This is a genomic window from Paenibacillus sp. FSL H7-0442 (genome assembly GCF_038593105.1).
GTDB lineage: Bacteria > Bacillota > Bacilli > Paenibacillales > Paenibacillaceae > Paenibacillus > Paenibacillus polymyxa_D.
Window position 1 is genome coordinate 4,718,248 of record NZ_CP151963.1, and the last position, 230,686, is coordinate 4,948,933.

At 46.9% G+C, this 230,686-nt stretch carries 170 protein-coding genes, 4 pseudogenes and 1 riboswitch (2 of these 175 running past the window's edge); of the genes and pseudogenes, 51 read left to right on the forward strand and 123 right to left on the reverse strand.

The window, feature by feature from the left end; genetic code table 11:
* The 5 genes from MHH57_RS20985 to MHH57_RS21005 form a co-directional block, all read right to left on the reverse strand.
* Positions 1-3,432, reverse strand: partial view of a response regulator gene (locus MHH57_RS20985; RefSeq protein WP_029517170.1) — the 5' portion only. The gene continues 288 nt to the left of window position 1, outside the view; 3,432 of the gene's 3,720 nt are visible here — the first part of the coding sequence; its start codon is at positions 3,430-3,432; its stop codon lies beyond the left edge, outside the window.
* The gene (locus tag MHH57_RS20990) at positions 3,416-4,597 is read right to left on the reverse strand and encodes a fused response regulator/phosphatase (protein WP_029517169.1); all 1,182 of its coding nucleotides are present in this window, start codon (positions 4,595-4,597) and stop codon (positions 3,416-3,418) included. The genes MHH57_RS20985 and MHH57_RS20990 overlap by 17 nt, the downstream gene beginning before the upstream one ends.
* 234 nt (positions 4,598-4,831) lie before the next feature.
* Positions 4,832-5,173 carry a general stress protein gene (locus MHH57_RS20995; RefSeq protein ID WP_023990277.1) on the reverse strand — a complete coding sequence of 114 codons (342 nt, stop codon included), beginning with the start codon at positions 5,171-5,173 and terminating at the stop codon, positions 4,832-4,834.
* 96 nt (positions 5,174-5,269) lie between these two features.
* Positions 5,270-5,788: a hypothetical protein gene (locus MHH57_RS21000; protein WP_029517168.1), complete on the reverse strand. Its 519-nt coding sequence runs from the start codon at positions 5,786-5,788 to the stop codon at positions 5,270-5,272.
* A 51-nt stretch (positions 5,789-5,839) separates the two neighbouring features.
* Positions 5,840-6,361 (reverse strand): DUF948 domain-containing protein, encoded by a 522-nt coding sequence (locus MHH57_RS21005; RefSeq protein WP_029517167.1) that lies wholly within the window; start codon positions 6,359-6,361, stop codon positions 5,840-5,842.
* Positions 6,362-6,621: 260 nt separating this feature from the next.
* Between MHH57_RS21005 and MHH57_RS21010 the strand changes: the two genes are divergently transcribed.
* Positions 6,622-6,789, forward strand: coding sequence for a DUF1328 domain-containing protein (locus MHH57_RS21010; RefSeq protein WP_029517166.1), 168 nt, complete (start codon positions 6,622-6,624; stop codon positions 6,787-6,789).
* Positions 6,790-6,915: 126 nt separating this feature from the next.
* Here the strand turns inward: MHH57_RS21010 and MHH57_RS21015 are convergent, their stop codons facing one another.
* Positions 6,916-8,082, reverse strand: a complete 1,167-nt coding sequence (locus MHH57_RS21015) for an SH3 domain-containing C40 family peptidase (protein ID WP_165149405.1) — start codon at positions 8,080-8,082, stop codon at positions 6,916-6,918.
* 191 nt (positions 8,083-8,273) lie between these two features.
* The gene (locus MHH57_RS21020; protein WP_029517164.1) at positions 8,274-9,143 is read right to left on the reverse strand and encodes a cation diffusion facilitator family transporter; all 870 of its coding nucleotides are present in this window, start codon (positions 9,141-9,143) and stop codon (positions 8,274-8,276) included.
* Between the two features lie 454 nt (positions 9,144-9,597).
* Between MHH57_RS21020 and MHH57_RS21025 the strand changes: the two genes are divergently transcribed.
* A complete protein-coding gene (locus MHH57_RS21025) occupies positions 9,598-9,783 on the forward strand; it encodes a hypothetical protein (RefSeq protein ID WP_029517162.1) in 186 nt (61 codons plus the stop codon).
* 182 nt (positions 9,784-9,965) lie between these two features.
* On the opposite strand, the gene MHH57_RS21030 is transcribed toward MHH57_RS21025, so the two are convergent.
* The 8 genes from MHH57_RS21030 to isdC all read right to left on the reverse strand — a co-directional run bounded on the left by MHH57_RS21030 (position 9,966) and on the right by isdC (position 20,552).
* Complete coding sequence (locus tag MHH57_RS21030) at positions 9,966-11,594, reverse strand: ATP-binding cassette domain-containing protein (RefSeq protein WP_013311942.1); 1,629 nt, start codon at positions 11,592-11,594, stop codon at positions 9,966-9,968.
* A gap of 283 nt (positions 11,595-11,877) precedes the next feature.
* Entirely contained in the window at positions 11,878-12,657 is a 780-nt protein-coding gene (locus tag MHH57_RS21035) for an ABC transporter ATP-binding protein (RefSeq protein ID WP_318628071.1), read from the reverse strand.
* Positions 12,647-13,630: an iron ABC transporter permease gene (locus tag MHH57_RS21040; protein ID WP_039273670.1), complete on the reverse strand. Its 984-nt coding sequence runs from the start codon at positions 13,628-13,630 to the stop codon at positions 12,647-12,649. The genes MHH57_RS21035 and MHH57_RS21040 overlap by 11 nt, the downstream gene beginning before the upstream one ends.
* A 14-nt stretch (positions 13,631-13,644) precedes the next feature.
* A complete protein-coding gene (gene isdE / locus MHH57_RS21045; protein ID WP_165149420.1) occupies positions 13,645-14,604 on the reverse strand; it encodes a heme ABC transporter substrate-binding protein IsdE in 960 nt (319 codons plus the stop codon).
* A gap of 280 nt (positions 14,605-14,884) precedes the next feature.
* Complete coding sequence (locus MHH57_RS21050) at positions 14,885-18,868, reverse strand: NEAT domain-containing protein (RefSeq protein WP_318628072.1); 3,984 nt, start codon at positions 18,866-18,868, stop codon at positions 14,885-14,887.
* Positions 18,869-18,966: 98 nt separating this feature from the next.
* On the reverse strand, positions 18,967-19,464 hold the full coding sequence (locus MHH57_RS21055; protein ID WP_039273678.1) for an NEAT domain-containing protein: 498 nt from the start codon (positions 19,462-19,464) through the stop codon (positions 18,967-18,969).
* 32 nt (positions 19,465-19,496) lie between these two features.
* Entirely contained in the window at positions 19,497-19,964 is a 468-nt protein-coding gene (locus MHH57_RS21060; protein ID WP_029519187.1) for an NEAT domain-containing protein, read from the reverse strand.
* A gap of 72 nt (positions 19,965-20,036) precedes the next feature.
* Positions 20,037-20,552, reverse strand: a complete 516-nt coding sequence (gene isdC, locus MHH57_RS21065; RefSeq protein WP_029519188.1) for a heme uptake protein IsdC — start codon at positions 20,550-20,552, stop codon at positions 20,037-20,039.
* A 397-nt stretch (positions 20,553-20,949) separates the two neighbouring features.
* On the opposite strand from isdC, the gene MHH57_RS21070 reads away from it, so the two are divergent.
* From MHH57_RS21070 to isdG, 4 genes are read left to right on the forward strand one after another with little or no spacing between them, the layout of a single operon-like run.
* Complete coding sequence (locus MHH57_RS21070) at positions 20,950-21,930, forward strand: ABC transporter substrate-binding protein (protein WP_069012155.1); 981 nt, start codon at positions 20,950-20,952, stop codon at positions 21,928-21,930.
* Between the two features lie 9 nt (positions 21,931-21,939).
* Positions 21,940-22,938 carry an iron ABC transporter permease gene (locus MHH57_RS21075; RefSeq protein WP_176715747.1) on the forward strand — a complete coding sequence of 333 codons (999 nt, stop codon included), beginning with the start codon at positions 21,940-21,942 and terminating at the stop codon, positions 22,936-22,938.
* Positions 22,935-23,726: an ABC transporter ATP-binding protein gene (locus tag MHH57_RS21080; protein ID WP_069012157.1), complete on the forward strand. Its 792-nt coding sequence runs from the start codon at positions 22,935-22,937 to the stop codon at positions 23,724-23,726. Before MHH57_RS21075 ends, MHH57_RS21080 begins: the two co-directional genes overlap by 4 nt.
* 1 nt (position 23,727) lies before the next feature.
* Positions 23,728-24,078 (forward strand): heme oxygenase, encoded by a 351-nt coding sequence (isdG, locus tag MHH57_RS21085; protein ID WP_029519194.1) that lies wholly within the window; start codon positions 23,728-23,730, stop codon positions 24,076-24,078.
* A gap of 121 nt (positions 24,079-24,199) precedes the next feature.
* On the opposite strand, the gene MHH57_RS21090 is transcribed toward isdG, so the two are convergent.
* The 3 genes from MHH57_RS21090 to MHH57_RS21100 form a co-directional block, all read right to left on the reverse strand.
* Positions 24,200-25,210: an MBL fold metallo-hydrolase gene (locus tag MHH57_RS21090; protein ID WP_029519196.1), complete on the reverse strand. Its 1,011-nt coding sequence runs from the start codon at positions 25,208-25,210 to the stop codon at positions 24,200-24,202.
* A gap of 328 nt (positions 25,211-25,538) precedes the next feature.
* Entirely contained in the window at positions 25,539-26,570 is a 1,032-nt protein-coding gene (locus MHH57_RS21095) for a cytochrome d ubiquinol oxidase subunit II (RefSeq protein WP_029519198.1), read from the reverse strand.
* A complete protein-coding gene (locus MHH57_RS21100; protein WP_069012158.1) occupies positions 26,567-27,913 on the reverse strand; it encodes a cytochrome ubiquinol oxidase subunit I in 1,347 nt (448 codons plus the stop codon). Before MHH57_RS21100 ends, MHH57_RS21095 begins: the two co-directional genes overlap by 4 nt.
* A 351-nt stretch (positions 27,914-28,264) precedes the next feature.
* Here MHH57_RS21100 and MHH57_RS21105 point away from each other — a divergent pair, with 351 nt between their 5' ends.
* The 4 genes from MHH57_RS21105 (at position 28,265) to MHH57_RS21120 (ending at position 33,585) form a co-directional block, all read left to right on the forward strand.
* A complete protein-coding gene (locus MHH57_RS21105; protein WP_342434470.1) occupies positions 28,265-28,819 on the forward strand; it encodes a MarR family transcriptional regulator in 555 nt (184 codons plus the stop codon).
* 90 nt (positions 28,820-28,909) lie between these two features.
* Entirely contained in the window at positions 28,910-30,142 is a 1,233-nt protein-coding gene (locus MHH57_RS21110; protein WP_342434471.1) for an MFS transporter, read from the forward strand.
* A gap of 384 nt (positions 30,143-30,526) precedes the next feature.
* Positions 30,527-31,660: a virulence factor gene (locus MHH57_RS21115; RefSeq protein ID WP_342434472.1), complete on the forward strand. Its 1,134-nt coding sequence runs from the start codon at positions 30,527-30,529 to the stop codon at positions 31,658-31,660.
* Positions 31,661-31,781: 121 nt separating this feature from the next.
* Positions 31,782-31,984, forward strand: a riboswitch (Lysine riboswitch).
* A 134-nt stretch (positions 31,985-32,118) separates the two neighbouring features.
* Complete coding sequence (locus MHH57_RS21120) at positions 32,119-33,585, forward strand: amino acid permease (RefSeq protein ID WP_342434473.1); 1,467 nt, start codon at positions 32,119-32,121, stop codon at positions 33,583-33,585.
* A 123-nt stretch (positions 33,586-33,708) separates the two neighbouring features.
* On the opposite strand, the gene MHH57_RS21125 is transcribed toward MHH57_RS21120, so the two are convergent.
* Complete coding sequence (locus MHH57_RS21125; RefSeq protein WP_342434474.1) at positions 33,709-35,085, reverse strand: MFS transporter; 1,377 nt, start codon at positions 35,083-35,085, stop codon at positions 33,709-33,711.
* A gap of 46 nt (positions 35,086-35,131) precedes the next feature.
* Positions 35,132-36,259, reverse strand: a complete 1,128-nt coding sequence (locus MHH57_RS21130; protein WP_340956849.1) for a transglutaminase domain-containing protein — start codon at positions 36,257-36,259, stop codon at positions 35,132-35,134.
* Between the two features lie 284 nt (positions 36,260-36,543).
* On the opposite strand from MHH57_RS21130, the gene MHH57_RS21135 reads away from it, so the two are divergent.
* Genes MHH57_RS21135 through MHH57_RS21145 form a run of 3 tightly spaced genes read left to right on the forward strand, consistent with a single transcriptional unit; the run spans position 36,544 to position 39,002 of the window.
* Positions 36,544-36,789: a FeoA family protein gene (locus MHH57_RS21135; RefSeq protein ID WP_029519210.1), complete on the forward strand. Its 246-nt coding sequence runs from the start codon at positions 36,544-36,546 to the stop codon at positions 36,787-36,789.
* Entirely contained in the window at positions 36,780-38,789 is a 2,010-nt protein-coding gene (feoB, locus tag MHH57_RS21140) for a ferrous iron transport protein B (protein ID WP_318628078.1), read from the forward strand. Before MHH57_RS21135 ends, feoB begins: the two co-directional genes overlap by 10 nt.
* A 36-nt stretch (positions 38,790-38,825) precedes the next feature.
* Positions 38,826-39,002, forward strand: coding sequence for a FeoB-associated Cys-rich membrane protein (locus MHH57_RS21145; RefSeq protein ID WP_318628079.1), 177 nt, complete (start codon positions 38,826-38,828; stop codon positions 39,000-39,002).
* Positions 39,003-39,089: 87 nt separating this feature from the next.
* Here MHH57_RS21145 and xylB read toward each other — a convergent pair whose 3' ends face one another.
* The gene (xylB, locus tag MHH57_RS21150; protein ID WP_342434475.1) at positions 39,090-40,613 is read right to left on the reverse strand and encodes a xylulokinase; all 1,524 of its coding nucleotides are present in this window, start codon (positions 40,611-40,613) and stop codon (positions 39,090-39,092) included.
* A gap of 48 nt (positions 40,614-40,661) precedes the next feature.
* A complete protein-coding gene (gene xylA, locus MHH57_RS21155) occupies positions 40,662-41,978 on the reverse strand; it encodes a xylose isomerase (protein WP_039273722.1) in 1,317 nt (438 codons plus the stop codon).
* A 134-nt stretch (positions 41,979-42,112) separates the two neighbouring features.
* Here xylA and MHH57_RS21160 point away from each other — a divergent pair, with 134 nt between their 5' ends.
* Positions 42,113-43,285, forward strand: a complete 1,173-nt coding sequence (locus tag MHH57_RS21160) for an ROK family transcriptional regulator (RefSeq protein ID WP_342434476.1) — start codon at positions 42,113-42,115, stop codon at positions 43,283-43,285.
* 92 nt (positions 43,286-43,377) lie between these two features.
* Here the strand turns inward: MHH57_RS21160 and MHH57_RS21165 are convergent, their stop codons facing one another.
* Together MHH57_RS21165 and trxB are read right to left on the reverse strand one after the other, a co-directional pair.
* Positions 43,378-43,608: a glutaredoxin family protein gene (locus MHH57_RS21165; RefSeq protein WP_007432162.1), complete on the reverse strand. Its 231-nt coding sequence runs from the start codon at positions 43,606-43,608 to the stop codon at positions 43,378-43,380.
* 57 nt (positions 43,609-43,665) lie between these two features.
* Positions 43,666-44,607 (reverse strand): thioredoxin-disulfide reductase, encoded by a 942-nt coding sequence (gene trxB / locus MHH57_RS21170; RefSeq protein WP_342434477.1) that lies wholly within the window; start codon positions 44,605-44,607, stop codon positions 43,666-43,668.
* 282 nt (positions 44,608-44,889) lie between these two features.
* On the opposite strand from trxB, the gene MHH57_RS21175 reads away from it, so the two are divergent.
* Complete coding sequence (locus tag MHH57_RS21175) at positions 44,890-45,621, forward strand: ZIP family metal transporter (protein WP_013311970.1); 732 nt, start codon at positions 44,890-44,892, stop codon at positions 45,619-45,621.
* Positions 45,622-45,703: 82 nt separating this feature from the next.
* On the opposite strand, the gene MHH57_RS21180 is transcribed toward MHH57_RS21175, so the two are convergent.
* Both MHH57_RS21180 and MHH57_RS21185 read right to left on the reverse strand, forming a co-directional pair.
* Positions 45,704-46,165 (reverse strand): hypothetical protein, encoded by a 462-nt coding sequence (locus tag MHH57_RS21180; protein ID WP_342434478.1) that lies wholly within the window; start codon positions 46,163-46,165, stop codon positions 45,704-45,706.
* Positions 46,166-46,175: 10 nt separating this feature from the next.
* On the reverse strand, positions 46,176-46,733 hold the full coding sequence (locus MHH57_RS21185; protein WP_165149444.1) for an NAD(P)H-dependent oxidoreductase: 558 nt from the start codon (positions 46,731-46,733) through the stop codon (positions 46,176-46,178).
* 133 nt (positions 46,734-46,866) lie between these two features.
* On the opposite strand from MHH57_RS21185, the gene MHH57_RS21190 reads away from it, so the two are divergent.
* Together MHH57_RS21190 and MHH57_RS21195 are read left to right on the forward strand one after the other, a co-directional pair.
* Positions 46,867-47,502 carry an HlyD family efflux transporter periplasmic adaptor subunit gene (locus MHH57_RS21190; protein WP_342434479.1) on the forward strand — a complete coding sequence of 212 codons (636 nt, stop codon included), beginning with the start codon at positions 46,867-46,869 and terminating at the stop codon, positions 47,500-47,502.
* A 9-nt stretch (positions 47,503-47,511) separates the two neighbouring features.
* A complete protein-coding gene (locus MHH57_RS21195) occupies positions 47,512-49,035 on the forward strand; it encodes a DHA2 family efflux MFS transporter permease subunit (protein WP_342434480.1) in 1,524 nt (507 codons plus the stop codon).
* A 100-nt stretch (positions 49,036-49,135) separates the two neighbouring features.
* Here the strand turns inward: MHH57_RS21195 and MHH57_RS21200 are convergent, their stop codons facing one another.
* From MHH57_RS21200 to MHH57_RS21335, 28 genes are all read right to left on the reverse strand, one after another.
* Positions 49,136-51,118, reverse strand: a complete 1,983-nt coding sequence (locus tag MHH57_RS21200; protein WP_342435185.1) for a heavy metal translocating P-type ATPase — start codon at positions 51,116-51,118, stop codon at positions 49,136-49,138.
* A 430-nt stretch (positions 51,119-51,548) separates the two neighbouring features.
* Positions 51,549-53,000, reverse strand: a complete 1,452-nt coding sequence (locus tag MHH57_RS21205; protein ID WP_029519225.1) for a PEP-utilizing protein — start codon at positions 52,998-53,000, stop codon at positions 51,549-51,551.
* A 305-nt stretch (positions 53,001-53,305) separates the two neighbouring features.
* On the reverse strand, positions 53,306-55,642 hold the full coding sequence (locus MHH57_RS21210) for a heavy metal translocating P-type ATPase (protein ID WP_342434481.1): 2,337 nt from the start codon (positions 55,640-55,642) through the stop codon (positions 53,306-53,308).
* Positions 55,643-55,830: 188 nt separating this feature from the next.
* Positions 55,831-56,199: a metalloregulator ArsR/SmtB family transcription factor gene (locus MHH57_RS21215; RefSeq protein ID WP_007432172.1), complete on the reverse strand. Its 369-nt coding sequence runs from the start codon at positions 56,197-56,199 to the stop codon at positions 55,831-55,833.
* A 149-nt stretch (positions 56,200-56,348) separates the two neighbouring features.
* Positions 56,349-57,473: an NADH:flavin oxidoreductase gene (locus MHH57_RS21220; RefSeq protein WP_069011661.1), complete on the reverse strand. Its 1,125-nt coding sequence runs from the start codon at positions 57,471-57,473 to the stop codon at positions 56,349-56,351.
* 185 nt (positions 57,474-57,658) lie between these two features.
* Entirely contained in the window at positions 57,659-57,994 is a 336-nt protein-coding gene (cyoD, locus tag MHH57_RS21225) for a cytochrome o ubiquinol oxidase subunit IV (protein WP_029519230.1), read from the reverse strand.
* A complete protein-coding gene (gene cyoC / locus MHH57_RS21230; protein WP_013373104.1) occupies positions 57,995-58,603 on the reverse strand; it encodes a cytochrome o ubiquinol oxidase subunit III in 609 nt (202 codons plus the stop codon).
* Positions 58,603-60,579: a cbb3-type cytochrome c oxidase subunit I gene (locus MHH57_RS21235; RefSeq protein ID WP_025723659.1), complete on the reverse strand. Its 1,977-nt coding sequence runs from the start codon at positions 60,577-60,579 to the stop codon at positions 58,603-58,605. Before MHH57_RS21235 ends, cyoC begins: the two co-directional genes overlap by 1 nt.
* A 25-nt stretch (positions 60,580-60,604) precedes the next feature.
* Positions 60,605-61,588 carry a ubiquinol oxidase subunit II gene (cyoA, locus tag MHH57_RS21240; protein ID WP_029519232.1) on the reverse strand — a complete coding sequence of 328 codons (984 nt, stop codon included), beginning with the start codon at positions 61,586-61,588 and terminating at the stop codon, positions 60,605-60,607.
* A gap of 345 nt (positions 61,589-61,933) precedes the next feature.
* Positions 61,934-62,182 carry a hypothetical protein gene (locus tag MHH57_RS21245; protein WP_341071241.1) on the reverse strand — a complete coding sequence of 83 codons (249 nt, stop codon included), beginning with the start codon at positions 62,180-62,182 and terminating at the stop codon, positions 61,934-61,936.
* Positions 62,183-62,402: 220 nt separating this feature from the next.
* Entirely contained in the window at positions 62,403-63,749 is a 1,347-nt protein-coding gene (locus MHH57_RS21250) for a GH1 family beta-glucosidase (RefSeq protein ID WP_069011659.1), read from the reverse strand.
* 5 nt (positions 63,750-63,754) lie between these two features.
* Positions 63,755-66,220 (reverse strand): glycoside hydrolase N-terminal domain-containing protein, encoded by a 2,466-nt coding sequence (locus MHH57_RS21255; protein ID WP_342434482.1) that lies wholly within the window; start codon positions 66,218-66,220, stop codon positions 63,755-63,757.
* A 106-nt stretch (positions 66,221-66,326) separates the two neighbouring features.
* On the reverse strand, positions 66,327-68,021 hold the full coding sequence (locus MHH57_RS21260) for an ABC transporter substrate-binding protein (protein ID WP_342434483.1): 1,695 nt from the start codon (positions 68,019-68,021) through the stop codon (positions 66,327-66,329).
* Positions 68,022-68,094: 73 nt separating this feature from the next.
* Positions 68,095-68,997 (reverse strand): carbohydrate ABC transporter permease, encoded by a 903-nt coding sequence (locus MHH57_RS21265; RefSeq protein ID WP_029519239.1) that lies wholly within the window; start codon positions 68,995-68,997, stop codon positions 68,095-68,097.
* Between the two features lie 15 nt (positions 68,998-69,012).
* Positions 69,013-70,026, reverse strand: coding sequence for a sugar ABC transporter permease (locus tag MHH57_RS21270; RefSeq protein WP_029519240.1), 1,014 nt, complete (start codon positions 70,024-70,026; stop codon positions 69,013-69,015).
* 512 nt (positions 70,027-70,538) lie between these two features.
* Positions 70,539-70,955, reverse strand: a complete 417-nt coding sequence (locus MHH57_RS21275) for a cupredoxin domain-containing protein (protein ID WP_209949899.1) — start codon at positions 70,953-70,955, stop codon at positions 70,539-70,541.
* 90 nt (positions 70,956-71,045) lie between these two features.
* A complete protein-coding gene (gene cydC, locus MHH57_RS21280; protein ID WP_069011657.1) occupies positions 71,046-72,854 on the reverse strand; it encodes a thiol reductant ABC exporter subunit CydC in 1,809 nt (602 codons plus the stop codon).
* The gene (gene cydD, locus MHH57_RS21285; protein ID WP_069011656.1) at positions 72,838-74,595 is read right to left on the reverse strand and encodes a thiol reductant ABC exporter subunit CydD; all 1,758 of its coding nucleotides are present in this window, start codon (positions 74,593-74,595) and stop codon (positions 72,838-72,840) included. Before cydD ends, cydC begins: the two co-directional genes overlap by 17 nt.
* Complete coding sequence (gene cydB / locus MHH57_RS21290; RefSeq protein WP_080710733.1) at positions 74,595-75,608, reverse strand: cytochrome d ubiquinol oxidase subunit II; 1,014 nt, start codon at positions 75,606-75,608, stop codon at positions 74,595-74,597. Before cydB ends, cydD begins: the two co-directional genes overlap by 1 nt.
* On the reverse strand, positions 75,595-77,001 hold the full coding sequence (locus tag MHH57_RS21295) for a cytochrome ubiquinol oxidase subunit I (protein WP_069011655.1): 1,407 nt from the start codon (positions 76,999-77,001) through the stop codon (positions 75,595-75,597). The genes cydB and MHH57_RS21295 overlap by 14 nt, the downstream gene beginning before the upstream one ends.
* Positions 77,002-77,403: 402 nt before the next feature.
* Complete coding sequence (locus MHH57_RS21300; RefSeq protein WP_069011654.1) at positions 77,404-79,062, reverse strand: response regulator transcription factor; 1,659 nt, start codon at positions 79,060-79,062, stop codon at positions 77,404-77,406.
* Positions 79,055-80,845, reverse strand: coding sequence for a histidine kinase (locus MHH57_RS21305; RefSeq protein WP_165149466.1), 1,791 nt, complete (start codon positions 80,843-80,845; stop codon positions 79,055-79,057). Before MHH57_RS21305 ends, MHH57_RS21300 begins: the two co-directional genes overlap by 8 nt.
* A 169-nt stretch (positions 80,846-81,014) precedes the next feature.
* Entirely contained in the window at positions 81,015-81,596 is a 582-nt protein-coding gene (gene def / locus MHH57_RS21310; protein WP_023990342.1) for a peptide deformylase, read from the reverse strand.
* A 340-nt stretch (positions 81,597-81,936) separates the two neighbouring features.
* Positions 81,937-82,911 (reverse strand): polysaccharide pyruvyl transferase family protein, encoded by a 975-nt coding sequence (locus tag MHH57_RS21315; RefSeq protein WP_069011653.1) that lies wholly within the window; start codon positions 82,909-82,911, stop codon positions 81,937-81,939.
* Positions 82,886-84,265, reverse strand: a complete 1,380-nt coding sequence (locus MHH57_RS21320) for an oligosaccharide flippase family protein (RefSeq protein ID WP_029519252.1) — start codon at positions 84,263-84,265, stop codon at positions 82,886-82,888. Before MHH57_RS21320 ends, MHH57_RS21315 begins: the two co-directional genes overlap by 26 nt.
* 73 nt (positions 84,266-84,338) lie before the next feature.
* Positions 84,339-85,292, reverse strand: coding sequence for a glycosyltransferase family 2 protein (locus tag MHH57_RS21325; protein WP_069011652.1), 954 nt, complete (start codon positions 85,290-85,292; stop codon positions 84,339-84,341).
* A gap of 40 nt (positions 85,293-85,332) precedes the next feature.
* Entirely contained in the window at positions 85,333-86,274 is a 942-nt protein-coding gene (locus tag MHH57_RS21330) for a glycosyltransferase family 2 protein (protein ID WP_029519255.1), read from the reverse strand.
* Positions 86,275-86,478: 204 nt separating this feature from the next.
* Positions 86,479-87,279: a DUF1836 domain-containing protein gene (locus tag MHH57_RS21335; RefSeq protein WP_039273781.1), complete on the reverse strand. Its 801-nt coding sequence runs from the start codon at positions 87,277-87,279 to the stop codon at positions 86,479-86,481.
* Positions 87,280-87,534: 255 nt separating this feature from the next.
* Between MHH57_RS21335 and MHH57_RS21340 the strand changes: the two genes are divergently transcribed.
* Complete coding sequence (locus tag MHH57_RS21340) at positions 87,535-88,875, forward strand: hemolysin family protein (protein WP_185156371.1); 1,341 nt, start codon at positions 87,535-87,537, stop codon at positions 88,873-88,875.
* 125 nt (positions 88,876-89,000) lie between these two features.
* Positions 89,001-89,798 carry an undecaprenyl-diphosphate phosphatase gene (gene bacA / locus MHH57_RS21345; protein WP_029519259.1) on the forward strand — a complete coding sequence of 266 codons (798 nt, stop codon included), beginning with the start codon at positions 89,001-89,003 and terminating at the stop codon, positions 89,796-89,798.
* Positions 89,799-89,932: 134 nt separating this feature from the next.
* Here bacA and MHH57_RS21350 read toward each other — a convergent pair whose 3' ends face one another.
* The 7 genes from MHH57_RS21350 to MHH57_RS21380 form a co-directional block, all read right to left on the reverse strand.
* A complete protein-coding gene (locus MHH57_RS21350; RefSeq protein WP_025721930.1) occupies positions 89,933-90,259 on the reverse strand; it encodes a thioredoxin family protein in 327 nt (108 codons plus the stop codon).
* Positions 90,260-90,412: 153 nt separating this feature from the next.
* Positions 90,413-91,324 carry an aldo/keto reductase gene (locus MHH57_RS21355; RefSeq protein WP_342434484.1) on the reverse strand — a complete coding sequence of 304 codons (912 nt, stop codon included), beginning with the start codon at positions 91,322-91,324 and terminating at the stop codon, positions 90,413-90,415.
* Between the two features lie 154 nt (positions 91,325-91,478).
* Positions 91,479-92,222, reverse strand: a complete 744-nt coding sequence (locus MHH57_RS21360; RefSeq protein WP_165149478.1) for an alpha/beta hydrolase-fold protein — start codon at positions 92,220-92,222, stop codon at positions 91,479-91,481.
* A gap of 33 nt (positions 92,223-92,255) precedes the next feature.
* Positions 92,256-93,236 (reverse strand): siderophore ABC transporter substrate-binding protein, encoded by a 981-nt coding sequence (locus tag MHH57_RS21365; protein ID WP_209949893.1) that lies wholly within the window; start codon positions 93,234-93,236, stop codon positions 92,256-92,258.
* Between the two features lie 12 nt (positions 93,237-93,248).
* The gene (locus MHH57_RS21370) at positions 93,249-94,007 is read right to left on the reverse strand and encodes an ABC transporter ATP-binding protein (RefSeq protein WP_039273792.1); all 759 of its coding nucleotides are present in this window, start codon (positions 94,005-94,007) and stop codon (positions 93,249-93,251) included.
* Complete coding sequence (locus tag MHH57_RS21375; protein WP_209949892.1) at positions 94,001-94,951, reverse strand: iron chelate uptake ABC transporter family permease subunit; 951 nt, start codon at positions 94,949-94,951, stop codon at positions 94,001-94,003. Before MHH57_RS21375 ends, MHH57_RS21370 begins: the two co-directional genes overlap by 7 nt.
* Positions 94,941-95,894 carry an ABC transporter permease gene (locus tag MHH57_RS21380; protein WP_025721924.1) on the reverse strand — a complete coding sequence of 318 codons (954 nt, stop codon included), beginning with the start codon at positions 95,892-95,894 and terminating at the stop codon, positions 94,941-94,943. The genes MHH57_RS21375 and MHH57_RS21380 overlap by 11 nt, the downstream gene beginning before the upstream one ends.
* Before the next feature lie 325 nt (positions 95,895-96,219).
* Between MHH57_RS21380 and MHH57_RS21385 the strand changes: the two genes are divergently transcribed.
* From MHH57_RS21385 to MHH57_RS21425, 9 genes and pseudogenes are all read left to right on the forward strand, one after another.
* Positions 96,220-96,897: a response regulator transcription factor gene (locus MHH57_RS21385; protein WP_340933969.1), complete on the forward strand. Its 678-nt coding sequence runs from the start codon at positions 96,220-96,222 to the stop codon at positions 96,895-96,897.
* Positions 96,894-97,811: a HAMP domain-containing sensor histidine kinase gene (locus MHH57_RS21390; protein ID WP_342434485.1), complete on the forward strand. Its 918-nt coding sequence runs from the start codon at positions 96,894-96,896 to the stop codon at positions 97,809-97,811. The genes MHH57_RS21385 and MHH57_RS21390 overlap by 4 nt, the downstream gene beginning before the upstream one ends.
* Positions 97,812-97,919: 108 nt before the next feature.
* On the forward strand, positions 97,920-98,597 hold the full coding sequence (locus MHH57_RS21395) for an ABC transporter ATP-binding protein (RefSeq protein ID WP_342434486.1): 678 nt from the start codon (positions 97,920-97,922) through the stop codon (positions 98,595-98,597).
* Entirely contained in the window at positions 98,594-101,137 is a 2,544-nt protein-coding gene (locus tag MHH57_RS21400) for an ABC transporter permease (RefSeq protein ID WP_342434487.1), read from the forward strand. The genes MHH57_RS21395 and MHH57_RS21400 overlap by 4 nt, the downstream gene beginning before the upstream one ends.
* Before the next feature lie 328 nt (positions 101,138-101,465).
* Positions 101,466-102,143 (forward strand): ABC transporter ATP-binding protein, encoded by a 678-nt coding sequence (locus tag MHH57_RS21405; protein ID WP_322252841.1) that lies wholly within the window; start codon positions 101,466-101,468, stop codon positions 102,141-102,143.
* A complete protein-coding gene (locus MHH57_RS21410; RefSeq protein ID WP_342434488.1) occupies positions 102,140-104,722 on the forward strand; it encodes an ABC transporter permease in 2,583 nt (860 codons plus the stop codon). Before MHH57_RS21405 ends, MHH57_RS21410 begins: the two co-directional genes overlap by 4 nt.
* Before the next feature lie 299 nt (positions 104,723-105,021).
* Positions 105,022-105,579: pseudogene (locus MHH57_RS21415) on the forward strand (HAMP domain-containing sensor histidine kinase); the annotation flags it as partial.
* A 108-nt stretch (positions 105,580-105,687) separates the two neighbouring features.
* Positions 105,688-106,364, forward strand: a pseudogene (locus MHH57_RS21420) (ABC transporter ATP-binding protein).
* 356 nt (positions 106,365-106,720) lie between these two features.
* Positions 106,721-107,011 carry a hypothetical protein gene (locus tag MHH57_RS21425; RefSeq protein ID WP_342434489.1) on the forward strand — a complete coding sequence of 97 codons (291 nt, stop codon included), beginning with the start codon at positions 106,721-106,723 and terminating at the stop codon, positions 107,009-107,011.
* A gap of 915 nt (positions 107,012-107,926) precedes the next feature.
* Here MHH57_RS21425 and MHH57_RS21430 read toward each other — a convergent pair.
* The 3 genes from MHH57_RS21430 to MHH57_RS21440 all read right to left on the reverse strand — a co-directional run bounded on the left by MHH57_RS21430 (position 107,927) and on the right by MHH57_RS21440 (position 110,390).
* A complete protein-coding gene (locus MHH57_RS21430; RefSeq protein WP_342434490.1) occupies positions 107,927-108,061 on the reverse strand; it encodes a hypothetical protein in 135 nt (44 codons plus the stop codon).
* Positions 108,062-108,801: 740 nt separating this feature from the next.
* A complete protein-coding gene (locus tag MHH57_RS21435) occupies positions 108,802-109,428 on the reverse strand; it encodes an ABC transporter ATP-binding protein (protein WP_342434491.1) in 627 nt (208 codons plus the stop codon).
* Positions 109,429-109,430: 2 nt separating this feature from the next.
* The gene (locus tag MHH57_RS21440) at positions 109,431-110,390 is read right to left on the reverse strand and encodes an ABC transporter ATP-binding protein (RefSeq protein ID WP_342434492.1); all 960 of its coding nucleotides are present in this window, start codon (positions 110,388-110,390) and stop codon (positions 109,431-109,433) included.
* Between the two features lie 283 nt (positions 110,391-110,673).
* Here MHH57_RS21440 and MHH57_RS21445 point away from each other — a divergent pair, with 283 nt between their 5' ends.
* The 4 genes from MHH57_RS21445 to MHH57_RS21460 all read left to right on the forward strand — a co-directional run bounded on the left by MHH57_RS21445 (position 110,674) and on the right by MHH57_RS21460 (position 116,957).
* A complete protein-coding gene (locus MHH57_RS21445) occupies positions 110,674-111,906 on the forward strand; it encodes a radical SAM protein (RefSeq protein ID WP_342434493.1) in 1,233 nt (410 codons plus the stop codon).
* A gap of 22 nt (positions 111,907-111,928) precedes the next feature.
* Positions 111,929-112,981: a radical SAM protein gene (locus tag MHH57_RS21450; RefSeq protein WP_342434494.1), complete on the forward strand. Its 1,053-nt coding sequence runs from the start codon at positions 111,929-111,931 to the stop codon at positions 112,979-112,981.
* 764 nt (positions 112,982-113,745) lie between these two features.
* Positions 113,746-114,423: an ABC transporter ATP-binding protein gene (locus MHH57_RS21455; RefSeq protein WP_342434495.1), complete on the forward strand. Its 678-nt coding sequence runs from the start codon at positions 113,746-113,748 to the stop codon at positions 114,421-114,423.
* The gene (locus MHH57_RS21460) at positions 114,420-116,957 is read left to right on the forward strand and encodes an ABC transporter permease (RefSeq protein WP_342434496.1); all 2,538 of its coding nucleotides are present in this window, start codon (positions 114,420-114,422) and stop codon (positions 116,955-116,957) included. The genes MHH57_RS21455 and MHH57_RS21460 overlap by 4 nt, the downstream gene beginning before the upstream one ends.
* A 343-nt stretch (positions 116,958-117,300) precedes the next feature.
* Here the strand turns inward: MHH57_RS21460 and MHH57_RS21465 are convergent, their stop codons facing one another.
* The 4 genes from MHH57_RS21465 to MHH57_RS21480 form a co-directional block, all read right to left on the reverse strand.
* The gene (locus MHH57_RS21465) at positions 117,301-117,435 is read right to left on the reverse strand and encodes a hypothetical protein (RefSeq protein WP_342434497.1); all 135 of its coding nucleotides are present in this window, start codon (positions 117,433-117,435) and stop codon (positions 117,301-117,303) included.
* A gap of 379 nt (positions 117,436-117,814) precedes the next feature.
* Entirely contained in the window at positions 117,815-119,221 is a 1,407-nt protein-coding gene (locus tag MHH57_RS21470; protein WP_342434498.1) for a GHKL domain-containing protein, read from the reverse strand.
* The gene (locus MHH57_RS21475; protein WP_342434499.1) at positions 119,222-119,956 is read right to left on the reverse strand and encodes a LytTR family DNA-binding domain-containing protein; all 735 of its coding nucleotides are present in this window, start codon (positions 119,954-119,956) and stop codon (positions 119,222-119,224) included.
* A 326-nt stretch (positions 119,957-120,282) separates the two neighbouring features.
* Complete coding sequence (locus MHH57_RS21480; RefSeq protein ID WP_342434500.1) at positions 120,283-121,305, reverse strand: S8 family serine peptidase; 1,023 nt, start codon at positions 121,303-121,305, stop codon at positions 120,283-120,285.
* Positions 121,306-121,723: 418 nt separating this feature from the next.
* Between MHH57_RS21480 and traF the strand changes: the two genes are divergently transcribed.
* Positions 121,724-122,284: a conjugal transfer protein TraF gene (gene traF / locus MHH57_RS21485; RefSeq protein WP_342434501.1), complete on the forward strand. Its 561-nt coding sequence runs from the start codon at positions 121,724-121,726 to the stop codon at positions 122,282-122,284.
* 110 nt (positions 122,285-122,394) lie between these two features.
* Here traF and MHH57_RS21490 read toward each other — a convergent pair whose 3' ends face one another.
* Positions 122,395-122,925 (reverse strand): GNAT family protein, encoded by a 531-nt coding sequence (locus MHH57_RS21490; protein WP_342434502.1) that lies wholly within the window; start codon positions 122,923-122,925, stop codon positions 122,395-122,397.
* A gap of 250 nt (positions 122,926-123,175) precedes the next feature.
* Here MHH57_RS21490 and MHH57_RS21495 point away from each other — a divergent pair, with 250 nt between their 5' ends.
* The gene (locus tag MHH57_RS21495; RefSeq protein WP_342434503.1) at positions 123,176-124,150 is read left to right on the forward strand and encodes a ring-cleaving dioxygenase; all 975 of its coding nucleotides are present in this window, start codon (positions 123,176-123,178) and stop codon (positions 124,148-124,150) included.
* Between the two features lie 160 nt (positions 124,151-124,310).
* Here MHH57_RS21495 and MHH57_RS21500 read toward each other — a convergent pair whose 3' ends face one another.
* The 4 genes from MHH57_RS21500 to MHH57_RS21515 form a co-directional block, all read right to left on the reverse strand.
* Entirely contained in the window at positions 124,311-126,008 is a 1,698-nt protein-coding gene (locus MHH57_RS21500; RefSeq protein ID WP_342434504.1) for a M3 family oligoendopeptidase, read from the reverse strand.
* Positions 126,009-126,245: 237 nt separating this feature from the next.
* Positions 126,246-127,055 carry a bifunctional hydroxymethylpyrimidine kinase/phosphomethylpyrimidine kinase gene (gene thiD, locus MHH57_RS21505; RefSeq protein WP_029519291.1) on the reverse strand — a complete coding sequence of 270 codons (810 nt, stop codon included), beginning with the start codon at positions 127,053-127,055 and terminating at the stop codon, positions 126,246-126,248.
* 197 nt (positions 127,056-127,252) lie between these two features.
* Entirely contained in the window at positions 127,253-128,659 is a 1,407-nt protein-coding gene (locus tag MHH57_RS21510; RefSeq protein WP_029519293.1) for a hypothetical protein, read from the reverse strand.
* A gap of 246 nt (positions 128,660-128,905) precedes the next feature.
* Positions 128,906-130,816 (reverse strand): bifunctional 2',3'-cyclic-nucleotide 2'-phosphodiesterase/3'-nucleotidase, encoded by a 1,911-nt coding sequence (locus tag MHH57_RS21515; protein WP_342434505.1) that lies wholly within the window; start codon positions 130,814-130,816, stop codon positions 128,906-128,908.
* A gap of 218 nt (positions 130,817-131,034) precedes the next feature.
* On the opposite strand from MHH57_RS21515, the gene MHH57_RS21520 reads away from it, so the two are divergent.
* From MHH57_RS21520 to phnE (MHH57_RS21535), 4 genes are all read left to right on the forward strand, one after another.
* A complete protein-coding gene (locus tag MHH57_RS21520) occupies positions 131,035-132,003 on the forward strand; it encodes a phosphate/phosphite/phosphonate ABC transporter substrate-binding protein (RefSeq protein ID WP_025722520.1) in 969 nt (322 codons plus the stop codon).
* Between the two features lie 133 nt (positions 132,004-132,136).
* Positions 132,137-132,907: a phosphonate ABC transporter ATP-binding protein gene (phnC, locus tag MHH57_RS21525; protein WP_341071250.1), complete on the forward strand. Its 771-nt coding sequence runs from the start codon at positions 132,137-132,139 to the stop codon at positions 132,905-132,907.
* The gene (phnE, locus tag MHH57_RS21530; RefSeq protein ID WP_029519297.1) at positions 132,904-133,758 is read left to right on the forward strand and encodes a phosphonate ABC transporter, permease protein PhnE; all 855 of its coding nucleotides are present in this window, start codon (positions 132,904-132,906) and stop codon (positions 133,756-133,758) included. Before phnC ends, phnE (MHH57_RS21530) begins: the two co-directional genes overlap by 4 nt.
* Positions 133,755-134,552, forward strand: coding sequence for a phosphonate ABC transporter, permease protein PhnE (gene phnE, locus MHH57_RS21535; RefSeq protein WP_013312028.1), 798 nt, complete (start codon positions 133,755-133,757; stop codon positions 134,550-134,552). Before phnE (MHH57_RS21530) ends, phnE (MHH57_RS21535) begins: the two co-directional genes overlap by 4 nt.
* An 85-nt stretch (positions 134,553-134,637) precedes the next feature.
* Here phnE (MHH57_RS21535) and MHH57_RS21540 read toward each other — a convergent pair whose 3' ends face one another.
* The 15 genes from MHH57_RS21540 to MHH57_RS21610 all read right to left on the reverse strand — a co-directional run bounded on the left by MHH57_RS21540 (position 134,638) and on the right by MHH57_RS21610 (position 149,499).
* Entirely contained in the window at positions 134,638-135,768 is a 1,131-nt protein-coding gene (locus MHH57_RS21540) for an aminotransferase class V-fold PLP-dependent enzyme (protein WP_340956916.1), read from the reverse strand.
* A 162-nt stretch (positions 135,769-135,930) separates the two neighbouring features.
* The gene (gene cysW / locus MHH57_RS21545) at positions 135,931-136,806 is read right to left on the reverse strand and encodes a sulfate ABC transporter permease subunit CysW (protein ID WP_069011947.1); all 876 of its coding nucleotides are present in this window, start codon (positions 136,804-136,806) and stop codon (positions 135,931-135,933) included.
* Positions 136,807-136,897: 91 nt separating this feature from the next.
* Positions 136,898-137,731 carry a sulfate ABC transporter permease subunit CysT gene (gene cysT / locus MHH57_RS21550; RefSeq protein WP_103048302.1) on the reverse strand — a complete coding sequence of 278 codons (834 nt, stop codon included), beginning with the start codon at positions 137,729-137,731 and terminating at the stop codon, positions 136,898-136,900.
* Positions 137,732-137,810: 79 nt separating this feature from the next.
* A complete protein-coding gene (locus tag MHH57_RS21555) occupies positions 137,811-138,863 on the reverse strand; it encodes a sulfate ABC transporter substrate-binding protein (RefSeq protein ID WP_069011943.1) in 1,053 nt (350 codons plus the stop codon).
* Between the two features lie 353 nt (positions 138,864-139,216).
* On the reverse strand, positions 139,217-139,900 hold the full coding sequence (locus MHH57_RS21560) for a hypothetical protein (protein WP_029519308.1): 684 nt from the start codon (positions 139,898-139,900) through the stop codon (positions 139,217-139,219).
* Positions 139,901-140,016: 116 nt separating this feature from the next.
* Positions 140,017-140,511 (reverse strand): hypothetical protein, encoded by a 495-nt coding sequence (locus tag MHH57_RS21565; protein ID WP_029519310.1) that lies wholly within the window; start codon positions 140,509-140,511, stop codon positions 140,017-140,019.
* A 131-nt stretch (positions 140,512-140,642) separates the two neighbouring features.
* Positions 140,643-141,833: an MFS transporter gene (locus MHH57_RS21570; protein WP_029519316.1), complete on the reverse strand. Its 1,191-nt coding sequence runs from the start codon at positions 141,831-141,833 to the stop codon at positions 140,643-140,645.
* Between the two features lie 48 nt (positions 141,834-141,881).
* Complete coding sequence (locus MHH57_RS21575; protein ID WP_029519317.1) at positions 141,882-142,454, reverse strand: TetR/AcrR family transcriptional regulator; 573 nt, start codon at positions 142,452-142,454, stop codon at positions 141,882-141,884.
* 205 nt (positions 142,455-142,659) lie between these two features.
* Entirely contained in the window at positions 142,660-143,961 is a 1,302-nt protein-coding gene (locus MHH57_RS21580; protein ID WP_029519318.1) for a pyrimidine-nucleoside phosphorylase, read from the reverse strand.
* A gap of 32 nt (positions 143,962-143,993) precedes the next feature.
* Complete coding sequence (gene deoD, locus MHH57_RS21585; protein ID WP_013312036.1) at positions 143,994-144,701, reverse strand: purine-nucleoside phosphorylase; 708 nt, start codon at positions 144,699-144,701, stop codon at positions 143,994-143,996.
* Positions 144,702-144,798: 97 nt separating this feature from the next.
* Positions 144,799-145,980: a phosphopentomutase gene (gene deoB / locus MHH57_RS21590; protein ID WP_069011939.1), complete on the reverse strand. Its 1,182-nt coding sequence runs from the start codon at positions 145,978-145,980 to the stop codon at positions 144,799-144,801.
* Positions 145,981-146,012: 32 nt separating this feature from the next.
* Positions 146,013-147,191, reverse strand: coding sequence for a NupC/NupG family nucleoside CNT transporter (locus tag MHH57_RS21595; protein WP_069011937.1), 1,179 nt, complete (start codon positions 147,189-147,191; stop codon positions 146,013-146,015).
* Positions 147,192-147,266: 75 nt separating this feature from the next.
* Positions 147,267-147,662, reverse strand: coding sequence for a cytidine deaminase (locus MHH57_RS21600; RefSeq protein ID WP_029519322.1), 396 nt, complete (start codon positions 147,660-147,662; stop codon positions 147,267-147,269).
* Between the two features lie 30 nt (positions 147,663-147,692).
* A complete protein-coding gene (deoC, locus tag MHH57_RS21605) occupies positions 147,693-148,355 on the reverse strand; it encodes a deoxyribose-phosphate aldolase (protein WP_029519323.1) in 663 nt (220 codons plus the stop codon).
* Positions 148,356-148,563: 208 nt separating this feature from the next.
* Positions 148,564-149,499, reverse strand: a complete 936-nt coding sequence (locus tag MHH57_RS21610) for a sugar-binding transcriptional regulator (protein WP_029519324.1) — start codon at positions 149,497-149,499, stop codon at positions 148,564-148,566.
* Positions 149,500-149,774: 275 nt separating this feature from the next.
* On the opposite strand from MHH57_RS21610, the gene MHH57_RS21615 reads away from it, so the two are divergent.
* On the forward strand, positions 149,775-150,188 hold the full coding sequence (locus tag MHH57_RS21615) for a chemotaxis protein CheW (RefSeq protein ID WP_029519325.1): 414 nt from the start codon (positions 149,775-149,777) through the stop codon (positions 150,186-150,188).
* Positions 150,189-150,248: 60 nt separating this feature from the next.
* Here MHH57_RS21615 and MHH57_RS21620 read toward each other — a convergent pair whose 3' ends face one another.
* From MHH57_RS21620 to MHH57_RS21640, 5 genes and pseudogenes are all read right to left on the reverse strand, one after another.
* The gene (locus tag MHH57_RS21620) at positions 150,249-151,367 is read right to left on the reverse strand and encodes a slipin family protein (RefSeq protein WP_029519326.1); all 1,119 of its coding nucleotides are present in this window, start codon (positions 151,365-151,367) and stop codon (positions 150,249-150,251) included.
* Between the two features lie 835 nt (positions 151,368-152,202).
* A complete protein-coding gene (locus MHH57_RS21625; RefSeq protein ID WP_342434506.1) occupies positions 152,203-155,121 on the reverse strand; it encodes a glycosyl hydrolase in 2,919 nt (972 codons plus the stop codon).
* 618 nt (positions 155,122-155,739) lie between these two features.
* Positions 155,740-156,840: a bifunctional diaminohydroxyphosphoribosylaminopyrimidine deaminase/5-amino-6-(5-phosphoribosylamino)uracil reductase RibD gene (ribD, locus tag MHH57_RS21630; RefSeq protein ID WP_069011587.1), complete on the reverse strand. Its 1,101-nt coding sequence runs from the start codon at positions 156,838-156,840 to the stop codon at positions 155,740-155,742.
* A complete protein-coding gene (locus MHH57_RS21635) occupies positions 156,837-157,601 on the reverse strand; it encodes a GTP cyclohydrolase II (RefSeq protein WP_029519329.1) in 765 nt (254 codons plus the stop codon). Before MHH57_RS21635 ends, ribD begins: the two co-directional genes overlap by 4 nt.
* A gap of 83 nt (positions 157,602-157,684) precedes the next feature.
* A pseudogene (locus MHH57_RS21640) lies at positions 157,685-158,782 on the reverse strand (FAD-dependent monooxygenase).
* Between the two features lie 266 nt (positions 158,783-159,048).
* On the opposite strand from MHH57_RS21640, the gene MHH57_RS21645 reads away from it, so the two are divergent.
* Positions 159,049-159,384, forward strand: a complete 336-nt coding sequence (locus MHH57_RS21645) for a helix-turn-helix domain-containing protein (RefSeq protein ID WP_013312049.1) — start codon at positions 159,049-159,051, stop codon at positions 159,382-159,384.
* A gap of 148 nt (positions 159,385-159,532) precedes the next feature.
* Here the strand turns inward: MHH57_RS21645 and MHH57_RS21650 are convergent, their stop codons facing one another.
* Positions 159,533-159,925: a helix-turn-helix domain-containing protein gene (locus tag MHH57_RS21650; RefSeq protein WP_013312050.1), complete on the reverse strand. Its 393-nt coding sequence runs from the start codon at positions 159,923-159,925 to the stop codon at positions 159,533-159,535.
* A gap of 148 nt (positions 159,926-160,073) precedes the next feature.
* Here MHH57_RS21650 and MHH57_RS21655 point away from each other — a divergent pair, with 148 nt between their 5' ends.
* On the forward strand, positions 160,074-160,592 hold the full coding sequence (locus tag MHH57_RS21655) for a DJ-1/PfpI family protein (protein ID WP_069011589.1): 519 nt from the start codon (positions 160,074-160,076) through the stop codon (positions 160,590-160,592).
* A gap of 193 nt (positions 160,593-160,785) precedes the next feature.
* Complete coding sequence (locus MHH57_RS21660; protein ID WP_029519333.1) at positions 160,786-161,487, forward strand: YoaK family protein; 702 nt, start codon at positions 160,786-160,788, stop codon at positions 161,485-161,487.
* A 12-nt stretch (positions 161,488-161,499) separates the two neighbouring features.
* Here MHH57_RS21660 and MHH57_RS21665 read toward each other — a convergent pair whose 3' ends face one another.
* Positions 161,500-162,675, reverse strand: a complete 1,176-nt coding sequence (locus MHH57_RS21665; RefSeq protein WP_069011590.1) for a DHHA1 domain-containing protein — start codon at positions 162,673-162,675, stop codon at positions 161,500-161,502.
* Between the two features lie 238 nt (positions 162,676-162,913).
* On the opposite strand from MHH57_RS21665, the gene MHH57_RS21670 reads away from it, so the two are divergent.
* From MHH57_RS21670 to MHH57_RS21680, 3 genes are all read left to right on the forward strand, one after another.
* Positions 162,914-163,447 (forward strand): MarR family transcriptional regulator, encoded by a 534-nt coding sequence (locus MHH57_RS21670; protein ID WP_342434507.1) that lies wholly within the window; start codon positions 162,914-162,916, stop codon positions 163,445-163,447.
* A 134-nt stretch (positions 163,448-163,581) separates the two neighbouring features.
* Positions 163,582-164,901, forward strand: coding sequence for an HlyD family secretion protein (locus tag MHH57_RS21675; RefSeq protein WP_209949883.1), 1,320 nt, complete (start codon positions 163,582-163,584; stop codon positions 164,899-164,901).
* Positions 164,885-166,135: an ABC transporter permease gene (locus MHH57_RS21680; RefSeq protein ID WP_209949882.1), complete on the forward strand. Its 1,251-nt coding sequence runs from the start codon at positions 164,885-164,887 to the stop codon at positions 166,133-166,135. The genes MHH57_RS21675 and MHH57_RS21680 overlap by 17 nt, the downstream gene beginning before the upstream one ends.
* A gap of 122 nt (positions 166,136-166,257) precedes the next feature.
* On the opposite strand, the gene MHH57_RS21685 is transcribed toward MHH57_RS21680, so the two are convergent.
* Positions 166,258-166,818: an NAD(P)H oxidoreductase gene (locus tag MHH57_RS21685; protein ID WP_341040049.1), complete on the reverse strand. Its 561-nt coding sequence runs from the start codon at positions 166,816-166,818 to the stop codon at positions 166,258-166,260.
* A gap of 162 nt (positions 166,819-166,980) precedes the next feature.
* Here MHH57_RS21685 and MHH57_RS21690 point away from each other — a divergent pair, with 162 nt between their 5' ends.
* Positions 166,981-167,376, forward strand: coding sequence for a helix-turn-helix domain-containing protein (locus MHH57_RS21690; protein WP_013373192.1), 396 nt, complete (start codon positions 166,981-166,983; stop codon positions 167,374-167,376).
* A 45-nt stretch (positions 167,377-167,421) separates the two neighbouring features.
* On the opposite strand, the gene arsC is transcribed toward MHH57_RS21690, so the two are convergent.
* The 4 genes from arsC to MHH57_RS21710 form a co-directional block, all read right to left on the reverse strand.
* Positions 167,422-167,841, reverse strand: coding sequence for an arsenate reductase (thioredoxin) (gene arsC, locus MHH57_RS21695; RefSeq protein WP_029519339.1), 420 nt, complete (start codon positions 167,839-167,841; stop codon positions 167,422-167,424).
* 25 nt (positions 167,842-167,866) lie between these two features.
* Complete coding sequence (locus tag MHH57_RS21700) at positions 167,867-169,156, reverse strand: arsenic transporter (RefSeq protein ID WP_318628111.1); 1,290 nt, start codon at positions 169,154-169,156, stop codon at positions 167,867-167,869.
* Between the two features lie 86 nt (positions 169,157-169,242).
* Positions 169,243-169,593, reverse strand: coding sequence for a metalloregulator ArsR/SmtB family transcription factor (locus MHH57_RS21705; protein WP_318628112.1), 351 nt, complete (start codon positions 169,591-169,593; stop codon positions 169,243-169,245).
* A gap of 81 nt (positions 169,594-169,674) precedes the next feature.
* Positions 169,675-171,267: an alkaline phosphatase family protein gene (locus MHH57_RS21710; protein ID WP_342434508.1), complete on the reverse strand. Its 1,593-nt coding sequence runs from the start codon at positions 171,265-171,267 to the stop codon at positions 169,675-169,677.
* 182 nt (positions 171,268-171,449) lie between these two features.
* Here MHH57_RS21710 and MHH57_RS21715 point away from each other — a divergent pair, with 182 nt between their 5' ends.
* Positions 171,450-172,223 (forward strand): alpha/beta hydrolase, encoded by a 774-nt coding sequence (locus MHH57_RS21715; protein WP_069011596.1) that lies wholly within the window; start codon positions 171,450-171,452, stop codon positions 172,221-172,223.
* A gap of 223 nt (positions 172,224-172,446) precedes the next feature.
* Positions 172,447-173,673, forward strand: coding sequence for a sugar efflux transporter (locus tag MHH57_RS21720; protein WP_029519344.1), 1,227 nt, complete (start codon positions 172,447-172,449; stop codon positions 173,671-173,673).
* Positions 173,674-173,681: 8 nt separating this feature from the next.
* On the opposite strand, the gene MHH57_RS21725 is transcribed toward MHH57_RS21720, so the two are convergent.
* Both MHH57_RS21725 and MHH57_RS21730 read right to left on the reverse strand, forming a co-directional pair.
* Entirely contained in the window at positions 173,682-174,899 is a 1,218-nt protein-coding gene (locus MHH57_RS21725; RefSeq protein WP_069011597.1) for a macrolide family glycosyltransferase, read from the reverse strand.
* A 191-nt stretch (positions 174,900-175,090) separates the two neighbouring features.
* Entirely contained in the window at positions 175,091-178,399 is a 3,309-nt protein-coding gene (locus MHH57_RS21730; protein WP_069011598.1) for a pectinesterase family protein, read from the reverse strand.
* 188 nt (positions 178,400-178,587) lie between these two features.
* Between MHH57_RS21730 and MHH57_RS21735 the strand changes: the two genes are divergently transcribed.
* Positions 178,588-179,427, forward strand: coding sequence for an AraC family transcriptional regulator (locus MHH57_RS21735; RefSeq protein ID WP_029519347.1), 840 nt, complete (start codon positions 178,588-178,590; stop codon positions 179,425-179,427).
* A gap of 222 nt (positions 179,428-179,649) precedes the next feature.
* Here the strand turns inward: MHH57_RS21735 and MHH57_RS21740 are convergent, their stop codons facing one another.
* The 8 genes from MHH57_RS21740 to MHH57_RS21775 all read right to left on the reverse strand — a co-directional run bounded on the left by MHH57_RS21740 (position 179,650) and on the right by MHH57_RS21775 (position 188,485).
* Positions 179,650-180,687 carry a low specificity L-threonine aldolase gene (locus MHH57_RS21740; RefSeq protein ID WP_029519348.1) on the reverse strand — a complete coding sequence of 346 codons (1,038 nt, stop codon included), beginning with the start codon at positions 180,685-180,687 and terminating at the stop codon, positions 179,650-179,652.
* Entirely contained in the window at positions 180,674-181,135 is a 462-nt protein-coding gene (locus MHH57_RS21745) for a MarR family winged helix-turn-helix transcriptional regulator (protein WP_307353534.1), read from the reverse strand. The genes MHH57_RS21740 and MHH57_RS21745 overlap by 14 nt, the downstream gene beginning before the upstream one ends.
* Positions 181,136-181,262: 127 nt before the next feature.
* Positions 181,263-184,373 carry an efflux RND transporter permease subunit gene (locus MHH57_RS21750; protein WP_341040064.1) on the reverse strand — a complete coding sequence of 1,037 codons (3,111 nt, stop codon included), beginning with the start codon at positions 184,371-184,373 and terminating at the stop codon, positions 181,263-181,265.
* Positions 184,370-185,791, reverse strand: a complete 1,422-nt coding sequence (locus MHH57_RS21755; RefSeq protein WP_342434509.1) for an efflux RND transporter periplasmic adaptor subunit — start codon at positions 185,789-185,791, stop codon at positions 184,370-184,372. Before MHH57_RS21755 ends, MHH57_RS21750 begins: the two co-directional genes overlap by 4 nt.
* A gap of 172 nt (positions 185,792-185,963) precedes the next feature.
* On the reverse strand, positions 185,964-186,614 hold the full coding sequence (locus MHH57_RS21760; RefSeq protein ID WP_029519352.1) for a response regulator transcription factor: 651 nt from the start codon (positions 186,612-186,614) through the stop codon (positions 185,964-185,966).
* Positions 186,611-187,849 (reverse strand): sensor histidine kinase, encoded by a 1,239-nt coding sequence (locus MHH57_RS21765; protein WP_029519353.1) that lies wholly within the window; start codon positions 187,847-187,849, stop codon positions 186,611-186,613. Before MHH57_RS21765 ends, MHH57_RS21760 begins: the two co-directional genes overlap by 4 nt.
* Before the next feature lie 252 nt (positions 187,850-188,101).
* The gene (locus tag MHH57_RS21770) at positions 188,102-188,272 is read right to left on the reverse strand and encodes a hypothetical protein (RefSeq protein WP_013373210.1); all 171 of its coding nucleotides are present in this window, start codon (positions 188,270-188,272) and stop codon (positions 188,102-188,104) included.
* Between the two features lie 18 nt (positions 188,273-188,290).
* Positions 188,291-188,485, reverse strand: coding sequence for an H-type small acid-soluble spore protein (locus tag MHH57_RS21775; protein ID WP_016820419.1), 195 nt, complete (start codon positions 188,483-188,485; stop codon positions 188,291-188,293).
* A gap of 199 nt (positions 188,486-188,684) precedes the next feature.
* On the opposite strand from MHH57_RS21775, the gene MHH57_RS21780 reads away from it, so the two are divergent.
* Positions 188,685-189,872 (forward strand): macrolide family glycosyltransferase, encoded by a 1,188-nt coding sequence (locus tag MHH57_RS21780; protein WP_029519354.1) that lies wholly within the window; start codon positions 188,685-188,687, stop codon positions 189,870-189,872.
* 75 nt (positions 189,873-189,947) lie between these two features.
* On the opposite strand, the gene MHH57_RS21785 is transcribed toward MHH57_RS21780, so the two are convergent.
* The 6 genes from MHH57_RS21785 to MHH57_RS21810 form a co-directional block, all read right to left on the reverse strand.
* Positions 189,948-191,363, reverse strand: a complete 1,416-nt coding sequence (locus MHH57_RS21785) for a glycoside hydrolase family 32 protein (RefSeq protein WP_342434510.1) — start codon at positions 191,361-191,363, stop codon at positions 189,948-189,950.
* Between the two features lie 83 nt (positions 191,364-191,446).
* On the reverse strand, positions 191,447-192,274 hold the full coding sequence (locus MHH57_RS21790) for a carbohydrate ABC transporter permease (RefSeq protein WP_029519357.1): 828 nt from the start codon (positions 192,272-192,274) through the stop codon (positions 191,447-191,449).
* Positions 192,274-193,158, reverse strand: a complete 885-nt coding sequence (locus MHH57_RS21795) for a sugar ABC transporter permease (RefSeq protein WP_029519358.1) — start codon at positions 193,156-193,158, stop codon at positions 192,274-192,276. Before MHH57_RS21795 ends, MHH57_RS21790 begins: the two co-directional genes overlap by 1 nt.
* 59 nt (positions 193,159-193,217) lie before the next feature.
* On the reverse strand, positions 193,218-194,543 hold the full coding sequence (locus tag MHH57_RS21800) for an ABC transporter substrate-binding protein (RefSeq protein WP_029519359.1): 1,326 nt from the start codon (positions 194,541-194,543) through the stop codon (positions 193,218-193,220).
* A gap of 164 nt (positions 194,544-194,707) precedes the next feature.
* On the reverse strand, positions 194,708-195,685 hold the full coding sequence (locus MHH57_RS21805; RefSeq protein WP_342434511.1) for a LacI family DNA-binding transcriptional regulator: 978 nt from the start codon (positions 195,683-195,685) through the stop codon (positions 194,708-194,710).
* A 178-nt stretch (positions 195,686-195,863) separates the two neighbouring features.
* Positions 195,864-197,210: a cellulase family glycosylhydrolase gene (locus MHH57_RS21810; protein WP_069011603.1), complete on the reverse strand. Its 1,347-nt coding sequence runs from the start codon at positions 197,208-197,210 to the stop codon at positions 195,864-195,866.
* A gap of 412 nt (positions 197,211-197,622) precedes the next feature.
* Between MHH57_RS21810 and MHH57_RS21815 the strand changes: the two genes are divergently transcribed.
* Positions 197,623-198,309: a glycoside hydrolase family 16 protein gene (locus MHH57_RS21815; protein ID WP_230585153.1), complete on the forward strand. Its 687-nt coding sequence runs from the start codon at positions 197,623-197,625 to the stop codon at positions 198,307-198,309.
* A gap of 575 nt (positions 198,310-198,884) precedes the next feature.
* Here the strand turns inward: MHH57_RS21815 and MHH57_RS21820 are convergent.
* The 7 genes and pseudogenes from MHH57_RS21820 to MHH57_RS21850 form a co-directional block, all read right to left on the reverse strand.
* On the reverse strand, positions 198,885-199,205 hold the full coding sequence (locus tag MHH57_RS21820) for a hypothetical protein (RefSeq protein ID WP_069011604.1): 321 nt from the start codon (positions 199,203-199,205) through the stop codon (positions 198,885-198,887).
* A 335-nt stretch (positions 199,206-199,540) separates the two neighbouring features.
* Positions 199,541-200,077, reverse strand: a complete 537-nt coding sequence (locus MHH57_RS21825; RefSeq protein ID WP_069011605.1) for a hypothetical protein — start codon at positions 200,075-200,077, stop codon at positions 199,541-199,543.
* Positions 200,078-200,260: 183 nt separating this feature from the next.
* A pseudogene (locus MHH57_RS21830) lies at positions 200,261-219,029 on the reverse strand (non-ribosomal peptide synthase/polyketide synthase).
* A gap of 230 nt (positions 219,030-219,259) precedes the next feature.
* The gene (locus tag MHH57_RS21835) at positions 219,260-220,993 is read right to left on the reverse strand and encodes an ABC transporter ATP-binding protein (protein ID WP_029517531.1); all 1,734 of its coding nucleotides are present in this window, start codon (positions 220,991-220,993) and stop codon (positions 219,260-219,262) included.
* Positions 220,990-222,816 carry an ABC transporter ATP-binding protein gene (locus MHH57_RS21840; protein WP_342434512.1) on the reverse strand — a complete coding sequence of 609 codons (1,827 nt, stop codon included), beginning with the start codon at positions 222,814-222,816 and terminating at the stop codon, positions 220,990-220,992. The genes MHH57_RS21835 and MHH57_RS21840 overlap by 4 nt, the downstream gene beginning before the upstream one ends.
* The gene (locus MHH57_RS21845) at positions 222,806-226,114 is read right to left on the reverse strand and encodes an amino acid adenylation domain-containing protein (RefSeq protein ID WP_342434513.1); all 3,309 of its coding nucleotides are present in this window, start codon (positions 226,112-226,114) and stop codon (positions 222,806-222,808) included. The genes MHH57_RS21840 and MHH57_RS21845 overlap by 11 nt, the downstream gene beginning before the upstream one ends.
* A 154-nt stretch (positions 226,115-226,268) precedes the next feature.
* Positions 226,269-230,686 carry the 3' end of an amino acid adenylation domain-containing protein gene (locus tag MHH57_RS21850; RefSeq protein ID WP_342434514.1) on the reverse strand. Its footprint extends 10,534 nt past the window's final position, so 4,418 of the gene's 14,952 nt are visible here — the last part of the coding sequence; the start codon falls outside the window, past its right edge; it ends in the stop codon at positions 226,269-226,271.

Consider the following 230,686-nt stretch of genomic DNA (forward strand, 5'->3'; position numbering starts at 1 on the left):
ATCCATACGATAGCTTTCCAGCACACTGGACAGAGCAAATACATTGCGAATATCATCGTCTACCAACAATATTTTTTTACCTTCAAACAGCTCTTCCTTGTTGTATAGCTTTTGCAAAATTTTTCGTTTGTCCTCAGGAAGATTCGCCTCTACACGATGCAAGAACAGCGTTGTTTCGTCCAAAAGCCGTTCCGGCGATTTAACATCTTTAATAATAATAGACTCTGCATATTTGCGAAGTTGCGTTTCTTCTTTGTTATCCAGATCTTTGCCTGTATAAATAATGATCGGCAGATCAGCTAGCTGCTCGTTCTCTCGAATACGATCCAGCAGCTCAAAACCAGTCATGTCGCTCAGCATCAGATCCAGTACCATGCAGTCATACCGCTGAGTGGCCAGCTCATTCAGTGCTTCCTGACCTGTCGATACCGCCGTAATGGCAACATCATCATGATCGATCAGCTCAATAATGGATTTACGCTGATTATCGTCATCTTCAACCACAAGAAGACGTTTGACCATTTGGTCTGTATACGATTTTATATGTGAAAATGCCTTATCCAGACTTTCCTTCGAGGAAGGCTTTTTGAGATAGGCAATCGCGCCCATCATTAGGCCCTGCTTCACATCATCTATGACTGAAATAACATGCACTGGAATATGACGTGTCGATGAATTTCCTTTTAGCTCGCCTAAAATGGACCAGCCATCCATCACAGGTAATTGAATATCTAATATAATAGCGTCCGGCAAATAAGACTGAGCCATGTTGAGCCCATCGTCTCCTTGGAGAGCGATCAGTGCCTTAAAGCCCCGGCTACGGGCCATATCGTACAAAATATTAGCAAAGTTAATATCATCCTCAATAATCAGCAGCACTTTATCCTGCGAGGTAATCTCGTTTCGGTCGTCCCCTGGATGTATAATGTCCTCCGCTTTGTTTTTCGAAGGTATCTGATATAATGGCAACTGTTTAGCAGGCATAATCATGGGAAGGTCCGTTTCTGCCGAGGCTGCAACATTCTCAAAATTCGAATTCACATCCGTACCGTTAAATTCCTCTCTCGAATGAGAATCCATATCCTCAGCCGTAGGCGTTTGTTCCGGCAAATACAGTGTGAAGCAACTGCCCTGTCCCTGCTCGGATTCCACCGTAATCACACCGCCCAACAATCTGGAAAGCTCGCGGCTGATTGACAGACCTAGTCCTGTCCCCCCATATTTCCGGCTGGTTGTACCGTCTACCTGCTGGAAGGCTTCGAAGATCAGATCCGTTTTATCGGAAGCAATCCCAATGCCCGTATCATGCACAGATAGAGCCAGATAGGATCTTCGTGGATTTAGCAGACCCGGAAGCTGTTCTCCATTTGCCCGAGATACACTGAAACGAATAGATCCTTCCGTGGTGAACTTGAATGCATTGGACAACAAATTACGTAAAATTTGTTTGAGACGATAACCGTCACTGATAATGGCATCTGGCAAGTTCTCTTCGATCTCGGTATGCAGTTGAAGCCCACGTTGGGCTGCGACCGGAGCAAAATTCTGCTCCACAAACAGTTCCAGTTCCTTCAAGTGGACCGCTTCATGGTTAATATCCATTTTTCCAGCGTCCACTTTGGATAAATCCAGAATTTCATCAATCATTTTCAGCAAATCCGCGCCTGACATATAAATGGTTTGTGCATATTCCACCTGCTTCGGCTTGAGATTGCCTTCCTTGTTCTCAGACAAGAGCTGAGAAAGAATGAGCAAGCTATTTAGCGGAGTACGCAGCTCATGAGACATATTGGCCAAAAACTCAGATTTGTATTTGCTTGTGATTCCTAGCTGCATGGCCTGTTGTTCCAACTGAGCTCGTGCATGTTCAATCTCGTCGTTCTTTTCTTCCACTTCTCGTACCTGTTCTTCTAGCGCTCTGGTTTTGGCAATTAGTTCAGTATTAAAATGCTCCAATTCTTCTTGTTGACGCTGTAACAATTCCTCTGAACGCTTGAGTTCCTCTGTTTGCTCCTCCAAATTTTCGTTGGAGCGCTTGAGTTCCTCTTGCTGAGTTTGTAGCTCCTCGGACTGGCATTGCAATTCCTCAGTAAGTGCCTGGGACTCGCGCAGCAATTGCTCTACACGCATCCGTCCCTTGATATTGTTCAGAATGATCCCCATGCTCTCTACTAATTGAGCAAACAGCTTCGTTTCCAGATCACTGAAGCGATCCAGTGACGCTATTTCTATAGCACCGATGCACTCATCTTCGAACAAAATAGGGAAAATCATAATTCCCACTGGCTTACTTTCTCCTAAGGCAGAGCCTATGGACAAATATCCGTCAGGAGCCTCTGTAATCAAGATCGGCTTACGATCCAAAACACATTGTCCGAGCAACCCTTCGCCTACCTGGATAACGTCTCTAATCGAATTTTCGCCAGTCACCTTTGCATAGGAGCCGTATAACTTAAATCGGTTGTCTTCTACATCTTTTCCTTGCAAATAGATGGCTCCATAACTGCCTCCCAAGATGGGCGTAAACTCACTAATGAACATCTGAGCAACCTGCTCCAGTGAATTTACGCCACGGAACAACTCAGTCACTCGAGCAGTATTGGCATTAAGCCAAGTTTGGTCCTTCTGCGTTTGAAGGACGGAATGTTCAAATTTCCGCTTTTCTTCCAAGTCTCCGGCCATTTGTTGAAATACACGAGCGACCTCACCGATTTCATCTTTGGAGGCAACACTCATTCGGCTGATGGCCCTGTACTTTCCCTTGCCAAAACCATTAATCATGAGATTCACGACATTTAGACCTTTGGCAATACTTGGGAGCACCCACAAAATAACCAGTAAGCCCATGATCAGGCCGGCGGCCATCAGAATTGTGGTAATCTGCACAGATTCTTCATACGCCAAATTGGCTTGCTTCATGTCGCTATCAATTTCCCGATCCTGAAAAACGGCAAGGGCATTAATACTATCCATCGCCTCCTCTTGGGCAGGCAAACCAGTACTATTGCGGAAAGCGTTAGCCTCATCAATACGATCTTGCCCCAACAAAGAGACCAGTCTTTGTTCGTAACTTAAAAATTCATTCCACGCGACGGCTACCCGATCAACCTGCTGTTGCTCTTCACTGGTGCCGGAATTCGTTTGCAGACTAGCCAGCACTTTCGTTCCAGTAGCCGAAATATCGTCCAGCTCGCGTTTGGCCTCACTAACGGAGGAACCTGGATTCAAGATCAGATTGGCCATCACTTTGGCCATATCGTTCACCTGCCCGCGAATAGCTGTTGTTTTCCGGACTTTCATATATCGATCCTGATAAACCTGATTCAACTGCTCATTCAGGCTCCCCATCCGGTCATAGCTGATTAGTGTCAGCACAAGGAGGATCGCCATAAGCGATCCAAAGCCAATCAGCAGTTTATTTCTGATTTTCATGCAAGCTCTCTCCCTCTTTCAACGAAATCCAGATCAGGCATTTATCATCATCACGATCTTGTGGCGCCTCTTTACGAAAAAAAGCATCCAGCATCGCTTCTTCATTCCATTGCTCATATTTACGCAGACACTCAGTCAGATACTCCAACTGCTCCTCATATTCACCTTCCACCGCCTCCAGCAAGCCATCCGTATACAAAGCGATATGCCCTGTTCCTTCATAATGAATCGTGTGCATTTCTGCATCAATCTTATCAAATAAACCAACCGGGCTGCATGCACGGTCAAATTTGGTAATGCTACCATCCTGGTTGAACAGCAAACCGGGAGGATGTCCCGCATTTACATAGTCAATTCGCCGTGCACGGGTATCAATCACCATATAAATCGCCGTAAAATAATACTGTACCAGCTGTTTGCCCAGATCCAGTTGATTAAAACGACGATTCAGCTCTTGTATGACCTTCTCAGGCTCCACATACGTGGTCACCGTGTCCTTAAGTACAGATGCAATGAACATGCAGAACAGCGAAGAAGAAATGCCATGTCCCATCATATCCAGCAAAATGATGGCATATCGCCCCTCCCCTAACGGATACCAAGAATATAAATCCCCTGCCAGTTCAAAGGAAGGCTGATAGAGCGCATTTACTTGCAGCACCGGGTCCTGAATGGCAGGACTAAGTACCGCTTGCTGCACCATCGCGGCCAGCTTCAACTCATCCTGAATTCGCTGATCCCGATCCTTATGCCAGTCCTTCTCCAATTTGAGACGCAAGGCAGATCGGATTCGCGCCATTAGCTCTACCTTGTTGATCGGCTTCGTGACGTAATCGACGGCTCCCACATCCAGAGCTTCAGCCAATTTTTTAGAATCACCTACAGCCGTTACCATAATAATCGGGATATCTTTTAAATGCTCATATTCCTGCACAATACTGCAAGCTTCAATGCCGTCCATTTCAGGCATCATCATATCCAGCAGCACCAGATCAATATCTGAAGGACGGGGCCTGAGACTAATGGTACGATCGCCTATTCCCAGATGCTCTAACATTTCTGCGGCCGAGTTAGCAGAGATCACATCCCGATAATTTTCTTTTTTTAGTATCTCACGAATAATAATGATATTCGTCGGGTTATCGTCAACAATTAGAATTCTCATTGGCTTCTCCTTATCTGTAACTCATGTATTATACTATACCTACTTAAACGGCAACACCCTTGTTGATTAGTAGTAGTGTTTCCGTAAGAAGGCATTCCAAAAACATAGATAAGGAATGAGGCTGAACCCCATTCCTTATCTATGTTTTTGGAGGACCCGCGAAACACTTGTGCTGCGGTCAACTTCCTCTTTTTCGAATCTAATGTCACGCTGCTCTTATAGTGAACAGCGATATCACGCTTTTTTAGCAATGACCAGCACTTTCCCCTGATCCAGTTCTTTTTCATAAAAGTCAGCTTCCGTATCTGTAAATCCCAAGGAAGTAATTTTAGCGCGAAGCTCATCGCCGCGGGAACGGAACAAGTTGGCTAATGAATCGAAAACGCCCTCTTCCTTAATCCCGATTTCCTTGGCATCCACCGTATCGGCAATACGATCTGTCCGATCCTGATCATGAGCGAGCACGAACACATCCTCATAACGATAGCCTGTGTTACGCAACTCATTTACTGCTTCAACGGCTTGTACACCGTTATCTACCACTTTGGCATAAGATTTATGATTGGTCTGATTCATGTTTCTCACGCTCCTTTAAGGATTGACTTCTCTGACTATTACACTTCACATATCCATTTGAAACTTCCATGTTATGTCATGCCTTAAAAAAATCAATTACCATTCCGTTTCATCAAAAAACTCAACATACTTAGGTTTATCAGACGTCTCATCCATAAACACTTTGATTGCACGTTGTCCGCGTACATATACCTCTCCGTCTTCCGCCGTGAATTGCGAGCCACCCAGCGCCTGATCGAGCGTTTTCCGTTGCAGCGGCAGCCACTTATCATTCACCTTGATTCGACCGGCAGCAGGATCTACATGCACATAAGAAACGACGTCCTCACGCATACCTACCACAACATCTGGATATTGGTATTCTGTAGAAAGCAGCAACTTATCCTTTTTGACTCGCTGTGGCTTGCCCAGCTTTTTCAATACATCAGCACGTGTATCATCCAAAGATATGCCATTTAAGGTATGAAAATCTGCTGGTACAGCATGTGGAGCGGGTATCGTCTGCACAGTCCTAACCACATGTCCCGCTATTTGCGGGGAAACGGTTTGCTGAACCGTATCCTGTCCGGAAAAGGGAGTGAGCAAACCAGCAGCTAGTAATAACGTCTTCATCATAAATCTCACCCTTTCAATGAATTTCCTGTAGTTTACGGTTCAGCCACTATGCTACTGACGCATTTTCTGCCACACCCCAGCAGCGATGTCTACATAACCCAACCAGTTTTTACCTGGCTTGGCCGCAGGCTCCTCATAAGTCGCATTGTAGCTCTGAACCGTCCGCTCCGTTGCGGTCAAAGGTCTATTCGATGTCGTTGCCTTGATCGCGTTATCCGTTCTGGAAGTATTACTCGCAGCGCTATGCGATTTCTGAAACCGTGTCATTAACGCTGTTGAAGCCTGCTTGGCAGCCAACGTCACTTCGCTGAGTACCTCCCCCAAATTTCTAACCGATTCCATCACTGGCTCCACTTGCTTCAATTTATGATCAACATCTGCGGTGATGTCATTCGCATGTCGAACCGTTTGTTTTACTTCATAACTCAGTTCATCAATCGTTTTTTGTACATCCTGCAAGGTTTGAGTCACCTTATCCAAAGAGCCTTGTGCTGCTTTCAACGTTTTAATGAGGAAAATAACGAGAACTGCAAATGCGATAGCAATAATAAAAATGCTGACCTGTGTTAACATAGCGTAACCTCTCTTTCGTCTTTCACGATGATGTTTATGATTACTGCATAGTTACCCTTTAGATTCAGACACGAAACAACGTCCAGGCTGGCTTCTTCTCCGCTCCAAACGTTATGATTCACGGACTCTCACACCGTTTAAAACAACGTATAACGATGGCACAGACACGAATATTCTATAGAAGTCTCCATCATCTGCAACCATGCTCTATCGGGGCGTGAGTATGCCACATTATATACAATTAAAGGAGGATACAGAACATGCTAAAATGGTCCGCTTTATTCTTAATTTTTGCTGTGATCGCCGGTATCTTAGGTTTTTTTGGTATCGTCGTGTCCGTAGCTGCTACAATCGCTAAAATATTATTTGTGATATTTCTGGTGTTGTTCGTCATTTCACTCTTCACCAGAAGAAAACGGGTTTCATAGTTATCGGATGCTAGCTGCACAAAAGCAATATTCTAAATGTCTATAAAAAAAGGATGTTCCCACCCTGGTCAACAGGGCTGTGGAACATCCTTTTTTGATGCAGCTTTTTAACAGTTAGCGGCGCTTTTATTGAATCACGCTGCCCCCAAACAGGAAACGGTCCTGCCAAGGCTTGCTGAAATCCGTAACTTTTACACCGCCACCCGCTACAGAAAACGTATGGAGAAGCTTGTTGTCTCCCAAATATACAGCTACGTGTGTAATCGTTTGGGAGGAGTTATCCAAGGACGTGTACGCCCCGGAAGATGCATTATAATTTGTAAAGAAGAGCAAATCGCCACGCTTCAGCGTAGTCATGTCCGTATTCGGCTGACTGTTTTGCTTGATCCACTCACCCTGTGAACGAGAATCTGCCGGAAGCTGGATACCTACAGCCTGACGGAAAATTTGACGGGTAAATGCCGAGCAATCAAAAGTAGCCGTACTGCTACGATCCGAACCATATTCATATGGAGTTCCGAGATAAGTCATCCCCGTGTTAATAACCTGCTCTATTGCAGCCGTTGCATCACCGGAAAATATGTTCATAGTTGACGCAGGAGATGCTGTCACAGGTATTGCAGTAGTATCAGGAGTGGTTGTCACCGGAGCAGACACAGGCTGCTGCACAACAACGCCCTCACCAATACGAATATACTGTGGAGACGAGCTGACGTAACCCACCGTACCACCAGCATTGGTAACCTTGAACCAATAGGCATTACTTGGATCGGTAATCGTAACGACATCCCCTGCATTCAAATAACCCAAAACCTCGGAAGAAGTGGATGCCTCCGCCCGCAAACGAACGGACGTTTGAATCGTAGCTTTCGTTTGACCGGCAGAACTATTCACTGAGGCCACAGCCTCTTTAGCTGAAACATTTTTAACTGACTCTGTGGCTTCCGATTTACGAGTGGTAGACGGGGTGACAGCAGCAGCGACGCTGGTAGCGCCAACTTTTATGTACTTGTCGGAGCTGCTAGTGTATCCGGTTACTCCATCAGAAGTCTTGATCTTATACCAATAGCTGTTGGTTTTCTCCAATACCGTTACGGCCTCTCCCTGCTTCATAAAGCTGACTACATCCCCTGTAGTCGAAGGACCGGATCTAAGCTTTACAGCCGCCTGAATAACCGCCTTCTGTCCCGTGGATGCTGTTGATGCCGCTGCGTCAACCTGACCCGGCGCCACATGAATTGCTGTCAACAGCGCGGCTGACGTCATGAGCATTCCCATCACGCGTCTTCTCAATGTTGCACCTCCTGGCTGTTTTTACGAATTTGAAGAGCATATCCAATTCCGACGAATATAGCCGGACATGCCTTCATTATAGTAAAAGCAGCAGGAAGAGAGATATAATCCAAACGTCACAAAAGGAAGCGTATACGCCTTTTACATATAGGTCTAAAGTCACTTTTAATACTAACTATTTAATAATTAATCTATAATTTGGGTTCTACATGGACATGGACATGCATCGTATTATGAACCTCTTGTAGGCGCTCCTCAATCCGGTCGCTGATCCGATGCCCTTCAATCAGGCTGAGTTGCGGATTCACCTCTATGACCACATCCACTAGTGCATGATTGCCGTGTACACGTGCCTTAACGTCCCGAATCCCCTCTACTCCAGGTATACGGGCAATCGTACTTCGTAAGTCAGACAGTTCTTGCTCATCAAATCCATCGGTCAAGCTGTGTGTGGAATCCTTAAAAATATCCCACGCTGTTTTGCAAATGATACATCCTACCGCGATCGCAGCTACAGTATCCAGCCAGGGTAGCCCGAACTGTGCGCCGATAATGCCAACTGCTGCCCCAACACTGACAAGTGCATCCGATAGATTATCCTTGGCCGCTGCCAGCAAAGCCTTATTGTTAATTTGCCGTGCCAGCCTGTTATTGTACAAGTACACTCCCAGCATAATCACGGCACAAATCACAGCTACACCCGCGGAGGTGATATCCGGTATTTGCTTTCCGCCCTTGAAAATGCTGCCGATCCCATCAATAAGCACCTGCAAACCGACGACAGCCATAATAAAGGACGCCAGCAGCGCCGCGATCGTTTCTGCCCGAAAATGTCCATAGGCATGATCAGAGTCCGGTGGCTTTTGGGAAATTCTCAGTCCAACCAGTACAGCAACCGACACTACAATATCGGTGACATTATTGAAGCCATCCGCCCGCAATGCGCTAGAAGCAAATATATACCCGCTAATCAGCTTAAAGGCGGACAGCAAGAGATAAGCAGCAATGCTTACCCACGCCCCACGCTCACCTTTTCGGATTTCATCATAGACATTTACCACAACGTAGGACACTCCTTCAAATATATAGTTCCCAGCAGAACGACCTCACCGGGCCCAAAAATAAAAATAGCAGCATCGCTGCCTTGAACCCTCAACATTAACTTTTCAAACAAGCAGCGTAGCTATCCTGAAAATAACAATTCACCTTTGGGTAACTGTTATTTTCAGGATAGCAGACGAACTTTGTGTGGGTCTAGAGAAACAGTCTTTCCGATCTGCATCGCTGTAGGAACAACGAAAAAGTATTGCCAGGCCCCATTCCTGTAGGTTACACAAAACATTTTTTCCTTCACACAAAAAACAGACGTTTTCTCTCCCGCCCCACCCCAGATGGGTGTTATCATTGTTGCCCTTGTCCCTTCTTTTAAAAACGTATAAAATGAGGACACAGCCGCGTTTTTCTTCAATCCAACATGATTGACATGAATCTGGCGGCAACAGGAGGAATTTATTCATGAGCGATGCCAATGAACCACGTAAAGTTAATCTCGCAGATGCCATTCGGGAAAAGCTGGCACAAAAAAAACAGCAGTCCGGCGCTTCACAGCAGGGCGGCTTTCAAGGCGGTTCCACCAAAACACTGAAAAGCCAAAATACGAAGAAGCCGAACAACCAACGCCGTCGTACAGGCGGATCATAAGCCACCTCATAGCCTTTATAGGGTACCAAAGGTCTGGCGAGGTCTATCTTACCTCACGGCCAGAGCCAGGTAAGCTATGGGCATGGCACAAAAACGAAAAAGAGGAGTCTCCCTGCCATCTCAATGGCCTAAAGGAGCTCCTCTTTCGTTTATCTAGTTGTTGAAGATAGCCGGTTGGAATTTTAGCCGATTTCTACCGGATACATACGTTCACGCAATTTCGCGATTTCTTCATTTTCCAAGTATTCATCATAGCTCATCGTACGGTCGATTACGCCGTTTGGTGTAATTTCCACAATGCGGTTCGCAATCGTTTGAATAAACTGATGGTCATGAGATGTGAACAATATAGTACCGTCAAAATCAATCAGACCATTGTTCAGCGCTGTAATGGACTCCAAATCCAAGTGGTTGGTCGGTTCTTCCAGCAACAGCACATTGGCACCGTTCAGCATCATTTTCGCCAGCATACAGCGAACCTTTTCGCCCCCGGACAGTACACTTGCTTTCTTAAGTGCTTCTTCACCAGAGAAAAGCATACGTCCCAAGAAGCCACGCAGGAACGTTTCGTCCTGATCCTTGGAATATTGACGGAGCCATTCCACAAGATTCATGTCCACACCTTCAAAATAGGTGGAATTATCTTTCGGGAAATAAGCTTGGCTAGTTGTAATCCCCCAAGAAAATTCTCCGCTGTCTGCTTCAATCTCGTTCATCAATACTTGGAAGAGCGTCGATTTAGGCAAACCGTTCGGCCCAACAAACGCGATTTTATCGCCTTTGTTCACAACCAGACTGAACTCATTCAGCACTTGCTCGCCTTCAACGGTTTTACTGAGGCGGTCTACTGTCAAGAGTTGTTTGCCTGCTTCGCGTTCAGGCTTGAAGTTCAGGAAAGGATATTTACGGTTCGATGGACGGATGTCGTCCAGCGTAATTTTATCCAGTTGTTTTTTACGTGAAGTAGCTTGTTTGGACTTGGAAGCATTCGCGGAAAAGCGCTGAATAAAGGCTTGCAGTTCCTTGATCTTCTCTTCCTTTTTCTTGTTGGCATCACGCGTCAAGGCAAGCGCAAGCTGGCTGGACTCATACCAGAAGTCGTAGTTGCCGACGTACATCTGGATTTTGCCAAAATCGATATCCGCAATATGCGTACATACCTTGTTCAGGAAGTGACGATCATGGGATACGACGATGACGGTGCCTTCATAGTCCATCAAGAAATTTTCCAGCCATTGAATGGATTCGAGGTCCAAATGGTTGGTAGGCTCATCAAGCAGCAAATTGTTCGGACGACCAAACAACGCTTGAGCCAGGAGAACACGTACCTTGTCATTACCACTCAGCTCAGACATGTTCTTGTCATGCAGGTCGCGAGGAATACCAAGACCGATCAGCAAGGAAGCTGCATCCGGCTCAGCATCCCAACCGTTCAGCTCCGCAAATTCGCCTTCCAGTTCACCGGCACGCAGGCCGTCTGCTTCAGTAAATTCTGTTTTGGCATACAGCGCATCTTTTTCCTTCATGATTTCATACAGACGCGTATGACCCATAATAACGGTTTCCAGAACCGGGAATTCATCGTATTCATAATGGTTCTGCTTGAGCACTGCCATCCGTTCGCCCGGTGTCATGTGAACCTCGCCTGAATTGGCTTCGATTTCACCGGAAAGAATTTTCAAAAAAGTGGATTTGCCCGCGCCATTCGCCCCAATCAGGCCGTAGCAGTTCCCAGGAGTAAATTTGATATTTACGTCTTCAAAAAGTGGGCGTTTCCCATAACGAAGCGTTACGCCGCTTGTACTGATCATATAAGCATACCATCCTTATCATTAGTTAAGTGCTAAACACAAAATTACCGACGGCAATAGTATAACACACAAAAGATCGGATTCGAACCGTAGTATAAGCATAACCGTCCCTGAATCTCATCCAATATCTTATAAATAAAATAAAAAATGCTTCTGTCTCCACGGTTGTCACCTGACAAAACACATGGACCAGAGCCATTTTCATGTTTTAAATTCGTTGAAATGCCGTGAGGACAAACGCGTTATTCAGTCGCAGCATTAATGTTCCGTATGCTTGTAAATGTCAGGAAGCCCCGACTCCTATCGGAATGAGATACATGCCCGCTTCATCATCCTGTTTGATTACGACCTCCACATCATAAACTGCCTGGATCAGTTCAGATGTAACGACCTCTGTAGGTGGGCCGTTCGCTATAATACGCCCTTCCTTCATGGCAATCATTACATCGCTATACCGAATAGCCTGATTGATATCATGCAGCACCATCACGATTGTCAGTCCATGTTCCTGGTTTAACTGCCGAATGAGCTCTAAAATTTCAAGCTGGTAGTACATATCCAAATAGGTAGTCGGCTCATCCAAAAATAAAATGGGCGTCCGCTGTGCCAAGGCCATTGCAATCCATACACGCTGCCGTTCTCCTCCTGAGAGTTGATCCAACGTGCGAGTTCTACGTTCGTTCAGGTTAGTACAGGCTATCGCCCACTCGATCGCCTCCTCATCCTCGTCACGCCTCGCTGTGAACATGTTCTTATGCGGCAACCTGCCGAAGCTAACGAGCTTTTCTACAGTCAAGTCGGAAGGTGCCTCATTCTGCTGATGAACTACCGCCAATTGACGGGCCAGCTCCTTGGGCTTGTAGTGGGCTATCTCCTTGCCGTCCAGAACCACTTGTCCCAAGCGAGGAACAGCATTGTTGGACATCACGCTGAGCAGCGTCGATTTGCCGCATCCGTTGGGACCGATAATGGTCGTAATCCGTCCCGACTCAATAACAGCATGAATAGCGTGCAGACGATCTGTTTTCCGATCATATGAGAAGGTTATATCCTTAATGTCCATAGGTGCGATCCGCCTTTCTGATCAGGAATATCAGGAACGGCCCGCCAATGACGGCCATAATAATAGAAGCCGGGATTTCATTGGGAGCAAGCACCGTCCGCCCCAGAGTATCCGCGAGCAGCAGCAGCAAGCCACCACATAAGGCTGAAAATGGAATCAACCACTTATGATCCGAGCCAACTAGGTAGCGGGCACAATGCGGAACGAGCAGGCCGATAAAGGCAATCACTCCTGCGATGGCTGTAGCCGTTGCTGCAAGCAGCACTGCAATCACAGAAATCAAAAGTCGTGCGCGCGTTACATTGAATCCCAGATTTTTAGCTGTTTTATCTTGAAGGGACAAGAAATTGCACCAAGAGAACACGAGCATGGCCAAAATTAGTCCAATCCCGCCATAGGTCACAATAACCTCGACATCTACCCATTTTTTCATAGACAAGGTTGAAGTAGTAACCTGGTTAATGCTGGTGACCGCATAACTGCCTCGATAATTAAATGACTGACCTAAACCAGAAAAAATGGCATTCACAGCTACCCCGATCAGAATGAGACGAATCGGATGCAAGCCGGATCTCCATGAAAATCCATAAACCATTAAACAAGCTATCGCACCGCCAATAAATGAAAAGAACGGCATCCAGAAATAAAGCATTGGAAAGACCGTCACCGCAATCAGCGAGATCAATGCTGCTCCCGAAGAAATGCCGATAACTCCGGCATCTGCCAGCGGGTTTTTCATAACAGCTTGCAGCAAGACACCCGCCACTGCAAGTGCTGCACCTGCCATAACGGCTACGATAATTCTCGGTAGTCTCAGGTCCTTGACCACATTCACCTGATCATCTGTACCTGTCCACAATCCGGTGACCAACTGACTCAAATCCACCTTGAGACTACCTGTCATCGCTGAATATAACATGACGCCGACGAGCAAGACCATTACAACAATAAGACTCCAACCTTTTTTGGACATGTCATCAGCCTCCTTTAATTCGAAGGATACAGCATTTTCATCAGCTCATCTAGCGCCGAGTTTGCCGCTAGATTCCCTGTTGTGCCAAACAACGGTTCAGGCAGATCATAGACATGCCCATTTTTCACAGCGTTGAAATGCTTCCAGATATCGTTGGTTTTGAACTCTTCATCGAACATTTTCACTACTTCATCCGGCATCCCGTGTGCAGCGCGCAAAATGATATCAGGGTTGGATTGCTGCAAGGCTTCGGTATTGTGGGCAATGAACTCCACCTTCTCGCCCTGAACCACATTTGTTCCGCCTGCAATTTTAACCAGATCCCCAATATAGGAATGCTCGGTAGCCACCAGATAGCTTCCCGGTACTCCCAGCAAAATCAATACTTTAGGAGATTTCTTCCCTTTGATCTTTTGTTGAATCTCAGTTACTTTGGCATCCAACGCTCCATTAATCTCTTTAGCCTTTTCGGCTTTGCCAAACGTGTCTCCCAGCTTTTGAATTTCTTTTTGCATATTCGCGAGACTTTCAAAATTCAAAAATTCGGCATTGATGTTCAAATCTTTAAATTTAGGCTCCAGATCATATTTCAGTGTCGTCACCGACAGTACATCCGTCGGCTTCAGTGACATCACTTTTTCCATGTCGGGACTCATCGGATTACCCACATCAGGCACATCCTTGTAACGGTCAGGCAGCACTTTCGTGCTTGTCGGCTTACCTGCCAAATCCAGGCCCAGCGCATCCGTGATTTCCGCAATGGCTACCGTAGTCGCCACAATACGAGGAGCTTGAGCTTTACCGTCAGACGACTTTCCGGTTGCATCAGATGTTGCCGCTGATTTCGAACCATCGCTCTGATTCTGTCCAGCCTGTCCTCCTCCCGAACATCCGGCCAGCAACAAGATCACGATGCCGATTAACATATACAAACAAAACGATCTTCCTTGAGCCCATGCTATATATCGTTTCATGAAAATCCAGTCACCTCAATTCAAAATATAGAACTGCATTAGGAACCCTAACTTTTCGGGTATCAGGATTTAGCAAAATTCGACTCCAGTCGCTCCAAAGTGCAATATATAGACGAACTAGACTGTTTGATCTACATATTGTTCACTAGAAGTCGCTTATTGGATTTTTGCAAATTCCTCGGGTATGTAAATGCTGACAAGTCTTGACGCCGAGGCACCAAGACTTGCCTGCATACAAACTTTGCTGTTATTCGGGCTTCATTGAGGTCACAACCTGAGGCTACTTCGCTTTCAGGCTTGCTTCATCAAATTGGAACTGAACTGTATACCAGTGATCATACGGCACTCCGCCAAGAACCAAGCCAGGCACAATAACGTGTGTGTAAGCACTGATTTTCTGGGACAAGTCCCCTACCTCGAATTGAACGACACGTGTATCGCCGGATGTCGAGATCACTTCTACATCTTTCAGGGTACCGTTTTGCTCCACTTGTAAAGTTGGCATCCAAGAACTATTTTTCAATGTCACTTGGATATAGCGCTTGTCTCCCTTTTCAATCAGTGTGGCTGGCTTGTCGAGATAACCGTCCATAACGGAAGCTTCACTCGTTTTGTCTTTAAATACGTTGTAATTAATCGTGTATTGCTTCTCGGAAGCCATTTGAACCGGTTGCTCAACTACTGGTTTGGTTTCAGCTACAGATGCAGTTGTTTCTGCTGCCTTGTCCGTAGAAGCTACTATCGGTTCAGTAGGGGTTACGGTTGTAGCTGTATTGACCCCCTCACCTTTAAGCGATGCACGGTCAAATTGAATCTGTCCGCCGAATTTCTCATTTAGAATGTATTTCTCAGGCAGATATACCTGTGTGTACACACTTAACTTCTTATCCAGATCAGGTACTTCGAACGCAATCGTGTGCGTGTCACCTTTAGTGTCCGAACCCATAATCATCGGATTGGCATAACGGCCTTCAAAATCCGTTTGGAATAGCTTCAAAGCCTGGTTGTCCGTAACGGTTACATGAGCCTGAACCTTGCCATTTTTCACAATCAACTTCGCTAGACTCTGCACAAAAGGAGCCACTAGAGAATCCTTGTCTGTTCCGTTCGCCAGTACACGGAAGTTCGCAGTGTACTCTCCATCGGCCAAGTTATTTTTCCCCTGTTCTACTTCGTCTGCTTTGGTTTCGTTGTGATAAGATACATTGCTGGTATCGAATTTAAATTCAAAATCATATACCTTTTCTACTCGATCCTCCGCCTTGAAAACCATCTGAGCGCTACTTGCCACTTTAGGAGCTTCGTAGACAACCAGTTGGCCTTTTACATTGCTCTTAAAGTCACTTACGCTAAAACGAACATGCTTCGTATTGCTTGCTGCATCTTCCTGGGTCACTTCTGCATCTCGGTAGTCCCCGCTTGCGTTGTCCCAAATACGCAGCGCCTTCACTTCATTGCTGTTTTGCAGCTTCAGACCTACAAACCGTTTGTCGCCTTCCACGACCAATTGCGCCGGTTCGTCAGTGATGAAGCGTTGAGCCTGTGAATCTGCTGCTGTTGAGCCATCTGACAAAACAATACTGAATTTCAAAGCATATTTACCATTGGCAAGCTTGTCAAAATCCAGTTTAATCATGGGATCAGCCGCCCCTGAAGAGGTAGGCTCAACAAAGCTTCGAATGGTAGCAGGCTCGAATTGGAACTGCACATCATACACGTGATCATATGGGATACCACTCAAATCCAATCCAGGTACGATGACATGCGTATTCACTGTCACTTTATCCGACAGATTTGGCACTTCAAATTGTACTGTTCTTGTATTTGCGGAGCTTGATTGATCGACAACCTGAGCCTCTGCACCATTTACTTTGAACGTTTTGATCCAGCTGCTCTTGTCCATTTTGATCTGAATGATATTTTTACCAGACTGTTTTAACAGTGTGGCTGGCTTTTGCATATATCCATCCATCACAGATATTTCATTGCTTCCGTTTTTGAGTACGGAGAAATCAATGCTGTATCTGCCATTTTCAACTGGGGTTGTGGTTCCGTTATCCGGTCCTTTAGCTGTAATGCTGCTGCGGTCAAATTGCAGACGAAGCTTATGATCCATCTCATAAACCCCACCTGGATAGGTCGTGCTCACATGTACCTGTGCATTCAGAATAGCGTCCAAATCCGCCACTTTGAATTTCACAACACGTGTATTAGCATTCCTGTCCTCACTAACGATATCTGCATCCGTAAGTGTCCCGCTTTGTTCTGTTTTAAACTCTGTCACGGTGGTGCTGTCTTTGATGGTAAAGGAGGCTTCATACTTGCCTTTTGATACCGTCAGTGTGGCCGGAGACAATAAATATTGCGCCATGGCCGATTTTTGATCTTTGATTGCGTGCAGCGCATCGAAGTTGATTGAATACGTTCCATCAGCTAAATTCTTTCCGGGCGTGCCTGGTGTGCCTGGCGTCCCAGGATCAACCGGGGTTGTTGCCGCTCCTAATTGAAGATCGACATCATAGGTTTCTACATAGTTCAGCTCAGGCCAGTTGATGCTTACCCATGCATTCAGTTTGGCAGGCACTTCCTTAACCTCAAATTCGATAACACGTGTATTCGCCGTTTGATCTTCACTTACTACGGTCGTGTTGGTCAATACTCCATTTTGTTCTACTTTAAAGCCGTCAATTTGTTTGCTGTTTTTCAAAGTGAACTGTACATATTTCTTGCCTTTACGTTCAACCAGAGTACCCGGTTTTTCTGTATATCCATCCATCATAGACTTTTCACTTGAACCGTCTTTTAACAGCGTGAAGTCCAGATTTGACGTTACTGGAGTTGAACCGTTGTCCGTTCCCGAGATACTGTTTTTATCGAACTGAAGCCGAAGTTTATGGTCCATCTCATAAACCCCACCTGGATAGGTCGTGCTCACATGTACCTGCGCATTCAAAATCGCGTCCAAATCCGCTACTTTGAATTTCACAATACGTGTATTGGCGGTCTTGTCCACACTTACAATATCTGCATCCGTCAACGTTCCATTTTGTTCAGTTTTGAATTCCGTCACTGTAGTGCTGTCTTTAATGGTGAAGGAAACTTCTTTTTGTCCCTTCGCTACCGTCAAAGTTGCCGGAGACAACAGATACTGTGCCATGGCTGATGGCTGATCTTTTGTGGCGTGCAGGGTATTAAAATTAATAGAATACGTTCCATCCGCCAAATCTGATGGCGCGGGTGCAGAAGACATCTGAAGATCTACATTATAAGTATGCACGTAGCCCAGCTCAGGCCAGTTGATGCTCACCCATGCGTTGAGCTTGGCAGGCAGTTCTTTCACTTCAAACTCGATCACTCGTGTATTCGCAGTTTGATCTTCACTTACAACAGAAGTGTCGGTTAACACCCCATTTTGCTCTACCTTAAAACCATCAATCTGTTTGCTGTTCTTTAATGTGAACTGGGCATATTGTTTACCTCCACGCTCAATTAGTGAGCCTGGTTTCTCCGTATACCCATCCATCATAGACTTTTCATTGGTTCCATCTTTCAAAAGGGTAAAGTCCAAATCAGAAAGTTTTTCTCCTGCATTAGGAGGCGTCACCGGTGGTGTTACAGGTGGAACCGTTGGATTCTCCGTTGAGTTTTTAAGTCTCAAGCTGGAAGGATCAAACTCAATCCATTCCTTCACTGAACGATCTGGATCGGTATCTACATACCACGGAGAACTGCTATTAAATCCAAACTCCGTATTTACATTTTGATGAAAATCATAAACATCGAAGCTTACAGTCCCGGAAGCTTTCCCAGAATCCACCTCTATTTTTGCGGGAACTGTTTCCCCGTTTTGTTCTACTAAAAATTTCGATAGCCCTTGAGTTTCCGCAAACTTAAATGAAAAATGGTATTTTCCATCCTTAATGATCAAATCTCCAGGATAGGTATAGTTTGTTTTGAAACTCGAATCTCTGGTGTTACCGCTGACTGTCTTTCTTAAAGGTTTGTAATCAATCAGGTATTCTCCATCTGCATAGGTCGCATCTGTGGTAGTTACAGCATTGGTAGGCTCAGCATATGTGCTAGGTACTTCTACCGGCATCTCATAAGTAGCATAAGTAGCACTAGTGACTGTAGTGCTTGAATCGGGCAAATTTTGGGAAGTGGAATCAACTTCAGGGGTTGCTCCTACGTATGGTGAAAATAAAGAAAACAACATTAGAATAGCAGCGAATGTCGTAATGTATTTGTTAAATCGGCTTTTCAAGGTGATGTATCCCCCTACTTAAAATATACTCATTTGGGGCATTGAAAGTAAGCTCCAAATGAGTATTCAATTCAAAATTATATTTTCAAAAAGAAGCCTTAGATATCGCTGTCGTCGAATTGGAATTGAACAACATAGTCGTGATCGTACGGAATACCACCAGTGTATTCTGCAGGCACACTTACATGCAGTTTAACGTTCAATTTTTGAGACGGGCTAGTTACAGGGAATTCGACTATTCTTGTATCCCCTGATGTGCTTACCACAGTCGCATTCACATACTGACCGTTTTGTTGAGTTTTGAATTCAGTAACCCATGCACTCTTGGTAATAGCTACTCTCACTTTATATTGACCATTCGTAACAATCAGTGTGGCTGGTTTTTTCACATAACCATTTGTATCCATGTAAGATGGCTGAGTGGTTCCATCTTTATAAACGGTATAAGGCAATTGATACGTTCCATTAGGCAAAGCCGCATTCGCCTTATTGGCAGAAAATGGGGCCAGTACCACAAAAACAAGCGCTGCCATCAGTACAGTAAGCATTACTTTTTTCAAAGACAATTTTTCCATACGATTCATAATCATGTTCATGTTCTTAATCTCCTTTACGTTTTATTTTTGGATTATATTTCGTCGAATTGCAGTTGTACATCATACTTGCCTGTGTAGCCGATTACTGGGATTGTGATTTCAGCGTAAGCATTCACTTTTGCATTCAGATCAGCAACCTCGAATTCCACTACACGAGTGTTGCTAGCAGTATCTGTGCTCACTACAGTCGCATCTTGCAGTACGCCATTTTGCTCTACTTTGAACGTTGTAATCAGATTGCTGCTTTTCACAGTCAGACGAACGACATTTTTGCCGTTAGCTACCGTAACCTGAGCAGGCTTCGTCAGGTAGCTATCCAATCGAGAAGTCTCATTGGTTTGATCCTTCAGAACGGTGTAGTCTACGTTGTACGTGCCGTCGGCTGCTGCCGCTTTAGCTGAGAATGGAGCAACAAGTGCAAAAACAAGCGCTGTCATGATCAATGCTACGAATACCTTCTTAAAAGAAAATTGCTCAAAGCGATTCATTACCATATTCATATCTACACACACTCCTCCATTTTTTATGCTTGAATTTGTGTTGATTTTATGAACGATAGAGATGGCTTGAATTTACTTCTTGGAAGATTTAGTTGATTTTGCTGACTGGACGGCTGCTACTTTTTTGGCACTTTTGGAATCAAAAGCGAAGCGGATCGTATAGTCATGATCGTAGTTATACGCAGGGACAGTAACATGGATTTTAGAGATTAGCGGGCTGTTCACACTCGTAATTGGAAATTGTACGGTGCGGGTATCGGTTTTGGCATCCTTATGGATGACCTTGGTATCGATGATTTTGCCTTTGTAATCTACTTTAAACCCGGTTGTCCATTCGCTATGATTCAGCTTAATTTGCATGGTCATATGACCTTTTTTCACATACAACTTAGCTGGTTTTTCAAAATAATCATTAGCCATGGACACCGAGTCATTTTCTGCCTTGAGGATATTGTATTTGAGCGTGTATGTACCATCCGCCAATTTTGGAGAAGCCGTAGCGGCTCCTACAGATGACGAAGTTGGCCAAAAGCTCAGCACACTCACCAGCAGAAACACAGCAATAATTGCAGAATACCCCTTCTTCATTTTGACAGCAGTCCCTCCCCACGAGAATAAACTAATTGATTATCATTCTCAATTGATAATTTAAAAAAATAGCTCTTTTCGAGCTTGTCTCCCCACCTCCCTATTCCATAATTTCGCAAAATAAAGTAAACCCATCACCAATATATCTTACACTTTTCGAAAATGTCAATATGTATTTGCGTGTACATAATCCCTTGATATATGCTATTTTTTAAGAAAAATTTGTGGTTCCTTCTTCTTTAATTCGAATATATCCCTTTTATTTTTAGTTCAAAATTTATTTAAAAATTTTGTTTTTTTAATTGACATTGCCCAGTGATATTCATTATCATTCTCTTATATATAATTGAAAATGATTATCATTATTGTTTAACTCGAAAATTGCAGGAGGAATAACATGAAATCTTATATGTTGTGGTCGTCCGCAGTGCTTTTATTGGCAGTTACCGGATGTAGTAATGGTGCCCCGACCACAGATCATAAACCAACCAGTGCCTCCGTATCTGCCACTTCTGGCACGACAAGCAGTGCAGCCATCCAAGTTACTGATTTTTCAAAACGGACGTTGGCGTTTCAAAAGGTTCCTCAACATATCGTTGCGCTCAGCAATGGCGATCTGGATATTATATACGCATTGGGCGGGACAGCCGTAGGAAGACCCAACTCCAATGGACCTGTCGTCGTACCTGCTGCTGAGAACGTTCAGCAAATAGGCTCCACTCATGAAGTAGATTTGGAGAAAATTACGATGCTCAAACCGGATGTCGTGCTAGGCAATTATCCTATGAATGAAAAAGACATTCCAGCCATTGAAGGAGTAGGTTCACAGCTGCTGCTGACTAGTGCCAATTCAGTTCAGGATATCCAGACACAAATTACACTGTTCGGACAATTACTACAAAAGCAAGCCGGGGCCGTAAAGCTGAACCAGCAAATTGACCAACAAGTAACCAAGCTACAAAAGGAAACCGCTTCTGCCTCCAAACCGAAGGTGTTGCTCGTCTACGGAGCCCCGGCTACGTACATGGCGGCACTGCCGAATTCACTGAGTGGAAACATTCTGGAAGCTGCGGGTGGCTCTAACATCGCCGCTGATTTTCCGGGCCTGCAAAATTTCCCGCAATATGCGCAGCTGAACACAGAACGCATCATACAGGCTGACCCTGACTACATCTTCATCATGACTCATGGCAATACAGAAGATGTTAAAGCTGCATTTATAAAGGAAATGCAGGAAAATGCAGCTTGGAACGGAATCCGAGCAGTTAAAAACAATCAGGTCGAGGTTTTACCTTCAGATCTGTTCGGTACGAATCCGGGCACACGGGTCACTAAAGCGCTGGATTTGATGCATCAAAAGCTGTATCCGGCGAAATAGGCGATGGCGATGAACAAACTACAGCGCGCCAGAAGACGCACCATCGCCTGGATTACCCTTCCGATTCTACTGCTGGCCGTCTCTGTGTACGGTCTAGCCTACGGTTCGGTGTCGATTCCACTTCAAGAAATCAATCATGTTTTGCTACATAATGATGAATCTACATATCGCACGATCCTGATGGATCTCCGGCTACCCAGAGTATTAGTAGGTTTACTGGTAGGAGCTTGTCTTGCAGCTTCCGGAGCCCTTCTTCAAGGTGTCATGAAAAATCCATTGGCTGACCCTGGCATTATTGGTGTATCGGCTGGAGGTGGACTTGCCGCCGTCATTACGATGGTGATGCTTCCCCAGCTTAGCTACCTTCTTCCGATAACCGCCTTTTTGGGAGCCTTTCTGAGCGCAATCGTCATTTATCTGCTGGCTTGGGACCGAGGGGCGTCGCCTGTCAAAATTGTGCTGGCTGGCGTTGCGATCAATGCGCTGCTGGGCGCACTCACCAACGGCGTAATGGTCATGTTCAGCGACCGCGTACAGGCCGTTCTTCCTTGGCTATCCGGCGGATTAAACGGAAGAAGCTGGCATCATCTGGAGTTCATGGCGCCTTACGCCATCATTGGATTAATCGCCTCTTTCTTTGCGATTAAACCTGCTAATTTACTGCTACTGGGCGACGATTCAGCACAGCTGCTGGGCCAGCGAGTAGAGCTTCAACGTATGCTCATTATCCTGCTTTCTGCCCTGCTGGCCGGTACAGCAGTCAGTGTAGCCGGGTTGATCGGCTTTGTAGGACTGGTCGTTCCCCATGTCATACGGCTGCTAATCGGGGAAGATTATCGTTTCCTCCTTCCCCTTTCCATTGTGGGCGGCGGAACGCTGGTTGTTCTCGCAGATACGGTGGCGCGATCCTGGTTTGACCCGATTGAACTGCCTGTAGGTATTTTGCTGGCCGTCATTGGGGCACCGTTCTTCTTAATCTTACTCAAGAAACGGGGGAATTTCGGATGACAGCCATTCAGGGTGAGCATATCTCCTTACAACGTGGGTATTTCAAGCTGGTCGATGTGAATATCACCTTGCCTGCTGGTCAGCTCACCGCGATCGTCGGGCCGAACGGTTCAGGCAAATCCACGCTTTTGCGGATTATGACCCGGTTGCTCAAGCAGGATCAGGGTCAGGTTTCCGTATTGGGCAAGCCCGTGCAGGAATACAAGCGGCGTGATTTTGCCCAGACGATTACAATGCTACCGCAAATGAAGGATATGCTGCCGTTATTGACGGTCCGCGAGCTGGTCGCTTACGGAAGATCTCCTCATGCCAAGGGCTTGAAGGTACGCTATACCGGACAGGACCAGCAAATCGTGGACCATGTCATGAAGATCACGGGTATCCAGCCCTATGCGGATCGGATGTTCCATACTCTATCGGGAGGTGAACAACAAAAAGCGCGAATTGCAATGGCCTTGGCCCAACAAACGGGTATTCTTTTGCTCGATGAACCGACCACTTTTCTGGATATCGCCCACCAATTTGAAGTTATGGATATGCTGCGGCGTATCAATCACGAGTCCGGCTTGACGATTGTTATGGTACTACATGATTTGCAGCAAGCTGCGGCCTATTGTCATCATATGATTGCGCTTAAAAAGGGACGAATCGCCGTTGTCGGCGAACCCCATGAGATTTTGACGTCTGCTTTTCTTCGCGACATTTATGAAATGAACGCTACCATCAAATTTGAGGATGGCTATCCGGTTATTATACCGACCATACCACATCATTCAGGAGGAATTTAATATGGTTATCGTAACAAATACATCTAAAATCACACCGGGCAATGCACATCTACTCATCGAAAGATTTAACAAAGAAGGAAAAGTTGAAAAAATGGAAGGCTTTCTCGGTCTGGAAGTGCTGCTGACTGAAAACACGGAGGATTATGAGGAAGTAACGATCAGTACACGATGGAAAGAAAAAGAGAACTTCCAAGGCTGGACGAAAAGCGAAGCTTTCCGCGAATCCCATAGCCATCGTCAAATTCCGGACTATATTATTGAAAATAAAATCACGTTCTATGAAGTTAAAATCGTTCGTCATCCCATCGCCAACAGCGATTCCTCTTTGGCAAGTGATTCCGAAGCAGTTTAACCCTGCATTATAGCTAAAAACCAAAAAAGGCGGCTCGGCAGGCAAAGTTAATTGTCCGCCGAGCCGCTTTGTTTATCAGGATTTTGCAAAATCCTCTTATATAAGGATGATGTCGAATCTCTCAGATTGTAGTTGAACAGCGACGTCCAATTTTCAGCGTCTCTCCGTGCCCTAGAACATGAATGCGTTCCTTCGCAATACCCATACGCTCACGCTCCGCTTCGAGACGATCCAGCGCCTCTCTTGGCGTATCATCCGCTAGTTTGAAGGCTCCGTAGTGCATCGGAATCATCTGATCTGCGCCGCAATCTACAAACCCTTGCAATGCCTCCTCCGGTGTCACGTGCTGCGAGGTCATGAACCATTCCGGTTCATACGCGCCAATCGGCATAAAGGTCAGGTCAATGGCAAAGCGCTCGCCAATCTCCTTAAACCCACGAAAATATCCAGTGTCTCCCACAAAATACAACGTCGGTGTATGCTCTGAATCTGTATTCGAATGAGGATGAGATTCCGTGACGGACGTGGCAGAGCCAATCACCTGCTGTTCACTTTGCAGAACGTATCCACCCCAATGCGAAGTGTTCGTATCAAACGGCGTGCGTCGTGTCCAATGCTGGGCTGGAACAAATGTAAATCGTACCCCTCCTACCGTAAAATGCTCCCACCATTGCAGCTCATGACAGTTACGAAAACCTTTGCGGATCATTTTTGCCTTTAACCCTGTGGGTACAAGCATCAGCGTATTTGCACGATATAATTTCCGTAAGGATTCTAAATGTAAATGATCATAGTGTGAATGAGACAGCAGAATGATGTCTAGTGGTGGTACATCCTGGATGCGAATGCCGGGCGGGGCCAACCTTTTATCAAAAGCCATACGCTCTGCCCACACCGGATCGGTGATGATATTCAGCCCAAGATACTGGATGAAAAAGGTGGAATGTCCCACCCAGGTGGCTGTCGCCATCTCCCGATTGCTATGCAGAAACTCCAGCTCCGGGGGATGGTTTGGCACAACGAACGTATAATCCTTTATTTTGCTGCGTCGCTCCTGCCGCCATTGTCTGAATTGCTTGATGGTTTTATCGGTATTTACATGATCCATATTGTTAAAGCGAACTTTGGGCATGATGCAGCTCCCTCCCTGATGAACCCGTTCTCCAAAAAACGCAGCGGTTCAATTTAACTATATATTGTCATTCGAGTGTGAACATAAAATGATGCAACATCCTGATCTATGTAAAGTATAATTCAATCACGTCTGTAAAGGAAATTCTGCGATAATACAGCAAAAACAGACCTCCCGGATCAATCAGGAAGGCCTGTTCCACCTGTTGTTGTCAATCTTGTGGATTTTTAAAGCGTGCCGAATAAATAAACAAAAACACAATCGCCACGACGATAATGATAGGTGACTCATACATAATCGTAAAATGCTCGAAAGCAGCCACTCTAACTCACCCTTTCTTCCCTTCATGTCCGCGCACATATTTTGCATCGAACAGAAACAATCTTAATATCAGGATCAGCGAAGGGATCAGCACCAGCAGACCCGCAACAAACGCCGTAATCAACGCATACGCCATCGTAGAATTTGTAAAGCTGTCGTAGACATTAATGTAGGGATACAGAACATACGGGAGATGCGAGCGGCCGTAGCCATACCAGGCAAATGCAAATTGCAGCATCACCAATATGAACGAAACCCCTAGATGCCGCCGCTGCCATACCAGATAAACTGCTCCCGCAAAGCATATGAAGGATGCGACAAACATCCAGGCTATGTTCAGCATATTGGTAAAATGATCTGGATTTTGTTTGTTAATCTGAAAAAATGCGAGCAGACTCGCAACAATCGTTGGACCGCTCCAAAGCAGTGCATATCCTCGTACGATTTCAAAAGCGACCTTGTCTCCTGCCCTTTTGGCATAATAGGCCAAAAACATCGCCGAGATATACAGTACGCTTACCAACGCCAGAAAAATAACCGCCCACGTGTAGGGATTGCTTAATAGCTGCCCCCATTGCAGGTGCACACCTGTACTGTTCTCCACAATAATGCCGCCTTCCGATATAGCGAGGACCGTCGACAGTGCCGCCGGAATCAGTAACCCTGTCGCACCGTACAACGCCATGTAGACGATATTATTGGTGCCGGAATGCCCATACGTATTGTATGCATAATACACTCCCCGGATGGCGAGAAGTACAATCGCAATACTGCCGGGAACGAGTAACGCCGTACCATAGTAATATGCCGCATCCGGGAAGAACCCGTTTAATCCCACCACAAAAAAGATGAGAAATACGTTTGTTACCTCCCACACCGGGGATAGATACCGTTGAATAATATTGTGGATTTTGTTCTGGTGGCCTGTTAACACACTGTAAAAGCTGAAAAACCCTGCACCAAAATCAATAGATGCTATAAGCAAATATCCGAACAAGAACGTCCACAAAATGGCGATGCCTACAATTTCATAGCTCACTTACCATCAGCCCCTTCCAGGCCGAGCTGTCTTATCTCTTCCACCGCATCCTTATTGCGAAATAGCTTGCTGAGTACCTTAATGGCCGAGAAGCACAACACCAGATACAAAATAACAAACAACACCAGCATCCACCCAACACTCGTAGAAGTGGTTGCTGCTTCGGACACCTTCATATATCCGCGTAAAATCCACGGCTGTCTACCGACCTCCGCGAACATCCATCCGAGCTCAATAGCTACCATCGCCATCGGCCCCACCAGAATGAGCGCCAACAGCAGCCATCTGGGGTATGGTTTGCGACCTGGCAAACGCTTGCGGATCAGATACAACAGCGGAATGACGAGAATCAGCACCCCTGTGGTGATTTTGAGGTCAAACATATAATGGATAGACAGGGGCGGACGCTCATCTACGGGATAATCATTTAATCCCTTGACCTCCGTACTGGGCAGGTTCCCGGCCAACACACTAAGTGCATAAGGCACTTTCAGGGCATATTTGATTTCACCGTTCTTATCCATGTATCCGCCATATACGAAGGGCGCGTGCGTCATCGTATCAAAATGCCATTCGGCGGCGGCCAGCTTCTCCGGCTGATATTTGGCCAGAAATTTACCGGATGCATCTCCAATCATCACTGTACTGATGGCAAACACAATGGTACAGGTGGCAGTGAGCTTCAGCGCCTTTTTAAAATAAGCGTGATTACGTCCCCGCAGCATACTGTAAGCAGCCAGTCCCATCAGCACCCCAGCGCTCAATGTATACGAGGAAGCCAGTACATGAGAAACTTTGGTCGGCGTAGCCGGATTTAGCATGGCCTCGATGGGATGAATATTTGTCATGACTCCATTTTTGAGTGTAAAGCCTTGAGGTTGGTTCATGAACGAGTTCACAGTCGTAATAAAAACCGCTGATGCAGATGAGGCAATCGCTACCGGGATGAGCAGCATCAGGTGAAAATATTTGCTTTTAAACCGATCCCAAGTATACAAATAGATGCCCAGGAATATAGCTTCGATGAAAAAAGCAAACGTCTCCAAAAACAGAGGCAGTGCAATCGCTTGTCCAGCCACCCGCATAAAGGTGGGCCAAAGCAAGCTGAGCTGCAAACCAATGGCGGTACCTGTAACGACACCCACGGCAACGGTAATGACAAACCCTCGCGCCCACCGTCGGGCCAGCAGGGTATAATGCGGATCACCAGTTCGCAGCCCGCGCCATTCTGCTAGTGCAATCATTAAGGGTACGCCGACGCCGATAGATGCAAATACGATATGAACAAACAGGGTAATTCCGGTCAGCATCCGGCTTAGTAATACAGGGTCCAGTGAAGACAAATGGGTTTCACTCCTTCATTTCACATTTTAAACATCGCGGATCACTCTGGATTACCAACTAAGGAGTCAAGCGAGCTATGCTTTTAATTACGGCATATAGCATAATGGCCGCAATTACTATACATACAATAATGAGCGTTCTTTCCTGCTTGCGGAACATAGGAACGCCTCCTTCACTTATCTATTGGCGCATTTTGGTAACCTATTCACAGTTTGGTTCATTCTGTCGAGTTTTAACCCTGCTTCTGCATTGAATGTAGAAGTATTTCTTTTTAGATATTGTCTTATGCATTTCAATACGTTATATTGATGTATAGTTAGATAACCTAATTATATGAAAAGGGTGAACTTGTGCCACCAAAACAAAGTAAGCGGGACACCGTCCAGGAACCCCTTCCCCGTCTGGGTCCAGAACCTTATCTGGAGTTAATGGATCAAACTGCCCTTGCAGAAACGGACCGACAACTTGCCCGCATTGGTCTCTTCTTGCTGTGGACGGGTGATAACGTGTTGGACGCGATCGATTTAGATCTATCTACCTACGGCCTCACAGAGAGTAAGCTAGATCTGTTATTGCTGTTGACACTGCACCAATCTCAGGCTCAGATGAGCCCCTCTATGATTGCCGACCGTCTAGGAATCCGTCGTGCATCTGTTACATCCCTCCTGGACTGGACAGAGCAACGAGGATGGATTATCAGAGAACATAATTCTACAGATCGACGCAAAATTCATGTACGCATTACAGAAGCGGGTTCTCATCTTGTACAGCAGGTGCTCCCTGTTTTTTGGTCTTCCTGTGCTTCCCTAGCGAGTATTTTGGAGCCTGAGGAGCAGATCGTTTTTTCGCGGATTATAGAAAAAATCCATCATCATATGGAAAACAGATTGGGGGTGGGCAGATAAATTTTTTTAACCATATAATTAGGTTATCTAATATAATTAATTACGCGTATCAACAAGCTGCTTATTTTATGATCAAGGAGTGTTCAATTGATGAGTAAATTACGAACCAATCATACCGTTATACAGAAAGAAAATGTGGCACTCCCTTATGCATGGATGACTGTAATCCTATGCTGGTCAGCGGTTGCCGTTATGTCCAGCCTGTATGTGACGATCCCTTTGGTCCCTCTTTTTGCTAAAGTGTTTGGAAAAACGCTTGCTGAAGCAGCCCTACCGGGCAGTATCTTTTCCTTAGGCTTTGCGGCGGGATGTCTTGTTTATGGTGGATTGTCTGACCGCTTTGGACGAAAGCAGGTTATCGTCATCGGACTGCTCGCATTAACGATTATTTCGTTATCCATCAGCTTAACCAGTCAATATTCTGTATTAGTTGCACTGCGCTTGCTTCAGGGTTTAGCTGCGGCCACCTTTTCACCCGTTGCTCTTGCATACGCTGTCGATATGTTCCCGATCGAAAAACGGGTAACGGCTATCGGCTTTATCAGCACCGGTTTTCTAGTAGCAGGTATCGCTGGTCAGGTATTTAGTATTGTCATTAGCGAACAAATGGGGTGGAATACGGTATTTCGGATGCTAGGCATTTTGTATGCAATTACCTTCCTAATCGTCCTTTTTTTCCTACCTAAAACCCCCTCCCCTCAACGAGGTGTTCGCATTTGGGCAGCTTTCAGTCAGTTGGGGACCGTTCTGCGCTCGTATCCTTTATGGTTAAGCTACACGGTTGCTTTTGTTCTCCTGATGTCCTTTGTGAGCATGTATACGGTTTTGGGTAGCTATCTTGGCGGCCCTGAATTTGGCCTGAATAGCCGACAGATGCTTTATGTCAGATCCGCTGGTATCATCGGCATGCCCCTTTCACCGTTCGCCGGAAAGCTAGCCCAGAAATACGGTGTGCACCTTATATTACGTACAGCTCTTATTCTTTCCATTCTGAGTTTGGCGCTGATGGGAATGACACACTCTCTTATGACTATCGTGGTGTTGAGTGTATGCTTTGTCAGCGGCATTGCCCTGAGTGTTCCTTCACTCATAGCAATCGTCGGCCAGCTCGGCGGTGCAGCGAGGGCTATAGCTGTCTCACTATATACCTTCATCCTGTTTGCCGGTACAAGTCTAGCTCCTATGCTCTCCATTCGTTTGATGGGGAATGGCGGCAATCAGATGACTACATTTATGCTGCTGGCGGCAGTTCTGTCTGTGGGATTTATCGCCTCCCTGCTCATTCGCAGCCACCAGAACGATCCGCTGAAGCGGAATGCATAAACAGCATCAAACTATAAACCGAACTTAAAAGACACCTATAGTGCCACTGCGCATTCGGATGGTGCTTCCCATCGCCCCCAGATTTCTAGAATAAAGCCTATGATTAGGGTAGAAATCCGGTGACAAAAGCGACCGCTACGCTTGTACAGCACCATTCCGCCTACTTCGTTTCATGTTAATTTTTCGAGTTCGGCTTATATAGCATCCTGTTTTTATTAAAAAAACCTCCATATTCATCAGCCATGTTTATATGAATCATCGTGATATATATCATTGCATTTTCCTGCGAAACGCGAACTTCTCTTTGGAGACATTCGCAGAATGAGTTACAATACAGATAAGCTATATTATGGAGAACTTTTGAACAGGAGGCTGTACTGAGCTATGAAAATAACATCTATCGAGCCAACTCCCAGTCCGAACACCATGATGCTGCATCTGGATGAGCGACTGGAAGCGGGTATCCGCAGAACATATACAAGGGACAATGAGCGTTCCGCTCCCCCATTTATCCGGCGCATGCTGGGCATTGAAGGAGTCAAAAGCGTGTTTCACACGACAGATTTTGTAGCCCTTGACCGCAAAGGGAATGCAGATTGGTCCACCATTCTGGGTCAAGTCCGGGATCAGCTAGGCGAGGAAGGCGCTGACGCCAATTGGGATTTGCCTGAGGAAACCTCTGGGGAAGCATTTGGCGAAGCACAGGTTTTTGTGCAATTTTTTCGCGGCCTTCCTATGCAAATTCGAGTCAAGGCGGGGCAGCAGGAGGAACGAATTTCCTTGTCCGATCGCTTTGTGCAAGCCGTTACCCGTGTAGCCAGTGCAACACTGATTAAGGAACGCAAGCTGAGTGATTACGGCGTCCGCTATGGTGAACTGCCGGACATTGCACGCGAGGTCGAGCAGGAACTGGAGGCAGCCTTTCCGCAAGAGCGACTGGAGCAGATTATCCAACAAGCGATTGCCCACGGCGCAAACAACAGCGAATTCGTGGAGGAACGCCGCGAGTGGAGCGATGCCGAGCTGGAGCAGGCCCTGCAACACGAGGATTGGCGTACACGATACGCTGCGCTGGATCGGCTGGAACCGACGCCCGAGCATTTCCCGCTGATCCGGCAAGCGCTGCATGACGACAAAATGCAGCTGCGGCGGCTGGGCGTCGTCTATCTGGGCGATATTCGCTCACCGGAGGCGATGGATCTGCTTGCCGAGGCGCTGCGCGATCCTTCAGCGGCAGTACGCCGCACCGCAGGCGACACGTTGTCGGACATCGGCGACCCGGTCGCTACCAGTGCAATGATCGGAGCCCTGTCGGATAGCAGCAAGTTGGTGCGCTGGCGGGCGGCACGCTTTTTATACGAGGTGGGAACCGAGGATGCGCGTGATGCACTGGAGAAGGCGGTCGATGATCCCGAATTCGAGGTCAGTCTGCAAGCTAAAATGGCGCTGGAACGCATCGAATCAGGCGAACAAGCCGCAGGCACAGTTTGGCAGCAGATGGCCAAGCGGAACTCTTAATTTAAGATTCTACGAGTGATTTTCAAAAAATTGTCGATTGTCAGAAGATGTACAGGTACGATATACTGTAGTTCGCTATACAATAAAATATCATGTCATACACCTCATCAACCCTGTTTTATGATGAGGTAGAGGTCGCGGATGTAATCGGTACACCGGAGGAGACGATAAGAGCCGTCTGAGATTCCAGTGGAAAGGTACACCCGCCGAAGTATGCGGAGCTGACTCTTTGTAAATACTCCGAATGCTGGGGCTGCTAACCGAAAGGAGCAGAACTGTCACACGCTGTCCTAACACAGACACGTGTGTTGAGCTATCTTGTTATAGAAGAAGGTATGGTGCGGAATGCATAGACAAAACCGCAGGCGTATTCCCTGCGGTTTTTTGATTTATATACTCCCCCTCCTTCTGGCTCTTGCCCTGACATGAAATACAATTTCATGAAGGAGTGTTTGAACGTGCAACACAAAGCAACATCTGACGGAACCTTGCGTAAAAGTCTCAAAGCCCGCCATATGACGATGATCGCCCTCGGCGGCTCTATCGGAACAGGCCTGTTCCTCGCCAGCGGAGGCGCAGTTGCCGAAGCTGGACCCGGTGGTGCCCTGCTGGCTTATGCAGCAGTTGGCCTCATGGTCTACTTCCTTATGACCAGCCTCGGTGAGTTGGCTACATTTATGCCTGAATCCGGCTCTTTTAACACCTATGCAGGTCGCTTCGTCGATCCGGCTTTTGGTTTTGCCATGGGCTGGAACTTCTGGTACAACTGGGCGGTGACGATTGCTGCCGAATTAGCAGCAGCGACCGTGCTGATCAAATACTGGTTCCCGGAAAGCCACTCTGCCTGGTGGAGTCTGTTATTCCTGGCCATAATCTTCGCACTGAACGCGTTGACCGTCAAAGGCTACGGTGAGTCTGAATACTGGTTCGCCATGATTAAAATTGTGACCGTGGTCATCTTTTTGACTGTAGGTGTGCTGATGATCTTCGGCATTATGGGTGGTCCTGCGGTCGGCTTTGCCAACTTCACGGTAGGAGACGCCCCGTTCCATGGTGGATTCTTTGCTGTACTGGGCGTATTCATGGCAGCGGGCTTTTCCTTTCAGGGAACGGAGCTGATTGGAGTAGCCGCTGGAGAGAGCGAAAATCCGCGTGAAAATGTGCCGCGCGCCATCCGTCAAATCTTTTGGCGCATCCTGTTCTTTTATATTCTCGCAATTCTCGTGATTGGATTGATCATTCCGTACACCAATCCGAATCTGCTGCGGGGAGATATCAGTGATATCGGGGTCAGCCCGTTCACGCTCGTATTTGAAAAAGCAGGGCTTGCGATTGCTGCCTCTGTTATGAACGCCGTTATTTTGACTTCCGTATTGTCGGCAGGCAACTCGGGTATGTACGCGGCCACTCGGGTACTGTACGCTTTGGCACGAGAAGGTAAAGCCCCACGTTTCCTCGGACGTATCAATAGACGCGGCATTCCTATGAACGCGCTGCTGATCACGACCGCTGTCGGTATGCTAGCCTTTCTCGCCTCCCTGTATGGAGACGGTGTAGTCTATAACTGGCTGCTGAATGCTTCTGGAATGTGCGGATTTATTACGTGGGTCGGGATTGCAGTCAGCCATTATCGTTTCCGCCGTGCCTTTAATGCACAGGGTCACAGTCTGAGTGAGCTTCCATACAAAGCCCGTTGGTTCCCATTTGGCCCGTTGTTCGCCTTCGCTCTGTGTATCATTGTCATTATCGGGCAAGGGGCGGATGCCTTCACCGGACAGGAGATTGACTGGAAAACGATGATCGCTACGTACATGAGTGTGCCGCTGTTCCTTCTGCTGTGGCTCGGCTACAAATGGACCAAACGTACTAAAATTGTTCCATTAAAAGAATGTGATTTGAGCCCGGATGCTTCTTCGGATAAATAATAGAAAACAGTAAAAAAGCCCGTCTCCACATATCAGGGAGATCACGCTGGTAAACCTGGTCCAAGACCGTTTATCCGCATGTTCCCCTGTATATGCCCAGAGACGGGCTTTTTCTTTTTCTGTTTATTTGGAAGAAGTAGCTACTTCAGCTGATAAAGACATAGATAAGGCACGACGACTAAAAATACCGTATATGACAGCAATCAGCGTCAACCCTGCTGAAAACAAGTACAAATTAACGATACCCAAATGATCTGCAATCCAGCCCATTAAAAGCAGCGAAATACAAAACGTTAGGCTTGTCAGCGTAGCCTGGGCGGACAGCACCTTAGGCAAATCATGTACAGACACACTCATTTGCATCATCGTACGGCGGGATACGACGGACATTTCCGCAGGTAGTCCCATCAACAGCACGATAAGCAGCGTTAGTGGCGGTAATGTGTTCAGTGCATACCAAGCTGTCAGCAGCCCATAACCTGCCATCCCCGCCAACATGGCGGGCAGCAGTCTGCGCTGCAAATACTTGACGCAGGCGAGGACCACGATACCGCCGCCAATCGCTCCTGCAAAATACGCTGCATTGATGTATCCCCACCATGCCTCACTTTTGTGCAAGACCTGCTGAGCGAAAGCAAGCGTGAACGCGCCTACCCAAACCGAACCCCCTAGAAGGTCAATCATATCCATAAAAATAAGAGCTTTCAGTCTGCGACTGGCTCCGATGAGGCTCCAGCCTTCACGAAGTATTTCCTTTTTACGCTTGGGAGGTAGTGTGGGGCTCTCAGATTCCGGGCCATATAGTGTATCTTCCAACTGTGCAGGAGGCAAGTCATGATGCCCTTGCCCGGGTTCAGTTAGAGCTTCGAAAACTGAGACATCTCCACCTCGCACCCTTGTTCCAGGTTGCAGCAAATAATGAGCTTTGCCCTCTAGTGGATCTCGAATCAGGCTGGTGAAGATCATGGCTATCATATATAATCCGCCAGCAACCAGTAGTGTTTTTTCCGAACCTAGCATGGCTACGAGCACACCACTAAGCCCCCACCCCGCTAATTGCACCGTCTGATCGCTGACCGATACCAGACTGTTTGCCCGCATAAGTCCTTCCCCGGACGCAAGGCGAGGAATCAGCGCATTACGCGCAGGCGTAGTCCATCCGTCCAGAAAGGACATGGCTGCCACCAACGTAAACACAATCACCCATATCGGCTCCGTGCCTGCTGACCACAAGTGGCCCAGCAGAACAGCAAAGAAAGCCAGTTGCCCGAACTGAGAAACGAATAAAATAAAAGGAAGCTGGAATCGGGCCAAAATGAGCGGTGCTAAAAAGCCGCTGATCATCTGTGCCCCCATTCGCAGCAACGGAACGAGCACCGAAGAGAAGATGGAGTCTGTTTCATGAAAAACCAAAGACACAAGTGCCATAATATAAAGAATGTCGGCCGCATTGGACATGGTCTGCGTGCCAAGCAAATAGGTAAAGGAACGCCTGTGCATATAAATAAAATACTCCTTTGTTAATGTAGCTTTTTACAGCAGATGATTAGGTCCATTTCAGGGTTACCCGAAGATTGCCGGTACTTCCAAGGTCCGTAATCTGATAAGAAATGGATTTTAAGCCGAGTTGATATAAGGACTGTAAATCCTCCTTGAGACTTCGCTCCGTTCCCTGATAGGCGAAGGTAAGTGTCGTCCCTCCCTTATTTGCAATCTTACGTACCTGTTCCTTAATGTCAGCAGATGATTTAACCAGACCCTTACCATCTTGCAGCGGATATTCGAGGGTATTGTACAGTTTTTGATACACAGCAGCCTTTGATCCTCCGGCAGCTACCAGTGCTGATAAGGTTTCCCGATACGATGTATTCGCCTGAGGATACGGTTTCACCCATGAGTGATCCCGCCGCATTTCGGTATCCGTCAGCAGATAATATGAAGTGCTTACTTCGTTCGCGCGATCTGGGGTTGGATCATCCCATGTCGTATCCATGTGATACCATCGACCATCTAATAAAACAAGATTCCATGCATGCAGCTGTCCCCCTGCTCTACCTTCCACAATCCGATTCGTAATGCCTGCACGTTCCAGCATTTTATAGGCCAGCAGTGAATAACCCTGACAGACCGTGCTTCCCGTTTTCAGGCCATCGTAGGCTGTGTACTTTTGCTGTGCTTCATCATACTTCAGGCGCACGACGATCCAATCATGGATGGCCTTCACCTTCTCATGATCCGTCATTCCCTTCATAATAATATCCCCCAGCACCGCTTTAACTGTGCTATCCACATAAGCTGTCTGTTCCTTCGTCTCCCGGTAGCTTAAACGAATCGTAACCTGAGCGGAGGTCGTTGTGCCTGTATAGCTGAATGCGTAGCTTTTGATCGTATAATTCACATACGGATCGCTCTCCATGGCCTGTTGGATGGCCGTCTGTAATTGCTGTTTGAGACCGTTCACTCGCCCTTGATATGTAAAGGTCAGCGTTTCACTCCGCGTAGCCATTGCCTGTAAAAGCTTGTTCTGAAGCTGCTGCGATGATACCGATGGAGCCGGCTTGATCGACGCCGCATACACATTGCTGCCCCACTCCACAGCCTGCGGCAGCAACACAGCCAGCGCTGCACCCGCAACCAGACATTTTACAAGCCTAACCCCGATTTTTCTGTTCATACAGAGCGTTCCTGCCCTTCTTAGCATAGTTATAAACAGCTCTATCTTACCATAAAAACAGTTGCCCCAAACGCTCTAGTTTTGTCGGTTGCAGACGAGTAATGGGACAGTTAAAAAGACAGGTTGCGACACACATACTCGGCGATATAACAGATGGGAGCAAGGGGCAAACATGTCGTTCGCAGCGAATTTTATCACAGCAATCTAAGTATCCTCATGATATGGTACTGGCATCGGAAGTAAATGATATTGATTCTCATTCTAGATCAGAAAGGCTGAACACCATGCCAGAATGTATTTCACTTCTTCGTACGCCACTAGGTCAGACTGTGCGTTTGCAATCCCTTGACCCTCTTCATCCCTCATTGCGCCGCCGCTTGACAGACATGGGCATCAACGAAGGTTCCATCATACGCTTAAAAAAAATCAGTTTATTGGGCGGCCCGATCGTCATTGAATGCAACGGCCAACTGGTCGGCCTCCGTCAAAATCAAGTGAAACAACTGGAGGTCGTTCCGACATGGACATGATCGCTCTATTTGGCAATCCCAATACAGGAAAAACCTCATTATTCAACAAGCTGACTCGTACGTATGCAGAAGTAGGGAACTGGTCCGGCGTCACCGTGGAAAAGAAAACAGGGCTCCTGCGTGACAAGTCTGCCGTATTGGTGGATTTGCCAGGTGCCTACTCTTTACTCCCTCTTTCGCTGGATGAAGGTGTTGCAACCCGATATTTGCTGGAAGAGCCGCCTGCGGCCCTGATCAATATCGTGGATGCCTCCCAGCTCCAGCGTAATCTGTATCTGACCGTACAACTACTGGAATATGGCCGTCCCCTTGTACTTGGCTTAAACATGACTGACGTAGCTGATGCCACGGGTCTTCGCGTAAACAAGGAATTGTTGGCTGAACAATTGAACGTTCCCATCATTCCTATGGTGGCACGCACAGGTAGTGGAAGTAAGCAAATGCTCGCATCTCTTCGAGAAGTAAGACATGCATCCAATACTTTTCAACTGGATTACGGCCCAGCCGTCGAAGCGGCTATTCATGATATTTGCAACTTACTGCCGAATGCATCTGTACCGCAACTCCGATGGGCCGCACTGCAATGTCTGGAAAACAATCCTGTCGTCATGGAATGGATGACAGATGAGGTGCAGCGTGAACAAGTAACTGCGCGTATTCGCCGTTGCGAAGAAGAGCTGCTCAGTGAAGGCTGTGCCATCACGCCTGCTCAGCATATTCGTTCTGTACGAACAGCATGGATTGCTGATCTGTGTACCAAGGCACTCGACACCTCCAAGCTCAAGCCGCACAGCCTAACGGATAGGCTAGATGCACTATTAACTCACCGGTATCTGGGGATTCCGATCTTTTTGCTGCTGATGTACGCTACCTTCAAGTTCACCTTCGATTGGGCGGGTACGATCCTTTCAGATATGCTGGATGGATTTTTTTCAGGTGCACTCAGCAGTTGGATTTCTGAATTACTCGTTCACTTGAACGCGTCTGCCTTTACGCAAAGTCTAGTCGTGGACGGCATCGTGGCTGGAGTCGGGGGGGTGCTTGTTTTTCTGCCTCAAATTGCTATTTTATTTCTGATTATCTCGGTGATCGAAGACTCCGGGTATATGGCACGGGTCACGATACTCATGGATCGTCTGATGCAAGCCGTGGGCTTGAACGGGAAAAGCTTCATTCCCTTCATCATCGGATTTGGCTGCAATGTCCCTGCGATTATGGCAGCACGCACCATTGAACAGCCCAGAGAGCGTCTCATTACCACGTTGCTGGTGCCCTTTATGTCGTGTTCGGCCCGCCTGCCGGTATATGCGTTGTTTGCGGGTGTGTTTTTCCCAACACATGCGGCAAGCATCATCATGCTGATGTATGTGTTAGGAATCGTCGTTTCACTTATACTTGCCAAAATTTTTTCCAAAGTATCCATTTTGTCGGGTGAACCCTCCCTCTTCATCGTGGAACTTCCTCCCTATCGAGTGCCGCAGGCTCTTACGCTATTCCGCAGCACATGGGAGAAGGTCAAAGGCTTTGTCCGTAAAGCTGGAACGATTATTCTTGCAGGTTCCGTTGGTATCTGGCTCTTGTCCAATTTCGGTCCGCAAGGTTTCGGGGTAGAAATGGATGACAGCCTGCTTGCCACCGTGGGAGGTTGGTTCGCTCCATTACTGGCCCCTCTCGGTTTTGGCACCTGGCAAGCAGGCGCTTCCCTGCTCACAGGCTTTATGGCCAAGGAAGTTGTCGTATCAACGATGAATATTATTTACCACGTTCCTGATATGCAGGGACTTGAACTACAAGTCAGACATGCCTTTACACCGCTTGCCTCTTTTAGCTTTATGGTGTTCATTCTGTTGTATGTTCCGTGTCTGGCTACGGTAGCGGTCATTCGTAAAGAAACCCTTTCGTGGCGTTGGACCGCATTTTCTGTGATCTATCCTTTGGCCGTTGCATATATCATTGCCGTCTTGATCTATCAGTGTGGCAGATTATTAGGTTGGGGCTAAGTCAGGCCCTATAGTAAATAAAAGGAAGTGAATTCCATGATCAATATCATCATTTTATTGGCGATTCTCGGTTATAGTGCGTGGGTGCTGGTACGATTTTTGCGAAAAAGCCGTCAAGGCGCCTGTGCGGGGTGTTCGTCGAGCAAGTCATGTCCGGGTTGTACAGCCAGCTCTATGCATGAAGATTATGCGAAAATCAAGAAAAGTATTTAATTCCAACTCATCATCACATGAAAAAGCGGCTTCGGGGGTTTCTTACACCCGAAGCCGCTTCTTATTTACGCTTAAAGCTCACCGTATTCAGCGATACACTGCCAAATGCCCATTTAGCTCTCGCGTGTGCAAGTAAACTTCACGATACAGCTCGTATAGACCTTCATACTGTGCCACACGGTCCGGGTTCGGCGAATATCTCGCTGCTTCACGCAGAAATGCTTCAGCACACGCTTGCAGAGATTCAAACCAGCCACTACCATAAGCAGCCAGCATGGCCGCCCCCAAGGCAGGTCCCTGCTCGCTTTCCAGCTTGATGATATCCGCGTTAAAAATATCTGCCTGCATTTGCAGCCATGCCTCATTACGCGCACCGCCGCCGATGGAAATCACTTCATTCACCGTTTTGCCCGTCCCTCTAAGAATATCTATAGATTCCTTGAGCGAAAACGTTATTCCTTCCAGTACCGCTCGTGTAAAATGCGCAAGCTTATGTCCCGCATCCATCCCGATAAAGCTGCCTCGAATGGTTGCATCTGGATGAGGTGTACGCTCGCCGACGATATAAGGCGTGAACAGCAGCCCTCGGCTGCCTGGCTCAATAGAGTTCACATCTGCCAATAGTGCATCAAAAGAATGCTGTGGTGCAAAGGTATCCTTAAACCAAGTCAAGCTGTATCCGGCCGCGAGCGTAACCCCCATAATATAATAAGCATCCTGCTCACTATGATTAAAAAAATGCGCCCGCCCCTGCACATCAATATCCTTGCGTTCCTCATAAGAAAGTACAACCCCTGAGGTGCCGATGCTGCATAGGGTGCGGCCTTCACTCAAAATGCCGGCACCAATCGCGCCACATGCGTTGTCCGCACCACCTGCAAAGACCTTCGTTTCAGGCGAAAGCCCGCTCTGCTCCGCAATCTCCGGCAATAGCGTACCCGTCTGATCAAAGGATTCCACCAGCGATGGGAACAGCGACAACGGAAGATCAAACGCGGCAGCGATCTCTTCGCTCCACTGCTTGTTCGCAATATCCAGCAGCAGCGTGCCCGCCGCATCCGAATACTCCGTCGCCAGCTCTCCTGTCAGACAGTAGCGCACATAATCCTTGGGTAGCATAAAATGTGCCGCACGGGCCAGCACGTCTGGCTCATGCTCCTGCACCCACAGCAGCTTGGGCAGCGTGAAGCCTTCCAGCGCGCGATTACGTGCGATATTCAGCAGGTCCGACCCGAGCTGTTCTTCAATACGACGGCATTGTGCTGTCGTACGCGTGTCATTCCACAGAATAGCCGGACGAAGCACTTGGCCTTCCTTGTCAGTCAGCACAAGCCCGTGCATCTGTCCCGAAAAGCTAATACCGTCTACGGCATCTGTGCCGCCGATTCCGGCCTTCTCCACAAGCTGTTTCAGTGATGCTAACGTGCCACTGACCCAGTCCTCAGGATGCTGTTCGCTATATCCTGCCTTCGGCTGATGGAGTGGATAAGACTGGGAGGTTTCATAAGCCACCTGACCCTTGAGGTTAACCAGCACCGTTTTGACCGCGCTGGTACCCAAATCTACGCCGATGACATAGCGTTCCTGCTCCTGATTTAGCTTCTCCTGCATCGGAGTTCCTCCTTCCCTGTTATCGTGTATTCCTTATTTTATATATGCTTAGTCAGCCAAAATGTATTGATTTAATGTTGCTTTCAGATATTCCTGGCGACCGGATACGTTTTTACGTGGTGTTTCGTTCGCCAGAGCATATTCAGCCAGAGAAGCAAGCGTTGCTTTTCCGGATACGATGTCTGCTCCAATACCTTCTTTAAAGCTGCTGTAGCGCTTCTCAATAAAGTCCTCAAACACACGATCCTCGATCAGTTTGGCAGCTACCTTCAGCCCCTTCGCATACGTATCCATACCTGCGATGTGCGCGAGGAACAAGTCTTCTGGCTCAAACGATGCTCTGCGTACCTTGGCATCAAAGTTGATACCACCACGGCCCAAGCCTTCATTTTGCAGCACTTCATACATCGTCAGGGTCGCATCATACAGATCAACCGGGAATTCGTCCGTATCCCAGCCCAGCAGCAAATCTCCCTGATTTGCATCCAGTGATCCCAGCATGCCGTTAATCCGTGCTACACGCACTTCATGATCAAAAGTATGACCCGCCAAGGTGGCATGATTAGCTTCCAGATTAAGCTTGAAATGTTGATCCAGATCATATTTTTGCAGGAAAGCAATCGTCGTCGCAGCATCAAAATCATACTGATGCTTCGTTGGCTCCTTCGGTTTTGGCTCAATCAGGAACTGAGCGTCAAAGCCAATTTCACGCGCATAGTCTACGGCCATATGGAACATACGTCCCAAATTGTCCTGCTCCAGCTTCAAATCCGTGTTCAGCAGTGTTTCGTAGCCTTCACGGCCTCCCCAGAAAACATAGTTATCTGCGCCCAGACGTTTGCCCACTTCCAGTCCTTTTTTAATCTGAGCAGCTGCGTGTGCGTATACATCTGCATTGCAAGTCGAGGCAGCACCATGCAAATAACGTGGATGGCTAAACATGTTCGCCGTGTTCCACAGCAGTTTTTTCCCCGTAGCTTTCATATGGTCCTCAATCAGATCCACGATGGTATCCAGATTGCTGTAAAATTCCTTCAATGACGCGCCTTCCGGTGCAATATCCACATCGTGGAAAGCGAAATAAGGTAAATTCAGCTTATCCAGCAGTTCAAAGGCAGCTTCCACACGTGCCTTCGCCAAATCCAGCCCGGTAAACTTGGACCATGGACGTTCCGCTGTTTCTACACCAAAAGGATCGGAGCCGCCTGCAACCAGTGTATGCCAGTAGGCCATGCTAAAACGTAAATGCTCCTCCATCGTTTTTCCCGCTACAATTTCCTGTGGATTATAAAATTTGAACGCAAAAGGATTGTCGGATTGCTTGCCCTCAAAGTTAATTTTAGATACCTGTTCGAAATAAGCCATTATAAGTTCCTCCTTTATAGTAAACGTTTACAAAAACGATTCTAGCACAGCCAAAAGACTTTGTCTATTGCTTAAACTAAGTTTGTTTTTATGATATAATATCAGGAATTACACCAACAGGAAGTGAATGAACCATGAATGTCACTGGCGATCAGGCGCTTGTCAAAAAGCTGAATAAATCCATTGTGCTGGAGCGTATTCGCCTTCATGCTCCGCTATCCCGGGCACAGTTATCCAGTCAAACTGGATTAAACAAGGCAACCGTTTCCAATCTGGTGGCAGAGCTCATTACCGATGGATTGGTGTATGAGACAGGATTAGGAGAATCCAGCGGTGGGCGTAAGCCTTTAATGCTGCTGTTCAATAGCCGTGCAGGCTTTGTACTCGGTATTGAGGTCAGCGTACAGTACATCAAGGGCGCTCTGACCGATCTGGCAGGTACCATTGAAACGGAGCTTACCTTTTCTCTAACCCAGCATGATCCCGCCTTTGTTATGGAACAGATTCGAAAGCTCGTTCAGGAGCTTATGCAGGTCACTCCTCCCTCCCCTCATGGTATTGTCGGCATTGGACTGGGGGTACCGGGTATGGTGGATGAGACCGGAACCGTGCTGTTCGCACCCAATCTGGGCTGGGAAGGGGTTCCACTGCGGCAGCAGCTTGAGGCTGAGCTAGGTCTGCCCGTCGTAGTAGATAACGAAGCCAACGTCGGCGCGCAGGGCGAGTTGTACTATGGTATGGACGGCGATCACCGACAGCTGGTGCGGGATCTGGTCTACATCAGTGCAGGGTCTGGAATCGGGGCCGGGATTATCATTGACGGCAAACCGTATCAAGGAGCTTGGGGGTACGCCGGAGAGACGGGTCATATGACCATTGATTGGAACGGACGGCTCTGCTCCTGTGGTAGTCGCGGCTGCTGGGAGCTGTATGCTTCAGAGAAGGCGTATGCATCATCCACATTGAAACTGCCTGCACATAATACAGCGGAATTACTGCCGTTTGCTCAGCAAGGTGAAGCGAGTACATTAAGCGTCCTTGAAGATATTGGACGATATTTGGGTGTGGGTATTACCAACATTGTGAACAGCCTTAACCCCGGGATGCTTATCATTGGCGGTCCACTGGCGGAAGCCAGACCTTGGTTGGAGCAAAGTATGCGTGTAGTGATTGACGAACGTGCCCTGCCCTATCACCGTCGGCAACTACAGATTCGTTTCTCCACGCTTGGTAGTCGTTCGACGATGCTAGGCGCCGCCTATGCAGCAACCGCTCCTTTTCTCGGGCGAGTACGTGTGTCCTTATAAGTAAAAAGGCACCCATTGCAGTATTAGCTGCGATGGGTGCCTTTTCTTAACCATATAACGATCATAGGACCGTCGTCTGCTGTTAGGTTGGATTAAGCGTTCAACACTTTTTCAAACTTGGTTTTGTTCATACCGGAAATACGTTCTTCCCCGATCAAAGTCAATGGAACGGCACGAATGCCCATATCCCAAACCTCTTGAGCAAAAGCTTCATTGGTTTCAATGTTGCGTTCTTCGTACTCCACGCCTTTTTCACTCAAATAGCTTTTTACTTGACGGCAATGCGGGCAGTTTGTAGATGTGTATACAATTGCTTTTTCCATGAATATCACCTCATCATTTATTTTGTTAATCATATTTATTCAATATTGCGAGAATCATTACAGGGCCAGTGCGCTGTGCTCCAGACTTTCGATGTACTTCTCGCTGTCCATAGCAGCCATGCAACCACTACCTGCTGCAGTAATCGCTTGTCTGTAACGTGTATCTTGTACGTCGCCACAAGCGAATACGCCAGGCACGTTTGTTTCGGAAGTACCCGGATTTACGACGATATAACCGTTCGCATCCGTTGTAATTTGCCCTTCGAGGAAGCCTGTATTCGGATGATGACCAATTGCCACGAATACGCCGCTAACTGTAATGATCTCCTCTTCGCCTGTTGCATTATTCAGCACTTTCAAGCCAATGACTCCATTCTCGTCAGCGATCACTTCTACAGGAGTACGATTAAGCGCCCATTCAATTTTGTTGTTCGCACGAGCACGATCCTGCATAATTTTGGAGGCGCGCATTTCTTCACGACGATGCACCAACGTTACTTTGGAGGCAAAACGAGTCAGGAAATTGGCTTCTTCCAATGCAGAGTCTCCACCGCCGATGACAACAATTTCTTTGCCACGGAAAAAGAAGCCGTCGCATGTTGCGCAAGTGCTTACGCCACGTCCGATATTATCCTGTTCACCGGGAATACCCAGATATTTGGCAGTCGCTCCGGTGGAAATAATCAGCGTATCAGTAACCAATTCACCCAAACCTTCTACATCCAGTGTAAATGGACGAGCGGTTGTGTCTACTTTGTTTACCCAGCCTGTGCGGAATTCAGCGCCAAAACGCTCCGCTTGCTTACGCATATTATCCATCAAATCGGGTCCCATGATTCCTTCAGGAAAACCCGGGAAATTTTCGACTTCCGTAGTCGTGGTTAATTGTCCGCCTGGCTGTGGTCCTTCGATCACCAGTGGGCTCATATTAGCGCGTGCCAGATAAATTGCAGCGGTTAAACCGGCAGGGCCGGTACCTATAATAATGGACTTGTACATATCTTGGTTCCTCCTAAAATAACATAAGTATTATATAACGAGTTTTCGGAACCGGGCGCTGGGCAGCTGCATATACTTCTAAAAGTAATTCTGCCAGAAGCTTATCCCAAAATGTGGACACCCGGATATTACAAAAACGAATCACTTGTTTTACAGCTTCTTATGACTTAGACTGATTCTAAATCCTAATTTCATTATGCGGAAAGAGCTGTAAACAGTCAAATGAAGTTTTCATGAAGCGAAGCTTAAAGATAAATCAGGTATGGAGGGATTATCCCGATTATGAATGACGTTTTTGTAGGTAGCTTTATTTCTGCCCTGTCCACTGGGCTCGGCGCCGTGCCCATACTGTTTATGCGCAATATCACGCATCGGCTTCGCGATGTTCTGTTGGCTTATGCCGCAGGAATTATGACCTCTGCCTCCGTGTATAACCTCATTCCCGAAGCGATCCAGCATTCCAATTGGTTCGTGCTGACTGCGGGAATTCTGCTCGGCTGCCTCGTATTACTGGTGATGGAAATGTACATTCCCCATGCGGATTTGGAGGACCCGGATTCCAAGACCTTTCAACTGGAGTCCAAATCTTTTCTCATTATCGCAGCTATTACATTGCACAATTTGCCGGAAGGACTCTCTGTTGGGGTCAGCTATGCGAGTGAGACTCACAATCTCGGCAATCTGATCGCCTTCTCTATCGGCCTGCAAAATGCCCCGGAAGGCTTTATCGTAGCACTATTTCTTGTGAATCAAAACATCGGCCGTTTCAAGGCCTTGGGTATTGCTACCCTCACCGGAGCTGTGGAAATCATTACGAGTCTGATCGGCTTTTATTTGAGTAGCTGGGTGAACGGACTGGTACCTTACGGCCTTGCTTTTGCCGCCGGAGCCATGATGTTTATCGTCTACAAGGAACTGATTCCCGAGAGTCACGGGGATGGTAACCAGCGGATCGCCACATTCTCTTTTATTCTCGGCTTAATTACGATGATTGGGCTAACCGAATGGCTATAGCCGAGCAACACAAAAAGGCTGCTTATCTGCCTGTAATCCAGACAGATAAGCAGCCTTTTTGGCATGTTCACATGTAGATACCTCATTTTTTTTGGTTCATGGAGCGCAGTGCTTCACGGTACTGCTCGTCCTCACTTTTGTGAGTCTCCTTCTCTCCCTTGGATATTGGGGAATGTCTATCCTTTTCTTCGTCCTTTTTGGCAAAACCACGTAAAGCCGCACGATAATCCTGATCTCCGTAAGCATCTTTAATATTCTCGCGATCTTTTTCCACCTTCTTATCCGTCTGGATATCAGGCACCTTGTGTTGTTCCTCCGCATGATGTTCTTCGACGTCGATATCCTTAGGAGGCATGTCTTGCGCAGGATCTATCCATTCACGCGCCTCGGGTTCCACCTGCACAGGATAAGGACGTTTGCTTCTTTGCCGTGAATCCTCTTCGGTAGAGCGAGTCTTGGAAGAGGACTTGCGCGTCATCTTCGTATTAAATACCAGCAAAAAAATAAAGGCAACCGCAGCTACTACGATAAAAGCAATGGTCATCGGTAGCCTCCTATTCTCTTTCAGCGCTACGGTACCGTCCCGCTATTTCAGCGACCCGTTTGCCCAAAGAGCGGCCTAGTGCAAGATCATCACCCGTTGGAAGATTAGGTGGTCCATTGGGGTCAGTCTCCACCGGACATGTTATCCCTACGCCGTAATAGGAGCCGTATAATGCATTTTCCGTAATATTGGCGGGCAGTCCTACAATAATCATGCCTTGATGAAGCATTGGAGTAATCAAATTCAGAAGTGTGGATTCCAATCCACCATGAACGGTAGCGGTTGTGCAAAACACAGCGCCGATTTTGTCCACCAGCTTGCCCTGCGCCCACAGATACCCCAGCTTATCAATCCAGCTTTTCAGACCGCTGCTGATCGTACCAAAATGCCCCGGACAACCCCATAGGATCGCATCCACACTCACTAGCTCATTCACATCGGCCTCATTTACATGCTTTAACAACACTTCCGTGTGCTCAAGGTGTGCTCCTTCTGCAATTGAGCGTGCGAGACGTTCGGTATGCCCATTTTCACTGTCATATACAATCATGATTCTGGTCGTCGTCATTATGCGCATCATCCTTTGTCAGCAAAATCATCCTTTTCGCATGCGCTCTTAACCTTGCCCAAAATCCATCTGAATATTATGAATCGTTTGACGCATACTTTGAAAATCCAAGAACTAGGGAGGCATGTTACACATGAATTCACGCGCCATATTAGTCAACTTGCTAGTTATTATCATTATTCTGGCAGGAGGTGGAGCCGCCGCCTATTACTATAATCAATCCGCCAACTACATAAAAACCGATAATGCCCAAGTGAGTGGACAAGCGGTTACCGTTGCCTCTCCAGGCGCTGGCAAGCTCACAGGCTGGAATGCTGAAGTTGGTAAAACCTACACCGCTGGAAGCACACTGGGTAATGTAGAAGGAGGCGGAAACCGAATTAGCGTTACGATTCCAACCGATGGTACCATCGTGCAGCAATCTGCGGTCAACAACTCAATTGTTGGGGCAGGCACGCCTTTAGCGAAGGCTTTTGATCTAAACAATTTATGGATTACCGCCAATATAGACGAAACGGCTGTACAGGATCTTCAAGTAGGACAAACCGTAGATGTATATATTGATGCTTACCCGGATACGTCCCTGAGCGGTAAACTCGAAAAGATCGGCCTGGCGACCGCATCGACTTTTTCACTACTGCCCACTTCCAACACCACTGCCAACTATACCAAGGTGACGCAGGTCGTGCCTGTCAATATTTCCATTCAAGGTTACAAGGGGCTGGGTATTATCCCGGGAATGAGTGCGACTATCAGAGTTCACAAGTAGGAGGCTGTCATGGATCAAAAAATGTCCGTCGGACGTATTCTGTCCGTGCTGCTGCTAGGCGCCTTCATTTCGATTTTGAATCAAACGCTGCTTAACGTGGCCATTCCACACTTAATGAATGATTTCAATGTGTCTGCAACAACCGTTCAATGGCTATCTACCGGATATATGCTAACCAACGGGATTTTGATTCCTATCACCGCTTTTCTGATTGAGTCCTTCGGAACACGTGCGCTGTTCATATCGGCGATGGGGTTATTTACTGCCGGGTCTGTCGTCTGTGCTGCCAGTACCGGCTTTGCGCCTATGCTGGTTGGACGCGTTATTCAGGCCAGCGGAGCAGGCATCATCATGCCTGTGGTCATGAACGTGTTCCTGACTGTGTTTCCTCCGGAAAAACGGGGCGCTGCCATGGGTACCATGGGAATCGCCATGATGTTTGCCCCGGCGATTGGACCGACTTTATCCGGCTATATTGTGGAGCATTACAGCTGGCGGCTGCTATTTTTACTCGTTATTCCGCTGGCGATCATTGATATTCTGTTTGCCATACGCTGGCTCAAAAATGTATCCAAGCTAACAAAACCGAACTTTGACTTGTTGGGAACCCTCTTCTCCACCCTTGGCTTTGGCTTCCTGCTGTATGGCTTTAGTTCGGCTGGAGACAAAGGCTGGAATAGCAATACGGTAATCCTTACACTCGCTGCCGGGGTGGTGTTTATTGTATTGTTTATCGTGCGCGAGCTGAACATGCTACAGCCGATGCTGGAGTTCCGTGTGTTTAAATATGATATTTTTACTGTATCAACCTTAGTCGGGGCTACCGTCAACATGACGATGTTTGGCGGTATGCTGCTGCTGCCAATCTATTTGCAAAATATACGCGGCTTTACACCGTTGCAATCCGGTCTGCTGCTGTTGCCGGGTGCACTGCTGATGGGTGTGATGTCACCCATATCAGGGGCAGTATTTGACCGTATAGGCGCAAGGCCGTTGGCGATCATTGGGCTGATCATTACGGCAGTCACGACATGGGAATTCAGTCTGCTAACCGACGCCACCACCTACGGACATATTATGATCATCTATACGATTCGCAGCTTCGGAATGTCATTGCTGATGATGTCCGTCCAGACGGAAGGGCTAAACCAGTTGCCTCCCCATCTCGGTAGCCATGGTACAGCCATGTCCAATACAGTACGGCAAATTGCTGGGTCTATCGGTACCGCTTGGCTCATTACTGTAATGAGCAGCCGGACCACGATTCATGTAGCGGACTATGCGAATGTCGCTACCACCGCCAATGTTCCTTTAACCGAAGGGGTAGCACAGTTGGGACAAACCCTCGCGCAAACGGCGGGCATTTCAACGGAAAGTGGTTCATCGTTGGCGCTGCAACAGGTGTACCGAAGTGCCGTTACGGAATCGACGATCCATGGCATTAATGATGCCTTCATCATTGCTACAGGGATTGCACTAGCGGGGCTATTGTTTTCCTTATTCTTGCGACGGTCTACACCGCGCCGAAGATAGACGTACAGCGTTGCGAGGCTGCAAAAGAAGGAGCATTCACCCCTTGGATTTTAAGAGGTTTGAATGCTCCTTCCTGTTTATAAACTTCTGATTATTAGCCCTATGACCGTAATAAGCGCAGGCCATTCAAAATAACCAGTAATGTGCTACCTTCATGCCCAATAACCCCAAATGGCAGGGCTATATCTTGCACAAAGTTGCTGATCACTAGCAGCAAAATGACACTTACCGCAAAGATCATATTTTGTTTAACCACCCGCTGCGCCTTGCGGGCCAGTGCTACCGTCGGAGCGATTTCTTCGATTCCATCGTTCATCAGCACCACGTCTGCGACCTCCAGTGCGGCTCCGCTGCCATGCATCCCCATGCCTAGTCCTACGGTTGCCGCTGTCAACGCAGGAGCGTCGTTCACACCGTCGCCGACCATGACGACATGCCCGTACTGCTCCCGCAGCATGCGAATATGGCTGACTTTGTCCTCCGGCATTAAGCCAGCATACACGGCGTCAACTCCGGCCTGCGCCGCGATCACAGCGGCCGTTTCCGGGCGGTCTCCGGTCAGCATGACGACCCGGATACCCTGCGCTTGCAGTCGTTTCACGGACTCTTGGGCCTGCGGACGCAGCTCGTCGCGTAGTGCCAGCATTCCGGCAATCCGATCATCCGCGAGGACGATGGATACGGTTTTGCCCTCAGCTTCCAGCCGGGCCCGACTCTCCATCCACTTTGGCTCTGCCAGAGAACCAGGTTCATCCAGTACATTTGTACGCCCAATTTTCCACTTCACCCCACCTATGATGCCTTCCATCCCCCATCCAGTGAGGGCCTGCACTTCTTCGGTTGGAAGAAGATCCCTCTGTCCCAAATCAGCTTCGGCTTTGGCTACAATCGCTCGCGCCAGTGGATGCAAAGAATAGCTTTCAATTGTGGCGACCATATGCAATAACTCATCGGCATCGTATTCTGCGGCGGTAATCCAATCCGTGACGACAGGTGACCCCATCGTTAACGTGCCTGTTTTGTCAAAAGCAACAACAGAAGTCAATGCCATATTCTCCACATGTGCACCACCTTTGAACAGGATGCCCCGTCGGGCACGGTTGGAAATGGCCGATAGCATTACTGGCATAATGGATGATACGAGCGCACAGGGGGAGGCCACGACGAGGAACACCATAGCCTTGTAAAACGCTGCTGCCCACGTCCAGCCTAATGCTATGGGTGCACCGGCAATGACGATCAGCGTGACAGCAACAACAATTCGAGCGTACACCGATTCGAACGTTTTAATAAAACGCTGGGAATCAGGAACTTCGGTCTGAGCCTCTTCCACCATACGAATGATTTTCGAAAATAAAGTGTTCTCTGAGGACTGACTAACCTCCACATATAGCACGCCTTCTCCATTAATGGTGCCGGCATATACCTCGTCACCTTCCACCTTATTTACCGGAATAGATTCACCGGTAATCGATGCCTGATTCACTGCCGAAACGCCCTTAGAGATTCGGCCGTCCGCCGGAATCAGTTCGCCCGGCTTCACCAGCAGCAGGTCGCCTGGCAACAGCTGCTCAATGCCGACCGTTTCGGTCCCCTCGCGAGACAAGCGCAAAGCCGTTTCCGGCTTCAACGCCATAAGCTCAGAAATATCCTTACTACTACGCTCGGTGGTATAGCTCTCCAGCGCACCGCTGAGTGCAAAAATAAAGATCAGCATGGCTCCTTCATTCCAATAGCCAATGGCCGCAGCTCCTAGGGAGGCAGCAATCATGAGCAGGTTAACATCCAGATCATGTTCTCGGATCAGTGTTTCGACTCCTTCCCTGGCTTTGGACCAGCCCCCAAGGGCATAGGACACCACATACAGAATGACCGATAGCCATTGCCACCAATGTGAGACTCCCCATGCCATCAACATCAGCAATCCACTACCTAGAGCAGCTTGCATCTCCTTGTTTTTCAGCATACTTTTAAGCTGAAATTGCGGCTTACGATTCGGACCGGGTCGTCCGCTGCCACTGTTTTTTGAAAGGGTTCGGTTAGAGGGAGACAATGTATCTTGTAATCGTTGAACAGCTTGCATCATGTCACGTTCCTTTCCATATTTTGTTCCTTGTACTAGCATCTCATTGAGAATGATATCCATTGTTAAGTGCCCTAAAATAGCACATGCTGCTTCGGGAAGCCCGAAGCAGCATGTTTAGCAAATGAGAATGATAATCATTTTTGCGTCTATACAATTATTTTGGTTTAGAGAAACTTTTGTTTTATTATATACCTTTTCTTTTCCACTTGTAAACCAGCAATGGTCTAAATAAAAAAAGATACCCGCGCAAACACCGCAGGTATCCTCCATATTTAGAGCATCCGATTCAGGATTTACAAAAATCGATTCCAGTCGCTCCAAAGTGTAATATATAGACGAACTAGGCCATTTCGATCTATATTTTGTTCTTTGAAAATCGCTTATTGGATTTTTGCAAAATCCTCTATTACATGAATTCAGGTTATCTTCAGGCTAAAGGAAACTTCCACGCATGGTTGTGTGCAGCCCCAGAAGTGCGCTGACGATCTGCGGGCTGTTGCAGTCCCAAACGCGCAGCTGCAAGGCGTGCGGCGGGAACTGCTGTGTCCGGGCAAATGACCCCCGTCAGCTCATTCTCCCAGATCGAAATCCCATCCAGAGACTGGTTAATTTCATCTATTGCTACCCATAAAGGAAGCTCGGGCTTTACACGTCGAACAGCTTCCATTATGCATTTTATCGTATCACTAGTATTCTCATGACCATCGACACCGGGTGGAATCAACTGATCCTCAGTCCTAATATCATCGGATGGAGTTGGTATGACTTCTAAAATGACCGTATCGGCAAAACGTGTCAGATCTGCAGCTTGAGCCACCTGCTTGATATGTCGTGCACCCACTTTGGATATGTTATTGGGGTTGGCTGACTCCTCCGACCGTGCGGCTTCCTTGTTCCATGTTGGGCTTATGTTAGGCACCAAAGACGGGGCAACTGTCAAAAGCACGCCTACCCGATATGGAATGCACCGAAGACGTCCGCATAAGGTCTGCTCCGCAACGCCGTCAATCCAGTCTCGGGTTGCCCGGAATTCGTCCACGTCAGCCGGATTGCGTACCATAATCTCCAGCTTGGGTTCTCCCCCCTGCCGCACGCTCCGCAACGCCGCACGCAGTAATGCCTCCAGCTGCATATCTTGCAAGCTGCCAATACCCACTGCATTGTTCTGCTCCATTAGGGCAACAGTGAGTGGCGATCCGTTCAGAGACTCGAATAAGCCTTCATACTCTGTTTCCAGCAAGCTGATAATCCGGCGGGACAAATGCTCACACAATCCAGGCAGGCCAGATGCCTGGTTAAAGGTTTTGTACGTGTCAGATGCACGAGAGCCGGGAATAAGGATGGGGTCGGGCTCCCCGTCAGGGGCATGAATCGTCTGTCCAGACTCAGCTACGTCCAGATAGGCATAGCATAATTCCCCAACGCGGCCAGAGGCCTGTGACAAGGGGCCATGCAGAAGACTATAACCGTCGAAACTGCCTATTTCTGATGCTGTCTCTGTACTTATACGACTCATACTTGTAGGAGCATCGGCATAAATCCGTATGAAGGTACGTCTGTATTCATCGCTCCATTTTAGGAGTGTACCCATTGCTTGCCCAATATCGTTGCCGCTATTCAGCATCGTTTCCCCAAGTAATTCGGGATTCGCAGCCATCAAAGCCTCCGCTCGGCTGATTACGCCCTGCTCAGCTAAACCAACCAGCCAGCCCAACGGATCTTCCCCCTGCGTAGCAGATACTTCATGGCTGCCTGCCCTTAGCGTCTCCATAGCCAACCTCTGTGCAGCAGTCTCCATAACCGACTCTGGATCTTTGAGATCCCGGCTGTTTTTGCCGCCCAACAGCTCTGCGAATACATGCATCAGTTTAGCCTCCATGCTATTAATCCATCCTTTCTTCCGTCAGCAAGTTGGCACACACGAATTTGAGTACCCCTCCAAATAAGGAAAACGCTTACTCATAATGGAGCAACCGAATCTTACATGGGCCTTACTTGTAAAGCCCCTACCTTAACGTATTAGGCACGCCACGCATTTATACATCTGGGCACAGCTCCCCTACAACCCACAAGTAATCTCTATACTGCTGGTACAAGACCACTCGAAAAAGGAACCTATAAAATAAACACCCCCGGTTTTCACAGGATGCCTACATCCGATGTTAACCCGGGGGTGTTTATTTTTTACTCGTAAGAACGAACCTTCAATACACGCATCACATTCAATACGGCTAGCAATGTTACACCTACATCGGAAAATACAGCCTCCCACATCGTAGCAATACCGAATGCTCCCAGCGTAAGAAACACAGCTTTGACACCTAATGCAAAAATGATGTTTTGCCATACGATACGACGTGTGCGCTTGGCGATATGGATGGCCGTAACCAGCCTTGAAGGCTCGTCGTTCATGATTACGATATCTGCCGCCTCAATCGCAGCGTCCGAACCCAAGCCACCCATCGCTACACCGACATCGGCCAGCGCCAGTACGGGTGTATCATTGATTCCATCGCCCACGAACAAAATTTTGTCGCTCGTTTTTTTACTTGCAGACAACTGCTCGATGGCTTCGGCTTTGTGCTGAGGTAACAGCTCTGCCCTTACTTCATCCAAACCCAGCTGTCGTCCTACAGCCTCGGCAACTGTCCGATTGTCACCCGTCAGCATGATGGTTTTCACCACACCCAACTTTTTCAGTGAAGTAACCGTTTGGGCTGCGTCTTCCTTAACCTCATCTGAAATCAGAATGCACCCGGCATACGTTCCGTCTACCGCCACATGTACGACCGTTCCTTCATCCAGCGTCCCTGCTTGCTGCGCCACGTTAAAAGCAACATGTTCCCGCTCCATCAGCTTGGCGTTCCCGGCCGATACCAGACGACCATCTATTTGTGCCTGAATCCCGTGACCGGATATTTCACTATACTGCTGAACCCGTTCTGCTCTGAGTTCTTTACCGTAGGATTCACGCAAAGATGCAGCAATAGGATGTGTCGAATGCAGCTCCGCCAAAGCGGCGGTTTCGAGCAGGGTTTCGTTTGTAAAATCCCCGGCAGGATAAATCCCTGTTACACGGAAAACACCTTTGGTGAGTGTGCCTGTTTTATCAAAAACAGCGTATTTCACATGATTCAGAGCTTCAAGATAATTCCCGCCCTTGATCAGAATACCTGAACGGGAGGCTGCCCCGATTCCCCCAAAGAAGCCCAATGGAATAGATACTACCAGCGCACATGGACAAGAAATAACGAGGAAAACAAGCGCACGGTACACCCAATCTGCAAATTGTGCACCTGGCACAACAAGCGGTGGAACAACCGCCAACAACAGCGCTACAATAACCACTACGGGAGTATAGTATCTGGAAAATTTCGTGATAAACTTTTCAGTCGGCGCTTTTTTGGCACTCGCATTTTGCACTAATTCCAAAATTTTAGAGACCGCGGATTCACTAAACTCTTTGCTAACCTCTACCGTTAGAAGTCCGTTCGTATTGATAAATCCACTCAACACGCTACTTCCTGGCTCCACAGTACGAGGCACCGATTCACCAGTCAACGCAGAGGTATCCACATGCGATTTACCATCTACAACTTTACCGTCCAGTGGGATCTTCTCGCCTGGCTTAATCACAATCAAATCCCCAATGCGAACGTCTTCTGGAGACACTCTCCGTACGGACTCAGCCGTCTTCAGGTTCGCATAGTCCGGTCTAATATCCATCAGATCACTGATGGACTTACGTGAACGGTTAACTGCGATGCCTTGAAACAGCTCTCCGATTTGATAAAAGAACATGACAGCTACGCCTTCCGGGTATTCCCCAATCGCAAATGCACCAACAGTAGCCAGCGTCATCAGGAAGTATTCGTCAAAGGCCATTCCACGTACCAAACTGCGTGCAGCCTGCAAGACAACATCACCGCCAACGATGATATATGCCAGTAAAAATAAGGCCAGCTTGCCTACACCTTCAACAGGTAACCACCAGGCAACAGCCGCAACGACCGCACCAATAGCCAAACGCGCAATCATGCGGCGCATACCGTCCGTACCATGATCATGCGTATGCCCAGCGTGGCTATCATCTCCAAGCGAATGTGAATGAGCATGGGTGGATTCACCATGTTTGTGCTCTGCATGGTGGTTGTGATGCTCGTGTGTATGCCCTTCACCTTCATCATTATGCTCATGACCGCATGCACAATCCTCTACGCTATCTGATTGTACTGCACCAGCATGGCTTCGACTGTCTTCATGTAGGTGGCCCCGGGCACTTTTTACCACCATCCGAACATGTGGCTCAAGTCTATGAACCTTCCGTTCCGTCTGGCGAAAAACCTCTTCTTTTTGATCCGAACTTGTGGTCATCGTCAACGTTTTCGTAACAAAATTGACCGAGCAATCCATGACCCCTTCTATTTTACTGACTCCATTTTCAATCTTGAGCGCACAGTTGGCGCAATCCAAACCTTCCAAAATCCATTCATGCCGTTCCGTTCTTTTTAGAGCATCCATAATCATTGGCCTCCAATTAACTATATATGAGCAACTGTTCATATATTATTTATTAAGGTCATTATATTCAGGATCAGGGTCAAAAGTCAATGACATCTAGCCCTTTTTAACAAAAAAATCGACTTCAACGGACAAACGCCAAAAGAGCGCCAATCGCTTGGCGCCCTCTGTTGTTTTATCCCAAAAGATTATTGATGTGATATGTGTTGATGGGTTTGCAAAAAGATCTGCTCCACATGATTATCATCCAGTGAATAAAACACCGTTTTGCCTTCTTTGCGTCGTTTGACAATACGCAGGTTGCGCAAATAACGAAGCTGGTGGGATACCGCAGATTGTCCCATATTGAGCACCTGGGTCAGATCATGAACACACAGTTCTTTTTGTGCCAGGGCATAAATCAGCTTGATTCGTGTCGGGTCACCCAAAGCTTTAAACAGCTCCGACATTTTGTATGCGATGGAATCCTCAACAAGGGAAGATTTTATGCGCTCGATTTCCTGATCTGAACCGTGACAAGCCGGCTCGCAATCCAAAGCTTCCGTTTCAGAATTCATCCTTTTCACCCCGTGTATTTCGACTTGATGCTCCTATTATAGCAAATTCGTAGAGTTTACGAATAGCTTATATTACAGCTTGCCCTGTAACAGAAGACTTCCAAGTCTCAAATGCTTGCCTAACGCTATAGCTTTACAGTACATAAAGCTTAATTCAGCGTCTTTAATACTTCATCACTGTAAGGAATAATTTCTTCTATTTGTTGATCACGTAACTTCACCGCAAACGCTGGATCAACCAGCAAAGCACGTCCAACCGCAACCAGATCAGCTTCCTCTCGTTCTACTTGCCCCACGAGTTGTTCTAATCTTGCCTCTACACTACTGGATTGTTCGGTTTGACGATTATTATTTTTTTCAAAATCACTCAAAAACGCCTTCTCCAAGCCAATGGAGCCTACAGTAATAACTGGCTTACCTGTTATCTTTTTCGTCCAAGCTGCCAGGTTTAGATCGGACCCTTCAAATTCCGGTTCCCAAAAACGGCGGCTTGAGCAATGGAATACATCCACTCCTGCCTTCACTAATGGAGCGAGAAACTGTTCAAGTTCCTGAGGTGTCTGTGCCAGCTTTTCTTCATAGTGGTACATCTTCCACTGGGAGAATCGCAGTATAATTGGGAAATCCGGCCCTACTGCACGACGACAAGCCTCAATGACCTCCACCGCAAACCGAGTACGCTGGACCAGATTGCCTCCATATTGATCGGTACGCTTATTCGTTTTGTCCCAGAAAAACTGATCAATTAAATAGCCATGTGCTCCATGGAGCTCAATACCGTCAAAACCCACTCGCTGGGCATCGGCAGCGGCCTGAGCATAGGCTGCGATAATATCAGCAATCTCGGTCTCGGTCAACGGCTCAACTACCTTTTCACCGGCAGGAGAAATACCGGACGGACCGACAGGCAATGCCTCGGGATTCGGTTGGTTATCCGCACCTATTTGGCGAGCTGTACCCACATGCCAGAGCTGCGGTATAATCTTGCCACCTACCGCATGAACCTCCTCGACTACCTTGGCCCACCCCTTTAATCCCTCACCATAAAAATTAGGAATGCTGGTGTGCTCTACAGCTGCGGGATGATTAATAGCAGTTCCCTCCGTAATAATCAAACCAACCGCATTTTCTGCACGCCGACGATAATACATCACCACGTCAGGCCCTGGGATACCTTGAGGAGAAAAATTTCGTGTCATTGGCGCCATAACAATCCGATTGGGAAGAGTTAAATTACCTGCCTTAAAAGGTTTAAACAGTAATTCTGTGTTCATTACTTTTCCCTCCGCTCTCCACTAGTATTATCGTTTTCACTCTACTGTTATACAATTCCATTTTACACATATGTAAACTTGAGTTCAAGAAGCCACAGTTTTAATTTTAATAAGCAACACAAAAAAAGAAGAAGCGGTTCTAAGTCCGCTCCTTCTTTCCTAATTAGTTTGTACTTGTGTGATTTTTAGTGTGCTACCATGTTGTATTCCATAATCCATACTGAACCACCAACGACGGTCAACAGGATCACTACACCAAGAATCAAGGTCATAACATTCCAACGTGGTCCATTGCTTTCACGGATGTGCATGAAGAAGAAAAGCTGAACCAGAAATTGCAGCACTGCCGCGGCTAAAATAACAACCATGGTCGAAGTGCGGCTCAACATATGATTCATCACCACGAAGAGAGGAATGATGGTCAGTACGATGGACAGAATAAACCCGATAACATAGGATTTCACTGAACCGTGAGAATCATCATGACCATGCGAACCCGCTCCTGATTGATGCTGTGCCATCTACATCACCCCCATCAAATAGACGACTGTCAGCAAGAAGATCCAGACAGCGTCCAAAAAGTGCCAGTACAAGCTCAATGCCGAAACTTTCCCCTTCGTCTCTGGTGTAAGCCCGCGTTTTTTCAACTGGAACATGAGTCCAATCATCCAAACCAGACCTAACGAAACGTGAAGTCCGTGCGTTCCGACTAGAGTGAAGAATGCCGACAAGAACGCACTGGTTCCAAAATTGGCTCCTTCGTGTACCATTTCAACAAACTCGTAAACTTCAAAACCGATAAAACCAAGACCCAGGATCGCTGTTACGATTAACCAGCTGATTAATCCCTTCATGCTTCCTTTGTTCATAGCCAACACAGCCAGACCACTTGTGAAGCTGCTCGTGAGCAAGAGGAACGTTTCAATAATAACGCCCGTCATGTTAAACAGCTCTGCGCCACCTGGTCCTCCGGCCGTGTTATTCCGAAGGACAACGAAGGTTGCGAACAAGGTACTGAACAGGATTACGTCCGTTACGAGGAAGATCCAAAAACCAAGCATCTTCAGCTCTTGCGGATCGTGATGCCCGTGGTCATGATCATGGCTGTGATGTGCTGCAGCTTGTGCCATTATACAGACCCCCTTATTGCCGCTTCCGTGCGTTTTACTTCATCCGCAGGGATATAGTAGTCGCCATCGTAGGAGAAGAACGAACGGCAAATCATACAAATTGCCACACCGATCAGCCCTGGAATATAGAAGAACGACCATCCGAATACGAACCCGAAACCTGCAATGAAAAAGAATACCGACATAATGAATGGAATCGCCGAGTTTTTCGGCATATGAATCGCTTCAATTGGCGGTTGCTTTCTGAAAATACCTTTTGCACGTTTATCTTTTTCTGCCCACCAGTCATCACGTTCTTCTACTTGTGGAATGGTAGCAAAATTGTATTCCGGTGCAGGTGAAGGTATCGACCATTCCAACGTATGGCCACCCCAAGGGTCGCCTGTTGTATCCTTCAGCTTGCGGTAATTCTTGATGCCCAGAAGAATTTGAAGAACCTGGAACAAGAACCCAATCCCCATCAGGAATGCCCCAACGGTCGAAACGAGGTTAAGCGGCTGCCAGCCGGTATCCCAGCCATAAGTGCTCAGACGACGCGTCATACCCATCAGACCGAGAGAATATTGTGGAATAAAACATACATAGAAACCGATGTTCCAGAACCAGAAAGCCCATTTACCAGGCGTTTCAGGCAATGTGAAACCGAACATTTTAGGCCACCAATAGTACAGACCTGCCAAGTAACCAAACACTACACCACCAATCAGAGCGGAGTGAAAGTGAGCGATCAAGAAGTAACTGTTATGGAACTGGAAGTCAGCAGGCGCTACAGACAACATGACGCCCGTCAAACCAGCAATCAAGAAGTTCGGAATAAAAGCAATTGACCACATCATAGGGGTCTTGAATGTAATCTTACCCCGATACATCGTGAACAGCCAGTTAAATACTTTAACCCCTGTCGGTATAGCGATAACCATCGTCGAAATCGCAAAGAATGCATTAACATCTGCGCCTGATCCCATCGTGAAGAAGTGATGCGCCCAGGTGAAGAAGGACAGGATCGCAATCATGAACATAGCGTAAACCATGGATTTGTAGCCAAACAATTTCTTTTTGGAGAATACACTGATGACCTCGGAATAAATACCGAAGGCAGGCAAAACTACAATGTATACCTCAGGGTGACCCCACATCCAGATCAAGTTGATATACATCATCGGGTTACCGCCGAAATCAAGCGTAAAGAAGTGTCCTCCTCCAAAGCGGTCAAGGAACAGCAATGCCAAAGTAACCGTCAGAATCGGGAATGCGAAAATGATAATAACACATGACGAAAATACGGACCACGTAAAGACAGGCATTTTCATCCAAGTCATACCAGGTGCACGCATTTTAATAATGGTCACAATAAAGTTGATCCCCGTAGCCAAGGAACCTATACCAGAAATCTGAATACCCCAGATATAGAAGTTCTGACCGACGCCAGGACTAAATTGCAGTTCTGAAAGCGGTGGATAACTCAACCACCCTGCATCTGGCGAACCGCCGATAACAAAGGACAAGTTGAACAACATCGCTCCCATAAAGAAAAGCCAAAAGCTCAATGCGTTCAGGAAAGGAAACGCAACGTCGCGCGCACCAATTTGAAGGGGTACGGCGATATTAAACAAACCAAACATCAACGGCATCGCCATAAACAGGATCATGATCGTGCCGTGTGTTGTGAAAATCTGATTGTAATGCTCAGGATGCAGAAGTGTCACATCCGGTGTAGCCAGTTGAACACGCATCAATAATGCATCCACGCCTCCGCGGAATAACATCAAGATGGCCGCAAGAATATACATAATACCGACTTTTTTATGGTCAACAGTAGTCAACCAGTTTTTCCAAAGCCAGCCCCATTTTTTGAAATAAGTGAGCACAAACACGATCCCGATCGTCGCTAATGCGATGGAGACGTCCGCTCCATAGATCATTGGGTCTCCAGTAACGAAGAAAGTGGATGCAAACTCTTTTATTTTGTCAAGCATTGGGGGCCTCCTTCCTTATAATCATTTAATTGTGTCCGCTCATATTCATATGACTCATGTCCATTCCAGCATGATCTTCTGTGCCGGACTTGGTTGAATCTTCTGTGGATGTAGCTCCGCCATGTCCAGCATGGGGGTTAGGAGCCCCTTCCACTACATACTTGTTGACAATCTCTTTGAACAAGCCATCTGGAATCGAAGAATACTCATCAGGCTGGGACAAACCTGGTTTTGCAAGCGCCAAATAGCCGTCTTTCGTCAGCGGCTTAGACTGCTTCTTGATGTCAGCGACCCAGTTTTTATACTCTTCATCCGACTGGACCTCTACATCAAAACGCATTTGTCCAAAATGCTCACCGCTAAAGTTTGCACCCGAACCAAAGTAAGTTCCTTCGTGATCGGCCTGCAAATGCAGTTTCATAGCCATGCCTGACATGGTGTAGATTTGTCCGCCCAATTGCGGAATCCAGAACGAGTTCATCGGTGCGTCAGCAGTCAGTTCAAAACGGACTGGAACACCTTTAGGAATGTGAACTTGGTTAACTGTAGCTATACCTTCCTCTGGGTACATAAAGAGCCATTTCCAGTCCAGTGAAGTCACTTGAATGGTTACTGGCTTTTGCGTACTTGCCAACGGCTTGGAAGGCTCCAGCAAGTAGGTATATCTTGCAGTAATAACCGCAATAATACAGATAACGATAATTGGAATAGCCCACCATGTGGTCTCCAGCTTTTTGCTGTCATCCCAGTGGGGTTGGTACTTCACCTTGTTTGTCGGTGTATCACGATACCGCCAAATGATGAAGAAAGTCAAAATCATGACCGGTACAATTATTAGCGCAGACAATGCCGTTGTAAGAATGATCAGCTCTTTTTGTGCTTGCCCAATGGGTCCTTTCGGATCGAAAACAACGTATTTTCCGCCAGCATAAAAACACGTCCAAATGAGCAATGCTACCGTGAGCACGGTCAAAACCAACGCAATAATCGCTTTTGGTTTTTTGTTCATGTTGTTCCCCTCTCCTTAAATAATAAATTACTCAAAACTTAACGAACTCCTGTAATGTTGCCCCTATATAAGATAGCAGAAAAGCGGCCACTTTTTTTATTGTTAACAGAATTGTCGATTATTTGTCCGATTTTTGTGAAAAATATCTCTAAAAATAAAATTTCTCTTGCAAATTCAAAATATATTATAATTCAAAGATGACATATTAAAAAACGTTATTTGTGTATCTTAAAGAAGTTATATTAAAGAAAAAAGCGGGACTCCCTACAGTTATCATCCTACACTGCTCGAAGCCCCACGTTGTTGTTTTCAGTATATATTTGCTTTAAATCATTTTTAATTTTATTAACTGCGACCGTTTTCCTGGTCTTCCTTCTTGCGTGCAATGACAAATGATTTCCCAACGAGAAAAATAAAAATCCCGGCAATAACGCAGCCAATGCCTGTCATTAAATATATATTTCGATCAGTCAAATTTCCTATATCAAGCAAAATAAGGATAATACCTGCAATACAAGCGATCAAAGCGATAACAGATACCGTACGGCTCATCTGCCCGTCAGTTGATCCTGATTTTCTAAAATTTGCAGCCATCCCCTCCACTCCCTTCGGTCCAAAATAATTTTAACGCCCTCGTTCGGTATTTTTGTCAGTATGCACACATCTTGCTTCTTTATTCCCTTTGGTCTCTACATACCTGAAACAACCCTCTGCATATCCTGACTATTATTACCCCGGAAGACCCAGTATTCAAACAAAAGGGAATGAAGACAGATCCGTCTTTGCTATATTTTTTAAAAAAATTGCTCTTCGTTTAACGTCTGGTCTCCAACCAGTTATTACTTACTATATTTCGATACCAATAGTAACTTTCCTTCGGGGTGCGGACCTGTGTGCGAAAATCGACATGAATCATGCCAAATCTCATATTATATCCCTCTGCCCACTCAAAATTGTCCATAAGTGACCATGCCATATATCCTTTGACATGAAGGCCGTCATGAATCGCCCGGTGTACCTGCACCAAATGCTGCTGCATATACGAAATGCGACGGTCATCCTGAACCTTGCCATTCACGACATCATCGTTGATACAAGCCCCATTCTCTGTGATATAAATATCGAGGTTACCGTATTTTTGCAAATAATGCAGTACCTCGTACAGCCCACGCGACTCCACTGGCCAGCCGATATCTGTTACAGGTAGCCCCATATTGATTTCTTCAGATTGAAGAAACCCGGCTTCAGGATTAAAGCGATTAACCGACATACTATAGTAATTAATACCGATCATATCAATAGGCTCGCCAATAATATCCATATCACCATCCTGAATAGGCACGGTAGCTCCCTGCTCCGCGAACCAGTCTACCAAAAACTGAGGATACGAGCCTTGATAAATAGGTTGAAGAAACCAGTCACTGTGCAGGGAAATGGTGCGCGCACAAGCAGCTTTATCTTCCTCAGATGTACTGTAAGGGACAGCCCATGAGACATTGGGAGCGATACCGATCTGGCCACTGGTGCCCAGCTCACGGAAGCGGCGCACAGAAAGACCATGTGCAACTAGCAGATGATGTCCTACATCAATGGCTGTCTGAAGATTTGTCAGACCTGGGGCATGAACACCCAGCATATTGGATAAAAAGGCGATACACCATGGTTCATTGAATGTTAGCCAATGGTGTATTTTACCGTGGAACTCGCGGAACATCGTTTCTGCATACTGGACAAATGCTTGAATCGTGTGACGATTCTCCCATCCTCCAGCATCCTGAAGCGCTTGAGGCAGATCCCAATGGTACAGTGTACAAAACGGTTCAATCCCGTTTTCGTTCAACAAATCGACTACGCGATGATAATAGTCCAATCCTTCTTGATTGACTTCACCGTCACCATTGGGAAATATACGCGGCCAGGACACGGAAAAACGGTATGTACGAATGCCCAGCTCCTTCATTAGGCGGATATCTTCCTCGTAGCGATGATAGCTGTCACAAGCTACATTGCCGTTATCACCGTTGAATACTTTGCCAGGCGTATGGGCAAAGGTATCCCAGATCGACAAGCCTCTCCCATCCTCCTCATAAGCTCCTTCGATTTGATAGGCTGCCGTCGCGGTGCCCCACATAAATTCCTGCGGAAATTGAAAAATGGTCATATTGTCTATTCCTCTCCTTCAATTATAATCGTATGCCCGTTCGTTATTTCCTGTTCTTTGGTAAAAATCCATGACAAAATAAATCCTCCGTGCTCAGGATCAGGCAGAGCCTGACGAGCATCTGCGCTAAATGGATGTGCACTGCGAATCGTGCAGCTTCCTGCTGAGATGGATGTGGCCAGTTCTGCACGGACAAGCCGGGAACCGGACCATTCCATGCCGACCGTCATCCCGCCATGTCCCTTCAATCCACTGACCCGTCCCTCCGGCCATGCCGTTGGCAGGGCAGGCAGTAACGTCAGCTCTCCCGGACGGCTTTGTAGCAGCATTTCTGCGATCCCCGCCGTCGCACCAAAATTACCGTCGATCTGAAAAGGCGGGTGAGCGTCAAATAAATTAGGATAGGTTGATCGCGACAGCAACGTGCGAACATACCGATGTGCGGCGTCGCCATCTTCCAGTCGAGCATACAGGTTAATCAACCAGGCACAGCTCCATCCGGTATGCCCACCACCGTGATCAAGCCGTCGACGCAACGATATGCGGGCCGCCTCAGCCAGTTCCGGGGTATCACGGATGTGAATTTGCCGACCTGGGTACAACCCATATAGATGCGAAACATGTCGATGCCCAGGCTCCGCTTCCTCAAAATCGATAAACCATTCCTGTAACTGGCCGTGACGTCCGATTTGATAGGGCATTAACCGTGCCCGTGTCTCCTCGCAGCGGTTGCGGAACTCATCGTCTAATTCCAGCAGATCCGCAGCTTGAATGCAGTTACTCAACAGCTCCCGAATCAGCGTCATATCCATGGTGGAGCCCATAGATATACTGCATTCCTCGCCGTCTGGCGTTTTGAATTTATTTTCAGGTGATGTAGATGGGGATGTCACAAGCCGACCCTCCGGGCCTTCCACGAGCCAATCCATGCAAAAGGCTGCCGCCCCCTTCATGAGTGGATAAGCTTGTTCTGCCAAATAGGCTGTATCCAGGGTAAACAGATAGCGCTCCCATAGGTGAGCAGTTAGCCATACACCCCCAAGCGGCCAAAACGCCCAACTGGCATGGCCCCCTGAAGGTCCGGCGTATCTCCACACATCTACATTGTGATGAGCTGCCCACCCTTGAGCACCATAATGGATGGAGGCTACCCTCCGTCCCGTACGAGCCACTTCTCCAATCATGTGCAGCAAGGGTTCATGGCACTCGGCAAGATTGCATACTTCTGCGGGCCAATAGTTCATCTGAGTATTAATATTGGTTGTATAATTACTGTTCCACGGCGGCTGCACCCGGTCATTCCAGATGCCCTGCAGATTGGCAGGCTGACTCCCCGGACGCGAGCTGCCCATGAGCAAATAGCGGCCATACTGAAATAACAGCACTTCCAGCCCCAGGTCGGCCTGACCTTTCTGATAAAGTTCCAATCGCTGATCAGTCGGTAAAACGGACTCGTCGGTTAGAGTATCTCCCAGTTCTAATGCAACGCGGTCAAACAGCTTTCGATAATCCTGTTCATGGCGTTGCCGCACCTGCTCACTTCCCAGCGAAATTACTCCGTCTAAAATGACTTGACATGCTTCTACTGATTCCGTTGCATCACTATTCGGCATAGCATGAAATCCCTGAAATCCGGTAGCTGCTGCCAAATACACCGTGATTTTATCCGCGCCCGAGATGATCAGTGCTCCATCAGCACTCTTCGTCAAGGTTCCTCCCTCAGGAATAACCCTCGCCTGAACTGCAAAAGCCATCCCCAAATCATTTTCATAAACGACAGACTGTGGATGATCACCGCGATAATTAGATTCGACATGACTGGGCACTCGGCCAGCCAACGTAATAAAGTCCCTGATCGACTCATCGGATGGATCGTCATTATCGCTATCCCATTTGGATGAATCACCAAAATGTGCATCCTCTCCAACCTCGTCTTCACAAGGATGGGGGGAAGTGATGCGCACCGATGCATGGATCTTCCCAAGCTTATTCGCGGTCAGTGACACCATCATGATTCCATCTGGCGCACTGGCAATAACTTCACGGGTATAGCGGACTCCATCACTTTGAAAAGTGACCGCTGCCGTTCCGGTCAGCAAATCCAGTTCCCGTTCATAATGCACAATTTCCCCTAGGCCCTCCTGCGTAACCCACAAATCTCCCAAAGGCTGATAGGCTTCCGTATCGCGACCTAGCATATTCGTATTAATCAGTTGTTCCGCTTCCTTGTATTTTCCATCTGCAATCAGTTTTCTGACAGGCTGCAAATATCGCAATGCATCATACTGAACGCCATCTCTGGGAAATCCGGACCAGAGCGTATCCACGTTTAATTGCAAATGCTCCTCTCTGATTCCGCCAAATACCATAGCTCCCAGCCTTCCATTACCGACTGGCAATGCTTCCTCCCATACCTTAGCAGGCTGGCGATACCATAAACGCAGGGACTGTGGCCTTTCGCCTTTCGTCACATCAAACCCTCCCCCATCAAGATCAAACAGAGCGCTAATCCCGTATGGACCATAAGGACAAGCGCTCTGTCATTCCGGCATTCAAAATTTCGTTAAAAGCAGTCAGCTATTTAGAAGCCTTACCGCTCCATAACTCCACTCTGTCCTTCACCAGTTGCGTGTATTGCTGTTCCATTTGGACAGCTCCGGCGGCATCCAGTTCTTTAATCATGTTGTCGTATACCGTATCAAAATTGGAAGCTGGTGCTAAAATAGCTTCGGGTATACGTTTGCGGATAATGTCGGTCGTTTTTTTGAATGTAACGTTATAGTTGGATTCATTGTCTGTTGTCAGGTTATAGGCTGCGCCCCAAGGCTTTACATCAAATTCTTTCTTGTCCGGGAACAGATCTTTCCACGTTTTTACGCCATATGCTTTAAGGGATTCTTTCTCCGGCTCCGAATAGGCCGCGATAATTTGCTCCGGGAATTTGGCAGTATAGTAGTTACCTGTAGGGTCCTTCACGCCATCACCGTAGTGTCCGCTGATGAGCGTGTACAAATCTATCCCAGTAGACTTACTGAAGTTGGTTGCATTGTTCGTTTTTTGCTCCAGCACATCCGCAGGAATGATGCGTTTGCCATCTTTGATCTCGTAATGCTTGCCTTCGATCCCCCAGTTCACTAACACCTGTCCTTCATCGGAAGCTAAATAATCCAGGAATTTAATAGCCCGCACTGGGTCCTTGCAATTTTCCGTAATACCTACACCATAACCTGACGCGAAGCCTGTATCCTGAAAGGAACGATCCTTGTATTCCTCCGAAAGTGTAACTGGAAAATGCGCGTAGCTGGAATCGGCCTTGCCTGACGCTTTTAACGCATTTTCAGCATCCTGATAACCCCACTCCTGGTCAATCAGACCGAGGACACGGCCACTGGCAATTTTGGATTTGTATTGATCACTTTTTTGCACAAACGAATCTTTATCGAGCAGTCCTTCATTGTACATGTGGTTCAACCAACGGAAATATTCCTTTTCTTCTGGACGTTTGTAATGAAGCTTCGCTTCAAACGTTTTGGGATCAATAAAATATTCACCATCGTCCGGCGCTCCAGTCGTCTGGAAGGCAGGATTCGTTACGGTAATCATAATTCTCCAGTCGTCTGCATCCAGCGTGAGTGGGATCGTTTTTTTGCCATTGATCGTTGGGTGCTTGGCTACATAGGTTTTGAGTACGTTTTCATAATCTTGTAGCGTTCTTACCTTTGGATAACCTAACTCTTTAAGCACCTTATGCTGAATTTCAAATCCCCCTGTTGCGTCAAAACTTTCCTGTCCCACACCTGCATACGTAGGAAGGACATAGATGGATTGATCCTTATTACTGTATTTCAAACGATCCATATAGGGTCCATATAGCTTTTTGAGATTAGGTGCGTGATCGTTGATCAGATCTGTCAGATCAATCATGGCCCCCGCATCCACAAGCTTATTAATATTCGCTTTAGGAGAAACCAAGTCCGGGTATTCTCCACTTGCTGCCATCAAAGCAATTCGGTCATCTCCACCTCCACCGCTGACATCAAATTCCGCATTCAAGGTTACACCTGTTTTCTTGGTGATTTCCTTGCCTATTTCATCCTTCATTCCGTTCCATTGTGGGCTTGTATCTGCTCCGAAGAAGCTAAACGTAATCGGGTCTGTACCGCTGGATGTGCTCTCCTTCGCTGCTTTATCGCTTCCCCCACAACCTGCGAGTGCGGTAAGTGACACCGCGAGCAAGGGAATCAGTGCAAATCTGGACCAGTGTTTTTTCATGTATAAATCCTCCTATATTCTTATGATGACTTCTCCTGCAAATAACTACTATTTACTGCCAGAATCCTGGCTTTTATGATTTCACTGCCCCCAGCGTCATACCGCCTACAAAATACTTTTGCAAGAACGGATACACCATCAGGATGGGGAGCGTAACCGTAATCGTGATTGCCATTTTGATCGACTCTGGTGAAATTTGAGCCATTTGTTTAGCCATGTCATTGCTATTCGTCATACTGGAGCCGCCTTGCTGCGTACTTTGCAGTATTTTCATCAGCTCATACTGTAACGTAGTCCATTGCGACGCCCCACCGTTGTATAAATACGTATCAAACCAAGCATTCCACTGACCTACTGCCAGAAAAAGAGCAATCGTTGCCAATACTGGTTTGCACAGCGGCAAAATAATTCTCCAGTAAATCGTAAAATCATTCGCTCCATCGAGTTTGGCAGACTCCTGCAACGCATACGGCAAACCATCCATAAAGGAACGAATGACAAACACGTTAAATGCACTGATTAAGCCTGGAAAAATGTACACCCAAAACGAGCCCAGAAGATGCAAATCCCGCATTAAAATAAACACGGGCACCATCCCGCCGGAAAAATACATCGTCAACGCCAAAAACGTAGAAATAAACTTACGAGCACGAAACTCGACCCGACTCAATGTAAAAGCAAGCATAGATGCGCAGATCAATCCGAGTACCGTCCCGACCAAAGTACGAAGAATAGATATTTGCAGTCCCTGAAGAAGGCCATCGTACTGGAAAATCGTTTTGTAATTTTCGAGCGTAAATTGGCGGGGCCATATATAAATACCACCACGAACCGTGTCCGTTGAATTGTTCAGGGAAATCGCAAGTACGTTCAGAAACGGGTACAGCGTCAACACCACGATCAGAGCCATGAGGATATAGTTGAACAGGTCAAACAGCTTCTCAGACCGGGTAGCATTAAATGCCTTATTCGTCATTTCGCTTCTCCCTCCCTACATGATGCTTTCTTTGGTCAGTTTTTTGAATATACCGTTCGCCGTAAACAACAGCAGAATGCTAACCAGCGAGTTGAAAATACCAATTGCCGTCCCGTAAGAGAAGCGCCCCAAATTAATCCCGTAATTGAGCGCGTACAGATCCAGCACCTCGGAATAATCCGTCACAAGACTATTGCCAAGCAAGAACTGCTTTTCAAAACCATTGCTCACCAGATGTCCAATCGCCATAATGAACAGAATGGCAATCGTCGAGCGGATACCCGGCAGTGTAATATGCCACATCTGTCTCCAACGACTCGCTCCATCCACGCGCGATGCTTCATACTGTTCTTGATCAATTCCGGTGATTGCAGCTAAATAAATAATCGTATTCCAACCTGTCTCTTTCCATATGTCGGAAGCGGTTACAATGTACCAGAACCAGCTCCCCTTTGCCATGAACTGAATCGGTTCATCCACAATATGAAGCGCTACCAATACATCGTTGACAATGCCTCCGTCAATGGACAGCATCTTGGTGACCAAGCCGGCCACAACTACCCAGGATACAAAATGCGGGAGGTAGGATATTGTCTGCACAAACCGTTTGAACAGCATACCACGCAGCTCATTTAACAGAATTGCAAAGAAGATCGGTACGACAAAACCAAATACAATCCCCATCAGGCTCATCGCTAGCGTATTGCGTAATACCAGATAAAATCGTTCATCCTGAAATAGCTCAATAAAGTTATCCAGCCCTACCCATTTCTGGTCCGTAAAAGATTTGGCTGGCTTATAATTTTGAAACGCCATCGTCCAGCCCCAAAGCGGAAGATAGCTGAAAACAAACACCCATATGACGAAAGGAATGGACATAAAATAAAGATACTTTTGCTGCTTCACACTGTCCCACAAGCCTTTTTTACCACGGTCAGGCTTCGGGCCGCGAGCCTTGCGTGGTCTTCCCCTATTGGATTCAGGAATCAAAGCACTATTGTTGGAAGCGGTTTCAGTTGAAGATCCCATAACAAGCTCCTCCTCATCTCTAGATACTATTATCATACTTTGCTGGCTTGGAAGCGGATACCCGACGAATTAGGAGAAAAATCAGTTCAAAATTAGATATATGGGATGAAAAAAATTACATTCGTGCCACTACGCATGCGGATGGTGCTTCCCATCGCTGTTGTCCCCGGATTTCTTGAATAAGCACACAAAGGTAGAAAGCCGGGGACAGTTTATGCTTGCGATGCGAGCTTTCCTGCAGAAAGCTTTAAGGCGACCGCTTCGCTTGTCCAGCACATTCCGCCTGTTCCGTTCTAATGTAAATTCCCTGAAAGAAGTCTTGTAAAAAACAAAAGATCAGCAATGTAAGCTGATCAGAGGTAAAGGGTAAAGGATAAAGCATAATGCAAAAAGGATAATGCATACTGCACCACAGGTGGTGGATGGTATATACACACTGTCGCAATTAACCTAATGATTGATTGAAGGAAAAAAAGCTTTCTGGCATCAATGTGCCAGAAAGCTTTTTTGATTTATTTTACTGTGATGGTCCCGTAGTACATGTACATACCGCAATTGTACTCATATACGCCTGGTTTCAAGTCCTGGACGGTAAAATAATTATTTTCGTGATCCAGGTAAACGTCCATTCCGATCTTCAACGACTGCACTTCATCAATGCAAGTGAAGGATGTCATTTTCTTGAAATTGATTTTGGTTGGAACGCCGGCTTTCACTTCAATATTTTTAGGATAGAAACCGTCCCCTTTTACACCCACTGTAACAATCTCATATTTAGTTTTGTCTGGCTCTTCCTGAGCTTGTTTAGGTTGAATGGCCGGAAACGACGACACGCTCCCCTGAAAATAAAACAAGACAAACCCGCCCATGCTCAGGGCTACAAAACCAATCAGCATCAAATGCCAATGCTTAGAGATTAGTGTTTTCATTCATATCAGCCTCTCCAGTTGAATGTCTGCATGTGACGCATCAACTCTAACCAGTATATAAAAGTTAATCAAAATTTTAAATACCTCATTTCACAGGCTCGGATGATCCAGCTCATACAGATTACGGTAACGAGACTGCTCCTGCCACAGCTGCTCATGACTGCCGCGCATGGAAATGGTGCCCTGCTCCATAAAGATCACCTCGTCCATATGCTCCATTCCTGTGAGATGATGCGTGATCCAGATCAATGTTTTGCCCTTCAGCACACGAAACATCGTCTGCATGAGCTCATGCTCTGTCAGCGGGTCAAGCCCCACTGTCGGCTCATCCAGCAAAACAATCGGGTGATTTTGCAGCAAAATCCGCGCCAGTGCAATTCGCTGTTTTTCTCCACCGGAAAAACGAAGGCCCGTCTCATGCATTCGGGTATCGTAGCCCTCCGGCAAAGAATCAATTAGAGTTCCAAGCCCTACCTGCTTCGTCACTGCACGCACCTCATCCAGCGTAGCATCGGGTCGTCCCAGCCGAATATTGTTCGCTACCGTTGTATCGAATAAATACGGCTGCTGGTTCAGCACCGCAAATAGATTGGAGTATGCTCCACCTGTGTATACGGGAATCCCTGCGACAGTGACGCTCCCTTCATCAGGCTGCAATGCTCCCTGAATCAGATTCAGTAGCGTGGACTTGCCCGCACCACTGCGACCAAGCAATGCAACCTTGCCCCCCTGCGGTACGTGCAAGGAGATACCACGCACGCTCCATTCCTGCGTTGCCGCATAGCGGTAGCTTACGTTGTTCAGCAGCAGGTCTCCTCCGTGGCCCAATCCCAGAGCGGCAGCCTGCTCATCTATAGTGTCAGCTGTGCCGCCTGCTGCTGGGTGTCCTGCATCCACAGTAACCGGAAGCGATGATGACACAGGTGTAGGTGTGTCTTTCTCCGAATCCTTCAACCGTCGAAGGGAATCCTGATACTCCGGTGCATGCACCACTGCTTCTCCAGCGCGAACGAAGGCATCCAGCAACGGAAAAGCCACAAGGGCAAAGGATGCCAGGCATGTGGCTTCTATACGATTCTGTGCTACTAGGCCTCCGGCCCACACAGTCATAATCACAATCCCACCGCCTACAACGCATTGTGCCATCCAATGAGAACGCCACTCGCCCCGGCGAAGTGAATTTTCCATCACGGCAGCCCTATTGTGCCGTTGTGTAAAGGTACTCAGGAAATGCCCAGTCCGTCCGCTCAGCACCAGATCACTCATGCCGAACAGAGCATCCGTCAGGTCCTGATAGGCTTTACTCCGTTCCTGCTTGAACATTCGCCGTTTGGCGAGTGAGGTCCATAGTGAGATAGCTGGGGCAATAAAAAGCAAAAATCCTCCATATAGCGCCATAAGCAAGGCAAAGGTTCCGTCCATCCGTCCGAGCGCCGAGATGCCTGCTGCATAAATCAGCAAAGCCGATAGCGCAGGCAGAACTAGCTTCAGATAGATGTTTTGAAGCTGCTCAATATCCTCTGCCAGCAACCCCAATAAATCCCCTGTACGGAATTTGCTGCGGATCATCAGCGCCTGCGGTTCTACTGCCCGATATAAGCGTACCCGCATACGGGACACCAGACGCAGTGCGGCATCATGTCCTACCAAGCGTTCCAGGTACTGAATAACCGCTTTACTAAAACCAAATGTTCGCACAAGCACAATTGGAACGTACACCATTAATATATTTTCCGGTTTTAAGGCCGAACGGGTAATCAGATGACCGGACGTAAAAAGCAACGCGCCCGCACATCCAATGGCCAGCGCGCCCAAAAGAGCAGCTAGCAGAAAGGCCCAAAAATATTGTCTCAGATACGTCACAAACCAGCCTTGTCTGCTATTATCCGTTACTCTCATATCGTCCGTTCCCTCCTTCCGACATCCCCGTCAGCAATCGGTAATATGCCCCCTTACGGGCAATCAATTGCTGATGGGAACCTACTTCTTCCAGACGACCTTGATTCATCATCCAGACACAGTCCATATCTGGCATCCAATGTAGCCGGTGGGTGGCAAGAAACACTCTTTTGTGTTTCAAAACCGATAAAATCGTCTGTTTTAGCTCCCACTCTGTCTCAATATCCAGATGCGCCGTAGGCTCATCCAATAAAATGACCGGACGGTTACTGAGCAACGCCCGCGCCAATGCAATCCGCTGCGCCTGTCCTCCGCTCAACGTCCTACCCGCTTCACCAATGGACTCATTCATTCCACCCGGAAGACCGTCTACCAGTTCACGCAGTCCAACCGCGTCAACCGCCCACTCCACCTGCTGGTTGGATGCCTCCGGTTCATAAAAACGAATATTATCTGCCAGAGAAGCGCTAAACAGGTATGAATGCTGTGGAATATACGCAATATGCCGTTGCCATTCAGCTTTTGCATCCCCAGCCAATCTGCATCCATTCAGGAGCAGTTCGCCCGAAGTGGGATCAGCAAAACCGCCAAGCAGGCTAAGCAGCGTCGTTTTACCTGCACCGCTAGCTCCAACGATGCCGATCATGTTCATGTGCGGTTCAACATTGGCAGACACATGTTCAAGCCGAGCCGAACCGTCTTCATTAAGGAGGCACACATCGGACAGCTCAAGAATGTCCTGTCCCGTGATGTCCAATCCTTTATCGTTAGCTGCCTGTTTATTCGGCTCGGTCGCGTCATCTTCTTTACTGAGAATGGAGCGGATTGCTCCCCAAGCCTCCTTACCATCCAGTGAAGCATGATAGTCTGATCCCAACTGGCGTATGGGCATAAAATATTCTGGGGCCAGAATAAGCACCGCAAGCGCTGCCTCCAAACCCACCGAGCCACTAATCAGGCGCAAACCCAAGCCTACCGCAACAAAAGCGACCGATAGCATACTAAAAAAATCGAGGGCAAATGAGGAAAGAAACGCTACCCGCAGCGTGCGCATTGTTGCCGTGCGGTATTGGTCGCTGACCTTCCCAACCGTTTCCCCATGCTCTTGGCTACGACCCAAAAACCTTAGTGTCTGAAGTCCACGCAGCGAATCCGTGAAATGATGAGATAACAGACGATAGGAACGCCACTGCTTGTCTGCCTGCTTCCGCGCTGCCAAGCCGAGCAAAATAAAGAAGCCTACCAGGATCGGCATCGTAGTCGTCAAAATCACACCTGAAATGACATCCAATGTGAAAACATACACAAGTACAAGTATAGTGACAGCCATCATGTCAATCATTCGAGGAATGGACAGTTCCAAATACGTGCGAAAACGATCCATGCCGTCCAGCGCCAGCGTCACCAACTTGCCGCTACCTTCCTGCGCTGCAAAACCCGGCCCCCGTTCGAACAAACGTGCAAGCAGACGCTCCCGTAAGGAAGCGCCTGAAGCTTCAGCAAAACGGCCTGCTGTCCGGCGTTGCAGCCAGATCGCCGTATGCCTCGTTGCAAAAGCAGCGAAAAACAACGCCAGCGACGGCCAAGCCATCACCAGCGGATTTTGTTCAAACAAAATCGTAACAGCCTTTGCCAAGAAGACTGCTTGTGCAATCACCGCGGCCCCCTGGAGCAGGGAAAGGGCAGCCAGTAGCAGCATCACTGGCCGAATGCCCTTTAATTCAAACCATGCCTTATCCATTAGTATTCCAAATGATCCTTCTCACTGAGACGCTTATGGAAAACAAAATAGCTCCACGCCTGATAAGCCAGCACAAAGGGTAAAAGCGTTGCTGCAACAATCGTCATGGCTTTCAGGGTGTAATGACTGGAGCTTGCATTATAAATCGTCAAATCAAAAGCACTGTTAATCGAGCTCACCATAAATCTTGGGAACAAACCGACGAATAACGAAACGAAGGTCAGCAAAATCACTGCACCTGTCATCCCGAAGGCCCATCCTTCACGGCGCTGCTTCAGGAAGTACCACGTCAGCACATAGGCGACAATTCCGACTGCTACCGCAGCATACATAAAGGGACCGCGACGCGCAAATAAATCCGTTGCAAAATAAGTCCATACCACCATGCCCGCAAGTAAAATGCCCAATACCGGAAGAAATTTGGATGCCATCACGCGAGCACGATCCCGTACTTCTCCAATCGTCCGCAGAGAAATAAACGTCAGTCCGTGCATTAGGCACATTCCGACCACTGTCAGTCCAATCCATACGGTATATCCATTGAATACATCGGAAAATCCAGCTTTCAAATCCATGTTTTGCTGAATAGGTACACCTTTCACCAAAGCCGCAAAAGCCATACCGAACAGCATCGGCGGTAGAAAGCTGCCAATCAGAATGCAGGCATCCCACGTTCCTGTCCACCATTTTCCTTCAGCCTTTCCGCGGAACTCAAAAGAAACTCCACGCAAGATCAAACCTAGCAAAATAAACACAAATACGAGATAATATCCGCTGAACATAGTCGCATAAAAATGCGGAAAAGCGGCAAACATTGCACCTGCTGCTGTAATCAGCCACACTTCGTTGGCATCCCAGAATGGACCAATCGTATTGATCATCAAACGTTTTTGTTGGTCGTTACGCGGCACCAATCCTGTGGCCATTCCTACGCCAAAATCAAAGCCCTCCAGAAAAAAGAAGCCGGTAAACAGCACAGCGATCAATAAGAACCATAAATCATTTAGCGACAATGGTGTCACCCCCTTGAGCAAAAGGATCATGAATTACCGTTTGCTGATGTGGCTCAATATCTGGACCTTTACGAGCCGTACGGTAAAACAGAAACGCCAGCACACCTGTTAAAATTAAATACAATGTAGTAAATGAGATGAACGAGAATAGCACTTCTCCTGCCACAACGGTAGGCGAAACAGAATCTTTCGTTTGAAGCAAACCAAATACCGTCCACGGTTGGCGACCTATTTCAGTCATGATCCAACCTGAAGTATTCCCAATGAATGGAAGGGATATCCCCCATATCATCAGACGGAAGAACCAGCGATGTGAACCTTCCAGCTTTTTACGGAACGTCAGGTAAGCCCCGTATAAGGCGAGTGCAATCATGCCACATCCAGCCGCAATCATAATGCGGAAGCTCCAAAACGTGGTACGTACTGGCGGGATATAATCGCCCGGACCATACGTTTTTTCATATTGGGCTTGCAGCTCATTCATACCAGGCACAGAGCCGGTAAATTTACTATAGGATAGAAAACTCAAAGCAAAAGGAACTTTAATCTCAAAGGTATTTCCCTTGTTTCCAGGATCAATCCATGCGATAACGGTCCAAGGAGCGGGGTCACCACTGTTCTCCCATAATCCCTCACTGGCAGCCATCTTCATCGGTTGTGTTTTCACCAAATATTGAGCCTGTCCATGACCAAACAAAGGAATAGCAATGGCACTGATTAAGGCAACAATAATACTCAATTTAAAAGAAGGTTTAAAAAAGTCCATATTCTTTTTGTGCATCAGCTTCCATGCACTGATACCCGCGATCAGAAATGCTCCTGTCGCAAAAGCAGCAAACAATGTATGTGGGAATTCCCATAACAGTTGTTCATTCGTTAGCAGAGCAGCAAAATCTTTCATTTCTGCACGTCCATTTTGAATCTCATATCCTACTGGACGCTGCATGAATGAATTAGCAGCTAGAATCCACAATGCCGATAACATCGTACCGATAGATACCAACCACATACAGATTAAATGGACCGTTTTGGACAATCTTTCCCAACCGAATACCCATAATCCGATAAAGGTCGATTCCAGGAAAAATGCAAGCAGCGCTTCAATCGCCAGCGGCGTACCAAATACATCACCCACAAAACGGGAAAAGTCCGACCAGTTCATCCCGAACTGAAATTCTTGCAAAATCCCGGTGACTACGCCCAGTGCAAAGTTAATCAGCAGAAACGTTCCCCAGAATTGAGCCATTTTCTTGTACAAGTCATTTTTCTTAATAACATACATAGTCTCCATAATTGCCACCAATAACGACAATCCAATGGAGATCGGCACATAAACAAAGTGAAGAATCGTTGTGGTTGCAAACTGCAACCGTGCCAAATCCAATACGTCCATGATGTTGCTCCTCCCCCTGTACTTCTCTTAACATTGATTTATAGTGTCTGTAATCTGAAGTCTTCTACATTTGTGACAGTATTCACATTCTTACATATGCAGCGGTCACCTTTTAGAAAATGACTCACTCAACTACCTTCACCATGGTGTCATGATCCGGCTTCAGATTATCCCCATTATATAGAATAAATTTAAATGAAATAGAATCGAAAATGTGAACATCGTGTCAAAGCTGTGTCATAACGATGGCGATTTGATGAAAACAGCCTAAATCCCATAATAAATGTGACATTTCCTATTGATCTATCTTTTTTCATCATGCAAAAAAAGCCTCTCTTCGTTCGGAGGTTGTACCTCCGACATCTGCAAGAGAGACTTCATAGCGTTATACCTAGGATTCTATCAACAGCCATCTGTTCCTCCGTTCTTTTGAACCCGATTTCGATAGGAGGAAGGTGACATTCCAGCATACTTTTTAAATTTACTATGAAAATAATCTGCGTTCGCATACCCTACGCGTTCCGCCACCTGGTGTACCTTAATTCCTTGTGCAAGCAACTCCCTTGCTCGCTCAATCCTCACCTTATCCAGGTAGGCATTAAAGGCCTCGCCAGTATGACTTTTGAACAATTTGCCCAAATAGCCACTATTGTAATTAAACATATCTGCCAGTAACTCCAATCGCAAATTTTCATCATAATGACTATGAATAAAGTCAATCATTTGTTTCATGATGATGTCCTTGCCACCGGGATCAGTCTGTCCAATCCATTGCAACACATGCTCCAGCGAGTGATCCACCAGCTCGCCCAATGTGGAATAAGCATATACATCGGTTATAAAGCTGGAGTGCTCCTCCAGCACGGTTCGGCTGTGATCCTGTCCGGCTGCATACTTGTTCAACGCCAGTGTGAATGTTTGGGCGAACGCCGCCTTGATTGCGGATTCTGTACGATAAATCCGTGGAAATTGGCCTTCCATTTCCTTAATGACACGGGTTGCAGCTTCACTATTAGCCATATCTAGCGCATAGTACAGCTTTTCTGCATAACGTAGGGGATCATCTGTGGCACTATCAGACGTTCCACTCATTTCAGTCTCGACTGTCTCCAATTTGTGTAGGTCTCCGGAAAGCATGACTCTTTCTGCCCGGAACAAAAACGTACGCTCTAACAATCGTAGTGCCTGCTCAAAAGATCTGGGAATGTCGCTAAGACTGGCTACAGGATCACCGGCAGCCACATAAATTTCCGTAGCCCACGCCTTTAGCTCCTGTCGCCAAGCAGCTAGTAACTGAACAGCATCTCTCTCCGTTTTTAACGTGGCGGGAAGCAAAAGACCCATATATATTCCAGCCTCAAACACGATACCTCTGCCTTGCTCATGGCACATTTCTGTTAGTCGCTGCTTTGCTGCCGACTGCCGGGCTTGCCGATCCCAGTCAGGTATACGTAAATCCAGCAGAATAACCTGATAGCTACTCCAGTCCAAGTCTGGTAACGCTGGCTGTTGTCCATATTTTCCGTTACCGCTTTGATGTTCAGCCTGCTTGGATGCTCTGTGCAGAGAATCGCTGCTTTCTACAGCATTACGAGTATACTCTCGATGAACCGGAAACAATAGAGCTTCGATCCAATTACGCTCATGAGAAGGCGGACTTCCCCATTTGCCGACTTCTTTCTCATCCTCAATGTTTTGCCGTACCCGCTTCAACTCTGTCGTCATTTCTTCCTCATCAACTGGCTTCAGTAGATAGCCATCTACTCCGAAGCCCATGGCTTGCCGTGCATAATCAAAGTCTGCATATCCGCTTAATATGAGAAAATGATACGGCTCCCCGTTCTTTTCACGTATACTACGTATAACCTCCAGTCCACTCATCCCGGGCATACGAATATCTACAATGACTAGCTCCGGCCGATGCTCTCCGAACTTATCCAGAGCCTCGCGTCCATTCCCTGCCGTATCGACAATACGGAAGCCACAATCCCCCCAGTCAATAATGGAGGACAATCCTTCACGAATCGCTGGCTCGTCATCTACAATCATCGCTTTATACATTCGACTCTTCCTCCCTTGGTATGGAAAAGTATACGGTTGTTCCTACTTGTAATGCGCTTTCAATATGCAATCCATAACGTTCACCATACATCAATGTCAGACGTTGATGTACATTACGCAGGCCAATACTGCTCCCTTCTGGCTCATCCGTCCCCCTGATCCGAGCTAGCAGACGGGTCAGTTGCCCAGCTTCCATGCCGATCCCGTCATCTTCTACTTTAATTTTCAACTTTCTTTGTTCTATTGCAATATTTACCTTCACGGTAACCGGCTCTTCCTTATTTTCCAGTCCATGAATGACCGCATTTTCCACCAGCGGTTGTATGATTAAGGGAGGAATCGACATGTCCGTCGCATCTTCTTCCAAATTCACTTCATAGATCAAGCGATTTCCAAATCTGAACTGCTGAATTTGCAAATAGGATCGCACCATATCCAGCTCCTGTAGTACCGTCGTTTTACCACTGCCAATCTCCAGATTCCGGCGCATCAGCCTGCCAAGCAAACGCACCGTCGTTGCAATTTCCGCTTCCCCATTCAGATGTGCTTTCATTCGAATAGATTCTAATGCATTAAACAGAAAGTGTGGATTAATTTGGCTGGCCATCATTTTTAACTTGATATCCTTTTGTGCCAATTCCAGCCTGTTGTTGTGCTCACTCGTCTCATAGACCTGCGCCATGAGTTGGCGAATACTACTCACCATATAGTTGAAACGGCGGGATAAATCCCCGATCTCGTCCCTTCCCTCCACACTCGATACCACATGAAAATCGCCCGCGGCTACCTTACCCAGCTCATAGCTCAACCGCTGAAGGCGTTTGGTAATCAGCCAGGAAATGATGGTGATCAGAATCAGTGCCATAATCAGCACTGCAAGGACACATAAAGCACCAATCAGACTGATTCGATTGGCTCCCTGTACAATATGCTCCGTTGAAAACACTGAAATAATCGTAAATCCGCTCACACTGGAGGCGGGCAGCAGCTCATCCACAATGATGTTGGAGGGTATTCCGTTGATTTTCGCTTCATATATCCCCTTACCCGCACGCTGGACATCAAAGCCCAAATGTAAATCGCCCAACGTCTGCCCCACCGACTGCGGGCGAGTAGCTGCGACCACAATCCCGTTACGATCCGTAATCAATGTTTCAAAAGGCTCCTTGCTCAGCATATGATTCAACTCGGTCTGACTCAGCGATATCATCAGAATTCCCTTGGTATTGTATTCAGGAAATGGAATTTGCCGTATCAGGCTCAGGCGATTAACCGGATTATCTTCCTTATCCTGAATGTAAAACCAGTTAATCGCCGTCCCCTTCAATGCCGTCTGGAACCACTGTTGCCGCTCAATGTTAGAGTCCACTGGAATAAACTCCAGATTATTGACAAGCGTCGGATTGTACGAATAGAACCGAATGGTAGCAACCTCTCTATATTGCTGAGTGTACTCATTAAAATCCTTGTATTGATGATACGCATTCATCAGCTCTACCATACCCGGATACCGTCGGTTTGCCATTTCCCTCAGCCTTTTATCGAACATCAACCCATTTGAAATATCCGTTGGCACACGTAGTAAATTTGCCGTCTGGCTTTTGATCTTTTCCACATTGTTTACCGTCTGGGCAATTGCACTATTCAATGCCTGCTCTCGCAAATAAAAAGTTACGCAGCCGCCAACCACCAGCACCGGAATCATGACAATTAGTACGTAGGAGAACAGCAGCTTATTCCGCATACGCATATTACTCATCAGAAGCCATACTCCACGATTCATGCCATCCCTCCCACAAGATAAGCGCTTACATTTTTTGCGTGTTTTCACATCCTCCATCTCGACCTATATGTATGTATCCAGTTTAATGCTTCGTAACCTCTATATCTATGTTTTTTGCAAAATTTAAAAAATGTGGCGAACAGAGTCACCACACTTTACGATTCCTAAACTATTTACGTACAAAAGGTTCGATATGCACTCCCTGCGGTAGCTTGTGCGGATCTTCCGGGTTGATACGGTCATAGAACATAATACCATCCAAATGGTCCATTTCATGCTGTACAACAATCGCTGCATAACCTTTGAACGTCAATAGCTCCTGTGTTCCGTCTGGTAAAGTGGCCTTAATACGAATTTTTTCGTAACGCGGTACATATCCGGCTACGTACCGATCTACCGACAAGCACCCCTCACCCTGCTCCAAATAAATCATGGACGTGGAGTGGCTGACTAACTTCGGATTAAACAACGCATACTCTACCGTTTTGTCTCCATCTTCATAATAAATAGCGCACATTCTTTTGTTCAAACCTACCTGGTTTGCAGATAACCCCACACCCGGGCGCAGTTCATAGCGGGTAGCCAGCTCTTCATTTTGGCTATTTTTCAGATAATCCAGCATCCATTGCATCTGTTGAAGATCCTCTTCAGATAGTGGCAAGCATACCGGATCAACCTTCGTACGCAAAATAGACTCCCCTTCACGCACGATATCCTTCGTGAGAAGCATGTCCATCGATTGATTACTCATTCGTCAGCCTCGATTCATTAAAATAAATATATTTTCATGTGATGTACTGCCATGTAATATGTGATGCGGTGCAAAAACTGTGGGATTTCCCGGTTTTCTGCAAGTTTTATCCCATAAATTATATCTATTCATGAAATGAATTGTCAAAATAAAGCGACGTTTTTTGGGGGGGAAATTGGCGCAATAAAGACCTCTACGGGGGCGTCCTACTCTTTTAGATTAAGTCATTAAATATACACTGCCTTTATTATTTATCACATTAAATGATTTTGTCTCTATATAAAAGCCTCCTAAATCATTTCAATGATCAGGAGGCTTTTGAAAATAATTTTTCTTACTATTAAGATGGCTGCTCCAACGCACTTGGAGCTTCACTAAACAGCTTCGCCTTTGGATTCGGGTGTGTCCAGGTATTATAATATTGCGAGTTCTTGCCGTAGGAATTGTCAATGACAACGTGCGGCATATCAAGCAGGCAGGCCAGAATGTGACCGTGTAGCCGTGAAGTGCGAACCTCGCGATAAGAACTGAACAGCGTAACCGCCTTGTTCATGAGATGGTCGGTGTACTTGTACCAGAATGTACGGGTAGGCAACGGGCCGCCGATTTTCTTATTCAGTCGGTAAAACTTTTGGAAATAGACGATCCCCTTCACTTCCAGCGGAGTGAATAAAGTATCCCAGTCCAGACGGTGTGAGGCATCAGCCTCGTCATCGAATTTTTTTTGGCCCCCCACCGTTTCAATATCCGTACGCAGGAAGTACAGTACGTCCTTCACGGTTTCCGTAGTCGGCTTCAATGGCCAGAGCTGGTGAGCCATATCAGGACATAGTGTGATACTGCACTGGTTCAGCTTGTCCTTAGCCCACTGATAAGAGCGAGTATCCCGCACAAACATATGTAGATCCGGGTGAGCATTAAACAGGGCAGCGACCTCATTAGCCTTCTGTTCAGATTGAAAGTGGATCGTTTGCGGCATAATCACAATTCGGTGGTTAGGGAAATCGCGAACGATGCGTTCCCGCAAATTTTGGTGATTTGAATAGAGATCGCCGAAGTTGCCGCCGCCGTGGCACACGATAATCCAGTCACCCGGAATTTGAAGCTGATCGGGAATATCCATGGCGCTATAACGAGCACGGACACGGATGCCATTATCCTTGAAGAACGCCTCGGTGCCTTTCATGATGAGTACATCCCCACCGTTATTATAGACGGGATAGTCGACATAAATGATATTCGAACCTTGGGGGACTACGTCGAGAATGACGCTCAGCTTATTTTTCAGTTTAGCCATGGGATGCAAATTCGGCATCTTTCAGTTCTCCCTTCCTGCGCTTCTTTTGTATAGTTTGAATGACAAATGTAATATCACTTTTATCAAAAATGATCCGTGATAGCGGAACATTGAAAAACATGGGGAACGAGAACAGTGAGAACGCCAACCGAACACAAGCGCCTACAAGCAAAGCAATCGCAATGCCATCCAGACCGAAGATCGGTGTACAAATAAAAAACAGACCGACGGTGATCGCATAGGCTACAATTTGCCGGAACAATACCAGTCCCGGACGCCCCAGCGCGTTAAAGGCCGAAGCCAGAATCCATGAGCCGCCACCAATGATACATTCCAGTGACAGCAGGTAGAACGTTAGCGATGCTTCCAGAAAAGCGGGGCCGTACAGCAAACCCAGCATGTATCGTCCAATGAAGAGAGCAGGCACAATGACGATTAGCATCGCAGCCATAGAGATGCGAAAAGCACGTCCTACCGTTTCGACAATCTTGCTGTGCTCCATTCCCGTAACCTTTGGAAAGGTAACGTTAGTGACGGCATTTTGCACTACATTGAACACACGAGACAAGGCGTAGACGACAGAGTACAGGCCGAACGCTTTGGGTGATAGCAGTGCCACAATAACGATTTTGTCCGTTTGTGTGGACAGCGTCCCCATCAACTCCATCCCGTAAACCCTCGCTCCATAGCTATAATAAGGACGAAGCACTTGGCGGCTGGTAAATGGGCGGAAAGTACGCAAATTCATATACTTGCGCAAACGGAGGAACGCCCACACTAGTGCAAGGAAACTCGCGGCAAAATTCACTGCTCCAGCCAGTTGCACATTGAGCAAGCCCATCAGCCACAGTGTCACCAGACCGATGAAATTCAGTAGTGGGTAGTAAAACAACAGGCCGTTATATACGCTAAATCGATCCAGCCCTTGCGACAATGCTGTCGTCAGCGCTGTAAGCACTGCCAGCGGTATGGCTGCCGCACAATAAAGCTGGGACAGTTGGATGATGTCCGCACCATAACCATTCAGCCACAGCGGCATGCATATCCAGGCCACAGCTCCCGCCAACAAGCTGGCAGGCAACTGAATCCAGAGCGACAACGCCAGCAATTCTTCCGTCGTGCCTGTTTTCTTCTTGATGTTATAAATTAACGACGTTGGTAACCCGAAGCTCAACACACTGCCGATCAGCGTAGGCCAGAACAGAACTGCCGCCAGTTCTCCTTTCCCCTCTACTCCGAGCATACGTGCGGTCAGGATGGAAGTCAGGGTCGTAACGATTAGCACAAAAAAATTGTTAAAGCTCGTGCGCATGATCGTTTTGGCGAGACTGTCACCCGTGAATACTTTCCTTGCTGCTGTCCATGTGCTCATGTTACGTCCAACTCCTGTTCCTTATTAAGCCTCTCGTCTCTATGCTCGCATCGCGTCTTTTGACGCACCTCCATCAGCCTACCGTTTTTTTGGAATTGCGTTCAGGCAACTGCCCCCCGCCAACAAGCTCCTTTGGACTTGAAAAGATCGCTTTCAACGCTCTTCTATAGCCTTGAATGGCAGTATGATTTTTCTTGGGCTTTTCTCTCAAAATCTGATACAACGTCGTCCAGTATAGCGCTGCATAACCAATCGGCCCAGATCCCTCATCACGCAGTAAATGAATATGATTCATCACCCGCATATAAGTAACCTGCTCCATATTGTCGCGTGAGGACGGCGATTCGTGATGAAGCAGCGTAAGCGCCGGGTTAATGTACAATGGGCCGCTTTTCATTGCGATGCGCGAAAGTAACAGATCCTCGCCTACGCTATAGCTTTGCAACCAAGGTACCGGCTCTAGACTGCGAATCGCCTCACGGCGAAATGACATATTACAGCCATGAAAAAACTGGGTTCTAAACGTCTTCTTGGCCTTATGCCAGTTATACATCGAGCCGGACTGACCGCTGAGGGACAACCTCCCTTTGGACAAAGACTGCTGGAATGACAGCAAGCATCGAATCGTTCCCATGAAGCTGTTACTCATTCCCTGTGCAATACCGCCGACACCAGCAGCCTGCGGGTAAACCTCATAGGTACGCATCAACTCATTTAAATAGTTGCTCGGCAACTCAACATCATCGTCAAGGAACAAAATAATGTCACCCTGCGCAAGTTCAGCTGTCTTTACACGAGATAACCATAATCCCGGCTGCTCCTTACGATGATATCGGTAGGTAATTCCCGCTCCGCCCAACTGACGCTCATAGCGTTCCAGCACATGCTTCGGCAGTTCTCCGTCGTCAATAATCCATAGCTCGGTTTCACATGCCTCCGGTGCTCCCCCAATGGCAATTGAATTGATGCATCGGGTCAGATCGTCAACCCGATTTCGGGTGCACAGAGCAATGGACAAGCTTAACATCATACTCCCCCTTTATCCTGTCAATGTGTAAAAAAACAGATTACTGAACCGCCGGGCCTAAATATTCGTTATATTTTTGCTTGCGCGGGTTCAGAATGAACAACACCCCCTGCTTGTATCCATCTGCGGCATTAAAATTGCGACGCAGCGTTTCTTTGAGCATCAAGTAGGATAAGGTCCATAAAAGGGCTCCATACTGAATCACTCCAGCCTTTTTCAAAGCAAGAAAATAATAGTGGTTAATCGCTGTAGCCTTGGCTACTTTGCCCGCCTTATCGCGCGAGCTTGGAGATTCATGATGAATAATGGTTAAGTCAGGATTGATAACCAATTTGCCGTAACGGCTCGCTAACTGGCACATGTACAAATCATCAGCCACGGCATAACTGGTCATCCACGGATACGGCTTCATGTCCCGAAGCGCATCCCTCCGAAATGACATATTGCAGCCATGGAAAAATTCTGTATCGAAAACCTCTGTTGCTTCGCCCCATCGCAGCAAAGAACCTGCCAGACTACTAGGCGAGAGCTTGCCGAGGGATGAAGACATCTGAAATGTCAAAACGCCCAGCAGCTTTCCTGCCCGGCTCGAATGTAATCCCTTTGCAATCCCTCCAACACCCACAATCGTTTTATCCTGATCATAGGTATCGAGCAAGCGCCGGATATAGAGTTTATCGTCCAGTTCTGCATCGTCGTCAAAATACAGCACAATATCATACCGCACAAGGGACAAGGCCTCATAGCGAGATAACCAAACGCCGGGACGACTTTTTTTATAATATTTCAAAACGCTTTGAGGCAATCCGGATACCATGTGACGGTACTGCTCGATCTGTTGGTCGGAAATATCGCCGTCATCAACAATCAGCAGTTCTACAGCCGTATGCTCCAATTGCTGCTGTACTGCAATAGATTGTATACAGCGTGTCAGGTCTTCGATCCGGTTGCGGGTACAAATGATGATGGAGACATCGGACATGCCATTACCTCCTGTGTGTGTATCCAGATGCTTTGGAAGAGATATTCAAAGTTTTTCCAATTGCTGGATTATATATGTTTATTGTATCTTTGACAGCGTTTTAGTGTATATACCTCTTTTGTATACTTTTTCAGTCTCCAAAAGGGTAGACAATCCTCTAAAAAGAGTAAAAAAATAGGATTGGCTTCTAATGCCAATCCTGATTTACCCTTGGAAGTCCAGAAACAACGTCGCATTCACATACCGACGTGCCATGGACAAAAAATAACTATTTTGCACCGCTACTGCTGCCACCAGCAAAGTATTACGCACTGCTTCACACTGGTTAGGGGTCAAATGCTGTAAACGACTGGTGTATTGATCAGCCGCCTGAACCAGCAACTCCTCTGTCGCACCTTCCTGACGCTGCTGTACTGTAACGGAATCTCCGTTATCCTTTACATAGCCTGCACCAGCAACATCGAGCAGTTGGTCTCCGTTCGCATCCAGCTCCTCAAACAAAGTTGAGTAGGCAGCGTACAAATCGACCGGCTGAATCAGATCGTCCGTATCATCTTCGGGCTGTTGGAACAGGATATGAAATAGCTGACGAATGGATTCAAAATCAAGACATGATTTTAAATCTTCTACAATGAGCAATATAGCTGCCTGGTTGACCGAGTATTTTTTGCCGATCTTCGGAGCGCCGAGAAATTCCTTGAAGTCGCGTTTGACCCAATTTTGCATAGATGCTAGTGACACATGGCTGTACTCGACTAGTTGCCCCAGGGAAACAATCTCTTGCAGTGAAAAGGCTGCGCTGTGCTTACCCTTGATGATTTTATCTAGCACAGGTGTCACATCGGTGTATAAAAATGTCGGCATTGCGCTCCCGGAGCGGGCGAGATGGCTATGAGTGCGCCTCCAGGCGTCCTGCAGAACGGCCAAAGGCTGCAATTCGCGGCGACCTTCCATGGCCAGCAGCAAATGGGCCATATCACGACGAGTAAGGGTAAAAGACTCCATCTGCTTTCCTCCCTTTATTACATTTCAAGTTCATTTGAACTCATCATACGCCCTCAAACTAGGCTTGTAAAGTGAAGCAATGAGACGTGCGGGTTCTATTATGCCTTATTTTCTGTGTAAATTGGAGGTAGGCGACCTGCTACGATTCCATATGAACCTTGTATATTTTCTTTTAAGTTCTTAAAATAAGTTCAAGTGAACTTAAAATGGAGTTCCTTAAAAAAATTGAACGAAAAAGGGATGAGTGAAAATTATATGGGTATAGGTGTCAGTCTATTTTTGTTTGCGGTGTTGATTTTATTTAGTGCTTTCTTCGTGGCTACCGAGTTTGCGATTATTAAAATCCGTTCCAGCCGGGTCGATCAGCTGGTTGTGGAGAACCGTAAAAACGCACTGGCGCTACAAAAGGTCGTCAATAATCTGGACGGCTACCTGTCCGCCTGTCAGCTTGGTATTACGATTACAGCGTTGGGACTCGGCTGGCTCGGTGAACCGACCGTAGTCAAATTGCTGGAGCCTCTCTTTCAACAGCTCAACATCAATGGGGATTTTTCACATATCCTGGCCTTTATTATTTCATTCGTCATTGTAACTTACCTGCACGTGGTGATCGGCGAACTGGCTCCCAAAACATTGGCGATCCGCAAAGCGGAAGCTGTCAGTTTGTTAACCTCTCCAGTCATCGTGTGGTTTAACCGGATTATGTATCCGTTTATTTGGCTCCTTAACGGCTCGGCCAATCGTCTGGTTCGTCTGTTTGGTCTTCAACCGGCTAGTGAGCATGAAGAAGCGCACTCTCAGGAAGAAATTCAGATCATTTTGTCCGAAAGCGTGGAAAGTGGTAAGATCAATAACACCGAATATGGCTACGTAAATCGTATCTTTGCTTTTGACGAGACCGTTGCCAAAGAAATTATGGTGCCACGTACAGATATGGTATGCTTGTTTACGAATCGCTCGCTAAAAGAAAACATGCTGACTATTCACGAAGAGCAGTATACCCGTTTTCCGGTGGCGACAGATAGCAAGGATCAGATCATTGGTATGATTAATACCAAACAGCTATTCCTTGAGTATGATCGCAATCCCGAGCTTGTTTTCGACAGCCTGATTCAACCGATCTTGACCGTTCCGGAAGTTATCCCCGTCAACACACTGCTGAAACGTATGCAGAAGGAGCAGGTTCATATCGCTCTCCTGGTCGATGAATACGGTGGAACCTCCGGTCTCATTACCATCGAGGACATTTTGGAGGAGATTGTTGGCGAAATTCGGGACGAATTTGATAAGGATGAACGGAAGGAAATCGAGAAACTGACGGAGAACAGTTATTTGATGGATGGTAAAGTGATGCTTTCCGATCTGAGTGATCTGACTGGCTTGACATTGGACGATGAAGACGTGGATACTGTCGGAGGGTGGGTGTATAGCCGGGTTCCGGAACCTAGACAGGGCAAGGAATTCATAGAAGAAGATGTGAAATTTATCATTCGTGAAATGGGTAAAAATCGTATTCGTCGGGTGGAGATTATTTTACACCACACATCCCCCGCATCTGAATTGGAAGCAGAATCGGACACTTCTTCCCGGGAATGAACCGTGTGACCTGAGCGTTTATCTTTGCACTTGACACTTGTGTTCACTCCTACTGAAATGACATATTTCCAGGGTAAACGGCTTAGGTCGTTTGCCCTGCACGCGTGTAAGGAGGAGCTAGTAAAGTGGATATTTTATCTTCTATTATTATGGGAATTATTGAAGGGCTGACAGAGTTTTTGCCGGTCTCTTCGACGGGTCACATGATCCTCACGGCTGATCTTCTAGGATTAAACACAGAGAATGATACGGTCAAAACGTTTGAGGTTATCGTGCAATTAGGTGCTGTGCTGGCAGTCGTCGTATTATACTGGCGCAGATTCCTGAGCCTGTTTGATTTCAGACGCAAAATCTCGAGTCAGCCACGTCTAAACCTGTTACATATTATTTTAGCCATGATCCCAGCTGGGCTAATTGGCGTACTGTTCCGTGATGTAATTAAGCAATACCTGTTTGGTCCTGAAACGGTTCTCTATAGTTTGGTCATCGGAGGCCTGTTGATGATTGCGGCCGAGAAATTTCATCCGCCCATTAGATCACATACGTTGGATGAGATCACGTACAAACAGGCTTTTACCATCGGTCTGTTCCAAGTCCTAGCTCTATGGCCAGGCTTCTCCCGTTCAGGCTCAACCATGTCTGGGGGCCTATTCGCACGTGTAAGTCATACGGCAGCCGCGGAATTTACATTCCTCGTATCGGTTCCGGTCATGCTGGGTGCATCGGGTATTGATATGATTAAAAGTATGGATCATCTGTCTATGAGTGATTTTCCGGTGTTCGCAGCAGGCTTTATTACTTCCTTTATCGTCGGGATGCTGGCGATCAAAACATTCCTCGGTCTGCTCAAACGCTTGAGTCTGACTACGTTCGCCATTTACCGCTTCGTGCTGGCGGCTGTGTTCTTTTTCATTATTTTATAAGCCATTGTTTGGTACCGATAACCACTAACTAAAAAGGGATATCCATAGGATCTGAATGATCAGCCTTGGATATCCCTTTTACTATTTTGCAGAAAGGATAGATCGTACTGAACGATCCCTATCATGCGTTCTGATTATTGTTTGGATTCCAGCGTAGTCAAATATTCCGAGATTTGAGCTGGCGTTTTAGCGTATTTGCTGTGCAAATGAGCAATTTTTTCGCCATTTCGGAACACGAGCAGACTCGGAATGCCGCGCACTTGATTTTCGTCGGCAATCGGCTGGAATTTCTCCGCATCAAGCGCAAAGAAACGCTTATCCGCGTTTTCTTCTATAATGCCGTCCATAAATTTATCCAGTGTCTTGCAATCCGGACACCAGGTTGTATCAAATTTCACGACGGTCAGACCGTCACCGTTAATTAAATCCTGATATTGCTGCTGAGATTCGATGCGTTCCATTCGTTAGTCCCTCCTAGGTTGTATTTACAAAACATCTCCATATTCACATATGGAATTATATAAACGGAAGCTTATTCTTATATTGTAATGGTTCTTTTATAAATTGCAACTGGGACGGGTACATGTTTGACACTTGTCCCATCATTGCCGGGATCAGCGGTATTGCGCATCATAACGATTGGCTCGGCTAATTTGCTGTAGCGCCTGCCGCTCTTGTTGAGTTAGCAGTGCAATATCTGCAGCAGAAATATTATGCTCCAATTGTCCCAAAGAGCTTGCACCCGGGATCACAGCAGCGACAGTCGGATGTGAAAGGCTATAACGGATAGCTGTCTGCCCCATACTACGGTCCGCCCCTGCAAAAGCCTTTAATTGCTTACGCACGTCCAGCAGCTCTGCTTCTTCGTAGTCTAGGTATCCCTTCGCTGCCTTTTCTTCCCCCTTATCAGCCAATACACCGCTCGCTACGGGTCCACGTGCAATCACGCTGATTCCCCGCTCCTGAAGCAAAGACAGTACCTCTTCCTCTGCACGTCGGTCCAGTAAACTATACTGATTCATAACACTAACGATATTCGAGCGTTTGACATATTCACGGATGACGTGCGGGCGAATGGAGGAAATACCATAATAACGGATGACGCCCTCCCGCTGTAGCTGCTCAAAAGCCTCAATGGTTTCGTCTATCGGATCGTTAATTGTCCCTCCATGCAGCTGATACAGGTCGATATAGTCCGTTCCCAGGCGACGCAGACTTTCTTTAACAGCTGACAGGATATATTTCTTGGACGGGTCCCATTCCCAGCCCTCCTGCCCTGGTATGCGCCGATTCCCAACCTTGGTCGCCAGGATAACATCCTGCCGCCGTCCACGGATCGCTGCCCCCACAATTTCTTCATTGCGTCCATGCTGGTACAAATCAGCCGTATCCAACAGATTTACGCCTTTATCCAACGCTTCATGAATCAAGTAAACAGCTTGCTGCTCCTCCGTACCGACCGACATACATCCCAGGCCAATCTCACCTACCAGCAAATCTGATGATCCTAGGCGGTTTCTTTTCATTTATGCTCCCCTCACTTCCAATAACGTATAACTTTAAATTTTCAATATTTCTCTATTATACGAAAAAAACAACCCCAAAGGCATAGAGACTCCACACTCTCCAATCTTTGAGGTTGTTGTATACGATTCGTAATTAATTCGTAATTAATTCGTACTATCCGAATAGCCATTGAACGGCCTTAGGAAATTGACGCTGAAAACAATCTACTCGATGCACTGCATCCTGATCCAGCTCAAGAAGCACATCTTTTGCATCCAGTCCCTGTGTCCGCAGCAACTCGTGTGCCTGGAGGGTGAGCGGAACCATATCTTTTTGTACATTCGTCTTCCCTTCACCTTCACGGGTCCCGACAGATATATAAAAGCGTTGTGTCCCATCCCTCACAGTTGCACATGATGCAGATTGCATATAATCAATCATACCCGGATACCAATACGAGCCTGAGATGGAACCGACGCGTCCGAATACGTCCTTATACTGGAAGGCGGCATACATGGAAATTAATCCGCCCAATGAGGCGCCGATAATGCCCGTATGCTCCGTTCCAGTATGCACTGGATATTTTGCCTCGACGTATGGCATTACTTTTGTAACCACAAACGCCAGATAGGCATCTCCACCACCACCAAAAGCAGGTCTTCCTTCTACTAAAGCAGCTGCCTTCCAAGGCGTATAATCATCCAGCCGATTTACGGGCTGAATACCCACCAGCACCACACGGGGCAGCTCCCCCGTAGAAAAACCTCTTTCCAGCTCATCTAATCCGCTTAGAAATAAAGAGCTACCATCCTGCACATACAGCACCGGATACAGCTCATTATGATTCACGGAGACGGGAGGTGTATAGACGTGCACAAGATACCCATCTAATGAAATTTCATCTACATGACCTTTCATCCTACACAGTCCCCCATGATGTAAATGTATGCATTACAATGCGGCATCTATTTCCTTGATCATTTCAGATACAGATTCCAGACCGTTACCTGACAGGTACCAGTAGTTAGGATCAAGGTATACAATATGACCGTTTTTAAATGCATTGGTTTTCTTCACCAGTTCATTCTCCATGGTTTGTTTACCTGTAACCTGCTCCTTGCCTTCTTCGACCACCACTGCTCCACGGTCAACGACAAAAATATAATCCGGATTTTTTTGCTGTACATATTCAAAAGAAACTTTTTGTCCATGCGTGGATACTTTAATGCCAGGATCTACAGGGGTTACGCCAAAAGCATCATGAATGATACCGAAACGGGATTGTGAGCCATATGCGCTCAGGCTTCCTTCATTTGTCAGCACGATCAGTCCTTTAGCTTTGCTCGCTACAGCCTTGTCATGTACGCCCTTGATGGAGCTATCAATCGCAGCCAGTTCCTGCTTGGCAGCATCCTCTTTGTTGAAGATTTGCCCCAACGTTTCCACGTTCTTTTTAAAGGAATTGATGTAATCCTTGGTGTCTACAGCCATCGAAATAGTAGGTGCAATTTTGCTCAACTCTTTATAGGCATCCGCTTGTCTGCCACCGATGATGATCAGTTCAGGAGAGAGATCACTGATTTTCTCATAATCCGGTTCAAACAGCGTACCTGCACTTGCATATTTGGAATCTTTATATTTGCTCAAATACGTAGGAAGATCCTGCTGCGCTACCGCCGCAACGTCTACGCCCAGCTTGTCCAACGTATCCAGTGAACCAAAATCAAATACAACAACATTTTTGGGGTTAACTTTGACTTGAACCGGGTTTTCATCGAGTGCATGTTTGACCGAGATGGTTTTGGATTCAGTGGTTGCAGTCGAGGAGCCCTCACCTGTCGCTTCCGGTGTTACCGGAGCCGCTTTACCACAAGCCGACACGATCAGTACCAATGCAAGCATCAGCGTTAAAAACATCATATTTTTCTTCATTTAACATTCCCCCTAAGTGAAATAAACGCAAATTTTATGGTCACCAATCTGTTGAATCGGAATATCCATATCGTACAAGTCCTTTAATACCTGACTATCAATCATCTCGTCAGCCGTTCCTTGTTTTAGCAACCTGCCATCCTTCATCCCTACAATATAGTCTGAATAGCAGGAGGCAAAGTTAATGTCGTGCAACACGACTAGAATCGTTTTGCCGAGATCATCCACCAAACCACGCAACGTCTTCATAATCTGAACCGAATGCTTCATATCCAGATTGTTCAGCGGCTCATCCAGCAGGATGTATTCTGTGTCCTGAGCCAAAATCATGGCAATAAAAGCCCGTTGTCGCTGTCCCCCACTAAGCAAATCAATATGCTTATCTTTCATATCCTCCAGTCCCATGTAAGCCATAGACTGCTCCACCATTTTGCGATCCTCGCTGTTCAATCTGCCCTTGGAATACGGAAAACGACCGAAACTGACTAGTTCCTTCACGGTTAAGCGAATATTGACATCATTCGTCTGTTTTAAAATCGATATCTTCCGGGCTAGCTCCTCACTTTTCGTCAGGCTCACGGCTTGCCCGTCAATGAGGATTTCTCCCTCATCACTGTCAGTCAGGCGACTGATCATCGACAACAAGGTGCTTTTTCCAGCGCCGTTAGGTCCAATAAAGGAGGTAATCGTTCCTTTAGGTACAGTGACGGATACCTGATCCACCACATTTTTATTCCCGTAGCGTTTGGATACGTTTTTGACTTCTACCATGACTTATTCTCCCGCAGCAAAAGGTACAGGAAGTACACCCCCCCGATAAAGTTAATAATGACGCTGACTGTTGTCGATAAGTCGAATACTCTTTCTGCCAGCAGTTGGCATCCTGCCAACGCAATAACACTGACACAGATAGAGGCCGGAATAATATAACGATGCTGATAGGTTTTCATCACCTGATAAGCCACATTGGCCACAATTAATCCGAGAAACGTAATCGGCCCGACAAGCGCTGTAGAAATGGAAATGAGAATCGCTACGATAATTAGCAGCCTTTTGATAATAAAACCATAAGGGAGACCTAAATTAATCGCATGCTCTCGTCCGAGCGACAGCACGTCCAGATACTTAATGAATCTCCACGCATAAGCAAATACGAGCACAAGCACGAATACAGAAAGCCATAACAGTTCGGTGTTTACATTACTAAAGCTGGCAAAGCTCTTGTCCTGGATTTTCGCAAATTCGTTTGGATCAATCAGTACCTCCATAAAGGTAGACAGACTGTTGAATAGTGTGCCGAACACCAGACCAATCAGCAAAAGCACATAAATCCCACGTCCATCTTTGCGGAAAATTAATTTGTATAGCAGTCCTGCGAACAGCACCATCAGCCCCACCGACAGCAAGAAGTTTAATTCTTTGCTGGTCGAAATCAACGGGACGGAGCCAAATGCAAAAATAATCGTCGTCTGAATCAGCATGTACAGTGAATCCAGGCCGATAATACCCGGAGTCAAAATCTTATTATTCGTAACCGTCTGGAAAATAACGGTTGCAAAAGCAATGGAGCCACCTGTCAGAATGAAGGCTGCGATCTTTTTCAATCGTCGTGGCAGCGCGTAATGCCAGGTATGCGGAAGATCTATAAACACGAAAGCAGCAATCAACACAAGCGCGGCAGCGGCTAATATGCCGATTTTTAATTTAGGATTCATAAGCCCTTCTCCTCAGCAGCAAATACAAGAACAACGCGCTCCCGATCACACCCACCGTAAGTCCTACAGAAATTTCATACGGATAAATGATGACCCGTCCCAAAATGTCGCAAAACAGCACAAAAACGGCGCCCAGGATCGCTGTATGGGCCAGACTTTTTTTCAAATTATCCCCCATATACATGCTGACGAGATTGGGTACAACTAGCCCCAAAAAGGGAATCGTCCCGACCGTTAAGATGACAACAGAGGAAACCAAAGCCACGATCACTAACCCGACATTGACGGTACGCTTGTAATGAACTCCCAAATTGGCTGCAAAATCCTCACCCATGCCTGCAATTGTAAAACGATTCGCATATATGTACGCCAACGCGACCAAAGGAACACTAAGATACAGCATCTCATAGCGACCACTCATAATGAGAGAAAAATCTCCCTGCATCCACGAGGAAATGCCCTGAATCAGATTATATTTGTAGGCAAAAAAAGTCGTCACCGAATTTAAAATGCCTCCAAACATCAGACCGACCAGCGGGATAAATACCGGGTCCTTGAACCGGATTTTATCCAGTATCTTCATGAAAATCAGCGTTCCCCCTAAAGCAAATCCAAAAGCCGTCAGCATCTTCGTCCAAAATCCTGCCGCTCCAAACACCATAATGGCCATCAGCACACCCAATCGTGCCGCATCCATCGTCCCTGCAGTGGTGGGAGAAACAAATCGGTTCCGGGTAAGCTGCTGCATGATCAATCCACAGATACTCATACTCGCCCCTGCGATAATGATACTGATCAAACGTGGGAATCTGCTAATCAGGAGTACCTGCGCCTGATCGTTGGTTAAGTGGAACACATCAAGTGGAGTTACATCATGAACACCAATAAAAACCGAGGCGAAGGCCAGTACTAGAAAAGCCAGTATTAAATAACGCAATTTCATCTCTAACTAAGGGAGCCTGTCCAATAACCTGCACCAAGCTTCGGCCCTGTCCTCCCCTCCAATAATGATAATGATTATCAAAATCAACTAGCATAAATTATATCAGTGATATTGTATCTGTCAAATTTTTTTGCAATGAATAAACCATATCAAGAAAGGTGTTAGCAAAACCTGAATAGTCTAAAGAGCGAATGAGCAAATAAGAGCAATATCCTGTAAAATAGAGGTGGAAGATTTTGGGGCCCTCTTTTCCATTTTTACTGTAAGCAGTTCTTGGAATTCGGGTTTCATTAATTTGATAGACCAAAAAAACAGGAGGAGAATGATGAATCACATATTAATCGTCGAGGATGATACCGCCTTGAGTAATGGTATTGTTCTTGCTCTCAAAGAACCTAACAACGTATTTACGCAAACATATGACATTACTGCTGCAAAAGAACAATTGAACATCACTGCTTTTGACCTAGTGATACTTGATGTAAACTTGCCGGATGGGAATGGACTCGACCTCTTAACCCATATACGTAAAACAAAAGCTTTACCAGTCATTGTTCTGACTGCGAATGATATGGAAACAGATATTGTCACTGGTCTTGAGCTGGGTGCTGATGACTACATCACCAAACCCTTCAGTCTGATGATACTGAGAGCAAGAGTTGGTGTTCAGCTTAAGAAATCCAAATACTCGCTTGCAGACTCCATTCAGCTAGGTGATTTTTCCTTCTCATTTGAGAGGATGGAATTTAATAAGAATGATATACCGATTGAACTAAGTAAAACGGAGCAAAAATTGTTGCGCATTCTAATCAACAATCGAGGAAATACCGTTTCGCGTGATCATTTAATAGACAGCATCTGGACTGACGGGGCTGAATATGTAGGTGAAAATGCCTTGTCGGTTACGATAAAAAGGCTACGTGACAAGCTCGAGGATCATCCTTCTTCCCCACAATATATTAAAACGGTTTATGGGCTGGGCTACACATGGGCGTTGAAATGACAACACTCCTATATATATGTATTGGAATTGCCGTTGTTGCTGTATGCACCGCTGTGGGTGCTATTATGCTGTATCGCAGGAGCATCCATAAAACAATGAAAACCATTGAGAACATGCTGGATGCCGCGATAAATGGCAGCTTCTCAGAGGATGTCTTTGATGAATCCGTTCTTTCTTCAATAGAAGCTAAATTCGTGAGATTTCTTTCCATTTGTTCCGTGTCCTCCAAAAATCTGCTTGCTGAAAAGAATAAAATAAATGAGCTGATTTCCGATATTTCACACCAAACGAAAACACCATTGGCCAACATCCTGCTTTATTCCCAACTACTTAGCGAATACGAACTATCACAGGATACCTCCACTTGTGTGAAAGCTCTATCAACACAGGCCGAAAAGCTTAATTTCCTAATCCAGGCATTGTTGAAAACATCGCGGCTTGAAACGGGGATTATCACGGTAGCGCCAAGGCAAGAATCTGTTCATAAGCTCCTTGATGCTGCACTGGAGCAAATAACGCCAAAAGCAGATGCCAAAGGGATTTCAGTTATTAGGGAGGACACCGTTATTCATGCTTATTTTGACCTAAAGTGGACCAGTGAAGCTGTCTATAACATTATGGATAACGCTATAAAATATACAGAGACAGGCGGAAGCATGGATATAAAAGTGATGGCATACGAATTGTTTTGTCGAATTGATATTACTGATAGCGGCATAGGCATTGCAGAAGAAGAACAAGGGAAGATCTTTACCCGCTTCTATCGCTCCCCTACTGTTAACTCGCAGGAGGGTGTCGGGATTGGACTGTTTTTAGCTAGAGAAATCATCGCTGCGGAGGGTGGGTACATCAAAGTACGGTCACACTACGACCGTGGTTCTACCTTCTCTATTTTTCTTCCTATGGATACTTAATTCTTTCAATACCGTTAGATTTCGGAAAGATTGTAGAAAGATTAGTGTGCTAATGTCTGTACTGTAGATGACTACGATACAGACATTTTTTTGTGGAGGAGAACGTACATGGCTCTATTGAAAACTCAGGCATTAAGGAAGCATTACGGTAACGGAGATACTGCTGTTCATGCCTTAGACGGCGTGAATCTGGAAGTGGAAAGCGGTGAATTTGTCGCTATTGTCGGTACGTCCGGGAGCGGCAAATCTACCCTTCTCCATATGCTGGGTGGACTTGATCGTCCGACAAGTGGAAACGTTACGATTGACGGCAAAGATATTTCTACATTAAAAGACGAAGAATTGACTATTTTTCGCAGACGAAAGATTGGCTTTGTTTTTCAAAATTACAACCTGGTGCCTGTCTTGAATGTCTACGAAAATATTGTGCTTCCTATTGAACTGGACGGTAAAGAACCAGACAAAGCCTATCTGACCCAAATTACAAATACACTGGGGCTTAAGAACAAATTAAACAATCTACCAAGTAATCTTTCGGGAGGTCAGCAGCAGCGAGTCGCTATTGCGAGAGCACTGGCGACGAAACCAGCCATTATTTTGGCTGACGAGCCTACTGGCAACCTGGACAGTAAAACCAGTCTGGATGTGATGGGATTGATCAAAGTATCCAGCCAGCAGTTCCGCCAAACAATAGTGATGATTACCCACAACGAGGAAATTGCGCAAATGGCAGACCGGATCATCCGTATTGAGGACGGTAAAATAGTAGGTGGTGCGACTAGATGATCAAGGTAAAAAACAGTAAGGCGGTTCGTAATTTATCAGATAAAAGTTTAAAAGCCAATAAAATCCGCAATATTATTGCGGTTATCGCTATTGCCTTAACCACTTTGTTATTTACATCTCTGTTTACTATGGGGATTGGCGCGATGGAAAGTTTCCAGCAGGCAACGATGCGACAGGCTGGTGGGTTAGGGCAGGGTTATCTCAAATATATCAACGATGAGGAATTTAATCACATCAAAGACCACCCTCTTATTAAAGAGATAGCATATAGCCGCCTGTTAAGTGGAAAGGTGACAAACGAGCAATTTTTAAAGCGTCGTGCGGAGTTCTGGTATCATGACGATGTAGGGCTAAAGCTAGGATTGATTGAGCTAGAAAAAGGCCACAAACCAGTGGCGGAAAATGAGGTTATCGCAGACTCCAAGACCCTACAGTTACTGGGTACTCCCCTGAAAGAAGGCGCCCCATTGTCCTTGAAGCTTGAGGTTCACGGCAAAATGGTACAGCGTGAATTTATCCTCTCCGGCTGGTGGAAGAGTGACCCCGCCGCCGGGATAGCCAGAGGTCAAATTTATGCTTCTAAAGCTTATGTGGATGCACATGCCGAAGAATTACGCTACACATATAAGCAGGATCAAGATATGACCGGAGCCATCAATGCAACTATCATGTTCGATAACAGCTCGAACATGCGGGAAAATCTTAATAAAGTGATTACAGAAAGCGGTTATTCCCTGGACAAAAATGCACCGAACTACATTGCAAGTTCTGTGAACTGGGCGTATCTTTCCAACACTTTCAGTTCGAACCCTGAAGCCGTCTTTCCCCTAGCCACTGGTCTGTTACTGATCATGCTTACTGGCTACTTGATCATCTATAATATTTTCCAAATCTCGGTGATGCGTGATATTCGTTTCTTCGGTCTTCTAAAAACCGTCGGCACAACCAGCAGACAAATCAGCAGAATCATCCGAAGACAGGCATTATTTCTTTCCTTGATCGGGATTCCCATCGGCTTGCTCGGGGGTTTTTGGGTCGGAAAATCGCTTATCCCTCTGCTGCTTATGAACCATTATAGGCACGCTGAGGTAACCCTATCCCCCAGCCCATGGATTTTTATCGGCTCCGCTCTGTTTGCAGTCATAACAGTTATGATCAGTGCATATAAGCCTATTAGGATTGCAGCGACTGTGTCTCCAATCGAGGCTGTAAGATACGTAGACGGAGCTACCCAAAAGGGGAAGAAAAAACTAAGAAAATCAACTAACGGTGCTAAGATTCCCCTGATGGCTCGATCCAACTTAGGGCGCAATAAGAAGCGGACTACTTTGGTGCTGCTTAGCCTTTCTCTAAGTCTAGTGCTACTGAATACTACTTTTACATTATCCCAAAGTCTGGATATGAATAAGTATGTGTCTAAAAGCCATGATACTGACTTTCTGATTGCACATGCTGATTATTTTCAAGAACATTTCACAGGCCCTGACAATGCAACGACAGAAAGCTATATTCAGGCCGTCCAGGCACAACCCGGTTTTGAAGAAGGTGGACGATTGTACAGTGGCAGCAATTTATTCACTGTCGAGCATAAAGAGAACAAAGAGGAAAATTGGGAAATCGCCACTCCTGACGCTCGCGGCAACTTATCTACAGTAGTGTATGGGCTTGAAGATCTCCCCCTTCACCGACTAAAATTAATTGATGGCGAACTTGATTATGGCAAGCTAGCTTCGGGAAAGTATATTTTGGAAGGAGTCATTTTAGGCGATTACGATAATCCTCACATGGAACTATCCGTATACAAAGTAGGTGAAAAGGTTACTCTTCATAACTATATGGGCACAGCAAATGCCCAAGAGTATACTAGCCATGAATTCACAGTGCTTGGTCATGTTGGCGTAAAACCAACCAATTCTGGTGTAGACGTTCCTACTTATACTAACTTCTATCTCCCGGCGGATATCTACAAAACGCTTGTGAAGAAGCCTGTGGTGATGAGTTATGCCTTTAATGTATCCGACAGTAAAGAAAAAACGATGGAGAACTTTATAAAGAATTATACCGAAATAAAGGAGCCAGTGATGGACTATAAATCCAAATCCACCGTGATTGCCGAGTTTTCAGGTATACAAAAAACAATTCTGATGATTGGCGGTACGCTCAGTATTATTATTGGTGTAATTGGCATTGTTAATTTTGCAAACGCGCTTCTAACTAGTATTCTGACCCGCTATCAAGAGTTTGCTATACTACAAAGCATCGGCATGACCAACAAACAATTAAAAACAATGCTTATATATGAGGGGATGTACTATGTACTCGGCACCAGCATATGCTCCATCTTATTAGGAAGCTTATTTTCCGTCCTGATTGCGAGACCCTTGAGTACTCAAATATGGTTTATGGGTTATAAATTTATTATCTGGCCGCTGATCCTCGTGCTGCCTGTTCTGCTCGCTCTTGGGATATGTCTTCCTCTCGCTATTTATTCTCTGAGCGACAGGAAAACTATCGTGGAACGACTGCGAACAGCAGAATAAATCCCCCTTAGTCGAAATGACCTAGCAAAAACTTATAGCTAGGTCATTATCGTATGCTTTAAAACCATCTATCGCTGGCTATATAAGGCCTTTTGGTGAAAGACCTACTTACCGTAGCTGCTTCCCCATACCCTACTCTGCATTCCATAGGCATTGTGGAAGAGGAATATGGTAAAATCTTCGCGGCTCCACCTCTTCCATTTTTCTTTCCATAGGCAGGTTATCTTTCAACATTGTTAGATTTCAGAAAGATTGTTGAAAGATTATTATGATACGGTCTGTATAGTATAGCAAGGAGATACAGACTATTTCTTGGAGGGAAACAAAAGTGACTTTATTGAAAACTCAGGCATTAAGGAAGCATTACGGGAACGGAGATACTGCTGTTCATGCCTTAGACGGCGTGAATCTGGAGGTGGAAAGCGGTGAATTTGTCGCTATTGTTGGTACGTCCGGGAGCGGCAAATCCACCCTTCTCCATATGCTGGGTGGACTGGATCGTCCGACAAGCGGAAGTGTTACGATTGACGGCAAAGATATTTTCACATTGAAAAACGAAGAATTAACTATTTTCCGCAGACGAAAGATTGGCTTCGTGTTTCAAAATTATAACCTGGTGCCCGTCTTAAATGTCTATGAAAATATTGTGCTCCCCATTGAACTGGATGGTAAAGAACCCGACAAAACCCACATAGATAAAATAGTACATACCTTGGGCCTTGACCACAAAATGAATAATCTTCCAAACAATCTTTCCGGTGGACAACAGCAGCGTGTAGCCATTGCCAGAGCACTGGCAGCCAAGCCCGCCATTATCTTGGCAGATGAACCCACCGGAAATCTGGACAGTAAAACCAGTCTGGATGTAATGGGATTGATTAAGGTATCCAGCCAACAGTTCGCCCAAACAATGGTGATGATTACCCACAACGAGGAAATTGCGCAAATGGCCGATCGGATCATTCGTATTGAGGACGGTAAAATAGTTGGTGGTAAAGGCAAATGATCAAGGTAAAGAACAAAAGAGTAATCCGTAATTTATCAGACAAGAGCTTGAAAACGAACAAAACTCGCAATATTATTGCGATTATCGCTATTGCCTTAACCACTTTGTTATTTACATCTCTGTTTACTATGGGGATTGGCGCAATGGAAAGTTTCCAGCAGGCAACGATGCGACAGGTTGGTGGGGAAGCGCATGCTTCTCTCAAATTTATCAACGATGAGGATTTTAATCACATCAAAGACCACCCTCTTATTAAGGAGATAGCATATTGCCGCTCGTTAAGTCAAAAGGTAACAAACGAGCAATTTTTAAAGCGCAAAACGGAGTTCTGGTATCGTGACGATCTAGGGCTAAAGCTAGGATTGGTTGAGCTAGAAAAAGGCCACAAACCGGTGGCAGAAAATGAGGTTATCGCGGACTCTAGCACCTTACAGCTACTGGGTATTCCCCTGAAAGAGGGCGTCCCATTGACCTTGAAGCTTGAGGTTCACGGCAAAACGGTGCAGCGTGAATTTATCCTCGCCGGCTGGTGGAAGAGTGACCTCGCCGCCGGGATGGACGTAGGCACAATCTATGCTTCTAAAGCTTATGTGGATGCCCATGCTGAAGAATTAATTAACACATATTATAATCGGACCGGAGCCATCAGGGCAGATATCATGTTCGATAACAGCTCGAACATCCAGGGAAAACTTGATCAAGTGATTACAGAAAGCGGTTATTCCCTAGACCAAAATGCACCGAACTACATTGCAAGTTCTGTGAACTGGACGTATTTTTCCAACACTTTCAGTTCGAACCCTGAAGTCGTCTTTGTCTTAGCTGGTGGTCTGTTACTGATCATGCTTACTGGCTATTTGATCATCTATAATATTTTCCAAATCTCGGTGATGCGTGATATTCGTTTCTACGGTCTTCTAAAAACCATCGGCACAAGCAGTAGCCAACTCCGTAGGCTCATTCATAGACAGGCATTATTTCTTTCCTTGGTCGGAGTTCCCATCGGCTTACTTGTGGGTTTTGGGGTCGGAAAATCGCTTCTCCCTCTGCTTATGAACACTTTTGGGCACGCTGAGGTAACCCTATCCCCCAACCTATGGATTTTTATCAGCTCCGCTTTGTTTGCAGCCATTACAGTTATCATCAGTATTTATAAGCCTATTAGGATTGCAGCGACTGTATCTCCAATCGAGGCAGTAAGATACGTAGACGGAGCTATCAAAAAGGGTAAGAAAAAACTGAAAAAATCAACTAACGGTGCTAAAATGCCGCTGATGGCTCAAGCCAACTTAGGGCGCAATAAGAAACGGACTACTTTAGTGCTGATTGGCCTTTCTCTAAGTCTGGCGCTACTGAATATTACTTTTACATTATCCCAAAGTCTGGATATGGATAAATATGTGTCTAGAAGCATTGACGCTGACTTTGTGATTGCACATGCAGGTTATTTTCAAGAACATTTCACAGGTCCTGACAATGCAACGACGGAAAGTTATATCCAGGCCGTACAAGCACAACCTGGCTTTGAAGAAGGTGGACGATTGTACAGTGGCAGCAATTTACTCACTGCTGATTGTAAAGAGACCTTAAAGGGAGACGGCACCGACGCTCGTGTCAACTTATCTGCAACCCCAGGCATTAATGCTTGTGGCTCTTTACCATACGACACCGACGCTCGTGGCAACATATCAGCAGCAGCATATGGTCTCGAAGAGTTTCCTCTTCACCGACTACAACTAATTGACGGTGAGCTTGATTATGGCAAGCTGGCTTCGGGTAAATATATCCTGGAAAATGTCATACTGGATAACGATGGTAATCCCAAAATGAAATATTCGGCATATAAGATAGGTGAAAAGGTTGTCCTTCATAACTATATGGACACAGCAAAAGTCCAGGAGTATACTAGCCATGAATTCACAGTCCTCGGTCATGTCGCCCGAAAAGGAATTAATAATGGTGTAATAGGTGCTAATGTTGAATTCTTTCTTCCGGCGGATATCTACAAAACACTTGTGAAGAAGCCTACGGTGATGAGTTATGATTTTAATGTATCCAACAGTAAAGAAAAAACGATGGAGAGCTTCTTAAAGAACTATACCGGAGTAAAGGAGCGAACGATGCACTATCGATCCAAATCTACCGTAATTACCGCGTTATTAGGTATGCGAAATACTATTTTGATGATTGGCGGTATGCTCAGCGTTATTATCGGTTTGATTGGTACTCTTAATTTTGCAAACGCGCTTCTAACTAGCATTCTGACCCGCCATCAAGAATTTGCTATACTACAAAGTATCGGTATGACTAATAAACAATTAAAGACAATGCTCATTTATGAGGGTCTGTACTATGTGCTCGGTACTAGCATATGCTCCATCTTATTAGGAAGCTTATTTTCCGTCTTGATTGCAAAACCCCTGAGTAACGTAATGTGGTTTATGAGTTATAAATTTATTATCTGGCCCCTGATCCTCGTGCTGCCTGTTCTGCTCGTTCTTGGGATCTGTCTTCCTCTCGCTATTTATTCTCTGAGCAACAAGAAAACTATCGTAGAACGACTGCGAACGGCAGAATAAATCCCCCTATAAAGAAAATGACCTGGTCAAACCTTTTGGCTGGGTCATTTCTTGGTTATTCAACAGTGGTTTAATCCCTACTCCCTGAACCATGAGCAAATAAGAGCATATCCTGTAAAATAGAAATAGAGAATGGGCGGCTCTCATTTACACTTTTATTGTGAGCGGTTGTTAGAGCTCGGAATTGTTTAACCAAAATACAAGAGGAGAATAATGAACTATATAATAATTGTCGAGGATGATATCGCCTTGAGTAACGGGATTGTTTTTGCTCTTAAAGAACCTAACAACGTATTTGTACAAGCTTTTGTGTGAAAGCTCTATCTGCACAGGCCGAAAAGCTTAACTTTCTTATCCAGGCATTGTTGAAAACATCGCGGCTTGAAACGGGGATTATCACGGTAGCGCCAAGGCGGGAATCTGTTCAAAAGCTCCTTGATGCTGCATTGGAGCAAATGATGCCAAAAGCAGATGCCAAAGGGATTTCAGTTGTTATGAAGGACACATTTACCCATGCTTATTTTGACCTAAAGTGGACGATTGAAGCTGTCTATAACGTTATGGATAACGCTATAAAATATACAGAGACAGGCGGAAACATGGATATAAAAGTAATGGCATACGATTTATTTTGCCGAATTGATATTAACGACAGTGGTATAGGGATTGCAGAAGAAGAACAAGGGAAGATCTTTACCCGCTTCTATCGCTCCCCTACTGTTAACTCGCAGGAGGGCGTCGGGATTGGACTGTTTTTAGCTAGAGAAATCATCGCTGCAGCGGGTGGCTACATCAAAGTACGGTCACACTACGGCCGTGGTTCTACCTTCTCTATTTTTCTTCCTATGGATACTTAATTCTTTCAATACCGTTAGATTTCAGAAAGATTGTAGAAAGATCAGTGTGTTAATGTCTGTACTGTAGATGACTACGATCCAGACATTTTTTTGTGGAGGAGAACGTATATGGCTCTATTGAAAACTCAGGCATTAAGGAAGCATTACGGGAACGGAGATACTACTGTTCATGCCTTAGACGGCGTGAATCTGGAGGTGGAAAGCGGTGAATTTGTCGCTATTGTCGGTACGTCCGGGAGTGGCAAATCCACCCTTCTCCATATGCTGGGTGGACTTGATCGTCCAACCAGTGGAAACGTTACGATTGACGGCAAGGATATTTTTACATTAAAAGACGAAGAATTGACTATTTTTCGCAGACGAAAGATTGGCTTCGTGTTTCAAAATTACAACCTGGTACCTGTCTTGAATGTCTACGAAAATATTGTGCTTCCTATTGAACTGGACGGTAAAGAACCAGACAAAGCCCACATAGATAAAATAGTACATACCTTGGGCCTTGACCACAAAATGAATAATCTGCCAAACAATCTTTCCGGTGGACAACAGCAACGTGTAGCTATTGCCAGAGCATTGGCAGCGAAACCTGCAATTGTTTTAGCAGATGAACCCACCGGGAACCTGGACAGTAAAACCAGTCTAGATGTGATGGGATTGATCAAGGTATCCAGCCAACAGTTCGCCCAAAGATGGTAATGATTACTCATAATGAAGAAATCGCGCAGATGGCAGACCGCATCATCCGTATTGAAGACGGTAAAATTGTCGGCGGTGATACAAAATGATCAAGGTAAAGAACAAAAAAGTAATTCGTAATTTATCAGAGAAGAGCTTCAAAGTAAACAAAGCCCGTAACCTCTTTGCTATTGTTGCCATAGCACTAACCTCATTGCTATTTACAACACTGTTCACTATGGGGATTGGCGCTGGGGAAACTTACAACGGGCGACCATGCGACAGGTCGGTGGAGATGGACATGCCGTACTTAAATATATAACGGATGACGAATTTAATCATGTCAAGGATCATCCATTGATCAAAGAAATAGCTTATGCCAAACTATTAAGCAATAAAGTTACAAACGAGGAATTTATAAAGCATCGTGCAGAGCTTTGGTATTATGACGATGTGGGGTTGAAGCTTGGACTTATCAAGCTACAAAAAGGTAGCAGAAAAAGAAGCTATCACGAACTCCAAAACTCTACAATTGTTGGGAGTTCCCTTGAAGGTGGGTGCACCACTGACGCTGCGGCTTGAAATTCACGGCAAAGAAGTGAAGCGTGATTTGATTCTATCTGGCTGGTGGGAAAGCAATCCCACAGCTAACACAGGACAAATCTTCACTTCCAGCCCCTATGTAGATGCGCATGCAGATGAACTGCAAAGCACTTACAGCGTGGAAGACAAAACTATGATCAAACAGGAATTGTAAATGCATACCTCATGTGATAATAGCTTGAATATGGAAGAGAAACTCAACAAAGTGATTACGGATAGTGGTTATTCCCTTGAGAAAGATTCGCCTATATATGACTCATAATGTCAACTGGTCCTATCTTTCGACCAACTTCAGTATGGATACAGGAAAGAATCATAGCGCTAACGCCATTCTAACTAGCATACTGACCCGTCACAAGGAATTGCTATGCTGGAAAGCATTGGCATGACCAAAAAACAGTTGCGGGCCATTTTCATCTAGGAAGGAATATATTATATGCTCGGCACCAGCGTATTCTCTATGCTATTTGCAACCGTATTTTCTATTTCGATTGTGAAACCCATGGGCAGTATCATATGGTTTTTAAACTATCACTTTATAATTAGCCACTATTAGTCTTACTGCCTTTACTGTTTGTGATTGGGATACTCATTCCAGTAGCAGTCTATTCTATGAATGACAAACAGAGTATCGTGGAGCGGCTTCGAGAGTCCGAGTAGATTTGCGATTAGATTTCGCCCGGTCGGGCATTGTAGCATAATAGGCCAGCCAGGAACTTTTGGTTGTCTTATTTCTTGAACACCTAGTATGAGTGTTAACTAACTATACAGTGAAAGTCCGGAATAGCGACCAGAAAGTATTGGTCATTAAGGACAATGGTATTAAATCTGTTTATAGATAAAATTAGGAAACGTATTTTTAAAAAAAACGTACGAGCAAGGTACAAAAATCAAAAGTTTCCAAAAACCTGCATCTGTAAACTTGAGTAGGATCGGTATTAGAACAAAAGTCAAACACGACGTTTATATTTGAATTTGAAAATATATAAGAAAAAGAAGAAGTATTGCTACTTCTCCTTTTCGTCAGTTAAACAGTAATTTTAGTTAGACAAAATCATTCTTTCACCAATCAATACCATTGGGTGGTATTAGAACTACAATTTCCAGGGGATTCGATACAATCTGCTCTACAATTATCAGGATCACATTTCTGTTGTACTTCCATATCAAAATCCATAGTTTCCAAAAAATCAATTTTTTCCATGATATTTTCACCTCCTTTCACTATTAAATTATCATTAAACATACCTCTTTTTTTTCTATTGTAAAAAACAGCACTTTATTTGGCATAATTGGGTTTGAAAAAAGTGGTTTATACCATAAATAAAATACTGTTGAATAACCAAAAAATATTGAAAAAAAAGACCCTATTTTCTGTAGAATCGTTTGTACCACCAAGCGACTCAGAAAGAGAACGATCTCATGAAGAATTCTATCCATGTTTACATCTATCCTGTTATGAAAACAAGGCGCGTAAATTCACGTTAACCCATTTACTTCATTAGTGTAGCTGCCTTAGAACAATGGGACAGTTATCAATCCGGTGTAGATCTGCTTATTCATTATTCGCGTTTTTCCACCAAAGCCGCCAAAGTCTCACCTTTCCCAAAGAATTGCTACTCATCGATTTGACCACCAGAACGTTTGGAAAACACGGTTACCTTGGTCCCCCTATCACGGAGAGCGTGCAGGCATTAAACTTCATGTTGCTTTACGAGCCGAAATGTCAACCCCTTCAAGTTATTGAAACACAGGGTTCCCGACATGACGCCCTGTAAGTGAAGCGTTGACTCAACCTAACTATATATTGGTGATGCTACAGCGCCTGAATGCCCTTTTTCGCTGGCATAAAAAATGCACCCCCTAAGATTTAATGGATAAACTAGAGTTTTATTCCAGTTTTTATTCTAAGGGGTGCACTTCATTTTCTGGCTGGGTCATTTCTTAGTTATTGAACAGTATTTTATTATATTTGCTCTCCACTTCGCTATCATGAGTAATCAATATAATGGTGTGACTTTGTTTAAGTTCATCCAGAATCGTAATGAAAAGTTTTTTTACAACACTGTCCAAGTTTGAAGTTGGTTCATCAAAAATTAATACCTCTTTATTGACATAGATATTCCGCAATATAGAAATGAGTTGCTGTTGTCCCCCTGATAAGGAGAAATTCTTTCCAATGACTTGATTCTCACCATGCCCTTGGATAAAGTTTTCGGTATCCAATAATTCAATATAAACATTCAACTGCTCAATTGGGATCCCTTGCTTTCCCAACGTTATGTTATTCATGATTGTATCCATATACATCACAGGTTCCTGAAAACAAATTCCTATTTTATCGCTAACCTCCTCCCGTTTCCAGTTTCTCAGCTCTTTGCCATCCAACAAAATATCACCAGTATAATTACAATTGATTTTTGTTAATAACTTTAATAGCGTGCTTTTTCCAGCCCCATTACGTCCGGAAAGACAAAATATATCGTTTCTATACACAGAGAAGGAAATATGTGATAAGGCTTTTTCCAATCCGTTATAACTATAACTGACGTCCTTGAATTCTATATTCAATGTTAATCCACCTCTTCGGCCTTCATAATTAACTCAACTCTCTCGATAGACACTTTAGCTTGTTTCCAACCGGCTACATAGTTAGTTACGCCTTTAATGGGCCCTATAATTTGATTGGAATAATAAACAAACACCGTTAATATACCAATGCTTGTTTGACCGTTTATAACCATCATCGCACCGATCCCTAAAAGAAGAACATTCCCAACAGAAATAATAACAGAAGGAACAGTAGCAGCTATTTTAAAGGTATTTCCCCTTTTTCTATTTGCCTCAAGTGACTTCTCCTCCAAGGGCATATATTTGCCAAGAACATAGTCCTTCAACCCCATTCCAATGGAATAAAGAATGGAATGGAGCGTACCCCTAATGTAAAAAACAGAATCGTCATAGGCTTCCATAACCAATTTACTTCTTTGGGTAATTTTTTTATTAAAGTATATTTGACTCAATAAGATTAGTAGCATGACCATAAGGATAACAATAAATAATATATAGTTATAAAAAAGTAGCACGGTACTAATTACAATTAGAAAAAGCAGGTTAGATATAAACATCGGTATGCCGTTCGACACCAATCTTTCTATAATTCCTATGTCGTTCATAAACAAAGATAACAATTTATCATTGTGTGTATTAACTGTTTCGCCTGGTAAAATAAAAATTTTTGTCAATAACTTTTGCTTCAGATTGTAAGATATTCGCTTCGCTAATTCTGTAAAGATAAATTCAGAGAACAGAGCAAATAAATGTGATAAAACATATAAGCCGATGGATATCAACATAAATTCCATGATTAAAGAAACATCTTGCGAATCCAAACCCGCGTCAATAATCCTACTTATAAATTGAGGAAGTAACATGCTAACTACTGTATCTAAAGTTTGAAAAACTAATATCACAATAACAAAGATATTAAAATGATTGACACCGGTAACAATCCAATTATATTTTTTTAACATATTTTAACCCCCCAGTGTAACTATAAAAAAATATAGTTAGCGTCATTTGTCGCATTTTCTATATACACCGCTATTCATTTTACAGCTTAACGCCCCATTTCCCCTGTTCATGACATTAAGCGCCTTTTTCCTGTCATAATATACCGTTCGCTTGTTTTTGATTTAACTGATTTTCTGTTCATTTTGTCAGTAAAACATCGGATTATGACATATAAACTATTTCTCGAAAAAATAATGATGTATTTATTGTAGGGAAATAGATTGCATGAGAGGGGAATCGATCATGAAGTACGTTTTTAATCCTTACTTGCGTGAGTTGCTTCATAACAATCAAGCCATTATTGCTAATACAAAAACAGGTAATTTTCTGAAAACATCTACATCTTATTATCATGCACTGAAGGAAATGGTAGATGCAGGAGAAACCGAGTTGTTCCTCACCCCCACGGAAAGTTCACCGCACGCTGAAGTCATTAAAAATTTAAAGAACCTTTTTCATGGATTAATGAATATCGAATGTATTCTAACTGAGAACCAGTTAACCAATATCTATAAAGAATCCTTAGATGTCGTGTATCTGGCATTGACGAATAAATGCAACCTGAAATGTAAACATTGCAGCGCTTCCGCTGATATCAAGTTCACCGACGCTTTAACAACAAAAAAAATAAAAGAACTTATTGATCAGCTCGTCTTGCTTCAGCCCAAGGCTATTAATGTGACCGGCGGAGAACCTATGATGCGTATGGATATCATGGACATTTTGGCCCACCTAAGACGCAAGTTTGAAGGTGTTATTTTGCTATCAACGAATGGTCTTTTTATTTCTGAAAAGAACGGTGAACAGCTGCTTAAGTATGTTGATAAGGTTTCCTTTAGTGTAGATGGGTATGATGAAGAAACTTGCGCAAAAATTAGAGGCAGAGGCGTTTTTAATAGAGTAATAAAAAGTATCAAATTGCTTCAGAGTAAGGGATTACAGAAAATCGCTTTATCGATGACGATTACCAACTATACCCTTGATGGAGGAAGGGAACGGTTCCTTAAACTGTGTGAGCAATTAAAGGTGGAGCCCATCGTTCGTATCTTAACACCAGCAGGCAGAGCAGGAGTACACAGCGAAGAAATTTTTCCTGAAAAATCCTTTATAGATGACACTGCCTCCCAAGATCTTCATTGTCGATTATGTTCGCCAGGAAAAAGGGAACTGTTTATCGGAGGGGATGGTAATATTTACCCATGTGGAGGATTAATGGAGTCGGAAGATTTTGTGTTAGGAAATGTATTTGATGAAAATTTAGTAGAACTCATAACTAACGGAAACTTAAAAACAGACTATTCTCCCATTGATCGTGTAAGACCCTGGAATGTTGAATCCTGTAAGGACTGTGACGTTAATTTATTTTGTCACCATTGCATCAGCAATATCCATTTTCTACATCAAAACAAAAAGCTGTTTGATACGGTATGTCAAAAACAAAAAGCAGAACTTCAACAGCTTGTGTGGAAAGACTAGATCACGATAAGGAGAGTACGAAATGAATTTTACCTATTGGGTAACCGAAGATTGCAATTTGAGATGCAAATATTGCTACGTCAATAAAGCTCCAAAAACAATGGATCAGGAAACCGCTACCAAAGCTATTGAATTTACTGAAAAAACACTTGCTGCAAATCCTGCAAAACATAAAGACAAAATTCATATAGGCTTACATGGCGGAGAACCGCTGCTTAATTATTCGATCATTTATTTTCTTATTGAAGAATTAAAATCCAAATTCCCTGGAAACATTGCTTTTACAATGACAACAAACGGTACGACTTACAATAAAGAGATGCTTGATTACGTCGCAAGTCAGGTTGAATTAACCATAAGCGTGGATGGAAAGCAGGAAAGCCACGATATCAATAGAGTGTACAAAAATGGACAGGGCAGTTATGAGCGCGTCATTAAAACGATTGACTATTTAAACAGCCAAGCCCAATTTTACCGGGTGAGAATGACAGTCACGCCCAACAACGTTTCACATCTGGCTGACAACTATATTTATCTTCATGAGAAAGGTTGTCCGGTTGTGGCATTCGCTCTGGATGAAGATGATATGAATTGGGACAAAGAGCTTATGGAGATCTATCGGCAGAATCTCAACGAAATCTTTTCCCACATGGTTAAAAAGGATTTTACCAAAGCGCAGTACTTTTTATACAATTTCAAGAATGAATATTTCCGACCAAGAGGTATCTGTGATGGTTGTCATACAAGCTTTCATATCTCCAGTGATGGAAAACTATACCCTTGTATTCTTGCAGTAGGACACGACGAATTCGCAATGGGCAGTGTATTTACTGGTTTAAATGATACCCGTTTATCAAATTTAGATAAAATCAATCAGAGAGATGAAGGAGTCTGTTCAAAGTGTGCTATGTATAACAACTGCCGAAGTAAAATGTGTAAAATTATTAACAAAATTCAAACTGAAAATTTCTACAAATCCTCCCCCGTATTCTGTACAGCTCAAAAAATACACTATTCTACCGTAAAGAGTTATGACTATATATTGGAAAAATTCTCACTAAAATCAAATAACTGATGATAAGTATACCTGCATGTAATTGGTATGATCACTTCAGCATAAATAAACACTGGTCAAACTCCTCCTCTCTTGCTTTGTAATAACTCTTGTTCCATAGCTTGAAGTATGGCCAATTGCTTTTCTTGGCTACGCTTCAAGCCATTTTTTGTAAAATAAGGATTGTTATATGAAGTGCGACACCTGCTAAGGAAATAAAAAAGGCTCGTGGCCTGATTCGTGTAAAATGAAGCTGCCTACACCACTTACACAAGGATAATCACACCATGAGCTACTCACATCTTAGCATAATCGAACGTAGCAAGCCAAAAATCCTCCATCAACAAGGATGGAGCGCGAGAGCCATCGCTCGTAAAATCGGACGGCATCACGCTACAGTAAGCCCAGAGATCCATCGTCATTCGGAGGAGGGGTGCATAAGAGCGAGTACCTCAGAACAGGCCTATCAACAACGACGTAAGGCCGCTGCGTCCGTGGGGAAATGAACGGAAGAATAAGCTAGACCATAATTGAAGCCAACATCAGTAAGTCCCGAAACGTGCAGGCTAATTAATCAAAGCAGTCGCCAGGCGATGGAGTTATTCACTTTATTTAAGAATTATTCAACCAAGTACTGTTCTTTGTAGATTCTTTACCCCCTTCACTCCGCCCAAATAAATCTTTCAACACTGTTAGATTTCAGAAAGATTGTGGAAAGATTATTATGATAATGTCTGTACTGTAGGTAACTACGATACAGACATTTTTGTTAGAAGGAGAGCAAAATGAAGATATTAGAAACCAGAGAGCTAAGAAAAACTTACGGCAGCGGAGATATGGCGGTTCATGCGTTGGACGGAGTAAACATGGAGGTAGACAATGGAGAATTTGTGGCCATCATTGGTACATCCGGCAGCGGCAAGTCCACCCTACTGCATATGCTCGGTGGGCTGGATCGGCCGACAAGCGGAAACGTCACCGTTGACGGCAAGGATATCTATTCCCTGAAAGATGAAGAATTGACCATTTTCCGCAGACGAAAGATTGGCTTTGTTTTTCAGAATTACAATCTAGTTCCAGTCTTAAATGCCTACGAGAATATTGTGCTCCCCATTGAACTGGATGGGAAACAACCGGACAAAGCCTATCTGGCCAAAATTGCAAATACGCTGGGTCTTGAGAACAAATTAAACAATCTACCGAGCAATCTTTCGGGGGGACAGCAGCAGCGGGTAGCCATTGCAAGAGCGCTGGCGGCGAAACCAGCCATTATTTTGGCCGACGAGCCTACCGGCAACCTGGACAGCAAAACCAGTCTGGATGTCATGGGGTTGATTAAAGTATCCAGCCAGCAGTTCGGCCAAACGATGGTGATGATTACCCACAATGAAGAAATCGCGCAGATGGCGGACCGCATCATCCGCATTGAGGACGGTAAAATGGTTGGCGGTGCGATCAGATGATCAAAGTAAAAAACAATAAGGCGGTTCGTAATTTATCAGATAAAAGTTTTAAAGTGAATAAAACCCGCAATATTATTGCGATCATCGCTATTGCCTTAACCGCCTTGTTATTTACAACCCTGTTTACTATGGGGCTTGGCACTATGGAAAGCTTGCAGCAGGCAACGATGCGGCAGGCCGGTGGGGGGGGGCATGCTCTACTCAAATATCTCACGGATGAGGAATTTAATCGTGTCAAAGACCACCCTCTTATTAAGGAGATAGCGTATGGCCGTTTGTTAAGTAAAAAGGTGACAAACGAGCAATTTTTAAAGCGCCATACGGAGTTCTGGTATTATGACGATGTAGGGCTGAAGCAGGGATTTATTGTGCTGGAAAAAGGCCACAAACCGGTGGCGGAAAATGAAGTTATCGCGGACTCCACTACCCTGCAGTTACTGGGTATTCCCCTGAAAGAGGGCGCCCCATTGACCCTGAAGCTTAAGATCCACGGCAAAAAGGTGCAGCGTGACTTTATCCTCTCCGGCTGGTGGAAGAGTGACCCCGTGTTTAACGCAGGTCAAATCTTTGCTTCTAAAGCTTATGTGGATGCTCATGCCGAAGAATTACGCAGCACATATAAGCAAGACAATGATCAGACCGGAGTCATCAATGCGAACATCATGTTTGATAACAGCTTGAACCTGCAGGAAAAGCTTAATAAAGTGATTATAGAAAGCGGTTATTCCCTTGACAAAAATGCGCCGAACTATATTAACAATAATGTTAACTGGTCGTATCTTTCCACCAATTTCAGTTCGGATCCGGGAACCGTCCTTGTCCTGGCTTCCGGTCTGCTGCTGATCATATTTACCGGCTACTTGATCATCTATAATATTTTCCAAATCTCGGTGATGCGCGATATCCGTTTCTACGGTCTTCTAAAAACCATCGGCACAAGCAGAAAGCAAATCCGCCGGATCATTCGCAGACAGGCATTATTTCTTTCTTTGATCGGGGTTCCCATCGGCCTGCTAGCAGGATTTTTTGTCGGCAAATCGCTTGTTCCACTGCTTATGAACACTTCTATGCACTCAAATACCGAGGTAACCGTGTCCCCCAGCCCATGGATTTTTATCGGATCCGCTCTGTTCGCTGTGATTACCGTAATCATTAGCACCTTTAAACCAGGCAGGATTGCTGCGGCTGTGTCTCCGGTCGAGGCGGTAAGGTACGTAGACGGAGGCGCCAAGACAAAGGGCAGGAACAAACTGAAAAAATCGACCAACGGTGCTAAAATGCCACTGATGGCTCGCGCCAACTTGGGGCGCAATAAGAAGCGGACCACTTTGGTGGTGATCAGTCTTTCTCTAAGTCTGGTGCTACTAAACACTGCATTCACATTATCCCAGAATATGGATATGGATAAGTATTTGTCAAAATTTCATGATACTGACTTTCTGATTGCGCATGCTGATTATTTTCAAGAACATTTCACCGGCCCTGACAACGCGACGACGGAAAGCTATATTCAGGCCGTACAGGCACAACCCGGTTTTGAAGAAGGCGGCCGATTGTACAGTGGCAGTAATGTACTCACTGTCGAGTATAAAGAGAACAAAGAGGGGTACGAAACCGACGCTCACGGTAACTTGCCTATAATAGCATATGGGCTGGAAGAGTTACCCCTTCATCGACTACAATTAATTGACGGTGAGCTTGATTATGGTAAGCTGGCATCGGGGAAGTACATTCTGGAGAACGTTGACCTGGATGACAATAACAAGCCGCATTTGGAAAATGCAAAATATAAGGTGGGTGAAAAGATTACTCTTCATAACTATATGGGTACAGCAAAAGCTTCGCTGAATCAAGAGTATACTAGCCATGAATTCACAGTGCTTGGTCATGTTAGCGTGAGAACCAATTTGAATATAGCCGGTGCTAGTTATGCTAACTTCTACCTCCCGGCAGATATCTACAAAACGCTTGTGAAGAAGCCTGTGGTGATGAGCTATGCCTTTAATGTATCCAACAGTAAAGAAAAAACGATGGAGAGCTTTTTGAAGAGCTATACCGAAACAAAGGAGCCAGTGATGGACTATCGATCCAAATCTACCGTAATGAGAGAGTTTTCAGGTATGCAAAATACCATTGTGATGATCGGCGGTACGCTCAGCGTAATTATTGGTTTGATTGGCATCCTTAATTTTGCAAACGCGCTTCTAACCAGCATTTTGACCCGCCGCCAAGAATTTGCTATACTGCAAAGCATCGGCATGACCAACAAACAATTAAAGACAATGCTCATTTATGAGGGGCTGTACTTTGTACTCGGCACCAGCATATGTTCCATCTTATTAGGAAGCCTATTTTCCGTCTTGGTTGCGAAACCCTTGAGTAACGTAATGTGGTTTATGAGTTATCACTTTATAGTCTGGCCGTTGATCGCCGTGTTGCCTGTTCTGTTGGCATTTGGGATATGTCTTCCTCTCGCAATTTATTCTCTGAGCGGTGGGAAAAGTATCGTGGAACGACTTCGAACAGCAGAATAAATATCCCATTTCTTTTGCCTGGTCAGCAAAAGAAATGGCCCTGCCAAAACTTCTGGCTGGGCCATTTCTTAGTTGTTCAACAGTATTTTGGGCTCTGACGACGATCTATATCACACGCAAATGGACAGCCGCGAGCTAGGATGCAAATACTTCTCCGGCTTTCTGTCTTCTTTCCGGTCAGCGTAGGCGACCACTTGCGTTAGAAACGCGAGTCCCCTCGGGGGGGATTCATTGAAATAGTTACACGAAATTATAGGCAAACCCATAGAACGCAAAAAGAAGAAGTATCTCTACCTCTCCTTTTTGTCGTTAATCATTTAAATAAGTCCTTGAGTAGCTCTTATTACCAGAACCTTACCACAACTGCATCACAATGACCGTCTGGTGTTTCACAATCATACAAACACGAACCATCATCACAAATACCTTGCACTTCCATATCAAAATCTACTGCTGCTAAAATTTCGAGTTTTTCCATGATCATCTCACCACCTTTCCTCTTTCTATTTTACATCGAAAATGCTTCCTAATATCTCAGCTGTACAAATCGACGTATTTTTTGACATAAAAGACCATTTTTCTCGATACAAAGTTTTGCTTTTGATGATACTTTATTTTTATATCAATTGTTTTTTCACCCTCGAATATCTTGTCACATGTTTCTATTGCATTGTCCAACAAGTTGCCAAATATTTTGGAATTTCCGTCTGGGGATATAATCGCTTGAGAGAAGCCCGTTAGTGGCCCGCACAAGTAATGGGAATATCCTGAACGCTCCGGTTTTTCAGCTCTTGTAGGCTAAGCCAGAACTCGTGCATCTTGAGCCGTCACTAGCTTGTTCTCTTTGATGAATTTTCTCAATTGCTGTTTCGTTCAAAATCCCATGTGCGCTCCCCAACCTTTCTTTGATTTTCATTGTAATGGTTTTGGGAGTTTACACAATCTATTTTACAGACATCATCATATAAGTCCCATAATATAATATTGACATAAAACCTATCTCCTACAGTCCTTATATCCAGGATTCCCGAGTTTTCTTTTACGATCTGCTTGACACTTTTCAATCCAAAACCATGGTTTCTTCTATTCTTTTTATTACTTATAAAATCACTATTTATGAACCCCGGATTGAAAGTATTGGAAATTTCTATATAAAGCTGCCTTTCGTGATATTTTATTTTTATGTCCATTGTTTTCTCACCTTCGGTTATCTTGTCACAACCCTCTACTGCATTGTCCAGCAAATTACCAAATACAACGGCTATAATATTATTATTTAGAGAAAATTTTCCTGGAAGAAAACTATCAACATTCACTAAAATGTTTTTTTCAGTAGCCAAATTTATTTTCTCCGTGAGTACGTAATTAAGTACATTGTTCGGTGAATATTTCTGAGTTTCAGTACATTTAATATCTGAGAGAATTTCTTCTATAAACCCCTCTGCTGCCTCAACATTATTTTCTTTCAGCAATCCTTTTAAGGTCAACAGTTCATTTCTCATATCATGCCTGATTCTCCGAATTTCTTTTTGCGATTTCTCCAGATTATCATAGTGTTTATTTTCTGCTTTAAGATTGAAGTTTAATAATTCCTGCTCTATCATTTCGCCGTACATTCGGCTTAATTGTTCATAAATAATTAACATGATGATATTGATTGATAAAACACCAATCATAGAAATTACACTTAACCACTCATTTGGGTTCTTACCTGATCTTAAAATCAAATCAAAATGACTGCACAACATGCAAAGAGTTATGATAGGAACTGCAAACAAACACATGTATAAATAATGCAGAGTAGTTTCTCTTTTATAAACATCTATTTTAAAAAGTAAAGGGACCCATAAAAAAAAGAAAAATTTACTGATTTCTGAGAGGAGAGCACCCGCTTCGTAATAATAAGATACATTATCTGATGTAAGGAGTACATTTGGAAAACAAGCATTCATGATGGCGCAACATACTCCTACAGATAAGATTTCAATTGCAATTACAACTGTACCCCAACACAGTTTTGTTGTTATATGATTTTTTGGGTAAAAACAAAGTATAGTGAACACTGGAACAACATTTAGCATAACATCAAATGTTGTTTTCAAAAAGTACATACCGACTACTGTCAGACCTATTAATGCAATCGTAAACAGCCAGATTTTCTCCGTCGAAAGTCCCTTTTTAGTAAATAAAACTTTATTCAGAAATCTACTTATAATGAAAATATCAAAAGAATTTAGTATAAAATCAAACATGACTCTTTCCAATTAGAATCTCTTCCTCATATAATTCATCATTTTTTGTTTAAAATCTTTTTTATACTTTCTACTGATCGGTAGTTCCAAATAAGTTTCCTGAATTTCGCCATTTACGATCCGTTTCATCATAATATTTTCACATTTTATTCCCACAACGTATTTCAGGTTAATGATATACGAAGCATGAATCTGAGTGAAAGCCATCGGATCAAGTTGAGCAAGTATTTGTGAAGTTGTCTGATTACACTTATATTCTTTTGTCTCTGTATAAATATGAGCAGCCCTCCCACTTTTCTCAAAGTACATAATTTCATCTTCGTTTATAATGAGCTTATTTCGTTCATAGCTAAACTCAAAATAACTATGTGAACTATGTAAATAGTGATCAGCTCTTTGAAGAACCTCAAAAAGGGTTTCTTTATTCACAGGTTTCAGTATGTAATCAAAGGTTTGTACTTTAAATACGTCTGGCATGTATTCGTCATAATTGGTTACAAAGATAATTACAGCTTTATTGTCAAATTCTCTTATTTTTTTGGCTAAACTAATACCATCCATATCCGCCATCTCAATATCAAGCAGATAAATATTGTATTCAGCTTTATTCCTAGCTACATATTGCAGCAATTTTTCCCCGCTTCCAAAAGTATCAACTTCTACTTTGGTAAAAGGATATTCTAATGTAAACTTCTCCACCCGGGCCAGCTCCACATTTGTATCATCACACAAAGCGATGTTTAACATCGGATCCACATCCCTACATACATTAATCATTCTTAATTGTAAAGTATCGTGTATAAGTTAACCTATGATCTTCACATCAATGAATTAATTCTTAGTTGCAAGGAACAGTATGATTTCCGGTCATGCCCAGCACAATTCTAATCCCCTCTTTGCTGGGTTTATTATGTAGTTTCAAAGTTAATCTTATTTATTATATAGCGCTTACTAATTACATATATAGTATACCATTTAAAGTTTTCTATAATCAAATATTTTTTCTAAATAAATACATTTTCTATATTTTTATTTAAATACTAAAAATATAGATTTCAAACATCTTAATTCGATTAAATACCTAGCTCCTCCAAGTACTTCAACAATGCAACAAGAGAACATACATTTAATATATGTATATTGTGATAATCTTTTAAGGTATAATTCAACTCTTTTTCTAAGCTACTCCAAAAATCACCAAAATTATTAAAAGTTATTCCAGTTAACTCAGAAATAAAAGGACCTTTATATAAAGAATGGATATCAATTTCAAGATTAGTGGTTTCATAAATCGCTTTTTCTATATACCTGCCAAATTTTTCTACTAAATTACTATCCACATCAGCATCAAGGATAGGTTTAAATTCAGGTACTGTCACCTCATATTCCAAAGCACTGCGTTCAAGAATATCATTAACCTCTGAAAACGTAATATCTTCATTATAAAAGACAGAGTTTGTCACCTCAGAAGAGATCAGTTGCATACTTCTCCCCACACAAAGAGCATTCGCTTTAGAAGTACCTTTAAAAAAGGTAAACCGTTCGGCAAGTGTATAGACAAAAATTGGTGCCTCATCAAATACGGCTTGGATCTTTTTATTTTTTGAAAATAAAAATGACTCAATTGAACAAAACATTTGCCCATTTACACCAATGACAGTAGGCAGACTAGCTGGATAACTACTCTGACTACCATTTTTTACAGATACAAAAATAAGTTTATTTTGATCTACTAACTGCTGTGTAATTTGGCTAAGTTGCTGATAGTATCCTTCTGAAGTAACGGAAATGCTTATGCATATATATTTAATATTCAGATTAAGGCATTTCTTCAACGCCACATGCAAGAGTCTGGTACTCGTTTTCCCTTCTTCATTTGCTATTTTTATGATGTAAAATTGAGCCTCATTAAAAATTTGCACAATCGTATCTGCCACAGAAGTTCCATGCCCATGGTCATCCTGAAAATCATTATCCTCGATAATTTCGTCTCCTGAATATTGAAATCTCACTCCGTCTATAACATGTTTACTTAAGCTACGATTCGTCATGTCTATTCCAGTATCAATTATGACTACTTGTTTGTTGTTAAACATAGTCTTCACCTATCCTATCAAATTTATAGAATGCTATATATAAATTAGCACTTTAGTTTGATATAGAATGTGTAAGTGATAAAATAACCAATTTAATGCTATAAAAAGCAAATTTCCGATAAAAATGTATTAAAATTTCAATGCTGACCATTTATAATTACGAGTTACTAGAGTATTCAGCAAGACGAAAAATGACACAATATGCGCTGATTATTACAGTAATATTTCTACATAGATCAACCGTAGTAACCTTATTCATAGATTAACTACAACTTAAGAATACAGGCTATCTGGAAGCAATTAATCTCAATAGTCTGTTAAGGCTCCGTATAAATATTTTAAGAAGGTGATAATCAAAATAATTATATGTCCGGAAAATTAGTTAATCACGCAAAAAAAAATAATTTGGAGGTTCCTTATGATAAAAAAACAAAAATTTCTACCGTTCAAAATAGCTTTTATATTTTGTATGTGTTTGACAAGCTTTTTCATTGCTAATGATACTAACTATGCTGCAGAACATAAGAATTTTACGGCGATAGAGCAAAATGACAATAAATATAACGCAGAATATAAGAATTCTACGGCGATAGAGCAAAATGACAATAATCCGACTGTTGAAGAATACGAGAATAATGTAAAAGATCTGCCTAGACTGAATGCGAATGAAACCATGGACAAATTCAACTCGGGAGAAGGTTTTTACTTTTATATAGGCAGACCCAGCTGCTACTATTGTCGTGAATTCTCTCCCATTTTAAAAGAATTTTCTTCTCAGATATCACAACCTATCTATTATTACAACATGGATGGTGGGGACTGGGGACCAATCATTGGGCAATTTCTTAGAGATCATATCAATTTACAAGGTACCCCAACATTAGCCTATATTAAAGAAGGAAAAGTTGTTGTTCAACAAGTGGGCACAGGACCAAATGCGGATGAATTGCTAACTATTTTTGCCAATTGTCCTCAGTAACCTTTCGCATTTCAAAATGATCGATCCAAATCATTGAAACTTTGACTCGCAAGATGGAATTCTTTGAAAAAAGCGTCCTTCTTGCGAGTCTTCTATACTTTAAAATTTAATCACAATTCCCACTCTTCCCGTAAAAGCCCCATTCGGATCGAATCATAATACTCTCCATCATAATATCTGCACTTGCGAAGCCTGGCTTCGAGGGTCATGCCCAGTTTCTCCCCCACCTTCATCATCCGATGGTTTCCTGACCAGGTTGTAAAGCCCACTCTTACTAGAGGTAATGTATTAAACAAATGCGTGATCCACAGTCGAAGCACCCTCGTACCGTACCCACCGCTCCAATACCGCGAATCAAAGATACCTATCCCCATTTCAAGCCATTGGGAAGGCTGATGCTCCCAATAGTAGCTAACCGATCCAATGACCTTACCCTCCACTTCAATGATCCAAAAGTCATCTTGCCCGATTCGCTTTTCCTTCTCTTTTAAATACTCCTCAAAAGAAAGTGGCTTATGTTCATAATAAGGTGCATCCCACTGCTTCCATTCCGGTGCTTCTTCCTTAAAAGTTAACGTCCAAAGAGCCGGCAGGTCTTCTTCTGTAACAGGCCTAATCGTTAAATCCTTATCCGTATACATTGAGTACACTCCTTTTATAATAAAATTCGTTCTATCTATATTGGGCCTTATTGGGCTTTATTGTATCTGCTTTTGCATTATTTCGAAATTCTAGTTTTGTCCGTCTTTGAAGCAAGACCGTAATTTAAGTTGACAAACAATCAAAAATAATATATCTTAATATAAAGATAATAAATATAAAGAAAAGTTTTTCAACTGTTTATTTTGTTTAGAAAAACCTAATCATATAAAAACCAAGGAGGATAATGACATGAAACTATTAGGATTGCATCACGTTTCGGCGATTACAGCAGCAGCGGCTAAAAATGTTGATTTTTACACTCAGGTAATGGGACTTCGGTTGATCAAGAAAACGGTGAACCAAGATGATGTTAGTGTGTATCACCTTTTTTACGGAGATGAGCGTGGAACTGCGGGTACAGAAGTCACTTTCTTTGAAATTCCACATGCGGGACAAACTCGTACAGGAAATAACAGCATTTCAGCTCTCTCCCTACGGGTACCAAATGACAAGGCACTGGATTACTGGAAAAACCGCTTCGAGCAGCTGGATGTAAAACATGGCGAAATTACGGATCAAGCGGGACGCCTGGCACTTTCGTTTGAGGATTTTGAAGGACAACGCTTCTTCCTCGTTTCAGATGAGCATGATCACGGAATGCGTGGCGGCACGCCTTGGGAGAAAAGCCCTGTCCCTGCCGAATACGGCATTGTAGGACTTGGACCGGTTCATCTGACTATTCCCAAAGCGGAGAATACTATTCTCATTCTTGAACAGGTTATGGGCTTCCGCAAAAAGGGCTCCTATCCTTCCCCTGTTGCTGGACAACCGGATGTGGTCATCTATGAAACGGGTGAAGGCGGTACAGGAACTGAGGTGCATCTGGAAGAGCGCAACGATCTGCCACAAGAGCGACCAGGACGCGGCAGTGTGCACCATGTAGCTTTCCGTGTTGAAACCGAGGAAGAGCTCAAACAATGGGTAGACCGTATTGGGCAGCTGCAAATTTCCAACTCTGGTTTTGTAGATCGCTTTTACTTCCGTTCCTTGTACTTCCGTGAGCCGAACGGCATTCTGTTTGAATTGGCTACCGATGGACCGGGGTTTGACACCGATGAGGAATTGGAGTTTCTGGGCGAATCTCTGGCATTGCCTCCATTCTTGGAGCCGCGCCGCGCATCTATTGAAGCCAATCTCAAGCCGCTCAACACCAAACATGAATAGGGTTATATTTGCTCTAAAAATCACACAAAGCCGGGACTCCTACTCATGTAGAGGTTCCCGGCTTTTTTTTCGTGCAATTGCCCTGCTTTTACCTATAAAACATGTCATTTGCATGCTTTTCCGCTTTGACAGGTAAGTGAAATGCCCTTTTTAGTTATGCTTACAGCTTTTTATCATCCACGCTGTTCAGCCATGCTTCGATTTCTCCGATTACAGAGGCGATACAGCCATCTTGGAACGGCGAGATCAGTCCAGCCAGCTCAACCAATCCGGTAAAGGATCGACTTCCCCCAGCACGGCACAGCTTCAAATAATCTTCCCACGCCGCTGTCCGGTCGATACTCATGCGTTTCCAGAATTGGAACGCGCACAGTTGCGCGAGTGTATAGTCAATATAGTAGAACGGAGATTGGAAAATATGCCCCTGTTTGTGCCAGAATCCGCCCTGCTCGAGATATTCGTTGCCTTCATAATCCAGATGCGGTTTATACTTACGTTCAATGGAGCGCCATGCGCTTTTACGTTCGGCTGGGGTCCAATCCGGATGTTCGTATACGGCATGCTGGAATTCATCCACGGCTACGCCGTAAGGCACGAACAGCAACGATGAAGATAGATGTTCAAAGTGATATTTGTCCGTATCTTCCTCGAAGAACAGATTCATCCAGGGCCATGCGAAAAACTCCATACTCATAGAGTGGATCTCAGCCGCCTCCATGGTTGGCCAATGGTACTCGGGAATTTCAAAATGTCGGCTTTCATAGACCTGGAAGGCATGACCTGCTTCATGCGTCAATACGTCGATATCACCGGACGTACCATTGAAATTGGAGAAAATAAACGGCGTGCCATATTCGCTCAAAAATGTACAATAGCCTCCGCTTTGCTTGCCCTTTTTGCTGATCAAATCCATCAATCCACGTTCAATCATAAAGCTGAAAAATTCATGGGTTTCCGCTGAAAGTTCCTCATACATACGTGCTCCATTACGAATGATCCACTCCGGGTCACCTTTTGGCGTAGGATTGCCTGACAAGAAGTTGAAGCCTTCGTCGTAATAGCGAAGCTGATCTACTCCAATCCGTTCGCGCTGGCGCTCCTTCAGCTTGGTTGCCAAAGGAACGATGTGCTTCAGCACCTGCTCGCGGAAATTGGCTACCATCTCGGCATTGTAATCTGTACGTCCTAGGCGGGCATAGCCCAATTCTACGAAGTTGTCATAGCCCAGCTTGTGTGCCATGCGCGTACGTACCTTCACCAGTTCATCATAAATCCGGTCCAGCTCGTCCTCATGCTCACTCATAAACTGATATTTAGCCTCGGAGGCCTGTTTGCGTGTCTCCCGGTTGGTAGCCATTTCGAAAGGCAGGAGCTGCGACAATGTGCGTTCTTCTCCCTCGAACGGGATCTTTGCTGAAGCAATCAATTGAGCATATTCCGAAGTCAGCTTATTCTCCTGCTGCAAATCCTCAATAATATCCGGATGGAACGACTTGAGGGCTACCTCGGCAATACTGAAAAGCTGGCTGCCCCATTGACTCTCCAACTCGTTGCGGAATGGAGAATCCACCAATGCCCGGTAGTAATCGGTTACATACTCCTGAATAACCGGCATGAAATCATCAGCGTACTCTTGCTCCGCTTTGTAAAAGGCGTCCTCCGTATTAATGGAGTGCCGAACTTCCACCAATTGCAATTGCGTTTCCACATTACTGCGCAGCTTATTAATCGCATGAATCACTTCATTTTGACGTTCTACGCTTTCCGCTTCACGAAACTGCTGCAACAGCGTTTTAAACCGCTGTTCAATTTCAGGTTGCTCTGGTCGGCTGTAAGCCATTTGGCTGAATAATGTCATTGCTTCGGTTCCTCCTCAAATGTAATAAATCTGATGCCTATTATACAGTACGATTAGACCAAACTGGAAGCTGAAATTCCAATAAAATACAACCTCAAAAGCCGCAATACTATGTATTGCGGCTTTTGAGCCTAATCTAACTTATATATCATGGATGTCGCTGCCTAAAGCAACCTAAATATATATACAGCCTGGTGGGGATTTATAAGTCTCCCCAAAGTCGCAGACCTTCATGCTTTATTGGTTTTGCAAACGATGTGCCGCATGCAGGGTTGGACCGACGAATTCATTCAGCTTGAAGCTACCTTCAATGGCCTGTGTAATGAATTTCTTGGCCTGATCCACTGCTTCACGTACAGTCAGTCCTTGTGCCAAACCAGCCGTTACCGCTGCCGAAGTGGTGCAGCCTGCACCGTGGGTAAAGTTTGTTTTTACAACATCGGCTTCAAACCAGTCAAAAGTGATTCCGTCATATAGCAGATCCATCGCTTTACCTGCACGAATTTTGCCACGGTCCTTGATCAGTACATGCTTAGCTCCACGCTCATGGATAATCGCAGCCGCTTCCTGCATCTGCTCCAGTGTCGTGATCGGTCCATTCTTCGCCAGTTGCGAAGCCTCGAACAAGTTCGGCGTTACCAGGTCAGCGCCAGGGATCAACAATTCCAGCATCGCTTCTGTATTTTCCGGCTGAAGCACTTCATCCGTGCCTTTGCAGACCATGACCGGGTCAATTACGATCCGCTTCAGATCATGCTTTTTCAAATGGCTGGCTACCAGCTCGATAATTTCAACGGAACCAAGCATGCCGGTTTTCATCGCATCAAAGCCGATACCTTCCAATACAGTACGCAGCTGCGCTTCTACCACATCCAACGCAACAGGATATACAAGATGGTCCCAGGTTTTAGGCCCCATCGCTACTACGGTTGTCAATACGGTCATACCATATACGCCAAGCTCCTGAAAGGTTTTCAGGTCTGCCTGAATACCCGCTCCACCGCTTGTGTCGGAGCCGGCTATCGTTAATGTTTTGGGAATCGTCATTTGTTCATGCTCTCCTTCACTTTCTGTGCTGCATTTATCCTAATCCCGCTTGCGAAACTTGTCAACGCGCAATACGATCCTCTCTATGCTAAAAGTCACAAGCGACGGCAGCAGCTAAAAAACGAGAACATCCCCTTTTGAAACGGGAATATCCTCGCAATAACGTGTTATATGAAGAATTTGAAGGAAATTTAGAATTATAAATATCCGCCGGTACTGTGATCATAGGCATGATTCTTTTCATTTGCACGTACGCCCAGGCATAGGCTCTGATACAATTGCTGCTGTTCCGGTGTAGCAAAATTCCGATGCTGCTCAAATAAAGCCATACAACCAATGATATGTTCGGTATAGCTATTATCAACAGACAATTGCAAGCAATGCAGTGTTTGTCCCACTCCCTCGGGGTAATCGCCTTTTCGGAAATAATATTCTGCAAACACCTTACAAAAGGATGCAAAACGAAATGCATTAAAGTGCTTGCGATAATGAGTGTCCCATCGTTCCGGTGCAAGCTCCCAGAAGTTCTTGAGTTGCTGACTAAACAGTCCCAGTTCGGCATCCACGAAATAACCGAACCGGTTCGCCGATTCGAGCAAGGTGTTCAAGCCTTCCAATGTCTCATCCGGATGCTCGCGCAGGTAAGTAATATATTCATAGATTGCAGAAGTGTTGCCCATTTTAATTTCAATACAAAGTCGGTTGCCCTGTGCATATACACGATGCAAGTTGACCACTTTCCAGCCTTCTTCGTCTAAACCCTCAAACCAGCTCAAATCTGCATAACCTTCAATCCATTGCTTGGATTCCTCATATCTACCCTGAAACTCATAGCAACTGGCCTTGAGCAGATGCCCCTGAGCATAGTAATAAACGAGCGGCTTAAGCAGCTCCAGGTGCTCATCTCCGAAACGGTTCCGATTGCGATACAATGCCTGCGCCAGCTCTCTTAGCTCGTCCGCATACATTTCCATCTCGGACCATTGCATTTTTAAAGCAAACACTTGAGATAGCATATGTAAGCCTTCCAATGCGTAAATTTCCGGTAGACGACTACGGTACAAATGGAATTGTACAGCAGCCTTCAAGTTCCGTTGGTTATCCTTAATCTGAATCTGGAATATACGGAAATAGCTGATCGCCAATCGTTCAGAGTGGGTATACTTCTCACTTTCGATGACACAATCATACAGAAGCATGGCGGCTTCATGTCTGCCATCCTCAAACATCGCTTCTGCGGTCTCAAAAATGGCAGGAACGTTCGATAAATCGTCCATCAAATAGGCAAGTACACTGCGTATACACTCCAGCTTGTTCAACTCTGAACAACGCAGGAGAAACGGACGCAACCTCCTCCAGTGCGGCAAGGAATGAATAAAACATTCATCAACATACATCTCGAACAAAGATCCTTCTTCCAATCCCATGGCCTCGGTAATCAGATCAAGCTGATTGACTGAGATCGGCCGTGGTGGGTTCCGATTAAGTATACCGCTAAGTGTACCCGGATTTACCTTGGAAGCATCTGCAAAAGACTGCATTGAAATGCCTTCAGTTTGAATATACTTTTCTATTTCTGCGCGGATCGTGGTGTTTTTTTCCAAAGGGACACCCCCTCAAACGAATGATGGTGACTTTTTCATTACCTTTTAAACCAAAATTTGTTTAATCAAAGTATATGTCTATTTATACGAGAGGTCAATAACTTTAAACACGACTCAGGACATATAAAATCACGAGTTTTGTACGATTTTAAATCTGTTTTATGAAAAAAGACCGTCCTCTGCGGGACAGTCTATTTCTATTATTTTGATGCTGTGGACTTATAGGACAAAAACTAGTTAGCAGTTCTACCGTGAACGTCCGAAATCGACGGCAAACTTAGCGTACCCTTCTACCGTTAGCCCTTCATAAAGCAACTCCGAATAGGCATTAGCGGCATCCGTTGCTTGCGGTGAGGTCAGGAACGTCACATGCGGACGCCCTGACCATGGGGCGAGGGACCAATGGCCGTCAGCTTTTGGCGTCAACGTCTCCATATGCCGCACGTATTCGGTCAGCACATGACGATTCTCATCCGGTGAAGCAAGTATAATTCGCTCTCCACCCGGATTGACCAGCGCAGAGGAAAACGCGCGATAGTTATTCGTAACAACCAGATAATTTTGCTGCATATCCATCGGTTCGCCATCAAAAGACATCTGAATGATTCTGTGTGCATCTGGGTCCTTTAGGCCCCCGTCAGCATCATATCTGGCTGGCTGTGTTACATCAATCTGATACCTGATGCCGTCGATGATATCGAAATTAAAGCTTGGAAAATCAGAATTAATCAGCTCTTGCTCTTGTTCTACTGAAGGATCAATTTGCCGGAATTGTCCAGCGGACCACTCCAGCCATTCCCGAATTTCCGTTCCGGTCAGTCGAACGACATGCAGCGTATTCGGAAAATTGTACAGATCAGCGATATGCTTGATCGCCAACGTTCCCACCGGAATATGGGTATAGTACAATGGGCCATATCTGCCGCCTGTTTTAAAAGGAGCTGCTGCCGACAGAACGGGCACTCCTTCGTACTCGCTCCCTTGCATCTGCTGCTTCACATACCACATTTGCGCATCATTCACGAGCTGAACCGAAGCATCATCCATCACCTGAGCAAAAAAGCTGTTCACCGCCACCGTCGTCTGACCTACAGGTGCACGAATATACTCTAGTGTTCCGGCGTGCTCTTCTGCTACCGCCTGCTGAATGGCAGTATCCGGTTGTACCAGCGCCTCCTTGCGTATCGGATCATACACTGGGCGTACCTCGGCAGCAGATGCAACCACCTGCCACTTTCCTCCACTAAAGGTCAACTCCAGATCGATGATCCCCAGATGATCCCCCCAAAAGCCCGGCTCCACGGCTGGAATATCATGGATGGCACCTCGCTCTAGATCAACACCTGTTTTTCCCATAAACGAAGATCCTGGAAATACTTTATGGGCATGACCAAACACAATGGCGTCAATCCCTCCCACCCTGCTCAAATGCAGCACCGCATTTTCCATATCAAGTGTTTCGGGAATATCTTCGAAGCCAGCATGGGGCATGGCAATGATCAGATCGGCTCCCGCTGCCTTCATTTCTGGAATAAACCGTCTTGCTGTTTCCAGCATATCTTTGACAATGATTTTCCCCTCCAGCCACGCCTTGTCCCATTGCATAATTTGCGGAGGGACAAAGCCGATGACCCCTACCTTCAACAGATGCTTACCACCTGCTTCATCCTCTACCGTCTTATCCAGTAATAGATAAGGTGTAAAGTAGTTTTGTTCTTGTTCTCCCGTTATATAAATGTTGGCATTTACATAAGGAAATTGGGCTCCTTGAAGGCAAGTCTGCAAGTATTCCAGTCCATAATTAAATTCATGATTCCCGATATTACCTGCCTCATATCCAAGCAGATTCATGGCTTTATAGGCGGGATGTACCGCGCTCGGGTCCAGTCGGAGTCGCTGTACAGCATAATCTCCCATTGGATTCCCCTGAATCACATCTCCGTTATCCAGCAGCAGGTGATTGGGTGCCTCCGCCCGGGCTATTTGAATCAAGCTGGCTGTTTGCGCCAGACCGTAATGCAGCGTTTCCTGATCCGTATAATAATCGTAATTCCACAAGCTGACATGCAAATCGGTTGTAACCATAATACGGAATTTCACTCTCACAGGACTTACATTTTCATGGCCTGCCTTTTCGTTAATATCCAAAACATTCAATCTTGTTCTCTCCCTCAGCTTCGGTCATAGAGCTTGAGCAAGTCTAACAGAGCACTGTTAAGAGAATGTTAATATGATAAATTTTACATCATTTTTACCAAAGTCAGGAGTGGTTTTTACCCTAGCAGCGGGACTAGCTGTTAAGATTTGGTTTGTCACAGCATTTACAGGTTTTTTAATTTTATTTTCGTTATTACTATGTTTAGGGGGAAATTATTTTGTTCAAAAAAGCACTGACCTTGTGCATGACCTTCACACTGGCAGCGGGTCTAGCCGCTTGTGGCTCCAATGCAAGCAATAACAACAGCGCGTCCACTCCGGGTACAGATGGCTCTAAAAACGAAAGCACAGCCTATGTTCCTAAAGAGTTAAAGGTACAGTTCGTTCCTTCTCAAAATGCAGATACGCTCGAAGCCAAAGCCAAACCGCTCGAAAATCTACTGGGTGACAAGCTTGGAATCCCGGTGAAAGTAACCGTATCTCCTGACTACAATACGATTGTGGAAGCCATGTCTTCCAAACAGGTAGATGTAGGATTCCTTCCGCCGAATGCTTATGTACTGGCCCACGATAACCGTAAAGCAGCCGACTTGCTGTTGCAAGCTCAACGCTACGGCATTGAAGATGCCACAGGCAAGGACACGACTGAAAAAGTGAACTTTTATAAAGCCATGATCGTGGTGAAAAAGGATTCTCCGATTCAAAGCCTAGCTGATCTGAAAGGCAAGAAGGTTGGCTGGCAAAATGTAACCTCCTCCGCAGGCTACGTATACCCTGCAGCAGAGCTGAAAAAAGCTGGCGTGGACCCGGACACGGATGTACAGGGTGTGACAATCAAAGGCCATGATGCTGCTATTCTGGCGTTGCTGAACGGTCAGGTTGATGCGGTAGCTGTTTTCCAGGATGCACGTAACACGGTGAAGAAGGAAATCCCAGATGTATTTGAAAAAACTCGCGTCATTCATTACACAGCTAAAATTCCAAATGACACCGTCAGCGTACGTTCTGATATGGATCAAGCGTGGAGAGACAAGATCAGCCAAGCCTTTATTGACATTGCCAAAGACCCAGCAGGCGGCGAAATCATTAAAGAGATTTACACCCATGTAGGTTATGAAAAGGGCGACGATAAAAACTTCGACTCCGTGCGTGAATACGCCGAAGCTGTTGGTCAAGCGGTTAAGTAACCGGAGCAAGCAAGGTACTGTAATGAAGTAACAGCTACGAAACAGGCTTTACGAATGACAGGGCAGCACCGTCCATGTATTCATGGCGGTGTTGTTTTCATTCCACCCCATCGGGGGAGAAAGTTGGGAGCATATGATCGAATTCCGTAACGTATCGAAAACATACCCGAACGGCACCAAAGGGTTGAACCATATTAATTTGACGATTCAGGAGGGAGAAATGGTCGTCATCGTCGGCTTATCCGGTGCAGGTAAGTCTACCCTGCTGCGTTCCATTAACCGACTGCATGACATTACGTCCGGCGATATTGTCGTGGGTGGCAGGTCCGTCACGTCTGCTGGAAGCAGCGAGCTGCGGCGCATTCGCCGTGACATCGGCATGATCTTTCAAAGTTTCAATCTGGTTAAGCGTTCGACGGTGCTCCGCAATGTACTTTCCGGCCGTGTCGGCTATCATTCGACGCTGCGAACCATTCTCGGCCTCTTCCCGAAGGAGGATATCGAACTGGCACTAACAGCGCTGGAGCGCGTGAACATCCGCGAAAAAGCCTACAGCCGGGCAGATGAACTGTCCGGTGGCCAACAGCAGCGCGTATCCATCGCCCGCGCTCTGGCGCAAGAGGCTAAAATCATTCTGGCGGACGAGCCTGTCGCGTCGCTGGATCCGCTGACCACCCGCCAGGTGATGGATGACCTCCAGCGGATCAACCGTGAAATGCAGATTACGACCATCGTCAATCTGCATTTCATTGATCTCGCGCGCGAATATGCAACGCGGATCATCGGATTGCGCGCCGGAGAAGTGGTCTTTGACGGCACACCGAAGGAGGCTACGGATGAGGCCTTTGCGGAGATCTACGGCCGGGCCATCAAGCATGATGAGCTGCTGGGAGTGGGATCATGAAGCCCGACTCTACTGCCCAGCCGCTCTCTTCGACGCAACCGTCACCGCATGCTGGACCGCCGCAGCCAAGTAAGCCGCCCGCAGGGCCACCTTTGCCAGGACGCTATAAGCGTTACGCCACCTGGATGATCTTTATCGTAGTGCTGGTAGCCTGCTCCATTCATACGGATGCCACGCCTTACCAATTGATCGTTGGCTTACCGGAGATGGGCAAATTGCTGGAGGAAATGTTTCCTCCTGATTGGAGTTACTTGCCTACCATCTGGAAACCGATGCTGGAAACGATCCAGATCGCTATTGTCGGCACGACACTGGGAGCCATATTGGCGATCCCTGTCGCGTTGCTGTGTGCCTATAATGTAATGCCGCGCAAGCTGATTTCGCTGCCGATGCGCACGATCCTGAATCTAGTACGGACGATTCCCGATTTGCTGTTCGCCTCGATCTTTGTGGCGGTATTCGGCATCGGGCCGTTTGCAGGGATGCTCGCCCTGCTCTTCTTCTCCTTTGGCATTATAGCCAAGCTGACCTTTGAGGCGATTGAAGCCATTGATCCCGGACCACTGGAGGCCATGACTGCTGTTGGCGCGAGCCGCATCCAAGTCATCGCCTTTGGTGTGGTTCCGCAGGCTCTGCCTTATTTTGTGTCGTACTTGCTGTATACCTTTGAGGTCAATGTGCGCGCGGCTTCCGTTCTGGGCCTGGTTGGCGCTGGCGGTATCGGTCTGTTGCTTGACCGTTCTCTGGGGCTGTTCCGATATGATCGGGCAAGCATCATTATTCTACTGACCCTCGTCATCGTCCTTGCGATTGATTACGGCAGTAACCTGCTACGGAGGAAATTATTATGAATGATCCTACGCTTCGCAGACCTATTGGCTCCCGCCTGCGCCTATGGGCGATAGCTATTCTGCTAATCATCATTTATATTTGGGCTTTTCGCGGGATGCAGTTTGAAGGATTACAGGGAACGGCCAAAAGTGTCTCTGTCGCTATATTGGACGGCTTCCTTCATCCCGACTGGTCGTTCGTCTACATTCCTGAGGGAGAGGATTTACTGCGCGGGTTACTGGATACGCTGGTCATTTCAGTGCTCGGAACCTTCGTGTCCGCATTTGTCTGTCTTCCGTTCGCCTTTTGGGCGTCCAGCAATATGACCCGTCTGCGTCCCTTGTCAGGTAGCGGAAAATTTGTGCTTAGTGTCATCCGGGTATTTCCCGAAATGATCGTCGCCATCTTGTTTATCAAAGCCGTTGGACCCGGTTCATTTGCGGGTGTGCTTGCCCTCGGCATTCACTCCATAGGCATGCTGGCGAAGCTTTTCTCGGAAACGATCGAAAGTGTCGATCACGGGCCCCAGGAAGCTTTGATCGCGTGCGGTGCCAACCGTTGGCAGGTGATTTTCTTCGCCGTGCTACCGCAGGTGATTCCACAGTTTCTTTCGTATTCGCTTTATCGTTTTGAAATTAACATCCGTTCCGCTACCACGCTCGGTCTGGTCGGTGCAGGCGGTATCGGTACTCCACTACTATTTGCACTCCAAATGCGCAACTGGAACCGTGTAGGCGTTATCTTGCTCGGTATTGTAGTCCTGATCATTTTGACGGATCTGATTTCCGGCTGGCTGCGCAAACGGATCGTATAATTAGAATTCTAAACACCCAAAAAGCCTCTCCTGTGTAAAAAGGGACACGTTATGCTCCCATTCACTCGGAAGAGGCTTTTGCCGTTCAACATCTCTCTGCCAATTCATCTATGATCCGTCGGACTTCCTCTGCCGTATTGTAAAAATGCGGAGCCACACGGATAACATCCTTTCGTGCTGAAACGATCATATTTTGGCTTCTCAATCGCCTCTCTACAGCCGACACGTCGGCTACTTCAACAGCGAGCAGGCTTGGTAATGTGCCTCCCCTGTAAGGTACACGTATGTGTAACCCTTTGCGCCGTCCATGTTCAACGGAAAAATCCAACAACTCACTCATATAGGCCTGAATACTCGTGACTCCAATCTCCAGCAGCAGCTTTAAGGCCGCATTGGCGGCAAAAATGCTAATGAAAGAAGGCAATCCCGTCTCAAAGCGTCGGGCTCCCGCCGCCGGAACCGGGTGAGCAATATCAAACCGGGAAGCGGGCTCCTGCCCAAGCCAGCCCGTAAGACGGGGCTTGAAGCGGTCTATTCGATCCTTGCTTACATAAAGAAAAGCCACGCCCGGAATTCCAAGCATATATTTGCGTGCTCCAGCGACCAGAATATCTACGCCCATTGCCTTTACATCCACTGGAATAATCCCTACAGACTGATAGGCATCCACAAACAGCAACGCCTGATTTCGGTGAGCTATATCTGCAATGGATTTTAAATCCTGCTGAAATCCGTTGGTATAGTTCACTTGTGACACCATAACGAGCGCAGTTTTCTCCGTAACATGCTCCTCATACTGTTCTATTATCACTTCTCCCTCGATGGAGGGGATACAACAGATGTGATCACGGAACATCTCCTGTGCCTGCCAGATGTGTCCCACTGTCGGGAAGTCGGTGTCCGCATACACAATGCCTTCTTTTCCCGATACATAAGGAAGGGCTGTGGCCACCCCGGCAATCGCCTCAGAGGCTGAGGACAGGACCGCAATTTCGTCAGTCTCCGCCCCGATGAGCTTGGCAAAATGCCCTCTAGCCTCCTCCAAACGTGCCATAGACAGATCACCGTTATGACCGTGTTGCAGCAAACTTCGATGATATTCCTCAATGGCAGCGGAAACCGGCCTCGATACGGCCCCTTGGGAACAGCTCCCTACATGGATATGTGAGGACAGCACTGGAAACAGCTGACGGTAGGACTGAAACGGATGTTTCATTTTTCCCTTCGCTCCTCCTGGGCACACCAACGTGCCTTGATATGATCATTTTATTATCCATATCAGCCACCTTAGAACAAGGGCCTCTCTTCCCATCTTCTCGCCGTTAACAGACGATAGACGCAAAGAGAGGCCCTAAGGGATCATATACAAAATCATAAGTTAATGCACGCGTTTGCGTCCAAACCAGCTTTTAAGCACCAAGGTTGCCAGAGCAAGTAATAATAATAACGAGGCCACCGCAAAAGATGCCGAGAACTGATATTCGTTATACAAAATTTCCACATGCAGCGGCAGTGTGTTCGTCTCTCCCCGGATATGTCCAGAGACGACGGACACTGCACCAAACTCACCCATGGCTCGCGCATTACACAAAATGATGCCATACAGCAGACCCCACTTGATGTTCGGCAGCGTCACTTTCCAGAAAATGCGCCAACCGCGCGCGCCCAGCGTGACCGCCGCTTCTTCCTCTTGCTGTCCCTGATCTTCCATCATTGGAATGAGTTCTCGCGCCACAAATGGAAAGGTGATGAACAGCGTCGCTAAAATAATACCAGGCAAAGCAAATATAATTTTAATATCATGCTCGTCCAGCCACGGTCCAAGCCAGCCCTGTGCACCAAACACTAATACATACATCAGCCCTCCAACGACAGGAGAGATGGCAAAGGGTAAATCAATCAAGGTGACCAGTAAGCCTTTGCCGCGAAATTGAAATTTCGTGATCAGCCAAGCGGCAGCTACACCAAATACCGTATTCAGCGGTACCGTTATCGCTGCCACCAGCAGCGTCAACCGCAATGCAGACATGGCATCTGGGTCCCGTAACGCTTCGACGTAGACGCCCCATCCTTGCTTGAGCGCTTCGGTAAGCACGACGATTAGCGGCAATACCAGTACCCAGAGCAAAGCTAAAAAAGCAGCACCAATCAGCGTCCACTTCACCCAAGGGGCTTCGGTTGTGACCCTGTTGGGCGGTGCAGATGAAGGCACTGGTGCAGAAGCAAGCTCCTGCCCAGTTATTGCTTGTGACATGGTGTATCCCTCCTTAAAACGCGGGTATTATGCGCAGCCCTGCATATTAACGTTAAACAATTATATTAACAGTTGCGTTTAGGCAGTTACGTTAAACTGCACGGCGCCGTGACCAGCGCTGAATGCTGTTAATCACGAATAACAGCACGAATGAAATCACCAACAGCATCAATGCTACCGCCGTAGCTCCTGCATAGTCATTTTGCTCCAGCTTGGACATTATGAGCAGTGGAGCAATTTCCGTCTTCATCGGCATATTGCCAGAAATGAAGACGACAGAGCCGTACTCGCCAATGCCACGGGCAAAGGCGAGCGCAAAACCCGTCAGCAGCGGTGGTACCAGCTCCGGCACAATAACGCTGCAGAAGATACGCCATCTGCCAGCTCCCAGCGTAGCAGCGACCTCCTCCTCGTCCTTGTCCAGTTCCTCCAGCACCGGCTGAACTGTCCGTACGACAAACGGAATGCCAATAAACATCAATGCTAGCGTAATCCCCGTCTGTGAGTACGCCATCCTCCATCCAAGCGGTTCGAACAACGAACCGATCCAGCCGTTCTGCGCATATAGGGCAGTTAGAGCAACCCCCGCTACCGCAGTAGGCAAAGCAAAGGGCAGATCAATCACCGCATCAAAAATTCGTTTCCCCGGAAATTCATAACGCACCAGCACCCAGGCTATCAATAAACCGAGAAACAGGTCGATCAGCGCCGCAGCCGCGGCACACAAAAAGCTAACCTTGTAGGAAGCCAGCACCCTGACATCAGTCGCCACGTCCCAAAATTTCTCCCACGTCAGTCCAGTTGAATTCAGAAGCAGTGCCGATAAAGGCACCAGCACCACCAGACTGAGATACAGCACACTATAACCCATTGTTAACCCGAACCCGGGAAGTACGCGTTTTCGAGTGGCTTGCACTTGACTCATGTTCTGTCCATCCCTCTCTGAATTCATTCACTATGACACTCGCGGCTACCAATCCAATCGTCTACACAGTCCACCTATTTTATGAACTGCCGGGTACATAAATCTGGTCAAAAATGCCTTTGTCGCTGAAATGCTTCTGCTGCGTCTCCTTCCATGTCCCGAATACATCCTTCAAGGTTACGAGCTCCAATTTAGGAAATTGATCCTTGAACTTTGCCGTCACACTCTCCAATGTTGGGCGATAATAATTTTCAGCAGCAATGGTCTGCCCTTCTTCACTGTACAAATATTTCAGGTACGCGTCCGCTACCTCGCGTGTACCTTTTTTATCTACCACCTTATCGACTATTGCTACCGGAGGTTCAGCTAATATACTGATCGATGGATATACGATATCGAATTTATCCGCACCCAGCTCCTTCACCGAGAGCAGTGCTTCATTTTCCCATGCAATCAGCACATCGCCAATTCCACGCTCTACGAAAGTCGTTGTCGCTCCACGTGCTCCGCTATCCAATACCGGCACATGCTTATACAGCTCCTGTACAAACTGCTGGGCCTTGGCTTCATCATTATTGTTCTTCTTGAGCGCATAAGCCCAGGCTGCAAGATAGTTCCAACGTGCTCCACCCGAAGTTTTAGGATTCGGTGTAATGACTTGCACATCGCCACGGATTAAATCGTCCCAGTCCTTAATCCCTTTCGGGTTCCCTTTGCGTACCAATAACACGATGGTTGAAGTGTACGGGGCGCTGTTATGCTCATATTTACTTTGCCATCCCTCTTGAACGAGTCCTTTTTCCTGTAGCGCATCAATATCATAGCCCAGAGCCAGAGTGACCACGTCCGCATCCAGCCCGTCCTGCACAGAACGACTTTGCTTGCCAGATCCTCCGTGAGATTGCTTAATCGTAACCTTCTGTCCTTTCTCCTTCTCCCAATGGGCGGCAAATGCTTTATTATATGCCTCATACAGCTCACGGGTCGGATCATAAGAAACATTGAGCAACTCCACGGCAGCAGAGCTACCATCTACCTCCGTCCCTCCCTTGCTTGCCCCGCAAGCGCTTAGCATCATCGTTAAAACCAAAGATAGTCCGAGAATAAGTCCACTTTTCCATTGCCTCTTCATCAAGACACCCCGAATTCTATGTAATTTGTATTCATTTACGCCTGTTATTTACAGACATAATTAAAAAAAGAGCGGAGAATTCCCTGATGCAGCCCTGTTAGGTCAAACCTGTCGTGTGGACAGTGTCTGCCTGCTGTTCCTAGAGGTTCTCCGCCAAAATGGCGAGATCAAACTTTAATTCTTTAATTCCTACCTGTTTAATGAGTTATACGGATATAATACGAGAGTTTAGGAGTGATGTCAAACCTTTTTTTGGTATGCATTATCTGTACTTTTCTTTCTTTAAGGGGGGCAGTCAGAAACATTGTATATGTTTCCGACCGTTTAGAGGTCATTTACACACGGGGTACGACTTAGTTGGCAACCGTTTCAAGATTAATCGAAAAGACTCCAAAAAGCTTCGGATTGTCCGTAGCCCTTCTCAACCACAGTTCACCTGATCCCACCATGACTCCCTGATAATTAACAAACAAATCATCTGTCTTTTGATTCACAAGCGCCTCGCGAATCGCGTCCGTAAAAATCTGATCATACTTGGCAATAAAATCTTTCTTATTCGGAATCGTTAACGACTTTTCACTATCATTAACACGCAGAGGGTACAAAATATAATCGGCCACTTTCTCCTTGTCATTGTCGGCAACTGCCTTCTGCAGCGCTTTGAACGTGTTCAAAAACGCTTTAGGATCTTGAATACCTGCTACCTCAAATGGATTTTGCGATGGATTGGAGGCTGCCGGAGAAGAAGAAGTATCCGATGAAGCAGCTGGAGCCGAAGGAGCTAACTTTTGTGCATCAGTATCGCTGTTTTCTGCACTCTCGCTCTCTTTCGCTGCTTTGTCATTTTGGGCTGAACCGCTACGATTACCACCGGCTCCATTCTCGATCACGCTTGTACTGCTTCCAGTATCAATGGTTTCAGCATTCTTATCCTGACCACAGCCAGTAAGTGCCACAAAAGTAAGTGTAAGTAAAATAGCTGTGAGTGACAGCCTCCGTGACATCTTTTGATTACCGAATTCATGGTTTATGGGCACAACGGGTCATCCTTTCTGCTTTCTGCTCTGACCTATTCTGTTCATTAAGTCTTCAACCGTTCTATTGTAACATAAGTAGACTAATGACCGCATGTCGTGCCCTTTCTGGAAGGAGCTTACAGTGTGATATAGGCGAAGGTTTTAACGCTTCCTTGCGATCCATCGTCCGTACTTACTTTCAAAATCAGCTCTTTTAAGGAGTCATTTGCTGCTTCATCCTGCCCTTCTGGCTTTACAAACAGCAGATCATGGCGTTCTCCTGGCTGCAACGTTCGACTGGAAAATCCGCTCGTTGTACCTTGCAAGTCCGATCCATTCGAACTGTTGAGCTTGTATTGTATGGGCTGCTTTCCAACATTCTTGATGCTGATGTACAGCTTGCGCCCCTCTTCAAATTTAAAGTTCGTTCCGCCTTGTCCTTCAAAATGCATTCTTTGATCATGTACGATACGCTTCGCTGCGCTCCCATTCTCACTCTGTGCACTTAACGGAGCAGCCGAGTGCGCCTGACTCACCGATGATGTACTATGCATGGTAGTCGATATATTGGCAAGAGTGACATAACCCACGATTGCTCCGGCAACCCCAACCCAAACCCATTTCTCCACCATTTGATTTCCTCCTTCGTAAAAAAAGCCGGACTCATATCTATTATGAGTCCGGCTGTCATTTTTTTCAAACTTGATCAAAGGCACCCAAACGCAAGCGCTCCATCATATATTTCGTATTCCGTAATCATAGCTTATACGTTCAACGTGTTATGGGACTTTTTCTTATCCAATACAATATACGTCACAAATATAATTAGATAAGCCGCAATCAGCAAAGTGGAGAACAAATACATTGTTTTATAAGAGGTTAATCCAGCAACCATCCCCAGAACCAAAGAGCCTCCTCCAATGCCCAAATCGAAGAAATTATAAAAGGAGCCTACAGCGTCCTCTCGCTCATCTTCTCCGACCACACTGATTGCCCAAGCCTGCAAAGCTGGGAAAATAGCTCCAAAGCTCAAACCATACATCACAGCAGCAATCAAAAATTGTAACTCGGTCCGCGATGAGGCCACCATAACGATGGCGGCGATAAGCACAATCCCTGCAGGAATCAGGATATAAGCTGGGCCTTTGGTATCGAAAATTCTACCTGACACCAGTCGGACGAGGAAGCTTGCCATAGCCACAGTAAAGAAGAACCATGCTGCATTGGTAAAGCCCTGCTCCTTGGCAAATAAAGCCACGAAAGACATCACTCCACCTGCCACCACGCCAACCAGCAACGCAAGACAGGATTGCAGCAGCACTCTTTTTTCAAATAATTTAAAAGGAACCTTCTTTTTGCCCTGCACTGTATCCGCCGACATAGGTTTCGGAGCACGGCGACGAACCAATACGCTCATCACGAGCGACAACAGTAGAATTATAGCTCCCGTGGAAAACAGTCCGTTAAAACCTGATGCGTGAAGCATCCATATACCAATCAGTGGCCCCACTGAAATCGCTACGGTTTCACCTACGCCAAAGTAGCCCATTCCTTCCCCCATACGATGAGGCGGCAAATCATCTGAGGCTGAGGTAGCATACAACGTGCTCGCAATGCCGAATCCAAAGCCATGTACCAGCCGAAATACTAACAGCAGTACCAAACTACTGGAAAGCATGTAGCTTCCCGTTGCCAGCATACAAATCACAACTCCGATAATCAGAACATACTTCTTGTCCAAGAGCTGGATCAGCGTACCTGAAAATGGACGAATCAATATAGCAGAACACATAAACACGCCAGTCACCAATCCAATCTGGGATGGGCTGCCGCCAAGACTTTCCACAAACAGCGGCAGCGTAGGCATAAGCATTTCGAATGCCATGAACAATAAAGCGTTGGATATCATCAAAAAAATAAAGTTTCTGGACCAAAAGCTTTCTTTCACAGACACTGTTCTCTTCCCCCAATACAATCATGTTTACTTCAACTGCTCAGTTGTTCAGGCCCGAATCAAGCCATGCCAGTAAATATCCCAAGAGCTTTCCAGACGCAGATCAAAACCGTCGGTGCCGTTGTACACCAGTTCTACCAGCATGCCTTCAATCAAATTCATATAGGCTGTCGCGGCAGATTGAGCTGGAACACGAAGTTTAACCGATGTTTCAGTTGCCAGTCGCCCGTGTACCAAGCTGGTTTTATGCTGTACGTAGCGTGTGACCAAAGCCTGAACCTGGCTTTCCAGTGCAGATGGAATCAGAAAGCCGATATACAGAATCAGACGCAAATTCATAGCACTCTCATAGCGTTCCTTAAATTCAACGATTAGTCCGCGCAGGACAACTTCAAGTGATTGTTCGGATTGATCTTGAAAATAACGATCCAGTTCCAAAATCTCTTGATCCACCGCATCCTTAAATATGTCTAAAAACAAATCATCTTTGCTTTTAAAATGAGCATAAATGGACTGCTTTTTAATCCCTACCTCATCAGCTATCAGTTGCAGAGAGGACGCATCGTATCCCTTTTTCGCAAATTGCTGCAAGCTAACTGTTTTAATTTTCTGTAGTGTCATGCTTTTCCTCCAATACCTTACGAACGGTCGTCAGTTTATGGGTTCAGTATATTACCCTCACTTGAAATTGACAACCCCATTTTTAAATTCTGCCGTTCAATTGTCTGAGAACGAGGACAACAGAAAAGCCGGAAGCACCCTAAACTTAGGGCCTCCGGCTTCATATGCATGCTACTAATACGACTTTATGAATAGGGCTTATCGCTTACTCTGTCACTGTTCCGTAGATTAGCACTGGCGCTTCCGCATGATCCGCAATACGGATGTTCGCGTAGATTTTCTCCAGCACTTGGGCTACATCTTCACGGTTCGCATGGATGGTAACCAGTGAATCGCCTTTTTGAACAGCATCCCCGACCTTTTTGTTCAACATCAAGCCGACAGCCAGATCAATCTCGGATTCTTTGGTCGCACGTCCTGCTCCAAGCAACATCGCTGCGGTACCGATTTCGTCAGCCACGATTTCAGCTACCACACCGTCCTGCTTCGCAGGCACCTCAATAAGATACTGTGCTTGCGGCAAGCGTTCAGGATGATCCACTACAGAAGCGTCACCGCCCTGATTCGCAATAAACTCTTTGAATTTTTCCAGTGCTTTGCCATTACGAATGACTTCTTTGAGCTTCTCTTCGGCGTTATCGAGGGAATCTGCCTTCCCTGCCAAAAATACCATCTGACTGCCCAAAGCCATGCACAGTTCTTCCAGATCTTTGGGTCCTTCGCCGCGCAGCGTATCAATTGCTTCTTTCACTTCCAGTGAGTTCCCGATAGCCAGACCCAGCGGCTGACTCATATCGGAAATGACTGCCATCGTTTTGCGACCCACATTGTTACCGATGCTCACCATGGCATGTGCCAGTGCTTTGGCATCATCTACAGTTTTCATAAATGCGCCTGCACCTGTTTTTACATCGAGCACGATAGCATCGGAGCCAGCAGCGATTTTCTTACTCATAATCGAGCTGGCAATCAGCGGGATCGAGTTGACCGTCGCCGTAACGTCACGCAAGGCATACAATTTTTTATCCGCAGGTGTCAGGTTACCGCTTTGTCCGATGACCGCAATTTTGCTGCGATTCACCAAATCCACAAATTCGTCCTTGCTGATTTCGACGTGGAAGCCTGCAATAGCTTCCAGTTTGTCGATCGTTCCTCCGGTATGTCCGAGGCCGCGTCCTGACATTTTGGCTACCGGAATGTCCAAGGCCGCTACGAGCGGAGCCAGTACCAGCGTTGTTGTATCACCCACGCCGCCAGTAGAATGCTTATCGACCTTTACACCTTCAATCGCGGACAGATCAATGGTATCACCCGAATGAACCATCGCCATCGTCAGATCAGCGCGTTCGCGTTCAGTCATATCTTTGAAGAAAATGGACATCGCCAATGCACTGACTTGATAATCGGGAATTTCACCCTGAGTGTAGCCTTGGATAATAAAATTAATTTCCTCCGTACTCAGTTCTTTTCCGTCACGTTTTTTCTCAATCAAGTCTACCATTCTCATATGTCATTTCTCCTCACTGTGCGTATGATCGTTTACAGAGATACTGCTGTATCCAGTGCAACTTCCATCATTTCTTTAAAGGTCGTTTGCCGTTCTTCTGCGGTCGTTTCTTCCCCCGTCAACAAATGATCGCTTACCGTCAGAATCGTCAGTGCGTTTACGCCAAACTTGGCTGCGAGCGTGTATAAAGCTGAAGTTTCCATCTCTACACCCAGCACGCCGTATTCCATCAGCTTTTGTACCACTGATTTATCATCACGGTAGAAGCTGTCTGAGCTGAATACATTGCCGACATGCATGTTCAAGCCTTTGGCAACACCACGATCATAAGCGCCCTTCAATAGATCGAAGCTGGCAATCGGCGAGTAGTCGTAGCCACCAAAAATATGGCGATTCATACCGGAATCCGTACAGGATGCTTGTGCCAAAATGACGTCACGAACGTGTACATGCTCCTTCATTCCGCCGCATGTACCCACGCGGAACAGGTTTTTCACACCGTATTCGCTAATCAGTTCGTTGACATAAATACTGATAGACGGCAGCCCCATCCCGGTTCCCTGTACAGATAGGCGTTTGCCTTGGTACGTACCCGTGAATCCGAGCATTCCGCGCACCTCGTTGTAGCAGGTCACGTCCTCCAGATATGTTTCAGCAATAAATTTTGCCCGTAGCGGGTCTCCTGGCAGCAAAATCGTTTCTGCAATCTCTCCAGGTTTGGCTCCAATGTGTACACTCATGTTTTTATTCCTCCGTCCCATTTGTCCGTGCTTGTATCGTTATTTATACCGTTACATTAATCTTTGTAATCTTGCTTGTACTCTTGCGGGCCCTGGATTACTGAAGCTCTGCCAAAAAGCTCGTTCCGTGTTCAGGCAGTTTTACACCAAAGTTATCCGCTACGGTCGCTCCAATATCAGCAAAGGTTTTACGAACCGCAAGTTCCTTGTCCCCCGCTGTAAAACGCGGGGAATATACCAGCAAAGGTACATATTCGCGGGTGTGATCCGTTCCCCGATATGTCGGATCATTCCCATGGTCTGCAGTAATGATCAGCAGATCGTCATCGGTCATTTTAGCAAAAACCTCTGGCAAACGCGCATCGTAATCGTCCAAAGCTTGACCATATCCCTGTGGATCACGACGGTGACCGTACACAGCGTCAAAGTCCACCAAATTCAGAAAGCTTAATCCGGTGAAATCTTCGTCGAGCGTGGCCACCAGCTTATCCATGCCGTCCATATTGGACACCGTACGCACCGCCTTCGTTACACCCTCGCCGTCATAAATGTCAGAGATTTTACCCAAGGCGATCACATCCAGGCCTGCATCCTTCAGCTCGTTCATTGTAGTGCGACCAAATGGTTTGAGCGCGTAATCATGTCGATTAGAGGTACGAGAGAAATTCCCTGCCTCACCTACGAACGGACGGGCAATAATGCGACCCAGCATGTACGGATCTTCCAGCGTGATTTTACGGCAGAACTCGCAAATCTCATAGAGCTCCTTCAAAGGTACAACTTCCTCGTGCGCCGCAATTTGCAGTACAGAGTCCGCCGAGGTATAGATGATGAGCGCTCCAGTTTTCACGTGTTCTTCGCCCAGCTCATCAATGATTTCCGTTCCGCTGGCAGGCTTATTGCCAATCACTTTGCGGCCTGTGTGCTCCTCAATGCGCTGAATCAACTCATCCGGGAACCCATCAGGAAATACACGGAAAGGAACTGCAATATTCAAGCCCATAATTTCCCAATGACCCGTCATCGTATCCTTGCCATTGGAGGCTTCCTGCATCTTAGTGTAATACGCGAGCGGCTTGTCGGCCGCTGGCACCCCTTCTATGGAACGAATGTTGGACAGACCGAGCTTACCCATATTCGGCATGTTCAGACCGCCGCGTTCGCGCGCAATATGACCGAGTGTATCTACATCGTAATCATCAAACTGGGCAGCATCCGGCGCTTCGCCGATACCAACCGAGTCCATAACCACCAAGTGAATCCGTTTGAATTTAGACATTATAAAAATCCTTTCCTGACTCGCTGTTTTTTTTACAAAAACAACCCTGCAATCGTTGCCGACAGCACGCTAACCAGCGTTGCCCCGTACAACAGCTTCAGACCAAAGCGGGCCACCACATTTCCCTGTTTTTCATGCAGACCCTTCACAGCCCCGGAAATGATACCGATGGATGAGAAGTTAGCAAAGGATACGAGGAATACCGATACGATCCCGATTGTACGCTCCGACAAGCCTGTTTGCTTGGTCAGATCCAGCATGGCCACAAATTCGTTGGATACGAGTTTAGTAGCCATAATGCTGCCCGCCTGAACGGCTTCGTTCCACGGAATACCCATGACAAAAGCGAAAGGCGCAAACACATAGCCAAGCAACGCCTGAAAGCTGATTCCAAACAACCAGGAGAAAATCCCGTTAACCATGGCAATCAGCGCCACAAAACCGATCAGCATCGCAGCTACCGTAATCGCAACCTTGAAACCGTCCATAATATACTCCCCGAGCATTTCGAAGAAGGACTGCTTCTCTTCCTCCTGAACCTCCAGTAAATCGTCTTGCTTCTCAATCTTGTACGGATTAATAATAGAAGCGATAATGAAGCCGCCGAACAGGTTCAATACCAAAGCTGTGACCACATATTTGGGGTTTAACATTTGCATGTAAGCTCCCACAATCGACATGGACACCGTAGACATCGCAGACGCACACAGCGTATACAACCGATGTTTTGGCAGCAGACCAATTTGCTTCTTAACGGAAATAAACACCTCGGATTGACCCAAGATAGCCGAAGCTACAGCGTTGTAGGATTCCAGTTTACCCATTCCGTTTACTTTGCTCAAGACAAGCCCGATATATTTAATAATAAAAGGCAACACTTTTACATATTGCAAAATACCAATCAGCGCGGATATGAACACGATTGGCAGCAGTACACCGATAAAGAACGGTGCTGCTCCTTCATTCGCAATTCCTCCAAAAACGAAGTTAATCCCTTCAGTGGCATATGCCAAAAGACTATTAAAACCTTCTGCAAAGCCTTTGACCAAAAATTCGCCAATACCTGTGTGGAGCAATACAAAAGCTAGCGCCGCCTGCAACACAACCATAACCACCAGCGGACGATACCTGATTTTACGTTTGTCACTACTGGCAACGTAAGTAAGTGCAAAAACAACGAGCAGTCCCACCAGAGCGATTACATATTTCATTTAATTTCCCCCTTATTACATTAAGCGCTTACATTCCCCATAAAAAGAACGCGCCCCAAAGAGGCATTCTTTTTTTTATTTCCCCAGATCCGCAGGTCGAAAGGCACCCGGCAGTAATTGATCCACCGTCCACTCTTCCGTGTTGCCATGAAGGTTTGTCAGATAAATTTTGGTATCTTGATGAGCAAATTCGGAAATGACCTGACGACAGGCCCCACATGGAGACACAGGCCCTTCCGTATCAGCTACAACCGCAATCGAATCAATTTTCCGGCAGCCTTCGGATACCATTTTAAAAATCGCTGTCCGCTCTGCACAATTGCATAAGCCGTAGGAGGCATTTTCCACATTACATCCGTGATAAATCGTGCCATCGCTTCCGAGAACCGCAGCACCCACCTGAAAATTCGAATACGGAACATACGCCTGTTTACGCGCCTCAAGCGCTTTCTGAATCAATTGATCCTTCATTGCGAATCCCTCCATGACTTTAAAATAAACTTAGTAGGAAGATGTAGACTGCTCGCCCTCGATGATTTTCACACCGGAACTTGCACCGATCCGGCTTGCGCCAGCTTCTACTAATTTTTGCACGTCTTCCAGACTGCGTACACCGCCTGAAGCCTTGACACCAATCTCAGGTCCTACCGTTTTGCGCATCAAAGCCACATCTTCCGCAGTAGCTCCACCTGTTGAGAAGCCTGTCGAGGTTTTCACAAAATTCGCCCCCGCTTTGACGGACAGCTCACATGCCAGTACCTTCTCTTCGTCAGTCAGCAGGCAGGTCTCGATAATCACTTTTACCAGTGTACCAGCAGCTGCTTCCACGACCGCACGGATGTCCTGCTCGACGAGCTGTACATCACGTTCCTTCAAAGCGCCTATGTTAATAACCATATCAATTTCAGTCGCTCCGTTAGCAATAGCATCTTTCGTTTCAAATGCTTTCGTTGCGGACGTGCTCGCTCCCAGCGGGAAACCGATAACTGTACAAATGGCTACGCCTGTGCCTGCGAGCTGTTCTGCTGCATAAGCTACCCACGCCGGGTTCACACATACAGAAGCAAACTGATATTTTTTTGCCTCGGCAGTCAATTTCGTAATTTCATCCTTCGTCGCATCTGCACGCAACAATGTATGGTCGATTAATGCTGCAATGTTCATATCTAAAAGCTCCTTCATTAGATAAATAGTTGAAGACAAAAGTCCTTTATTTCTCTGTGATGAGATCATCATAGCACGGCTTTGAACATATGTAAAACACATTTTGAAATTATGTTCACGCTTGTACATAAGGCGTTCACCTACCATTCATATTACCCTGTAGGCACACGCCATAACCGTGTAATTTGCTGGATGGAGGCGACTTGCTCTATTGTAAAAGTGCTTGTGCCGTAAACTGATCCGTCACCAAGATATTCGCATACTTGCCACGCAGCGATGCCCGAATGGCCTCCACTTTGCGCTGGCCTCCAGCGACGAGAATGGACTTCTCCTTCTTTCGCAAATCAGGCAAATCAATCCCAACGGTACGGCTGTTAATTTCCTGACTGCATATGTTGCCCTCAGCGTCAAAAAAGCGTGAGCAAATATCGCCCTTGCCAACTCTTTGCAGTAGCTTCTGCTCTTCCCCGTTAAAATAACCCAATCGGAACAGCAACGCATCCTCCTTGACCGTCCCCACCGTAAACACCGCGATGTTCGCCTGCTTGCCAAGTTCGATGATACGCTGGATATGCCGATCCTCCTCGACCATTTTCTTAACGGCGTGACTGTCGAAAATTACAGGCAGCGGCAAATACCTTGCTATGGTATGAAAGGCTTCTGCGAACAAATTCACGGTTTCCACAGCATATGTGTTGACATGTGAATGGCTCACGCCTCCCTTGAGCTGAACCACCTCAACTCCCTTGACCTGCTTTTGTTGGAGATGAAGCGCCACGGCATGCATGGTTGTTCCCCATGTCACTCCAATAATATCAGCATCCTGTACCGTTTCATGCAAATAATCGGCTGCTTTTTTGCTAATATGCTTCTTGATCTCCTGATATTCATTTAACGGCGAATAACAGACTAACACAGTATCCAGTCCGTATTTCTTCTTCACCTGCTCTCCGAGCGCGTCCATATCCTCCATCGGGTCCACAATACTAATCCGCACGTATCCTTGTTCCTTGGCAGCCTGAAGTAACCGCGATACCGTAGGACGCGAAACCCCGAGTCTGACCGCGATATCTTGCTGGCTGTAGTCGTTTAGATAGTATAATCTGGCTGCTTCGATACTTAATCGCTGCTTTTCATGATCCACTCTACCTCAACCCGCTTATCTTAAAATGTAGTGCCATCGGACACAGCTTTAGTCCCAAACATTATATATGAAGGGAAACTTGAAGCCACGCCTTGGCCGTATGGTTGTTATTTTGGAAGATTTAACTGCTCGTTTGTGATATTCTGTGAGTAACTACAACCATTTTACCGCATCCTCAACTTTATCGTTCCATCTGTCAAAACGCAATAGTTAACCCATTTTACCGCTCAATCACAACCTGTGATGGCTCATCTGAATAGATAAGGAGAATTGTTATGTCTGAATTTATTGTGTGCAGTCTAGCGGACAAAAAGTTCGCTTTAAACTTTGTGGAAGTAGAAGAAGTCATGAATGCTAAGAAGGGAACTCCGCTTCCCTTTTCCGAAGCATGGCATGAAGGAATGGTGACTATTCGCGGCAATGTATTTACGATCCTTAATTTACGCAAAAAACTGCTTCTTCCTGCATCCAGCGATTCCTCCGAGGACAAAATGATTTTGCTCAGCCGTGCGAAGATTGCTCTGCTTGTCGATCAGGTGGAGGACACGGCTTCTGCCGAGGACAGTCAGCTACAAAGCAATGAGGAAGAGTGGCAGCGCGAGTTGTTCCCTACCGTGATGGAGCATCAGGGTACCCTCATTCCGGTGATCGATATGGACGCTTTTCTCGCATCCACCAAGACGAACTAAAACGCAAAATACTCCCGAACCTTGAGGCGGCTTGCACTCATCGTTCGGGAGTATTTTCAGTTATTGGAGTCCCTGCCCCTCTTTCATGTGAACCAGCGTGTTCAGCTGCTCCAGCAACGTATTCCCGCCAGTTAGCGAAATCGTGCCAATCTTCTCGCAGATTTTTTCCATGAATTCTAGCTCTTTGAGACGATAGAGAGTGGCGTTCTCGTCCATCAGCTTGGCCGTATTGAGCAGACTACGAGTGGATGCCGTCTCTTCACGTCGTGTGATGAGGTTGGCCTGTGCCTTCTTCTCTGCCAACAGCACCGTATTCAGAATATCCTTGATATCCCCCGGCAAAATAATATCCTTCACCCCTGCTGACGTAAAAGTCACTCCATATTCGTCGCTCTGCTCATTCAGTCGAGTCAAAACATATACCGCAATCTCCTGCTTCATTTTCAGCAAATCATCCAGCTTCATCGTGCCAACGTATTCGCGTAACAACAGTTGAAGCATAATGTACATTTGCTCCTCGTATGCCCGGAATTCTAATGCCCGCAATGGGTCGATGATACGGTACTGACAGACGAAGTTGAGGCGCAGCGTAATTTTGTCCTCTGTCATGATTTCCTGTCCCATCAAGTCCATTTGCTGTTGTCGCATATCTATCGTTTTGATCTCTGTATTCACCGTGGACATCCAGAAATAATATTTACCCGGTTTCAGCTCACCCTGCAACACATTATCGTAATACAAAAATCCTAATTCATAGCTGCCCACCTGAAGCGCCTTCCAGAAGCCCGGTGTCTTGGACAAGAATGCTTGCCCCAATGCCTTATCAATTGCAGGCTGCCGAGTATCTGCACGAACAAAACGATGTTCCTTGAGCACGTTCCAATAAGCATATTTCCCAGCCGTCAGCAGCTCCACAAACCGATTATCCTCATAATGCAGCACATATTCATGGTCCTCTACATCAATGACATTCAATTGCTCAAGCAATAGGGGATCTGTCAAAAACAAACGAATATCATGGTCCGGTACAAAAAATGGTTCGGCTACATTCAAAATTTCAACCGCTTCCTGCTGAAATGTCTTCAATAGGTAAGTTCCTGGTTGCAACAATTTGTGGTAGCTTCCTTTTTTGAACAGCAATCCGCGCTCATCGGATTTAATTGTTATCTTCTTAAACATCGTATCACTCCTAGTATTTAGAATCCTCAACTTAAAAGAGTGTTTTTTTCTACGTGTGGCGCTCCGCGATCCATTTGATCTTCCAATCGCTGTTGCCCCTGAATTTTTGGATTTGATGAACCCCTTATAGGGTTAAACTTCAGGGGCAAAAGGCGAACGCTTCGCTTCTTCAGATTCAAATGGACCGCTCCGTAGCTGCCCGCCTTAAAATTAACACACTTTTAAAATGAGGATTTTTTATTTTTATTTGTTGTAGTAGGGTTAGGACCCTTGCAGAGCATCCCTCCGGTGTGAACGGCGGGGTCAAGCTTGAGGAAAAAGAAAGATACCGCCTGTTTTCGTGTTCTAGGGATGGGATTCATCAGCCCAACATCGACTGTGAATCCGTATCTCCGAAGCCTCGGGCCCTGTCGGCGCTTGCTCTCTCCGGTATCCGCTGGCCGCATAGCCATCGCCCCGGTATCTGTCATCAAGACCAGACATGGGATGCTCTTATCCGGGTCTTTTCATTGTTTTTATTCGATCATTCGAATACTCTACCAGAAGTCGCGTGGAAGGCGATTGGGAATCGAACCCTAATTGTTGGTGGATACGCAAGTTTACAGGATACCTGACCCCATCAGGGCAGGCACTGCGGGACCTTTGGAAATCCGCGCCTCGGTAATATCTTCCTGTATCAGCCTTTATCATTATCGCGTAATCTAGAACTCGCGAACATGGCGAAAGTATTACGACCCTATAAAAAACGAAAAAGACACAGGAGAAGCATATGTGCTTCCCTCGTGTCTTTCTCTCTATAGTTAACTAGTCGCGTTCGTATCTTAGGCCTGATCCACTAGGATGTTTTTTCGAAAACGGGATCAGCGCCTGGTGTTGGAAGTTCTGGAACGTCTGTCGTTGTTGAGGCAATCTGCTGGTGTGTATAGCTGAATGGAGGGGTCTCGTATTGCAATCCCGCCTTTTCATAGGTAAACCAATAGCTGACACCCTTCCCGATATCGAGGTCTGTTACCCGCTGCTCCCAGACACCGCCGTTGTTGGTCATCCGGTAATTGAGCTGTTGTCCACCCGTTAAAGTATAATGCACGTCAACATAGGCTGAGGCTGTTTTGGGTGTAAATTGAAGCAATGCTTCACGATCGCTGACAAAGCGAGCTCCTACTTTATAATCCTCCGTTTCTCCGCCGCCCTCATTACCGCCAGATGCTGCCTCCGTAGTTACCGATACAGCATGGCTTGCTGCAGATAGGTTACCAGCTGCATCGCGAGCCTTAACGGTAAAGCTGTAAGTGGAAGCTGCATTCAGCCCTGTAATTGATGCGGAAATACCGCTTATCTCTGCCGCCTGAGCCCCGTCCTTATAAACGATATACCCCGTAACGCCAACATTGTCTGTAGCTGCATCCCACTCCAGAGTGACTGTCGAAGCCGTTTTGGTCGTAACTCGTACATTCGTCGGGATGGACGGAGCCTCCGTATCAGGCTGCGGATTGCCACCGCCGCTTCCATTTCCGGCATTAAAGCTATTCGGCTGCACGGTAATACTGTGCCCATCTGAGAAGGTTACTGTTTTGACCTGGTCTGTAAAGTTGTAGGCCACATAGGTTTTTACACCGTTCTTATGAAATACGGCATAAATAGGTGAATTAGCGGTGATGCTGCGGTCGATGTTGCCTACAGCATCCAAATTATAGATCCAGTGGTAGGCATTCGCCTTGGAATTCCCAGCTTCCGGTGTCATCGTCGCTACGCGTGCACTGAATTTGGCCTTGGCATCGGACGGGTCTGAAATCGCCCTGTACATATACACAATATCTTCCCACGGACTGAAGTTCCCTCCGCTTTTTTGCAGCAGATTGCTAAAATTTTTAGCCGCATATTCCGGATATTGTGTCAGGTACAAGGAAGCCGAGGTAATTGGCAGCCAGTTGATACCGTGCACCTCTGCGGGATTATTGGTCCACCAGGTTGCATCCCCCACCGTTTTACCTCCCCAGATCATACTGGCCGTCGCGCTTTGCATCCCTGCAGGGGTGTTTGTGCCATGCACATCAAACCAGTATTCGTTAATCGCATTCATTTCCGTTGTATATAGATAAATGCCGAGATCACGAGTTTGAGTATTTCCCGTCGCCTCGCCCCATAAAATAAGACCGGCCCAAGCATTCATCGCCTCCGAGGAGGATTCATTGTTGTTGCCGTCGCCAAATTTGGCATGGCCGGAAGCCCAAGTGTGTCCGGCATAGGGATCAAAATTACGCAAATACGGAAATTTCGAATCAGACCTGTCGATATTTGCGATGTCGCGAATGAGCAGTTGTACCATTTGTCCCCATTGGGATTCAGATGCCCAGTTCTTGTCTACACGCGCAATTTCGGCCGCAGCCTTAATAAAGTATCCATAATGGAAATGATGGTCATTTAACTCTATTGCACTGCCAAAGCTGTCGGGATAACCGATCAATGTTCCCCAATTGTTGTTATACACAAATAGACTGGAGCTTTTCAGATTCCCCGAGCTGTCACTAGCCTTAAACCAGTCCTGCAACCGACTTTTGATCTCATTGCGGAACTGGGTCGCTGCTGTGGTATTGCCAGCCTGGTCGGCAATCGGCGCCAGCGCTGCCAGCTTGCCCAGACGTTTTCCAGTCCAGTACGTATCTCTATCGCCGGAGTAGACTTCTGCTTTCGCTGCGTTTATATAATTGTTGAGTGTATTTTTATCGTAGGACCCCAAGTCGGGCAAGGAAGGTAATACTCCTGTAAATTTCATTTTCGTTTGAAAAGACGCACCCTCTGCTGTTTTCATCAGACCGCGTACGGAATTGTACGTATAGCCCAGCAGAGGTTGTGGTGAATTTTTCCACTGATGCGGGTATAAGGCAAAAATAGTGCCGCTTTGTGCGCCTTCCTTCGCTGTTGTTGCAACAGTAAAGGTGGTCGTTACCTCGGAAGAAGCTTCGTTGTAGCTGTACTGCGCTTTGGAGTTTGTAACGAAAGAATAGGCGTATTGCTGAAATTTGTCCAAGGTCGCGGTTGTTTTGTCAGGCAAAGCCGCCACTGTAAAATAGCTTTTCCCGTTCAATTGATTGATCAGCGTACTCGTCCCGAGACCAGACCAGGTGCTGCCAGACGGGCCAAACAGACCATAGTGTGAGCCATTGACCGTAATGCCAAGCACAGAGGAACTAGCTGACCCAGACCAAACCTCTGGCACCCCATTAAATGAAAGCTTGGGATTGCCGCCGCCAAACTCAAAAAATACATAGGGGGAGCCGTGTCCGTAGGTAGCACTCATTTTATTGCTACCGCTTTGAAATAATGATTTGACAAACCAATCACTGAAACCATCCACCTTGGCATCCGGAAATGAAGCGCTTACAGAATGGCCGATGGTAAAATCGTTCACATCATCCATCCAGCCTGCGATGTATCCCGGATTTACTGTAATTTTCCCACTCGGGTTAAAGATGCGTAAACCTTTTTGCTGATTTTTCAAGGCAAGTGGATGCGGATATTGAGCCTCAGAGTATGGTACCCAGGCCAGGCTGCTCCACCAGTCATTGGTAGGCATTGGGCTGGTTACATTCGCTGTTTTGTAAATCTCATTTTGCGGTGTTGCTGCTCCGGCAGGTAGTGTGGTTGAATATGAGCCTGTGCCTTGTGTGACCTCACCCGAAAAGGCTTTAGTAGAGACCGGTGCAGCTAAAAACATCATACTGGCACTTAACAAGCATAATATCATTTTTTTCACAACCTACATCCTCCTTTGAATTCTCAAATCCCTTTCACTGCAAGGTTTTTCCCTTTTCTTCCAAGCTGAATTCAACTTCATTGTGCTTGATCCCAATTTCCAGGTCAATCCTTTCATTTCTATATTTCAACTAAACGAGGCGAAAGTCCCTAAAAAACACAAAAGAAACCAGTACGAAAAACCCGAATATGCGTAATTATGTTATACAAACTAATAGACTAATAGGATTCTCTTCACCCCATAAGACATTCACCCTATAAGTTATTCATCCCATTAACCATTCACCCTAATAAACGTTTAGTATATAAAAAAAGAATCCTCCAGGCCTTTTAGCCCTTCAGATCCTCTGTTTTGAATTTATAAGTTTTTGAGCCTTTGAGTTTTTGAGTATTTAGTTTCTTATGCCCTTCCCATGCTCCACAACATTTCGGAAAAAGAGTGACTTTGCGGTGGGCAGCAGCGGAGCGAAGGGGTTGCATCTGGAGAAGCGGAAGCGTTCGCCTTTGCAGTGGGATTCTTACCTTTAAATCTCTCATACAATCCGAAGAATCCCACTGCAACAGCGATCGGAAGATCAACCTCTCCGCGAAGCGCCTCCTCCACCCGAAAACAACTCACTCATTTTCCCCGCTCAAAATACCCTTCTATTTTCCAATCTACACCAACCTGTGTCACGCTCAAATCATGCAATGCCACCGCATCGCTCATCGCAGACACGCCTTCTCCCCCGAGAAATCCCGGGGCTGCACGTCCTCCAACCAGCTTCGGCGCCATATACAGCACCAGCTTGTCTGCCAGCCCTTGCTGCACGAACGAAGCGTTCACTTCGGCTCCGCCTTCCACGAACACCGATGACACCTCCGCTGCCCCCAGAATATCCAACATTTGCGGCAGGTTAACCCGATCGCTGTTTTCATCCTGTGTCGGATATACTTTTACACCCAGCTGTTCCAGCTGGCTTCGCTTGCCTTCATCGTAGGCCCGTCCTGTGAATATCCAGGTCGGAGCCTCCCCATCTGTAATGACACGAGCATCCAATGGAATTCGAAGCTTACTATCCAGAATGATACGAATCGGATTCCGTCCTTCTGGTAGACGAGTCGTAAGCTGAGGATTATCATGAATCACGGTCTGTACACCGACCAGGATTCCTACATGCTCGTGACGAAGACGATGCACATTCTCCCGTGCAGCCTCAGATGTGATCCACTTGCTTTCAGAGGTTCGAGTTGCAATTTTACCGTCCAGCGTTACTGCTGATTTGATCGTAATAAAAGGACGCTTGCTCACGATATATTGATTGAACACTTCATTCATGCGGATGGATTCCTGCTCACATACGCCGACAATGACCTCAATGCCTGCATCTTTCAAAATCTGCACCCCTCTGCCGGAAACCAGCGGGTTCGGGTCCAGCGCTGCAATCACCACTCGACGAATGCCAGCCTTCACAATCGCTTCCGCGCACGGGCCTGTCCGGCCGTGATGGGAACACGGCTCCAGCGTTACGTAAATCGTCGCTCCCTGAGCGTGTTCACCCGCCATACGCAACGCATGAATCTCGGCATGTGGCTCGCCGGGCTTCAGATGAGCGCCGATCCCAACGATACGGCCGTTGTTGACAATGACTGATCCGACGAGCGGATTCGGTTCTGTTTGCCCTTTAGCACTTCTGGCATTTTCCAGTGCCAGGCGCATATATTTTTCGTGAGTGGTCATAGAACCTCCCTGAGATCGGAATCCCGCAAATGGCCGGATCGTTCCACTTTTGTATTCAAATACCGTTCATTATATTGCGACACATCGCCCCAGAGCGGCATACGACCCGCCACATTCATACCCGATTTTTTCAAGGCATCCAGTTTTTTAGGATTATTTGTAATCAGGGTTACCGGCTTTTGTCTCAGGTGACGGAGCACACTAATGGCATCCGCATAGTTGCGTGTATCATCTTCAAAACCCAATTGATGATTGGCTTCCACGGTATCCATGCCTTCTTCCTGCAGAATATAAGCCATGGCTTTACTAAACAAACCAATTCCGCGGCCTTCATGGTTAGCCAGATAGAACAATGCACCCGTTCCATGTTCCACGATCATTTTCATGGACTGGTGGAGTTGAAATCCACAATCACAACGCTTGCTACCAAAAATATCTCCAGTATGGCAAATACTATGCATGCGAACTAATGCATTTTCCGACTGCTCGAGATCGCCGTACACCAAAACGCTTGACTGTTGTCCCTCTGCCAAATCCAGTGTGGACAATCGCTTCACAATCGTCTCAGCGGTGGCATTCAGTAAGTCCTGACGATCTTCCTCATCCCGTACAGGCAACCAGCAGTACCACTGAAAAACAACCGTTTCCCCTTCCAAATTAACTGGCAGCTTGATCGGTCCAACCAAAATCGTCGAAGATTGTTCTCCACGAACGGTTTGAATTTTATCGTTAAGTAGCGTAGCTACATCTTTTTGGTTCATCTCTTTGCACCATCCTTTATATAAGCTCTATATAGAAAATGCCTAATTCTTCAAAGGCTAATCGTTATTGTTAGGGTCATAAATCATTGAACTCTGTGTAAGAAATGTTCATGAAACGTGGATTCCATCGTCAGTTGCCGTTCCTGAAGCTCGGTGACAGCCTGCCGTCGTCCGTCTTCGAACGCCTTTAGGTCTCCGGCGGTATAGCTCTTCTGTCGTAAACGAAGAAGCTCACTGGCTAGCACATCGGCATCCTTCAAAGCTGCGTTCAAGCCAAAAGCTCCGGTAGGTGTCATGGTATGCGCCGCATCTCCAATAAGGACCAGTCCGTTCTGCGTCCAGGTGTCACTACGACTGCTGAAAATATCCAACGGTACGAAGTCCTTCCATGAACGAATATGATCATGCACACTATGCTTCAAATCTGGAAAAGCCTCTGTAAACCGTTGTATAAATGGTTCAAAGGATTGCTTAAACAGGGTTAGAAAGCTACCCTACTCCACATTCCAGCCAATTTGAATATAGCCCTCAGCCTGCGAGAATAAAGCCAATTGTCCTCCGTTGACCCATGCCAGACGAGTGACGGGCTCCCACCCAGCAGGTGCCGTAATTTTCGCCCATAGCAGATCATAGCCGTGTCGAATGTTCGTCACAGGCATCTGCGCCAGCTTGCGCACAGTCGAATAGCGACCATCTGCCCCTACAATCAACGAACTGTGAATCGTGATCTCATGACCGTTCTTATCGCGGGCGGTCAAGCCCGTGTACCCCTGCTCGCTGTTACCTTCCAACGCAGTCACAGTTGTACCCGCCAGGTAACGGAAGGACTCGTAGGTTGACGCCTGTTTGAGCAAAGCCTCCAAAAATCGAGGCTGTGGAATATGAACCCCCACATTACCATCAACTGATACTGGCTTGACCGTCTTCACTTGCCGCTGATGCCCCCAATATTCGATCCTTGTGGAGGCGAGAACATAGTTCTCATGAATTTTTTCGAGCAGCTTATGCCTTTGGATCACTTCCTGACCCTCATCATTCAAGATTTCACCGCGAAAGGCCTTTCCCGCTATGCTCTGCCGCTCAATCAATATCGTGGATACACCCTGCGCCGCCAGTAGACAGGACAACAAAGTCCCTGCGGGTCCCCCTCCAACTACGCACACTTCACATTCCAGCTTCATCCGACTTCCCCCTACACCCAAACCATAACCTCAACGATTAGTTCGTACCTGTTCATTTAATTACATCATTAATAATATCAAAAATAACATCAAATTAAGTTTAAATTTTAAGTATTCATATCTTAAGCTCCGTCTCAAAGCTAACAAGTTACTTTATGTAACAAAGTATATTTATATCATATCATTTCGTCAAGTAATAAATTTATGTAAAGTAAAATCATTTACTTTTAACAGTGAATCGTTAATAATAAGCATGAGGTGATCACATGAACATTCCGCAGATGTGTCCACGGTTTGAAAAGGCTATGGAACTACTGAGTAAGCGTTGGACGGTATTGATCGTATTTCAACTAACGAATGGTCCGCAACGTTTCGTCGCTATTGAGAATTCAATTCCTAATTTAAGTGGAAAGGTCCTTTCGGACCGTTTGAAAGAGCTGGAGGAAGAAGGAATCATACAACGTATGGTTTATCCTGAGAAGCCCGTACGGATTGAATACTCTCTTACGGATAAAGGACGCGATTTAGCTCCTTTGTTTGACCATATCGGTACTTGGGCTACACGCTGGATTGAGGTTCTACCAGCACTTGAACAGCAATGATTCTTATTGAAGCAGCTTCACGTCTACCGCTATTGTTCCTAGACTAATATGATAAAAACACAGACTGCTAACATGCCAAAGAACGCCTTTGCTCTAAGTACAATTGTACTCATAGTGCAAGGCGTTCTATTTTTCATATGAAGGAACTTTAAACGTTTCCCTCACCGCTGCGTTGCATTTCCTCACGTATGGATTGCACCCGTTTTTTCCCCCAGTCATACATCATCTCCACAATGGGTAAAATCGTCATCCCCAGCTCGGTCATCGAATACTCCACCTTTGGAGGTACCTCGGGATACACTTCCCGGTGCACAATACCGTCCTCCATCAACTCCCGCAACTGATTGGTCAGCACTTTATGCGACAGCTTCGGAAACAGCCTTTGCAGGTCACTGAAACGATGCGCTCCTTCCACACCCAGATGCCATAAAATGACGACCTTCCATTTTCCGCTTAACACTGACAAGGTTAGTTCCTTTTCGCAGTTATAGTCTCCGTTAACGATCTTCTCCCGTATTTCTTCTCTTAGCGTATCAGACATATATAATTAACTCCTTCTAAATCATCATGGTCTTGCACTCTAGTAGTAACCTGCAGGTAACCTCCGTACTTGAAAGTGCATTCTTCACAGCCTGACGAAGCCATCCTACAATAGTAGATAACGTTACACATTCAAGGAGGAATAAAGTATGAGTAAAAAAGCTCTTTTTATTATACCCCCAGAGCGCTTTAATGAGGATGAATTGTTTAAACCAAAGGAAGCGCTGGAGCAAGCAGGCGTTACCGTGACCCTAGCTAGTACAAAAACAGGCGAAATCACGGGTGACTACAACGGTAAAGCGACAGCTGATCTTGTTTTTACAAACGCTGTGCTGGCTGATTATGATGTAGTATCTGTGATCGGCGGATCAGGTACGAATGACCATCTGTGGAATAACGCGGATCTCCAAACTCTGCTAAAACAAACTCATGAGCAAAAGACTTTATTGGCTGGCATCTGCGCAGGCTCTGTAGCCGTGGCTCAAACCGGACTACTCTCTGGTAGAACGGCTACATGCTATCCAGTGGATATACAAAAGGATCAGCTTCAAGTGCATCAAGCCGAATATCTCGCTCAGCATGTCGTTGCGCATAGCGACATTATTACAGCCGATGGCCCAGATGGTGCACAGGAATTCGGCGCAGCCCTCGTTCAAGCTCTGCAATAAGCACATTCTCGAAGTTCCAGATGGCACTTTAAACAGCACTTCAACAAGCCGCATCACGTCCTTTCTATTGTATGGGACCTGATGTGGCTTCTTTGTGTCATTTTCATGCTTAAGTGATTAATTTAATTGTATGGTCCTGGATTTTCGTGTTAGCTTTAAACAATCGACGTTTAGCATAGGAGGCTTATATGCCGTGTTTATGAAAGGCAAAATACATTTACATCAGGTAACGTCCGAATCGTTGCGACTGGGCGCCTTACTATCATTAGTAGGGGGCTTTTTGGACACATATACCTTTGTTGGAAGAGGCGGTGTTTTCGCCAACGCACAGACAGGCAATATCGTGCTGCTGGCTGTCAAAGTCATTCAGGGGCACTGGATTCAGGCGTTATCCTATATCCCGCCCCTGATCGCCTTTTCACTGGGGGTTTTTGTTGCTGAAGGGATTAAACGAAAATCAACCCACCGTTTAACTCCGGACTGGACCCGCGCAATTCTTTTACTGGAAATTGCGATTTTTTTCATCGTGGGATTGATTCCGCAAGGAGTTCCCAATACGGTAGTGGTGGTGATCGTCTCGTTCGTCGCTTCCGTGCAAATGACTTCCTTCCGCAAGCTCATTGATGTGCCGTACACCTCCACGGTCAGCACCGGTAACCTCCGATCAGCTATCGAGGCTGTGTATGTCGCCGTAACGACCAAGGACACGAACGCTGCCATTCGAGCGATGCGTTATGGTGTCATCCTGGCAGCCTTCTTGGTAGGAGCCTTGCTGGGGGGATTTCTAACTTTGACAATTGGGGATAAAGCCGTTTGGGGCGCTGTTGTTGCACTTATTTTTTCTTTTATTTTATTTACAGAAAAGGAAAAGTGGAAGCTTCCCCTACGCCACTAATCCTCCATTACATCAGCCCTGAACGAACTGGCGCTGGGCCGTTTCAAAGAAATTCAAAAGGTCTTCACGGGACGGGAATGCAGCCTGAGCTGATTGGTTGCTACCGCCCCCCTTACCGTGAAATGCCCCCAGATTCTCTTTCAAAAATGCTCCGCAGCTAACAGACTGGGTGCCGTTATGTGCCAGAAGGATTTTGTTTTCTGCTGTTGTGGCAAATAGAACAAGCAAATCATGCTCAGCTGTCAGCTTGGTAGCCAATTGCTGCATGTCCTGCAGGGATTTTTGTTCGAATACATGAGCAAGAACATGCCCCCGCACAGCAGATAGCAACTCTTTCGCCTGGTACGAAGCATTTTCCTCTTGTAGGAGCTCCACTTGCGCCTTAAGCTGTTTATGCTCCTGCTCCCACTTTTCGAATCGGGTCAAAATATCTTTTCGCCCGGTATTGAACTTCATAGATAACACGTCCAATATCTGAACACTATCGTTAAAATCCTGGAGTGCGCGAGCGCCACATTTGAAATGGATTCTTGCCATCCCCTTCTGCTTCTCCCATTTTAAGCATTTAATGATTCCAATTTCCCCGGTCTGAGCTACATGTGTGCCACCGCAAGCATTATATTCAATGCCCTCGATCTCGACAATCCGAATATTTTCTGTCACTTTGGGCGTTTTCACAAGCGGAATGTCCTTCAATTGCTCACGGGTTACAAAATAACTTTTTATGCTGCGATTACTATAGATTTGCTGATTTACTTCCTGCTCGATTGCCGATAGCTGCGCAGGCGTTATATCCGAACAGTTCACATCAATCGTGTCATATTCTTGTCCCAGATGAAAGCTTTCCGTACGGGCACCCAACAACTCTAGACAAACCGCTGACAGCAAGTGCTGCCCGCTATGCTGCTGCATATGATCAAATCTGCGTTCCCAATCCAATCGGCAGGCTACTTTCCGATCCTCCGGCAAACGCTCTACCTGATGCCAAATATCCCCTTCTTCGAGAACAACATCTAATACACGGACGCCCTGAATTGTTCCTGTATCACAAGGCTGGCCTCCACCATGCGGATAAAAGGCCGTTTCCTCCAGCGTAACCAAATATTTTCCGTCTCTTTCCATGCTCTGTGTAATATGAGTGTCCCACTCCGTAAGATTTGGAGCAGTGTAGTATAATTTTGTCGTCATTCCAGGTTCCTCACTTTTGGGTTTTTGGTCTCGTGCGATATCCACTTATTATCAAGCACTTCATTGTAAATATCAATGTAGGGAAAAGCTTAAACCATTGCACGAACAACCTCCATATGGTGAACAATCGCATGACGATTAACAAAGTTTAGCTTGAAATTCATTTTTGAATAGATTAAGATTAGTCGGCTAACTAATTTATTGATTGGAACATACTGTAAGAAGAAAGGAGAACCTTATGGATTTTGATTTACGGGACTTGCCCACTCGTGAGGCGCTACAAGAATTTTCTATGCGTATCCCCGAGATTGATGTAAGAGCAACAGAAGCTATGCTATTTTTTATGCGGGTATCTTCCAGCGTCTTTAAAGTCAGCTTTGAGGGCTTTGAGAAGTTCGGTATATCTCATGGGAAATTTTCAATATTAATTCTTCTGTACCGCAACATCCATACAGGATTGCTGGCTACAGAGCTTGCGGAGAAAGTAGGGGTTAGCAAGCCTACCGTTACCGGTCTGCTTGACCGCCTGGAACGCGATGGGCTTATTATTCGATCTGTTCATCCTTCCGACCGCCGTATGAGCATTGTTAAACTAACCGAACAAGGAACAGAACTGATGGAAAGACTGCTGCCTATACATTTTACAAGCACTTCCACACTGATGAGCCACCTGTCCACCGATGAAAAAGAGCTGCTCCTGACGTTACTGCAAAAAATAGAAAGTGGCATCCCTCAAGCAAAAGAGATATATAAAGCAGCAAAACCAGAATAAGTTTTAATTTTGCGTTTTAGTTAGCCGACTAACTTTTAAATTATTAAATAAAAGAATAAATAAAATGTACATATCAGGATATTTATTCGAGTCTATGTTTAACCCATTTTATGAATCTAAGGAGCGTATTACCCATGAATCGCACACAAGCCACTAGCCTCATCATCCCTCTCATTTCTATCGCCTGTCTGATCGGCGGGGGTTTCCTGCTCCAGACCAACGGACAAGATCAAGTCAATGCTTCGCGATCCGTTAAAGGCACAACACTAAATGCGGATAGCATTCATGTATCTTTTGAACAAGTAGGAGGCAAAGTCCTGAACATCCCGGTAACAGAAGAAACGAAGGTGAAAAAAGGAACTGTCCTTATGACTTTGGATTCCACAGATGTGGATCTGCAAATTGAGCAGCTGCGGACACAAATTGCCCAGTTCAATACGCAAATCAGCCAACAACAACAATCCATCAATTTAGGCTATACACGGGCAGCAACTCAGGAAAAACAGGCACAGCTAGATATCGCGCAAGCTCAAGTGACTGAGAGTAAAAGTCAGGCAGCATTGCAGCGGGCACAAGCGGCTGAGCGTCAAGCCACTGCTGCGGAACAACAGGTCAATAACGGGGTTCGGGATGAAGATGTTCAGCAGCAACGAATTGCTGTAGCCTCAGCAACCAAAAACGTTCAGACTGCGCAGACCAACTATAAGCGTAATAAAGCACTCTATGATGCAGGAAGTGCATCCAAAGCAGCGTTGGATGATGCCGAATCCTCTTTGACTTTAGCGACAAATCAGTTGAGTCAGCAAAAAGAGGCTCTACAAAAGCTACTTCATGGTGCCACTTCTGAAGAACGTATGCAGGCCAGTGAACAGACGACACAAGCAGCCGTTTCGGTAAAACAAGCCGAGGAAGAAATTCGCGGTGCCCAATTGTCCGTCGATCGTTCCAAGACCCAGCTGGAAACCATTCAGCAGAGTCGTCAACAGTTGGCAGATCAGAAGCTGGCTATTGACCTTTTAAAGCAACAAAAAGACACACAGGAAGTTCAGCTTAAAACGTTGCTGCTCAAAAAAGAACGCCTGGTGTTAAAAGCACCACAGGATGGCAAGGTGACTTCGATTAGTACCAAAGTCGGCGAAAATGTGGCGCAAGGTGCTCCTGTGATTACCCTGGAAACCAACGATTTATATTACGATCTCTATGTGAATGAAGAACAAGCGGGGAAATTCAAGGCCAATCAAGAAATTAAAACTCATATCTCTGGTCTCAATAAGGACTTGAAAGGTACGGTACGCTATGTAACTGCTGCACCACAATTCGCTAATGTGAAGATGTCCCGTGAAAAAGGAGAAGCAGATACCGCTACATTCCAGGTACGTGTATATGTAACAAGAGAAGCAGCTTTGCTACCAGGCATGACAGTTGAGGTGAATACAAATGAAATCTCTTCGTGATGAATGGTCGTATCTGGTTCACTCCAAGTATCCGATTATAGCTATTATCTTCCCATTGATTGCCGTACTGGGGTATTCACTGTTGCTCCCAAGCAGCCAAATTAACGACGCTAACGTGGTAGTGGTGGATCAAGATAACACAGCTTACAGCCGTGAGTTCATTCAGAAAATAGATGCTTCCCCGTATATGAACGTAGCTGAGATTGTTTCGTATACGGACAACCCTGAACAGTATTTTTATCATGAGCAATATTTGGCTGTTATTTCATTGCCGCATGGTTTAGAGGACAATCACAATCGTTCCCTCTCCAGCCGCGTGGGTCTCATTCTCGATAATACCAATGTACAATCTATTACTTCGATTCGTACAGCTATGCAGGAAATTAGCGTTTCCGAGAATATGGAACTGTCTGTTCCAGCTATGTTGAAAACCGGGATGAACGCAGAACAGGCTCAAGGGGCCCTCAATGGTATCGCCTTGGAAGTGCGTTCCATGTTTAATCCAACGAATGACTATCAGAATACGACGATACTTGCATTCACTTGTATGTTCTCTTTTATGATACTGAATATAAATAGCTTACCTCTGGTCGCCAGACTCCGGGTTTCCAAGAGGCTGGCTGCTGAGCTGCAAAATCCGTTCAACATCCTGCTGCGTATGCTTCCTTATACGCTGTTTTCGACGGCTGGCTTAATCTTCTCTCTAGGGATGCTTAAAGTGTTTGGGGGAGGCCGTTTCGAGGCCAATCCAATTCTCTTTATAATTCCAGTTGTCCTGTATGTATTCGGTACCGTTTGTATCAATGTCCTGGTTGCATGGGGCGCTGCACATCCGGGAATAGCCATTGGCAGAATGGTGATGATACTCATGCCTGCTTTTGTTCTATCAGGGGCTGTTCTTTCCAGATCACTGTTTCCACCTTTAGCGATTCAAATCGGTGATTTCTTCCCCTTTGTATGGATGTATAAATTCCTGCGCACTATGGGTCTGCGTGGTGCACCTTTGCAGGAGATGCTTCCCGAACTCGGTTCTCTGTTACTATATGTGGGTGTACTCTCCTTGCTGGTGATCGCCAGAGCCCTATGGGAGAAACAGAAGCTGGCCAAGCAGACTGCGGGCACTGCTTCTGAAAAGGGATTACCACATCCCGTTGTTCCAGCAAGCACAACTGGCAGCGGGTTATCTATGCAAGGGGCACCATCAGCACCTATGCACGAGCCTATAAAAGGATAGAGTCTCGTCTACAAAATAAAAAAGGGTTAAGTGCCGTCTAACGATCCTTAACCCTTTTTCAGTAATCAGGATTTTGTAAAATCCTCAATAATATTAAATTATCATTGTTATCAGAATAAAATTCACTTATATGCCCGACCTAATTGATAAGCGTGCTCCAGTAAACCTTCAATGTATTCTTTCGATTCGGATAAAGTATCATAGAAGAACTCCACCTTGGACTCTCTTACTCTTGCGTAACCAGCAATGGCTTTATTCAAATAATTAGTAACCAAATCGTGATATTCATACTTGATCAGATGTTCTTTCGTCCCCCCCGCCAAGCATATCCACAGAACCTGCTTTGACGTGAACTCCTGAAGTAAACCTATGTTCCACACTTTATCCAGGTACCCTTTTAGCATGGACGGGACACTATACCACCATAATGGAAACACAAAGACCAGAGCATCCGCAGCCACTATTCTATCCATCTCTTTCCGTGTTTCAGGAGCATATTGTTTATGGGTCGTATTCCAATCCAACTCATCTGCAGCGCTGTACACCGGATTGTATCCATCCCGATCCAAGTCCAAAATATCTACCTCGTGCTTATTCTCTTTCAATCCCTCTACAAAACGATTCATGACCGCAAGGGTTAGTGAATCTTCTCTAGGATGCGTGACGACCAATAAAACTTTCATGTATCCGTAACCTTCTTTCTCCTCATAATTAGTGAACCCTGTCTACAGATGCTATTATGGATGTTATACATTAAAGTGTGAAGTACGCACTTCAATGTACTGTAGGTACTTTAAGGTTCCTTAGTGCTTTTTGTACTACAGATCGGAGAGGGGGAAAAGTCTATGGAAGACAAAGCCAAAACCTATATGCTCGGGATCGAGGCAACTTTGGAGGTCATCAGTGGAAAGTGGAAAGGCATTATCCTACACCATTTAACCAGCGGCAGAAAACGTACATACGAACTTCGTCAACTCATTCCGAAAATCACCCAAAAAGTGCTCACCCAACAGCTTAGAGAGCTTGAAAAGGATGGAATCATCCACCGCATCATTTATAACCAAGTTCCCCCCAAAGTGGAATATGAGCTTAGTGAATATGGATGGGATTTTAAAGATCTGCTTGATCGTTTTTGCTTATGGGGAGAAGATCATTTGGATAGGATCTATGGAGATAAAACAAAGGTGTTGGAAGAGTATTCTGTGAAGGAGAAAAACGCCAAACAAGCACCACCCCTTTAAGGAGGCGTGCTTGCTGTAATACTATACCTAAGCTGTGTACCTTGTTTATTCACCAGTCTCCGAAAATTTCCGAATACGAGCCCCTACTTCATCCCGTACACGCTGGAATACGCTCCATTTCTCTTCTTCTGTTCCTTGTGCTTTAGCCGGATCATCAAATCCCCAATGTTCACGACGAACGTGCGGAGGTGTGATAGGACATTTATCAGCAGCATCTCCGCACAAGGTCACAACCAAATCCGCGCTGTTCAGCAAAGCAGGATCTATAATATCTGAAGTTTGACCGGAAATATCCAACCCTACTTCATTCATCGCTTGCACCGCTTTAGGGTTAAGGCCGTGTGCTTCAATACCCGCACTGTATACATTCCAACGGTCTCCCAAGTATTTTTTGGCCCAGCCTTCTGCCATTTGACTGCGGCAAGAGTTACCAGTGCATAAAAAGTAAATTGTCTTTTTTTCCATCATTACCGTCTCCTTCAATGTTCCATTATGAAATGATTAACCATAGATATAAGCCCAGTAGGGTCATAAAAAGTGTAGGAATGGTTAAGACAATGCCTGTCTTAAAATAAGTCCCCCAAGAAATTTTTACGTTTTTCGAACGGAGCACATGCAGCCACAACAACGTGGCTAATGAACCGATCGGAGTTATTTTCGGTCCCAGATCAGAACCAATGACGTTAGCATAAATCAACGCCTCTTTGACCATACCGGTTGCATGGGTAGCATCAATGGCAAGCGCATTAATCATGACCGTAGGCATGTTATTCATGACCGACGAGATAATCGCCGCAATAAAACCCATGCCCATGGTGGCCACAAACATACCTTGATCGGCAGCCGCTTGAATCACATGGGCCAGCAGATCCGTCAAACCGGCATTACGTAGACCATACACCACAACATACATTCCGATGGAGAAAAATACGATAGCCCATGGAGCACCCTTGATGACTTCTTTCATCGGCACTGCAGGGCTTCTACGCGCCATCAATAAGAAAAAGATAGCAATAATACCAGCCACCACCGAAACGGGAATATTAAAAAATTCGCATGCAAAGTAGCCAACGAACAAAACCGCGAGAACGATCCAGGACATACGGAACATCTTTGGATCTTTAATCGCTTCCGCAGGCCTGATTAATTGTGTCGCATCAAACGTTTTCGGAATTCTTTTACGGAAAAAAAGATACAGTACTCCTATACTGGCTGCTAAAGAAAATAAATTAGGTACAATCATGCGACTCGCATATTCCATAAAGGTGATCCCAAAGAAATCGGCTGACACAATGTTGACCAAGTTGCTGACCACAAGCGGAAGCGACGTCGTGTCTGAAATAAAACCGCTCGCTATAATAAAAGGAAAAATCATTTTCTCATCCAATTTAAGTGCCCGAACCATCGCCAGTACAATCGGTGTCAGTATTAAGGCCGCACCGTCATTCGCAAAAAAAGCAGCAACAACGGCGCCAAGAATGGTCACATAAACAAACATCCGGGTTCCGCTTCCTCGCGCAGCTCGTGCCATGTGAAGCGCCGCCCATTCGAAGAAGCCGATTTTATCAAGCACCAACGAAATCAGAATAATGGCTACAAAAGCCAGTGTCGCATTCCAGACAATATGAGTAACTTCCCAAACATCATGCAAATCGACGACACCCACCAGCAAGGCGAGTATGGCACCGCCACAGGCAGACCATCCGATGGACAGATTTTTAGGCTGCCAGATCACCAATACTAAAGTGGCTAAAAATATAATGCATGCCAACAAAATCAATGTTCTAAACCTCCAATATATTACCTTATAAACATATACTTATATAATAGCACCGTTATCCCTCAAGGAGATACACGGAACAGTCTTTAGGATGAACAAGCTGAGGAATCCGGTTCACAAAATGTGATCGGCTCCTCTTTATTCAGCCATTTTAAAATTTGCTTGGAGTCTGGCATACGCTCAAGAACAGCTTGAATATGCGGCTTATCGTCTACATTTAGGGAATAGTATACCCACTGACTTCGTCGTTCTTCTTTTACAATCCCTTGCGACTTTAGTTTTCTCAAATGTTGGCTAATTGCTGGCTGCGACATATCAAAGATATCTACAAATTCGCAAACACACCATTCTCTTTCTCTTAGCAGGGAAAGCATGGCCAACCGGGTTTTATCCCCCAGTAGCTTTAAATGATCGGCTACATAACCAAGTTGCTCCAATGTGTGACCTCCTTCCGCTTATATAACTACATGCTTATATGCTAATGGAGTTCAATCTTAATATCAAGAACCGAATAATACTTATTCGTTTACCAATTGCAGAATCCAGTCTTTTATATCAACGATTCGCAGTGTTTTGGGGCGTGTATTCGTTCCGGAAATAATTAATGGGACAAGGGAATCCTTTTCATGCAGCGATCCATGAGCACCTCCACCGATGTGGGTGGGAGAACTTTCACCGACGAGTTCATATCCGGGTTGGACCGTGACGACAACATATCTTCCTTCATGTGAATTCATTGCCCCGTGTAACCTCGCCAAAACGTCTGGATATTTTCCATACTTGATCCGGTTGTTATTCACCTTAATATCCACAAGGTCCTCTTCGCCCGACAAGGTCCACGATTGTCCATATTCATCAATGAATTTTCCACCGGGATGATAAGAAAATAGCTTACCCGTTTTCCCCTTTGTAACATGAATATTGTTTTTACCATCTTTCATAGCGATAATGTCGAGCTTGTCCTCATTTTGTAAAAACTTCACCACGTCAGACAACTCCACCTTATCGTTAATCGCATAGATATACGCCATTCGTTCATTAGCGGCAATCACGATTTGGTCTTCAGTTCTTACGGGTTGATTTAATTTTGCAATGCGGTAATGATTCAAAAGAGGCCTTATATCAACCGTTGCTGCCTGTCGATCATCATAAACCGCACTTTGTCCACTGTCACCCATGACAATCCATATCGCATTGTTTACAGCCTGTTCCCACGAACCATATGCGTTCAACACAGTTTGCAGTGCTTGATCTGCTTTTTCGATTCCCTCCAGTTGAGTCGGTCCCTTTCTATGCGCCAAATTATCATTCTCTGGAAAGTATGTGATGGTTACGTCTGGAAGTTTCTTCTGGCTGATTAGAAAAGCGGCATCTTTTGCGGAAAATTCGTCGTTCATCCCAAATTTTTTCCACAAAGGAGTATTCCAGTTATTTTTCGGATTCAATTGTGCCAGAGCTGCATAAGATAACCATTTAGGCCCTGTTACTATCATTTTTTCTGGCACCCTGTTGCTATTCGCTATGAAGTCAGGCACTTTTAAGGCATGTTTCGTTTTCCCTCTAAAGACAATAGCATTGATGGACGCGGATTCTTTTCCTTTGTCAGCCAATTCCTCATGTATGGTTTTCGTTTTTTTGTTCAAATGGACTTGGTTTAATTGGTAAATTGCGTCTAAGAATACTTGTAGTTGGTCTATCTTTAAGGCTTCTTTGGCACCATTGCCGTAGAGAATCATGCGTTTCTTTTGGTTGCTGTACCAAACGAGTCCGGGCACATGATGTTGGTCTGCATACGTTCCCGTTAATAATGTGCTGTCGATTGTCACAGACATCGTGGGAAATGAACTCACGACATGCGGAAAATATTGCCCTTGATTTAGGAGATATTGCATTGCGGGTGCACGGCCTTCTTGAATTGCATCTTGCAAAGGCTTATCCATTAAAGAATCAATCAAGATCACAATGACAGGTTTTTTGCCCATTTGATTTACTGTGATAGGTGGCTTCACACTTTGTTGTTTTAGCTGTTGACTGGAGTCCGCTCTACACCCCAAGACCAACAACAATAAACCTAGCACTAGTGCTATGGTAACTTTATTTTTCATGCCCATGTATGTGTCCCTTTCTTAGAAAAACTTGATCCTCTTATTTTTTTCTTGTACTAAAAAAATTATTCCTGCATTGGATCATCGGGAAAAAGAGTATCTCATGCAAATAAAGTTATACCTCCCTGAATGGTTTTGATCTAATAGGTCAAATTTAAGAACATAACCATTCAGGGAGGTACCTAACGATGACTACTACAAACATAAGCGAATACTCCATGCATTATATGGATTCCGGAGAGGGAATCGCCATCCTATTCATTCACCCTCCGGTACTCACTAGCTTAAATTTCACATACCAAATCCAAGGGCTATCGCCCCATTTTCGAACCATAGCTTTTGACATCAGAGGACACGGTAAAAGTCAGCCTTCCGAACAAACGGTTACTTATCCTCTCATCGCCCAGGATATTAAACATTTGATGGACCGGTTGAGCCTGGATAAAGTGTTTTTATGTGGATATTCTACCGGAGGTTCGATAGTACTTGAATTTCTCTTGACTTATCCGGATCGGGCATGGGGAGGCATTGTTATTAGTGGAATGTCGGAAGTCAACGAATGGCGGCTAAAAAACAAAATTTCTTTGGGCATTGCTCTTTCCAAGATCGGCGCAGTCGGTACGATTGCGCTCTCTAATGCTTGGTCACAAACGAAACAGCTATCTTTGTTCCGTAAGTTATTCAACGATGCGAAACAGGGAAATCCTAGGAATGTCGAACAATATTACCGTTACAGCTTGAAGTACAATTGTACCTCACGGCTCGGAGAAATCCACCTTCCTGTCCTGCTCGTTTATGGTGAAGAGGATAAGCACTTTCATCCCTATGCCAAAATATTGCATCAACAATTACCGAAGAGTGAGCTTGTTTTCATTGAAAAAGTCGATCACCGCCTTCCTACGAAGGCCGCCGGATCATTGAATGAACTGATTAAGCAGTTCGTAGATCGCTTCAGTCTTTAAGGCAAATTCTACAGGAGAATTCCGCATACACATCTACACCCCACTCCTGATACTGTATCTTTGCCTGTATATGACCTTGCATATGACCTGCTCAAATAAGTGAAAAATAATATATAATATTTTACACTATGTAAATATACAAATTATGCTAAAGTCATATGTAGTTTAGATGGGATAGGTATGTATTATTCTGCTTCTAAATCTGAAGGGGTGTAAAAATGAAATGCTAAAGCGTATTCAAAATCTTTTCGTTATCCCTAACTACCCGCTATTCATGATCTGTATGTTATTACAAGGTATGGCTATATCCATCAGCGCGCCTTTTTTGGCTGTATATTTTACAAGTACACTTGGCGTATCTGTGGGAACCTTTGGTGTATTTACAGCTGTGACTTTGATTTGTGGCATATGGATAAGCTCTCTGATTGCTAAACGTTCTGATACCGGCTTAGACCGCAAACAAATTTTGGTAATTTGCACGTTATTTAATGCCGTAGCCTTTGCAGGATATCTTGTAATCCAAAATTTTTATGTGCTTTTTGTTTATATGACGATCTTTACGGCCATTGGTGCTCCTGGGATGCCGCAGTTATTTGCCAGTGCACGTGAAGCAGTAAATCGCAGTAAATCTGCGGATCACGCCTTTGCGAATTCAACGCTTCGGTCTATGTTTTCTCTTGGCTTTATTACCGGGCCGCTTTTTGGTTCCTTTTTGATTGCACATACGGGCTTTAAGGGTATCTTTATGGGAACGACCTCTATTTTTGTTCTCATTGCTGTGCTTCTATTCTTTTTTATCAAGCAGCCTCCCGCTCAACTTAAACATAACAATCAACTTTCACTTCATCACATTACATTACATAAAAATATTGAGATTCTGATTCCCTTTTCCGTTCTTACTCTGCTCTATACGTCTCACTGGATGAATAATTTGAATATTTCCTTGTTCATCATTCACAATTTACAAGGCGACACGAGTGACGTTGCTCTAGTATCCAGTATTTGCGCAATTGTAGAAATACCCTTGATGCTCATGCTAGGCGTACTAGCAGCTAAATACTCCAACCGTTTGCTTATATTTTTAGGAGCATTAACAGGAGTTGTCTATTATCTCCTTGTCCTTATGTCTACGGAGATGTGGCAGCTATTCGTGGGGCAGCTTCTTCTAGCCTTCTTTGTTGCAGTGATTTCTGCCATTGGCATTAGTTACATGCAGGATTTGTTGCCCTCTCTTCCAGGGTACGCATCGACGCTATATTCCAATGCGACAACCATCGGAAGACTGGTGGGGAGCTTGATGGGCGGATTAACCGCTCAATGGATTGGTTACCGAAATACCTATTGGGTCTGTTTGGCCCTAATCATCTGCTCCCTTGGTCTTCTGGCGATTTCAAAGAAACTAGAGTTTGAAAAATCTGCTACTTTAAAAGAAAGGAATCACAGTATATAGACTGCCGCTTATTTTTCTATGGTGGAGAAATGGCTCATGATTGTATCTGCCGCATGACTGTACCCACTAGCCTGGCGTAATGATTCGCCAATCACATGAGCCTGTTCTTTATAGGTTGGATGACTCAATACCTCTAATAAGGCAGCTCTCAAACTAGCGGGTGTAAGCTCATTTTTATCCACAACAACACCCGCTCCCAGTTCCTGCACCCGACTCGCTACGATGGGCTGATCCGATGTTAAAGGAATCATGACCTGCGGCACATTGTAATACAGTGCTTCACTTGTACTGTTCATCCCCGCATGTGTAACAAAAGCGTCCACATGCTGGAGCATTTCCAATTGCGGAATATAAGGCTTGATTATAAAATTGTCAGGGATACACGAGGCCAATGGCTCCATGTCTGTATAATTGCCTGAAGACAGCACAAACTGCACAGGCAAATCGCGAAATGCTGCAAAACAAAGCTTATAAAATTCCAAGTCTTTATTCAAAATAGTACCCATTGAAATGTACACCGCCTGTGGATGCAGAACACGAAGTTGTTCGAACGGGAAGGAAGGAGCATCTTTACGCGGTACAATAGAAGGACCTGTAAAAATAAAACTGTGATCCAGTTTTTCGGCTTGCGGTTGAAAATAGCGGCTTGTATAAACGATTCTTAAGTGTCCGCCATGAGGAGCAATCTCTTCTATAGCCGGAGCGTCAACCTGAAGCTCATTAGCTAGTTGATGCGTTATTTGCATCGTAGCCGTGTATAACTTTTTTACCTCCGGATCATTGTCATTCATGCCTTGCCCCGATCCCAATGGCTCTACGAAAGCAAAAGAAGCGATAGAGCATACAGCAGGAATTCCTAGCTTCTCAGCAATAATCGTGCCTCCCCAACCCATCAAAGAATCATAGATTAAATAATCATAGGTTCTGTTTTCAATAACTCTCAAAACCTCTGGAATAATCGGAAGAATCATACCTTTTACCATCATGTATACAAATTGATAATGATGTTTGTATTCTGCTGGCTTTAAATCAGAGTCTTTGGAAAAAGCATCATCCACAAAAGGGTAGGTGATCATCTGCGCTCCTGTCTGTTGAATTCTCGTACGATATTCTTCCGTACACACATAGTCAACATCCTCCCCACTGTCTACCAACCTTTTCACTAATCCTAGTGTCGGATTAACATGGCCTTCAGCAGGCGTGATCACTACTAACACACGTGCCATACGTTACACCTCCAAAATCAAAAATAAATTACAATTTGAAATAAATACACTTTAAACATAGCAAACATTTACCATATAAACAAGTATTTTCAATACCTAAAAATTAAATATGTATCCTCCACTCAAACGATAGAAATAAGCGAGGCTGAACGCTAGAAGCGCTTGCCCCGCTTAACCACTGAACATCAAATTTAAAGACGCCAATCCCAATGATCTGGTCCACTCAGAACAGCTTCAACGGTGTACTGGCTTGCTTCATCGGCAGTAAGCTGTTTGGCCCAAGGTACACGTTCGCTACTTCCTGCACCTGGTCCAAAGTTATCAAACTCTCCAAATCTTGCGGTCTGCTCATTGGATTCCTTGCCCCAATTATTCCAGCCGCCCGGCTTGATATGGTCATCCATATAGGTCTTCAAAAAAGTAACATGAGCGTAAGGGCGCCATGGCCGTCCGAGATCCACCTTGCCTGTCAAGCCATTTTCTGTTGTCAGACGACATTGAATAAATACAAATCCCGGCTTGTTCTCTTCTGTTGAAGCTGCTGTCACATATCCGGCACGCAGGCTGTGTATGATCGAATTATCAAACACAGCGGGTGCATTGCCAAATATAAAATCTACACTGCCACTGATGTAGCTGTCCTTGAAATACTGTCTGCCACGGTTCACAAGCAACGTATCCTGTAGGCCGGTAATTTTGACATTGTGATACTTACCACGATCGCCTTCGGCATATAACGCTACAGCCTGCACCTGCCCGGTTCCTTCTGTATTGGCAACCGTGACATTCTCCAACACAAAATCAGGACTTTGCACACGCATGGTATAGCTGTTGCTTGTTCCTAATTCTTTTCCATCCACCACGGTTTTGGCCGTATCATCAAAAGCAATGATCGTTTTATCCCGATCTTCTCCGATAATACTCAGGTTTTTCTTAGAGGAATTCACCTTTATTTTCTCACGATACGTACCGTTTTTGAGATGGATAACTGTCCTTGTATTGCTGTCGTCAGGGACTGCGTCAATAGCTGCCTGGAGAGATGTAAAGTCAGCAGGACCATAGGTCGCTACCACCACACTAGTGGGATGAGTTCCTCCTGAATCTGTCAGGTTGCGGATGGTGACATGGCTGAATTCCGACGTATTGTAATTCCATACATCGTTTTGTGGTTTGGATGCATCAGTAGCCAACCCGAACAATAGCGGTTGATGATCCGGCACATCTATAACCGTTTCACCAACCTTCTCCCAGTTCGTCACACCATCTGCGGACACCCAGCCGGTAACCTTTGGTCCTTGTCGTACCAGACGAACCGAATATGGCGTTGTAATAAACGTCTCCATTGACGCACGTTTCGTCTTACCCTCCGTTTGATCACGACTGATAAGAATACCCTGTTTGCCATATTTAACAAATGCTAAAGACATAAAAGCCATTTTTGATCCAGGCTTCAGCGATTCACGAATCATTACACCCGCTTCGGCATTATCATCCACTGGGGTAATATGTTCCACACGGGCTGTAATTTCAGTGTCACCTTCCCATTTTTGATAAGCATAATGGAAAATATCTGCCTTACCGTCAACGTCTCCCGCTGACTTCAGTCTTATACTGCTGCCGCTTGCATCTTCTTTTAAGACCTGAGTATGCCCTTTTATATAACCATCATTGCCCTCAGAGCCAATCTCTTCGCTGAGCCAACTTCCCGACGGCGCAGTCGTATTGACGTGAATGGTAACAGGATTGGAAAATGCAGCATTCCCCTTGCGGTCGGTCACCCGTACAATAATATAATGGGTACCGTCTGTTACATGATTCCAATCGAGATGATAAGGTGCGGTCTCTACTTTACCAACAAGTTTGCCGTCAATGATAAATTCAACGTGAGCAATACCATCTTTGTCCTTGGCTGTTGCTGTTATGGTCGCATCCCGGCCTGCTTCCAAAATATCGTTATGCTTTAGTGAACGTCCGTTTGCATCCGACACCTGAACGACAGCCTCTGGATTATTCACCTCATTTCCATTCGACAGCTTCTCAATAAGATCATTTAAATAGACCTCCAGATTCGTATAACCCTTGGCAAAATGAGCATACGCCCCTGTGCCGGCAAGCCCCTGACCGTTACGATCATCTGCATTATTGGGGTCCAGCCCATGGGCACGTTCCCATTCATCCGGCATTCCATCATGGTCACTGTCAGAAAGCTCCGTCGTCGTTACGTTAGAATCGTCATAAATCCACCCTGCTTCACGCGGAGAGTTAATAAATGCACCCGTTCCATTCTTCACATCATTCATAATTCGGGCGTCCACCGCATCTCTTCTTGGCAGCGTGGCTCCTGAGCCGGCAAGCACCTCCGTATATGCGGTTTGTGCATCTGTCGCTTGATATGGACCGTACGCATCGGGTGAGATTCCGTTGTCGTATTCCCCTCTGACTTCAATCGGCTCCGCCAAACGGGTGGACGGATCAATAATGGACCCAATGGATGTGCCAAGCTGCCAGTTGTCTTTCGTAACCGAGTCATTGCCGTACATATAGTTACCACCAATAAAGATGCGTGTTTTATATTTTTTACTACCCACGTCTACAAAAATTTGACCGCGAACGCCCTCATATGTGTTAGGGCCATACTTATAATAGTTATTTAGCACATTATACGATCCTTCACCACCGCCGTATGAGGAGAAAAATCCCCAGTTATAAATGACATTATTGGTCATTTCCACAGCGTCGATTTGTTTTTTATCGGTTGGAAAACGCGGATTACGGCTTGCATTGTGAGCCAACAAGTTATGATGATAGGTGGAATTTCGTCCACCCCATATGCCGCCATAGCCGTGGCGACCTTTCTGGTGCGTAGTCATTAGCATACTTTCGGACGCAATGGACCATTGTACCGTTGTATTGACGTTGTCATACAGGCTCAGTACCTCATCCACCGACCAGCTAAAGGAACAGTGATCAATCATTATATTTTTATGGTATCTGGCTCCTAACGCGTCATCCTCACTGGGGTAACGGTCGGTCAATCGGAAACGCAGGTAACGGAGAATGACGTTATCTGCATCAATCCCTGTTGTGTAATCGCTTACAGTTATACCGTCGCCAGGAGCTGTCTGACCCGCAACCGTCAGGTTGTTTCCCAAGATTTTAAGTGGCTCCTTGAGATGAATCGTTCCACCCACCCGGAATACGACCGTCCGATTATCGGAGCTGACCGCTGCGCGAAGAGATCCGGGTATGATCTGCTCCCCTTTGCCGTAGTCTGCCAGCGTGGTAACCTCATACACTTCACCTCCGCGTCCACCGGTAACATATTTACCGCCACCCTCAGCCCCCGGAAACGCCGGAATATCCGTCGCCACTTTTGCCCCCTTTGCGTTCTCTGTTCCTACCGCAGTCTCCGCTTGGATTAGTGGCGGGCACAAGGTCAACAACAATGAACCCACAACCACGTTACATAGCACCTTTTTCCATGTACGCTGCTTGCTCATATTCTGTTTCCTCCCTAAGATTTTCTTCCACATCAGCGCATATTTTTATAAAAACACGATCCGAGACGTTCAGAAGCGCCTTCACCTCCTTTCATCAATCTTTTCTGCTTTTATCATTGGCAGGTTGTCATATATACTGTTGATGTATGAATGCGCTTACTTATCTTAATTTGTAAAGGAAGAAGCACATGAATGAAGTGAAAGAAGATAAATATGTCATTGGCGAACAACAATTCTCCATTCATCACATCTATCGTACCGGTTTCACAGTTATGCCCCGGCCTCATGTCCACGAGAACTATGAGCTGTATCTTTTACTGCGAGGCGAACGCATCTATTTTATGAATGGCAAGGTATACACCGCTCGCAAGGGGGATCTGATATTCATCCTTCCTCACGACTTGCACTCTACCGCCAGTACGCAATTGCAGGAAACAGAGCGCATTTTGATTCATTTTTCTCCGACGTTTCTCCCACAGCAGGATCATGACATTCTTGACCTGCCGCCATACCAGCAATCCGCGTTACTTCGCTTACCTGCGAGAGAGCAAGTGGAAGTTGAACGTTTATTCCTACAGATGAATACCGAATGCAGGAATAAGCAGCCTCTGCATGACCGTTGCGTACAGCATTTACTGCTGGAAATGCTGATCCTGGTGCACCGATCGGAAGCGATCGAGCGTAGTGAACCTGTCTCCTCCCATCCCATGCATCAGAAAATCACGGAAATTTCTTCTTTTATTCAGGATCATTACAATGAACCGTTAACTCTCGAACAAGTGGCTGCCTGCTTTTTCATTAGTCCAGCTTACCTAAGCCGTATCTTTCTAAAGTTGACTGGTTTTCATTTCAGCGAATACATCCGCGTAGTGCGGGTCAGGGCGGCCCAAACCAGACTTCGAACCACCAAAGACAAAATCCAGCATATTGCAGAGGATGTCGGGTTCGGTCATGCTTCCCACTTTAATAAAATCTTTAAAAAAATAACTGGGCTCTCTCCTCTTCAGTACCGCAAGCAGGTTCGGTAGATATTCAGTGTAAAGAATTAGACGCCAATTTTATACCTCCGCTCTTGTCTTGTTTTTCCATTTTTATATCCACTTGCTCTTTCATGGAACTAAATACAAGCCGCATTGGAATAAGTAAAATGCACAAAAAAACCATACTTCGCTGCAATGCGTGCACCGAAGTATGGCTATTACATAGTCATTTTACATCTTTAAAATTATAAATTACTCTTTCTATGACCATTATTGCAACGCTTTAATATCCTGAATCAGCAATTCAACATTTTCTTTCTTCGTAGCCCAACTGGTACAGAATCGAACTGCACTATGTGTATCATCAACCTTTTCCCAAAAGGAGTAAGTATATTTTTCACTCAATGCTTTTAGTATACGATCTGGTAAAATCGGAAACTGCTGATTGGTTGTAGAACGGTATTGAAAAGAAAAACCTTGCTCAGATAATCCGTTTTGAAGCAGCATGGCCATGTCTATCGCATGTTTGGAGATTTCAACGTATAAACCGTCTTCAAACAAAGTTTCAAATTGAATGCCCAACATTCTTCCCTTAGCCAGCAGCCCCCCTTTTTGCTTGATCATATATCGGAAATCTTTTTTCAATGTATCATTTAGAATGACTACGGCTTCTCCCATCAATGCTCCAATTTTTGTCCCGCCAATATAAAACACATCGCAAAGCTGTGCTATATCCGCTAAAGATGCATCGCTATCTTCGGCCACCAAGCCATAGCCCAATCGGGCTCCATCTATGAACAGTGGTAAACCACATTCTTGACAGACTCTACTTAATGCTTCCAGCTCTGCTTTGCTATAGATCGTTCCATTCTCAGTAGGTTGGGAAATATAAACCATCCCGGGCTGTACACTATGCTCAGGAGCGGCATCATTCCAGTGAGCGTCATACAAATCTTGTACCTGCTCGGCCCGGATCTTCCCATCTCCGCTTGGCAAAGTAAGTATTTTATGTCCAACAGCTTCAATCGCTCCGGTTTCATGAACCGCAACATGTCCCGACACTGCCGCAACGACGCCTTGATGCGGACGCAGAATAGAAGAAATAACAGTGGTATTGGTCTGTGTACCTCCAACCAAAAAGTGTACATCCGCATTTGGGGAGTCACATGCTTCTTTAATATATGCTCTAGCTTTTTCACAATGATCATCCACACCATAACCTGGAGTTTGTTCATCATTCGTCTCCAGTAGTCGCTTTAATATGCGCTCATGGGCACCTTCGGTATAGTCGCATTCAAATCGTATCATTCTGTATCCTCTCCAAATTATCCAATTTCTTCTGAATTAACAACATAGAAGCATGCAATTCTTGTATCTCTTCTTCTGAAAGTCCTTGAACTAATTTTAGAATTTGTTCATCAGACCTTTCATTCAGTTGGTTATAGAACGCCTTTCCTTTAGGAGTCAAACGAATCAGATTTGTTCTATTATCCAACGTTGAATTTTCCTTAACAAGAAAGCCCTCTTTGCAAAATTTAGCAATGATCCTACTCATATAGCTGCGATCAATTTTAAGAGATTCAACTAGAGTATTCGCTATACATGGCTCGATCAACCCGATCTCTATAATGACACGAGCCTCGGTAAAGGAATATCCGCTATCCAGCACATGTCTATCCAAAACACCCAGTATATTCGTATAGAACCGATTAAAACGCCTCATATCCGCTATGATATTAGCATCTATATTGATCATAACTCCCCCTATTTAGTGGACTTTTGCAACAATTATAGTAAAGATTTTTGTGGACTATGTCAATGAAATAAAAAAATCGTACATTAAGACTCTCGCCTAATGTACGATCCTGTAATTATATATTTACCTACAAGGTCAATGAGCTATCGCTATTTATAGCCTTGTCCTTCTTATGCTTCCGTTTCAGCTTCAGATGAGCTACGACCATATACAGAGTCGGAACTACAAACAATGTTAAAATGGTTGAAAAAATCAGTCCGAAAATAATGGTCGTTGCCAACGGTTTGAACAAGATCTCCCCTATTGTGGCAATAGGAATCATACCCACTATCGCAGTTAGCGAAGTAAGCAAGATCGGACGGAAACGTGCAGAGCATGCCATTAGAATGGCGTCTGTTAAATCAGCGCCTTCACGCCGCGCATCTTCAATAAACTCTATCAACACGATACCGTTACGCACGACGATACCAGCAAGTGAAATGATCCCCATAATACTCATGAATCCAATGGGCATCCCTGAAATAAAACTTCCAAGAATTCCGCCTGCCGCTGCCAGATACACAGTGGTCATAATAATGAGCGGTGTGGAGACGGAGTAAAACTGCATCGTGATCAAGAGGAGAATAAGGAAAATAACAATAACAGCTAATTTGCCCAAGTCCTTAAACATATCAGACTGCGCAGATGTTTCCCCTCCCATCTCCCAGGTGTAGCCTGGTTCAAACTGGGTATTTGTAAGTTTGCTACGGATATCATTAGTGAGTTCTGTAGCCGTACGCCCATTTCCATTGGCTGAGATCGTTACCGTCCGTTCCAGATCATAGCGGTGGATTTGTTGGATGGAAAAGTCCGGTTTCATCGTGGCTAATTGGGATAAGGGGATTTGCTCCCTTGCCGCATTGTTCACACTTAATTGTTGGAATAATACCTCAGGATCATGGTTTGGTTTGTTCATGTATATATTGACATCAAGCAATTCCTTACCCGTATCAAAATCCGTTACATTCACCCCGTCACCCATTAATAGCAAAGTACGCGTTAAATCGGAATAGCTAACCTGATATTTATCCAAGGCTTGCTGATTGATTTGGAAATTCAGATTATAGCTTTGCATACCCATATTATCGGTCACATCTACAGCTCCGGGGGTCCCCGCAACCATTTCTTTGACTTTAGTTGTCATGTTTTGCAGCTTATCAATGTCTTCTCCTTTAATACGGATAGACACCGCACTGCCGACCGGAATACCTAATTGGGGAACACGAATGCTGATTAATGCAGATGGATATTTAGCTTGTAGCGTATGGGTCCAGTTATCTACTGTTTTTTTGAGATCAAATAGCCCCTCTTTTCCAACGACAGCAATTTGGCCGTTGACCGCTCCACTAGAGCCGTGACCGCCTGCAACATCGCTGTACAGCTGAGGCGCTCCCCCACCTGCCGTTGCCGCCAGCCGCTCTGTTTCTGGCTGTTTTTTGACCCAGCTCCCAATCTCGTTTACAACTTGATTGGTTGCCTGCAACGACGTTCCTTCTGGCATCGTTACACTAATCGTGGCATCCGCTTGATCGGAATCCGGAAATAATTCAATGGGAACAACAGCAAGTAGTCCATAAGCTGCTGTACCCATCATAAGACCAATAAGCGCTGTTAACAGTGGACGTCGCAGTATTCTAGGCATCCAGTTTTTAGAGTACACATTGGATAGAGATTGTATTTGATTCCCCAGAAGTCCAGGTGGCTTAACTGTCTTACTACTCTCTTTTCCTTTACGACGTTGATCGTACCATTGACGGAAAATAGGAATAATTGTTAACGACATAATCATGGAAGCCAGCATCGTTAACGAAATAACGGTAGGTATCGGTTTAATAAAGTCACCAATAGTGCCCGGCAGGAATAAAAGCGGGGCAAATGCCGCAACCGTAGCTAGCGTAGCTGTAATGATCGATAAGGATACCTCTTTCGTCCCTTTAATGGCCGCCTCCGTAGCATCTTCCCCAAATTCAGAGCGTCGGCGTTCAATGTTGTCATTGACCACGACGGCATCATCAACCAATATCCCTAATACGATGATTAATCCGATGACTGAAATTTGATTCAGCGTGATTCCTGTTGTGGGCAAGAAGATAAAGCCAATGGCGATGGAAACAGGAATGGCTAAGGCCACAAATGCTGAAGTCAGCAAATTCAAACCTAATGTACATATAACAATGACCGATATAATAGCGATGATCATCTCTTTGGTCAGGTTTCCAAACATTTCATCGACTCGATCATTTTGCGCAAAAAGTAGTTCAAAATGTACATTCTTCGGCAAACCGCTCACAAGTTCATTGATTTTGGCTGTTGTCGCTTTAGATACCGTTGGCACGTCTGTGCCTGTATCTCCACTCACACTGATGGAAATAGCAGGCTTGTTATTCACATACGTATAACTAGTCGCTTTTTTAAAAACAAGTGAGGCTGTCCCTACATCCTTCAGAGATATCGGGTATCCATCGTCATTGCTTGAAATCTGGACGTTATTTAGGATAGATGGATCCGTAGAGGCATTTACCGTCAGCTGATAAGTACGCTCATTGAAATCCATACTTCCTGTAGGAACTCTCTCATTCTCATTTTTGATTGCTTGAACAACCTGCTCCCAGGAGATGTTATATTGTTGCATCTTTTGTGTGTCTAAACTAATTCGTACTTCTTGATCTGGTATTCCTTGAATATTAACTTGCGAAACACCCGAGACCGTTTTTAATTGATCTTTCCATTTGTTCATCAATTCATTTAACGCGTATAAATTCTCAATTTTATCAGAAGTAATCGCGTATGAACCAATGAAAGAGCTTGTCATGCTATCATTAATAATGGGCTGCATCGCATCTGCTGGAAGCTCAGACTGTGCATCCTGTACCTTTGTACGAAGATCAGCCCACACCTTTGTCGGGTCCGCATCTTCAAAAGCATCTATTATTATACTAGATTGGCCTTTAGATGAAGTGGAAGAAATCGTTTTGACACCTTGTACGGCTTTAATTTTCTGTTCCATGACCTTAGTAATGGTTTGCTCGATTCTTTCAGGTGAAGCGCCTGGATAGATGGTTGTAACACTGGCTGACAAGGGAATAACATCAGGCTGCTCCTGTTTAGGTAACGATGTAAAATTGTAGAGCCCTAGCACAATGCACATGGCGAAGAAAATGAGTGTAATTTTTTGCTTTTTAACGATATATTTAATCATTCGGACGACTCCTCCGATTTCCCAGGTACACCATTCCCAAGTAAATCACCATTAAATAAGGTTCCTGCTCCTTGCGTAACGATTTGATCTCCTGCCTGTAGCCCAGAGACCACTTCGAGCTGATTATTAGTCACTTTCCCCAGTTTAATCGGTGTTTTGACAGCTTTTCCATTTACAGCTTTAAAGACATAAGGATCATTTCCCGTACTAATTACGCCCTCTACGGGCACTAAAAGCGCTTCGTTTTGATTTATGCTTTTAGATGCGCTGATGACTTGACCAGGTTTCCAATTCAGTTCGGGATTGGGAATGCTAACTTCCACATTGATGCTTCCCGTTTTGGAGTTCGTCGATGGATAGATCTGGGTGACGGTTCCTGTTCTCATTTCATCGTAGAGAGATATATTAACTTTTTGGTTTTTCTTCCACGATAAGATTTCACTGTCTGGTACGGGGAGGAGTACTTTTAAAGTCTTGATATTTCCGACAACAAATGCCTCACTTCCACTGGAGCCCAGTTGACCATCAGATATCTTTTTTTCAATCACAACACCAGTGATCGGGGAGGTTAAAGTCGCTTTTTTCAGTGACAAGGATGACTGTTCATAAGCAGCCAATGCATCATCATAGGTAGCCTGTGCCTGAGCTTTACTGGCTAGCCCTTGTTGTATAGTAGCCCTAGCCGATTCCAGCCCTGCTCTGGCCTGATCTACGCCGGCCGAAGCTTGGGCACGCTGTTCCTGGGATGCCCCTGCAAGCAAAAGAGACAATTTCTCTTGCGCATCACTTAAGCTTTTTTGTGCGTTTGCTAATTCCAGCTGCGCATTCTCATTTTCCGTTAAAGATACCGCACCTGCCTGGAATAGACTTTGGGAGCGTGCGGCATCCGCTTTCTTCTTGTTATAATTATTAGTTGCTACAGTAACCGCATTTTGAGACTGTGCTATCTCCTGCTTTTTGGCGCCATTGTTCAATTCCTGCAATTTCGATTGGGCCGCATTGACCTGGGATTGCGAACTATGAATGCCCGCCTGTGCCGATTGGACAGAAGCCTCCGCTTGGCTAACACCAGCCTTTGCCTTTTCCATGGTTGCCTTTGCCCGATCCAGCTGCAACTGGTAATTGGATGTATCTAGCTTCGCAAGGACACTCCCTTTTTCTACTGAATCCCCAACCTCAACCATAGTGCTCAATATACGTCCATCCGCTTCAAAGGAAACATTGGCCTCATTACTTGCCTGCAATGTACCCGCCAAATTAAAATCATTGGCCAAAGGTTTCATTGCAAGTTTCTCCACTTTCACCGGGTGACTGGCTTCTGTTACAGAGTTCTCCGTTGCACTGGAGCAACCGGAAGCTACGATAGCTAATGCAACCCCTGCAATCATTATCCTAATTCCTTTTTTCTTCAACTTCATGTCATCCTCCCTGATTCTCTCTTCTAAAGGTGCTATCAGCAACCCGTGGGTCAAGTAAACTTTTTCATCCTTTTTTCATGTTATAACAATGAACAAACAAAAAAATCGTACAAAGGGGCAAGCACCTTATGTACGACTGGGCAAATAAATAACATATTTTCAGTTATTATTTCTAAAGCTGTAAAATACCACGTTCCAACGAAACAGCAACGGCTTCAGATCTGGAATCAACACCAAGCTTGTTATAAATATTCGTTAAATGTGCCTTTACGGTACGCTCGGAAATTCCCATATCAAACGCAATTTCCTTACTTTTAAAACCATGTGCAACAGACTTTAATATATGTCTTTCCTTATCAGTCAGAACTAAGTTTCTTTCATGTGACTTTGCCTCAGCTTCTCTCTTATTCGTGGCAGCAAATACCCTTGCTGTTATTTCTGGCTGAAGCAGCGTTTCACCCCTTAGCGCAGACTCAATCGTGCGAAATAGGTTTTCCCGACTGGTATCTTTCAACAAATATCCTTTTGCTCCCAAAGAGAGTCCTTTAATCATTAAATCATCTTCGTTATAGGTCGTCAGGATAATGACTGGCGTTTCATTTTGTTTTTCTCTGAGGGCCTTCATGGTTTCCAAACCACTCATTTGCGGCATATATAAATCCAACAGGATGACATCCGGCTGAAGTTCTTCGATCAATTTAAGAGCCGTTACACCTTCTCCAGCCTCACCAATCACTTCATAGCTGTCATGGGTCTCCAGCACCAGCTTTAATCCTTCTCTAACTACCCAATGATCATCGACGATTAAAACCTTGTATTTCATAATAGGTCTCCTTTAGTAAGAGGCGCCTCTATTTTTATAGCCGTACCTTCTTGAAATATACTGCTGATATTGATTTTTCCACCCAGCATCCGTACACGTTCATGTATACCTATTATTCCGTAATGCCCTGTTTGCTTGGCAATAATATCCGTATCAAATCCTTTTCCATCATCACGAATCTCGATTTCAATCTTGCCTTCGTTATCCAAAATACTTATCCATACAGTATTCGCATGTGAATGCTTCGCTACGTTGGTTAAACACTCGCTTATAATAAACAATCCATGTTCGAACACCAGTCTGGGAACCGAAGCTTTAATTTTGATGTTGCGGATTACACGAATGCTCGTAGCCATTGTGAATCGCTGTATTTCTTCCTCCACGGCTTCTGCAAAATCAACTTCCGAGATGGTTTTTGAACGCAGATTGTCTATAGCTCGCCTTGAATCAGACAATGTTCTTCGCACTTGTGACATCGATTGTTGGACGATCTCCTGAGCTCTTTGCGTACTTCCTTTTGTCAGATGAGCATCAATGGCTTCAAGTTGCATGATTAGCCCAGCAAGTCCCTGCGCCAGCGTATCATGAAGATCACGGGCCATACGTTGTCGTTCGTTAGCGATTGTAAGTTCTTCGACCTTTTGATGTGCGATTTCAAGTTCTTTAAGAACGTTTTGCGTTCGGATTCGTGCTTGAACTTGTTTGAGAAAAAGAATGGCATAAGCTACTATAACAACTGCAATGAGAAAAAATAGCGGGATGAACAATACAAATTGCCTGCCATCATTATGCCAGACTACAGCCACACAAAAAAGTACATAGGAAATCAAAAATACAAGAATGACCTTAAGCGGCTTGTAATAAATACCTATACTCTGACCCACCAAAATTGGCATTAACCCAACCAGCACAATGGAGAAACTGTCAGGTAGAAGAAATGCACTTGAAAAGATCAATCCCCCTTGCACAACAAAATAAGCCCATGAAAAATATTTTGCAACTCTTTGAGCATGCAAGTACAAGAGGATGTGTAATATGACGATTACAGTAAATAAGACACTTTGCAGCAGATTTAGACCACTAGACAAATGTTGAAGAATGACAGACTCACTATAAATTATAAAAATCCATATTATAGTTAATACTTTTGAAATATCTTTCTTCTCAAATTCACCTTCACTTTCACTTATTTCCGGATCTACATTCTGGACCTGTACATTGAATTCATCGTTCATAATTCCCTCCTACAATTCTAAATTCGGCTTTTCGACTTAATAGAGATAATGGCACTATGACGGCCTAGTCCATTTAGTTTGAACAGAAATCATTTATATATTATTTTACAAAAAAACGAAAAGAAAAAAACGTACACATGGGCAGCTTCACTTGTACGTTTGGGCATTGAATACTTTTTGTTCGATACCATCCAAGTTATGCGTCATATAAAAAGCACGCAGCAGGTTATCCTGTGCGCGCTTGACCACTTACTATTCTTCTTCCAACTCATCTGGTACATCGTATTTATTGATATGTGAAGTCATTGCTGCAACAGCTTCGCTGGCATCCGTTGTGGCCGGTACTTCTCTGACCACATCATCCGTCTGATCACGAAAGTTCAAACGATCTGCCTCAATCTCTTTCTGTTGGTTCGGTTTCATTTTTCACGTCGCTCCTTTCTATTCAAGGGTCTGATCTCGTTCTGTTAACGCGTACAAAGGTACTTCCCGTTCTTCTTCCGGGTTGTTCAGCGCATAGATCCGTGCCGTCTCACGCTGTTCATTCACATGCTGAATATAAATGGGTAGCCCATCACACAACACATTCGCCATTATGGAAGAAGACGCTATTTCTTGCGCTCTTTGAACATTCACTTAGAAAAAACCTCCCTTGCTAAGTAGAGTTCCCCCTTACTATGCACGAGGTAAATATTTGTTATACATATTTCATGCCAACATGTGTTTCACGATCTTGAAAGGATATCATTTGAAAAAATAAATATTATTGTTATTATGGATTGAGAGATTCAGTGAAAACTGCAATCTTAATTGTAGAGAAAAGGAGTAATGATGAATGTTAAACATATTAATGGTTAACTTTCCGGCAGAAGGACATGTGAACCCTACGATTGGGATGACGCAAGCCTTTGCAGCACGAGGGGACCAAGTACATTACATTACAACTGAGAAATACAAGGACAGACTCGAAGCAGTTGGAGCGAAGGTTCACCTGCATTCTGATCTGGTCAGGACCGCTTCTATTGATTCCAATACTCCGGATGGGTTGAGTGCATTTATGAAAATTCATATTCAGACTTCGCTGGACATATTAGCAATTACTCAGCAACTGTCTAAAAGCATTGATTTTGACTTTGTATTCTATGATAGATTCGGAGCTGGCGAGTTAGTTAGAGACTATTTGAAAATCCCTGGTATTGCTTCCTCCCCATCTTTTCTGATTTCACAGAATCGGATGGCTACCAATCTCTTTCGCTTTAATGAAAAAGAGCCGTTTCAACTTGATGAACATGCCACGACCTCACTGCAGCTCATGAAAGAAAGGTTCGGTGTTGCTCCCGAAAATATGGTTCAATTTATGAGCAATACAGGGGCTTTGAATGTTGTATATACCAGTCGATATTTCCAACCAGACGGTGAACAGTATGGTGACGAGAATCTCTTTATTGGTCCCAGCTTTCCAGAACGTAAAGGGGAAAATTCATTTCCACTGGACAGACTAGAGGATAAAAAGGTTTTGTATATTTCGATGGGAACTGTTCTGGACCATACTGAAGACTTTTTTAACACCTGTATTGAAGCTTTTTCCGATTTTGAAGGTATCGTCGTGATTGCAGCTGGCGAGAAAGCTGACTTTACGAAAATCAATCCGGCGCCAGAGCACTTTATCATCTCGCCCTATGTTCCCCAATTGGAGGTATTACGTCATTCAGATGTGTTTATTACTCATGGTGGAATGAATAGTGTAAATGAAGGAATTCACTTTAACGTACCCTTGGTTGTACTGCCGCAGGACAAGGATCAGCCCATGGTCGCGCAGCGGTTAACAGAACTTCAAGCTGGCTATCGCATAACCAAAGACCACATCAATGTACAATCGTTAAGAGATGCCGTACATGAGGTACTGTCGAACGCAACGTATAAAGAGGGCGTACAAAAAATAAATGATAGCTTCCAGCAATCTGGCGGTACAGAAGAAGCCCTCGCAAAAATTGATGCCTATCTTCAAAATAAGCTTGTGTAAATCACACGATTACAATTCTACAAAAAAACAGGAGCCCTGACCATCAAGGGTCGGGTTCCTGTTTATCATGCATTTCTATGTGGAGATATCCCACTTCTGAAACGAAGCCATCGTACACTTTCCGCTCGTGAACGCTCGAATGCCTGTAGATTCTGCTCCCGGATACACTCTTCCTGTGAGGACGTATTCACCGTCGCCGATGAATATTTCCACCGAGCTTTTATCGACAAAAATCCGAAGCTCCAGACGGCCCTCGTTTAAGTTTAAAGGCACTCTTCTCTCTCCGCCCGGGCCTATACCTGCACGCTCACGGTTAAAACGGAACAGACCGTCATCGGGACGATACGAGAGTACAGTCTCCTCTTCGTCGCCCACTCGCAGCTTCAAGCCGAATTCATTGGTGTTACTGGCTTCGAACTCAAATACCGCCTTCAGTTCGTAGCTATCTCCGAACGTTTCCATGATCTGCTCGCCTGTCAGCAAGATATCCCGCTGTTCGAACAGATTGGATCGGTAATTTTCCACCTCTTCAAGCGGACGGAACAGCAATCTGTCGTGGTCGATAACCGCTTCCCGCGGAAGACTCATTGCACCCGCCCAATGGTGCCCTTGCTGGGTCGGCATCTCCGACTCCCACATATCCATCCATCCGATGACGATTCGCCTCCCTTTATCATCCAAGGTTGACTGCGGGGCATAGAAATCGAATCCGTGATCTACCTGAGCATACTGCTCTGCCGTAAATGTTCCAGCCTCCGCATTGAAATCACCTATACCGTACATGGTGGAATGCAGATTACGGTATGCTTCTCCCTGAGCAGGCATGCGCTGCGGAGACAGCATAAATACGTGCCGATCACCGAGCGGGAACAGATCCGGGCACTCCCAATTATCGCCGAAACGTCCGTCACTCACGGCTAGTACATTGACATACGTCCAGCTTTTCAGGTCTTCAGAACGATAAAGCAGTACAAGTCCGTTCCCTTGGGCATCATTAGAACCAAGAACGGCGTAATATTGATCTTCGTGCCTGAACACCTTAGGGTCACGGAAGTCTTTACGGCTGATCGTGTCCGGTACGGCGTCATAACCGATGACCGGATTGCCCTCCCACTTTTCGAATGTCACCCCGTCCTCCGATACTGCAATCCCTTGTGACTGCTTGTAATCCTGATCCTTGTCAGGCCCGGTTACAACATGTCCGGTATACATCAGGACAAGCTTCCCGTCCTGCTCTATCGCACTGCCAGAGAAGCAGCCATCCTGGTCGAACTCGCCGTCCGGTGCCAAAGCGACCGGTAGATAATCCCACTTCATAAGATCGCGGCTGACTGCATGTCCCCAGTGCATCGGTCCCCATACTGATTTATACGGGTAATGTTGATAGAACAAGTGATACTGCCCGTTATATTGAATGAAGCCGTTCGGATCATTCATCCAGCCGAATTCAGCCATTAAATGGTAGTTCAGCCGATAATCCGGCCGAAGCATATGCTTCGATTGGGAAATAAATTGATCTGCACGCTCTCTCGTATACGTTCTAGTCTGTTTGATAAGGCATCCTACTCCTACAATTATTTAATCGAACCTTGCATAACACCCTGAATAATATACTTCTGGGCGAACAGATAGATGATAATGATCGGAAATATCGTCAGTACCAAACTTGCCATCAATGGACCATAATCCACTGTATAGGTTCCATAAAAGTTATACGTGGACAACGGAAGTGTCCTTTGCTCCGGATCGACCAGAATGAGGGAAGGCAGCAGAAAATCATTCCAGATCCACAGCACATTGAGAATGGAAATGGTGGCAGTCGTGGGCATCAGTACCGGAAACACGATCCGGAAGAATGTTTGAACCCGCGTGCAGCCGTCAATTAGCGCCGCTTCCTCCAGTTCTTTTGGAATACTCTTTACGAAACCATGATAAATGAAGACGGCCAGCGAGCTACCAAAACCGATATACATATAAATCAGCGACCACTTACTGTTCAGCAGATCAAGTGACCCGTAGATTTTCACCAATGGAATCATGATAGCCTGGAATGGAATGATCATGGATGCAACCATCAGCATAAATGTATATTGGTTGAACTTGGTGTTGTTTCTGACAAAATAATGAGCCGTCATCGCCGCAAACAGCGATATAAACAGAACGCTTAACACCGTTATGACCAATGAGTTGGTGAAGGCAGCGATGTAATTCATTTTATCAAATGCATTCATATAATTGACCATACTGAAGCTCTCTGGAAGCGATAACGGATTTGAGGTGATGGCCATGTTTTCTTTGAACGAATTGATCAGCAGAAAGACGAACGGTACGATGAACAATATGAGTATGACTGTCAGCACAATGAATTTGATTACGGAGGAAGCAACTCTTTTTCTTGTCATTACGCCTCCACCTCCAACTTCTTACTAAAATAAACCTGAAGCAGAGTGATGAGAGCAACCATCAGGAACAACACGAATGCTTCTGCTTGCCCCACACCATAATCACGGGAAAGGAATGCCTTTTCATACACATGCATCGACACCATTTGAGTACTGCTGAACGGCCCACCTTTCGTGAGCGCAAGGTTCACGTCATAGACCATAAATCCGCGTTGCAGGGACAAAAATATACATACGATGAAAGAAGGAACCATCAAGGGCAATACCATTTTCCGCAGTCTGGTCCAGCTGTTTGCCCCATCAATGCTTGCGGCCTCCATAATATCATTCGGCACACCCGTCAATCCCGCGATGTAAATGACCATCATGTAACCCGCGTTCTGCCACACCGTTACAATCACGAGTGCCCAGAACGCTTTGTCGGGATCAGCCAGCCAAGTCGTGCTGAGCGACTGTATACTGGCATGTTGTCCCAAATAGACAAGCACGTTGTTGAATATAAACTGCCAGATAAAACCGAGTACAATGCCCCCGACAAGGTTGGGCAGGAAAAATCCTGCCCGGAAAATACTCTGCCCTTTTAACCCTTTAGTCAGCACATAAGCCAGCATAAAAGCGATCACATTGATAAGAACAACGGTATAAAACACATACTTGAGCGTCAAGCCGAATGACTTCCAAAACTCGATATCTCTAAAAACAGCCAGATAGTTTTGGATGCCTACCAGCGATAGTGTGGTGGAAATACCATCCCAGTTTGTGAACGTCAGATAGATGCCATACAAAAATGGAATAATCATTACCGTTATGAAGGCAAACAAGGTTGGGCCCGTAAACAGTAGCCGCGTCCGCAGCCGGTTCCATACTCCTTTTTCCGTAATCATGATGATCCCTTCCTTTGTTTCGGGTTTCTCTCTCTATTCCAGGTAATTTGAAAACAACCTTATTTAACGGTTTTCCAGTAGTTTTCGATTTCTTTAACCAGTGTTGCACGATCTCCCTGTTTCGCCAGATACTTTTGCATGGAAGATCCTGTCTTAGACCAGTGGTCCGCAGGCAGCATGCTCATCGACTGCTCTGACTTGCCTTTTGCAATATAATCCTGGATGGACTTGCCAAGCGGGTCGGCCGCAGGCAGTGTAATATTTTTGAACGCCGGGATAATGTTCGCTTGGTTCACGAGGAAATCCTGGCCTTTCTCATCATATACGATCCAGTTCAGGAACTTCTTCGCCGCATCTTGCTGTTCCGGAGTAGTCTTCTCCTTGTCAATAACAATGCGCTTGGATACAGCGGACGAAATCTCCTGATTGCCGTAGTCATCGGCATTGTTACTGATGGGTACAGGCAAGAAACCATATTCTTTGTTAGCCGTATCAAAACTGTTGATTTGCGGCCATGCCCAGTTGCCCATGAACCAAATGCCAACTTCACCTTTGCCGAGCAGCTCCGGTCCGCGTTCATAAGCTCCTGCTAGCGGAGAAGCCTGATCGATGTTGTATTTCATCATGAGGTCGAATGTATCCATAAGTCCGTTAAATACAGGATTATTAGCCAAGCTAGCCTGGCCCGTTTTTAGTGACGCCATGAATTTGTCCACTTCAGCCATGTCTTTGTTCTGGCCTGCATAAGCAAGAGGCAAATAATGAGCGCCCAGAGACCAGTCCATTGGTGAAATCACCAATGCTTTCTTACCAGATGCCTCAATTTGCTGAAACAGTTTTTCAAGGTCATTTCGGGTTTTAATTGTGGTAGGATCAAAGCTTCCGCCTACCGCTTTATCTACAACGGCTTTGTTGTAAATGAATCCGTAGCCTTCAACAGCCAGCGGAAACGCATAATTTTTGCCGTCAACCGTCGTAGCTGTGGTAGCGTTTTCAACTGTGTCCTTATTCCACTTTTCTCCGCTCAGATCGAGGATACGGTCCTTGAACTTCTCCACATCACCTGTATCTAGCATGATCATGGTCGGCGGGTTTCCGGATGCGTACAAAGCGGAGGCACGCTCAAAAGGCGACCCACCAGTCGGAACCGGCTGGATTTCAACAGTAATACCCGGATTGTCTTTCTGGAAGGCCTTAGCGGCTTCCTCCAGCTGTGGAAGGATTTCGCCTTTGGAGTTCAAAAGCGTAATCTTCACATTTTTCGAATCCCCTGATCCCCCTCCAGAAGCCGAATTACCTTCTCCACCGGAGCCACCACATGCAGACACCACCATAACTAAAAGAAGCAGCATTACCATCCATTGAACTCTTTTGAATTTACTCACTGTTGTCATCCCCTTATTTATATAATGGCTCTGAACACTTAAATAAAACGCTTACAAACGGATTATATGTCAAAGGTTTAACTTGTGTCAATCGTTTGACATGTTGAATTTTTAACTTGTACTAAAAAAAATCTGTTCCCCTTGTTAGAGGAACAGATTTTCATTCAGGTCGTTGCACGCTCAATTAGTTCAACAGGCAACAGATTGACAGGTTGTACCTGCTCCCCCTCCGCCTGCCTGCGGATCAGCTCGACCGCCAGCCTGCCGATCTCTGCAATCGGCTGTCTTACCGATGTAAGTTCTGGCGTCAGCCAGGAAGCAACGCTTACATCATCGAAGCCTACAATACGCACATTCTCTGGCACATGCCTTCCAGCGCGAATATATTCTTTCAGCGCAAAAACAGCAATAATATCACTTGTTGCGAACACCCCATCCACATCTGGATGTTCATAAACGAGTTTTGAAATGATCCGCTCGTACTCCTTCTGGTCGAACACATTCAAGTCCGTTTGAACAATCACATGCTGGACATTATGCTTACCCACCACATCCCGGAATGCTTTGGTCCGCTCATTGGACAGCATGTTCAGCTCCAGATTTCCGCAGATATGGGCAATTTTCCGGCAGCCTTTGCGAATGAGCAGCTCCGTAGCCAGCTCGCCTCCGCGATAATTATCCGAGGATATGTAAGGAATATACGGGTCAATCTGCCTATCAAACGTCACGATCGGTGAATTCAAATGTCGGTACTCTTCTACTTCTAATGTATGGCTACCCATAATGATGCCATCCACCCGGTTCCGCTTCAACATATCAATATACACTTTCTCTTTCACGGGATCCATATGTGAATTGCACAGCAGGACCTTGCAGCCATGCTGATAGGCGTAATACTCAACCTGATTGGCAAGCTCACTGAAGAAAGGATGCGAGACATTGGGAATAATAAGGCCAATAATATTGGACTGCTTACGTAGCAGAGATCGTGCTATTTCATTTGGTTGATAATTAAGTTCCTCCATTGCGTCGAACACTTTTTTGCGTGTAGTTTCGCTGATATATCCCCGGTTATTCATTACACGGGATACGGTAGTGACCGACACGCCCGCTTTTAATGCTACATCATGAATTGTCGCCATATGAACCTCTTCCCGTACAAAATAAATACATACAAACTATACTCTCTCCCCATCATTTCAACAACTTTACATAACGGAAGGCCTCATAATGGCCGTCAATCTTACACTAGTCATTTCTATAAGATAATACGACAGCCTATCCAATTGGAAAGGCTGTCGGTAGCTGAAAGTATTAACATCATTCTGATTGTGCGTCCGTCGGTGCATTAATGTATGTATCTGTAAGCACATCAGTCGGTGCATCCGCAGGCAGATTATCCGTTGCTGATTCACTGTTCTGGAGTAGTGCTCTCGGATAGGTCCGTGCACGCTCATAGTACCAGTCAAACAAGAAGCGGGCCATCGCCTGACGTCGGTTATCGCCATCCCACTTTAACCCGGCTGTTGGGTCCGCAAATGAACTCCTTGCTCCAGCTTCCAGCAGAAAGCCATTCATGTGTGCGGTCATGCTGACATTACCGGCTGCTGTAAAAATGGACTTCGTGTTTTGCCCAAATCCATTATTAGAGCCGTTAAACAAATTCCAGTACTCCGAATCGCCGGGCTGTGTTTTGAACCAGGTAAATTCTGTGATATTTATTGGATAGGCTTGAGCTGCCGCCTTAATGTTGGAATCCCATTGTGATTTTAGCTTGTCCTTGTTATCATGCGCTCCGTAGCCCGGATACCAGTGGACAGCATAGCCGTAGTTGTTCAATGGATCTATCAGCGGGTGTTTTGCCGCCGGGCTGTAAAATTGGTTGTATCCAAGTCCTGCAGCCCAGATGACATTATCCGCTCCTTTACTTCGAATCGTGGAAATGATAGAGTTTTGGAATCTTCTCAGATCATTCCAATGGTCAACAAAATCATTTTCACCAGGATAGCCTCCCCAATGCCCATTCGCATATGACTTAATAGGCTCGTTGATCAGTTCAAACATGACGTTATCCGCGCTATTAATAGCCGGCTGCGAGGCAAGATACCCCCATATTTGATTGAATTTGTCCAGATTGGATTGTGTTGTAGCCTGGTCGTTAGCCAAAGTGAAATCAAGACCAAGGGTAACATAAATGCCCTTTGTTTTCGCATAATTGATGTATGGAATAATCACATTTTGTGTAGCTGCTTGTAAACCTGAGAAATTGTATGACCCTGCGGCCACATCTCCCATATCCTGGCGGTCAATAAACAATCGGACCTGATTCATATACCAGCCGTGGTTGCTTCCATACTTCGGTCTGGTGTCTGCAAAGGTGTCAGTGATATCCTTCAAATAAGCCAAAATTGCTGCATGACGATTGTTACCATTTAAATTGAGATAATAATTACTATTTTGATAGGTCCAGTATGCCCCCGACGGCTGATGCCAGCCACTTAAAACAACAGGTTTTCCGCTGCTGTTCACCAATTGATTGCCCCTGACATGGAGCTTTCCCATAGGCATACCTGACCATGCATCTATATGTTGGCCAAAGACCGGTGTTAAAGGCAATAAGAATACAAGTATCAGAGCTATTTTACATACCATACCTAATTTTTTCAAAGAAAGGCCTCCTCTTCAAAAATTAATTGACTATTATACCAAAAGAATAAAATGGTATAAACATGTAGTGGCTCCGCTTCCTGAGTCTATCCCATGTCAAAATCGTCATTTCCCCCCTTAATAGAATATTTTAATTCTGATTTTCATTTCTTGTATATAATTGTAGTACTTACATTTTTAAACCACAACTTGATAAAATTTAGTTTTTTTAAAATTATGCCTCAAGTGTTAAGTTTGCTATTGTGGACGACTCCATTTCAAACTACAATGAAGATACCAAATTTGGAAGCGCTTTATTTTTTCGGTAAGATGGTCAATACTTGAAATAATGTATCATCGTCATCCATTTCTTTCATGTTTGGTCAATCTTTTATGGAGGTGTAAAATGAAGAAGAAATCTTGGTTCACTTTAATGGTCACGGGCATTGTCTCTCTGTTTTTTTCGGTAAGCGTTTATGCGGGGAATGTTTTTTGGGAACCACTTAATGGTTTCAATTCGGGGGCATGGCAAAAGGCAGACGGATATTCCAATGGGAACATGTTTAATTGCACTTGGCGTGCCAATAATGTTAATTTTACGAACGATGGCAAAATGAAGCTTGGCTTAACGAGTTCTGCGTACAATAAGTTTGACTGCGGAGAGTATCGATCGACGAACACTTACAGATACGGCTTATACGAGGTCAGTATGAAGCCTGCTAAAAATACAGGGATCGTATCTTCCTTTTTTACGTATACGGGGCCTACTGATGGCACGCAATGGGATGAAATAGATATTGAATTTTTAGGCAAAGACACGACAAAAGTGCAATTCAACTATTATACAAACGGTGTCGGTGGTCACGAGAAGGTTGTTGATCTGGGCTTTGATGCATCAAGAGGCTTTCACACCTATGCTTTCGATTGGCAGCCAGGATACATTAAGTGGTATGTTGACGGGGTTCTAAAGCATACGGCAACTACAAACATACCAAGCACGCCAGGCAAGATTATGATGAATTTATGGAATGGCACTGGTGTTGACGACTGGCTAGGTTCGTATAATGGAGCGAATCCGCTATACGCTGAATATGATTGGGTAAAATACACGAGCAATTAGCCCATAGTATAAAAGCAGCCCTGTATGAAGTGCCCCCTTAAAGTTAGACAAATATTTTTATGCAACCAGTTGGGCATGAGTTCGGTATTGTACCGGGCTCATGCCTTTTAGTTTGAAGACGGTCAGATGCTGTATCGAAAATGGGTTACCGTGAAGTCGGCATTTTTGAAAAACAAGGGGTTATAACAGCGACAGCCAAGGACGAAAAATAATGGCAGCCTATCAGGGCTGCCACTCCAACTTGAACATAGCAAATAAGAGGACAGTTGATGGCCTCAAGTCCTATTTAAGGATTTATCACCTACTTCATCCATAGCCCACCATCGTCCAGTTTTTCTACGCTCTTTAAAAAGAAATTTACTGGCTTAGTTTTTTGAAGATGAGCACTCGTTTCAAATAGCGTCAAAGAGTTAGAAGCACCATCTACTATCGGGACTAAAACTAAACTAAACTAATCTCATCAATTAAACCTTCAACAGTGAAATTCAAACTTTCTTTTCCTCCAAAAACATAAGAGTTACCTAGCTTTTTCAAATGAGCTAAATGAGCATCCGATGCTTGTTCGGAAAGTACTTCTATAATATGATGACCGAATCGATCATCATCATTAGAAATGATGTTTTTTGTCCATCTAATTTCCTAAAAGGATCTACTGCAACTGCATAGGTTTTAGCATTGGGATTCGCTACGTAATCTGTTCTAGGGATCGTCGGAGTGTTGTCTTGATCTAAATTTTTTTTTCCAAAAGTGAAATGTTTCTCCATGGTAATCCTGCCGCAAATCCATGCTTGGCATTCGTAACGATCATGAATTCCCTTGTATTTTTTAGTAAAATATGCCGTTCGATTCTCTTCTAAGAAATCTCCAACGATTTTGCCATTTAGTGATGTTAGCATGTGACAGACAAATAATATATGGTCTCTCCAAATTAATCCTTATCAATATGTTCTCCTGTCTTTAACTTTTCTAATATTTCTTTACCATAATATTTATTTAAACCAAAGCAGCCGTGTTTTTAATAATCTTGAGTTACCAACACTAAATCGTAGTTACCTACATTAATGTTTCTGAACAGGAAGTGTCAGGTGATAAAAAAGTCGTGAACCAAATTTGTTGATTTTACTGCGTTTGCCAGAGCACGTGATAAACACGAAAAATAAAAAGTCTGAAACCACCACAAATTACCATAAAAAGAAAGTTGGAAACTTGTACTATTACGATAATATAATTTTCATAACCATTTCCTCAATATACTGGATGTCGCATATAACGTGCTTAAATGATCCATTTTCTTTTTCAAAGAATTATCTCTAATAATCTGTCCATCTTTAGTCCATTGTCCATATATTTGAACTAACCTCCCTGTAGTTCGTGAGAGTTCAAGAAGTGCTGTCTTCAGATGCTCTTTTTGAACTAAAGTTAGGTTATTATCCATTTTTATTTTATTAAATTCTTCTATCAAATCTCTTACTAATTCATTATTTACTTCTTTCAATGAAGCCATTATATCTCTAGCTAGTTTATTAATTCTCTTTTTTTGTTCGAATGATAGCTTGATTTTACTTAATTCTTTAAATAGTGAACTTATGGAAGGTAGATTACTATTCCAGCCTCCTGATTGTAATACTGAAGAAAACGTTTCGGCATAATACCAAAAGTCTTCTCCAAGAGCTTCACGTTTCCTTTTTATCCTGTAGTCTTCGTGTGCCTTTTGTTGTTCTTCTGGTGTCATAGTCAAAAGATTAAACTCGTCTGCAACGATCGGCAATTACTTCTTTTCGTTTTTCGGATTTCTGTTGTGTTTTGTCGACTTTCCAGTAAATTGAAATCGTTACTCAGCGGCACTTGACGTCAGATTCCTGTGGTGGATTTTTCCCTTTCATTTGGAAAAAAACACCCGGCAGGATGCGTACCGAGAAAAATACGGCATACACCCAAGCCGGGTAAGGGATTAGAAAATAATATCAATGGCCTCTAGCACATCTTGCTCCTGTTCGGATTGCCCGTTCAGGGAAATATCCTTCAACAGCACCGAAGGCTGTTCGCAAATTTGGGTGATGATCACGAGCAGGTCCTGAGCGAAATTGTCGATCAGATTGCGCGTAAACAACTTGGTAGCATATTCAAACTGCCCGTTCATTCCCTCATCCAGCAACGAAATGACCAAGGTAAGATCAAATTGGGAAACCGTATGAGTTTCCGGATAAGATTCGATCTTGATATCCCCGAAGCTTTGAACGTTATCTTCCTTGGTTTCCAGAACAAACATGACATCGAATACAGGATTGCGGCTTTGATCTCGCGGCGCCTGCAGCTTTTTCACAAGCTCCTCGAACGGATAATCCTGGTGGTCGTAGGCCGCCAGCATCGTTTCTTTGACTTCATTCAAGTAAGCGAGGAACGTCTTCTCCCCGGACGGATAATGGCGAATCGCCAAAGTGTTGACAAACATCCCGATGAGCGGCTCCAGGTCGGCATGTGTGCGGCCCGAAACCGGCATGCCTACAATGAAGTCTTCTTGTCCCGAGTACTTGCTGAGCAGAATTGAATAGGCCGCCAATAACACCATATAAAGGGTGGTGCCGTTCTCATCGGCGATGCGCTGCAAGCTGTCGGTCATCTGCTTGTCGATGCTGAAAGGCAGCACATCTCCCTCAAAGCTGCGAGCGGCAGGTCTGACAAAGTCCGTAGGCAGTTCAAGCGTCGGCAGTTCGCCTTCCAGCACGTCCAGCCAGTAGGCTTCCTGACGTTTCAGCCGCTCTTTTACAGGTTCGGACTGCTGCCAAGCGGCGAATTCCTTGTATTGAATCCGAAGTGGTTCCAGAGTCTCGCCGTTATACAGGCGCAGCAGCTCTTCGACAAAGATGCCCATCGACATGCCATCCGTGACGATATGATGAATGTCCAGCATGAGCAGTTGCCGTTCCGCTTCCCATTCGACTAAGCCCACACGCAGCAGCGGCGGCCGCTCCAAATCAAAGACGCGTACAAAGCCGTCTACGATGCTCTTCGTTTCACTTTCCGTCGCTTTCGTATACTCGACGGCAAACTTCAAGTCCGGATAAATCCGTTGTACCGGTTCGCCGTCGACCATTTCGAAGCCGGTTCGCAAAATTTCGTGACGAGCTATCAATCCTTTGAGCGCCGCCTCGAATTGATTTCGTTCCAAGCGCCCGACGAGAACCGTCATGCCGGACATGTTGTAGCTAAGCTCGGCGCCTTCCATCTGCTGCTGGATGTACAGCCGTTTTTGCACGGAGGAAAGCGGATAGTAATCCCTCTCTTCCAGAACCGGAATGGAGAGGTGTTCCTGCCGCTCCAATTGGCTGATCGCTTCGGCCATCGCTTCGATGGTCGAGTGCCGGAACACATCGCGCAGCGGCAGGTCCACGCTCAGCTCCTTGTGCACCTTGCTGACCAGCGTCGTCGCCCGCAGGGAGTGCCCGCCGAGGTCGAAGAAGTTGTCCGTCACGCCAATCGTGACCGGCCCGAGCACGTCCTGCCAGATGGCGACCAGTTTCGCCTCCAGTTCGGTGCGCGGCGCCACGTATTCGCGGCCTGCGCTTGCTCCCCCTTCCGGCGCCGGCAGCGCCTTCCGGTCGATTTTCCCGTTCGGCGTCAGAGGCAGGCGCTCCAGCTCGACGAAGTACGACGGGATCATGTACCCCGGCAGCTCGCTGGCAATCGCCCGCTTCAGGTCCGCCGCCGTCAAGCCTTCTTCCGCTGTATAATAAGCGCACAAAGCTTTCTGACCTTCTTGATCTTCCCTGACGACGACGACCGCTTCCTTCACGCCACCTACACTCAGCAGCTGCGACTCGATCTCGCCCGTCTCGATCCGGTACCCCCGGATTTTCGCCTGGTTGTCGATCCGGCCGATGAAGTCCACGTTCCCGTCCTCCATCCACCGCGCCAAGTCGCCCGTGCGGTACAGCCGCTCGCCCGCGGCGAACGGGCTGTCTACAAACTTCTCTTCCGTCAGCTCCGGACGGTTCAAGTACCCGCGCGCCACTCCGACTCCGCCGATGACCAGCTCGCCCAGCACCCCGACCGGCACCGGGTTCAGATGCGCGTCCACGATGTAGAATTTCGCATTCAGCCACGCTTTGCCGATCGGCACATGGCCTGTCTGCGGCAGCTTCGTCAGCGGCTCGTCGTAGAAGCTGGAGTCGATCGCCGCTTCCGTCACGCCGTATGCGTTGATGATCCGGAACAACGAGCCGAAGCGTTCCTGCAAGGTCCGGTAATCCCCCACGCTGCAGCTGTCCGAGCTCGTGATCAACAGCTCCATCCAGCTCATATCCAGTTGCTGCTCGTGCACGTACTCCAGGAACGGCACGATCAGCGCCGGCGTCGATTCAAAGATGGTGACCCGTTCCCGCTCCATCCAGTGGTGCAGACGAGACGGATCGATCCGGTCGTCCTTCGGCACAATCACCATCGTGCCTCCGTTGTACAGCGTCCGCGCGATATCTCCCACGAACACGTCGAACGAGAAGCTGGCCAGCTGCAGCAGCCGCACCGGGAACTGATCCAACCGGTATTCCCGCCGGTAGCCCGCCGCCGTGTTCACCAGGCTGCGGTGCTCGATCATCACGCCCTTCGGCTTGCCCGTCGTTCCCGACGTATAAATCACGTACGCCAGATCCTCCGGACGGGCTTCATGGAAGCTGTCGGCATTCGTCCGCTCCTCGCTGTACGACGCTTCGTCGTCCAGGTACAGCACCGCCGCCAGCGCCAGCTCCTCTTCGCCGAGCCAAGCTTCAGCACGCTCTCGCAGCGGCGTTTGCGTCAGCAGCACCTTCGCTCCGCTGTCTTCAAGCATGAACCGCACGCGCTCCGCCGGATAATCCGGGTCGAGCGGCACATACGCCCCGCCCGCTTTCCAGACGGCCAGCACGGCCACCAGCAAGTCCACCGAACGCTCGGCGAGAATGCCGACGATCGCCTCCCGGCCGATGCCGCTTGCGCGCAGCATAGCCGCCAAGCGGTTCGCCCGCTCGTTCAGCTCCGCATACGTCAGCCGGTCGTTCTCGTACACGACGGCCGCCTCTTCCGGCGTGCGCTCTGCCTGTTCCTCAAACAGCCGGTGGAATGCGACTGCAGGAGCCGCTTCCGGCTGCGCCGGGTTAAACGCGCCGAGAATTTGCTCTTTTTCCGCCGCCGTCAAAATGCCCAGCTCGGCAATAGTCGCCGACGGTTTGCGGAGAATGGATTCAAGCAGCTGCAAGTAGTGAGCGGCCAATTTCTCCACCGTTTCGGTTTTATAAAGAGCAGTGGCGTATTCAAACAGATATTCCAAGCCTTCCTCGATCTCCGTGACGTCCAAGCTGAGATCGAATTTAGAAACAATTTCTTCGCTGGCATACGTCGACAAATGGAGTCCGGGAAGCTGGATTTCCAAATTCTCTGTATTCTGCAAAGCAAACATCGTATCGAACAGCGGATTGCGGCTTAAATCGCGAGCTACGTTCACCTTATCCACCAGTTCCTCAAACGGATAATTCTGATGTTCAAAAGCGCCCAGCGTCGTCTCCTTGATTTCCTTCAAGTAGTCAAGGAACGTTTTACCGGCAGCCGGATAACTGCGGATGGCCAGGGTATTGACGAACATCCCAATCAGCGGCTGAACGTCGCTGTGATTTCTGCCCGCAATCGGCGTACCGACCACCACGTCTTCTTGCCCTGTATACTTATGCAATAATATTGTATAACCAGCAAGCAGAACCATGTAAAGCGTTGCGCCGTTCTCGGCTGCAAGCCGTTTCAGACCCTCGCTTTTCTCGCTATCCATAAACAATTGCAGCGTGCGGCCCTCGTAGCTCTGCATAGCCGGGCGCGGATAGTCCGTCGGCAATTCCAAAACCGGCAGCTCTCCGCGGAACATGTCGAGCCAGTAGGCTTCCTGCTTGGCAAGCTGAGCTTTCTGCTCGTCCGATTGCTGCCATACCGCATAATCTTTGTACTGAATGCGGAGCGGCTCCAACTGCTCCCCGCTGTACAAGCGGACGAACTCTTCGATCAGTACGTCAATCGAAACGCCGTCGGATACGATATGATGCGTATCGAACATTAGAATGTGCCGGTCCGGCGCCAGTTCGGCAAGGCCTACCCGCAGAAGTGGCGGCTTCGCTAGATCAAACGGACGAACGAATTGGCGCACCGTTTCTTCCGCCTGCTCCCCGCTGATCTGCACATATTCCACCTGGAAGGCAGCTTCTTCGTAAATCCGCTGAACCGCTTCGCCTTTTACCATCTCAAAGCCGGTACGCAGCGTTTCATGACGAGCTACGAGCCCGCGGAACGCTTCTTCAAACCGCTGCCGGTCGAGCTTTCCTTCGAGCAGCATAGCTCCCGGTATGTTATAGCTCAGCTCGGCTCCTTCCAGCTGGTTCAAGATATAGAGACGTTTCTGAGCGGAAGAGAGCGAATAATACTCGCTAGGTTCCGCAGCCGGAATAGCTGTGAACGAGCCGATCTCCAGCCGCTCCATAGCCGCGGCCATTTCCTCAACCGTCGAGTAGCGGAATACGTCGCGAAGCGGGAATTCAACGCCTAGCTCCTTATGCATTTTGCTGACAAGCGTCGTCGCCCGCAGGGAGTGGCCGCCGATGTCGAAGAAGTTGTCCGTTACGCCTACCGCCTTCTCCCGAACAAGCACATCCTGCCAAATGGCGGCCAGCTTCGCCTCCAGTTCGGTGCGCGGCGCCACGTATTCGCGGCCTCCGCCTGCTCCCCCTTCCGGTGCCGGCAACGCCTTCCGGTCGATTTTCCCGTTCGGCGTCAGAGGCAGGCGCTCCAGCTCCACGAAGTACGACGGGATCATGTACCCCGGCAGCTCGCTGGCAATCGCCCGCTTCAGGTCCACCGCCGTCAAGCCTTCTTCCGCTGTATAATAAGCGCACAAAGCTTTCTGACCTTCTTGATCTTCCCTGACGACGACGACCGCTTCCTTCACGCCACCTACACTCAGCAGCTTCGCTTCGACTTCACCCGTCTCAATCCGGTACCCCCGGATTTTCGCCTGGTTATCGATCCGGCCGATGAAGTCCACGTTGCCGTCTTCCATCCACCGCGCCAAGTCTCCCGTGCGGTACAACCGCTCGCCCGCGGCGAACGGGCTGTCTACGAACTTCTCTTCCGTCAGCTCCGGACGGTTCAAGTACCCGCGCGCCACTCCGACTCCGCCGATGACCAGCTCGCCCAGCACCCCGACCGGCACCGGATTCAGGTGCGCATCCACGATGTAGAATTTCGCATTCAGCCACGCTTTGCCGATCGGCACATGGCCTGTCTGCGGCAGCTTCGCCAATTCCTCGTCGTAGAAGCTGGAGTCGATCGCCGCTTCCGTCACGCCGTAAGCATTGATGATCCGGAACAACGAGCCGAAGCGTTCCTGCAAGGTGCGATAATCCGCCACGCCGCAGCTGTCCGAGCTCGTGATCAACAGCTCCATCCAGCTCATATCCAGTTGCTGCTCGTGCACGTACTCCAGGAACGGCACGATCAGCGCCGGCGTCGATTCGAAGATGGTGACCCGTTCCCGCTCCATCCAGTGGTGCAGACGAGACGGATCGATCCGGTCGTCCTTCGGCACAATCACCATCGTGCCTCCGTTGTACCAGCGTCCGCGCGATATCTCCCACGAACACGTCGAACGAGAAGCTTGCGAGCTGCAGCAGCCGCACCGGGAACTGATCCAACCGGTATTCCCGCCGGTAGCCCGCCGCCGTGTTCACCAGGCTGCGGTGCTCGATCATCACGCCCTTCGGCTTGCCCGTCGTTCCCGACGTGTAGATCACGTACGCCAGGTCCTCTGGACGGGCTTCATGGAAGCTGTCGGCATTCGTCCGCTCCTCGCTGTACGAGGTTTCGTCGTCGAGGTACAGCACCGCCGCCAGCGCCAGCTCCTCTTCGCCGAGCCAGGCTTCGGCGCGCTCTCGCAGCGCCGTTTGCGTCAGCAGCACCTTCGCTCCGCTGTCTTCGAGCATGAACCGCACGCGCTCCGCCGGATAATCCGGGTCGAGCGGCACATACGCCCCGCCCGCTTTCCAGACGGCCAGCACGGCCACCAGCAAATCCACCGAACGCTCGGCGAGAATGCCGACGATCGTCTCCCGGCCGATGCCGCTTGCGCACAGCGTGGCCGCCAAGCGATTCGCCCGCTCGTTCAGCTCCGCATACGTCAGCCGGTCGTTCTCGTACACGACAGCTGCCGCTTCCGGCGTGCGTTCCGCCTGTTCCTCGAACAGCCGGTGGAACGCGGCCGCAGGAGCCGCTTCCGGCTGCGCCGGGTTAAACGCGCCGAGAATTTGCTCTTTTTCCGCCGCCGTCAAAAGCTCCAACTGATTCACGCGGATGTTCGGGTTAGCCGCAACCTTCTCCAGTGCCCGGGCAAAATGACCGTGGATCAGCCTGATGTCTTCCTCTCTGAACGTCAGCGCATTGTACGTAAACCGCAGCAAAATATGCTCTTCCGGAATGACGGTAATGTCCAGGTCGTAGTTCGTTTGCTCCGGCGAATGGATATTAGCGATTTTCAGCGCTTCTTTGTCTCCGCCGACGACCTGCTCAATCTGTTCTTCCATCGGATAATTTTCAAAGACCATGATATGGTTGATCAAGTCGCGCTTTTGCTCGCTCAGCGACTGAATCTCGAACAGCGGGAACGTTTCGTAAGCTCCCGATGCCAGCGCTTGGTCCTGGGTTTTTCTCAAGATATCGGCTACCGTCTCCTCGGCTTTGCCTTGAATACGGACCGGGATCGTATTAATAAACAGGCCGATCATGCTTTCGATGCCCGGAATTTCCGCCGGACGCCCGGATACGACGGAGCCGAATACAACATCCTCGCTGTTGTTGTATACCTGCAGAACCAGTCCCCATACGGTCTGCATGAACGTATTGAGCGTCACCTGCTGCTGGCGCGCCACCCGCCCGATTTGCCCGGTCAGTTCCTTGCTGAGTTCCACATCGATTTCAGCTGCTTCAAAAGCGCCCTGCTTCAGCTGCGTTTTCTCCTGGGGCAGCTTGGTCTGCTGATCGTAACCCGCCAAATACTCGGACCAGTAACGCGAAGCTTTCGCGGCATCTTGAGCTTCCAGCCATTCGATATACCGGGAGTACGAGGTAACCGGAGGAAGCTCCAGCGTCCGCTTCTCGTGGAACGCGAAGTAGGTGTCGAACACTTCCTTGATCATGAAGGACATGCACCAGCCGTCCATCAAAATGTGATGGTGACTCCAGATCACATGGTAGGACTCGTCGCCCGTGCGCAAAACTGTCACGCGCATAAGAGAGCCTCGGGCAAAATCGAACTTGTTCGCTTTATCCGCGCTGACAAAATCGGCTATCGTCTTCTCCGGGTCTTCATCGCTTACCGAGCGAATATCTTTGAAGTACACTTCACACTTCCGCTCGCGGAATACCACTTGAAGCGGCTCGTCTCTCCAGCCAGTAATAAAGTTGGTCCGCAGCGCCTCATTCCGCTGCACCAGCGTATCCAATCCTTGGGTGAAGGCTTCGACATTCAGGCTTCCGTACAGATCGAAGGTCACCTGTTCGAAGTAAGCTTCCGAATCGGCATCCAGCAGGCTGTGGAACAACATCCCTTTTTGCAGCGGAGTCAAGGTGTATACATTCTCCAGTTCGCCGAGCGCCGCCGTATGTTCGGACAGCCGCTCCAGTTCTTCCACCGTCACATCTTGAAGCAGTACGTCGCTAGGCGTAAGCTCCGGCCGCTCTTTCGATACGCAATGGCTGATGACTTCACGCAAGCTCGATTGAAGCAGGGTGCCCAGGCGCTCTACCGTTTCCCGTTTATACTGGGTTTCCCCATAACGGATCGTGAGTTCCAGCACTCCTTCCGACACCATACCGTTAATATCGAGGACAAAATCCATCACTGCATTCGGGCTTGAATCGGAGCCCGGGCTGAACGGAGACGGCTGCGAGTCGCTGCTTTCGTAATCCTGGTCGAACTGACCCAAATAGTTAAAGCTGATCTCCGGCTCCAAAGCGAAGCGCTCGCCGTCACGCGACGCCGACAAATAACGCAGGATGCCGTAGCCGATTCCTTTGTTCGGAATGCGGCGCAAGCTTTCCTTAACCTGTTTCACCTGATGACCGAGCGCCTGGGCGTGACCCAGCTCCAGAACGACAGGGAATTGGCTTGTAAACCAGCCTACTGTGCGCGTAATGTCCACATCCGGCAAAATATCTTCCCGGCCGTGGCCTTCGAGATTCACCAGCACGCGTTCCCGGCCGCTCCAAGCTTGTACCGCGAGGCCAAGCGCAGCAAGCAGCAAATCGTTCATTTCCGTATGGTAAGCACGGTGTGCCTGCTTCAGCAGCTGTTCGGTTTCCTCTGCCGTCCAGCGAACGGTCACGGGCCCGCTGTCCTTCAGCTTGGATCTGCCTTGTTCAAAATCCTTCGGAAGCGGCTCATAGGTCAATTGCTCGATATGTTGCCAATACTCTCTCTCGCTTTCCATCGCCGGACCGTTCGCATAATCAGCGAGCTGTTTCGCCCACGTTTGGAATGAATCCGTTTTGAGCGGCAGACGGATCGGCTGCCCTTGCAGCGCCTGCTCATAGCCGGCAGCAAAATCCTCAAGCAGAACCCGCCAGGATACGCCGTCTACGACCAAGTGATGGATCGCGATGAGCAGGTGGTCGCCGTCGTCGCAGCGGAACAAGCCGAGCTTCACCAGCGGACCGTTTTCCAGATCGATGCTCGCTTGAATGTCATTCGCCTTAGCCTCTACCGCTTCTTTCACGTCGCCGACTCCTTTGAAATCGACAACTTCCAGATCGAACAGCGCTTCGTTCTCCCCGGCGCCGCGGTTCCAGGCGGTATAGCCGTTCTCGGTTTGGCGGTAAACCGTACGGAGAGCATCGTGATGCACAACAAGCTGACGCACCGCTTGGCGTAAAGCTTCTTCGTCAAAGCCTTGCTTGGAGAACTGCATGAACGCCTGGTTGCTGTGATGCACGTCAGCCGGATTTTGTTCAAAGAACCAGCGCTGAATCGGGGTCAAGATGACCTCTCCCGTCACTTCGGCCTGGTTTGCCGTTCTCTCCGCCGTTTGCAGGTGCAAACTAAGGGCGGTAATCGTCGGGTAATAGAACAAATCTTTCATGACCAGCTTGTACCCCGTTTGCAAAAGACGGGACGATACCTGCAAGGCCTTGATCGAATCGCCGCCGAGCGCAAAGAAATTGTCCATCGTGCCGACCTGATCCACGCCCAGCACTGACTGCCAGACCGACGCAAGTGCCTGCTCGGCAGGAGTACGAGGCGCGGTGTATGCAACCTCGGCACGAATGCTTCCTTCCGGCACAGGCAGCGCTTTACGGTCGATCTTCCCGTTCGGCGTAAGCGGCATTTGATCCAGGCGCATGATGCGCGAAGGCACCATATGGGAAGGCAGCGCGGCGTCCAGATGGGCTACAAGCCCTTCCAGATCGAAGCTGGAATCCGCTACGACATACCCGCACAAATATTTCTGCCCCCGCTCATCCGTCCGGTCGATGACAAGCGCTTGACGCACGCCGGCAAAATTTTTCATGGCCGCTTCAATTTCACCAAGCTCGATCCGATAGCCGCGAATTTTAACCTGGTTGTCGATCCGGCCGATGAAGTCCACGTTGCCGTCTGGCATCCAGCGCGCCAGGTCGCCCGTCCGGTACAGCCGCTCCCCAGCGGCGAACGGGCTGTCTACGAATTTCTCCGCCGTCAAATCCTGGCGGTTCAAGTAACCGCGGGCCACACCCGCTCCGCCGATAACCAGCTCGCCCAACACCCCGATCGGCACCGGCTTCAGATTCGCATCCACGATGTAGAACTTGGCGTTCAGCCACGCTTTCCCGATCGGCACGCTGCCCGTCTTCGGCAGCTTCTCCAGCGGCTCGTCATAGAAGCTGGAGTCAATCGCCGCTTCCGTTACGCCATAGCTGTTAATAATACGGAACTGCGAGCCGAAGCGCTCCTGCAAGGTGCGGTAATCCGCTACGCTGCACGCATCCGAGCTTGAGATCAGCAGCTGCATCGAGCTGAGGTCCAGACCCTCGGCATGCACATGCTCCATGAACGGCACGATCAGCGCCGGAGTCGATTCGAACACCGTCACGGCGTAGTCGCGAATCCAGCCGTAGAGGCGGGTTGGATCAATCCGGTCGTCCTTCGGCACGATGACCATGGTGCCGCCGTTGTACAGCGTCCGCGCAATGTCCCCGACGAACACGTCGAACGAGAAGCTCGCGAGCTGCAGCAGCCGGATCGGGAACTGATCCAGGCGGTATTCCCGCCGGTAGCCCGCCGCCGTGTTCACCAGGCTGCGGTGCTCGATCATCACGCCCTTCGGCTTGCCCGTCGTACCGGAGGTGTAGATGACGTAAGCCAAATCGCGCGGCTTGTTCACATTCGCCGGATTCGATGCGAGATCCGCCGCTAGTACGTTCTTCTCGGCTTCTGCCGTGGCGGACATTTCGGCAGAAGCCGTTTCCGCTTGCGCCAAAGCCTCCGCCTCTGCGCCTGCTTCGCCCAAAGCTTGTACGCCCACAGCCGCTCCGAGGCTGTACGTCGCGGCGTCGTCAAGCGCAACCACCGTTTGCAGCACTAGAGCTCCGTCGCTGCGCCAAGCTTCCGCCTGCTCCAGCAGGCGGGTCTGCGTGAGCAGCACCGACGCCCCGCTGTCCGCGAGCATATACTCGATCCGCTCCGCCGGATAGTCCGGGTCGAGCGGCACATAAGCGCCGCCCGCTTTCCATACGGCGAGCACCCCGATCAACAGCTCCGCCGAACGGCCGGCCAAAATGCCGACCACCTGCTCCGGCTTCACCCCGCGCGCCCGCAGTGCATACGCCAGACGATTCGCTTTGGCGTTCAGCTCCGCATACGTCAGCTTGCTGTCTTCGTAGACAACCGCCAGCGCTCCCGGAGTGCGCTCCGCCTGCTCCTCGAACAGCTCGTGGAACGTTCTCTCTCTCCACGACTCATCCGCTTCCAAACCTGTACCCTCTGCGGCGGGTTGCTTCGCAAGAGCCGAAGACGACACGTCAAACCCGACCAGCAAATCATGCTTTTCGCTGTCCGTCAAGATATCCAAATCCGAAATCCGCGCACCCGGCTGAGCCAGGATCGACGCCAAAAGCTGCTCGTAATGACCCGCCAGCCGTTCCATCGTTTCCTGTCTAAACAACGAAGTAGCGTACTCAATCTTGCAAACCAGCTCGTTATCGGATTCCACGATATCAAGGCTAAGATCAAACTTTGCCGTCTTTTCCTCGATGTCGAACAGCGACCATTGCAAGCCTTCCAGGGTTAAATCCAAGCTTTCGTGCTTTTGCAAAGAAAACATGGTGTCAAACAGAGGATTCCGGCTTAAATCCCGGCTCACCTGAAGAGCTTCCACCAGCTCCTCGAACGGATAGTCCTGGTGCTCGTAGGCTCCAAGCGTCGTTTCCTTCACTTCCTGCAAGTAATCCAGGAACGTCCGCTCCGCCGCCGGACCCAAGCGAAGGGCCAGCGTATTGACGAACATACCGATAATCGGCTGCAGGTCGGCGTGAGAACGGGCGGCAATCGGAGTGCCGACCACTATATCTTCCTGTCCCGCGTATTTATGAAGCAATACGGAGTACGCAGCCAGCAGAAGCATGTACAGCGTTGCCCCCGAATCGCCGGCAAGCCGTTTGAGAGCTTCGCTTTTCTCCGCATCCAGCGTAAACGTGAGCGTTTGACCGTCAAACTGCTGAACGGCCGGGCGGGAGAAGTCGAGAGGCAGCTCAAGAACCGGAAGCTCGGAGCTGAATACCCCGCGCCAGTATTCCTCCTGCCGTTTGATGCGCTGGCGCTGCTCCTCGGATTGCTGCCAAACGGCGTAATCCTTGTATTGAATCCGCAGCTCCGGCAATTCTTCCCCATTGTAAAGCCGCACGAATTCGCGCAGCAGCACGTCCATGGAAAGGCCGTCGGAACCAATATGATGAATATCCAGTGCGAGCAGGAATTTCTCTTTCTCCAGTTCGATCAGCAGGGCGCGCAGCAAAGGCGGCTGGGTCAAGTCAAAAGGCTGAATGAAGCCTTCAAGAATGGCCGCAACCTGATCTTCGCTTGCTTGAAGCTTCTCGACCTTGAAAGCTACGAGCGGATGAATACGCTGAACCGGCTCCCCATTCACGATTTCAAAACCGGTGCGCAGCATATCGTGCCGGGCCACCAAAGTAGTCAGCGCCTTTTCCACTTTGACCTCGTTCAAAGCCCCTTCCAATTGCAAGGCGCTTGGGAGGTTGTAATTCAGCTCCGAGCTATCCAGCTGGTGCAGGACGTACAGCCTTTTTTGCGCGGAGGAAACCGGATAGTACGCTTTCTCTTCCGCTTTCGGAATCGAGCAGTGCCGCGTTTCTTCCAAGCTGGCAATAGCCCCGGCCATCGACTCTACCGTCGTATAGCGGAACACATCGCGCAGCGGAAGTTCGACGTTCATTTCCTTCTGAATCTTGCTGACAAGGTTCGTCGCCCGCAAGGAGTGACCTCCAAGCTCGAAGAAATTGTCCAGGACTCCAATGCCGGAGTAGCCCAGTACTTCCTCCCAGATCTTCACAAGCTGGGACTCCGTCCGGTTACGCGGCGCTACGTATTCGACGCCCGTTTGTATGCCGCCTTGCGGCTCCGGCAGCGCTTTGCGGTCCACTTTGCCGTTGGTCGTCAGCGGCATACGCTCCAACTGCACGAAGTACGACGGGATCATGTACCCCGGCATTCCCTGAGCCAGCGAGGTTCTCATTTCACTGACCGTCAGCGTCCGGTCCGCCACAAAGTAGGCGACAAGCGCCTTCTCGCCCCCGCCGTCCTGACGGGCGAGCACCACCGCTTCTTCCACGCCCTCGACGTTCAGCAGCTGCGTCTCGATTTCGTCCAGCTCGATCCGGTACCCGCGGATTTTCACCTGGTGGTCGATCCGGCCCAGGTATTCGATGTTGCCGTCCGGCAGCCATGCCGCCAAGTCGCCCGAGCGGTACAGTTTCTCCCCCTCCGCAAACGGGGAATCGACGAACTTCTCCGCCGTCAGATCCGGGCGGTTCAGATATCCTCTCGCAAGGCCTTCCCCGGCCACGTACATTTCGCCCGCTACGCCAATCGGCACAGGGCGGCGGTTTTCATCCAGGACATACACCCTCAGCGTCGGGATCGGCTTGCCGATATTGCTCTTCGCCGCCTCCATTTCGACCCACGTGATTTCCTTATACGTCACGTGAACTGTCGTCTCGGTAATGCCGTACATATTGATCAGCTTCGTCTCCGGGTACTTCGTCTTGTAGCCCTTGAGCAGCAGCGGACTCAGCGCTTCGCCCCCGAAGATGACGTTGCGAATCCGCAAATCGTGCGGATGGTCCGCCAAGACCTCACGCAGCAGCTGGTAGAAGTACGTTGGCGTCTGGTTCAAAATCGTGACCTGTTCGCGGCCCAGCAGCGCCAGGAAATCGGCCGGATTTTTCGCCGTGATCGGCGGTACGATGACCAGCTTGCCTCCGTACAGCAGCGCTCCGTACATTTCCCAGACGGAGAAATCGAAGCAGAACGAGTGGAACAGCGTCCACGTGTCGGACGGTCCGAAGTCGAACAGGTTCTTGTCGTTGAACAGGAGCCGCACGACGTTCTTATGCTCGATCAGCGTTCCTTTCGGTCTGCCGGTCGTTCCCGACGTGTAGATGACATATGCCAGGTTGCTCGGCCCGGAAATCGGCTCCAGGTTCGAAGCGTCCAGCGCACCTTCGGAGTCCGCCCCTCTGTCGCCCCAAACGAAATCGTCCAATTCGAGGCGCGTTCCTGCGAAATCGGTCTTCTCGTGCAGATGCTTTTGAATCAGCAATAACGGCGCGCCCGAATCCTCGATCATGAAGCGGATACGCTCCTCCGGGTAGTCGGGATCGACAGGCACGTATGCTCCGCCCGCTTTGAGAATCGCCAGAATGCCAACGACCATATCGAGCGAGCGTTCGGCCAGAATCGCTACCAGCTGGTCCGCCTCTACTCCCGTCTCCCGCAGCTTCCGCGCAAGGCGGTTGGATCGCTCGTTCAGCTCGCGGTAGGTCAGCTGGTGCTCGTTCATGACGGCGGCCACGTTGTCCGGGTAATGCTCCACCTGCTCTTCGAACAGGCCGTGAATCGTCTGCTGCCGCGGGTAGTCCGCCTCCGAATCGTTGAAACCGCGCACCAGCTCGTGGATTTCCTCCTCCGTGAGCATTTCCAGCGAGGCAATATCCCCGTCCGGCGCTGCTGCGATGGTTTCAAGCAGCTTGTCATAATGTCTGGCGAACCGCTCCGCGGTCTCCTGTTTATACAAAGCCGTAGCGTACTCCAACCGACATTCGAGCTGACCGTCCAGCTCCGAAATGTCCAGGAGCAGCTCGAACTTGGATGTTCGGTTTTCCAGCGGATAAAATGATTGCTCCAGCCCCTCGATGACAATTTGCTCGTTCTCCGTATTTTGCAGGGAGAAGAACGTGTCAAAGAGCGGATTCCGGCCGGTCGCGCGCGGAATGTGAAGACTTTCCACCAAGTCTTCGAACAAATAATTTTGGTGTTCGAAAGCCCCGAGCGTGATGTCCTTGATTTCTTCCAGGTACGAAAGGTACGGCTTGGAACGCTCCGGACGGCTGCGAATGGCCAGCGTGTTGATAAACATCCCTACGATCGGCTGCACTTCTTCCTGCGTTCTTCCGGCAATCGGCGTTCCTACGATCAGATCTTCCTGACCCGAATATTTATGCATAAGGATGGTGTAAGCCGACAGCAGCACCATGTACAGGGTCGTCCCTGTCCGTGCCGCCAGCTCTTTCAGCTTCTCCGTCCGATCTTTCTCGATATAAAACTTCACGGTTCGGCCGTCAAAGCTTTGCACCGCAGGCCGCGGGAAGTCCGTCGGTAGCTCCAAGACCGGCAGCTCGCCCGACAGCTGTTCCAGCCAATACTCCTTCTGCGGCTGGAGCATCTGCCCGTAAGCTTCGGAATGCTGCCAAACGGAATAATCTTTGTATTGAATGCGCAGCGGGGTCAGCTCCTCGCCCCGATACAGGCGGCTGAACTCGTCGAAGAGCAGCGCTGTCGAAATGCCGTCCGAGACGATATGGTGCATATCGAACAGCAGAATGTGGCGATCCTCGGCGACTTCGATCAGGCCGATGCGGAGAAGTGGCGGCTTGGTCAGATCAAACGGGTGATAGTAAGCTTCTACCACTTGCTCCACTTCCCGCTCGCTCGCTTGGAAATAATCCACAGCAAACTCCACCTCGTCATAGATGCGCTGGACAAGCTCGCCTTGAACCTGCTCGATCCCGGTACGCAGCGTCTCATGGCGCTGAATCAGCGCCCGGAACGCATGCTCGACGCGCGTGCAGTCCAGCTTGCCTTCGAGAAGAAGCGCCGCCGACATATTATAGCTGCGCTCAGCCCCGTCAAGCTGGCGCAAGACGTACAGGCGCTTTTGCTCGGATGAAACCGGATAGTACTCGGCCTCAGCCGCCTTTGTAATCTCATAGGTCTCCTGCTGCCTTAAACCGCCGATTCTTTGGGCCAGCTGTTCGATCGTGGTGTAGCGGAAAACTTCCCGCAGCGGAACCTCGACTTGCAGCTCTTTCCGAATCTTGGAAACCAGCGTGGAGGCCCGCAAGGAATGACCACCCAAGTCAAAGAAATCGCCTTGGACTCCAACTCGCGCAATACCCAGCACCTGCTGCCAAATGAGAGCAAGTCTTGTTTCCAGCGTTGTGCGAGGAGCCACATACTCACGGCCTGCTTCTACCTCTCCGGTCGGTTCAGGCAGCGCTTTACGGTCAATTTTGCCGTTCGGCGTGAGCGGGAGCTTATCAAGAGACACCAGCCGGGCCGGGACCATATGGGCCGGCAGCTCTTGCTTCAATTGGGACAGCAGATCGCTCAGCTGCACGGAAGCATCCGCCGCCACGTAGCCGCACAAATACTTTTGCCCCTGCTCATCCGTACGGTCGGTCACCACAGCCTGCTTGACGCCCGGGAAACGCAGCAGGGCCGTTTCAATTTCGCCGAGTTCGATCCGGAACCCGCGAATTTTCACCTGATAGTCGATCCGGCCGATGAAGTCGACGTTGCCGTCTTCCAGCCAGCGGGCCAAATCGCCTGTCCGGTACAGACGTTCGCCCGGCACAAACGGGCTGTCCGCAAACTTCTCGGCGGTTAGGTCCGGACGGTTCCAGTACCCGCGCGCCACCCCGGCGCCGCCGATGACAAGCTCGCCCGGAATCCCTACAGGAACCGGCTTTAACGCGGCATCGACAATGTAAAACCGGGCGTTCAGCCAAGCTTTGCCGATCGGCACATGACCCGACGACGGCAGCTTATCCAGCGGCTCACCGTAAAAGCTGCTGTCAATGGCTGCTTCGGTAACTCCATAGCTGTTGATGATGCGGAATTGTCCGCCGAATCTTTCCTGCAGCAATCGGTAATCGGTGACACTGCAAGCATCCGAGCTGGTAATCAGCAACTGCATGGAGCTAACGTCCAGCCCTTCTTCATAAATATGCTGCATGAACGGCAGGATGAGCGCAGGCGTCGATTCGAATACCGTAATGTTGTGGTTCCGAATCCAGCCGTATAAGAGGTTCGGATCAATCCGGTCATCCTTCGGCACAATCACCATCGTGCCTCCGTTATACAGCGTCCGCGCGATGTCTCCGACGAACACGTCAAACGAGAAGCTGGCCAACTGCAGCAGCCGCACCGGAAACTGATCCAACCGGTACTCGCGACGGTACGCATCCGCCGTATTAACGAGACTGCCGTGCTCGATCATGACGCCTTTCGGGCGTCCCGTCGTACCCGAGGTGTAAATCACATAAGCCAAGTCTTGCGGGGCGCTGTTGGCAGATTCAAATTCCACGGCTAAGGCATCCCCGTTATAAATCTGTTCATCGTCCATGGCATAGACAGCTTGAAGCTTCAGCCGGTCATCGGCCAACCAACCTCCGGCCCGCTCCAACAGATGACGCTGCGTAAGCAGCACCGATGCATCGCTATCGCTGAGCATGTACTCAATCCGCTCCGCCGGATAATCGGGGTCCAGTGGTACATAGGCTCCGCCGGCTTTCCAAACGGCGAGCACCCCAACCAGCAGTTCCACCGAACGCTCCGCCCAGATCCCCGTAATCGTCTCCCTTCCCACGCCCTGTTCGCGAAGGAGAGAAGCCAGTCGCTCGGCGCGTTCGTTCAATTCGCCGTAGGTCAGCTGTTTGTCCATGTAGACGACTGCCGGATGATCTGGAATTTCCCGAGCAAATTTTTCAACATACCGATGAAACGCTTCTCCCTCGCTCAGCCCTGCCACCGGCGGGTTAAAAACGCCCAGAATGCGGTGTCTCTCCTCATCGCTCAGCAGAGAAATCTCGCGTACCGGCAGTTCGGGAGTCTGAAGAAACTGATCCAGAACGGTTACATACTGTTCCATAATCCGATCAATCTCGGCCGTCTCGAACAAGCCGGTACGATAGGAAGCATGGAGAATGACATGGCCTTCATTCAGCATATGGTCGAAGCGCAGCAGCAAATCGTCCATCTCGTGCCTAGCGAAGTGGGCCTCCAGGCGTACCTTGATTTCTTCGTACTCCACGATTTTCAAAGGCAGATATTCCAGAGACGTGCGGAACAGCCCCGAAAGATCGTTGCGGCCGTGTTGTTCGCGCAAATCCTGGATCAATTGGTTATAAGGGTATTTCTGATACCGCAGATCCGCCGTATTTTCCTTGGAAACCGTTTGGATCAAGGAAAGCACGTGTCTGTCTGGATTCAGACGAATCCGCGTAGCCACGGTGCTGACGAACATGCCGATCGTTTCTTTTTCCTTCTTGCTGGTGCGATTGGCGAAAACCGTGCCGACCGGAACATCGGTGCTGTCGGTCAGCTTGTACAATAAGGCGTACATGGCGGACAGAAATAACGTATATAAGCTGACCTGATATTGTTCGCTGAAGGCCAGAATGCGTTCATACCGGGAACCATCCAAAGTGATGGACAGTTTATTGGATTCGCTGCCGATCGAGAATGGCGGATACGATTTAATGCCGGTCGTTTCAGGCAAAGTGTTGTACTTCGTCAGCCAGTATTCCTTGCCTTTCTGATAACGCTGCGATTGCTCATATTCACGCTCCGCGGAAATATAATCTAGATAGGAAGGGGGCTGGTAACTGCTGGAGATGCCTTTGCGCAGTTCCAGGTATTTTTCCATCACCGCATGCAGCAAAGCATTGACGGACAAGCCGTCGGCGATAATATGGTTTACCGTCAAATTGAGCCATACTTGGCCGTTCGCAAAATGAATAATCGTAAATTCGTAGAGGTGTTCGTCGAACACGCTGGCCGGTTTTTCGCTTACTTCCTTCACCCAAGCATAGAATTGTTCGATTGTGCCTATTTCGAGGCGGCTTATCCTAGCTTGGACATTCTCCGGCTCTTCGAACCACTGCGTTGGATTTTGCAAATCCCCGCTAATGCGGATTCGGAAAACGTCATAGGTTTTGACGATCTCTGCCGCCGCTTGCTTCAGAAGCTGTGTGTTGATCTCGCCCGTAATCTGGTAGGTCGCGGAAAGCATCGTGATGGACGTTCCCGGATTCATAATTTCCATGAACCATATTCGGCGCTGGGCTTGCGTTAATCCATATTGCTCGTTGGTATTCTCTGTCACATCGACACACTCCCGGTTTAGAGATTCTTTATAGATAGGCTTTGTACCTAGATGTCACTTAGTCACTCTTAGAAGAACCGCGCAGGCCATTCCCGGAACGGCTCCATCGGACTCTTCCTCATTTTTCGTGTCTACGTTTTCTGGTAACTACCGGTTATAAAGTCATACCTTGGATTACTAAAAGACTCTGTCGCATTCGCGAGCAAGAAGCCGCCCGCCGTAAAGCGGATCTAGCCGTACAGCCGGGCGTAAAAACCTCCGAGCGCCAGCAGGTCCTGATGGCGGCCCCGCTCGACGACCGTCCCTTGGTTCATGACGGTAATCAAATCCGCATGTTCCACGGTGCTGAGTCGGTGGGCGATCAGAATGGTGGTGCGCCCCTTCATCAATACGTTCAAGGCCTGCTGTACCCAATGCTGGGATTCGTTATCCAGCGCGGAAGTCGCTTCGTCCAGCAGCAGAATCGGGGCGTTTTTGAGAATCGCCCGTGCGATCGCAATTCGCTGCCTTTGTCCGCCCGACAACGACGCTCCTCTCTCTCCCACCGGCGTTTTATACTGTTCAGGAAGTTCCTGAATGAAATGGTGAGCGTACGCCGCTTTGGCCGCTTCGATCACTTCTTCATCCGTTGCATCCGGGTTGCCGTAGCGGATGTTTTCCTCAATCGTGCCGGTAAACAAGAATGGCTCCTGCGGAACGTATGCAATCTGCCTGCGGATTTCTTCCAGCGTGTAATGGCCGAACGGTTTGCCTTGGAGCAGGATTTCTCCGCTGTCCACAGGATAAAAGCCGAGCAGCAGCTTGATCAGCGTACTTTTGCCGCTGCCGCTGGTCCCCACGATAGCGGCGACCTGGCCGGGAAACACCTGCATGGAGATGTCGACAAGCACCTTTTTATCCGCCTGATAGGAAAATTCCACATCGCGAAACTCCACCGCAGCCTCCGACACGAGCTCGCTGTGAGGAGATCCCAAACGCTCCGGTTCCTCTTCCTCTCTTAGTACCTCTTGAATCCGATGAGCGCCCGCGAGCGAATTTTGGGTCATCGACAGAACCATCCCCAAGTTCAACAAGGCATGCGTCAGATTCACTTGCAGAACCGCCAGGGCGGCGACGCTTCCCATTCCCATCAGTCCGTAGGCATAAAGAAGACTGCCGATGACGATGATGCCGCAGAACGTGACGTAGCTGATAAAATGATTCACCGCAGCCTGCATGCCATTCTTCTGCGCGGTTTGCCGAAGCGTCTGCGTCATTTGTTCGTTCAACGCCTCGTACTGGCCGTAAATCGTGCGGATGCGGAACAGCTTCACAATTTGAATGCCGCCCATAAAATCTTTGAATTTTTCGGTCATTTTACCGAGCGTTAGCAAGCCTTGTTCGGACAAGGCGCGAATATCCCGCGCAAATTTCAGGCTGACCACGGAGGACAGCAGCAGAATGACGAAGGATACGCCGGCAAACCGCCAATCGATCAACACCATGGAGACAATGGAGCCGATGCAAAAGACAACTTGAAGCAGCAAAACGAAGTAAACCTGCGAGAATGTAAACTCAACGGTCGTTACGTCGTTGTTCACCCGCGACAGCAAGTCCCCATGGTGCGTCTGCTCCAGGAATCTCGGCCGCACCCGGCACAGCTTGTCATAAAGACGTTCGCGGATATTCAGCACAGTCAGCTCGACACTGCGCTGGTTTAAGTAAATGAACCAGGGAGAAATCACATTTTCCAGGAACAAGACCGCGCCCAAAATAATAAAGGCTTCCACCATCAGGGACGTATCTCGGGACACGGCGAAATCAACCAAGTTATGTACGACCAAGCTGAAGGCGATCAGGAACAATGTCTGGGTGAGCGCCGTCACGGCCAGGCCAATGGCGTACTGGGTTTTGCGCTTGCGGTTCATAAACATCAGCAAGTAGCCGAGTTCTTTCACTTGCGAGAGCCATCCGCCCTTTTTCATGTGTACGCCACCTCCCTGCGTTCGGCAGACTCAGTAAATTCCTGATAGTACGACTGGGCGTACAGTCCCTTCATCTTCAACAATTGTTCATGAGTGCCCTTTTCAACAATACTCCCCTGTTCCATGACCCAAATTTCGTCGGCGTTTTGTACTGTAGAAAGCCGGTGGGCAATAACCATCGTCGTTCTCTGCTTCATCAATACGCCCAGCGCTTCCTGAACCGCGCTTTCCGACTCCGGATCAAGAGCCGACGTTGGCTCGTCCAGCAGCAGAACGGGAGCATCCTTCAGAAAAGCCCGGGCCATTGCAATGCGCTGGCGCTGCCCGCCGGACAAAAAGCCTCCGCGCTCTCCGACATACGTCTGGTAGCCGTCGGGCAGCTGCATAATGAAGGAATGCGCCTGAGCGGCTTTGGCGGCTTCGATAATCTCGTCCATCGACGCTACTTCCCGCCCGTAGCCGATATTTTCAGCGATCGTGCCGCTAAACAAATATGAATCCTGGGTTACCACGGAAAAATGCGACCGAAGCTGCTCCGGATCGGCGCCGCGGATCAGGCTGCCGAACACGCGGATCTCGCCCTGGTCCTCCGGAAGCGGATAAAAGCCGTATACAAGCTTAAACACCGTGCTCTTCCCTCCGCCACTCGCTCCGACAAGCGCGATCGTCTTCCCTTCCGGCACCGAGAAGCTAACATTCCGCAGGATCGGGGATCTCTCCTCATACCCGAAGGTTACGTTCTGAAACTCGATGGGGGCGGCGCTCGCTTTCGGAAGCGAACGGCCATTTTCCGTTTCGGTCGGCTGCTCGACGATTTCGGAGACCCTTCTCAGGGCACCGGCCATTTCGAACGTCCGCGTGATGAGCTCGGGAATATGCTCCAGCGGCTCCAGACACAGATTCAGCAAGTACAGGAAGGCGATCAGCTCCCCCGCGCCTAGCTGCCCTTTGTAGATCAAATAGCTTCCGTAACTGACGGCGAAAATGATCGGGCTGATCATCAGCGTGGAAAGCAGCGGGTTGACCCAGGCTTCCCGCTTTTTCACGGCCAGCTTTTTTTGAGCCGTCAATTGCAGCAGCACTTGGTAGGAGCGAGATAACATGCCGGATAGCAGGTAGCTTTTTACAATAGGCATACCTCCAAGTGTATCCTGGAGGTTGACGTTCATTCGGCCCATGTTCGCCTGGGCTTCCTCCGTCAACCGCTCCAACTGCTTGCCGATCCATTGGGAAACCAGCAGCGCTACGGGAAATAACAGCAGGCTGTACAGCATCAGCTCCCATTGGAGGTAGATCAAATAAGTGAAACAGCCGATGAACAACAGCGGATGATAAAACCACTGGGCGAGGTCCCGAATCATAAACTGCTGGATGAGCTGCAGGTCGTTGTTGATCCGCGACAATACGTCGCCGGAGTGCTGCTTTTCCAAATAGGAGACCGGGAGTTTGCCGATATGACGCATGACATGGTTGCGGATATCCTGCACCGCAGAGGCGCTGCTTCGCTCCACGCCGAAGCTCATGAAAAACTTCGCCGGCACACCGATCAAGATGACCACAAAGACCGTGTACACGATTTGCAGAACGATTGGCCCCGCCCCCTTCTCGGCCTGGGTGGTCAGCTGCTCGATCAAACTTCCCGTCCATATCTCAATAACGGCGGCGGCAATCGCGGACAAGACACCGACGATCATCCAGCCTTTGTGACGGCTTACATAGGACATCAACCAGCGGAACGCTTTCCAGGCGGCGTAAGCGGTTTGACGCTTGGAAGGCGCCGCTGTGCCTTGTTCTAGAACAGACGGCTGGCGGTCAGCTTCCATGCAGTACCCCGGCCTCCGCTTCGATCTGCCGCTTGACTTGCTCTAAGATGTCCCGGATGACGACGGCCGTTTCTTCCACGCGCGCGAGTTCCAGCAATTCCTCGTGCGCACCCTCCAGCCGGTAATCGGCGTAAGCTTGCGTCGTTGCCCCCCGCCAGGAAGGCAATTGGTGCTCCAGGCGGAACGCTTCGCTGTCCTTCGCAATCAGTTCGTAAATCCGGGCCGGGATCGTGCCGGAATTAATAAGCTGCGCTTCGTACGCCAAGGTCGCTTTGACCTTCCGATGAACCCGCTCCCGCACGAGCGGGTTGCTCATTAATTCCTTCTCTTCTTCGTCGAAATCGGCAAGCATTTCTTCAAGCTCTTTCTCCGACGTTTCGGAAGACGTCAGCGTGTCCTTAATCCACGAGTCCACCATGAGCACGTCCGTTACGGAATAGCCTCTTTTCTCCATCGTTTTGGCTACCTCGAACGTCAGGTTGCCTCCAAAGCAGTAGCCGAGCAGCACGTAAGGTCCTTCCGGCTGGATGCGGACGATCTCGTCCACATAACGGTTCAGCATGGCCTCGTAATCGACGGCATCGTCGATAAAATCAATGCCGTAGAGCACGAACCCGCCGTCGAGCCTGCTTGCAAGCTCTCGATAACCGATGCCAAAGCCGCTGCCCGGAGGGAAGCAGAACACGTTCAGATCTCCTGCTTTATTCAACTTAATGAAGGAGTCTCCCCCTTTATCCAGGCCCTGATCCCCCTCTCCGAAAGCCATGGCCTCAACGGTTACATGATGGAATTGGCGGTTCAGCGGTATCTCAATGCCCGTTTCATCGTAAACGGCTTGAACGAGCCTCATCAGACTTAACGAATTGCCACCCAACTCAAAAAAGTTATCCTTTACGCCGACCTGCGGAACGCCAAGCGTATCCTGCCAGACGCGGGCGATCTTCATTTCGAGCAGCGTTCTCGGCGCGACATATTCCGTTCCTCCGTCCGCGGCTTCCTCCGGCGCGGGCAGCGCTTTGCGGTCGATTTTCCCGTTCGGGGTCAGCGGCATCCGCGAAAGCTGCACGAGGTACGAAGGAATCATATAACCCGGAAGCTGCTTGGCGAGCTCCTCTTTGAGTTCATTCGCCGCCAGCCTCGTTTCTGCGACGTAATAAGCGACAAGTTGCTTATGGCCGTTCGCGTCGTCGCAGTCGAGCACCTTGGCTTCTTGCACGGCGGCGATCTTCAGCAGCTGCGTCTCGATTTCGTCCAGCTCGATCCGGTACCCGCGGATTTTCACCTGGTGGTCGATCCGGCCCAGGTATTCGATGTTGCCGTCCGGCAGCCAAGCCGCCAAGTCACCCGAGCGGTACAGTTTCTCCCCCTCCGCAAACGGGGAATCGACGAACTTCTCCGCCGTCAGATCCGGACGGTTCAGGTATCCTCTCGCAAGGCCTTCCCCGGCCACGTACATTTCGCCCGCTACGCCAATCGGCACAGGGCGGCGGTTTTCATCAAGGATGTACACCCTCAGCGTCGGGATCGGCTTGCCGATATTACTCTTCGCCGCCTCCATTTCGACCCACGTGATTTCCTTATATGTCACGTGAACCGTCGTCTCGGTAATGCCGTACATATTGATCAGCTTCGTCTCCGGGTACTTCGTCTTGAAGCCCTTGAGCAGCAGCGGACTCAGCGCTTCGCCCCCAAAGATGACGTTGCGAATCCGCAGATCGTACGGATGGTCCGCCAAGACCTTACGCAGCAGCTGGTAGAAGTACGTTGGCGTCTGGTTCAAAATCGTGACCTGTTCGCGGCCCAGCAGCGCCAGGAAATCGGCCGGATTTTTCGCCGTCAGCGGCGGTACGATGACCAGCTTGCCTCCGTTCAGCAGCGCTCCGTACATTTCCCAGACAGAGAAATCGAAGCAGAACGAGTGGAACAGCGTCCACGTGTCGGACGGCCCAAAGTCGAACAGGTTCTTGTCGTTGAACAGGAGGCGCACGACGTTCTTATGCTCGATCAGCGTTCCTTTCGGTCTGCCGGTCGTTCCCGACGTGTAGATGACATATGCCAGGTTGCCCGGCCCGGAAATCGGCTCCAGGTTCGAAGCGTCCAGCGCATCGGCGGAGTCCGCCCCTCTGTCGCCCCAAACGAAATCGTCCAATTCGAGGCGCGTTCCTGCGAAGTCGGTCTTCTCATGCAGATGCTTCTGAATCAGCAATAACGGCGCGCCCGAATCCTCAATCATGAAGCGGATGCGCTCCTCCGGGTAGTCGGGATCGACAGGCACGTAGGCTCCGCCCGCTTTGAGAATCGCCAGAATGCCGACGACCATATCGAGCGAGCGTTCGGCCAGAATCGCTACCAGCTGATCCGCTTCTACTCCCGTCTTTCGCAGCTTCCGCGCAAGGCGGTTGGATCGCTCGTTCAGCTCGCGGTAGGTCAGCTGCCGCTCGTTCATGACGGCGGCCACGTTGTCCGGGTAAAGCTCCGCCTGTTCTTCGAACAAGCCGTAAATCGTTTTCCCCCGCTCGAACCCGGTTTCGGTGTCATTAAATCGCTTCAGCAGCGTCTCCCTCTCGTCTGGGGACAGCACATCGGCTTGTCCGAGCTCCAGATCCGGCTGAAATAAAAGCACGGACAGCAGCCGAACAAGATGGTCGGCCGCCTGGTCCACAAATGCCCGCTCGTACCGCTGCCCGTCAAAGCTTATTTCCAGCTCAATGGAGTGGTTTTGACGGTCGAAGCGAAAAACTGTATCGGCCGCCACCCGGTTACCCAGCGGTTCCGGATGAATCGGGGCGAAGGATGCGACGGTGTTGACGACCGGGAGGCCGTCCCCCGTATAGTCCAGATGGAGCGGCTCCACCATTTTCCGAAAAGGCAGGTGCTGATGCTCCAGCGCCTCGCCGATGGAAGCTTTGATGCCCCCGAGCAGCGTTTTCAGCGTAGTCTGGCGGCTTACGGACGTCTTGATCACCAAGATGTCATGCGGCGGCGGAGTCCCGTCGGGGTCTGCGCTATAAGAAGGCATGCCGACCAGCACTTGGTCCCGCCCGGTATATTTGAACAGCAGGCTTTTTACTCCTGCCAAAACAATCATGTACAAAGCCAAATCCGAACCGTTGGCGAGGCAAATGATTCTCTCCGAGAGTTCGCTCGGCAGAGTACGGTGAAGCAAACCCGGCTCGGCCACAGCTTCCCCGTCGGCGTATAATTTGGAGGATTGACTGTAGGGAAGGAAGCTCAGGCTGTCATCGGCGTCAAACTTGCCGCTCCAGTACCGTTCTTCCTTTTCAAACAAAGATTTCATTTGTACCTCCCCTAAAAATGAAGTGACCGCATGCCCCGGCGCAGGTCCGAAAAAGCATGCTTTCGGCCTGCGCGTTTACGGGCTTGGACGTTGTTCGCCGTCTTCCTTGGGATGCGCGCCGCTTTCGCTTGACGGCGGAGGCGCGCTTGTAGGATTAGAACGCGAATTCGATCGTATCGACGGCACTCTTTGCGCCTGCCGCCGGTTTATGACATTCAATCCGGCTTAACTCGAGTTGTGGATTTTCCGCAATTTGAGACAGTACCCGCAGGTAATCCTCGGTCAAGGTGCGGATCATCGCTTCTTTGAACAGCTTGGTGGCGTAGAAGAAGCCCCCGCTCAGCGCCCCGTTGTTTTCATACATAAACAGCGTCAGATCGAACTTCGCTTCTTCCAAATGGTCAAGCTCGTAAGTCTTCAGGCTGACCCCTTCCAGCTCGGCGTCTCGTTCTTCGATATTTTGCAAGTCGAAAACGGCATCGAACAGCGGGAAGCGGCCCGGCTCCCGCTTCACATTCAAACGCTCCACCAGATCCTCGAATGGATAATCCTGGTTCTCGAAAGCACCCAAAGCCGTTTCCTTCACTTCTTCCAGGTAGGACAAGAACGTTTTGTCGCCCGACGGACGATTGCGGATCGCCAGCGTATTGACAAACATCCCGATGACCGGTTCCAAATCGGCGTTCGTTCTTCCCGCCACCGGGGTACCCACGACCAAGTCCTCCTGCCCGCTGTACTTGGACAGCAGCACGGTATAAGCCGCAAGCAGCACCATGAACAGCGTGCTTTCACGCTCGGCCGCCAATTCGCGCAGCCGCGCAGAGAGAGAAGCTTCGACGTCGAACTCCAGATGCGCGCCTTCGTAGCTGCGAGCCGCAGACCGTTCGTAGTCCATCGGCAGGTCCGCCGTCGGCAACTCGCCTTCGAAGGTTTGCAGCCAGTACGCTTCCTGCCGCCCAATCCGCTCTCGGTGGGCCTTCGACTGCTGCCAAACGGCATAATCCTTGTATTGAATGCGCAGTGGCGGCAGTTCTTCCCCGGCGTAGAAACTCGAGAACTCATCGATCACAATCGCCATCGATACGCCGTCGGACACCATATGGTGCATGTCGAAAAGGAGAATATGCAGGTTCGGCTCCAGCTCGATGACCCCGGCGCGCAGCAGCGGCGGCTTGCCGAGATCAAACGGACGAACGAAGCTGCGGACGATCTGCTCGATTTGAGCCGCATCCTCTTTATCCGCTTGATGATGCTCGATAGCAAAATCGACCTGCGGGTAAATCCGCTGAACCGCTTCGGCCTTCACGATTTCAAAACCGGTGCGCAGCGATTCATGCCGTGTTATCAATTTCCGCAAGGCGGCTTCCAACCGGTCTAAGTCAAACTCGCCTTCCACCTGCACCAGCTCCGGCATGTTGTAAAGCTGATCCGCTCCATCCAGCGTGTGCTGAATGAACAGCCGTTTCTGCGCGGAGGACAGAGGGTAGTACTCTCTCTCCTCCGCTTGAGGAATGGCCTCATGCTCCCGCCGTTCCATCCGGGCGATCGCCTCGGCCATCGCCGCAATCGTCGAGTGACGGAATACGTCGCGCAGCGGCAGGTTGACGTTTAATTCCTTAAATACCTTGCCCGCCAGCGTCGTCGCCCGCAGGGAGTGGCCGCCGATGTCGAAGAAGTTGTCGTGAACGCCAATCTCCTTCGCAAGCCCCAGCACCTCCTGCCAAATCGCCGCCAGCTTCGTTTCCAGCTCATTGCGCGGTGCGATGTACTCCGTTCCGCTTCCCGCTTCCCCTTCCGGCGCCGGTAGCGCCTTCCGGTCAATCTTTCCGTTCGGCGTCAGAGGCAGGCGCTCCATCTCCACGAAGTACGACGGGATCATGTACCCCGGCAGCTCCTGCGCCAGCGCGCCGCGCAGATCGTTCACTGCCAGCTCCGCTCCGGTATCCGGTGTGTAATACGCGCATAGCGCCTTCTGCCCGTTCGCGTCACTTCGAACCAGCACCACCGCTTCGCGCACGCCTTCCACCCGCAGCAGCTGCGACTCGATCTCGCCCGTCTCGATCCGGTACCCCCGAATTTTCGCCTGGTTGTCGATCCGGCCGATGAAGTCCACGTTGCCGTCTTCCATCCACCGCGCCAAGTCTCCCGTGCGGTACAACCGCTCGCCCGCGGCGAACGGGCTGTCTACGAACTTCTCTTCTGTCAGCCCCGGACGGTTCAAGTACCCGCGAGCTACCCCGACTCCGCCGATAACCAGCTCGCCCAGCACCCCGACCGGCACCGGATTCAGGTGCGCATCCACGATGTAGAATTTCGCATTCAGCCACGCTCTGCCGATCGGCACATGGCCTGTCTGCGGCAGCTTCGTCAGCGGCTCGTCGTAGAAACTTGAGTCGATCGCCGCTTCCGTCACGCCGTATGCGTTGATGATCCGGAACAACGAGCCGAAGCGTTCCTGCAAGGTCCGGTAATCCGCCACGCTGCAGCTGTCCGAGCTCGTGATCAACAGCTCCATCCAGCTCATATCCAGCCGCTGCTCGTGCACGTACTCCAGGAACGGCACGATCAGCGCCGGCGTCGATTCGAAGATCGTCACTTGCTGCTGGCTGATCCAGTAGTGCAGACGAGACGGATCGATCCGGTCGTCCTTCGGCACAATCACCATCGTGCCTCCGTTGTACAGCGCCCGCGCGATATCTCCCACGAACACGTCGAACGAGAAGCTTGCGAGCTGCAGCAGCCGCACCGGGAACTGATCCAACCGGTATTCCCGCCGGTAGCCCGCCGCCGTGTTCACCAGGCTGCGGTGCTCGATCATCACGCCCTTCGGCTTGCCCGTCGTTCCCGACGTATAGATCACGTACGCCAGATCCTCCGGACGGGCTTCATGGAAGCTGTCGGTGCCAACATTCTGATGGCTCTCATCGCCGTCGTCCACAGTATCCGTCAGCTTGCCGGAGACTATGCCCGAGCCAATCGGCGCATTCGCCCGCTCCTCGCTGTACGACGCTTCGTCGTCCAGGTACAGCACCGCCGCCAGCGCCAGCTCCTCTTCGTCAAGCCAGGCTTCAGCACGCTCTCGCAGCGCCGTTTGCGTCAGCAGCACCTTCGCTCCGCTGTCTTCGAGCATGAACCGCACGCGCTCCGCCGGATAATCCGGGTCGAGCGGCACATACGCCCCGCCCGCTTTCCAGACGGCCAGCACGGCCACCAGCAAGTCCACCGAACGCTCGGCGAGAATGCCGACGATCGTCTCCCGGCCGATGCCGCTTGCGCGCAGCGTAGCCGCCAAGCGGTTCGCCCGCTCGTTCAGCTCCGCATACGTCAGCCGGTCGTTCTCGTACACGACGGCCGCCTCTTCCGGCGTGCGCTCCGCCTGTTCCTCAAACAGCCGGTGGAACGCGGCCGCAGGAGCCGCTTCCGGCTGCGCCGGGTTGAACGCGCCGATAATTTGTTCTTTTTCCTCTGCCGTCAGCAAGTCCAGCTCGGCAATCTTCGCATCTGGACGGCTTACGATCGTTTCGAGCAGCTGCTCGTAATGTTTCGCCAGCCGTTCGATCGTCTCCCTTTTGTAGAGAGCCGTCGCATATTCGAAGCTGTAATCCAAGCCGCCGTTCTCCTCGCCCACATCCAAGCTGATATCAAACTTCGCGGTATCTAATACGCTCGGATAAGGAATCAGGCGAAGCCCTTCCAGCTCAAATTCCTCGTTTTCCGTATTCTGCATCGTAAACAGCGTGTCGAAGAGCGGATTGCGGCTTAAATCACGGGTGACTTGCACCTTGTCCACCAATTCTTCGAACGGATAGTTTTGATGCTCGAAGGCATGGAGGGTCGTTTCTTTGACTTCGTTCAGGTATGACAGGAATGTCTTTTCCGAAGCCGGATAACTGCGGATAGCCAGCGTGTTTAAGAAAATCCCGATCAACGGCTGCACATCTCCATGATTCCTTCCGGCAATCGGCGTACCGACGATCACGTCTTCCTGACCTGAATATTTATGCAGAAGGACGTTATATGCCGCAAGCAGCACCATAAACAGCGTCGTGCCCGTTTCCGAGGCCAGCTGCTTCAGGCCGTCGGTTTTCGAAGCGTCGAAGGAAAACTCCAGCGTTTGGCCTTCGTAGCTCTGCACGGCCGGACGCGGATAGTCGGCCGGCATTTCCAGCACCGGCAGCTCGCCTTGGAACATGTCCAGCCAGTACGCCTCCTGACGCTGAAGCCGTTCTTTCTGCTCCTGCGAATGCTGCCAAACGGTGTAGTCTTTGTACTGAATGCGCAGAGGCTCCAATTGCTCGCCGCCGTACAAGCGGACGAATTCTTCAACAAAGATTTCCATCGAGACGCCATCGGAAATAATATGATGCATGTCGTACATTAGAATATGACGTTCCGGAGCCAGCTCGACAAGGCCTACCCTCAGCAGCGGAGGCTTCGCCAAGTCAAACGGACGGACGAAACGGCGAACCATCTCTTCGGCCTCTTGCTCATCCACTCGATAGAACTCCACGGCAAAATTCACGTCCTGGTAAATCCGCTGCGATGCTTCGCCATCCACCATTTCGAACCCGG

Coding starts and splice junctions, on each gene's coding strand:
- MHH57_RS20990 (WP_029517169.1), bottom strand. CDS start 4,597: ATGAGAATTCTAATTGTTGACGATAACCCGACGAATATCATTATTATT.
- MHH57_RS20995 (WP_023990277.1), bottom strand. CDS start 5,173: ATGAATCAGACCAATCATAAATCTTATGCCAAAGTGGTAGATAACGGT.
- MHH57_RS21000 (WP_029517168.1), bottom strand. CDS start 5,788: ATGATGAAGACGTTATTACTAGCTGCTGGTTTGCTCACTCCCTTTTCC.
- MHH57_RS21005 (WP_029517167.1), bottom strand. CDS start 6,361: ATGTTAACACAGGTCAGCATTTTTATTATTGCTATCGCATTTGCAGTT.
- MHH57_RS21010 (WP_029517166.1), top strand. CDS start 6,622: ATGCTAAAATGGTCCGCTTTATTCTTAATTTTTGCTGTGATCGCCGGT.
- MHH57_RS21025 (WP_029517162.1), top strand. CDS start 9,598: ATGAGCGATGCCAATGAACCACGTAAAGTTAATCTCGCAGATGCCATT.
- MHH57_RS21030 (WP_013311942.1), bottom strand. CDS start 11,594: ATGATCAGTACAAGCGGCGTAACGCTTCGTTATGGGAAACGCCCACTT.
- MHH57_RS21035 (WP_318628071.1), bottom strand. CDS start 12,657: ATGGACATTAAGGATATAACCTTCTCATATGATCGGAAAACAGATCGT.
- MHH57_RS21040 (WP_039273670.1), bottom strand. CDS start 13,630: ATGTCCAAAAAAGGTTGGAGTCTTATTGTTGTAATGGTCTTGCTCGTC.
- isdE (WP_165149420.1), bottom strand. CDS start 14,604: ATGAAACGATATATAGCATGGGCTCAAGGAAGATCGTTTTGTTTGTAT.
- MHH57_RS21055 (WP_039273678.1), bottom strand. CDS start 19,464: ATGAACATGATTATGAATCGTATGGAAAAATTGTCTTTGAAAAAAGTA.
- MHH57_RS21060 (WP_029519187.1), bottom strand. CDS start 19,964: ATGAATATGGTAATGAATCGCTTTGAGCAATTTTCTTTTAAGAAGGTA.
- isdC (WP_029519188.1), bottom strand. CDS start 20,552: ATGAAGAAGGGGTATTCTGCAATTATTGCTGTGTTTCTGCTGGTGAGT.
- MHH57_RS21070 (WP_069012155.1), top strand. CDS start 20,950: ATGAAATCTTATATGTTGTGGTCGTCCGCAGTGCTTTTATTGGCAGTT.
- MHH57_RS21075 (WP_176715747.1), top strand. CDS start 21,940: ATGAACAAACTACAGCGCGCCAGAAGACGCACCATCGCCTGGATTACC.
- MHH57_RS21080 (WP_069012157.1), top strand. CDS start 22,935: ATGACAGCCATTCAGGGTGAGCATATCTCCTTACAACGTGGGTATTTC.
- isdG (WP_029519194.1), top strand. CDS start 23,728: ATGGTTATCGTAACAAATACATCTAAAATCACACCGGGCAATGCACAT.
- MHH57_RS21090 (WP_029519196.1), bottom strand. CDS start 25,210: ATGCCCAAAGTTCGCTTTAACAATATGGATCATGTAAATACCGATAAA.
- MHH57_RS21110 (WP_342434471.1), top strand. CDS start 28,910: ATGAGTAAATTACGAACCAATCATACCGTTATACAGAAAGAAAATGTG.
- MHH57_RS21115 (WP_342434472.1), top strand. CDS start 30,527: ATGAAAATAACATCTATCGAGCCAACTCCCAGTCCGAACACCATGATG.
- MHH57_RS21125 (WP_342434474.1), bottom strand. CDS start 35,085: ATGCACAGGCGTTCCTTTACCTATTTGCTTGGCACGCAGACCATGTCC.
- MHH57_RS21130 (WP_340956849.1), bottom strand. CDS start 36,259: ATGAACAGAAAAATCGGGGTTAGGCTTGTAAAATGTCTGGTTGCGGGT.
- MHH57_RS21135 (WP_029519210.1), top strand. CDS start 36,544: ATGCCAGAATGTATTTCACTTCTTCGTACGCCACTAGGTCAGACTGTG.
- feoB (WP_318628078.1), top strand. CDS start 36,780: ATGGACATGATCGCTCTATTTGGCAATCCCAATACAGGAAAAACCTCA.
- MHH57_RS21145 (WP_318628079.1), top strand. CDS start 38,826: ATGATCAATATCATCATTTTATTGGCGATTCTCGGTTATAGTGCGTGG.
- xylB (WP_342434475.1), bottom strand. CDS start 40,613: ATGCAGGAGAAGCTAAATCAGGAGCAGGAACGCTATGTCATCGGCGTA.
- xylA (WP_039273722.1), bottom strand. CDS start 41,978: ATGGCTTATTTCGAACAGGTATCTAAAATTAACTTTGAGGGCAAGCAA.
- MHH57_RS21160 (WP_342434476.1), top strand. CDS start 42,113: ATGAATGTCACTGGCGATCAGGCGCTTGTCAAAAAGCTGAATAAATCC.
- MHH57_RS21165 (WP_007432162.1), bottom strand. CDS start 43,608: ATGGAAAAAGCAATTGTATACACATCTACAAACTGCCCGCATTGCCGT.
- trxB (WP_342434477.1), bottom strand. CDS start 44,607: ATGTACAAGTCCATTATTATAGGTACCGGCCCTGCCGGTTTAACCGCT.
- MHH57_RS21175 (WP_013311970.1), top strand. CDS start 44,890: ATGAATGACGTTTTTGTAGGTAGCTTTATTTCTGCCCTGTCCACTGGG.
- MHH57_RS21180 (WP_342434478.1), bottom strand. CDS start 46,165: ATGACCATTGCTTTTATCGTAGTAGCTGCGGTTGCCTTTATTTTTTTG.
- MHH57_RS21185 (WP_165149444.1), bottom strand. CDS start 46,733: ATGACGACGACCAGAATCATGATTGTATATGACAGTGAAAATGGGCAT.
- MHH57_RS21190 (WP_342434479.1), top strand. CDS start 46,867: ATGAATTCACGCGCCATATTAGTCAACTTGCTAGTTATTATCATTATT.
- MHH57_RS21195 (WP_342434480.1), top strand. CDS start 47,512: ATGGATCAAAAAATGTCCGTCGGACGTATTCTGTCCGTGCTGCTGCTA.
- MHH57_RS21200 (WP_342435185.1), bottom strand. CDS start 51,118: ATGCAAGCTGTTCAACGATTACAAGATACATTGTCTCCCTCTAACCGA.
- MHH57_RS21205 (WP_029519225.1), bottom strand. CDS start 53,000: ATGGAGGCTAAACTGATGCATGTATTCGCAGAGCTGTTGGGCGGCAAA.
- MHH57_RS21210 (WP_342434481.1), bottom strand. CDS start 55,642: ATGGATGCTCTAAAAAGAACGGAACGGCATGAATGGATTTTGGAAGGT.
- MHH57_RS21215 (WP_007432172.1), bottom strand. CDS start 56,199: ATGAATTCTGAAACGGAAGCTTTGGATTGCGAGCCGGCTTGTCACGGT.
- MHH57_RS21220 (WP_069011661.1), bottom strand. CDS start 57,473: ATGAACACAGAATTACTGTTTAAACCTTTTAAGGCAGGTAATTTAACT.
- cyoD (WP_029519230.1), bottom strand. CDS start 57,994: ATGGCACAGCATCAATCAGGAGCGGGTTCGCATGGTCATGATGATTCT.
- cyoC (WP_013373104.1), bottom strand. CDS start 58,603: ATGGCACAAGCTGCAGCACATCACAGCCATGATCATGACCACGGGCAT.
- MHH57_RS21235 (WP_025723659.1), bottom strand. CDS start 60,579: ATGCTTGACAAAATAAAAGAGTTTGCATCCACTTTCTTCGTTACTGGA.
- cyoA (WP_029519232.1), bottom strand. CDS start 61,588: ATGAACAAAAAACCAAAAGCGATTATTGCGTTGGTTTTGACCGTGCTC.
- MHH57_RS21245 (WP_341071241.1), bottom strand. CDS start 62,182: ATGGCTGCAAATTTTAGAAAATCAGGATCAACTGACGGGCAGATGAGC.
- MHH57_RS21250 (WP_069011659.1), bottom strand. CDS start 63,749: ATGACCATTTTTCAATTTCCGCAGGAATTTATGTGGGGCACCGCGACG.
- MHH57_RS21260 (WP_342434483.1), bottom strand. CDS start 68,021: ATGAAAAAACACTGGTCCAGATTTGCACTGATTCCCTTGCTCGCGGTG.
- MHH57_RS21265 (WP_029519239.1), bottom strand. CDS start 68,997: ATGACGAATAAGGCATTTAATGCTACCCGGTCTGAGAAGCTGTTTGAC.
- MHH57_RS21270 (WP_029519240.1), bottom strand. CDS start 70,026: ATGGGATCTTCAACTGAAACCGCTTCCAACAATAGTGCTTTGATTCCT.
- MHH57_RS21275 (WP_209949899.1), bottom strand. CDS start 70,955: ATGAAAACACTAATCTCTAAGCATTGGCATTTGATGCTGATTGGTTTT.
- cydC (WP_069011657.1), bottom strand. CDS start 72,854: ATGAGAGTAACGGATAATAGCAGACAAGGCTGGTTTGTGACGTATCTG.
- cydD (WP_069011656.1), bottom strand. CDS start 74,595: ATGGATAAGGCATGGTTTGAATTAAAGGGCATTCGGCCAGTGATGCTG.
- MHH57_RS21295 (WP_069011655.1), bottom strand. CDS start 77,001: ATGGACGTATTGGATTTGGCACGGTTGCAGTTTGCAACCACAACGATT.
- MHH57_RS21300 (WP_069011654.1), bottom strand. CDS start 79,062: ATGTATAAAGCGATGATTGTAGATGACGAGCCAGCGATTCGTGAAGGA.
- MHH57_RS21305 (WP_165149466.1), bottom strand. CDS start 80,845: ATGAATCGTGGAGTATGGCTTCTGATGAGTAATATGCGTATGCGGAAT.
- def (WP_023990342.1), bottom strand. CDS start 81,596: ATGAGTAATCAATCGATGGACATGCTTCTCACGAAGGATATCGTGCGT.
- MHH57_RS21315 (WP_069011653.1), bottom strand. CDS start 82,911: ATGCCGAATTTGCATCCCATGGCTAAACTGAAAAATAAGCTGAGCGTC.
- MHH57_RS21320 (WP_029519252.1), bottom strand. CDS start 84,265: ATGAGCACATGGACAGCAGCAAGGAAAGTATTCACGGGTGACAGTCTC.
- MHH57_RS21325 (WP_069011652.1), bottom strand. CDS start 85,292: ATGTTAAGCTTGTCCATTGCTCTGTGCACCCGAAATCGGGTTGACGAT.
- MHH57_RS21330 (WP_029519255.1), bottom strand. CDS start 86,274: ATGTCCGATGTCTCCATCATCATTTGTACCCGCAACCGGATCGAAGAC.
- MHH57_RS21335 (WP_039273781.1), bottom strand. CDS start 87,279: ATGGAGTCTTTTACCCTTACTCGTCGTGATATGGCCCATTTGCTGCTG.
- MHH57_RS21340 (WP_185156371.1), top strand. CDS start 87,535: ATGGGTATAGGTGTCAGTCTATTTTTGTTTGCGGTGTTGATTTTATTT.
- MHH57_RS21350 (WP_025721930.1), bottom strand. CDS start 90,259: ATGGAACGCATCGAATCTCAGCAGCAATATCAGGATTTAATTAACGGT.
- MHH57_RS21355 (WP_342434484.1), bottom strand. CDS start 91,324: ATGAAAAGAAACCGCCTAGGATCATCAGATTTGCTGGTAGGTGAGATT.
- MHH57_RS21360 (WP_165149478.1), bottom strand. CDS start 92,222: ATGAAAGGTCATGTAGATGAAATTTCATTAGATGGGTATCTTGTGCAC.
- MHH57_RS21365 (WP_209949893.1), bottom strand. CDS start 93,236: ATGAAGAAAAATATGATGTTTTTAACGCTGATGCTTGCATTGGTACTG.
- MHH57_RS21370 (WP_039273792.1), bottom strand. CDS start 94,007: ATGGTAGAAGTCAAAAACGTATCCAAACGCTACGGGAATAAAAATGTG.
- MHH57_RS21375 (WP_209949892.1), bottom strand. CDS start 94,951: ATGAATCCTAAATTAAAAATCGGCATATTAGCCGCTGCCGCGCTTGTG.
- MHH57_RS21380 (WP_025721924.1), bottom strand. CDS start 95,894: ATGAAATTGCGTTATTTAATACTGGCTTTTCTAGTACTGGCCTTCGCC.
- MHH57_RS21385 (WP_340933969.1), top strand. CDS start 96,220: ATGAATCACATATTAATCGTCGAGGATGATACCGCCTTGAGTAATGGT.
- MHH57_RS21390 (WP_342434485.1), top strand. CDS start 96,894: ATGACAACACTCCTATATATATGTATTGGAATTGCCGTTGTTGCTGTA.
- MHH57_RS21395 (WP_342434486.1), top strand. CDS start 97,920: ATGGCTCTATTGAAAACTCAGGCATTAAGGAAGCATTACGGTAACGGA.
- MHH57_RS21400 (WP_342434487.1), top strand. CDS start 98,594: ATGATCAAGGTAAAAAACAGTAAGGCGGTTCGTAATTTATCAGATAAA.
- MHH57_RS21410 (WP_342434488.1), top strand. CDS start 102,140: ATGATCAAGGTAAAGAACAAAAGAGTAATCCGTAATTTATCAGACAAG.
- MHH57_RS21430 (WP_342434490.1), bottom strand. CDS start 108,061: ATGGAAAAAATTGATTTTTTGGAAACTATGGATTTTGATATGGAAGTA.
- MHH57_RS21440 (WP_342434492.1), bottom strand. CDS start 110,390: ATGTTAAAAAAATATAATTGGATTGTTACCGGTGTCAATCATTTTAAT.
- MHH57_RS21445 (WP_342434493.1), top strand. CDS start 110,674: ATGAAGTACGTTTTTAATCCTTACTTGCGTGAGTTGCTTCATAACAAT.
- MHH57_RS21450 (WP_342434494.1), top strand. CDS start 111,929: ATGAATTTTACCTATTGGGTAACCGAAGATTGCAATTTGAGATGCAAA.
- MHH57_RS21455 (WP_342434495.1), top strand. CDS start 113,746: ATGAAGATATTAGAAACCAGAGAGCTAAGAAAAACTTACGGCAGCGGA.
- MHH57_RS21460 (WP_342434496.1), top strand. CDS start 114,420: ATGATCAAAGTAAAAAACAATAAGGCGGTTCGTAATTTATCAGATAAA.
- MHH57_RS21465 (WP_342434497.1), bottom strand. CDS start 117,435: ATGGAAAAACTCGAAATTTTAGCAGCAGTAGATTTTGATATGGAAGTG.
- MHH57_RS21475 (WP_342434499.1), bottom strand. CDS start 119,956: ATGTTAAACATCGCTTTGTGTGATGATACAAATGTGGAGCTGGCCCGG.
- MHH57_RS21480 (WP_342434500.1), bottom strand. CDS start 121,305: ATGTTTAACAACAAACAAGTAGTCATAATTGATACTGGAATAGACATG.
- traF (WP_342434501.1), top strand. CDS start 121,724: ATGATAAAAAAACAAAAATTTCTACCGTTCAAAATAGCTTTTATATTT.
- MHH57_RS21490 (WP_342434502.1), bottom strand. CDS start 122,925: ATGTATACGGATAAGGATTTAACGATTAGGCCTGTTACAGAAGAAGAC.
- MHH57_RS21495 (WP_342434503.1), top strand. CDS start 123,176: ATGAAACTATTAGGATTGCATCACGTTTCGGCGATTACAGCAGCAGCG.
- MHH57_RS21500 (WP_342434504.1), bottom strand. CDS start 126,008: ATGACATTATTCAGCCAAATGGCTTACAGCCGACCAGAGCAACCTGAA.
- thiD (WP_029519291.1), bottom strand. CDS start 127,055: ATGACGATTCCCAAAACATTAACGATAGCCGGCTCCGACACAAGCGGT.
- phnC (WP_341071250.1), top strand. CDS start 132,137: ATGATCGAATTCCGTAACGTATCGAAAACATACCCGAACGGCACCAAA.
- phnE (WP_029519297.1), top strand. CDS start 132,904: ATGAAGCCCGACTCTACTGCCCAGCCGCTCTCTTCGACGCAACCGTCA.
- phnE (WP_013312028.1), top strand. CDS start 133,755: ATGAATGATCCTACGCTTCGCAGACCTATTGGCTCCCGCCTGCGCCTA.
- MHH57_RS21540 (WP_340956916.1), bottom strand. CDS start 135,768: ATGAAACATCCGTTTCAGTCCTACCGTCAGCTGTTTCCAGTGCTGTCC.
- cysW (WP_069011947.1), bottom strand. CDS start 136,806: ATGTCACAAGCAATAACTGGGCAGGAGCTTGCTTCTGCACCAGTGCCT.
- cysT (WP_103048302.1), bottom strand. CDS start 137,731: ATGAGTCAAGTGCAAGCCACTCGAAAACGCGTACTTCCCGGGTTCGGG.
- MHH57_RS21555 (WP_069011943.1), bottom strand. CDS start 138,863: ATGAAGAGGCAATGGAAAAGTGGACTTATTCTCGGACTATCTTTGGTT.
- MHH57_RS21565 (WP_029519310.1), bottom strand. CDS start 140,511: ATGGTGGAGAAATGGGTTTGGGTTGGGGTTGCCGGAGCAATCGTGGGT.
- MHH57_RS21575 (WP_029519317.1), bottom strand. CDS start 142,454: ATGACACTACAGAAAATTAAAACAGTTAGCTTGCAGCAATTTGCGAAA.
- MHH57_RS21580 (WP_029519318.1), bottom strand. CDS start 143,961: ATGAGAATGGTAGACTTGATTGAGAAAAAACGTGACGGAAAAGAACTG.
- deoD (WP_013312036.1), bottom strand. CDS start 144,701: ATGAGTGTACACATTGGAGCCAAACCTGGAGAGATTGCAGAAACGATT.
- deoB (WP_069011939.1), bottom strand. CDS start 145,980: ATGTCTAAATTCAAACGGATTCACTTGGTGGTTATGGACTCGGTTGGT.
- MHH57_RS21595 (WP_069011937.1), bottom strand. CDS start 147,191: ATGAAATATGTAATCGCTCTGGTGGGACTGCTCGTTGTTTTTGCACTT.
- MHH57_RS21600 (WP_029519322.1), bottom strand. CDS start 147,662: ATGAAGGATCAATTGATTCAGAAAGCGCTTGAGGCGCGTAAACAGGCG.
- deoC (WP_029519323.1), bottom strand. CDS start 148,355: ATGAACATTGCAGCATTAATCGACCATACATTGTTGCGTGCAGATGCG.
- MHH57_RS21615 (WP_029519325.1), top strand. CDS start 149,775: ATGTCTGAATTTATTGTGTGCAGTCTAGCGGACAAAAAGTTCGCTTTA.
- MHH57_RS21620 (WP_029519326.1), bottom strand. CDS start 151,367: ATGTTTAAGAAGATAACAATTAAATCCGATGAGCGCGGATTGCTGTTC.
- ribD (WP_069011587.1), bottom strand. CDS start 156,840: ATGACCACTCACGAAAAATATATGCGCCTGGCACTGGAAAATGCCAGA.
- MHH57_RS21635 (WP_029519329.1), bottom strand. CDS start 157,601: ATGAACCAAAAAGATGTAGCTACGCTACTTAACGATAAAATTCAAACC.
- MHH57_RS21645 (WP_013312049.1), top strand. CDS start 159,049: ATGAACATTCCGCAGATGTGTCCACGGTTTGAAAAGGCTATGGAACTA.
- MHH57_RS21650 (WP_013312050.1), bottom strand. CDS start 159,925: ATGTCTGATACGCTAAGAGAAGAAATACGGGAGAAGATCGTTAACGGA.
- MHH57_RS21655 (WP_069011589.1), top strand. CDS start 160,074: ATGAGTAAAAAAGCTCTTTTTATTATACCCCCAGAGCGCTTTAATGAG.
- MHH57_RS21665 (WP_069011590.1), bottom strand. CDS start 162,675: ATGACGACAAAATTATACTACACTGCTCCAAATCTTACGGAGTGGGAC.
- MHH57_RS21670 (WP_342434507.1), top strand. CDS start 162,914: ATGGATTTTGATTTACGGGACTTGCCCACTCGTGAGGCGCTACAAGAA.
- MHH57_RS21675 (WP_209949883.1), top strand. CDS start 163,582: ATGAATCGCACACAAGCCACTAGCCTCATCATCCCTCTCATTTCTATC.
- MHH57_RS21680 (WP_209949882.1), top strand. CDS start 164,885: ATGAAATCTCTTCGTGATGAATGGTCGTATCTGGTTCACTCCAAGTAT.
- MHH57_RS21685 (WP_341040049.1), bottom strand. CDS start 166,818: ATGAAAGTTTTATTGGTCGTCACGCATCCTAGAGAAGATTCACTAACC.
- MHH57_RS21690 (WP_013373192.1), top strand. CDS start 166,981: ATGGAAGACAAAGCCAAAACCTATATGCTCGGGATCGAGGCAACTTTG.
- arsC (WP_029519339.1), bottom strand. CDS start 167,841: ATGGAAAAAAAGACAATTTACTTTTTATGCACTGGTAACTCTTGCCGC.
- MHH57_RS21710 (WP_342434508.1), bottom strand. CDS start 171,267: ATGGGCATGAAAAATAAAGTTACCATAGCACTAGTGCTAGGTTTATTG.
- MHH57_RS21715 (WP_069011596.1), top strand. CDS start 171,450: ATGACTACTACAAACATAAGCGAATACTCCATGCATTATATGGATTCC.
- MHH57_RS21720 (WP_029519344.1), top strand. CDS start 172,447: ATGCTAAAGCGTATTCAAAATCTTTTCGTTATCCCTAACTACCCGCTA.
- MHH57_RS21725 (WP_069011597.1), bottom strand. CDS start 174,899: ATGGCACGTGTGTTAGTAGTGATCACGCCTGCTGAAGGCCATGTTAAT.
- MHH57_RS21730 (WP_069011598.1), bottom strand. CDS start 178,399: ATGAGCAAGCAGCGTACATGGAAAAAGGTGCTATGTAACGTGGTTGTG.
- MHH57_RS21735 (WP_029519347.1), top strand. CDS start 178,588: ATGAATGAAGTGAAAGAAGATAAATATGTCATTGGCGAACAACAATTC.
- MHH57_RS21740 (WP_029519348.1), bottom strand. CDS start 180,687: ATGATACGATTTGAATGCGACTATACCGAAGGTGCCCATGAGCGCATA.
- MHH57_RS21745 (WP_307353534.1), bottom strand. CDS start 181,135: ATGATCAATATAGATGCTAATATCATAGCGGATATGAGGCGTTTTAAT.
- MHH57_RS21750 (WP_341040064.1), bottom strand. CDS start 184,373: ATGATTAAATATATCGTTAAAAAGCAAAAAATTACACTCATTTTCTTC.
- MHH57_RS21755 (WP_342434509.1), bottom strand. CDS start 185,791: ATGAAGTTGAAGAAAAAAGGAATTAGGATAATGATTGCAGGGGTTGCA.
- MHH57_RS21760 (WP_029519352.1), bottom strand. CDS start 186,614: ATGAAATACAAGGTTTTAATCGTCGATGATCATTGGGTAGTTAGAGAA.
- MHH57_RS21765 (WP_029519353.1), bottom strand. CDS start 187,849: ATGAACGATGAATTCAATGTACAGGTCCAGAATGTAGATCCGGAAATA.
- MHH57_RS21770 (WP_013373210.1), bottom strand. CDS start 188,272: ATGAAACCGAACCAACAGAAAGAGATTGAGGCAGATCGTTTGAACTTT.
- MHH57_RS21780 (WP_029519354.1), top strand. CDS start 188,685: ATGTTAAACATATTAATGGTTAACTTTCCGGCAGAAGGACATGTGAAC.
- MHH57_RS21785 (WP_342434510.1), bottom strand. CDS start 191,363: ATGCTTCGGCCGGATTATCGGCTGAACTACCATTTAATGGCTGAATTC.
- MHH57_RS21790 (WP_029519357.1), bottom strand. CDS start 192,274: ATGACAAGAAAAAGAGTTGCTTCCTCCGTAATCAAATTCATTGTGCTG.
- MHH57_RS21795 (WP_029519358.1), bottom strand. CDS start 193,158: ATGATTACGGAAAAAGGAGTATGGAACCGGCTGCGGACGCGGCTACTG.
- MHH57_RS21805 (WP_342434511.1), bottom strand. CDS start 195,685: ATGGCGACAATTCATGATGTAGCATTAAAAGCGGGCGTGTCGGTCACT.
- MHH57_RS21815 (WP_230585153.1), top strand. CDS start 197,623: ATGGTCACGGGCATTGTCTCTCTGTTTTTTTCGGTAAGCGTTTATGCG.
- MHH57_RS21820 (WP_069011604.1), bottom strand. CDS start 199,205: ATGCTAACATCACTAAATGGCAAAATCGTTGGAGATTTCTTAGAAGAG.
- MHH57_RS21835 (WP_029517531.1), bottom strand. CDS start 220,993: ATGAAAAAGGGCGGATGGCTCTCGCAAGTGAAAGAACTCGGCTACTTG.
- MHH57_RS21840 (WP_342434512.1), bottom strand. CDS start 222,816: ATGGAAGCTGACCGCCAGCCGTCTGTTCTAGAACAAGGCACAGCGGCG.
- MHH57_RS21845 (WP_342434513.1), bottom strand. CDS start 226,114: ATGAAATCTTTGTTTGAAAAGGAAGAACGGTACTGGAGCGGCAAGTTT.